Raw genomic sequence first — 227263 nt, forward strand, 5'->3', positions numbered from 1 at the left:
CGTTCAAGCTGAGTACTGCGCTTATGGCTGTCCATAAGGACTGTTACGCACCAATTGGACTAATCCAACAAGGCGGCCCTCGCCGGAGGGAGACGATCCGAGTGTCAAAGCGGCGTAAGCAACCATCGCATTCAGCCATGCTGACGGCAGTCCGACGGTATCCGTTCGCCGCAATCAAAGCGCGCGTATTTCTCGCGAGTCCACGCCTCATGAACGCGCGAGGCCTGGAAATTGGCCTCTGTGCTCTTGGGCAGATATTCGCTCCATGCCACCTCGAACGCCGCGCGGGAGCCGCCTCGAACGACGGCGCCGAGCCTTTGCGGTGCTCGCCGGGCTTCGAGCCGGGATAGAAGCCGCACTGCCATTGCCAAACCTCGGACGAATCTGGGGTTTCCGACGGCTTTTGCTATGCTGCCGACGTGATGTCGTCAAAGTGGATGTGCCAGCAATCGCTGCGGTGCGGATCGCGCCGGCGGGTGAGGACGGGCATAGGCGCATTTGGGCGGGGCCGGCAAGGTGCGGCGACCCGGATTGGCCGCGCCCGCTACTGGTCGAGCGGCCCCTTCCAATCTGTAAAGTCGTATACGGCCCACCATCGATGCAGTGTCTGCCCGCACGCTTTGCAATCGAAGCGCCCGCTTGCCACGACCGGCCGCCTTATTTGGATAGCGCTGTGAAGCGTCCCGCAAAACAAGCAACTAAAAAAGACGCGCATTGGTCATCGATCCCCGGTCGAAGTGCACCCCGTGCGTTGGGCCAACTGGGTCGCCATAGTAAAAAGGGCAGTTTGTATCTTGGCAGTTCAGGCCGAATATTTGTGAGTTCGCGCCAACGAGGGTCCTCGGTCGCGATGCGGCGCGGTGGGCCCAGGGTGCAGTGAGTGCACATAATTCACAAAGGACAAAAGGCCCGGCTGGGCCGGGCCCCATTGCACGCCACTCGCGTCGGTGACTTGTGAGTTCAGAGGCCAAAGGACCAACCGATTGCGAGACGCTGGCTCACTGGCGAATCAGTACCGTAATTTGTCGACACAATTGAGGCCAACGACGGTCGTCCCCGAGCATCTCTCGGCACTATGCGGCAGTCACGGCCATGGCAGCGATCGTCACGGCTTATCCCTTCGGCGGCTGCAATTCCCCAGCAAACCACCTGGCGACCTCGGGCGACGTGATCGGATCGGCTTCCTCGCAATGCAAGCATGTCGGCCGGAGTGGGCCCTTGCCATCCGGTCGCGCTATCAGGACCAGCGGCTACTTGCCGCAACGCGCACAATTTAAGGTTTTGGATATCCCGTCCATCGCCTCATTATGGCGCGTGGAACCGGAGAGTCCAGATATTGATGGCGATCTCCGCGACTGACACGCACACAAATTCGCGAATGCCTCATCAGGCTACCGCATCGTCCAGCCACAGTTCGAGCAGCGCGCGATGTGCGTCGCATCCCCTCGGCCGCCAAGAGCACCTGGGCGCGCGCAGGCGCGGCATGCACCTGCGGCAGGCCGGTGCCGGCGAGCGGCGGCACGGTTTTCGGCAACGAATACTTTCCTGACCTCTCGGCGAGCAGGAAGTCGATCCGTGTCCGAACCGCAAACGAGGAAATTGAACTTTGTCTGATACTACAATTTAGCGAGTTTACCTTTAGCTAGAGTGTACGCGAATGGCGGAGCCTAAGCCGACCTCGCCGAAAGAAAGCCGCCACAAAATGAAGACTGCTTCGGACTCATACTCCTGCAGGAGGTGATTTTGGCAACTACACTTGGGGATGTCCTCTAGAGGTTTTTCTGGGCGGTAGCGCAAGCATGGATGACGCTTATTGCGGCTGGCTTCGCCTGGGATCGAATCAACATCTATCTAGCAATGGTTGGCCTGGGCCTAGCGGCGGCGTCTTGGCTGATCGGGTACGCGCTTCGATACGTTCTCACGGGCGGAGATGATGTCATGTCGAAATTGAAGAGAGACAGTTGAATAAAGCCCACTTCAGTTGGTAGCTTCTGGACGTCGCCTGTTGGCGGCCCTTAGAACGAGCTGACACCGGCCTCAAACGGCGAAGCGACGCGGATCACTCCATCCGGAACAGCCTCGAAGCCGCTTCTGCGCCGAAAAAGGCCAACTTGGAATGATCACATCAGGTTCACGCGCCTGAAGCTTTACTGGGCCATTGCCGAGGTGTTGCTCTTGCGAAGTCTGTCGAGGTCCTCATCAACCGCCAGAGCCATCGGCGTATTCCGCGGCGTCATCCGGTACGTCTGCAAAGAGGGTGCGGCCGCGACCAAAGCGGGCCACGCCGCCTCCGCGTCGGCGGCATGGCCGGTACGAATAAGCGACGATAGCCAGACCGCCTTGCAGACACCTATCGCAGGTGTTCGATCCATACATTCGCGGGCGAAACGCAGCGCATCCTCGTAATCCTGCACGGAATAGCGCAGCCTTGCCCCGTAGAGCGCGTAGTGTGCTGGGCGTACCGGGTTCCAGGAGATCGCCTTCTCGAAGGCTTCAATCGCTGCCTGGGTTCGACCGGCATAGTGCAATGCACCGGCAAGGACGACCCAGTTGTCCGGATCGCCAGGGCCGAGCTCGATCGCCCGCTCGGCCGCGCTCACCGCTGACTCAGGGTCCTGACCTGCGTCGGTTACTAAGGACAGCACTCGCCACGAACTGGCACGCAGCGGGTCCAGCGCAATCGCGCGCCTGACGTCGGCGATCGCCTGCGGCAAGTCCTGACGACTGAGCCCGGGATCGTGATGGCGAAAAATCAGCATCTTCTTCACCAGTCCGAGTCCCGTCCACGCGGGCGCGTAGTTCGGATCAAGGCGGACCGCCAGTTCGAGTTCCTGCCGCGCTTGGCGGAGGCTCTCGGAACTTGGTGCCATGGTCAGCGCAAGCGTGCGCAGCACGCGCGCATGCACATCAAGCGAGGCCGGCGCGCGGCTCCGTAACGCCGCCCGGTCCGACTCGCGCACGGTTGCTCCAAGCGAGGCGCTGATCCGAGAGATCAACGTTTCAGTAACGTCGGGCAGGTCCTGCGCAGTGGGCTCGAACCGGCCGCTCCAGACGATGCGGTTGTTGCCGGAATCGATCAATTGCACGTGGAGCTGCAGCCGGTCGCCGCGTCTCTCTGCGCTGCCATCCACAAGGTAGCGAGCGCGGGTCATCGCGGCGATCTGGGCCGGCGACAGGTTCTTGCCGCTAAGCTCGGCTGTGGCGAGGGTTGAGACGATGTGCAGGTCGGGGTTGCGCGCAAGTTCGGAGGCAATCATGTAGGCTAATCCGTTGCCGTCCGGACTGCCTTCCTGAGAGGTGTTAAGTACGCGCAGGGGTAGAACTGCAACATCGGCCACCATCCTGTTGTGTACCTTGGGGGGCCCGGAGCCGGCGCCGAGCAGTAGAAGTTGCCAGACCGCCACGATCGCGACTGCCACCATCGCAAGGGCGGCGGCCAGGCGATAGAATCTTCGCACATCGCGCGGCGCCGTGTCGGCCGCGTCAACGATCAGAAGGTAACCACGTCGTGGCATCGTTCGCACGACTTGCTGCCGGCTGTCACCGAGCGCGCGCCGGATCTCGACCACGCATTGCACGAGCGAGTCGTCGGTGACCGAAACGCCCGGCCACACTCGCGCACCGAGATCGAGTTTTGTAACCAGCTCTCCGGGACGGCGCCCCAATTCAAGCAACACTGCCAGAGCCTGAGGCCGCAGCTCAACGGCCTGGCCGTGCAGGTCAAATAACTGCGCCTGATCCAAATTGAGCGTGTATCCGTTCAGCCGCAGGCAGGTCATGCGCACACCTCCCGCCATTGATCTTAGCGGACCGGAAAGTGCGTCTCAAGGCAGCGGCAGAGCCCGATTTCGTCCTTTATCGTGCCTTTTCGTACGGTTTTCCCGCAGACCTGCACTACGTTGACAACCGGAGAGCCGCTGCCCTGAGCCCGCGGTAACCGAATAACGCGATACCGAGAAAGCTGCACCGCGCTCACAGGGCGCACAGTGTGTCCAGTGCCAGACGGTGGTCTCTTTCTTCTCGCGAGATTGCAAATGCGGAAGAGATTTTCGATAGCTATCACAGCGGGAAGGGCGCGTTGCGGCGGAGCCGACCGTCATTCGCGCGCGCGCCGGGGCAGCCGTTACTTCATTGTGTCGATACTGTGCGCGGCCTGCATCGTTCAGTTCGCAACCAATCCAGCGCGGGCTCAATGCACGGCTCGCGATGTCTTGCAAAACCAGCTGAAACTCAAGACGCGCCCCGCCGAAGTGTCCCCGCAACTCATTCAGTCCGGCCGCGATGTGGCGACATGGAAGACCATTACCATTGGTACCTTCGCTGATCCGCTTGGACTGCGCAATAAGCTGAACGGCATGGGCTGCGGTATCGGGGGGCAGGCTGCTGAAATACTTGCTCGACCGACATTCATCCTTGGCTCTCGCATGACAGACGTGGAGCTTGTCCTCGTATCGCCAGCCCAGCTTGGATTCACGTCCGATACTGTGACCTTGGCTGATGTTTACGCGCGTGCTCGACAGCTCGGCTTCGAACTCCCGGCAGCCGAAGTCGGCCCGCAATTGCGCATCCAATATCTTGACCAGCCTATCGGTGAATTTTTCATCATCGGAATGGAGCCAATCAAGACGTGGAGTGGCGAGCCGATTGTTCTGAATGTAGCAAATGGCGGCGCCGGATTGATCCTCATCGGCCAGGACGGCAGAGCCGCCTCCGAAGTACATGTGACATCTCGGTTCGTCTTCGCGCGCTCGCATCAATCCGCACCCGGCACTGGACCGATCGATCAGGCAGCGGCGTTTCTGCCACCATGAAGAGGAACCAGCAGCGAGGCCACCATGATTCATCGTGTCTCCATCGCAGCGGCATTGATCGCTGGAGTGATCGCCGGAGGTGAAGTCGCCAACACGGCCGCCCTCAATTCGGGGTACCGAGTGGTTGCCGGCAGCGAGCAGCCATCGGTCGATGTCGAACTCGTTCTTGCTGTTGATGTCTCCTATTCAATGGATCCTGGCGAGCTTTTGCTTCAGCGCGAGGGTTACGCGGAGGCCATCGTTTCCAACGAATTTCTCCAGGCGATCAAGGCCGGGCGGAACCGAAGGTTGGCCCTGGTCTATGTGGAATGGTCTGGACCGAGCGATCAGAAAATCATCGTGCCGTGGAGATTGATCGACAGCCGCGAATCTGCAGCTGCGGTGGCGGCGGAAATCGCGAAAGCGCCGGTTCGCATGGGCTCACGCACCTCGATCTCTGGCGCGATAAATTTCGCATTGCCGCTGTTCGATGCGGATCCGTATCGTGGACTGCGGCGTGTGATCGACGTTTCCGGCGATGGCGTGAACAACGACGGAAGCCCAGTTACCATCGCACGTGATGCGGCGCTGGCAAGGGGCATTACCATCAACGGATTGCCGATCATGCTCGAAGGAAGACTTTCGTCGCAAATGGACATCGACGACCTCGATCTCTATTACGAGGATTGTGTGATTGGCGGGGCCGGCTCATTTATGGTGACGATCAGAAGCCGTGACGGGTTCAAGGAGGCGATCCGAACAAAGCTCGTGCTCGAGGTTGCCGGCGGCGTGCCCCGGGACCGGATCGTTTCGGTGACCGAAAGGGAGCCGCGAATATCCTGCCTCATTGGTGAGGCAATATGGGCGAAACGAAGCCGGTGGTGAGCGCTTCGGTACCTTTTGGAAGGCGCACAGTTCGATCCGCGTTGAACGAGCGTAGTACGTCTGCTCACGGCCCTCAGCCGACATAATTGGCGTTATGGCTGACTTCTGCTTTACCGGAGATGTCCGACTTCATCATCAAATGCGGAAACTGCTTCCGTCGGCCGGAAAGGCAAGGATCGTGGATGCTGTCCCCCCCCACTCATCAGCAGGCGAGCTTGCCTAACACCCTCGCGGGCTGTGCACGAACGAAAAGAGCACGTATCCGGTGTGGTCGTCGCGCTGGGGGTAGCGAAGCTCGCTCCGTGCTGTTGTATTGGCGCGGCAGCTTCGGGCCTGGTGACCCGGAACGGACCTCGTCAAGCGAACGCGGCCGTTGCAGACGATCTGCACAGCGCGTACCGTCGCCGATGCCGATACAAGGAGCCCCAATGACTGATCGAGACAAGATTCTGATTGCCCTTGGCGAAAAGCCTCTGAAGGTTTTCGAAATCATGAAGCGCGTGAACATAAAGCATGAGGACGATTGCCAATCGCTCTTGTTGAAGATGCGTGACGACGGCGCCGTGAAGTTCGATATTCACAAGGGATATTGGCACGCTGTCTGACAATTTTCGATTGATCACCAGCGGCTGGTAGAGTTGCTTGCAAGTTTCCTTAGCGAAGAGAAGACTAGCCGCGTTCAACGACACTCTGAGTCAATGTGGCGCCAGTTTCGACTGAGGCATGGCGCGTGGAACATCACCGACGTCGTCAAGATCGGGCGCCTGGCCGTAGCCCATGCGTTTCATCTGTTCGTGGACCTGTGCCATTTCGGTCTCGCTGAGGCGCGGAGGTTCGCCGATCGCCAGCGCGTGGACATACATCTTCGCCAGGGTCTCCACCTCCACGGCAAGCCAAAGCGCCTTTTCAAATGTCTGCGCCGTTATGATCAAGCCATGATGGCCGAGCAAGCAGGCATTTCGTCCTTCGAGCGCATCGACGGCATAATCCGACAGCGCTTGTGTGCCGAAGCAGGCATAAGGCGAACAACGGATATCGTTGCCACCGGCTACCGCGACCATGTAGTGGAAGCAGGGAATGCCACGCTCGTGCACGGCGAGAATGGTGCTGAAGGTGGAATGCGTATGAAGCACGACGTTTATGTCGGCCCGCGCTCGCAGAATATCGCGATGAAAACGCCATTCTGAAGAAGGGCGATGGTTGCCCTGGTAATTCGCGGCAAAATCCATCGCGACAATGTCTTCTGACCGCATGCGCTCGTAGGGCAAGCTTGTCGGTGTGATTAGCATGCCGTTTGGAATCCGGTGCGAAAGATTGCCGGAAGTCCCTTGGTTGAGACCGTTTCGGTTCATCTCCTTGCAGGTATCGACGATGCCCTGGCGGAGATCGGCATGATTGCGGTCTGTCATGATGGGTGCTCCGAAAAAGAAATCCAGGATTGATAGGCGGCGGAAAGGGTGCGTTTGCACTCATCCTCGCCGAGCGGCGTGACAGCTTCAAGCACCACGCTCGAAACCGGAATCGTACGCGAAAATCTCCGCCACAGCAGCGCCGCGCCGAGCGCCGTTCCATCCCGAGATTGGCTCACGGAGACGCTCTGCGATGGCCGCAACGCGGCCAGAGCGCGCGCGAAGGGCAGGTTGGCGGCGAAGCCACCGTCGATGACGATGTGTTTCGAGCTGCCAAGCGCATCTAGACAGCGGTTTGCGCTGAATGCGGCGTAGAGGACTGCCAACCCCTGCCATTCGGCTGGCGTCTCGGGCCGCGGTCCGATAATGCGTCCGCGGTGAGCTGCACCGGGGAACAGTCCATCATCCCCAACGAAGGAGGGGAGTGCCAGGGTTCCAAGGGCCAGTAGACTCGGCAATGCGGTGAGGACGGCTGCATCAGAAGCGTCGTGGTCTCTGCTGATCAAGTCGTATTCGCGGCCTGTCGCGATCAGCGTGGAGGGTACGTTCTCACCGTCGACATCGATATTGAGCACCATGCCGCGTGTGGCGTCGAGCTTGTCTAGCGCGAGGCCGCGCTGAAAGCCGATCATCCAGGTGCCTGTTGATAGGATCGAGGTATCGGCCATGCCGGCGGCCTTGTAGCGGAACAGGTTGGCGTTGGAATCATGCACGCCGCAGAGGATTTCGGTCGAGCGCGCCAGGCCGGTACGCTTGGCTACGGCCTCCGAAATCCTCCCTAGCACCGCACCGGCGGATGCCCGCTCCGGCAGAAGACGGTCCCAGCCGCGCTTGCGCATCAGGGAGGAAGGCTGATGGTGGAAAAGGTCCCAGATATGGCTCTGAGCCGCGAGCTGTGAAATTTCACTTGCAGCACACCCGCCGAGCCGCAAGGCGAAATACTGCGCAGTCGTAAGATAGGTTTTCGCGCGGGCGAATTCGGTGGGATATGCGCTTTCCTGCCAGAGCAATTGCTTGCCGAGCCGCATCGCGCCGCTGATACCGCAAAACACTTCATCATAGGCAGGCGCAATCCGGGCGTAGGTCTGGTCGATCTCAGGCGGCGAGACCGCATCATAGTCCATCATCGGCAGCACTGGCTCGTCACCTTCGACAAGAACGGCGCCACACCCATGCGCGGTCGCGATCACCGCGCCGATGGTGTGGCGTTGCGTCACCACGGCCAAAGTGTCGAGGAACCACTCTTCCAGCCCGGCAAGATCATAGGCGAGGTATGGTCCTGCCGTGGTCGGCACATTCGGGATCGAAAGTGCTTCGAGCGGCCAGCCGTCCTCACTCGCGACCAGCAGTTTCAGATTCGTCTTGCCAATGTCGAGAACCGCGATCCGGGGAGAGGCTTCCGATCTTGTCATCGTTGTCTACCGGGGCGCTTTGCCGCCCAGATGGGGAACCGCAGCAACGGCAATCAGGATGCCCCCCCAGATCGCCAGAGTGAGGAACTGGCTGAGATTGAGAAGGTTGAACGCCGAGGAGATCACCTGAAGGATTATCAGCGCAAGCAGCAATCCGCCGACCTTGCCAAAGCCGCCAAATGGATCGACGCCACCGAGCACTGCTGCAAGAATGGTGACGAGCAGATAGCTCTCGCCATATGCCGCGTTGGCTGAATTGAAACGTGCCAGCATGACGACCGCTGCGACACCGGCGAGCAGGCTCGAGAGGACATATAGCTTGAGCAGGACGGCGCGGGTATCGACGCCGGAGTAGCGGGTTGCCTTCTCGTTCGAGCCGATCATGTAAACCCTTGCCCCGAAGGGCGTTGCGTTTAGCATGAGCGCGACCGGCAACGCACAGAGCGCCAGCACGATCAGGGCAAAAGGCACCCCGAGAACCGTTCCATTGCCGATGAAAACAATGGGCTCCGGAAATCCGGAGATGACATTGCCGCGCGTCAGGCCGATCGCGAGTCCCTTGCAGAGTGTCATGGTGCCGAGGGTTGCGAGGATCGGCGAAACGCCGAGATAGGCGATGACAAATCCGTTGACAAGGCCGACCAGTGCCGCGACGGCAAACCCTGCCGCAATCGCCAGCACCTGTACGCCGACCCAGGCAATGCCCTGAGTGCCCGGAATGTAGTGCGTCAGCAGGAAGGCAATGGTCAGTCCAGAGAGATTAGCGGTGGCGATGATGGAAAGGTTGAGGCCTCCAGATAACAAGGCCAGCATCATCGCAAGCGAAAGGATGCCGAGCTCCGGCATCTGGAAGGCCATCGATTGCAGCGTGTTGACGGAGAAAAACCGGTCGCCGATGGTAATGGCGAACACCAACCAGAGCGCGACCAACAACAGCATCAGGGTTGCGATCGTCCCGCTGCCGGCAAAACGGATCAGGCGTCCGCGAAGGGCGAGGGTGGACTCATTTCTCATGGCCGCGCGCTCCGGGTCCGCCGTTCTCGCTGCGACCAGGCTGTTGCCGAGACCGAGATCAGAATGACCAACCCGACAAAAAATGGCGACCAGTAGGACGAAACGCCAAGCAAAATGATTCCATTCTGCAGGATGGCGAGCAGTGCCAACCCCAGAAACGTGCCGAGAACGGTGCCGACGCCGCCCATCAGGCTGGCGCCGCCGAGCACGACGGCCGCAACCACATCGAGCTCCTTGCCCACCAGCACCGTCGGAGCGACGGACTGTGCAAGCTGCGCCTGGACCAGTGAGGCGATACCGGCCATGACCCCCATGTAGCAATAGACCAGCATGTTGAGGCCGAAGACATGGAAGCCGAGTCGCTGCGCGGCATCGGTATTGCCCCCCATGGCGTAGATTTGACGACCGATATTGCTACGATTGAGCAGGAGCCAGGTGAAGAGAAATGAGAACCCGAGCGCGAGGATCTGCAGGTTGACGCCGTAGGACGTATCTTTGCCCCAATCGAACTCGAACCAGAATATCCCGGTCGCGAACCAGTCGGGTAACGAATAGATATATTTACCGCCCGTGAAGAAAATCAGCAGCCCATAGAAAATGTTCAACGTTGCGACGGACACGATGATTGATGGTATCCGAAGCTTCTGGATGAAGATCGCGTTGAGGGCGCCGAGCGCACCGCCAATGCCGATCGCGATCGCAAAAACGCAGATCCAGTTCGCGCCGTATGCGTTCGCCACCGTAAGCGTGACATATTGCGCCACCGATGCCGTCGCCGTGAAGGAGATGTCGATTCCGCCGGCGATCAGCACCACGAGCAGCCCGAGGGCGAGGATGCCTACGAATGCGTAGGAGGTCAGCAGGTCGAACAGATTCTGCATGGTCAGGAACTGGCCGTTCGCCGCGCCCAGGCTGACGCAGAGCACGAGGATCACGATCAACAGCCAGAACTCATGGCTGCGCCGAAACCTGCCAAATGAAGCAAACCGCGATTCAGGCATTGACTGCCTGCCGAAGCGCATCTTCGGAGGTGTCTGCGGCCATCACGTCAGTAGTCAAACGCCCTTCGCGCATCACCAGCACGCGATGGCTGTGATAAAGCACCTCGGGGATTTCGTCTGATATCATCAGCACTGCGACGCCCTCGCGGGCCAGCCGCCGGATGATCTCATAAATCCCATCCTTAGCGCGGATGTCGACACCGACCGTTGGGCTATCAAGGATAAGCACTCGTGGGTTGGTCGCCATCCATTTGGCGAGCACGATCCGCTGCTGATTGCCGCCGGAGAGCGTCTTGACCGGGTTGTTGGGATCAGAGACCTTGATTCCGAGTTCGGCGACCCATCGCGCAACATGGCTTTGCCGCGCGCGTGCGCCAATCAGGCCGAACGCGCCGGCGAGACGTTCCAACACAGTCAGCGTGACGTTCGACGTGATCGACTGGTCAAGGATGAGGCCAAGCGTAAGCCTGTCTTCAGATACGTAGGCGATGCCTCGACGGATCGCGTCTGCATTCGTGTTCAGCGCGATGCGGTGGCCGTCAAGCGCCATGGTGCCTCGATCGGGTGGGTTCATGCCGAACAGCGACAGTGCGAGCTCGGTTCGGCCCGATCCAAGCAATCCGGTAAGGCCCACGACTTCTCCGGCGCGTAATTGCAAGCTCACATCGTCGTAGTCACCATCGCGGCCAAGCCCCTGGACCTCGAGAACAACCGCACCCACGGCAAGGTCGGGCACCTGTTTCTGATACTCGAAAGCCTTCCCGGTCATCAGGTGACTGAGTTTGCTGCCGTTGATGGTCGCTGCGGCAAAGGTGCCTACCTTGGCGCCGTCCCGCAACACCGTCACGCGTTCGGCAATCTCAAGCACCTCGTCGAGGCGATGGCTCACGAATACGACGCAGATACCGCTTCTTTTCAGGTCGCTGACGAGCTTGATCAAGGTGTTGACCTCGTGGCGGGTCAGCGACGCCGTCGGCTCATCCATGATGAGAAGTTTGGCATCCGCCGCCAAGGCCCGGCAGATCGCGACCAGCTGGCGTCCGGCAATGCTGAGTTCGGAGACTTTTGTTTCTGGATCGACCTCAACGCCGACCTTCGCCATTGTGGCCATGGCGATGGCCCGCATAGAGGACCAGTTCACCGTGTGGACGCCGCCAAGATGGTGCGCCATGGCGATGTTCTCGACGACGGTGAGGTTGGAGAATAGCGATAGATCCTGATAGATGACCTGAATGCCGCAATGGGTGGAGTAGACCGGGCTTAGTTTTGGGTACTCCTTGCCGGAAATGACGATCCGGCCTCCTGGTTCCGGCGCCTCGACGCCGGAAATGATCTTGATCAGCGTGGACTTGCCGGATCCGTTTTCGCCGACAAGGCAATGCACCTCTCCGACCTCCAGCGTCAGATCGACGTCGCGAAGCGCATGCACGCCGCCGAAACGTTTTGATATGCCGGACATCTTCAGGAAAGTCGTCAAGGCTTCGTCCTGTAATGGGACCGCTCGTCAAGCGATCGCCTCGACGAGGATCGCATTCCCGGTCGGAAAGCAGGGAATGCAGCGCGACGAGGCGGCTGGGACCGGTGTAGTTCTAGAGTCCTCCGGCGATCAGTCCGTCGATGGTTTCTTTGTTGATCCGCATGATCTTGTCGACCTTGATCTGCTTGCCGGCCACATCGACCGCAGCCTTGCCGAGGCCGGGAACATCGACGCCATCCGTGATTGGCTTGCCATCAAGCACGAGCTTGGCAACTGCAACCATGGCGTAACCTGCATCGGTGGGATTCCACAGGAAACCTTCGCGGATGGTATCATCCGCGATGAGCGATTTCGCCTGGCTCGGCAGCACCGTGCCGACCACGGCGATCTTCTTGCCAAGGCGTTGCTGACGCACCGCATTGCCGGCCCCGATCGGCCCATTCGAGCCGAAGCCGAGAATGCCGCGCAGGTTCGGATAGGCCTTGATCACGTCAAGCGTCGTGCGCTGGCTGGTATCGATCTCGTCGGCGCCGGGGAAACGGTCGGCGACGAGCTTCATTTTCGGGAAATTCTTCTGCTGATAGGCAATCGCGGCGTCGGCCCATTTGTTGTGAAGCGGCGTCGTCAACGTCCCGACATAAACCACGTAATCGCCTTCGCCGCCCATGTCCTTGGCGAGACGCTCCATCTGCACTTCACCGAAGCGAACGGAATCGATCAATTCGACATTCCAGTCACGGCCTTCTTGTTCGGGGCCCTCATGGGTGATGACTTTGATGCCGGCCGCCTGGGCGCGCTTGAGCACCGGCTCGCACACTTTGACGTCCAGCGGCACCAAGCCGATCACGTTGACCTTTTTGGCGATCAGGTCATCGAGCAGCTTTACCTGTTGTGCCGGATCGACGTTCGCCGGTCCAACCATGGTGGCATTGATGCTGAAGTCCTTGGCGCCCTTCTGGATTCCCTTTTCAAGAGCGTTGAACCACGGAATGCCGGCGATCTTCACGACCGTGACCATTTCCTTTTGAGCCTGCGCAAAAGCAAACCCCGGAAAACCGGTACCGGCGATCGCCGCCGCACCACCAAGCATTTTGATTGTCTGGCGTCTGTCCATTGTTCCCTCCCAGGAAGCTATTTTTGGCCTCTGCTCCTTTACCCGGCACTCGCCTGGCGGAGCAGTTGGCCTTATTCTTGATTGGCGGCGAAAATTTCGCCTCCAGCCTCAGGACTTGCCTGGGGATTAGAGACCAACGCTACGAGAGGTGTCAAGCAAGCGACGTGTCAGCTAGCCCCGCCTGTGGCGATGTCCGGGCATGGCCGATTTTGTTGCAAAAGTCGGCTGTAACCGACGGATGTCTTTCGGCCATTCGGTAAGGCCGACCGGCTTTGATCCGCCGACCCTAACGCGCGAGGCGCCTCAGATTTTGAGCGATTGCAGCAAGAACAAACTCGTCCTGGGCGCCCGTGGGCCACGAAGCCGAAGCCGACCAAGCCTCAGGATGCGCTTGAAATGCGCAAACCGCATCTCGATCTTCTTGCGCTGACGTCGCGACGTCTCGAATCCCTCGGTGCCAGCGAACGACCGGGCGACGTCCCGGGCGTGCTCATGTATGTTGCGCGGGGATCCTGCGCGATGGTTCTTTTGGACAGCACTGCGGTTTAAGCGGGCATGCGTCGCAGTCGAGCTTGCTCGCACGATACAAAAGCGTTTTGCCCCCGTGCACGGTGCCGCTCGTCCCGAGCCGCTTTCCGGCCGGGGCAGTGGTAGACGTCGCCGGTCGGATCATATCGAAAGTCGCTGCGCGAGAAGGTACCGTCATCTCGCTTCGACTTGTCGAACACGGGGATATGTGGTGCGATGCCCTTCGCCTCGACCAGCCAGTTCAGCATCGGAGCAGCCCCGTAAGCGGTATCCCCGGCAAGCCGCTCCGGCTTGAGACCAAAGCGCTCCTCTGTTCATTCGATCATTGTCCTCGCCGCTCCGACCTCGGCCTGGCGAATTCCCATCCGCCCGGCTCGCCACGAGCCTTTGCGGGCACACTTCAGGAAATCAGGCAGATGGTCTAGTGAACTAATGTCGCTGCGCCGTTTTCGAAATAATTCCGCTTGGCCGACAGCATCTGGCAGGAAGTCTGCGCCTATCGCGCGGACTTAATCGGCATGTCAAAGATCTCGCCGCTCATGAGGAGAGCGATCTCGGCGGCGGGCAGTGGCTTCTGACATTCGGACAACGGATTGAGCCAGAAATTAGAGTCAGGCAACATTTCGAACAGATTGCGCGCAGCGGCGCGAAGGCACACCTCAGGCTGCTTTATATAGTCGTAGATGCGTCTCTTTGAGGTGAAGGTGGGGTGCCATCTCATGTTCTGGAAATCGACCGTTGCAACGTTGATCTCCTCCTGAAATTTGAGCGAGCGACGGCGTCCAGGTTTCATCGGCGCTTCCGGCGTCAGAATGTAGATCTCCGTCTCGAGCAACGCGCGATAGAACGCGGGAACGACGCTGGTGTCTCTTGCGGCAGCCTGCATCAGGGCTTCGAGACTGTTTTCCGGTTCAAACATGGCGACACTCCCAATTGAACCCGACGAGGGGCTGGACTTCAACGCCTCCAGTTACAGCGCAGATCGCGCGGTAGCCGCAGAGCCTTCGCCACGATTGTGCTAATCCTTGTTGCCGCGCAGGGCACGATAGATCGTATTGCGCGACACGCCCAGGCGGCGCGCGGTCTTGCTGATGTTGTTGCCCGTTTCCGCATACGCGGTCAGCACATGCGAGCGCTGAATCTCATGCAGATTGGCCTTGAGCCCACCACCCACCGCCTTGCCGGTCAAGCGCTCGCCGCCTGAATGTGCAAGTACGGACTCGACCGATGTCTCGTCGATCAGATCTCCGGGCTCGGCCAGCGACAATCGGGAAAGCACGTTGCGCAGTTCGCGGATGTTTCCATCCCAATCGAGTTCGGCCAAACGATCGATCGCCCCTGCGGTCAAATCCATCAAGGGATCGATCTTGTGGATCAAATGGCGTGCGATCTCGGCGAAATCGGAACGCTCGCGCAAAGGCGGTAACGTCACCTCCAGCGTGTTGAGACGAAACAGCAAATCGGATCGGAACCGGCCCTTCGCAATCGAGTCGTCGAGATTGGCATTGGTGGCAGACACCAGGAGAACGTCGACCTGACGTTTGGTGCCACCGACCGGCCGGACAGTCCAATCGTCCAGAAAGCGCAGCAGCACGGCCTGCAACGTCACCGGCATGTCGCCGATCTCGTCGAGGAAGAGCGTTCCGCCGTCCGCTTCCTTGAACAGTCCCGCCGCCCCGCCCTTTTTTGCTCCCGTGAAAGCGCCTTCGGCATAGCCGAACAGCTCCGCCTCGATCAGGCTGTCAGGGAGCGCTGCGCAATTTACCGGGACGAAAGCGCCGGCCCGTCCACTGGCAGTATGAGCATGGCGGGCGAGCTGCTCCTTGCCGGTGCCGGTTTCGCCACGGATCAGGATCGGCATCTTGCGGACCGCCGCGACTCCCACCCGTTGGACAACGGAAGCGATCGCCGGATCGGCGGAGACGAACTGGGTGAGGACGTCCTTGGGCGCCGACGGCCGAGGCCGCGAGATGGCTTGCATCATCGAGAACTGGCGCGCGTTCTCGATTGTTGCGACGAACTGGCTACCGACCTCGTCCTCGAGGCGCTGGCGTTCCTTGCGCCGGCCTTCATCGACAAAGGCGTTGAATTTCGTACGAAAGACGTCGGCGAAGCGACGACCCGGTGAGGCTGGCAGACCGTGCAGCAGGACGCTTGCGGCCCTGTTGGCTGCAAGGATCCTGCCCTCGTTGTCGACGGCCAGCAGGCCCGCGCTCAACGTATGCAGATACTCGCCGCGGTTATGGAAAGCGATCAGGATGTTTCCGCGGTGATGTTCACGGAACAGACCATTCTCGATCTGGGTTGCCGCCATCACGACGAGCGCCTGGGTATGCGCCTGCCTCGACATGCAGTCCGATGACGCGTCCAGTATTCCGGCCAGTTCGCCATCGGGCGCGAAGATTGGCGCCGCGATGCAAGTAAGATTGTTGTAGCGCGAGAAAAAGTGCTCGCCCCCGTGAACGACGATAGCCCGCTTGAGATACGCAGCGGTGCCGAGGCCGTTGGTACCGCAAATGGCTTCAGTCCAGATAGTGCCGGGCCGAATGCTCGCTGCGTTCGAGGCATCACTGAAGCTCGAGTCCGAGATGATGTCGAGCAGCAAGCCGTCGGCATTTGCAAAGGCGATCATGAAATTGGAGCCGGCAATCTGCTGATGCAGCGTGTGCATCTCCGCTAGCGCCAAGCCGCGAATCAGTGAACAGCGCTGCTGCTCCTGGCGCAAAACAGCGGCGCTCACTAATTCGGGCGAAGGAGGGCGCAATGTATCGAGACCAAGCGAAATGCAGCGCATCCAGCTGTCGTAGATATCGGCCGATAGAAGCTCTGCCGGCGGCGCGCCGCGCTGATCGAGCGTCATCCAAGCATTGTCCATGCGTCGGCTGGCGGTCAGCATCATAGCTCCTCCGGGAGTCGCGGCTTGGCGATTTCCTCTTGGTCGTAGCCCGGTTCGGGTCGTTCTCGCGCGTGGCGCGGTTCTCACGATCATAGATCAAACAATCAAAAATCCAAATTTCTGCTCACCCGCTGTCGCAGCCGTCGAACTGTTCCGTCTCGGAACAGTCGCTCGCAAAATCTGCTCCGAGGCGGATCGGCGCGAGCACTCCCGAGATCGCAAGAACAATAGAAAGATCAGGCCGTTGTGCGCGTGGCACAGCCCTTGCTCAACTGTTCAGCGGGATGGCGATCGCGTCAGATCGACAGAATAAGAATTTTGCCGGGGAGGCGTTTAATGAAAGCGGCGGTGCTTCATGAGTTCGACGAGAAGCTGACGGCCAAGGAGTTCGTCAAGTTCGATGACGTAACTGACCCGAAGATCTCGCGCCCGATGGACGTGATCGTGCGCATCGGTGGTGCCGGCGTCTGTCGCACCGATCTGCACATCGTTGAGGGCATTTGGCGCAGCAAGGTCGACGTCAAGCTTCCATACATCATGGGCCACGAGAACGCCGGTTGGGTCGAAGCGATCGGCCCGGGTGTCGAAGGGATCAAGGTTGGCGACAGCGTAATTTGTCATCCGCTGGTGACCAGCGGGCATTGTCTCGCGTGCCGGCGCGGCGACGACATGCATGCGCTGGACAGCTCGTTTCCCGGCATCAACGCCAATGGCGGCTATGCGCAGTATCTGCTGACGGGACTGCGCTCCCTGATCAAGCTGCCGAAGTCGCTCGCACCGAAGGATGTTGCTCCCTACACCGATGCCGGGCTGACGGCTTATCGCGCCGCGAAGAAGGCATCCCGTCATCTGTTGCCCGGCGAATATGTCGCGGTGATCGGCGCCGGTGGGCTGGGCCATATCGGCATCCAGGTTCTCGCCGCGCTCTGCGCGGCGGAAATCATCGTCGTCGATCGCGCCGAACAGTCTCTCGAACTCGCCAAGAAGTGCGGTGCACATCATGTCGTGAAGGCAGACGGCAACGAAGTCGAGGCGGTGCTGGCGCTGACCGACGGGCGCGGCGCGGAGGCCGTGATCGATTTTGTTGGCGAGGGTGACGCTATCGCCAAGGGCCTGTCGATGACAGCGAACGCCGGCTACTACTACATCGTCGGGTACGGTGGGAAGATCGATATCCCGACCATCGACATGATCACATCGGAAAAGACCATCGTCGGCAACCTGGTCGGCACATACGCCGAGCTGGTGGAGCTGATGGCGCTCGCGGATCGCGGCCTCGTCGAACTCCACACCAAGGAATACAGGCTGAGCCAGGCCAATGACGCGCTTCATGATCTGCATCATGGACGCATTCATGGCCGTGCGGTCCTGATCCCGTAGGGCATGTGCCGCGACATGCAAAGCCTCGGTCCAGATCATCGAACGAGAGTGGCGCGAGTGACAAAGGACAGCCGATGCCGGCCACCGATCACCGCCGAGGAAGCCGCTGAATTGCAGCGCGCCCGCGATCGGATGATTGCCCGGGACAGGCTGATCGACGAGATGGTCGATAACAACGAGATGCAAGTCAAGAATGAGTACGCGCGCGGCGGAGCCGAAATCGAATTCGCGTGCGCCGTGCGTAGCGCGGCGCGCGCCGACGCCGGAAGCGACGCGCATGCTGAACTGGAGCGAGCGATCGCGCGCCTGGAGATGCTCCGGGAGGAGCATCGACGCCTGGTGGCCGAGCGTGAATGGCTCGACACGTCCCTGCTGGAGATCGACAACGGTCCTTCGTCCGGCGACCACCAACGTTCGGGGCACGCATGATGAGCAGGAACAACGCAACCATGATTGCATCAAAGCAACAGGCACAAATGCCGTCTCCGCAACCGGACATGAGCGAGGAAGCCGGGTCGAAAGACGCCTTCTTCATTCAGCTGGCCGAGATCGCGGAGGCCATGATCGCCGCGCACGGCAGGGATTTCGCTACTGGTGCGTTGGTCCTCTCGGCGAAATTCGTTGCCGAAGGCAAACCTCTCATCAAACGAGCCAACGGAGGTGACGAGACCGTCAGCGCCGAGAAACCGGGCTGACGCGAAACGACGAGTCAGCAGATCAATCAATCCATTTAACGGACTTAAAGTGTGTTTTGCGGCGGAGAATTTCAACAACGCGATCCAGGGGTTTGACCCGGAACCGAAGCGAGAATGCCGAAGATAACGCAACGTTCAAAGGAGCTGGAAATGTCTGCAAGTCTGACACTGAACAAGATCACCGCGCAGAAGGGGATCAGCATCGCTGAAGCGGCCAACCGCGTCGCGGACCTTGGTTGGACGCCAAGCTACGTGCAGGAGGCGATGACGTTCCCGACCGACTACAAGATCTCGAAGACACCGCGCGACCCGATGAAGCAGGTCCTGCGGTCATACTTCCCGATGCAGGAAGAGAAAGACAACCGCGTCTATGGCGCGCTGGATGCGGCGTTGCGCGGCGACATGTTCCGCAATGTCGAGCCGCGATGGGTCGAGTGGATGAAGCTGTTCCTGGCGATCATCCCGTTCCCGGAGATCTCGGCGGCGCGTTCGATGGCGATGGTCGGGCGGTTGGCGCCCGGCGAGGAATTGCGCACCGGATTCACCATGCAGATGGTCGACGAGTTCCGGCACTCGACGATCCAGATGAACCTCAAGAAGTGGTACATGGAGAATTACATCGATCCAGCCGGGTTCGATATCACGGAAGCCGCGTTCGGCAAATGCTATGCGACCACGATCGGCCGCCAGTTCGCCGAGGGCTTCCTGACCGGTGACGCAATCACCGCGGCCAACGTCTATCTGACGGTCGTCGCGGAAACCGCCTTCACCAATACCCTGTTCGTGGCGATGCCGTCGGAAGCGGCGCGCAACGGCGACTATGCATTGCCAACCGTGTTCCTGTCGGTCCAGTCGGACGAATCCCGTCATATCGGCAACGGTCACTCGATGCTGATGGCGATGATCAACGATCCGTCGAACCACCAGCTGCTGGAGCGCGATCTGAAATACGCCTTCTGGCAGAATCACGCGATTGTCGATGCCGCGATCGGGACGTTCATCGAGTACGGCACGACCAACCGCGACAAGAACAAGGAGTCCTACGCCGAGCTCTGGCATCGCTGGATCTACGAAGACTATTACCGGACCTACATGCTGCCGCTCGAGAAGTACGGCATCAAGATCCATCACGATGACGTCGCCGCCGCCTGGGATCGGATCGTCAAGAAGAACTATGTCCACAAGACCGCGCAGTTCTTCACGGTCGGATGGTCGGTGAACTTCTGGCGGATCGAGGCCCAGACCGAGCGTGATTTCGAGTGGTTCGAGCACAAATATCCGGGTTGGTACGCCGAATTCGGCGATTTCTGGAAATGGCACGCCAAGCTCAGCGTGCCCGGCGAGACCAACATCCTCTTCAACAGCGAGGTGGGCTATTCATACCCGCATCGCTGCTGGAGCTGCATGGTCCCTTGCCTGATCCGCGAGGACTTCGTCTGCGACGAGGTCGACGGCAAGATCTACACTTACTGCTCCGAAGGTTGCCGTTGGACCCACAAGGTGGCGTTCGCCGCGGAATACGAGGGCCGCGCGACGCCGGCAATGGGCCGCTTCAGCGGTCGCCGTGAATGGGAGGACTGCTATCACGGCTGGGACGTCGCCGACGCGATCAAGGATCTCGGTTTTGTCCGGCCCGACGGCAAGACCATGATCGCGCAACCCCATCTGCGCTTCGACTCCAAGGACATGTGGACGCTCGATCACGTGCGCGGACACACGCTTGGCAGTCCGTTGCGTGGCTTCAGAGCGCTTTCGCCGATCGAGCGCGAGGTGGCGACGGCCGAATACCGTAAGGGCTTCAAGATCAATCCCTGCCACTAAGCAGATGATGAGGGGGAGGGGCCGCCTTTGGCGGCCCCTCTTGCCGGGACCGGCAACGGTTTGCCGATCGTTCTGTACAACTGCCACGACGACAGGGCCGGGATCATGACGGACGTGCGGGGTCACATGGTTCGTTTCGAACCAGTGGGTATCGAGATGGAAGTGGAAGAGGGCGAGACCGTCCTGGATGCCGCGTTTCGTCAGGGCATCTCGCTGATGCATGGCTGCAAGGAAGGTCAGTGCGGCAGCTGCAAATCAAAGCTGGTCGAGGGGGACATCGAGCTTCTGAAATACTCGACCTTCGCCCTGCCGGACTACGAGAGCGAGACCGGCCACATCCTGCTGTGCCGGACGCATGTCTACAGCGACATCAGTGTTGAATTGCTCAACTATGACGAAGACCTGCTCAGCCGTTCGATCGCGGTGAAGGCATTTTCCGGCCGCGTGGCAGGGATTAGCGCGCTGACGTCAGACATCAGATTGCTGGAGATCGAGATCGAGAGGCCGATGAAGTTCTGGGCCGGCCAGTACGTCGATCTGACGCTTCAGGATGGCACCATCACCCGCGCCTTTTCGATGGCGAACCCGCCCGGAGAAGGCATCAATCTCCGCTTCATCATCAAGAAATATCCGAACGGGGCGTTTTCGTCCCAGCTTGATGGGAAGTTGGCCGTCGGCGACGCCGTGATCGCCAAGGGGCCGTATGGCACCTGCTTCCGGCGCGAAGAACGTCCGGGGCCGATGCTGCTGATCGGCGGCGGCTCGGGCATGTCGCCGTTGTGGTCGATCCTGGCCGATCACATCGGGAGTGGCGAGCAGAGACCGGTCCGGTTTTTCTACGGAGCGCGTACCCGCGCCGACTTGTTCTACCTCGATGAACTCGCGGCCATCGCGGCGCGGCTGAACGATTTCAAATTCGTGCCGGCACTGTCGCATGCGGAGACGGGTGACGGCTGGGACGGCGAGACCGGACTGATCCACAAGGTCGTGCTGCGCCATCTGCGCGAGGAGAAGCTGAGCGGCGCCATCGACGCCTACGCGTGCGGGCCGACGCCGATGATCGACGCCGTATTGCCCGTGCTGCAAATGAACGGCGTCGAGCCGGACCACATCTATTTCGACAAGTTTACGCCGGCGGTGCGATGACGGCGTTCGAGGTTCGTCGCAGAACAGAATGGCAGAAAGGGAGTAAGCAATGAGCGCGCAAACGAGCAGAGCAGCAGCGACCAAGCCTGCGGCAATCGTCAAATCCGGAGCCGCGGGGGCCGCGGTTTTCCCGGGCTCCGACAGCCGCAAATACAACTACTTCGAACCGAAGGGGCGCAAGGCGACCCATTACGAAGACATGACGGTCGATGTTCAACCCGATCCGGAGCGCTATCTGCTGCAGGATTGGATCATCTCATTCCCTGACGGAACGCCGACCTACTCCAAGGACTGGACGGCGGCAAAAAGCTCCAACTGGCACAAATTCCGGGCTGTCGACCAGGAGTGGGAGCGTACCCATTACCAGCGCCAGTCGACGATCTGCGGCATGGTGCAGAACACCATCGAGAATGGCCGGAAATCGGGCGCGCCGACCCGCTTCGATCCCGCCTGGGTGAAGATATTGCAGAACCATCTCGGAGCCTACAAGCATGCCGAGTTCGGTCTCGGCACCTCGACGATGCAGGCGCAGCGTTACGGCTACACGCAGATGGTCAACAATGCGATCTTGACCAACTCGTCCTACAAGCTTCGCTTCGCGCAGGACATCACTCTTTATCTGAGCGAAATCGGCCTCGACCTTCCAGGCTTCGACATTGCCGCCGGCAAGAAGCACTGGCTGGAAGATCCGATCTGGCAAGGCGTGCGCAAGTCGGTTGAATCAGTGATGGGTTCAAACGACTATCTCGAGCAATATTTTGCGACCAATGCGGTGTTCGAGCCGCTGGTCGGCGAACTCTTCCGCTCAGGCTTCCTGATGCAGGCGGCGTCTGCGCAGAACGACTTCATCACTCCGGCTGTCGTCTCCGCTGCGGAAGCCGACTATGAGCGCAATCTCGCCAACACCGTCGAGCTGTTCCACATCCTCGGCACTGATCCGACCTTCGGGGCGCAGAACCTTGCGTTGTTCAACAAATGGTTGGCCAATCATGCCGATCTCGCGCTCGATGCCGCCAATCATTTGCAGCCCATCTGGTCGCAGCCTCGGGTCAAGGTCGCGGCTTTCGCCGATGCCATGGCACACGCGAAGAATCGTATCAGGGGTATCGCCGCCGAGCTTGGCCTGACGGTTCCGGCCGGACTGGCGTCGTAATCGGCATCGCTTCACGCTCTCACACTCAATCCTTCTGGAGACCGACATGCTGCACGAGAATGACAACATCTTCAAATCGATGAAAGACATCACGTTCGAGGACACGGTGTCGCATCAATGCGGAGTGACAATGAACGATAGCGTCGAGGCGCGCGCTATCGCCGAAGTCATGAGCCGTCATGAACACATCAAGGTGACCTACATGCCGGCGATGATCCGTATCGATGGCGACGGCAAGATGGAATTCAAGATGGATGAGATTTCCGAGGAGTTGGGCCGCGTCATGACCCCGCATCTCTTCGAGATTTCAACCTCGACGCATTACGGCCGCATGGTCATGACGGATGACAACACCGTCATGCTGTTCGGCGACATGAACGAGATGATGAAATACATCGTTTAATGATCGCCAGCGAACCAGCCTGGCCGGCACCAGAGCCGGCCGGGCTCATTTCGACGACATCAATCGCGCCTCACAACAATACGCAATATCCAGCGGAGCGGGAGTAACGCCATGTACAGGACGGCCAAGGGTGAAGAGATTTTTGTCATCGATGGGCATACGCATTTCTGGGATGGTAGCCCGGCCAACCAGAAGAACATCCACGGCAAGCAGTTCATCGACTGCTTCTACGCCTATCACTCGAATCTGAGCCCACCGTCGGAGAAATGGGAGAAGGAGAAGTTCGAGAAGTACGACGCCAAGACGATGTTCGACGACCTGTTCGTCACCGGTTACGACGACATGGCGATCCTGCAGCCGACCTATCTCACCGACTTCTACAAGAACGGCTTCAATACCACCGAACGAAACTCGGCGATGAAGAAAAACCATCCGGACCGCTTCATCCTGAACGGCGCCTTTGACCCGCGTGACGGTACCAAGGGAATCGAAGACCTTCATGCGCTCGCCGAGAAGCACAAGCTGAAGGGTGTCAAGCTTTACACCGCCGAATGGCGTGGCGAGTCGAAGGGCTACAAGCTCACCGACAAGGCGTCCTACCAGTATCTCGAGGCGGCGCAGAAGCTCGGGATCAAGAACATCCACGTCCACAAGGGGCCAACGATCATCCCGTTGAACCGGGATGCGTTCGATGTCGCCGATATCGATGACGTCGCCACCTCGTTCCAGGATTTGAACTTCATCGTCGAGCATTGTGGCTTGCCGCGCCTTGACGACTTCTGCTGGATCGCGACCCAGGAAACCAATGTCTATGCCGGCCTCGCGGTGGCGTTGCCCTTCATCCATTCGCGGCCGGGGTACTTCGCCCACGTCATTTCCGAACTGCTATTCTGGGTCGGACCGGACAAGATCCTTTACGGCAGCGATTATGGCATCTGGACGCCGAAATGGCTGATCGACAAGTTCATGGCATTTGAAATTCCGGCCGACGTCACCAAGGAGACCGGTTCGGTGCTGTCGATGGAGACGAAAATCAAGATCCTTGGTCTCAATGCCGCGCGTATCTACGGCATCGATGTCGAAGCGCAGAAGAAGAAGATCCAGGCGGGCGGCGGTTATGCCCACTTGCCCGAAGCTGTTCACGCGCCGAGGTGATGGCCATGAAGCGTGGCGTTGAGGGGAGGGAGCGGCCGAGAAGCCATTCGTCAGATGACAGGCAGGCGCAGATATGGGCCTGCCTGCGAGACGTGATGGACCCGGAACTCGACGAGTCCGTCATCGACCTGAATTTCGTGACCAGGGCCGATGTCGACGCGAAGGATCGGGTCCACATCGAGTTCCGCTTGCCGACCTATTGGTGCGCTGCCAACTTTTCGTTCCTGATGGCGGACGACATGCGCCGGTCCATCAGCGCGTTGGACTGGGTCAAGGGCGTCAGCGTGGTCTTGGGTGAGCACATGTATGCCGACAAGATTAATGCGGGCCTCGCGCAGGGGCGCTCGTTCCAGGAAACGTTCGGCGCCGAGGCCGATGGCAGCCTCGATGATCTGCGTCAGACATTCCTCGTCAAGGCGTTCCAGCGCCGGCAGGTTGCGCTACTCAGTCACCTCGTCGCGCTGGGGCAATCGGCGGCAGAGATCGTGAGCCTGACGTTGACGGAGCTCGGTTGCCTGCCGCTCGACGATGCAGGTGAGACGCTGATTCAGCGCTATCTCGAGCGACGTGCCGTCGTAGGTCCGGCAAGCGGTGGTGAACCCGCCTTTGTCGATGCGAACGGAGCGCGGCTGAAAGCCGACGGCCTTGCCGCATACCTGTCGAATCTACGGCGCGTGGGCATCAATGCTGAATTCAACGGCGCACTGTGCCGCGGCCTGCTTGCCGCGCGGTTCGACCTCGACACACCGTTCGTACCGAAATCGAGGACGATGCCGGCGTCGCCGGGCACGTAACAGGTGCCGTGATGCGGGTGCGCAGCATCGATAACAAGTCCAGACCAGACGACCTCAAGGCAAAGTCGGGGATATAGAATGCCGAAGATCATGTTGCACGATGAAGCTGCGCGGGCCGCGCTGGGCCGGGGCGTCGCCAAGCTCGCCAAGGCGGTACGCGGAACGCTGGGTCCGAGGGGCATGAACGCGATCATGGACCGACCGATCGGCACACCGATCGTGTCGCGCGATGGCGTCAGCATTGCCAGCGAAATCGAACTTGAATGCCCGTTTGAGAATATGGGCGCGCAGGTGTTGCGTGAGGTTTCAGCGCGAACCAATGAGGTAGCCGGGGACGGCACCACCACGGCCACCGTGCTGGCCGATGTTCTTGTGCAGGAAGGCCTGAAATGTTTAGCGGCCGGCGCCAATCCGGTCGAGCTGGTTCAAGGGCTGGAGCTGGCGGTTAGTGAGACCATCACGGCGTTACGACGGTCGGCGAGACCGCTGCAGGGGTCTGCTGGCCTGCGGGCTGTTGCGAGCATTGCCGCCAACGACACAGCGCTTGGCGATATGGTCGGCGAAGCCTTCGAACGTGCCGGCAATCACGGAATCGTCGCGGTGGAATTTGGCAACACGGTCGAGACGACGCTGGAAATCGTTGAAGGCATGGCCTTCGATCGCGGCTATCTTTCACATCATATGGTCACCGATGTCGAGAAAATGCAGGTGGTTCTCGACAGTCCGTTCATCGTCATGACCGATCTCAAGATCCAGACCGGGGAGCAACTGGCTGGTGTGATCTCGCTCATCGAAAAGAGCGGGCGACCTTTGCTGATCATCGCCGAGGAAGTGGCGCCATCTGTCATCATGCAATTGCTGGCGCGTCGGGAGAAATCCAATTTCAAGGTTGCCGCGATTCATCCGCCGGAGTTCGGCCATTGGCGCAAGGCGATGCTCGAGGATATCGCGATCGCGACCGGAGGGCGCGTTATCTCGGCCGATCTCGGCGGGAGGCTCGAGAAGGTGGAGCTGCACGACCTCGGGTCCGCGCGCCAAGTGCGCATTTCCGCCTCGAAGACCCTGATCACGGCGGGAGGTGGCGATCAGAAGGCCATCGCGGCGCGACGCGAGCAGGTGTTGCGCCAATACGATGTCGCTCCCGAAAATATTGAGCGCGACAAGTTCCAGGAGCGCATCGCAAAACTGTCCGGCGGCACAGCGATGATTCTTGCCGGCGGCGCGACGCCGGTCGAGCAAAAACGCCGGACCCAGTTGATCGAGGATGCGATCAACGCGACCCGCGCCGCGATCGAAGAAGGCATTGTGCCGGGCGGCGGAGTGGCTTTGCTCAGGATCGCTGCAAGGCTCGACGAATTGATCAACCGTCTGGACGGAGGCGCCAGGCAGGGCGCCGAGCTGCTGCAGCGCGCGCTCAGTCGGCCTCTTTTCTACATTGCCGCCAATGCCGGTCTGAATGGAGAGGCGGAAGTTGCGAGAATTGCCAAGGCCACGAATGGCTACGGGCTCGACGTGCGCAATGGCTCGGCGGTCGATCTTGTCGAAGCTGGCATCATCGACCCGGTCAAGGTTTGCTACAGCGCGGTTCGCAATGCGGCATCGGTGGCCGGACTGATCCTGACGACTCAGACCTTGATCGCCAAGAAGCCGGATGACTACGATCCGACCGCTGGCCCGGCCCGGGGTGGTGGAGCTGAGCTGCTTTGAGCGGAGCCGATCATCGGTTCGAAGCGACCGCGCTCCGTCCATAGTAGGGCATGCTGCGATACTCGTAGCATCGGCGATTCGAGGCACTATGGCATCACTCGGGCTTCTTCTGCCCCAGTGCGCGATAGATGGTGTTTCTTGAGACGCCGAGGCGTCGCGCGGTTTCGCTGACGTTTCCGGCGGTCTCGGCATACACCACAAGGATTCGCGCGCGGTGGATGTCGTGGAGCGATCCGGACTCCGCTCCGGGGTGTTGAACGATGCTCTCCGCGCTGGCTTCGCTGATAGAGCCGTCCGCAGCGGCAAGGGTGAATCGCGCCAGGACGTTGCGGAGCTCGCGGACGTTGCCAGGCCAGGGACGTGCGGCGAGATGCGCAATGTCCGTCCGCGTGATTTCGCAATTCGGGTCGATCGCATTGAGCAGATGGCGAACGATGGCATCAAAGTCGTTGCGATCCCGGAGCGCTGGCAGGTTGACCTCGAGCGTATTGAGACGATAGAGCAGGTCGGATCGGAACCGGGCTTCGGCGATGGCCTTGTCCAACCTGGCATTGGTGGCGGAGATGAGAAAGACATCGACCTTCGATCTGACGCCGCCGACGGGGCGCACGGTCCAGTCGTCGAGCAGGCGCAGAAGCACCGCCTGCAGCGCGACGGGCATGTCGCCGATCTCGTCAAGGAACAGCGTGCCGCCGTCGGCCTCCTTGACCAGTCCAATCGCGCCGCCGCGCCGCGCCCCGGTGAATGCTCCGGCGGCATAGCCAAACAGCTCGCTCTCGATCAGACTTTCCGGCAGGGCGGCGCAATTCACTGGAACGAACGCGCCGGTCCGCCCACTCGCCATATGGGCGTGGCGGGCAAGCTGTTCCTTGCCGGTTCCGGTCTCGCCTCGGATGAGGATGGGCATCTTGCGTGCTGCCGCGGTCTCGACTTGACGGACGATGGCTCGGACCGCGGGGTCGTCCGCAACGAAGCCGGCGGCCATGCTCTGAAGAGACCGTGGTTCCGGCTTTGAATCCTTTCGGGCAGATGATGAGCTCGCGGTCTCGCGACCGTCAGATTCGGATCTCGATTTATGGACGTCGCGATGCGTGGTCAACTGCCGTCGTCGCGCATGCAGCACCACGATGGCGCCGATGCCGGAGCGTTCGTTCTCGACGAAGTTGAAGCTCGCGTTCGGAAGCAGCTCCTTCAACCTGCTCGGCCACTCATCGAAGGGAACCGTCTTCAAAAAGCGGGTTGGCGCGTCGTTGTAAATGCCGTGGCGATCATGCTGGAGTGCGTTCAGAGCACGCTCGGTGGCGTGGAGGATCGTGCCACGACGATCGAGCACGATGCATTCATCGTTCGCCCATTGCGATCTCCTGCCGAGAAAGCGGCACAGCAACTCCTCGTGTTCCTGTCGGACCGATTGGGCCAGAACGCTTTCCACGTGATGGCCGACCGCGACGGCCAAAGCCAGGCTCTGCGGATTGAAGGTGCTTGCAGGACCCGAGATGTCGACCACGCCAAGCAGTTCGCCATCGGTCGGGTCATGAACCGGGACGGCAGCGCAAGTCCACCGCTGCACCTCCGAGCAGAAATGCTCTGTACCGTGAATTTGGACAGGTTTCGATTCCGCTATCGCGGCGCCAATCGCGTTGGTGCCGATGTCGGCCTCGCTCCAGCGTCCTCCGTGTTCGAGATGGACTGCGCGGCCGGCGTCGATGACCCTGTCGTCGCCCTGCGTATCGATGATCAGCCCACTCGGATCGGTGAGGATCATGATTGAGTTTGCATCGCGCAGAAATGTTTTTGAGTTCTCGAGAGCGCAGCGGGCGGCATGACGGAGCGAGGCGTATTTGGAGCGATGACGAAACAACTCGGCGTCCGCGACCAGCGGCGCTCGCGCACGGTCGACGGTGACGTGATGGTTCCTGGATCGCTGCCACGACGCTGCGACCGATGATCTCAAGTCGGATGACAACGCTCCGCGCTCGACGAACTTCTCCCACGCCGCCAGCACTTCTCGTTGGTCCATCCCGGCTCCTCCGACGTGAAAGGTGCTGGACCCGCTCATGACGGGCCCTGCGATCATTCACCTGAATGCGGGGGAGTGCCTGCCGCAACTGCCGGTTCGCTCACGTAAAGTCCGACGGTAAGACCCTTCCCGGCCGCCGTGACGGCCGTCTGAATCGGATTCCATATCCGTCGCACCCGCCGTGAAGACGACCGCGCCTTCCGATCAAGCAACCCCTTCAGCGTTCCACGTCCCGAACGTCCCAGGCCTTTCTCTCAAGCCCGTTGACCGGATCAGCCTATACATTTTGAATGGTTCTAGCAAAGGTAGCGATCGAAGTTCCGCTGGGCCGCGGCTCGATCTGTTCGAAAGTCCGGGCTAGGCGCGCTGTAGTGCGGCGCAGCATCAGGGAATTGGGCGGCGCGCGCTAGTATCTTCGGTCATCCGCATGGGCCGCAGCTATGGACATCGGGGTGATTCACTTCCTGAAGAACGTGATGATGGCGGGCGGACTGCTCCAGATCGCGGCTTTCGGTGCGGGCGCTCTCAGCATCGACAACCGCGCGAAGAATACGGCGCCCTACACCGAAGCCGCCGTCACCAGCTAGGCTGAATTCGAATTCCGCAAGGCTGTTGAAAAACCCCAGTGGTCCCAATGACTGCTGGGGCTTCATTTTGCAGACGGTCGGAACCGCTTGGTTCCGCGAGCTCAAATCACCGGGGTTTAGGGGCCGATCCAGACGGTCATGCCCGGCTCAAGGCCTGCTAACTCTCCCTTCGGGTCGAGGCGCAGGCGAAGCGTGTTGCGGTCGTGATCGCCGATGACCCGCTCAGCTTGCCAGGTGGCAAACGTTCCGAGCGGCCGCAGCTCGGTGATGACCGCCTTGGTCGCGCCATTAGCGCCGTTCCGCATCACGTTCGCTGTTTCTCCCATCGCGAGACGATCGAGATGATCCTCGCGCACGTTGAACGAGAGCCATTGCCTGCCCGCGGCCTCGACCATCAGGATCGGTTGGCCCGCGCGAACATTTTCGCCGACCTCGGCGGCGATGACGCTGACCACGCCGTCGGCCGGCGCGCGCAACACCATCTTGTCGAGGCGGCGCTCGAGCACGGTGACCGCGGAGGCCGCAGCCTGCACCTGAGCGTCGGCGACCGCGCGCTCTTCCCGGGTCGGTCCCGCCACGGCCGCATCGTAATTGGCCTGGGCCTCCGCCACGCCGGCACGCGCGCTTGCAACGTCATTCTCGGCCTGGTCGAGCGACTGTTGGGATTCGAAGCTCTGGCGCGCCAGCGTGCTGGTCCGTGTGAGCTGAGCCTGCACGTAGTCGAGGCGGGCGCCGGCCTTGGCGATGGCGGCTTTCAGCGAATCGACCTGTTCGCGGCGCACGCCGGCATAGACGTTGTTGCGGCTTGCGACGGCGGACGCGAGCACGGCACGCGCCTGGTCCGCCTGCGCCGTCAACTCCACCGCCGAGAGCCGCGCCACGACGTCGGCGGCCTTCACAGAGGCACCCTTCTCGACCGCAATCGAGACCAGCTGGCCGTTGACCTCCGGCTCGACCCTGATCTCGGTCGCGCGCACGACGCCGACGATGGCGGCGGGCGGTGCCGCGTGGCGCATGACATAGAGCAGCGCGCCCGCCGCGACCAGCGCGAGCGGAATCGCGACGAAGGCGGCAGGTCTAAGGTTGGACATGTCCCTGTCTCCTCCTGACGGCAAATGCCGAGATCACCGCGAGCGCGAAGTAGCCGAGCGCCAGGCACCACAATGCGAGCCAGTCATGCGCAACCTCCCAGATACCGGCGCCGAGCTGGTTGACGCGCACGAGGCCGTCGATCGCGGAGTCGGCCGGGAATAACCGGCCGAACGCAAGGGCCACGTCCGGAATTGCTTCGCGCGGCCACGCGAAGCCGGCCATGAAGAACTGCGGCAGGCTCGTCGCCAGCAGCAGGATGGTTGCGTTCTCCGGCCGCGTGAACCAGGCCCCGACAGCCTGCCCCATGAAGCTCGTTGCCAGCAGAAAGACACTCGCGAGCGCGAGGATCTGCGGAAGATGGCCGAGTGTCGAAAAACCGTAGATCCGCGGCAGCACGATGAGATAGAGCGCGAGCGCAGGAAGGTAGACGGTCAGATGCGCGATGCCGCGGCCGAGCACGCCGGCAAAGGCTGCGCCTCCGCTCGCCAGCGCGGTGCCGGTCAGCATCGCTGCGCCGATCAGCAGGGTCTGCTGCAGGATCAGGATGAACGCCGCCGGAACGACGTAGCTCGCATAGCCGCCCACCGGGTTGAAGATCGGCTGCAGCAACACGTCGGCCGGGCTCGACGTCGCGAGCTTCGCCTTGACGAGGCTGCCATCCGAGCGCGCGCCGCGCGAAACCAGCTCGGACGTCAAGGTTCCGATGGCGGTGGCGACCCCGCTGGCGCTCGATCTGAAGATGAACAGATAGGTTGCGTCCGCATAGACGGGTATGTGGGCGGTGATGCCCTTGAGCACGTCGCGTTCGGTGTCGGGTGGAATCTCGACGGCGGCAAAGGCCTGCCCGCGATCGATCGCGCTGTGCGCCTCGGCGAGCGTTCGGGCGCGAACCGTCACGCTTAATGCGCCGCTCGCGTCCAGCGTCTCGACGATCTGCCGGCTGAGATTGCTGAGATCGTTATCGACGACCGCAATCGGAAGCTTGCGAAGGATCTGGTTCAGATAGGGCTGCGGATAGTAGATGCCGTAGACCAGGGGAGCGAGAAACAGCAGAGCGAAGGCGCCCCGCGTTCCCAGCACGCGCCGCCACTCCGCCACGAAGGCGCCGCCGACGCCGCGCGGTGTGGAGATGACCTCGTGTGGCTCGGCAGGCCGCGCTGTTGCGAACCAGCCCTTGCGGGTGACGTTCGCCATGCGCATCCACGCCAGGCCGGCAAAGACCAGCGCCAGGCCGGCAAGTGCAGCGAAGGGAATAGCGGAATCCGCGACCGGCAATCCCCGCGCGGCTTGTCCCAGCAGGACGGCCATGTACCAGCGAAGCGGCAGGATCGCGCTCCATGTCTGCGCAAAGGCATTCATGCCGATGGTGGGAAAGCCGACGCCGGCATAGCCGAATGCGGGCGAGGCAATGAGGCCCGCAAGCCCGAGTCCGGTGGCGAGATCGCCGACCAGAAGCTGGAGCAGGGCGCCGAGCGACAGATAGGCGATGATCAGCAGCGAGGCCGCAGCGATCATCAACGGCAAGTCGCCCTTGAAGGGAATCTCCAGCACACCCTCCAGGAACAGCGGCTCGGCCAGCATGATCAAAATGAAGATGCAGAACAGCGGCGCGAGCTTGCCGGCCAGCGCGACAAGCGGATCGCCGCCGGCGCTTTCGAGCCACGCCCGCGCGTCGCGGCGGCGGAATTCGGAGCCGACGGAATAGCCGGCGGCAAGGGTCATCACCACATGGATGATGGTCGGCAGCAGCGCGCGCAGCAGGAACTGCGCGTAGTTCTTCTGCGGATTGACGAGCGCCATGGTCTCCGCTTTGAGCGCACCCAGGGACGCTGGCGCAGGTGCCGCGCGACTGGCGGGAGCGGCCACCGCTGCCGCTGCGGAAAGTGAATCGCTCAGACCCGAGGATGCGATCCCGGAGGGAGTCAAAAACTGCTGGTTATAAAACCCGACGATCTGCGGGCGGCGCGCGGCCTTCAGGTCGCGCTCGAAATCCGGCGGAATGTGGACGGCCGAAATCGACTTGCCGGAGCGTATGTCCTGCACGGCCGTGGACAGCGTGCCGGAGCGGTCGACGATCTTCAGGCTTGGCGACGCCGCAATGTATTCCACCAGGGCACGCGACGCGTCCGACTTGTCCTCGTCGACGACAGTCACGCCGAGCCCGCGGATGACTGGATGGCTGAAGACCGTGGTGAGCACCACGAACGCGAACAGCGGCACGCCGAAGATCAGGAGCAGCGCCACGCGGTCATGAAGCAGCCAGCGGCACTCGCGCCGCGCGACCAGCAGAAATCCGGGCTTTGGCGCCGGCCTCATGGCCGCGACCGCCAGTCGAGATAGGCGCTCATTCCCGGTCGCAGCTCGGGCACCGGTTGCACCGGATAGGCACGGATCGAAAACGTCCGCAGGTCGAAATCACCCGAAGCACGCGTGGCCCGCCAGCTTGCATATTCGCCCTTGGTCGCGATGAGCTTGACCTCGACTGTCACCGAGCGGTCGCCGAGGGCGGGAATGCGGACATCGAAGCGATCGCCGACCTTGAGGCCTTTGACGAGATCCTCGCGCAGATCGAAATGCACCCAGAGGTCCGCGAGATTGATCAAGGTGACGAGCGGGACGCCCGGCGAGACGTATTCGCCGGGTTCCACATTACGCTGATAGATCTGCGAGGCTACGGGCGCATAAACCACGAGCTGGTCGATGATCGACTGGACACTTTGGATATCGGCACTGGCCTTTTCGACATTGGTATTGGCAATGGCCCGCTCCTCCTTGGTGTAGCCATTGACCGCCTGGTCATAGGCCGATTTGGCCTGGTCGACGGCGCGCTCGCTTTCGTGCAGCGCATCGGTGGCCTGATCGAGGCGGGCTTGCGGCGCATTGCCTTGCTCGGTCAAGGTGTGTGTGCGGTCAAAGGTCTTTTGCGCCAGCACCAGTGCCGCTTGGGCGCGCTCCATTTCCGCCTTCCGTGCCGCGATCACTTCCACCCGCGTTCCGACGAGTACGTTGGCAAGCTGGGCGTCCGCAACGGCCTTGGCCGCCTTCATCTGGTCGTGTTTGGCCAGCGTTTCCGGATTGTCGATCTGGACCAGCACCGCGCCCGCAGCGACGTTCTGGCCGCGCTCGACGGGAATCTTGCCGACCCGTCCGTCCACGCGCGCCGCGATATCGAGCCGCGTTGCATCGACCTCGCCTTGAACGAGCAATGGTTCGGGTCGTAAGAGATAGAAGGCGGAAAGCGCGACGACGGCAGCCGCAACGACACCGACGATGATGGAAGGAGTACGTGTTGGGTTGCGCGTGGTTTTCGCCTGTTCGTTAGCCGGCTCGTCGGGTGTGTTTTGAATGTCCTTGTCAGAGCTCGGCGCGTCCATGCCTGACTCCCTTTCTCGTGACGGGATGGCCCACTCTATTCGGTTGCCAGGCCCAGTCGCAATCGCGAAGCGGTGCGGTACTTTCAATACTCCGCGACGTGCCGGCGGCCATCTTATTCGGATTGCTCGTCGGGAAAAACACCCGTCACCCCGTCAACCCCTTGTTGCGGCTCAGCGCGGGCCGCTCTGTCCATCGTCCGCATCGCTCTCCGGCTCCCGGATCAGCACCACCGGCTCGTCATAGCCTTTGCGGCTGCTATAAAACACCAGCGCCATCAGGCCGACGCCGACGACCAGCGAGAACACCACGCCGAGCACCAGCGCGACATAGCCGGACGCCGGCACGCTGGTATCCGTGCTGGTCCAGCCGAGATAGCCGAGAACGCTCGCGGCGACGAGCATGGCGCACAACACCGCGATGACCAGCCATCTGGCGAGTTTGCTGTCTTGCGCCTTGGGCGGCGCCGGTTGCCCACCGGTCACGTTCATGAACCTCTCCTCGCGCGGCCGTCGTGCAGCGCTTACGGCGCGGTGGCCTTGGTCGCGATCGCATGCAGTGCGGCGGTCATCGCGCCGATGGCGGTTTTGGCCGGCTCGCCGACGCCGTGACGGCCGGCGAGATAGGCCGGATCGTTGTACGACAGCCAGGTCGCGCCTTGCTCGTCCTGCCAGACCAGCGCCTTCAGCGGCAGGTCGATGCCGGCGGTCTGCGCCTGCTGCATCAACGGCGTGCCGCCCTTGGCGTTGCCGAAGATGAGGAGATCGGTCGGCCGCAGAGTCATGCCGACGGCGGCAGCGCCCGCGGCGTGATCGACATGGGCAAACACGGTGAGGCCCTTGGCCTTCACCTCGGTCTCGAGCCGCGTCATCGTGTCCTGCGGGCCAAAATTGCTCTTGATGGTGATAAGTCCGTCTGTAGCCATTGCCTGCGTCTCCCAGAAACATGTCGCGACCAGTGCGAAGATCCGGACCAGCGTGAAGAGCCTCATGATATCGGGCTCACTTCTTGCGGAATAATCGCGCCGGGTCGAATTCCGGCTCCGGAATGAAGCCGTCGCGATTGGGCATCTTGATTTTCGGTAAGGAGTCCTTGTCGACCTTGCCGTCGGCGGGAACGATGCCGTTGAGGCTCAGGATATAGGCCGTGACGGCATAGGTCTCGTCGGTGCTGAGCGAGCCAGGCGTCGGATATGGCATCGCGCGATGAATGTAGTCGAACAGGGTCGTCGCATAGGGCCAGAAGCTGCCGACGGTCTTGACCGGCATGTTGGAGGCAAGCGTGCCCTGTCCGCCGGCGAGACGATCCTTGATGCCGCCCTGGCCGTTGTCGCCATGACAGGCCGCGCAATTGTCGGCAAAAATCTGCTTGCCCTGTACCGCCGTGCCGCTGCCGTCGGGCAGGCCCTTGCCGTCGGGGCCGACGTCGATGTCCCACAGCTTGATTTCCTGCGGCGTTGCCGGACGGCCGAAATCGAATGCCAGCGCGGGCGCGGCGAGCAGGCCGGCGGCGAGGATGCCGGCGAGAAACAGCTTGTCATGCGAGGACATTGCGGACCCTCCCGGCTTCGTCGATGCTCCAGGTCTGCTGGGCGTTGTAGTGAAACAGCGCGTTGGTCCCCATCGCAGCGATGAAGGACTGCCGGTCCGGCTGAACGTTGCCGTGGTCGTCGGTCGAACGGCTCACGATTTTTGTCGGCTTGCCGTCCCAGACCCAATCCATCTGGAAGCGCACTTGCGCCTTGGACAGCACCGGCTGGCTCAGTTGCGCCTGCTTCCATGTCTTGGCGCCGTCGGTGGAGATCTCGACCTTGGCGATCTTGCCATGGCCGCTCCAGGCAAGACCCGAGATGCGGTTATAGCCCGGCTGGATCTGCATCATGCCCGAGGGTTGGGTGATGACGGAGTTGGTTTCCATCCGCAGCTGGAACTGCCGCGCCTTGCCGTTGGCCAGCAGCTGCGTGTAGCGCGCTGTCTCCCAGCGCGTCATCCAGGGCTCGGTGCCGAACTTGAGGCGGCGCAGCCATTTGATGTTGAGGTTGCCTTCGAAGCCCGGCATCACCAGCCGCATCGGAAAGCCATGCGCGGGCCGCAGCGGTTCGCCGTTCTGGCCGTAGGCGACGAAAGCCTCGTTCACGATCTCGTCGGTGAGGGGAATGCTGCGATCGACGCCCGCGCCGTCGCCGCCCTCCGCCAGCATCCAGTTCGAGCCCTTGTCCTTGGCGACGAGGTCGATCAGGAATTTGAGCGGAACGCCGGTCCATTCGTTGGTGCTGACGAGACCATGCGTGTTCTGCACCGTCACGTCAGGATCGGCCTTTTTCCAGTTCTCCCAGCCGTTGCCGGTGCATTCGATGAACACGACGCGCGTCACCGATGGCATCCGCTTCAGATCCTCGACGCTGAACACCAGCGGCTTCGAGACCATGCCGTGGATCAGCAGCCGGTGCAGCGCGGGATCGATATCGGGCACGCCGGAATGGCTGCGCTCGTAATGCAGATCGGTCGGCGTGATGTTGCCGACGAGCTTCTGGTGCGGCGTCTTGGAATTGATGGCATCGCCGGGATCGACGTTGCGCTTGCCCGGCGTGGCCTCGGGGATGCGATCGAGTTTTGCAAACCGGGAGCGTTCGCTGTGCGCGCTGAGATCGGCGCCCGGCCCGCGATCGGGGACGTCGGCGAGCGTCTCGGCGCCCGCCGCCTCGGACGCCACCGCGCCAAGGATGCCCGCCGACAGGCCTCCCACGAAGCCACGGCGCGACACATTCGCAGGCCGTGGCAACAACTCGATTGGCGTTTTTGACGTCATATGATCTCCCCTTGATGAACCTGTTTTTTGGAAATCCCTGCCGCCTTCATGCCGTGACATTACCGAACACCGTGAGGATTGCTCGTTAGGATGTGTTAAAAGCCATGAGTACTGGTCCACTCATGCGCGGGACGGCCCGCTCGCACGGTAGATGCGCTTGGCTGTTCCATGGAATGGCCGGGCGGCTCGGAGACATGTCCGGGCGGATCAAGGGGAGAGGGATGTCGGAGGCGGACGCGGCGGAATTGTTGAAGGCGATGGTGCCGCTGTTCAGGATCCGTCCAATATTCGAGGATTCCTGCAAATTCGGCGGCAGCTGGGAGTCGCTACACGCGCCGAACGGCAAGGGATGGGCGCAGTTCCACATGGTCACGCGCGGCGCTTGCGTGGTCGAGCGGCCGGGCCTGGGCCCGCAGAGGCTCGAAGCCGGCGACATCCTTCTCCTGCCGCATGGCGACGGTCACGCGGTTCGCAGCCGGACGGGCGGCGCTGTCGGGCGTGTTACGACCGAGGTCCGCAATGGCGTCCGCCAGCGCGCAACGGTCGAGGCCGAGGTCGATACCGAACTGCTGTGCGGCCGTTTCCTGTTCGAGACGTCGGATGAGAATCCGCTGATCGCCGCCCTTCCCGACGAGATCATCCTGCGCACGGCGGAGGAGCCGCTGCTGGAACGGTTTCGGCGCCTGCTGATCGACATTCGCGAAGAGCTCGACGCAGGGCGGGTTGGATCGGAGGTGGTCGCGGCCGACCTCGCGAGAGCGTTGTTCGTGATGATGCTCCGCGATCATCTTTCGGACGATGCCTCCGGGAACGGGACGGTGTCGCTGTTGCGCGACCGCGTGACGGCCCGTGTGGTGTCGGCGATCCTCAACGATCTCGCCCGGGACTGGACGCTCGACGACATGGCGGCGGTGGCGATCGCCTCGCGTGCGACGCTGGTGCGCGCTTTTCAAAAGCGCGCGGGGGTCGCGCCCATGACGTTCCTGTCCGATTTGCGATTGACGGTCGCGCGCAAGCGGCTGGCCGGCACTTCCGATCCGATCGCGAAGATCGCCGGCGAGGTCGGCTATGCGTCCGAGGGCGCGCTGAGCAAAGCCATCATGCGCAGATACGGCATGCGACCCGGCGCCTTGAGGGAGCCGGGTCCTCGCGCGCCGGTCGTCAGACCCGATACCAGCTCCCCAGATTCCAGGTCGTGACGTCCCAGCCCGAGATGTCGGCCATGAGGTTATTGACGCCGGCGCCGACGATGTTGCGGGAGAGCAGCGGCACGAGAATATTGGCTTCGCAGAAGATCTCGTTGACCTTGATCAGGAGCGCGGCGCGCTTGGCCGGATCGAGCTCCTGCTGCGCGGTCTTGTAGGCCTTGTCGGCCTCGGGATCGGACCAGCGCGAGATGTTTCGGCCGAGCCACTTGTTCTCCTTGTTGGCGATCTCCCAGGAGACGCACTGGTTCAAGAACCGCTCCGGATCGGGCTGCGGCTGCGTCGTGTTGTACATCTCCATGTCGCAATAGAGTTTCGAGTAGGTGTCGGGATTGCCGACATCAGACGAGAAGAACACCGATGCGGTGACCGACTTCAGCTCGATGTCGATACCGGCCTTCTGGCAGGCCTGCTTGATGATGGCCTGCGTCTTCTGCCGCGGGGCGTTGATCGAGGTCTGGAAGACGTATTTGAGCTTCTTGCCGTCCTTCTCGCGGATGCCGTCCGCGCCCCGCTTCCAGCCGGCCTCGTCGAGGATTTTGTTCGCCTTGTCGACGTCGAAAGCATAGGTCAGCTTGCCCGACTTGAACTGCTGGGGCTGGTTGACGAAGCTTGCCGTGGCGATGCCGCCGCGGCCATAGATGAATTTCTGGATCGCCTCGCGATCGATCAGGAGGTTGAACGCCTGGCGGACGACCGGATCGGACAGCGTCGGGTGCTTGGTCTTGACGCTGGAGCGCTCGCCGTCGACCTCGGTCCAGGGGTCCGTCGTGTTGAGGATGATGAACTCGACGTTGCCGGACGGCGTGATGTCGACCCTGCCTTTGCCGCTGGCCTCCATCCGCTTGAGGACCTCCTCCTCCACCAGCAGGTTCCAGGCATAGTCGTATTCGCCGGTCTGGAGCACGGTGCGCGCCGCGGAGACCGCGTCGCCGCCGCCCTTGACCTCGAGCGTGTCGAAATGGGGCTGGTTCTTGACGTGATAGTCGGGGTTGCGTTCGGCCCGGATCAGGTCGCCCGGCTTGAACTCGATGAATTTGTACGGGCCGGTGCCGACCGGCTTCAGATTGCCCGGCGCCTCGCGCGACTTCGCGCCGGCATAGTCGCCGAAATGGTGCTTCGGCAGGATCTGGCCGACCGAGCCGACGAAGGGGTCGGCCCAGAACGGGGTCGGGGCCTTGAACAGCACCTTGACGGTGTAGTCGTCGATCTTCTCGACGGTGATGTCCTTGTAGGATCCCGTGCTGTAGGCGGCGGTCGCGAGGTCCGCTGCGTAGGCCCAGGTGAAGACGACGTCGTCGGCGGTGAAGGGCTTGCCGTCATGCCACTTCACGCCCTGCTTCAGCTTCCAGATGACGCTCATGCCGTCGGCCGCGAGGCTGCCGTTCGCCTTGGTCGGAATCTCGGCGGCGAGGCAGGGGATGAGGTTGCCGTCCTTGTCCCAGCCGGCCAGCGGCTCGAAGAAGATGCGCGAGGCGACCTGATCCTTGGTGCCGATCGCGAAATGCGGATTGAGCAGGGTGGGGGCCTGCCACAGCAGGATCTTGAGCGGGCCGCCGCCACCGGCCTTGGTCGGCTTGTATGGCAGCGTGGCGTCCGCCATCGCGACGTCGTTCCAGAGCAGGATCTGGCTCGCGACCGGCGCGGCGATCCCGGCCGCAGCCATGGTCCGGATGAACGAGCGTCGCGACAGCGTGCCTTGCTTCACCTCCGCGATGGACTTGCGAATCTCGTCTTCGTTCATCGAATGATCTCCACCTCGAAGAAAAATCGTCTTCGGCACCCCATCATGTTGCATCATGCACGAGGCGGCAATGCCGGCGAGGCCGCGAGGCCCTGCGACGAAATGGCGAACGTGGAGATGGGCAGCTTCTGCCGGGACATTGTTGCCGGCGTGAAGGCTATGCCGGCCGGATTTCGCGATAAGCCCTTGATGGCAATGAGGCTCTCATCTGGCATGCGCATTGCACGCAAAGCGTGCGTTGGCAATGACAGTGGAGTGCGCGTATGAGCGTCAGCAGCATGAGCAGCATCGGTGGAAGCGCGGCGGGGTCGCCTTCATCCACCAGCCAGTCGAAATCGGCCGGTTCACAAGACGGCGCCTCGATGTTCTCGTCTCTGCTGGAGAGCGGCACGCCCTACGACGAGGTCAAGGTGAGCCTGCCGAACGGCATGTCGATCGGCATCGTCCATTTCGGTGGCGGCGGCTTCGACAGCAGCGCGCTCAAGTCCATCGAGGATTTCGTGCAGAAGCTCGCGAGCCAGCAGATATCAGGTGATCCGGCGTCCGGCGCCGACCAGTCGCAGAACGGTGACACGCCCGACGCCGTCGGGATCGACAAGGTTCATGTCGATCTTCCGAACGGAATCTCGTTCGAGGTGCTGCATTCCTCCGGCGGACATGCCACGGACAGCGACGCCGTCCTGAAGGAGCTCACCGAGGCCGCCGAAGAACTCGCCGAATCGCTGTCGCACTATTCGCCGGCCTCGGCCGCGGCTTCCGCTTATGCCTCGCAAGCAAGTTCGTCCGGCCGCAGCAGGCAGCTCGACGCGAGGAGCTGAGCAACACGCAGGACGCCCCGGGGGCTAAGATGATCCGGTGCGAACGGAGGGGCGAATGCACTAGCGCCCCTTCGCAAGCGCCAGCGCAGCATCCACCGCGTTTTCAAGAATCTCCTCCGACAATTGCCTGTCGCTCACTGCGCGCGACAATTGCAGCGCGCCGACCATGGTGGCGTAGGCCGCGATGGCGCGGCGGCGCCGCTCCGCCGGCGTGCCCTCAGGCATTTGCGCTGCCATCAGCGCGAGGATGTCGGACATCTTGCCGGTGAAGGCCTCGCGCGTCGCCTTCGGATGCCGCGCGATCTCGGAGACGAGGGCCGCGGTCGGGCAACCGGTCGCCGCGCGATCGCGATGCCTGGGCGAGAGATAGTCGCGGATCACGGTCTCGAGCGCGACGCCGTTTTCGAGATTGTCCTTGTGGCGCTGCTCGCGCCGCTCCAGCGCGTCGAGCAGTACCGCGCGCACCAGATCCTCCTTGGAGGCGAAGTGCGTGTAGAAGGCGCCGTTGGTCAGGCCCGCTTCCGCCATGATGCCGGCGAGGCCCACCGCGGCGATGCCGCTCTCGCGGAACTGCGAGGATGCGACATCGAGAATGTGCCGCCGCGTCGTGTCCCTGTGTCCCTTGTCATAGCGCGCCAATTCCGCCTCCTGCGAACCCGCCGCCCCCTATGCCACAAAAACGTGAGGTCTGCTCTATTGCATTACGGTTATAATAATACATTATGATCATAATGCAATGGGCGGCCGACCGGGGGCGGTCCGAGGGAACCACAGGATCGAACCCATGTCCGTCGAAGATGCCGCCGCGCCGGCCTTGTCCGCCGCGCCATTCGTGGCCCACACCGCGGCGGCGCTTCGCCGGGCGGCTACGCCCGCACCAAGCGCGGCTGAGCAAAGACGCGCCGCGCTCCTGACCGCGCCGATCTTGCCGACGCTGCTCAAGCTCGCGCTGCCGACCGTCACCGTCCTGGTGGCACAGACCGCCGTCAATATCGCGGAGGCCTATTACGTCGGCTATCTCGGCACCGATGCGCTCGCCGGCGCCGCGTTGGTGTTCCCGATCTTCATGCTGATGACCATGATGTCGAATGGCGGGTTCGGTTCCGGCGTTGCGTCCTCGGTGGCGCGCGCGGTCGGTGCCGGCCGCCGCGCTGACGCCGAGGCGGCGCTGTTTCATGCCGTGGTGCTCGCCATCATTGCCGGCGGCGTGTTCACGCTCGGCGTCGTCCTCGGTGGTCCGCATCTCTATCGCGCCCTCGGCGGCACCGACGGTGCGCTTAGCGCTGCCACCACCTATTCCAACTATCTGTTCGCCGGCGCCATTCCGGTGTGGATCGTCAACCTCCAGGCTGCCGCACTGCGCGGCGCCGGCAACGTCAAAGTGCCGGCCCTGGTGACGCTGGTCGGCGCCATCGTGACCATTCCGGTCTCGCCGGCGCTGATCTTCGGGTTCGGGCCGATCCCGCGGCTCGGCATCGGCGGCGCCGGCATAGCCTTCGGCCTCTATTATGGCGCGGCGATGCTGTTCCTGCTGCGCTACATGTCAACGGGCGCGACTGGCCTGAAGCTGCACATCGTGCCGTTGCGCGCAAAAATCTTCGGCGACATGCTGAAGGTCGGCGTCCCCACCGCGTTCAACGCGGTGCTGACCAACCTCACCGTCATTCTCGTCACCGGCGCGGTCGGGCTGTTCGGCACCTCCGCGCTCGCCGGCTACGGCATCGCCTCGCGGCTGGACTACATCATGATCCCGCTGCTGTTCGGGATCAGCACGGCGACGCTGACCATGGTCGGCGTCAACATGGGCGCGGGCCAGACCGCGCGGGCACGAAAGATCGGCTGGATCAGCGGCGTGGTCGGCATGATCATGACCGGCACGATCGGCTTGCTGGTTGCGATCTTCCCGACGGCCTGGCTGCACCTCTTCAGCCATGACGCGGACGTCGTCAGCGAGGGCATGACCTATTTGCGCATCGTCGCGCCCGCCTATGCCGCGCTCGGCTTCGGTTTTGTCAGTTCGTTCGCGGTGCAAGGCACCGGCCGCGCCATGGGACCGCTGGCTTCGTCCGTCGCGCGCATCCTGATCGCGGCTGGCGGCGGCTGGATCGCGGTGGCGAGCTTTGGCGCGGGCATGGCGGGTCTCGCCACCATGGTCACGGCCTCGCTCGCCGCCTATGCCGCGATCTGCGTCCTGATCATGCTGTCACCGTGGACGTGGCGCTCCGAGTAAACAGGCATCACTGGATGCCGGCAGCGCCGACAGCAGCAGCAAGTTGCTCAGCAACTTGAGCGACGACGCGCTGATCAGCTTCATCGTCAGGGCGACGCCGGAATTGAACGGAACGCCCTGGAGCAGGGCATAGAGGCTCCTAGGCGCTTCCGGCTGGCGAACTTCGGGGCGGCGAGGGCGGTCATGGCTGAACTCCTTGCTGGCCTTGCCGCCAATCTCGCATCCGGGGTGACACTTTGCCGTGATGCCCATCACGCTTGCGCAACGCGCCCCATGACCTGCGAATTCGTTTCCTATTTTGCGCCAAATGGAGAACGAGAGTCCGTCACCGGTAGTCATTATGGATTTTCATTTCATTGATTTCGCCTCACGGAGAAGCGAATACGGTTCCACTGATTGCCGCCCGCGTGATGGAGACCAAGATGTCGTTTCGCCTCCCCCTGATCCTCGCAACCGCGCTTGCCGCCTGGTCGGCCGCAGCAACCGCCGAGACGATCAAGATCGGTGTGACGCCGGGCCCGCATGCGCAGATCTTCGAGGCGGTGAAGCCGATCGCCGCCAAGCAGGGCCTCGACATCCAGCTGATCGAGTTCTCCGACTACGTGGTGCCGAATGCCGCGCTCGACGCCGGTGAGATCCAGGCCAATTCGTTCCAGAACCAGCCTTATCTCGACAACCAGAAGGCCGACCGCGGCTACAAGATCGAATCCGTCGGGCTGACCGTGAACTTCCCGATCGGCGTCTATTCGAAGAAGCACAAGGCCTTCGCCGATATCCCCGAGGGCGGCAAGGTCTCGATCCCGAACGATCCGACCAACGGCGGCCGCGTGCTGCTGCTGCTGCGCGACAAGGGCGTGATCAAGCTGAAGGACGGCACGGGCTTCAAGCCGACGGTGCTCGACGTCACCGAGAATCCCAAGAAGCTGAAATTCATCGAGGTCGATGCGGCGCAGGCGCCGCGCGCGCTCGACGATGTCGATGCCGCCGCGATCAACACCAATTATGCAACCCAGGCGGGCCTTGATCCCGTCAAGGATCCGATCCTGCGCGAGGACCCGAAAGGACCCTACGTCAACCTGATCGCGGTACGTGCCGCCGACAAGGACAAGCCCTGGGTCAAGATCCTCGTCGACAGCTACCACACGCCCGAGGTGAAGGAGTTCGTCCTGACCAAGTTCAAGGGCGCGGTGCTGCCGAGCTGGTAGGCAATCTGCCTAGCCAAGGTCCAGCGCGGGGGCGATCCGGCGGGCAGCCTTGCGCAATGCCCGCTTGTCTGGAGCTGCGGCAACCGACATCATCGGGGCCCATCCTCGCCCGACAGGGGTCGTATGAAACGCTTTGCAAACCTGAAACGACTGGGGTTCTTCACGCGGCTCCTCGATGAAGCCCCGCCCGCGGAGCGCTACCGCTTCGCCGCCGAGCAGATCGTGCGCGCAGAGAAAGCGGGCCTCGATTCCGCGTGGATCGCGCAGCATCATTTCCACGAGCGCGAGGGCGGCCTGCCGTCGCCCTTCACCTTCCTCGGTTACGTCGCGGCCCAAACCTCGCGCATCCGTCTCGGCACCGGCATCGTCACGCTGCCGCTGGAGAACGCGGTGCGGGTGGCGGAAGATGCCGCCGTGCTCGATCTCCTCTGCAACGGCCGCTTCGAGCTCGGCGTCGGCACCGGCGGGAATCCGTCGGCCTTTGCCGCCTTCGGCCTCGACAGTGCCCAGCGCAACGAGATCTTTGCCCGCAATCTGGACGTGGTCCGCACCGCCTTGGTCGGCAAGCCGCTCACCGGCGGCGATACGCTGTATCCGCAGCGGCCCCAGTTGGACAAGCGGATCTGGCAGGCGACGTTCTCGGTCGCCGGTGGTGCGCGCGCGGGCAAGGCCGGCGATGGCTTGCTGCTGTCGCGCACCCAGCCCCGGACCAAGGAGGCGCCGAGCGCAACGCTGGCGGAGATCCAGAATCCCGTCATCGATGCCTATCTCGAAGCGCTGCCGCCGGGATGCGAGCCCCGGATCATGGCCTCGCGCAGCGTCTTCGTCGCCGACGACCGGACTGAAGCGATGCGCCTTGCCGACATCGGGCTGCGGCGCGCGCTGCCGCAGTTCCTCAAGGGCGGTCACGCCAGGCCGGGCGAGACGCTGGAGGAGATGATCACCGCATTCGACACGCATGTCGGCGCGGCCGACGACGTCATCGCCTCGCTCCGCGCCGACGCCACGCTGGAGCGGGTGACCGACCTCGTCTTCCAGGTGCATTCGGTGGACGCGCCGCATCCTCATATCCTGCGCTCGATCGAGCTTGTCGCCGAGAAAGTCGCGCCGGCACTGGGCTGGGCCCGGACGGCGGCTGACGTGGCTCTGGCGGGCTGATCGGAGCGAACATGATCGCGTTGCACGAGGCTGAATGATGGCTACGAAAGATATCATCGACACGCTTGCCGGGATCGAACCGGGCACGGCTCTGGATGGCATTCGCGGACGCCGCCTGCAGGCGCGCGAGAATGCGCAGAAGAGCTATCTCTCGCTGTTCGAGCCGATCGACGCCGGCGATTTTTCGCTTGTGGAGCGCGCCGCAGTCGCGCTCTTCGTAATCGGCCTTCACCTCGAGCCCACCATGGCCGCCTTCTACCGGGCGAAGCTCGCGGCGACCGCCGATGGTGCGCGCCTGGCCGAGGCGATCGAAGTCGAAATCAAGCGCGGCGAGACGTCAGGCCCGTACGGTGCGTATCCGGCCGGACCGCTGTCAGTCGAAAACACGGCCGGCCTGATCTATCGCGTGAGTGCGGAGGGCAAGTCCGTCCTTGGCGCCAGGCTCGCCGCGGCGCTGGAGCATGCGCATCTGCTGGTGTTCCGCCCGCGCGATGCCGCGTCCGCCGATATGAAGGCGCTGCTGGCCGCCGGCTGGTCCGACACCGGCATCGTCACTTTCTCTCAGCTCGTCGCGTTCCTGTCGTTCCAGGTGCGCGTCGTCACGGGCCTGCGCCTGCTCGGCGCCTCGCTGGGCACCGCAAGCGCTGCGGCCGGCGCGTAAGGAGACTGCATCATGAGCGCTGCAAACAACGTCAATCCGCCCGTCGTCTTCACCCAGGACGAACTCGGCTGGGTGTCGTGGATCGATCCGCTGCCCGAGGCCGAATTGACCGAGCGGCATTTCGCGGGCCTGGTCGATCGCTCCCGTGCCAAGTCCGAATACTTCCGCCTTCTCGTGCGCGATCCCGAGGTGCTCGAAGCCCGCACCAAGACCGACAAGGATATCTTCTACAACGTCGCCGACGGCCTGCCGCGCGCCGAGCGTGAGCTCGCGGCGGCCGCGACGTCGCGCTACAACGGCTGCATCTATTGCGCCTCCGTGCATGCGCGTTTCGCCAGCACCTATTCCAAGCGTCGTGACGACGTGCAGCGGCTGCTCGACGAAGGCGTCAAGGCCGACCTCGGCGAGCGCTGGAATGCGGTGGTCAAGGCCTCGGTCGCGCTGGCCGCGACGCCGATCGCCTTCGGGCCTGAGAATATCGCGGAGCTGCGCCGCGCCGGCCTCGACGATGCCGAGATCGTCGACGTCATCAACGGCGCCTCGTTCTTCAACTGGGCGAACCGGCTGATGCTGTCACTCGGTGAGCCCTCGAAATAGGCAATCTCACCGGCACAAGAATTGCTGTTTGTTTCAACACTATCTGGATGGAGCCGTGCATGAGCAACATCGATCGTCGTACCCTGGTCAAGGGCTCGCTCGCCGCCATGATGGCGGGAGCGGCCGGTTCGCGCGGAGCCTTTGCGCAATCCTCCGAGCCGATCCTGCTCGGCGTCAGCGGCCCCCTGACCGGGCCGAACGCGCAATATGGTACGCAGTGGAAGCAGGGCTTCGATCTCGCGCTCGACGAGATCCAGGCCGCTGGCGGCATCAACGGCCGCAAGCTCACCTACAATTTCGAGGACAGCCAGAGCGATCCGCGCCAATCGGTGGCGATCGCGCAGAAATTCGTCTCCGATCCCCGCATCGTTCTTGAGCTCGGCGACTTCTCCAGCCCGGCCTCGATGGCGGCCTCGCCGATCTATCAGCGCGCGGGCCTTGTGCAGTTCGGCTTCACCAATTCGCACCCTGACTTCACCAAGGGCGGCGACTTCATGTGGAGCACCTCGGTCAGCCAGGCCGACGAGCAGCCGCTGTTGGCGTCCTATGCCGTGAAGCGCCTTGGCCTGAAGAAGCTTGCAGTGCTGCACCTCAACACCGATTGGGGCCGCACCAGCCGCGACTATTTCGTCAATGCTGCAAAGGAATATGGCGCGGAGATCGCGGTCACCGAGGGCTATATTGCCGAGGAGCGCGACTTCCGCTCCACTCTGGTGCGCGTGCGTGATGCCAATCCGGACGGCTTGATCCTGATCTCCTACTATTCCGACGGCGCGCTGATCGCGCGTCAGGCGCGACAGGTCGGGCTCAAGCAGGTGATCTGCGCGGCAAGCTCGGTCTACTCGCCGAAATTCCTGGAGCTGGGCGGCGAGGCCGTCGAAGAGGTCCATGTCGGCACGCGCTACTTCCCGGAAGACCCGCGGCCCGAGGTGCAAAAGTTCATCGCCGGCTTCAAGAAGAAGTACAACGGTCTGGAGCCCGACGCCTTCAACGCCTACGCCTATGATGCGATGAACATGGCGGCTGCCGTGGTGAAGATCGGCGGCACCGACCGCAAGGCGGTCCGTGACGCCTTCACCAAGGTCAAGGACGTGCCGAGCGTCATCTTCGGGGCCGCGACGTTCGACGTCGCGACCCGCCGCGTCAAGGGCGCCATGAACGCCGAGCTCGTCGTGCGCAAGGGCCAGTTCGCGCTCTGGGACGGCAAGCCGACCTGACCTGATGGCCGGAGCCGCCGCTCCGGCCACTTTCCTCTCTACGCGGGGGCAACTGCGTGTCTTCCTGGCTCGACTACACGATCAACGGGCTGATCGTCGGCAATGTCTACGCCCTCGTTGCGGTCGGGCTTGCGCTGATCTTCGGCGTCAGCCGGCTGATCAACTTTGCCCAGGGCTCGATCTATCTCGTCGGCGCCTATATCGGCTGGGTCGCGGTGGTGCAGCTGCATACGCCGCTGCCGCTCACCATTATCGTGGTGGCGGTGGCGGCCGCGATCGTCGGACTGATCATCGAACGGTTCGGCCTGCGTCCGCTTCAGAACTCCGTGCGCATCGCGCCGTTGCTCGCGACCATCGGCATCAGCTTCGTGCTCGATCAGCTGGTGATGCTGACCTTCTCGCCCAATCCGCGCGCGCTGCCGAGCCAGCTGCCTGACGTGCGCTTCCAGGTCGGTGGCGGCACGATCGGACCGCTTGATCTGCTGATCGCCGGCGTCGGCCTCACCAGCGCGCTGCTGCTGTTCGTGTTCCTGCGCTACAGCAAGCTCGGCTGGGCGGTGCGCGCCACCGCGCAGGACCGCGATGCCGCCATGCAGATGGGCGTCGACGTCAACCGCGTCAATCAGGCCGTGTTCGGCATCGCGGCGGCGCTCGGCGGCGTCTCCGGCCTGCTGGTCGGCATGTACTACAACCAGATCGACACCGCGATGAGCCTGCAGGCGACGCTGAAGGGGGTCGTTGCGGAAGTGGTTGGCGGCGCCGGCAACGTGCCGGGCGCCGTGATCGGCAGCTTGTTGCTCGGGCTGGTCGAGAGCTACGGCGTCGCCGTGTTCGGCACCAGCTACCGCAATCTGTTCGCGTTCCTGCTGCTGGTCGTCGTGCTCGTGCTGCGTCCGAACGGCCTGTTCGCCAGCGCGCGGCAGGCGCCACCCGAGCCGCTCACCGGCACCTTCATCGCGCCGAGCCGCCCGGTGCGGATTCCGCGTTGGGCGCTGCTGGTTGCCGCCGGCGTGTTCGCGATCCTGCCGTTCTTCCCGGTGTCCTTCTACGTGCTCCAGACCCTGATCAACGCCTGGCTGCTCGGCATGCTCGCGCTCAGCCTGACGCTGGTTGCGGGCACGGTGGGACAGGTCTCGCTCGGACATGCCGCGCTACTCGCAATCGGCGCCTACACCTCCGCGCTGCTGTCGCTGACCCTCAACGTCCCGGTCGGCCTCGCCATCGTCGGCGGCGGGCTAATGAGCGCCGCGCTCGGCACCGCATTGATCTCGCCGTCGTTCCGTCTGCGCGGGCATTACGTGTCGATCGCGACGCTGGCCATCGGCGAGATCGTGTCGCTGGTGATTCTGAACTGGGAGAGCGTTACGCGTGGTCCGATCGGCATCTCCGGCATTCCGCCGCTGTCGCTGTTTGGCTATGACCTGATTAGCCCGACGTCGATCTACTGGTTCAGCTTCGTCGTGATGGTCGTGCTGGCGCTGCTGCAGGGGCGCCTGCTCGGCTCGCATCTCGGCCGTAGCTTTCGCGCCATCCGCGACGATGACATCGCCGCGCGCGCCTATGGCCTCAGCCTGAACCGCTACAAGTCGCTGGCCTTCATCTTCGGCGGCTTCGCGGCCGGTGTCAGCGGCGGCATCGCCGCCCATCTCTATTCCTACATCAACCACGAGACCTTCAACACGCAGCAATCCATCCTGGCGCTGACCGTCGTCATCCTCGGCGGCCTCGGCAACGTCGTCGGCGCCATCGTCGGAGCGGTCGCGCTGGTCGGCTTGCCGGAGGTGTTCCGGATCGCGGCGGAGTATCGCATCCTGATCTACGGCATCGTGCTGCTGCTGCTCGTGCGGTTCAGGCCGCAGGGCCTGTTGGGGACGATATGATGGCGGAGCAGCACACGCCCATGCTGTCCCTGCGCGGGCTGACGCGTCGCTTTGGCGGCCTGACCGCAGTGGATGCCATCGACCTCGATCTCGCCAGGGGTGAGCTCATCAGCATCATCGGCCCGAACGGTGCCGGCAAGACGACGCTGTTCAACCTCGTGACTGGGCTCGATCGGCCCGATGCCGGCCATGTCCACTTCGAAGGGCAGGACATCACGGGTCTGTCGCCCGAACGGCTCGCGGCCGGAGGCATCGCGCGCACCTTCCAGCTCGGCCGCGTCTTCGGCAATCTCAGCGTCATGGACAACGTCCTGATCGGCGCGCACACGCGGCTGCGCGCGGTGAAGCCCGCGGTGCCAGTGATCGGCCCGCTGCTGGAATTGGGACTGGCGCTGTTGCGTCCGGCCAGCGTCAGGGACGAAGAGGAACGGCTGCGGGAGGAGGTGAAGGCTATTCTCGCTCGCTTCGGCGAACGGCTGCTGCCGCGGATCGACCAGCCGGCCTACAGCCTGTCCTACGCCAACCGCCGCCGCGTCGAGATCGCGCGCGCGCTTGCGCTGAAGCCGCGCCTGTTGCTGCTCGACGAGCCGACCGCCGGCATGAACCCGACCGAAACCACGGAGATGCAGGGCCTCGTCGCCGAGTTGAAAGCCGAGGGGCTGACCATCCTCCTGATCGAGCACAAGCTTGAAATGGTGATGCGCCTCTCCGACCGCGTCATCGTCATGGACGAGGGCAAGAAGATAGCGGAAGGGCCGGGTGAAGTGGTGCGTGGCGATCCCAAGGTGATCGAGGCCTATCTCGGCCACGGCCTGTCGGAGACGCCGGAGCGGGAGAGCGTGGCATGACGACAGGCGCATCCGAACCGCTGCTGGCGCTCTCGAACGTCAACACCTTCTACGGCCAGGCGCAGGTGCATTTCGACCTGTCGATCACGGTCGGCCGCGGCCATATCGTCTGCCTGCTCGGCGGCAATGCCAGCGGCAAGTCGACCACGATGAAGATCATTTTGGGCCTGGTGAAACCGCGCTCGGGTGACGTGACCTTCGACGGCGCCTCGCTGCTCGGGCTCACCACGCCGCAGATCGTCCGCCGTGGTATCGCCTCCGTGCCTGAGGCGCGGCGGTTGTTTGCGGACATGAGCGTGCGCGAAAACATCCTGATGGGTGCCTTCGTGCGCAACGACCGCGAGGCGATCGCGCAGGATCTCGACAAGATGCTGACGCTGTTCCCGAAACTTGGGCAGCGGCTGTCGCAGCGTGCTGGTTCGCTCTCCGGCGGCGAGCAGCAGATGGTCGCAATGGCGCGCGCGCTGATGAGCCGTCCCCGGATGATCGTGATGGACGAGCCGACCATGGGCCTGTCGCCGCTCTATGTCGACCGCGTGCTGGAGTTGATCCGCACCATCAACCAGGAAGGCGTGTCCGTCTTCATGGTCGAACAGAACGCCAGCCTCGCGCTCGAGATCGCGCACGAGGCCTATGTGCTCCAGACCGGCAAGATCGTGCTCTCAGGCCCGGCGCGGGCGCTGAAGGACGACCCCCGCATCCGCGATGCCTATCTTGGTGGCTCCGAGGCCGCGTAGCACCATCTCTGCCTGCATGGTTCGCCCGGCGATGCAGAGCATCGTCCGGACGCCCGCTGCGCGGGCTCCTCACCATGAGGGTCTGCTCGCAACGTGGCCGCGAATCCAGGCCTCATCCTGAGGAGCCCGCGCAGCGGGCGTCTCGAAGGATGGTTACAAGCATTCCTGCAAAGCGGCCCCCTGGAATTGCATTGGTTAGTGTGATCATTCTATGAAAAGATCATACCGTTGCCGCGAAGGGGCGTGCGAACGGAATGATTGTCGTGACGAAATGGTCCCTACGGGCGGTGGAGCCCGCCACCGTGTTGCTGTTCGGCGGGCTCATCGCCGCCAACGTCGCCGCATGGGCCTGGGCCTTCGCGGCGTTCGGTGACCGGCCGACGGTGATGGCGACCGCGCTGCTGGCCTGGGTGTTTGGCCTCCGCCATGCCGTCGACGCCGACCACATCGCCGCCATCGACAATGTCGTGCGCAAGCTGATGCATGCGGGCGGTGCGCCGCGCAGCGTCGGCCTCTATTTCGCCCTCGGCCATTCGACCGTGGTCGTGGTCGCGACCATGCTGCTGGCGCTCGGCGTGGTGAGCCTCGGCGGCGACAGCCTGCTCAGGGATATCGGCGGCCTGATCGGCACGTCGGTGTCGGCGCTGTTCCTGCTCGTGATCGCGGCCATCAATCTCGCAATCTTCGTCGGCCTGTGGCGGACTTTTCGCATCGCGCGCGCGCAGGGCATCCACGACGCCGCGCAGCTCGACGCGCTGCTGGCGAGTCGCGGATTCCTGGCGCGCCTGCTCGGCCCGATGTTCCGCCTGGTGACAAAGCCCTGGCACATGCTCCCGCTCGGGTTCCTGTTCGGGCTCGGCTTCGACACCGCGACCGAGATCGGCCTGCTCAGCATCTCCGCGACCGAAGCCGCGCGCGGTGCTTCACTCGCCGATGTCATGGTCTTTCCCGCGCTGTTCGCGTCGGGCATGGCGCTGGTCGACACCGCCGATTCGGCGCTGATGGTCAGCGCCTATCGCTGGGCCTTCGTCGATCCCCTGCGAAAGCTCTGGTACAACCTCACCATCACCGGCGCCTCCGTCGCGGTGGCGCTGTTGATCGGCGGCATCGAGGCGCTCGGCCTGATCGCCGACCGGCTTTGTCTAACCGGCGGGGTGTGGGCGCTGGTCGACGGCCTCAACGAGTCGCTCGCCAATGTCGGCTTCGCCGTGATCGCGCTGTTTGCGATCGCCTGGCTCGTCTCGGTCGTGCTCTATCGCCGCATGTTTGCGGGCGCCGCGTCCCGCGCGAATGTACTTCGGGGCGCCGATGCGACCGAGGCGGCCTGAGTCTGGCCGTCGTTGCGGAGCGTTGACGGCATTTTCGGCCATCATGCTTCTCGCGGATGACGGCAGCGCCTTCGCGCAGAGCAGTGACGCCTCGCGCGAACTGCCGCCGATCCAGGTCTCCGGCGGCGAGACGAAGCCTCACAAGAGACTGCCCGCATCGCGGCGAGCCAGCAAGCCGGTCCCGGCCAATCGCGGTCACGTGGCTCAGCCGACGCAGGCTCCGGTCTCGGACGCCCGCAGCGTCGCCTCCGGCGCAAAAGGCCCGCCTGGCATGGCGAGCGAGACCACCGTCTCCGGCGATGAGATCAACGCGCGCCCTTTCGCGCGGCCGGGTGAGGCGCTCGAAGTCGTGCCGGGGTTGATCGTGACCCAGCATTCCGGTGAAGGCAAAGCCAACCAGTATTTTCTGCGCGGCTACAATCTCGACCACGGCACCGATCTCGCCATCTATGTCGATGACGTCCCCGTCAACATGCGCACCCACGCGCATGGCCAGGGCTATGCCGATCTCAACTGGCTGATCCCGGAAACCATCAGCGCGATGGATGTGCGCAAGGGGCCGTACTTCGCCGACGAGAGCGATTTCGCCTCTGTCGGCAGCGTGCGCATCGGCCTGATCGACCGTACCGAAAAGGGCCTCGCGCAGGTGACCGCCGGCAGCTTTGGCTATCGTCGTCTTCTCGGCATGGACTCAGCGAAAGTCGGTGACGGTTCGCTGCTCGTCGCCGGCGAGCTCGGCACCTACAATGGCCCCTGGGAAAATCCGGACAACGTGCGCAAGCTGAACGGTCTCGTGCGCTACAGCCGGGGCACCGCGACCGATGGCCTGACCATCACCGGCATGGCCTACGCGAACAAATGGAATTCGACCGACCAGGTGCCGCAGCGTGCGATCGCCGCCGGTTTTATCGACCGCTTCGGCTCGGAAGATCCGAGCGACGGCGGCAACACCAACCGCTTTGCGCTCTCGGGCCGCATCGCGCAGAGCGACGATGTCGGGTCGTGGAAGGCCAACGCTTATGTCGTGAAGAGCCAGCTCGACCTCTTCAACAACTTCACCTATTTCCTCAGCGATCCCGTGCTCGGCGACCAGTTCCACCAGCACGACGACCGCCTGATGGCGGGCGCCAACATCTCGCGCACGCTGAGCGGATCGTTCGCCGGACTGCCGATGCAGACCACGATCGGCCTGCAATCGCGCTATGATTCGATCGATCTGGCGCTGAGCAACACGTTCCAGCGCGGCTTCCTCTCCAGCATTCGCAGCGACAAGGTCGGCGAGGGCAGCGTCGGTGTCTTCGCCGAGAACACCGTGCGCTGGACCGATTGGCTGAGGACCACTGTCGGCCTGCGCGGCGATTACTATGCGGCCGACGTCACCTCGCTGTTCAATGCCAACAATTCCGGCCGCACTGACGCCGCGCTCGGCAGCCCGAAGTTCCGCGTGGCGCTCGGCCCGTTCAACCAGACCGAATTCTTCCTCGGCGCCGGCACCGGCATGCACTCGAACGACGCGCGCGGCGCGACCACGACGGAAGATCCGAGCGATCCCGCCACGCGACTGACGCCGTCGCCGCTGCTGGTGCGTACCAGGGGCGCGGAGGTTGGCGTCCGCAGCAAGATCGTGCCCGGCCTCGACACCTCGTTCAGCCTCTTCATCCTCGATCAGGATTCCGAGATCCTGTTCTCCGGCGATGCCGGCGATACCTCGGCGACCCGCGCCAGCCGCCGCTACGGTTTCGAGTGGACAAATCATTACCGCCCGCGCTCGTGGATCGACATCGATGCCGATCTCGCCATGACGCATGCGCGCTTCCGCGGCACTGACAGCGAGCAGGCGGAGGTCTACGCCTCGCTCGCGGGCTATCCCGAAGCGCAGATCGGCAACGCGCCCGGCAACTACATTCCGAACGCGCCGGCGATGGTGGCATCGGCCGGCATCACGCTCGGCGAGAAGACCGGCTGGTTTGGGGCTTTGCGCTGGCGCTATCTGGCGTCGAGCCCGCTGACGGAAGACAATGCGTTCCGCTCGTCCGCGACCAGCATCTTCAACAGCCGCCTCGGCTATCGCATCGACAACGGCTGGCGCATCCAGCTCGACGTGCTCAATCTCTTCAACACGCAGGCGAACCAGATCACTTATGCCTACGGTTCGCTGCTCAAGACCGACACGCTGTACAATCTCTGCACCGGCGGCGTCGCGCCGACGGCGGTCTGCCAGAACGGCGTGATGGATTACGTGCTGCACCCGGTCGAGCCGCTGAGCTTTCGCCTGACTGTCGCCGGGACGTTCTAGGCGATCTCAAGCCGAGGCCGCGCTCGGAACCGGCTCCGCCGGCAGATCGTCGCCGTTGGGATCGCCCGGCGCGGTGGCCCAGGCCAGCTCCACCAGCGTCACGATCCGGCGGCCGGCGCCGTCGAGCTGGCAGACGATCAGGCCCTGCTCCTCCATGTAGCCGAGAAGGCGCTGGGCGCGGCGCAGCGAATGCGAGCCGTAGGCGCGGGCGATCGCGGCATCGCCGGGGCAGGGCCAGCCTTCCTTCGCCGCGCGTGCGATCATCATGAACACGCCCTGCATGTCGTCGGGCAGGATCGAGGCGCGCAGCGACACGTCCTGCCAGACATCGTCCTCGGCATGCTCGGCGCCGAGCCCGGCGCGCGCGCGTGTCAGCATGCGGCGGAATTCGTTCAGATCAGGCACCGCGGAGCCGAGGCCCTCGATGCGGCAGCGAACCACGAACTCCTGATAGAGCACGCCGACGGCGCGGAAGCCGGCATCGGGCTCGGCGAGCACGGCGCGAAGCGTACGATCGACGCGCTCGCGCCGCTCGGCGAGCTCCTCGGCGCTGATCGGCACCTCGGCCACCTCAGGCCGGATCTCCGGCGCGGCCGCCTTCGCGGCGCGGAGCTGCTCGAGCAGATCGGGCGCGGGCCGGCGCTGCGGGCGGCTGGCATCGGGCGGCGGTGCGGCCAGGATCACGGCGCGCATATCCTCGAGTGCGGCTTCCGGCATCGGCATCAGCCGCGGCGTGGAATTGCGCGCGTGGGTGTCGGTCGGGCCGATATGCAAACGCAGGGGGCGTCGCGACAGCGCCGGGCCGAGCGCCATGAACTGTCCGCGCTCGAGATCGCGAAAGGATTCGGCCTGCCGCCGCTCCATGCCGAGCAGGTCGGCGGCGCGCGCCATGTCGATGTCGAGGAAGGTCCGGCCCATCAGGAAATTGGAGGCTTCCGCCGCGACGTTCTTGGCGAGTTTTGCCAGGCGCTGAGTCGCGATGATGCCGGCGAGGCCACGTTTGCGGCCGCGGCACATCAGATTGGTCATCGCACCGAGAGAGAGCTTGCGCGCCTCGTCCGAGACCTCGCCGGCGACCGCCGGCGCGAACAGCTGCGCTTCGTCGACCACCACCAGCATCGGGTACCAGTGATCGCGGTCGACGTCGAACAGGCCGCCGAGGAACGCCGCGGCACGCCGCATCTGGTTCTCGGCGTCCAGCCCTTCGAGATTGAGCACGGTGGAGACGCGATGCAGCCGCGCCCGCTCGCCGGCGACCTGAAGACCGCGCTCGGTGTGATCCTCGGCCTCGATCACCAGATGGCCGAATTGCTCGGCCAGCGTGACGAAGTCGCCTTCGGGGTCGATGATGGCCTGTTGCACCCAGGGCGCGCTCTGTTCGAGCAGCCGCCGCAACAGATGCGACTTGCCGGAGCCCGAATTGCCCTGCACCAGGAGCCGGGTCGCCAGCAGTTCCTCGAGGTCCATGGCGGCCGCGGCGCCTGCCGTGGTCTGCCCCATCTCGATCGCAACTGTCATGTCCCCGACTCAAGTCCCCATCATTCGCGGAGTGGGGCTTATCAACCCGGCCGGGGCGCGTCGAGCGGCACCGTGCGAATCATGCGGTGTTGCCCACGGCGGAGTTCAGGCGTGATTCGATTGCCGTAAAAGTGCGGGCCGATAGGGCGCCTGCGGATCGTCGTCCTCGTTCTCGGGGATCGCACAGGAGCCGAATTCCTGCCGGATACGCTCGATCTCGGCGATGCGCTCGTGCAGCCGCTGCAGATGCTCGGGCGATGTCGCGCGCCAGAACCGGAAGGTGTCGGTGGTGAGCGGCAGGAACGCCGTTCCGAACAGCGTCGGCTCGGGAACGATGGTGCGTCCGAGCAGCAGGAACCGGTTCTCGCCGGAGACCACGAGGGTCGCGTAGCCGCGGTTACCGATCCGCCTGATCCCGTTCAGCGACCATTCGACGAGCTTGCTGAAATAAGGCTCCTCGCGCCAGCGATCGGGGCAGTGGTCGTCGACCGTCACGTTGACCGCGTCCTGGCTGAAATGCACGATGATGCCGGACGTCGCCGGAAACCACGCATCATCGAGATGACCTTGCAGCCAGGCGCAGACGAACGACCGGCACATCTGCGGGCGGCGGTCGTAGATGGTGCACCCGGTTCCCGTCTGCCAGTGTCTGCACAGCTGGTTCACCGGCTTGTCGACGGCGGCCACTTCAAGGATATCGCAGCAGGCGTTGCACGATCCGCACTGCCGGGTCAGCGGCGCCGTTTTCGGCAGGCCGGTCGCGCGAAAACCCTGGCCGTCGCGGACCAGGAGCTTTTGCTTCTCCAGCGTGCTCAGCGCGCGCTCGACCTTGAGGCGGGACAATCCGGTCGCGTCAACGATCCCCTTCATCGTCGTCGCGCCGGCCTCCACCGCGCGAGCGACCTGCAACGCCGTCTGATCCATCGTCTTCTACTTGTTCTTCAGCCCTTCGATCCGGCCATCGCGCTGCCCCGGAACCTGCGGAAATCGGCGCCCGCGTGACGGCTAGCAGTCGCATGTATGCGGGATTTACGCAAACGGACTGCTGAGCAGGATGGCCCGTATTGGGCCAAATTGTAAGCCCATCTGAGGGGCGATCCGATCTGCATCGACAATTCGATCAGTGCAGGCCGGCGCGACCTATGACGGCAGCGCCGGCACGCTGCTACTGCGCGCCAGATCCGCCCTGCACGATCTTCTCGTTCAGCTTCAGGTCCACGGTCTCGACCGTGCGGTCGATCTCGGCATTGGGGGTGCCGAGCTGATGCGAGATCAGCTTCACCAGCAGGTCGACGCGCTCGATGAAGGGCGCGCCGCTCGCGACCGCGCGCGCGGCCGATGACGGCTTGAGCAGGCTCTCGGCGGCCTTGGCGTATTTCGCGAACGGCACCTGGTCCTGCGGATCGGCGCCGAGACGGCGGGCGATCGCGTCGACATGGTCGTAGATCGTCTGCGAGCGCGCGAGATCGCCGTGCACGGCGTCGCGGATCGACTGCGGCTCGTGCGGCGTGATGCAGCGATAGTTGCCGGTCAGCAGCATCGACCATTTCGCCAGCGGCACGAACAGCGAGTCGAACACTTTCAGCTTCACCGGCACGTCGTGACCGTCGAGCGTCACCGCGTCGATGTCGGCTTCGAGCTCGCGCAGCACCTTGTTGTGCTTCTCGTCGGCGAAGGCCGATGCCTTGAAATTCGTGGGCAGGCCGACATGAAGCACGTTGGCGGCTTCTTCCGGCGGACGGAAGGCCTGCGGGTCGGGCGAGCACAGCGTCACCAGGCCGGGCTCGAAGCGCTCCCACACCTGCGCATTGGTGTAGGCCTCCTCGAGATCCATGTCGGCGAGCGACGGGATCCGCTTCAGGTAGGGCAGCGGCGGCATGTTCATGATCGACAGGCACGGCAGCTTCGCCGCGGCGATCTTGACCATGAGAACGCGGACCGTGTGGTTGGTGTATTGCGGCTCCTGCATCGCCAGGCCGACCATGTCGTAGCGCGAGAGGTCGACATTGCCCGGCGTCACTGCGTCGAGCTTGCCGGGCAGGTCGCGCGAGAAGATCGCCCGGTGCACCGCCTCGTCGCGCAGCTTGATGCGCACCTCGGTACCGTCACGGTTGATCAGCTCAGCGGTCTTGGCGCGGCAGACCAGGGACACGTTATGGCCCGCCATCAGCAGCTTCGTGCCCAGCAGGGAACCGTAGGAAGCCCCGAGAATCAGGATGTTACGCGCCATATTCCGTCCCTTTGAAAATGTGTGTGATTTTTGAGCCCCGGCCGTCATCCGCGGGCGAGTTGCCGGCATGTAAAGCGAAGTCCGCGGGGATGGCAACTGGGATAATGCATACAAGGCGGACGGCGGACTGCCGGGCGGGCGCGGGTGATCGGTCGCCCGGATGGAGCGCAGCCCGATCCGGGACCGCTCGTCCGGCGCCTACGCCTTTCCCGGATTGCGCGGAGCCTGTCATCGGGCGGCGCTTCGCGTCGACCCGTTGGCTCCATCCGGGCGACGGGGCTCTCGTTGCCCGACGGGCAAAACACCCGAGAGGGCGTCAAGCCGCGCGGGCGAAAATATTCCACTTTACCGAAATTCGGAATTGGCGTATGTGCTGCCCATCCCGGCTCACCAAGAGGGGCGATCTTGTGTCGTCACTGTCGCGAGCCGGGTTGCGGTAGACGCGGCAGCGTTGGGCGCGAGAAGTGCGGGTAGGGCGGATTGCTCTCCGTGAGCCCAAGACTTCGTGCCGGATGAGCGGCGCTGTCAGGTTCGTCTCGTCTGTAAGTTTCCGGCTCCGTCGACAGGGCTGGAAAAACTGCGGCGAAATGGCGGGCCGTGCGTACGGCAAAACCGTGTGGTCCTGGCCGTCGTTGCTACGGTCAAGTGCTTTGCGAATGCGGCAGTCGCGTCAACCGGCGCGGTGTCGGTGACTTTCGCAAGCGTGAGGGAGACCAGAAGGAACTCGGCTCCCGGGAGAGCACGGCATAAGCCGTCCAACCACTGCGCAGGGAAGGCCGAGTGATTGGCACCACCTGTATGCTGCTGTGCGGTTTCCTTGCGCTACCTTTCGCGCAGCGGACCGCGGGTGCGAGGTCAGCACCCGGCCTTCCCTGCGCCCTCTTGGCTTCGAGGGTGGAGAGATCAAGCAAAGCTCGGGCGAGATGCGCCGCGAGAAGGCGATGGTGCGTCTGCGACCAGGCACTCGCTGTCGTCGCCCGGCTTGACCGGGCGATCCAGCATTCCAGAGACGGCTGTGATTGAGCCGAGAGGCCGCGGCGTACTGGATTCCCCGCTTGCCGCCTACGCTCAAGCTTCGGCGGCCCTGGACCTCAGCCCCGGCGAAGCCTTGGCGTAGCCGGGTCGCGGGGAATGACAGCGGTACCTGGAGGACGACGGCGATGCCTCCTACTCCGTCATTGCTTTGCTGCGCTCGCAATGACGTTGCGGAGGGAGTGTGCGCCACTATGTTCCCGTGCCTGGTCAGCGCATCCGGGAGACCGGAGGAAACGAGTGTTTCAAAGAACGATACCGCTGAGAAACTTTACGCAAGCGCCGGCGATCGCATCCGCCCGAAACTTGCGCGTTCCATCACGTCGCGAACTCCCGCGTCATCCCTGGCTCGCCATGCGCGCGCGGTCGAGATGCCCCTCGATCTTCGGGCGGTCGCGGGTGCGCTCGAAGCTGGTGCAGAGGAGCTCGGTCTCCTCGAGAGAAACCGGGGCGCGGTACAGCCGGCACATGAATTCGGCGCTCGCGCGTCCCTTGCCCGCGCCGGGACTGCGTTCGGCGAGAAACATGCAGTCGCGGCAGATGCTGGCATCGAGCCGCTGATGGGCCGCGTCGAGATGATTGAGGATCTCGCGCAGCGAGTCGCGCAGCCTGATGCATTCGTCGGTGCCGAGAGACGTGACCGCGTTCACCACGTGATTGATCGGGTCGTGCTGGCTCAGGCATTTCTCGCCTTGCGCGGTGACGTGCAGCACGACGGACCGCTTGTCCTCGTGCGACGGCTTTCGCACCAGGAAGGACTTGGCTTCCAGCGTCTTCACGATCTGCGATGCCGTGGCGCGGGTCGCGCCGATGAAGCCGGCCAGCGCGGACGGTGTGCGCGAGAATCTGTTGGCGCGGTGGAGAAAGCGCAACGCCATCCATTCCCGGTCGCGCAACCCGTGCTGATTGCCTTCGAAATACCAGGCTCTGGCCGCCTGAACCAGCAGCTCGACGGCCTCGCGTGCCAACGGCATAAATTCCTACCTTGCCCCGGATATCACGTCTGCGGCGCCCCGGAGCCGCCTTCCGTCGTTGCGTACCAGTCCTTCGCGAGAAGCCGTACCAACCACAATCGACACATACGCAGGCGCAGGGCCCGCCTCTCGCGCGAAAGCACGGACCGTTCTGCCGCCGATCTCGACAGATGGACCCTGCGAGATACGGCGCGAGAAGCTGTGTCGATGATGGTGTGCCAATCGTGGCGTCGTCGAACGAAAGCCCGAGTTGCCGTCACAGCCGGACGATGGATCGGTATTGTTCAACCGTAGCCCCTGAAGTTCAAGTCACACGCAGACGTTTCTTGTATTCCATCGAAACGATGAATGAGCTTCTCAACAAAATCAAGTAGAGACGCTCCTGAAGACTGGCTGTCGCTCGAAGCGATTGTAACGTTCAAGACAATCTCGTTCGTCAGGACACATCATGGTGATCGCAATACGCAGTGTAACAAGCTACTTGCACGCAAATGTGCGACGGTTTGATTGCACGCCTGCTGCTGTTCGCCGTTGATGCAAATTGATGGAAGCTTGTGCATGACGGTGACGCGCAGCGGCGCGTCATCCACAACTTGTGCGATCCGTCACAGAATCGGCAATGGAACTCGTAGGGATTGCACGCAGTGGTTGTTGTGATAATGACAGCGAGACGGGTTCGCCGGATCGCTTTCGCCTCGGCGGCGCGATCTCCACCGAACGGCCGATGCTAGCGCGCGACGGAAAGCGGCAGTCGGCGACGGGTGCGCATGCGCCGGAGGCGCAGCGGTATGCGTGATCGACTGTCGCGATAATGAGCAGGTCGACGACGACGGGCGCGCCGGCCGCGCCCGGCTAGTCGCCCTTGAGCATGTCTCGCAGCTCGCGGAATGGATCGGCGCTCGGCCCTGCCGAGGCGTCCTGCCGCATGGCGCTGTAGATCTTCGGGACCATGTCGACGGCCTGGTCGAGACCCGAATCACGCCCCGTCTGATATCCGCCCATCAGGCGAAGATCGCGCGTGTCCTCGTATTTGGCGATCATGGTGCGCAGCTTGCTCACCAATTCGCGTTCCTCAGGGTCCCAGACGTTGTGGGCGAGGCGGGAGACCGAGGCCAGAACATCGACGGCGGGATAGCGCGCCTGGTCGGCGATGTGCCTGGAGAGCACGATGTGGCCGTCGAGGGTGCTGCGGATGGTGTCGGCGATCGGCTCGTTGTGATCGTCGCCATCGACCAGCACGGAGAAAATGCCGGTAATCGTCCCGGATCCCTCCTCGCCGGGGCCGGCGCGCTCCAGCAGGCGGGGCAGGTCGGTGAAGACCGTCGGTGCGTAACCGCGTGCGACCGCAGGCTCGCCGGCGGCGAGGGCGACCTCGCGGGCGGCATGGGCAAAACGGGTGATCGAATCGACCACCAGCAGGACCGATTCGCCCCGATCGCGGAAATATTCGGCGACCGCCATGGCGGTCTTCGGCGCCAGCCGCCGCATCATCGGGCTTTCATCACCCGTCGATACGATGGTGATGGCGCGGCTGCGGTTGGCGCCGAGCACGTCCTCGATGAATTCGCGCACCTCGCGGCCGCGTTCGCCGACGAGCGCCAGCACGACGGTGTCAAAGCCCTGGCTGCGGGCCAGCATCGCCAGCAGCGTCGACTTGCCGACGCCGGAGCCGGCAAAGATGCCGACGCGCTGGCCGGCGCAGATCGGCGCGAACAGGTCGATGACGCGCACGCCGGTGTGCAGCGGCTTGTGGACGCGCGCCCGCTTCATGGCCGCCGGCGCCTCGGCTTCCGCCGAGACGGTGCGCGATCCCGGGGTGAGGGGACCTTGTCCGTCGAGCGGCGCGCCGAGCGCGTTGATGACGCGGCCCTTCCAGCTCGGATCGGGCGCGAAGGACAGTGGCGGCATCCGGTAAGCAACCGAGCCGAGGCCGCCGGCGAACTGCCGGTCGAACGGCTTGGCGATGATGCCCTCGCTGTCGATCCGCACCACCTCGCCGATCTGGGGCTTGCCGCCGGAGTTGACGCCGATCAGTTCACCAAGCCTGACGAAGCGCGACAGGCCGGAGACGCGGAAATGCGTCGGAGCGATCTCGGAGATCGCGCCGCTGACGCTGGCCAGGGGAGTGCTCTGCTGGAGCTCCAGCAGCGCCCACTCGAGTTGCCGAAGAGCGTTCAAGGAAACCGTCCACCCTCAATGCGCATGCAGCGCAGTCTATTTGCCCGGCTCGCCCAGCGTCCGGATTGCGTTCTGGAGCGAGCTCTCGGTGCCCTCGATCATCGAATTGGTGCCGTCGAAGGCGCGCGAAGCCGCGATCAGCTTCGTCAATTCCATCATCGGATTGGCGCCGGAGCCCTCGACATAGCCCTGCTTGAAGCCGTCGCGGGAGAAATCGGCGATGGCGGTCGCGGGCCGGTCCGGCGTGACGCCGGAATTGCCGTAGCGCTCGAGATTGGCATCGGGGGGAATGTTGAACAGGCCGATGGAGCCGATCTCGTTGTTGTCCTGGGTGATCGCGCCGCTGCGGGCGATCGCGATCGGTCCGCCGTTCGGGTCGAGCGTGATCTGCGCGCCGCCGGCATCGATCACGGGGAAGCCGGACACGGTCTGAAGATCGCCGTTGGGGGCGATCTGGAGGCGGCCGTCGCGCGTATAGACCGTGCCGTTCGGGCCGGCGAAGGCGATCCAGCCCTGTCCGACCACGGCGACGTCGAGCGGGTTGCCGCTCTCGGTGATGCTGCCAATCTCGCGCGAGATGATGTTGTCGCCGGGCGAGGAGAAGGCGACCGGGTTCGCGCCGGCCTTCGACAGCACGGTCTCGAACTTCACGACGTCGGTGCGGAATGCCGCCGTGTTGACGTTGGCGACGTTGTTGGCGATCGTCTGGAGGCGCTTTTCGAGGGCGACCTGCGCCGACAATCCCACATAGAGGGCCGATTGCATGATTTACTTTCCGAACCGGATGGACTGAAGCTTCGTGAGCATGTCGGTATCCAGGCCGGCCATCGACGACGCGCCGCCGATCAGGACCAGCGCGGAGTTGGTCGAGTTGCCATTGTTGATGTCGTTCTGGGCCTGGGTCGCATCCCACATCGCGGCGAAGCGCTGCACGAACTTGGTGACCTTGGCCGGGTCCTGGAAATCGGTGAGGTCGATCTTGCTCGTGATCAACTTGGCCTGGGCGTCGATGTCTGCCGCGCTGATGGTCGACGGCAGGCCGAGCGCGGTCTGGACCACCTGCGTCATCGCCTTGTCGGCGAGGATCTGGTAGGAGGTGCTGATGGTGGAGGCCTTGCGGGTGAAATAGAGCGCCAGCCGCAGACCCTCGTTCTGGTCGCCGGCCTTCTCCTCCATCGTCTGCGTGACGTATTGGGTCGCCGTACCGGTCGTGGCGGCGGCGGTCTGGGTCGCTTTGTCGCCGAGGGCGGCGAAATTGAAGGCGGCGGCGAACTGCCGGTAGCGGGTGTCGGTCAGCTTGTTGGCGAAGCTCTTGGAGTCGGAGACACCCTCGGTCAGCACCTTGCGCATGAACGCCTTGGCATAGGTCATGTCGCTGAGACCAAAGGCCTTCATCGCGTAGGAGTAGAGGCGATAGTCCTTCAGGAAGTCGTCGATCGTCTTCACATTGCCGATATGGCTGAGAAAATAATCGGTGTCGCGGCTGACGTCCGGCTGGGCCGCGACCTGCGTCAGCGATTTGCCCATGTCCTTGGTCAGTCTGGTGTAGTCCGCGATCGTGGATAGCATGGCACGCGCCCCTCTGGCCGCCGTTGCGACTTCGTCTCAAGCTGCCGCCAATTGCTTGCGCGGGGCTGGCGACCACGAAGCCAGCCTCGCGCAAGCGTCGCCGACTAGATATTCCCGATGGGATCGGCGATGGAGTGGCGCGTTGCTCAGTTTCGTGGGGATTTTCATCACGGTAGCGGCACTGCTCGGCGGATTTGCCGCCATGGGCGGGCATCTGGCCGTGCTCATGCAGCCGTGGGAATTCGTGATCATCCTGGGCACCGCGATCGGCACCTTCATCGTCGCCAATCCGTGGAAAACGGTCGTTGATACCGGCGTGGCCTGCATGCAGGCCATCACCGGCGCGGTGCCGAGTGAGCGCTATTACCTCGATCTGCTCGGAGCGCTCCATGCCCTGATGCGGGAGCTGCGGGGCAAAGGCCGCAACGAGGTCGAGGCGCATATCGACGATCCCGCGTCCTCGGAGATCTTCAAGGCGTTCCCGAGCGTGCTCGGGGACCCGCCGTTGCTGCAGTTCATCTGCGACTATGTCCGCCTCATCATCATGGGCAATGCGCGCACGCACGAGATCGAAGCGCTGATGGACGAAGAGATCCACACCATCGTGAAGGCCAAGCTGGCGCCCTACAATTCGATGGTGGTCGTGTCCGAGGCGCTGCCGGCGCTCGGCATCGTCGCCGCCGTGCTCGGCGTCATCAAGGCCATGGGCGCGCTCGACCAGTCGCCGAAGCTCCTTGGCGGCTTCATCGGCGCGGCGCTCGTCGGCACCTTCGCCGGCATCTTCCTGTCCTACGGCGTCCTCTCGCCCTTCGCGATCAAGATCAAGATGACACGAGAGAAGCGCTGCCGGCCCTACATCATCGTCAAGCAGACGCTGCTGGCGTTCATGAACGGCGCCATGCCGCAGATCGCCGTCGAGCACGGTCGCAAGATGATCGCGAGCGGCGAACGGCCGTCGATCGACGTGGTCGAGAACGAGACGATCGCGGGTCCCAAGGCCGTCGCGACCGAGGCTGAACCGAAGGCTGCCCGCGCATGATGACGGAAGACCTCGACGTCGATCAGCGGAAGCAGCTGCCGAACTACCTGCTGGACGCCGCCGGCATATCGATCGAGCGCATGCCGATGCTCAATGTGATCTTCGATCGCATGGCGGCATCGTGCACCGACAGCCTGCAGCCGATGGCCGGAACGCCGTGCTATTTCTCGGTCAATGGCATCACCAACGACCCGCTCGGCGACATCATCAAGGATTACGAGGGCAACGCGGTTGCCGCCGTGCTCTATGCCGAGCAGTGGGACTCGCGCGTCATCATCATGCTGGATCGCGACTTCGTGTTCACGATGGTCGAGGCGATGTTCGGCTCCGACGGCGCCGAACCGCCGCTCGACGTCGAACGCACCTTCTCGAACATCGAGATCCGGCTGGTCCAGGCCCTGTTTGAGCGGTTCGCCAAGGCGCTGCAGGGCGCCTTCGCCGGCACCTCCAATGTCACCTTCCGTGTCGAGCGAGTCGAGACGGCGATGGCGTCGCTCGCGATTGGGCGCGCCAGCAATATGTCGATCTGCGCGAACATGATGGTGCAGGCGCTCTATCGCGGCGGCCAGATGTTCCTGATCATTCCGCACTCCGCGCTCAATCCGCTCAGGCAGAAGCTCGCCCACGTCGTCGTCAGCGACGGCCGCGCGGCCGATCCGCGCTGGCGCGAGCAGATGGAGAGCGAGGTTCACCGTACCGAAGTGACGCTGAGCGCGGTGCTCGACGAGAAGATGATTTCCCTCGAGGACGTCGTGCAATTCAAGGTGGGGCAGGTTCTGGAGCTCGAAGCCACGCCGCGCACGCTGGCCCGGCTCGAGAGCAACAACCAGGTGCTGTTCTGGTGTCAGATCGGCCAGCTCGATGGCTATTACGCCATGCAGGTGGCCGATCCCGTCGATCAGAAGCGGGAGTTCGTCGATGATATCCTATCTCGTTGATGCCGTGCTGCTGATCGCGCTGGCGTTCACCAGCATGAGGGTGACCCGGATGCACCGCGAACTGGCGCGGCTACGCAGCTACCAGGGCGAGTTCTCGACCATCGTCCACGAGACGGCGGGCGCCTTCGACACCGTTATCACCGCCGCGCATGATTCCACCGCAAATCTCGGCAGGCTCGCCAATGTGCTGAGCACGAAGATAGATCAGGCCCACGAGGCGATCGCGGCGCTCGATGCGCGGAGCGGGCTCCAACCGGCCGCAACGGTGAGCGGCGCCGAAGCGAACAAGCATTGAATTCGGGACTTGCAGGACACGTACGATCGGAACGCCGCGGCGCTCCGGGAGCGGAAATACCAAGAGGCGATACCAAATGGCGCAATCTTTCGACTATGAGTCTGCATCGGCATCGGGAGAGACCGATGCGTCTCCGCTGGAGCGGCTGGCGGAGATCGCCGCGCGCACGGCGGAGGAAACCGGCAAATTCGCCAATGTCGATGCCATCCTGCGCATTCCCGTCACGATGCAGGTGGTGCTGGGATCAGCGACCATTCCGGTCGCGAACCTGATGAAGCTCGGCCGCGGCGCGGTGGTTCCGCTCGATCACCGCGTCGGCGAGCCCGTCGACGTCGTGGTCAATGGCCGCGTCGTTGCCCGCGGCGAAGTGGTTGTCGTCGAAGAGGACAATTCCCGCTTCGGCGTCTCGCTCACTGAGATCGTCGGACCGCTGGGGCAGGGTGATACCTGATCATGGCGGCACAGGTCGGCGTCGCTCCTATCAAGCAGCGAGGCGTTGCCACGCTGGGCGGAACGGAAAAGGTCGCGGCACTCCTGCTGGCCATGGGCCGGCAGGCGGCCGCGAGCGTGCTCTCGCAGTTCGAGCCGCAGGATATCCGCATCGTCACCAAGGCCGCGGCCGAGCTGCGGCCGATCACCGCGCAGGAACTCGAGTCGATCGTCGAGGAGTTCGCCCAGCAATTCTCGATGGGCGCCAACATTCTCGGCACCATCGGCGGTCTTGAAGCCGTGCTCGGCGACGTGCTGCCGGCCGACCAGGTCTCGGCAATCATGTCGGACCTGCTCGGCAATTCGAGCCGGTCGGTGTGGGACCGCGTCTCGTCCGTGTCGGAAAACTCGCTGGCGACTTACCTCTCCAAGGAGCATCCGCAAACCGCGGCGCTGATCCTGTCCAAGGTCAAGCCGTCCTGCGCCGCCAAGGTGATGAGCCAGCTGCCGTCGAGCCTGCGCAACGAGCTGATGCGGCGCGTCCTCAGCCTCAAGCCGATCGTCGACGACGCCATGAAAGTCCTCGAGAAGACCTTGCACGAGGACCTGACGCTCAATTTCGCCCGCAACCTCGGCGCCGACACCTACGCGCGCGTCGCGGACATCATCAACAAGATGGAGCGCGGCCATATAGAGGACATGCTGAAGAGCTTGTCGGAGAAGCGTCCGAAATCGGCCGAAGTTCTGAAGGAACTGCTGTTCACCTTCGACGACGTGGTCAATTTGACCCCGAAGGCGCGCACCATGATCTTCGACCAGGTGCCGACCGATCGCATCGTTATCGCGCTGAAAGGCACGGACAAGCATTTCCGCGAACTTATCCTGTCCTCGGTTGCCTCGCGCGTCCGCCGCGTCGTCGAGCACGAACTCGCCATCGGCGAGCCGTCGAACCAGCGCGACGTGCTGGAGGCGCGCCGCGTCATCACCGACCTTGCACTCGACCTGGCGGAAAAGGGCGAAATCGAGCTCAACCCCGAGCAGGAGGACGAGCTGGTCTTCCGCTGACCGCTGAACGGGCATGGCAGAAACATCCGATCAGGAGAGCAAGACAGAAGAGCCGACCGAGAAGAAAGTCCGCGATTCGCTCGAACAGGGCAAAATCCCGGTCTCTCGGGAGGCTTCTATCTTCGCCTCGATGGCCGCGCTGATGGTGATCCAGGCGTTCCTGATCGGCCAGGGCGTACAGCAATTGACGCCGACGCTGAAGAGCCTGCTCGACGATCCCGAAGGCTTCCCTCTCAGCAACGGCGCGGACGCGCGCAACCTGCTCACGGTGGTGGGCCTCGAGGCGTTGCGGTTCCTGGTGCCGCTGGTCGTCACCCTGGCGGTGTTCGGCCTCGCCGCATCGTTGCTGCAGAATGCACCGCGCCTGGTGCTGGAGCGCATCAAGCCGCAGCTGTCGCGAATCTCCCCGATCAGCGGATGGAGCCGGCTGTTCGGAACGCAGGGCCTCGTCGAATTCGCCAAGTCGCTGTTCAAGCTCGTCTCGGTGACGGTCGTCGTCGTGTTCGTGCTGCGCTCGTCCGAAGCCAGGGCGTTCGAGGCGATGTACACGGATCCGGTCGCGCTGCCGGAGATGATTCTCAACATCGCGATGCGGATCGTCTCGGCGATCTGCATCGCCACCATCGTCCTGGTCGCGATCGATCTCGCCTGGGCGCGCTTCCACTGGCGGCGCGAGCTGCGCATGACCAAGCAGGAGATCAAGGACGAACACAAGCAGGCGGAAGGCGATCCTCTGATCAAGGCGCGCCTGCGCTCGCTGGCGCGCGACCGTTCGCGCCAACGCATGATCGCGTCCGCCTCGCGCGCGACGCTGGTGATCGCGAACCCGACGCACTTCGCGATCGCCCTGCGCTACAAGCGCGAGGAAAATGCAGCGCCCATGGTCGTCGCCAAGGGCATGGACGTGATCGCGCTGAAGATCCGCGAAGTCGCGGAGCAGAACCGGATCCCGGTGATCGAGAACAAGGCGCTGGCGCGCGCGCTCTATGAGGCGGTTCAGGTCGACCAGGTGATTCCGGCGGAATTCTTCCGGCCGGTCGCCGAGATCATCTACTTCCTGCAGTCCAAGCAGGCGCCGCGGACCGAGAAGGTTCAGTAGATTTCCGAGCATAGCGTCGGCTGCATCAGCCTGACGAAAGCTTGCGGCCCTAAACTTAATCTTAAGAAATCAGCATGGGGCCGTCGTGGGACCGCTTTATCTCTTCGAACTCGCATCGTCGCAGGCGCGGTACCTCGAGCTCCGCCAGTCGACCATCGCGACCAACGTCGCCAACGCCAATACGCCGGGCTTCAAGGCGCGCGACGTCGAGCCCTTCAACAAGGTGCTCGACGCCACGCCGGTCAGGCTCGCGACAACGTCGCCCTCGCACATGCAATTGTCCGCGGCCGAGACCGATACGCGGAAGACCGCGAAGAAGGACAGCTGGGAAGTGGTTCACTCCGGCAACTCCGTCAGCCTCGAGCAGGAAATGATCAAGGGCAGCGACGTCAGTCGCGACTACTCGATGAACTCGGCGGTCGTGCGGTCGTTCCACCGCATGCTGCTGTCGAGCGCGAAGAGCTGAGGTGAATTGACATGCTGGACTCACTGCAAGCGTCATTGACAGTCGCGAGCTCCGGGCTCGAGGCGCAGTCGACGCGCATGCGCATCGTTTCGGAAAACCTTGCCAACGCGACCTCGACGGGGCGCACGGCCGGCGCCGATCCGTATCAGCGCAAGACCATCACCTTCGATGCCGCCATGGACCGCGCCTCGGGCGCGCAGCTTGCGAAGGTCAAGGAGATCGGGGTCGACACCACGCCGTACCGCGTGGAGTACGAGCCGGGACATCCCGCCGCCGACAAGGCCGGTTACGTCAAGCTGCCGAACGTCAACATGATGATCGAGATGGCCGACATGCGGGAAGTCAACCGATCCTATGAAGCCAATCTCCAGGTCGTGAAACAGGTGCGGTCGATGCTGGGCATGACCATCGACCTGCTGAGGAGCTGACAATGCTTGAGGCAATTTCATCCACCGCGATTTCCGCCGGGCAAGCGGCGAGCCGCGTGACCGAGACGCAGGCCATCGCGCCGGCGGCACCGACCGCCATTCAGTCCACCGACGATGTCGGATTCGAATCGGTGATGAAGCAGGTGACGACGGACGCGATCGGGACGCTGAAGGCGGGCGAAGCGGCGTCGATCTCGGCGATGCAGGGCAAGGAATCGACCCGGAAGGTCGTGGAGGCGCTGATGTCGGCCGAGCAGGCCTTGCAGACCGCGGTCGCGGTTCGCGACAAGGTCGTGCAGGCCTACCAAGAAGTCGTCCGGATGTCGATTTGATCTGAGGGAATGAAGCTGTGAAATCGCTCGCCATTGCGGCCACGGGCATGAACGCCCAGCAGACCAACATCGAAGTCATCGCGAACAACATCGCCAACATCAATTCGACGTCGTACAAGCGTGCGCGCGCGGAATTCACCGATCTGTTCTACCAGATGGACCGCATGCAGGGCGTCGCGAACGTCAATGGCTCCTCGCCGATCCCGGAAGGCTCCAATCTCGGCCTCGGCGTCAAGTCGACGGCCATCCGCAAGCTGCACATCCAGGGCGCGCTCACGCAGACCGGCAACCCCTACGACCTCGCGATCAACGGCCGCGGCTGGTTTCAGGTGCTCGGCCCGAACAACGAGGTGCAATACACCCGCGCCGGCTCGTTCAGCCCCAACGCCAACGGCCAGCTCGTCACCACCGACGGCTATCTGCTGGATCCCGCAATCACGATACCGCAGGGAACGGTTCAGGTCGTCGTCAACCAGACCGGACAGGTGTTTGCCAAGCTGGATACGGAAGTGAACCCGCGGCAGATCGGCCAGCTCAACCTCGCCAATTTCGCCAACGAAGCGGGCCTCGAGCCGCTCGGCAGCAACCTCTATCGCGAGACCACGGCGTCCGGCACGCCGGTCGTCGGACTGCCGGGCGATTCCGGATACGGCAAGCTCAACCAGCAATATCTCGAAGCCTCGAACGTCGACCCGGTCAAGGAAATCACCGAGTTGATCTCGGCGCAGCGCGCCTACGAAATGAACGCCAAGGTCATCCAGGCCTCGGATGAAATGGCCCAGACGGTCTCGAAGGGCATGCGCTAGTTCCGGTGTTCTCGATGTCGAACAGGGTGGGCTTGATGGTGCGCGGGTTGGCCGCCGTGCTGCTGGTTCTCGTCTCGGCGCGCCTCGCTGCGGCCGAGGAGAAGCGGCTTCCCGTGCCGGCCGTGTCGATCCGCGCCGGCGAGCTGATCCGGGACGACATGATCACGGAACGTGCCTTCGCGCCGAATGTGCTCGGCGTTGCCATGTTCATCGAAGGACGCCAGATCCTGGTCGGACGCATGGCACGGCGCGCGCTGCTGCCGGGCCAGCCGATTCCGACCAATTCGGTGGAGGATCCCTGGACGATTGCCCGCGGCGCCATGGTCAAGGTCGTGGTGGAAGACAGCGGCCTGTCGATCGTCACCTACGGCGCGGCGATGCAGTCGGGCGCGACCGGCGCGCTCATCCCGGTGCGAAACACCGACACCGGCGTGATCATCAGAGGCGTCGTCCAGCCGGACGGCACCGTCAAGGTCGTGGATGGATCATGACCAGATTCCTGCTTGCGCTCATCCTGCTCGTTTCCGCCGCCAGCGCCCAGGCGGCCGTCCGCATCAAGGACATCGCGGACATCAAGGGATTGCGCGAAAACCAGATCGTCGGTTACGGCCTCGTCATCGGCCTGAACGGCACCGGCGACACGCTCCGCAACGCTCCGTTCACGGAGCAGTCCCTGCAATCGATGCTCGAGAACATGGGCATCAACGTCAGGAACGAAACCACGAGCACCAACAATCCCCCGCGTCCGACGACGCTGCGCACACGCAACGTCGCTGCCGTCATGGTGACCGCGGATTTGGCGCCCTCGATCGGGGCGGGCGAGCGCATGGACGTGACCGTATCGTCGCTCGGCGATGCGACCTCGCTGCTCGGCGGCACGCTGGTGATGACGTCGCTGCGGGCGGCGGACGGCGCGGTCTATGCGGTGGCGCAAGGCGCGGTCACGGTCGCCGGTTACAGTGTGGGAGGGCAGGCACAGAACGTCAGCCAGGGCACGCCGACGGCGGGCCGCATCCCGAACGGTGCGCTGGTCGAGCGCGAGGTGCAGGGAAGCCTCCACGAGATGGAGTTCCTGGTGCTGGAGCTCAAGAACCCTGATTTCGTCACCGCGACACGCATTCTCGACGCCATCAACGGTTACGCCGGTGGCCGCTACCGCGCGCAGATCGCCTTCGAGCGCGACTACCGCACCATCGTGCTGTCGAAGCCGCGCCATATCGGCCCCGTCCGCTTCCTCGCCGAAATCGGCGAGTTGACGGTCGAGCCGGACACGCCGGCGCGAGTGGTGATCAACGAGCGGACCGGTACGGTGGTGATCGGGCGCGACGTGCGCATATCGACCGTCGCCGTGACGCATGGCAACCTGACGGTTCGTGTCACCGAGCTTCCCGTGGTGTCGCAGCCGGCGCCGTTCTCGCGAGGGCAGACGGTGGTCGTTCCCCAGACGGTGGTCGAGGCCAACGAGGCCGGATCGCAGGTGGCGATCCTGAGCGGCGTCGACCTCCAGCGCCTGGTGCGCGGGCTGAACCAGATCGGCTTGAAGCCGTCGGGCATCATCGCGATCCTCCAGGCGATCAAAACGGCCGGCGCACTCCAGGCCGACGTGATCGTGCAATGATGCACAAGCGTCGTGCAAGCTTGGTCGCTCAATGCTCAGGTCTCGACCGAGAATCGCACGCGGCCCGATGCTGAAGCTGGATCACAAAGCCAAACTCCTCCTCCTGGTCGCGGCCTGCGCGCTCGGATGCGCTTCGCCCGTTCTGGCGCTGGATGAGGCCAAGCCGTCGAAGCCGCTCAACCTGCTGTCGTTCGCGCGTGCCCGCGCGCCCGGACCGCAGAAGCCGTATCCGGCGGCCTCGTCGATACCGGGCGACAATGCGTCGTTCCGGGCGACGGCGTGGGCCGCCGAAGATTCCGGACCTGCGATCACGGGGGCCGTGCCGGCTCCCGAGAAGCCCGCGCCAGCGCCCGCAGTCGCGCCCGCGCGCCCGGCCAAGCCGGGCAGCGTCACGGCGCCGCCGAAGCCCGCACCGGCACAGGCTGCCGTACCTGCGGACAATGAGGTCGCCCTGTTCTGCAGCAATGTCGCCGACCCCGCCGTCGATGCGCGGCTGGCCTGGCAGCTCAGGGAGCTGGAGAAGGCCGAGACCCAGCTCCGGGAGCGGATCGCCGAGGTCGAGGCCAAGCGCGCCGAATACGAGAAGTGGATGGCGCTGCGTGACGACTTCCTGAAGAAGGCCGAAGCCAGCGTCGTCGAGATCTATTCGCGCATGAAGCCGGATGCCGCGGCGACCCAGATCGCCGGGATGGCGGACGAGACCGCCGCCGCCGTGCTTGCAAAACTCAGTCCGAGGAGCTCGAGCGCGATCTTCAACGAGATGGAGACGGCACGCGCGGCGCACCTTGCCGATCTGCTCGGCGGAATGCGTCGCGTGGATGACGGAAAGACCAAATAGATGAAGAATCTGATCCTCATCCTGCCGCTCCTGATGCTGACCGGGTGCATCGGCGATCCCGCGGAAGTGCTGACCGGTCCGCGACTGTCGCCGGTCGGCACCGGCCTGAGGACACAGGCCGATCCGATTCCGGTGACGCCCCGCATGCGTACGCCCGTCAGCTATCGCTCGACCTGGGACGACGGCACGGATCTCTATCGCGATCCCCGTGCCCGGCGCACCGGCGACGTCGTGACCGTCATCATCTCGATGCAGGACAAGGCCAAGCTCGACAACAAGACCGATCGTTCGCGCGATTCGCAAATCAAGTTCGGGCTGGATTGGCTGATGGACGTCGCCGGATGGCAGGACAAGGGCTCGACCAGCGCCAATCTGAACACCAACACCCAGATCAAGGGGAACGGTCAGATCGATCGTACCGAAGACATCAAGCTGTCGATTGCCGCCATCGTCACCGACGTGTTGCCCAACGGCAATATGATGATCAGCGGCTCGCAGGAGTTCAAGGTCAATACCGAGATGCGCGTGCTCAACGTCGGCGGCATCGTGCGTCCGCGCGATATCTCGCGCACCAACACGATCTCCTACGAGAAGATCGCTGAGGCACGCGTGGCTTATGGCGGTCGCGGAAATCTGTCTGACGTGCAGCAGCCTGGATGGGGACATCGGATCTATGACGCCGTGGCACCATTCTGAGAATCGCGCCGACCGCGCCGCGCCGCGAGGGCAGGGGACGTGATGCGCCTGATTGCGGCCATTGTGGTGCTGACCCTGATCGCGATCGGTGCGGGCGCGGTTGCCGGCCTGCAGCTGTTCGCGGCCGCGGAGCGCGCCGCCGACGCGAAGAAGAGCGCCACGCCGCCGCCCCTTGCCACGAGCTACGCCGGCAGCGCACGGCTGAGAAAGCTGTCCCCGATCGTGACCAATCTCGCCGCGCCGGCCAACAACTGGGCCCGTGTCGAAGCCTCCATGGTGACCGATAGCATGAGCGACGAGGATGCCGGCATCCTGGCCGCCCATATCAGCGAGGACATCGTGACCTATCTGCGGTCGGCATCGGTTGGCCAGTTCGAGGGATCGCGCGGGCTTCAGCATCTCCGCGACGACCTGACGGAGCGGGCCAATATCCGCTCGTCGGGCAAGATCCGCGAATTGATCATTGAGACCTTGGTGATTCAGTGAGAGTGAGAGTCCTGCTGCTCGCGTTGGTTCTGGTCGTGCTGCCCGAGGTGGCGCTGGCCCAGATTCCGGACCTCAACTCGCTGCTGCCGCCGGGCAACGGCTCGACCAGCGGCCGCATCATCCAGCTGATGGCGGTGATCACGGTGATGTCGGTGGCGCCGGGGCTGCTGATCATGGTGACGAGCTTCACGCGATTTGCGGTGGCGCTGTCGTTCCTGCGCTCCGGTCTCGGCCTTCAGACCACGCCGGCCAATCTGGTGCTGATCAGCCTCGCGCTGTTCATGACCTTCTACGTGATGGCGCCGACCTTCGACCGCGCCTGGGAAACCGGCGTCCAGCCGCTGATGAAGAACGAGATCTCGGAGGAAGAGGCCTATCTGAAGATCACCGATCCGTTCCGCGAGTTCATGCTGGCCCATGTCCGCGACAAGGATCTCCAGACCTTCGAGGCACTCGCCGCGGAGAGCTTCCGCAAGAAGTTCGACGACAAGCGCATCGACATGCGCGTCATCATTCCGGCCTTCATGATCTCCGAGCTCAGGCGTTCGTTCGAGATCGGATTCCTCATCATCCTGCCGTTCCTGGTCATCGACATGATCGTGGCGACGCTGACCATGTCGATGGGCATGATGATGATGCCGCCGACGATCATCGCGCTGCCGTTCAAGATGCTGTTCTTCGTGTTGATCGACGGCTGGAACCTGCTGGCCTCCGGACTGGTGCGGTCGTTCTCGTAGCGACCGCGATCGCCGGCCGGTTATGGTTAGCGAAAAGTGCCGGTCTATGGTTAGCAGAGGGTAATGTTAACTATATGATATTACAACGAAATTCAAGCCGATCTTAATCTCGGCGCAAGATTCGACGTGCTAGCAATGCGGCACGGCGGGTTGGACCCCACCCACATCAGTCCAAAGGCATGATGCCGCCCCTCCGTACCGGTGAAAGCCCGGTATGTCCCCTCGTGAAAATGTAACGCGTACATCAAAGGGACATTCGCAATGTCAAGCCTGCTTACGAACTCGACCGCCATGACCGCGCTCCAGACCCTGCGGTCTGTCAGCTCGCAACTCTCCACCACGCAGAACCGGATCTCGACCGGCCAGCGCGTGGCCACCGCTTCCGACAACGCCGCCTACTGGTCGATCGCAACGTCGATGCGCGCCGACAACGCCGCGCTCTCCGCCGTCTCCGACTCGCTCGGTCTGTCGGCTGCGACGGTCGACACCGAATATACCGCTCTGACCACGGTTATCGGCAACAAGGACTCCGGCCTGACCAAGCTGCAGGCGCTGCTGGTCGAAGCCAAGACCGCTGGTATCGACCGCACCAAGATCCAGGCGGACGTCACCCAGATCCAGCAGCAGATGAAGGCGACAGCCAATGCGGCGACCTTCAACGGCGTGAACTGGCTGAGCACGACCGCCACCACCCCGGCGACCGTGAACCTGGTGTCGTCGTTCTCCCGAGTCGGCAGCACGCCGACCACGGGCTCGATCACCCTGACCACCGCCAACTACTCGCTCTACACCGCGACCCAGGGCGGCTTCCTGGACAAGGTGAGCGGCGCGGCGTCGATCGACACGCTCAGCATCTCCGCGCTGACCGACTCCGCGGCTGACCAGACCACGCTCGACGGCTATATCACGCAGGTCACCGCTGCGATCAACTCGGTGGCTTCGGCCGCCGCCGACCTCGGCGCCGTCAAGACCCGTATCTCGACCAACACGGACTTCGTGAAGTCGCTGATGGACTCGGTTGATCGCGGTATCGGCCAGCTCGTCGACGCCGACATGAACCAGGAGTCCACCCGCCTGGCGGCCCTCCAGGTCCAGCAGCAGCTCGGCGTGCAGGCGCTCTCGATCGCCAACAACAGCAGCCAGAGCATCCTGTCGCTGTTCCGCTAAGCCTTAGACCATCTGGGGAGGGCCGCGCTTCTCGCGAAGCGCGGCCCTTTCGTTTGGTGTGTTGCCGCGCGCACGCCGCAAATTCGGCTGCCCTGTTGCAGTCCGGGCACAGAGCCACAAGCCTCGCACAAGCTTCGCGCGCTATCGTCGCCGCTACGACAGGTTGGGCCTGCTTTTTCGCCGCCCAAAGGCATGACGCCGCCCTGTCGTACCGGTGCAAGCCCGGTATGTCCCCAAAAACAGTTCAATCTTCAAAGGGACATCAAAAATGGGTTCAAGTCTGCTCACCAACTCGTCTGCAATGACTGCGCTGCAGACCCTCCGCAATGTCAGCTCGCAGCTCGCGACCACGCAGAACCGGATCTCGACCGGCCAGCGCGTGGCCACTGCTTCCGACAACGCCGCCTACTGGTCGATCGCGACGTCGATGCGCGCCGACAACGCCGCGCTCTCCGCCGTCTCCGACTCGCTCGGTCTGTCGGCTGCGACCGTCGACACCGAATACACCGCTCTGACCGCGGTTGTCGGCGACAAGACCGGCGGCCTGACCAAGCTCCAGGCGCTGCTGGTCGAAGCCAAGACCGCTGGTATCGACCGCACCAAGATCCAGGCCGACATCACCCAGATCCAGCAGCAGATGAAGGGTACCGCCAATGCGGCGACCTTCAACGGCGTGAACTGGCTGAGCACGACCGCGACCACGCCGGCGACCTTCAACCTGGTGTCGTCGTTCTCGCGCGTCGGCGGCACGCCGACGATCGGGTCCATCACCCTGACGATCGCCAACTACTCGCTCTACACCGCGACCCAGGGCGGCATCCTGGACAAGGTGAGCGGCGCTGCATCGATCGACACGATCAGCATCGCGGCGCTGACCGACTCGACGGCTGACATGACCACGCTCGATGGCTACATCGCGCAGGTCACGGCCGGGATCAACTCGGTGGCCTCGGCCGCCGCCGACCTCGGCGCCGTCAAGAACCGCATCTCGACCAACACGGAATTCGTCAAGACCCTGATGGACTCGGTGGACCGCGGTGTTGGTCAGCTCGTCGACGCCGACATGAACGCGGAATCGACCCGCCTTCAGGCCCTGCAGACCCAGCAGCAGCTCGGCGTTCAGGCGCTCTCGATCGCCAACCAGAACAGCCAGAGCATCCTGTCGCTGTTCCGCGGCTAAGCCTCAAAACCATCCGGGAAGGCCGCGCTTCTCGCGAAGCGCGGCCTTTTTATTTGGCGTACGCTCGTCACGCGTCGTGACCTCCTGGCTCACCGTGTTGCGGTCCAGCCACGTCGCCACAAGCCTCGCACAAACTTCGCGCGCTATCGTCGCCGCTACGACAGGTTGGGCCCGCTCTTCGGCCGCCCAAAGGCATGATGCCGCCCCGCCGTACCGGTGCAAGCCCGGTATGTCCCCAAAATCAATTCAATCCGTTTCAAAGGGACGTCAAGAATGGCCTCGAGCCTGCTTACCAACTCCGCTGCAATGACCGCGCTCCAGACACTCCGGAGCGTCAGCTCGCAGCTCGCGACCACGCAGAACCGGATCTCGACCGGCCAGCGCGTGGCCACCGCTTCCGACAACGCCGCCTACTGGTCGATCGCGACGTCGATGCGCGCCGACAACGCCGCGCTCTCCGCCGTCTCCGACTCGCTCGGTCTGTCGGCTGCGACCGTCGACACCGAATACACCGCTCTGACCGCGGTTGTCGGCGACAAGACCGGCGGCCTGACCAAGCTGCAGGCGCTGCTGGTCGAAGCCAAGACCGCTGGTATCGACCGCACCAAGATCCAGGCCGACATCACCCAGATCCAGCAGCAGATGAAGGGTACCGCCGATGCGGCAACCTTCAACGGCGTGAACTGGCTGAGCACGACCGCCGCCACTCCGGCGACCTTCAACCTGGTGTCGTCGTTCTCGCGCGTCGGCGGCACGCCGACGATCGGGTCCATCACCCTGACGATTGCCAACTACTCGCTCTATACCGCGACCCAGACCGGTATCCTGGACAAGGTGAGCGGCCCGGCGTCGGTCAACACGATCAACATCTCCGCGCTGACCGACTCGACGGCTGACCAGACCACGCTCGATGGCTACATCACGCAGCTCACCACTGCGATCAACTCGGTGTCCTCGGCCGCCGCCGACCTCGGCGCCGTCAAGAACCGCATCTCGACCAACACGGAGTTCGTCAAGACCCTGATGGACTCGGTGGATCGCGGTGTCGGTCAGCTCGTCGACGCCGACATGAATGCGGAATCGACCCGCCTCCAGGCCCTTCAGACCCAGCAGCAGCTCGGCGTTCAGGCGCTCTCGATCGCCAACCAGAACAGCCAGAGCATCCTGTCGCTGTTCAAGTAAGCTTCGGCTTTGGAAACAACCGTGCTCCCCCGGGAGCACGGTCCCTGCCATGACCGGCGGGTGTGGCGGCACAAGATGTGCCCGTAATGGAAGTTCTTCCGACGCCAGACGTCATGCAACACGCCGCAGCCGATTGCGCTGCCATGCGCTCGTGCGCCTGCTTGTTGCTGCTGAGTTGATCGCGTCGTCCAGGATTCTTGTAAAATTGCAACGCCTCGCCCGCGAAGCGACACATTCGTCTCCTTGCGCAACCTTCAGACAAGGTTGGCAGCGGAGTGTCCCATACGTTCGCATTGGTACGAGGTCACATGCTGCTCAGTCGTGCGCAGGTACAGCAACTGCTCAACAATCTGCTGGAGCTTGGGCCGCGGCGCCTGATGGCCTTGGGACTGATCGGCTTTGCCGTTCTCGTCACCGTCGTCGGCGGCGCCTATTATCTGAGCCGGCCTGAGTTCGAAACGCTCTATACAGGCCTGAATCGCGAAGACGTGACGCGCATCGGCGCCGCGCTGCGCGAGCAGAATATCACATTCGACGTCAATACGGCCGGCGACGCCATCTCGGTGCGCCCGAGCCAGACCATGCAGGCGCGGATGCTGCTTGCCGAGAAGGGGCTGCCGACCAGCGCCAATTCCGGCTACGAGCTGTTCGACAAGATCGGCTCGCTCGGCCTTACCTCGTTCATGCAGGAGGTCACCAAGCTCCGGGCGCTCGAAGGCGAGATCGCGCGCACCGTGCAGTTGATGAAGGGCGTCAAGGCGGCGCGGGTGCATATCGTGATGCCGGTGCGCGGCTCGTTCCGGGCGACGCAGCAGCCGCCTTCGGCGTCGGTCGTACTGCGCACCGACGGCGCGATCGAGGCGCGCACGGCGCAGTCGATCCGCCACCTCGTCGCGGCGGCCATTCCCGGCATGAGCCGCGACAAGGTGACGGTGCTGGATGCCGATGGTTCGATGCTGCTCGCCGAAGAGGACGAAGCCAGCGCGGCCCCGACCAAGATGGCGAGCCTCCAGAAGACGGTCGGCGGGATGGTGCAGGAGAACATCCGCAAGGCGTTGACGCCATATCTCGGTCTGGACAATTTCGAGGTGAGCGTCGCGCCGCAGCTCTCCACCGACAAGCGGCAGACCAACGAGACGGTCTACGACCCGGAGAGCCGCGCCGAGCGTTCGGTCCGGAACGTGCGCGAGAAGGAATCGTCGCAGAATGCGGACCGTTCGACGCCGACCACGGTGCAGCAGAACCTGCCGGACCAGCAGGTGAATAGCGGCGGCACGAAGAATTCCAGCGAGGACAAGACCCGCCGCGAGGACGTCACCAATTTCGAGGTGTCGTCCAAGACAACGACGACGGTGAGCGACGGCTATTTGGTCAAGAAGCTCTTCATCGCCGTGCTGGTCAACCGCGCGCGGCTTGTCGCCGATCTCGGCGACAAGAGCAATCAGGCGATCGTCGACAGCAAGCTCGCCGAGATCAGCCAGCTCGCGGCGACGGCAGGCGGACTGGACAAGCAGCGCGGCGACCAGATCCAGGTGACGGCCGTCGACTTCATCGAAGGCTCGCGCGAACTGGCGCCGGTGCCGCCGATCAGCTTCGTCGAGATGATCAACAAGCAGCTCGGCAGCGTCATCAACGCGGTCACCATCCTGGCCGTTGCCTCGATGCTGGTCTGGTTCGGCCTTCGCCCCGCGGTCAACGGCATTCTGACGCATCGCGCAGCGCAGGAGCAGACCGAGGCGGCCGAGGCCGCCGAGCTTGAAGCTGCAACAGCCCTTGCACTGGCCGACAGTCAGGACCCCGAGCTCAACCTCGTCGAGGATCTCGAAGGCAAGATGCAGCGGACGCCGCAGAAGCGGCTGGAGCAGATCGTCCGGCTCGATCAGATGCAGGCGGCAGCAATCCTTAAAGACTGGATGCGACGCGAGGAGGCAGCATGAACGCGGCTATCGGAAAACTCCTGACGCAGTTCGACGCGAATGGGCGGGCCAAGTCTCCGCCGCCGCCTCCGCCCCCCAAGATCCAGGATGTGCTGACAAGGCCGATGGAGGTGCGGCGCGAGCCTCAGCCTCAGCCGCCGCGTCAGGTCCAATCGCAGCCGCAGCTTCAATCGCCGCTTCCGGCGCCCGAGGCGGAAGCTCCGTCGGCCAATCTTCTCGAAGATGCCTATCGTCGCGGTCACGCCGCCGGTGTCGCGGAAGGCGATGCTAGGGTCGCCGAGGAGCGCGTTCGCAGCGCGATCCGGCTCGGCGAGGAGCGGGCCAAATGGTCCGACCAGCAGGCGGCCACGATCGTGGGCGGCTTCGAGACGGCCTGCCGCGAGATCGAAACCAACATCGCAAGCTCGGTTGCGCGGATATTGCTGCCTTTCCTCGCCGACGCCGTCCGTGACAAGGCGATCGGATCGCTGGTCGAGCAGATCGCAACGCTGACCGGCAATTCGCCGGTGCCGGTGTTCAAGATCACCGGCCCGGGCGAATTGCTCGATCTGGTGCGCTCGCAGCTCCAGACGGCCCGGCGAACCGGGATTGAATACGAAGCCGCCGAGACTTTCGAGGTCCGCGTCGTCGCAGACCAGACCGTGATCGAGACGCAGATTGCGGCGTGGAGCGAACGTCTGAACGAGGCGCGCCGGTAGTCCGCCATGGAAGAAGTCAAGCACGAGCTGGTGATCATCCGCAGGCGCAGCGCCTTCGCCGAGGAGGCGCATCACGGTGGCGTCTGGAAGATCGCGTATGCGGACTTCATGACCGCGATGATGGCGTTCTTTCTGGTCATGTGGCTGCTCAATGCGCTCAACCAGGACCAGAAGCAGGTGGTCGCGAGCTATTTCAACCCGATCAAGCTCGCGGAGAACGCACCCGCTCCGAAGGGCCTCAAGGATCTCAGCAAGAAGGAGCCGACGCAGTTCGAAGGCCAGGACGGCAAGCGTCAGCCGGCCGGGCCGAACGAAGAACGTCGCGGAGACTCGCCGACGGCGGAGAAGCCTGCCTCCTTCGAAGAGAAGGTTCTGTTTCGCGATCCCTACGCGACGCTTGCCGAGATCGCCAACAGCGCGAACCAGTCCTCGGGCCAGCGCCGCGCCGGCGCGCTGACCTCCGCCGAAGAGGACGGCCTCAAGGGCGGCGATGCCTACCGCGATCCCTTCGATCCCGGCTATTGGAAGTTGGCGCCGCAGACGTCCAAGGATGCGGATCACTTCGTCGACAGCGAGCCAAAGCCGAACGCGTCCGCGCGCGACAATGCGTCCGGGACAGGTCAGGGCGAGCCGCAGGCGCAACGTGCCAAGCAGGACGATGCCGGCGGTAGCGTGGCTCCAAACGCGGACGCGTCGTCTGCAAGCCTGTCGCCGCTGCTGCCGCCCGGGCCTGCGCTTTCGCAGGCTCAACGCGATGGCAGTGCTCAGGCGAATGCGCCGCAACCGGGCGCCCAGGCTGGCGCTCAAGCCAATGCCGCCGCGCAGCCACGCCCCGGCGATCAAGCAAAGAATTCCGAATCGCGCGATGCGGCACAGACCCAGCAGCCGACCGTCAAGCAGCTACAGTCCGCGATCGTGGATGCGCTGTCGGACATCAAGGCCGGTGCGGGCCCGGTGGCCGAGGTGCGCCAGGTCGAGGAAGGCCTTCTGATCAGCCTGACCGACGATGCGAGCTTCGGAATGTTCGCGGTCGGCTCGGCCGAGCCGCGGCCTGAGCTGATCCGCGTGATCGACAAGATCGGGCCGCTACTGACGAAGCGCCAGGGCATGATCATCGTCCGCGGCCACACCGACAATCGGCCTTACAAGTCCGAGAATTACGACAATTGGCGGCTGTCGACCGCGCGCGCGCAGATGGCTTACTACATGCTGGTTCGCTCCGGCGTCGATGCGCAGCGGATCGAGCATGTCGAAGGCTACGCCGATCGGCGGCCGAAACTGACGAACGATCCAGCTGCCGCCCAGAACCGCCGGATCGAGATCCTGGTCCGGGAGAAGCGCCCTTGATCAGGCCGCTCCTGCGCGCCGCGCTGCTGCTGCTGCCGTTCACGACGGTATGCGCGCTTGCCGATCCGGCACCGTCCCCGGCATCGACCTCGGGCGAGCCCTATGAGCTCGTGCGCACATTGCAGGCGGTGCAGGATGGCATTGCCCGTGGCGACACCGCGGCGCATGGCAGCCACATCGCGCTGACCCGGCAGGTCGGTGAAAAGTTCCTCGCCGCCGATCCCGGCGTGTGGAGCAACGCGCAGAACGGCCAGGCCGTCATCATCTATTTGCTTAGCGGCGGCGGGCCGCAGGTCGTCCGAAAGCTGCCGCGCGACAAGCTGAACGTCGACGAGCGGCTGTTCAACGGTGCGCTGGCCTATGTCGAAGGCCGCCAGGACGAAGCGCGCGAACTGCTCAAGGACGTCAAGCCGCGCACGTTGCCAACGGGCCTGGGCGGACAGGTCGCGCTGGTCCAGGGCGCGCTGTTCGCGCGCGCCGAGGCATCGCTCGCGATCGAGCGCCTGGATGACGCGCGGCTGCTGTTGCCGGGCACGCTGGTGGAGGAGGCGGCGCTGCGGCGCGAGATCCTGCTGGTCGGGCAGGCCGAGGATTTCGACAAGTTCGAGTTCCTGACGCTCGCCTATATCCGCCACTACCGCAACTCGGTCTATGCCGGGGACTTCTGGCAGCGCTTCGCCTCCGGCCTGACGCAATCGAGCATTGCTCTCGACGAGCGCCGCTTTGCGCGGATCGTCACTCTGCTGGAGCAGATCGACCGCGCGAGCCGCCTCAAGCTTTATCTCGTGATCGCGCGCACCGCGATGGTGCATGGACGGCTGGCGGTGACCCGGCTTGCAGGCGAGCGTGCGCTGACGCTCAGCGCCGATGCGTCGGAGGATCGCGAGCGCGCGCATTTCTTCCGCGGCGTCTCGCGGGCGCTCACTGATGAGTATGACGGCGGTGTCGCCGAGTTGAAGGCCCTCGACCGCTCGAAGTTGCCCGAGCGCGACGTTCCGTTTCTGAATGCGACGTTGCAGCTCGCACTCGATGTCCGCAAGCCGTTCGCGGGCGGATCCACCGCCGCCGCCGACAAGCCTCCGGTCACGCCGGCGCGTCTCGATCTCGCCGCGTCGACCGAGACGCTTGCGCGCGCGCGGAAGCAGCTCGGCGAACTCGAACGCCTTACCAGGGATCGCCCATGACGAAGCTCAGTGGAACCTCCGGACAGGTCTTTTCGGGTCTCGCCGAAAGCCTCAACGTGCGCGGCGCATCGCGCTCGGGAAAATCCGCCGGAACGAAATCGCCGGCAGATTCGTCGTTCAACGATCTGCTGCACACAGTCTCGAATCTCGCGAAGCGGGCGCTCAACGACGAGGGCGGCAACACGAGCGCGAAGGCCGGATCGCTGCGCACGCACCTCGCGCGCCCGGCCGACAAGGACAAGACGGTGCGGGAACGCACCGAGGCGGATGACGAGCCCGAATCCATTCGCAAATCGTCCGACGAGAAAACTGAAAAATCGCCGGAGACGCAAACTCCGGTCGACCACAGCGCGAAGACCGATGTTTCGGCCCGATCGAGCATTCCGGCGGTCGTCGAACAGCAGTTCGCCGCCGTGCCGGCCGTGAAGCCGCAGCTGCAATCGCCGGCGGGCGACAAGAAGGACGCGCCTGCGCGCGACGAGCGCTCTGCCACGACGAAGCGTGAGGTCCAGGGCACCGCGAAGGTCACGTCTGCCGAGCCCGCGCCGCCCGCTGCCGCTTCAACGGGCACGCGCTCGCAGGCCGCGCCTTCGCAGGCGGCGGCAGCCGCGCAGCAAGGCAGCGATGCGTCCTCGAAGCCAATGCCCGCGACGCAAGGCTTCGAGGCCGTCACGGCCAATGTCGAACGCGCCGTCAAAGCCTCGGCGCGGGACGCATTGCCCGAAGCGACCAAGGTCACCGTGGTCCAGCAGGAGACCCATCTGCCGCCGGCGCAGTTCGGCGCTCCGCAGCAGGTCGCCAACGCAGTCGTCGCCGAGCTGAAGGAGTCGCCGGCTCCGACGGCGTCCACCGCCCCCGATCTCGCGACGTCGCAGACCAATGCACCTGAGCCGCTCAAGATCCTGACGATCAATCTCGAACCGCCGGCGCTCGGCAACGTCACGGTACGCCTTCGCCTCGTCGGCTCGGAGGTTTCAGTTCACCTCGCGGCCGCGCGCAAGGACACCAGCCTGATGCTGGATCAGCAGCGCGACTCGATCCGCGATCTCATGCAGTCGGCGGGCTATGTCGCCGACGTCGCGCCCGTGCAGCACGGCTCGCTGGACGGATTCCAGAGCGGCTCCGGCCAGCCGCAGCCGCAGCTCTCCGGCCAGCAACAGCCATCGTCGCAGTCGCAAGGCACGTTCGGCGGCGCTGGCACGTCGTCCGGGCAATCCGACGGCGGTGCAAAGCAGGCCCGGCAGGAGCGCCAGTCCAACCAGGAGACGCGTCATGACCAGGACGTGGGCCCGCAGATTCGTCGCGGTCCTGTTTATCTGTAACGCGGGCGCCGCGGCAGCGGCGACCGACAACGCGCGCCCGTGCGAGCGCGAGATGGCGCGTGCGTCCCAGCAGCACGGCATTCCGCTCGGCATTCTCTATGCGGTCGGTCTCACCGAGACCGGGCGGCGCGGTGCGCTCTATCCTTACGCGCTCGGCGCCGACGGCCAGACCGTGTTCGCCAAGGACATGAACGACGCGATCGCGAATTTCGAGACGATGCGCAGCAAGGGCATCAAGCTGATCGACCTCGGCTGCATGCAGATCAACCATTATTATCACGGCGACAAGTTCACGTCGGTGCGCGCGATGTTCGATCCCGCGAAGAACGTCGAATACGCCGCTCGCTTCCTGAAAGAGCTGAAGCAGCGCGAGGGCAGCTGGACCATGGCGGTCGCGCGCTACAACGCAGGCCCCAACAATCAGCCCGCGCAGAAGCGCTACGTCTGTCACATCGTCGCGCATCTCGTCTCCAGCGGCTTCGGCGCGTGGACCGACAAGGCGCGCTCGTTCTGTCAGCCGAAGACGACATGACCGCTACCACCTGAAAGTTGTGCACGGATCCCAATCATCAGCTCCGCGCAAGCAAGAACCCGCATTGTAGATACAACCTGACAAAGGAGCCTACTTCATGAGCCTGTATGGTGTTATGCGCACCGGCGTTTCCGGAATGAGCGCGCAGTCCAACAAGCTGTCGACGGTTTCGGACAACATCGCGAACGTCAACACGACCGGTTACAAGCGGGCTTCGACGGAATTCTCGTCACTGATCCTGAAGAGCGGCTCCGGCAATTACGACTCCGGCGCCGTCGAGACGACGGTTCGCTACGCCATCAGCGACGCGGGACACACGCAGTTCACCACGTCGACCACGGACCTCGCCGTGCAGGGCAACGGCTTCTTCGTGGTGTCGAACGCCGCCAACACGCAGCAATATCTGACGCGCGCCGGCTCGTTCGTGCCGGACGCCCAGGGCAATCTGGTCAACGCGGCCGGCTACTACCTCCTGGGCCAGCCCGGTAAGGTGACCAATTTCTCGCAGAACAGTCTGTCCGGCATGCAGATCGTCAACATTGCCCAGGTTTCGCAAGTGCCTGTGCCGTCGACGGCGGGAACGCTCACGACCGGCAATCTGGATCCGAAAGCGGCTGTGATCGCCGGTCCGCCCGGGCCGGCGTCATATTCGTCGAAGAGTTCGATCGTGGCCTACAACAATATCGGCCAGGCCGTTACGCTCGACGTCTACATGTCCCACACGGCGACGGCCGCCGGCTCTGACACCTGGCAGCTTCAGGCTTACAACTCCGCGACAGGTGCGTCGGTTGGTGCCGCCACCACTTTCACCTTCGATACGACCGCAGCCGGCAAAGGCACGCTGGCCGCGGCGAGCCCGACGACTCTCGCCCTCACCGTTCCTGGCGGTGCGGCGATGAGCCTGGACCTGTCGAACATGACGCAGGTCGGAACCGACTTCAGCTTCAAGGCGACTGTCAATGGCAGCGTTCCATCGGCCATCGACAAAGTCGATGTCGACGATTCGGGCTTCGTGACGGCGATCCTCAAGAACGGTCAGCAGCTGACGCTCTACACCATCATGCTCGCCGACGTCGCGAGCCCCGACAACCTGACGCCGGAGCCCGGCAACGTCTATTCGACCAACATGAATTCCGGCAACGCGCAGGCCGGGAATGCCGGTACCGGCGGTCTCGGCACTGTCCAGTCGGGCGCGCTGGAAGACTCCAACGTCGACCTCGCGGACGAACTCACCGGGATGATCGAGGCGCAGCGCGGCTTCACCGCGAATTCGAAATCGTTCCAGACCGGCGCCGATCTTCTCGACGTCGTCGTCAACCTGAAGCGCTGAATCCTCAAGCGCTCATTCCGGGCAAGAGCAAATCATGTCCCTTACCGCCGCTCTCGACTCCGCTCGTGCGTCGCTCATGGCGTCGGGTATCCAGTCGTCGACGATCTCGCGCAACATAGCCGGTGCCAGCGCCGCCGGCTATTCGCGCAAGATCGCCGTGCTGGACAATCTCCCCGGGGCCGGCGTCTACGTGGCGGCGATCCAGCGCGCCGCCAGCTCGGGTCTCTATAATAACGTCCTGATCGCGACGTCTGGGTCCGCCAAGCAGAATGCGATCCTGGACGGTCTTCAGAAGATATCGGCCTCGACTGTGGACGATCCCGAACTTGGGCAGTCGCCGGCCGCCCAGCTCAACAAGCTGAAGCAAGCGCTCCAGCAATATGCCAACGCTCCGGACAACACCACGCTGGCGCAGGCGGCGGTCACGTCCGCCAAGGACATGGCGACCGCGCTCAACCAGGCCACCAAGACCGTGCAGACGGTGCGCCAGGGAGCGGACGCCGACATGGCGACTTCGGTCGGGAATATCAATCAGCTCCTGACCCAGTTCGATAAGGTCAACACCGCGATCGTGAAGGGGACGATCGCCGGCGACGACGTCACCGATTATCTCGACCAGCGCGACAACATCGTCTCGAAGATGTCGCAGGAGGTCGGCGTCTCGATGACGCTGCGCGCCAACGGCGACGCGGCGCTCTACACCGACAGCGGTGTCGTGCTGTTCGACAAGACGGCGCGCTCGGTCAGCTTCGCGGCGACCAACATCTATACGCCCGGGACCACCGGAAATGCTGTCTATATCGACGGTGTCCCGGTTACCGGCGCCAATTCCGTGATGCCGATCAAGACCGGCAAGCTCGCTGGCCTCGCCCAATTGCGCGACAACGCCACGGTCACGTATCAGAGCCAGCTCGACGAGGTCGCACGCGGCCTTGTCGAGTCCTTCAAGGAGGTCGACCAGTCCGGCGCCGCGCTGCCCGACCGGCCCGGCCTCTTCACCTATCCCGGCTCACCCGCGATGCCCGCAAGCGCGACCGTCTCGGTCGGCCTGGCCGGCTCGATCAGCGTTGCCGCGTCGGTCGACCCGGCCCAGGGCGGCAATCCCAACCTGCTGCGTGATGGCGCGATCAGCGGCAACGTCGCCTACAGATACAACACCACCGGCAATGCCGGCTACTCGACCAGGCTGCAGCAGCTGATCGGCAACATGGATGCGTCGCAGCCGTTCGATGCAACCACGCAAGGCAAGCCGAGCGGCAGCTTGATCGACTTCGCTGCGTCGTCGACGAGCTGGATCGAAAACCAGCGCAAGGCCGCGGACGACAACGCCACCTACCAGAACACGCTGCTCGACCGCAGCTCCGCGGCGCTGTCGAACGTCAGCGGCGTCAACATGGACGACGAGATGTCCTTGATGCTTCAGGTCGAACGTACCTATTCGGCGTCGTCGAAGATCATCTCGACCGTCGACCAAATGTTGCAGAGCCTGCTGGCCGCCGTGGGGAATTAAGTCATGATGAGCGCCAACTACATCTCGACCCTGATGCTGTCTTCGTCGTTGAGGTCCTCGATCACGAACAATCAGGCCGCGCTGACCAAGGCCTCGAAGGAAGCCACCACCGGCCGCTTCGCCGATGTCGGCCTCGAGCTTGGTGCCACGACGGGAAGCGACGTCACGCTGCGGGCGGACCTGAGCTTCGCCGATCAGCTCGTCGATACCAACGGGCTCGTCTCGGGGCGCCTGGACACGACGCAGAACCGGATCACCCAGCTGGGCGCAACCGCAACCTCTTTCCTCAAGGACCTGATCGCGGCCCGCAGCACCGACGGCGGCGGGCGGATCATCCTGCCGCCTGCGTCCGCCAACCTCCAGGATCTGATCGGCGCGCTGAACGTCTCCTATAATGGCTCGTATCTCTTCTCGGGGGTCAACACGCAGAACACGCCGATCACGGCTTACACCGCGGGTTCGGCCAGCAAGAACCAGGTCGATGCCGATTTCCTTGCGACCTTCGGCTTCTCGCAATCCTCGGCCAGCGTGAGCACCATTACCCCGGCCCAAATGCAGACCTTCCTCAACACCACCTTCGATGCCGAGTTCGCGAGCCCGGCCTGGAACACCAATTGGTCAACGGCCACCGACCAGACCATGCAAAGCCGTATCTCCACGACCGAGATCGCCGATACGTCCGTTAGCGCCAACCAGATCGGCTTCCGTAGGCTCGCCGAGGCCTACACCATGATGGCGGATCTTGGGAACGCGAACCTGAGCCAGGACACGTTCCAGGTCGTCGTGGACAAGGCCATCGGCCTCGTCGGTAACGCCATCACTGACCTCGCTACGCTCGGCGGCGGCGTCGGCACGGTCCAGCAGCGGGTCACCGGCGCCACCGAAAAGCTCAAGACGCAGCAGGACATTCTGAACAATCAGATCGTCAAGATGGAGGCCGTCGACCCGACGGAGGCCTCGGTCCGGGTCAACACCCTGCAGACCCAGATCAAGACGGCGCTGTCGCTGACGTCGCAGCTCCAGCAGATCAGCCTGATCAACTATCTCTGAGCCGGGGTCTGTAACTTTGTCTTGTTGTTCGGTCTCCTGCGCAGAGTGGTTCTGATGACGTTTGAAGCCTATGAAGCGGTCGTCGATGATAGCGCCTCTGAGGCGCGGGGCCGCGAGCGGCAGGCGCTCAGCCTCGGCATCGACCGGCTCGAGCGGGTCCAGGGCGGGCGCTTCAGCTTCGAAGATCTGGTCGAGAGCCTGCTCTACGTGCGGCGGCTGTGGACGATCTTCATCGAGGATCTCGCCCATCCGGAAAACGCACTCCCGGAAAAGCTGCGCGCCGACATCATCTCGATCGGCCTGTGGGTCGTCAAGGAAGCCGATCGGCTTCGCGAGGAGAAGTCGAACGACGTGATGCAGCTCATCGAAATCAACCGCCTGATCCGAGACGCGCTCTGATGAAAATATCCTTGCGGGCGGGTGAGCGGATCTACGTCAACGGCGCAGTGCTGCGCGTGGACCGCAAGGTCTCCGTCGAGCTCGTCAACGACGTGATGTTCCTGCTCGAAGGGCAGGTCATGCAGGCTTCCGACGCCACAACGGCGATGCGGCAGCTCTATTTCATCGTCCAGCTCATGCTGATGAACCCGACGGATATCGGCGCCGCAGTCGCGCTCTACGGGGAGCATCATGCGGCCCTGCTCGCGGTTTGCGAGAGCCGCGAGATGCTCGACGGGCTCGCCGCGATCCACGAGCTGGTCCGCACGACCCGCTATTTCGAGGCGCTCAAGCGGATCCGGGCGCTGTTCCCGGTGGAGGACGCAATCCTGGCCGGCCTGGCCGGCGCCGCCACCGAGATCCCATTCCAGGCTGCCTGACAGCGGAGAGGCTACATGAACGTCACCAGCGCGACCGACAGCACCAGCAAGTCCAATGCGACCGATTCCACGAAGAACACGGCGAGCAACACCGTCGACTACAATACCTTTCTTCAGCTCCTCGTCGCCGAGATGAAGAACCAGGATCCCACCAATCCGATGGATACCTCGCAGTACATGAGCCAGTTCGCCCAGCTCTCGACGGTCGAGCAGGCCATGCAGACCAATTCGAAGCTGGATGCGCTGCTGTCGTCGCAGTCGCTGTCGCAGGCCAACGGGCTGATCGGAAAGACCGTCAGCTTCACCGACGCGACCGGCGCGACCTTCAGCGGCAAGGTCGTTTCGATCTCCATCAACAACGACGGCTCCATCGCAACCCTCGAGAACGGCACGAAGGTCGCGGTCGGGCCCGGCCTTACGATCAGCCAGTCATGAACGAGCGGGACGCCCTCGACATCGTCCAGGCGGCGATCTGGACCATCATCGTCGCCTCCGGCCCCGCCGTCGGCGCCGCGATGCTCGTCGGCACCGCCATTGCGCTGATCCAGGCGCTGACCCAGGTCCAGGAGGTGACGCTGACCTTCGTGCCGAAGATCATCGTCATCCTCCTGGTCGTTGCCGTCTCCGGCTCCTTCATCGGCGCCCATCTCTCCACCTTCACCGAGATGGTCTATTCGCGGATCGAGCACGGCTTCTGATCCGCGAGAGCCCGGCCACCACCCTCGCGTAAGCTTTGCACGGCAGATTGCGGGGCGGACCCTCTGCCGGTGACCCATGGCCGATACATTAGCTGCTAGCCTGCCGACCCCGCGACGATTGGGGGCCGACGCCTTTTTTGCGGGCGGTATCGTGGCCATGCTCACGATCCTGTTCCTGCCAATACCGCCGATCCTGATCGACCTCGGCCTCGCCTTCTCGATCGCGCTGTCCGCGCTGATCTTGATGGTCGCGCTGTGGATCCAGCGGCCGCTCGATTTCTCCGCCTTCCCGACCGTGCTGCTGATCGCGACGATCCTGCGGCTGGCGCTCAACGTTGCGACCACCCGTCTGATCCTGTCGCGGGGCGGGGAGGGCGAACAAGCCGCGGGTCACGTCGTTGCCGGCTTCTCGAAGTTCGTCATGGGCGGCGACTTCGTCATCGGTCTGATCATCTTCGCGATCTTGGTGACGGTGAATTTCGTCGTGATCACCAAGGGCGCAACGCGTATCGCCGAAGTCGGTGCCCGCTTCACCCTGGACGCCATCCCGGGCAAGCAGATGGCCATCGACGCCGACCTCTCCGCGGGCCTCATCGACGACAAGGAGGCCCAGCGCCGGCGCCGCGAGCTCGAAGAGGAGAGCGCGTTCTTCGGCGCAATGGACGGTGCTTCGAAATTCGTCCGCGGCGACGCAATCGCCGGCCTGATCATCACGGCGATCAACATCTTCGGCGGCATCATCATCGGCGTGACGCATCACGGGCTGACGCTGTCGCGCGCCGCCGACGTCTACACCAAACTCTCCGTCGGCGACGGTCTGGTAACGCAGATGCCGGCACTGATCGTGTCGCTTTCGGCGGGCCTCCTGGTCTCCAAGGGCGGCACCAGGGGGTCGGCGGAGCAGGCCGTGCTGAGGCAGCTCGGTGGCTACCCGCGCGCGGTGTCGGCGGCGTCGTTGATGATGTTCGTGCTCGCCTTGATGCCTGGGCTGCCGATGGCACCCTTCGTGCTGCTCGGCGGTGCCATGGCCTTTGTCGGCTACTCGCTGCCGCGGCGGCAGGCGGCGCGGGAGAAGAAAGAGCATGCGCGCAAGGCCGACGAGCGCGCCCAGGCCGATGCCAAGGAATCCGTCAAGGAATCGCTCAAGACCGCAGAGATCGAGGTGTCGCTCGGCGGCCATCTGTCGGTCCATTTGCTGGGCGCGCGTACCGAGCTTGGGCACCGGGTCAGCAAGCTCCGCAAGAAGTTTGCCAAGCAATACGGCTTCGTCATTCCGGAGATCAAGCTCAGCGACAATCTATCGATCGATCCCAAGGGATACCAGATCCGGATCCACGACACGCGTATCGCCCATGGCGAGCTGCGGCTCGGCGAGGTGCTGGTGCTCGTCGACAAGGACGGTAAGCCCGACGTGCCCGGCGAAGAGGTGATCGAACCCGCTTTCGGCATGAAGGCGCTGTGGGTGACGGAGGCGTTCACCGACGAGGTCAAGCGTCAGGGCTGCAAGCCGGTCGACAACCTGTCGGTGCTGCTCACGCACTTGAGCGAAGTGCTCAGGGCAAATCTCGCACAGCTGCTGTCGTACAAGGACATGCGCGGCCTACTCGACCGTCTCGATCCCGAATACAAGCGCCTGGTCGAGGATCTCTGCCCGTCGCAGATCTCCTATTCGGGCCTGCTGGCGATCCTGAAGATCCTGCTGGCCGAGCGCGTGTCAATCCGCAATCTCCATTTGATCCTGGAGGCCATTGCCGAGATCGCCCCCCATGTGCGGCGGTCCGAACAGGTCGCGGAGCATGTGCGGACGCGACTTGCCCAGCAGATCTGCGGCGACCTTTCCGACAACGGTGTGCTGAACGTCGTCCGCCTCGGCAACCGCTGGGACCTGGCGTTCCACCAGAGCCTGAAGCGCGACGCCAAGGGCGAAGTCTTCGAATTCGACGCCGATCCTCGCCTGATCGAGCAGTTCGCAACCGAAGCCAGCGCCGCGATCCGAAAATTCACCGAGAACGGCACCAGCGTGGTTCTGGCGGTCACCCCGGAAGCCCGCCCCTATGTCCGGATGATCCTGGAGCGGGTGTTCCCGACCTTGCCGGTCCTGTCGCATGTCGAGGTCGCGCGCAGTGCCGAGATCAGGGCGCTGGGGGCCATATCGTGATCAGCGGCCTCGCCGACAGCGTGCTGGTCACGTTCATCGTGTTCTGCCGCATCGGCGCCTGCCTGATGCTCGTGCCCGGCTATTCCAGCGTCAACGTTCCGGCCCAGGTTCGCCTGTTCGTCGCGCTCGTCACGACGTTTGCGCTGACGCCGATCCTGATCTCGGTCCTGAAACCTCTCACCGACAACGCCGCGCCGCTGACGCTTGCGCTCCTGATCTGCTCGGAGCTTGTGGTCGGCAGCGTCATCGGGCTCGGCGGGCGCGTGTTCTTCCTCGCGCTGCAGACCATGGCGACCGTGATGGCGGGCGCGATCGGGCTGAGCAACATCCCGGGAACGCCGGTCGGCGACACCGACCCGGCGCCGGCCCTGGTCCCGCTGATCATGGCAGCCGTCACCACATTGTTCTTCATGACCGACCAGCACTGGCAGGTCCTGCGCGGGCTGATGAACTCCTACGACGTCTGGCAGCCCGGCAACAGGATCGGCGGCAGCATGGCGCTCGACCAGCTGGTCAGCCGCCTGTCCGAGGCGTTCGTGCTGACGCTGCGGATCACGAGCCCCTTCATCGTCTATTCGGTCATCGTCAACCTCGCGGTCGGCCTGATCAACAAGCTGACGCCGGCGATTCCGGTCTATTTCATCTCGGTGCCCTTCGTGCTGTTCGGCGGCTTCCTGCTGCTCTACCTCACCAGCGACGAGCTCTTGACGCAATTCATGCTCGGCGTCTCGTCGTGGCTGGCGGAGTGATGGTCATGACGTCGCGCGCGGACAAGCTCGGCCGGATGGTCTCGCTCGTGAAGCTTCAGCTCCGGCTGTCCGAATGGCAGCTCGCGCATCTGCGGCAGCAGGAGCGCAGCTTGCAGGACGAGCAGGAATGGCTGGTAGGAACCCTCAACGAGGGCAAGCCGCCGGCGGGCTCGTCGAGCGACTCAATCGCGCGGCGCCTGAACAGGACGAGCGCCGGTGCGCGCGCGGTCCAGGCGCAGGCGTCGCAGCAGCTCGACCAGGTCCGCGCGGACACTCGCCGTGTGAAACAGCTCGAGCAGGTCGCGAAGGCCGCGCTCGCAGACAAGCTTCGCGACGCGGAGGCGCGCTCGCTCGAAGAGATGACGGGAATAAGCCCCGCCGTGCGCGACTGGACGCCACGGCCACCCAGCCGGAACAAGACATGATCGTGACAGCGACGCCCGACCTCGTTCTCGATGTCCTCGATGCCGCCGACCCCGTGACGCAGCGGGCGGCGACCGCGAAGCTCGATGCACTGAAATCGTCGGACGCCGATTTCGCCGCCACCATGGACGCGGAGGTCGGCAAGGCCAAGGCGGCGAATGCCGATCAATCCGCGGCGCAGGCTGCCGAAGCGCAGCAGCCGGGTGCGGTGAACGGGCCGCCGGTGCGGGTGATCAAGGCGCCCGCATCCGGCGAGGTGTACCGGAAGTTCGAGGCGTTCATTCTCCAGACCTTCGTCGAGACGATGCTGCCGAAGGAGTCGGAGGAAGTCTTCGGCAAGGGCACGGCCGGCGGCGTCTGGAAGTCGATGCTGGCGGAGCAGCTTGGTGCTCAGCTGGCAAAGGGCAAGGGCATTGGCATTGCCAAGCAACTCGCCGCTGCGCAGCCGGCGGGGCCCGGCGTTACGGAAAAGACCGGATCATGATCCGGGAATGGGTGACAGAAGTTGAGGGGTGAATTTCCTATGCAAGCACAAGAAGGTGCGGCGGTCCTGGTGGTGGAGCAGTCGGTCGTGGACGCCGAGGCGATGACGCTGGAAGCGGCAGAAGGCGATGCGTTCTTGCCTGCGCTGCTGCCGAATCTCGGCGGTGACGTGGTGAACGACGGCACCGACGCGGCGAGATCGGACGAGGTGCGTGGCCTGCTGTCTGCGATCCGCCGGCTCGAGAACATCGTCGAAGAGGAGACGGTCGCGCTCTCGACGGGCAAGAAGATCGATTTCGACGACTTCAGTGCCCGGAAGAGCCGGAGCATGCTCGAATTCGTCCGCTTGATGCGGGCACGGATGCATCTCGGCAACGAGCTCGAGATCACCGAGGAGATCCAGCGGTTGCGCGAGAAGCTCGAGCGAAACCGTTCCATCCTCGAAATGCATTACGATGCGGTGCGTGAGGTCGCGGCCATCATCGTCAAAGCGATCAAGGAAGCCGAGTCGGATGGCACCTATACCGGCCGCACAGCACAGGACGGAAAATGATCAGACTCGTGCTGGCCGGGCTCTGGGTTTGCATCCTCACCGCGGGCACGAGCTATGCCGTGGCCTATTGGAAGGAAAACGGCAGCCTGTTGCCGGCGAAGGACGAATATCTCGACGGCCTTCAATACCAGAAGACGCGGGCGCTAAGCGTGCCAATGGTCGAGGGCGGCAGCGTGCAGGGCTACATCGTGGCGCGCTTCGTCTACACCGTTGAGGCGCGGATCATGCACCAGCTCAACGTCCCGCCGGAGCCGTTCGTCGTCGACGAGGCCTTCCGCAGGATCTATGCCGACGACCGCCTCGATTTCAGGAAGCTCGCCCGTTACGACCTTTCCATCCTCACGACGGCCATCAAGCAGCGCGTCAACGAGCGGATGCAGGCCGACGTCGTCCAGGACGTCCTGGTCGAGGACTTCAACTATGTTTCGAAGGAAGAATTCCAGCAGAAGCCGTAGCTGTCGCGGCGCCGGCATCGCGAGGCCGCTGTTCCGCCATCCCTGCCGCTGAAAGTGCAACGGCCTCTGCGAAGGGTACTCCGCAGAGGCCGTTGTCGTTTTCGTGGCGGTGCCCTGCCGCGTTAGTTTCCGGCCGGGTACGCCGCCGGGGCGGAATGTGCCCTGTTCAGGAGGATCCCGACCTCGTCGAGTTCCTGCATCGGCACGTCGATGGTCTCGCCGGCAGGGATGTTGAGGCGGTATCCGACGTAGCGCCGGGCCACGATCGCGTCGAAGCCGAGGCGGTCGCGGAGTTTCTTGCGCAGCTTGCTGACGTGGCTCTCGATCACGCTCTCGTCGAAGGTCGACTCGAAGATGCCGTAGACCGCGTTGAAGATCTGCGTCTTGGTGATCCACTTGCCGTGGTTGCTGACCATATACTCGAGAATGCGCAGCTCGCGGCGGGGCAGGGTGAGAGCGTGGCCCGCGATCTCGGGGTCACGTCCGTTGAAGAAGACCTGGATCCTGGTCTCGCAGGGCCTCGGCAGCTCGCCCACCCGGCGGCGCGCGATTGCGGCCGTTCGGGCGAGGATCTCGCGCAGGTGAATCGGTACATGGACGACGTCGTCGACACCCGATTCGAACAGCTCAAGCGTGTTCTTGAGCATCTTCTGGCCGCTCATGGCGATGATGGGCGCCGAGGAGCGCTTGCGCATCGCCCGAGGCAGGCTTCCGCGGGCATCGCAATCCCCGAGGAGAAAGGCGTCGACCGCCGCCAGATCCGGTTCGCTCGCAGATTGCAGCCAGTCCCAGAATTCTCCGGAGGAGAAGCCGATCGACGATACACCTTCGCGAACGAGCCCTCCAACGTAGCTGTTCGTGACGCTCTCGCGATCATCAACGATAATATACATTAGTCTTTCGCCCCTGTTTCGCACTTGTTGCGGCCGGATGGTTGTTGTGATGCCCGGCTCGGCAACCATGCTGTTTGACGATATTTCCATCCCGCGAACCGTTATTATGGTTTCGATATTCGCGGGCAGCCCTACGCATTCAGTGCCTGCGTGTGCAGGCCTGCTACTTCGACTCGATACTGAACGCTTACTGCGTGAGGCTCGGCGGGTGTCTTACGGATCACCTCGCGGAGCGGATTGAGACAGACCTAGAACAGTTGCGCCAACTTGCCGATTGCGTCCGAACGCACCTGAACTGTGTCGATCTCCTCGCCAACTGGCGAGAATCACTTGAGTAGGACCGTAACAATTGCCGATTTCCGATCAAGCGCGCGCAGCAAAGCGGTTGCTATGCGTGTTTGATGCTGTTGATTCGTTTCTGGTTGTTTCTTTGTATGTTCGATCGCATCAGTTGATTTGGTAATCGAACTAGTTTTGCACCGTAGCGTTTCTAAAGTTCCGCATCCCCGCGTAATCACAGCTATTTTGCGCGGTGCTGCAGGTCATGCGCACAATGGGGTTTTCAACCCGGGATTGACTCTCCTGCTGGTGTTTCCCCATGCGACAATTCGACTCATGTATGGCGCGGCGACTCCAGCTTGGCGAAATCTTGGCGAGTGTGTGTCTTTCGAGTCGCACTCTCGCCACGTCCATGACGCTTTTGACTCATGCGACGTCGCATCGGGCGCGATGAAAAGTTTTCGCTGCGCACGTTTCAGGCAAGCTTCGGCAATTAACTTCACCGTTCGATAGATCGAACCGAACGGAGCATTTTCACATGTTGTCCGATGGACAAGCTCGTCCCAACGCGACCGCTGATGTTTCCGCGGCGGCGAAGCCGGCTCCGGATGCGCGCGATACAAACACGGCACAGACGGCCAAGCCCGCTGCAAGCGCGAAGCGTGTGTCGGCTGCGGCGAACGACGAGACCCTGGCGAAAGAGGCGCTCGAGGGCCTGAAGCGTATTCGCGCCAAGGCGCGCCTCGACAAGATGGCGATACCGAAGCCTGCGCCGACCGTGATGAAGCCGGCCGTGATCGTGGCCAAGCCGCCGCCGCCGCGTCCGACATGGGTCGCGCCGCTCGCAACATTGGCGGTCGCTGCGATCCTGGTGGTCTGCGCCTGCACCGGCGTGATCGCCTATCTCACCACGCAGCCGGCCCAAAGCAACGTGGCCGCCAATACGGAGATCAGGAATCTGCGCGAGACTGTCGCGCTGCTGCGCAAGCAGGTGTCGGGCGTGTCCGAAAATCTCGACGGCCTGCGCACCGCGGTCGATCAGTCGAGCAAGGCGACCAACGATCGCTTCGGCAGGTTCGCCGAGAATCTGGACCGTATCGAGCGGGTGAGTTCGTCCTCGACGGTGAAGCTGGACAAGCTCGCCCAGGCGCAAGCGCCGGCGCCGGCGGCCGTCGCCTCGCAGCCGCCCTCGCAGACGATGCCGATGATGGCCTCGGTTGCCGCGCCCGAGATCACGGGTTCGGTTCCTCCGTCGGCGCCGCGCAAGGTGGTCAAGGGCTGGTCGGTCCGCCAGGCCTATGAGGGAATTGCGATCCTGCAAGGTCCGAACGGCGTCATCGAGGCCGTGCTTGGACAGCAGGTACCCGGGCTTGGCCGCATCGAAGAGATCAAGAACGAGAACGGCCGTCTGGTCGTGGAGTCCAGCGGCGGCGTCATCTACTCGTCACGCAAGGCGACGCCGTGATCGAGGGCCGCCTCCTATTGGCGATGATGCTCGAAGCTGGTGCATAGCAGATCGATCTCCGCCTCGGCGATCGGCGCGCGAAACAGGCGGCAGCTGAACTCGGCGGCGCCGGGCTTGCCGTCCGTGGCGGTGCGATCTTCGCGCAGGAAGATGCATCGCTTGCAGACGTCGGTATGGTGCCGCTGCTCGGCCGCGTCCGCCTGATCGAGCACGTGCCGGAGCGTGTCGCGAAAGCGGATCTTGGCCTCGTCGTCGAGGACGGCGATCGGCTCGAGGAGAACGCTGATGGGGTCGCGCACCAGGAACTTCTTGCCCTGCTGCGTCACGCTCAGCGTCACCGATCGCTTGTCCGTCGCGGAGCGCTTTCGCTCCAGATATCCGAGCCGCTCGAGTTCGCCGATGATGAAAGAGGCGGTGCCGCGCGTGGTGCCGACGTAGCTCGCGAGCGCCGAGGGCGTCCGCGAGAAACGGTTGGCGCGGGAGAGAAAGCGCAGGGCCATCCATTCGCGGTCGCGCAAGCCATGCTTGGTGCCTTCGAACCACAGGATGCGGGCCATCTGTCCCAACAATTCAATCGCTTCGCGAGCTAAAATCATTTCAGTTCCAGGTCGGACAAGCTTTATTCAATTGAGCCTTTGGTAGCGCAATCTGGGTGGACGAGAATGAAAGTTCTCGGGCGATTCTTCGTCCGTTGCCGGATGGAGGGACCGCGCTCGGGAAGTTGCATCCGTTGTGCAGATGGAACTTCCGGCCGTGGAACTAGAGCGTCACACAGAAAGTTCGAGTAAATCGCACGGCTCAACTCTTCTGAAAATTTCAATCAAATCACGAGAGCTTGCACGTGAATTGACGGTGATGTGCGACGCCTGAGCAACATGATGTGTCATTGTCGCCACTGCGAGGCCCATTTGTTGCGGCCTGGAGTTTCGAATACGCAAAAGGGCGCATCACCGGCAACGCCTGGCGATGTGGCTGGCCGGGAGAGAACCCTCTCTTTCGGTTAATGGATGTTGCGACGCAATGCAGCCGGACGGTTAAGTCTGGCAAACGAGCGAATCCAGGGAAGTCAAAGTGTCGTTGGGAATTGAGCAAGCGGTGCCGTTCAACGTCAAACGAGCAGCATTCGCAGCCACCATCGGCAACATGCTCGAATTCTACGACTTCATTACCTACAGCTTCTTCGCCATCCAGATCGGCCATACCTTCTTCCCGACCGGAAGCGAGTACGGCAGCCTGATGCTGTCGCTGGCGACGTTCGGGGCCGGCTTCGTGACGCGGCCGATCGGCGGGATCGTGCTCGGCATCTATTCCGACCGGATCGGCCGGCGGCCCGCCATGCTGCTGAGCTTTGCGTTGATGGGAGCTGCTATCCTGACCATCGCGCTCACGCCGTCCTATCGCATGATCGGCGTCGCCGCGCCCATCATCGTGATTGCGGCGCGCATGGTGCAGGGCTTCGCCCTCGGCGGCGAGGTCGGACCGACCACCGCCTATCTTCTCGAGATTGCCCCGCTCGAGCATCGGGCGCTGGTCGTGGCATGGCAGCCGGCGAGCCAGGAGATCGCGGCGACCGCCGGCGCGCTGGTCGGCGTCATCCTGAGCACGACCATGGCGCCGGAGATGCTGGACTCCTACGGCTGGCGGGTGGCGTTCCTGATCGGGGCCGTCTGCCTGCCGTTCGGGCTCTGGATGCGGCGGACACTGCCCGAGACGATTCCGCATGCCGATGCCGGTGTCGCAGCGAAAGAGCGCACAGGTCACCTCTCGCAGGCCCGGCGTCACCTCGGCATCATCGCGCTGGCGTTGATGATCCTGGCCAGCGGAACGATCTCGACCTATGTCACGCAATACATGACGACTTATGCGCAGAATACCCTGCACGTGTCGTCGACGCTGGCTTTCGCCGTGTCGCTCGTCAGCAACGGCATTCAGTTCGTCGGCGCACTGGTCGGCGGATGGCTCGCCGATCGTCTCGGCCGTAAGCCGATCATGATCTGGCCGCAGCTCGCAACCCTCCTGCTCACCTATCCGACCTTCCTGTGGATCGTCCATGCACCGGGCGCGCTGTCGCTCCTGATCGGCTTCGGTGTGCTATCGATCATCGGCTCGCTGCCGTTCACCGCGTTCTATGCGACCTTCACCGAAGCGCTGCCCCAGAACATCCGCGGAGGCGTGTTCGCGACCGTCTACGCGGTGGCGATCGCGAGCTTCGGAGGTACGGCGCAGCTCGTGGTCACCTGGCTCCTCCACGTCACCGGCAATCCGCTGGCACCGGCCTGGTACCTCCTGCTTGCGGCGATCGTCGGACTTGTCGCAATGAGCCTGATGCCCGAAACGGCGCCGGTGAAAAGACGTCAGGGCTTGGCCTGAACGCGAACATGCTCGCAGGCTGGTGATTTGCGTTTCGCCGGCAATTATCGGCGAATGCGCCGCCTGAGGAATCAGGGCCCAGCATCAGGAAGGATCGACCGATGAGCTTCGAAACCACCATGACATCCGACGTCGTCGGGCTGACGAAAGTCGCGCCGGTCTCGCGCCGCGGATTCATGAGCGCCACCGCGGCCGTCGCTGCCGGCTACACGCTTGCGGCCGGTCCGGTCCGTGCCGAAATCATCACGACAGATACCGGCGGCCTCCAGGCTGGCGACACCAGGATCAAGGTCGGCTCCGAAGAGATGCCTGCCTATTTCGCGCGCCCGGCCGGCAACACCAAGGCGCCGGTGATCATCGTGGCGATGGAGATTTTCGGCCTGCACGAATACATCAAGGATGTGACACGGCGCCTCGCCAAGCTCGGCGCCTTCGCGGTCGCGCCCGACTATTATTTCCGCAAGGGTGTCGATCTCACCAAGGTCACCGACATCAAGGATCTGCTGCCGGTCGTCAATGCCAAGCCGGACGCCGAGCTGCTGTCCGATCTCGATGCGACGGTGGCGTGGGCGGGATCGCAAGGCGGCGACACCACGAAGCTAGGCATCATCGGCTTCTGCCGGGGTGGCCGCAATGTCTGGGAATACGCTGCCCACAGTGGCACCCTCAAGGCCGGTGTCGCGTTCTACGGTGCGCCGGTCGATCCCGCCAATCCGGTGTGGCCGAAGAGTCCGATTCAGCTCGCCCCCGAGATGAAGGCGCCGGTGCTCGGCCTCTATGGCGGCGCCGATACCGGCATTCCCGTGGCCCAGGTCGAGCAGTTCAAGGCGACGCTTGAGCAGGACAAGAAGATCGCCGAATTCAAGATCTATCCGCAGGCGCCGCACGGCTTCCATGCCGACTATCGCGGCAGCTATCGCAAGGATGCGGCGGAAGACGCCTGGAAGCAGGCCCAGGCCTGGTTCAAGAGGTACGGCGTGTTGAGCTGACGCCAGATTCGCAAAGGGCGGCCTGAGCGGCCGCCCTTTCTATTCCAGCGCGCCGGTCTTACTTCACCATCGCGCCATAGACGATGTCCTGCACCTGCTCGCGATAGTATTTCCTGAGCTCGCCCGGCGCCGCCGTTCCCACCACCACGACGAGACGCTCCTTGGGATCGCAGAAGAACTGCGTCCCGTAGGCGCCGTTCCAGGTGAACTCGCCGGGATTGCCGGGAACCGACGACAGCCCTTCGCTGGTCCGGACCGCGACCGCGAGACCAAAGCCGAAGCCGGCGCGATGCGGCTCGATGTTCGCCACATTGTTCTTGATCTCGGGACCGAGGTGGTTGTTCGTCATGTGATGCACGGTCTTCGGGGAAAGAATGCGCTGGCCGTCGAGCTCGCCGCCGTTCAGGAGCATCTGGCCGAAGCGGATGTAATCGCCCATCGTCGCGAACGAGCAGGCGCCGCCGCAGTCGAACTTGGTCGGAGTGTCCAGCAGCTTGATGGCCTGCGGCTTGCCGGTCAGCGGATCATTGGCAAACGGGCGGGCGAGGCGAGGGCGCTGTGCGTCGGTCGGGTGGAAGGTCGCGTCCTTCATGCCGAGCGGCTGCCACACATTGGCGGCGAGATAGTCGCCGAGCCTCTGCTCGCTGACCTTCTCGACGACGGCGCCGAGCACGTCGATCGAAAAACCGTATTCGAACTCGGTCGAGGGCTGATGCGCCAGCGGCAGTTTTGTGATGCGGTCGATGAAGGCCTCAGTGTCGCCTTCCACCGCCGGGGCGACGCCATCGGGGTATTGCCGCGCCACCGGGCTTGATGAGTCGGGGCGGCCGCCATACATCAATCCGGACGTATGCCGGTAGAGATCGTGGATGAAGATCGGGGAGGCCTGCGGTTCGAGCTTGAGCGAGCCATTGGCCTCGGTCGCGCCGACCTTCATGTCGGCAAAGCCTGGATAGTAGTCGGACAGCTTCGCCTGGAGCGGCAACTGGCCTTTCTCCATCAGCGTCAGGCCGGCGACCGCCGCCATCGGCTTGGTCATCGAGGCCAGCGCGAAGATCGCGTCGACCGGCATCGGCGTGCCCTTGTCCGGATCGAGCATGCCGTAAGCCTTGTAGTGCACGAGCTTGCCGTCCCGCGCCACCGCGACGACGGCGCCGGGGACGCGCTTGGCGGCGATCTCGCGCGCGAAAAAGCTGTCGAGCCGCGCGAGACCCTGCTTCGAGAAACCGGCGTCATCAGGGCTGGCTTCGGGCAGTGGTGCGGCGCGCGCCGCACCGAACGTGATGACGGCAGCCGCCGTCGCGATCATGGCGATCGTCTTGTTCATTGCATCCTCCCAAGGCGAGCTCGTTCTGTGGTGGCTCGCCGAGCGGCTAGATCACGGCTGCGCCTGAGCGAAGTCAAGCGCGGGCGGGGCATGTCTGGGACGCGTCGGAGATAACCGGAACCTATCGCCCTTGCCCGGTGCGCCACAATGCATCCAGGCCATGCCGATAGGTCGGATGAGCAAGCGTGACACCGAGCTCGTGCTTCAGTTTCGCGTTGGAGACCCGGGCACTGCTGGCATAGAAGCTGCGGGCCATCGCCGACATCTCGGCGGTTTCAAACGGCTCTTCGGGCGGCGGCGCAAGGCCCATCAGCTTCGCCGCATAAGCGATCACCTCCTGCGGCGGCGCCGGCTCGTCGTCGCAGACGTTCCATGTGCCGCCGTCACTGTGCTTCACCGCGGCCATGATCGCGGTCGCGATGTCGTCGGCGTGGATGCGGTTGAAGACCTGTCCCGGCTTGATGATGCGCCGGGCCGTCCCCGCCCGCAGCGTCACCAGCGCGTTGCGGCCGGGACCGTAGATGCCCGCAAGCCGCAGGATCGCGACGTCGCCGCGCGCCGTGGCGGTCCAGGCTTGCTCCGCCGCAACGCGCGTGCGCGTGCGGTCGAGGGTGGCCTGCGGCGGCGTGCTCTCGTCAACCCAGCGGCCTGCGTGATCGCCATAGACGCCGATGGTGGAGAGATAGACGATCTTCCGCCGCCGGCTCGCGAGCGCGTCGCCAAGGGCCGTAACTGCGGGGTCGCCCGCGCTGCCGGGCGGGATCGATATGAGAAGGACATCGGCGTCGCGGACTCGCTCGACCACCTCGCGGGCCGGACTGCTGCCGGAAAAGGCGTGCACCTCGATGCCGGCAAGGTCGTTTCGCTTGCCGGGATCGCGCATGGTGCCGGCGATATGCGAGAAGGCGCCGCCGAATTGGCTGACGAAATGCCGGGCACTGTAGCCGAGGCCGAGGATGAAGAGCCGCATGCGCCTGCCGTGCTGGAGTTCCCGCTCGCGCGAGCTGCGCGCCGTTCGCTCATAAGGGATTTTTGGGTCCGGCAAAAGATATTGCAATTTTACTCGGCCGCCAGGGCAGGCGATGCTCGCGTGTCAGGAGGGAGGCGTCGGTCATGCAGGCAGAAGCGCCGGCCGCAGTGCCATGCGGTGCCGCGGAGTTGATCGGGCGCGCCGCCGCGCTGATCTTCGATGTCGACGGCACGCTGGCCGAAACCGAGGAGCTGCATCGCCAGGCCTTCAACCACGCCTTCATTCGCCACGGTCTCGACTGGCAGTGGGACCGGGCCGTCTACAAGGAGCTGCTGCGTGTCACCGGCGGCAAGGAGCGCATGCGCGCCTTTCACGCGAGGCTGCAGGTCGCGCCGCCATTGCCGGATGCGGACATCGCAGCCCTTCACCGCATCAAGACCGCGCATTACGCCGAGCTGATCGAAACCGGCTGCTGCCCCTTGAGGCCCGGCGTGGCGGACCTGCTCACCGCCGCGAGGGCCCGCGGCCAACGGCTTGCGATCGCGACCACCACCTCGCACGGCAATATCGATGCGCTGCTGTCGCAAGCGCTGGGAACGCGCTGGGCGGCGGATTTTGATGCGGTCGTCGCCGGCGACGATGTCCGCCACAAGAAGCCGGCCCCCGATGTCTATCTGGAAACCCTGGCGCGGCTGAAGCTGGGCGCAGCCGACTGCGTCGCGATCGAGGATTCCCGCAACGGTCTGATCGCGGCCTCGCGGGCAAACATTCCGGTGCTCATCACCAGAAGCATGTTCTTTCGGGACGATGATTTCAGTGCGGCGCAGGTCGTGCTGGACGATTTGTCGGAACTCGGGGGCTCAAAACAAAAAACTGAAAAACAACCCCATGCACAGTAGAAAGCGCCGGCCGGCCCGCCGCGGTCAGTGGACGCGGTGGCTCGCCCTATCGTCTTCAGCCTGCTCGACAATCTGCGCGATCGGGCTCGACTGGTGGTGCACCAGCCGCCAGCCGTCGCCGACACGCCGAAAATGGTTGGCAGCGGCCAAAGCGGTGCCGTCGACGATCTCGATGCAGAGCACGCGCGCGCTGTCGCCGTCGACGATCGCCTGCGGTTCGGCGCAGACGATCTGCGGCCGCTCCGGATTTTGCAGGATGTCGCGCCAGCTGCCGATCACCGTGGCCCGGCCGATGATGGCCGGCCAGCCGGGATGGATGCAGGAAATGGCGTCGTCATCCGCCCACATCCGCTCCATTTCGTCGAAGTCGCCCGTTGAAAAGGCGGCGTAGAAGGCCGCGTTCGCGGCGATGACCTTGGTGTCCTTTGCCATGCCTCTCGGGTGGGGCAATGGCAGGCAAAAATCAAGCGCGACTTCCGTCCGACTTTGCGTTCGATTTGGACCGCAGTGCAGCATTGCCTGCTTTGTGGTCACGCCGAGACAAGTGTCTCCACCGCCCGCCGCGCACCATCCTTATAAAGACGGCCGAGCGCCGTGGTCACGGCCTCGCGCAGGCGCGGCTCAGTGCCCAGCGGTCCGAACACTTTCTCGACCCCGAGCAATGCGGGCGCGAGCCGTTCGGCGACGGGACCCGCCTCGCGCGCCAGCGCGGCGAACTCGGCGGCGAGCGGATCGCGAACGTCGATGGCGCGGCCCTGCTCGTCGCGTGCGGTGACGTAACGCATCCAGCCGGCCACCGCGAGCGCATGCGTCGCGATCGGCAGGTCTTTGCGCAGGCGATCCTGCATCGCGCCGAGCAGGCGCTGCGGAAGCTTTTGCGAGCCGTCCATCGCGATCTGCCAGGTACGGTGATGCAGCGCCGGGTTGGCGAAGCGCTTGAGCAGAGAGGCGCAATAGGCGGCGAGATCGGTGCCAACAGGCATCGTCAGCGTCACCGCAGCCTCTTCCATCACCTGTGCGGCGAGACGGGCGAAATGCGGATCCAGCATGGTGTCGGCGATGGTCTCGTAGCTCGCGAGATAGCCGAGATAGGCCAGCGCCGAATGGCTGGCGTTGAGCAGCCGCAGCTTCATCAGCTCGAACGGCTTGACGTCGGTGACGAGCTCGACACCGGCGGCGGCGAAATCGGGCCGCCCCGCCGTGAAGCGGTCCTCGACCACCCATTGCGTGAACGGCTCGGTCATCACAGGCCAGTCGTCGCGCATGCCGAGCGCGTTCGAGACCGCATCCCGGTCGGCGTCCGTCGTCTCCGGCACGATGCGGTCGACCATCGTCGACGGGAAGGCGGTACTATCGAGGATCCATTTGCCGAGGTCCTTCGACCGGAGCGCGGCGAACTGCGTCACGATCCGCTGCACGGTGTGGCCGTTGGCGGCGAGGTTGTCGCAGCACAGTACGGTGAAGGGCGCCAGCCCCTGTGCGCGCCGGCGCGCCAGTGCGGCGACGATGAAGCCGGGCGCCGAGCGCGGCGCGTCAAAATTGTTGAGATCGTGCACGACATCCGGATGCCGCTCGTCGAGATCGCCGGTCTGCGGCGTGTGGCAATAGCCTTTTTCGGTAACCGTCAGCGAGACGATGCGAATGGCGGGATCGGCCATCCGCTCGACCAGTGCTGCCGGCTTCTCGCGCGCGACGACGCTGTCGAGCAGCGCGCCGATGACGCGGTGCTCGGTGCCTTCGGCGGCACGTACGGCGACAGTGTAGAGATGATCCTGCGGGGCGAGGGCGTCGCGCGTATCCGGGCTGCGCAGGCTCGCGCCGACGATGCCCCAGGACGAGCTGCCTGCGGCAAGGCAGTCGTCGATGACGACGGCTTGGTGCGCGCGATGAAAGGCGCCCAGGCCCAGATGCACGATGCCGGGCGTAACGCGCGAACGGTCATAGGCCGGGCGGCGGATGGCGGACGGCAGCCGGTCGAGATTGGCGCGGCCAAGACGCGTTGAATTATGGCGCATGGTCGTCTCTCCCTGTGTTTGGCCGCTGCTTGACATGGCGCCTGTCCTCGGTCAATGCTTCGGTCAATTGGTAAGACCAATTATCCAAAATTGGCGGGCCGCCGGGACGCGATGCTTCCCAGCGAGACCCTTTCGGGGAGGCCAGCGTGCCGCTGGAAGCTGTGGAGGCGAGACGGCTTTACCGCCAGGTCGCCGATCAATTGCGAAGCCTGATCGACAGCGGCGAGTACGCGGTCGGCAGCCGCTTGCCGACCGAACGGGAACTCGCCGAGCAGCTCAAGATCTCGCGGCCGACGGTGCGCGAAGCCCTGATCGCGCTCGAGGTCGAGGGCCGTGTCCGCATTCGCGTCGGCTCCGGCATCTATGTGACCGAGCCAGCGGACGCCGCGCCTGCGCTTCCGGCCGCCGGCATCGAAGGCCCGTTCGAGCTCTTGCGCGCCCGCGAATTCCTCGAAAGCGCGATCGCCGAGCAGGCCGCGCGCGTGGCGACCAAGGACGATATCGCCCGTATCAATGCGTCGCTTGTCGCCATGGAGAATGTCGAGCATCCCGGCGAGGCCTCGATGGTGCACGACCGTGCCTTCCACGTCGCGATCGCCGGCAGTCTCGGCAATGCCGTGCTGGTGCGCGTGGTCGGCGAGCTGTTCGACCAGCGCCTCAATCCCTATTTCGCGCAGCTTGCGCATTACTTCGAAAGCCCGGGCACCTGGCGCACCGCGCTCGACGAGCATTGCGCCGTGCGTGACGCGATTGCGGCGCATGATCCGGACGCCGCGCGCAAGGCCATGCGCAAGCATCTAGCGCGCTCGCAGGAGCGCTTTGCGCAGAACTTTGGTGCCGAGACCGCCGCGGGATCGCCCGCGGAGCGAGGCCGGGTCGCGCGCACGCCGGCGAAACCGGCAAAACCAAAACGCGCGAAGACGCAGGCCAAAAGCGGCAGCGTGCGGCGACGATGAGATTGGGCGGCTCGTCCCGGGTTTGGGGCGGGCAAACAAGAAGCAGACTTTAGTCAGTGGAGGATAAGTCAGTGTTGAAGAAGATGACGATGGTGCTGGCGACTTCGGTCGCGGCAATGTTCGCGGCGACCAATCCCGGCATGGCGCAGACCAAGCTCAAATGGGCCCATGTCTACGAGACCTCGGAGCCGTTCCACACCGCTTCGGTCTGGGCCGCGCAGGAGATCGGCAAGCGCACCAACGGGCGCTATACCGTCGACGTCTATCCGGCCTCGCAGCTCGGCAAGGAAGCCGACATCAACCAGGGCCTCTCGCTCGGCTCGGTCGACATCATCATCTCCGGCTCGAGCTTCGCGGCCAAGAGTTTTCCCCCGATCGGCGTGACCTACTATCCCTACACTTTCCGCGACGCCGACCATCTCCTTGCCTATACCAAGAGCGATATCTTCAAGGAGCTCGCCAAAGGCTATGAGGACAAGAGCGGCCACCACATCGTCGCGGTCACCTATTACGGCGTGCGCCAGACCTCGTCGAACAAGCCGATCAAGACCTGCGCGGACCTCAAGGGTCTCAAGATGCGCGTGCCCGACGTTCCGGCCTATCTGGCGATGCCGCGCGCCTGCGGCGCCAACACCGCGCCGATCGCGTTCGCCGAAGTCTATCTCGCGCTCCAGAACGGCACCGTCGAGGCGCAGGAGAACCCGCTGACCACGATCGAGGCCAAGAAGTTCTACGAAGTGCAGAAGCACATCGTGCTGACCGGCCACATCGTCGACCACCTCAACACGGTTGTTGCGGGCGCGCTCTGGAAGAAGCTGAGCGACGAGGACAAGAAGATCTTCACCGACGTCGCGCAGGAGGCCGCTGCGAAAGCGACCGCGGAGATCAAGCAGAACGAGGCCAAGCTGGTTTCCTTCTTCAAGGAGAAGGGACTGACCGTGACCGAGGTCGACAAGAACGAGTTCCGCGACATCGTGCTGAAGAACGTTGCGTTCGAGACCTTCGGTTATCGCAAGGCCGACTGGGAACGCATTCAGGCGGTGAAATAACTGAGACCCTCATGGTGAGGAGCGCGAAGCGCGCTCCGGACGATGCTTCGCATCGCCGGGCGAACCATGAAGGCCCGGATGTCGCTCAGGCGTCGCCCGAGGCCATCCTTCGAGACGCTTGCTTCGCAAGCTCCTCAGGATGAGGAGCGGAGTTCGTAGAACTAAGTCGTCGTTCCGGGTTCGGCTCTTCGAGTCACCCCGGAATGACGATTAAGAGGTTGAGGAGTAACCCCATGTCCACCGTCGAAGTGCACCGGCAGATCACCGGGGACGAGATCGCCCACACCTTCGAGGAAGAGGCGGTGCCGAAGGTCGATCTCGGCGTCTACGCTTTCGAGGACTGGGTGGCGCTGGTGATCTTCTGGGTGATGGCGCTTGCCGTCTTCCTCCAGTTCTTCACCCGCTACGTCCTCAACGACAGCTATGCATGGACCGAGGAGATCGCGACCTACTGCCTGATCGGCGTGGTCTTCATCGGCTCCTCGATGTGCGTACGGCTTTCACGACACATCCAGGTCGATCTGATCTACCGCTATCTGCCGCATGTCGTGGCGCGCGCGCTGTCGACCGCGATCGACCTGATCCGGATCGCCTTCTTCGGCTACGCCATCAAGCTGGTCTGGGTCTACATCCAGATCATCGGCGACGAGTCGATGACCACGATCAATCTGCCCAAGGACTACGTCTATTACGCCGTGCTGGCGGGCTTCGTGCTGATGTTCGTGCGCTCGGTGCAGGTGGCCATCCAACATCTGCGACAGGGCTATTCGATCCTCGAACGTCCCGGCGCCTACGACGGTTTTGAGGGGTAAAGTTATGTTGCTGTTGCTTGGAGGCTTCCTCGTCCTGATGCTGCTCGGCGTTCCCGTGGCGATCGCCATGGCCGCGTCGTCGCTGCTCTACATCCTGGTCAGCGGCGTGACGCCTGACGTCACGCTGGCACAGCGCATGATCGCCGGCGTCGAGAGCTTTCCGCTGCTCGCGGTGCCGTTCTTCATCCTGGCCGGCAATCTCATGAACATCGCCGGCGTGACCGGCCGCATCTACAAATTCGCGGTCGCGCTGGTCGGCTGGATGCGCGGCGGCCTCGGCCACGTCAACATCATCGGCTCGGTGATCTTCTCCGGCATGTCCGGCACGGCGATCGCGGACGCCGCCGGTCTCGGCACCATCGAGATCAAGGCGATGAAGGACCACGGCTATTCCACCGAGTTCTCGGTCGGCGTCACCGCGGCCTCAGCCACGCTCGGGCCGATCATCCCGCCGTCGCTGCCCTTCGTGATCTACGGCATGATGGCGAACGTCTCGATCGGTGCGCTGTTCCTGGGCGGCGTCATTCCCGGCATCGTCATGACGCTGCTGATGATGGCCACCGTCACCTACTTCGCGCACAAGAACAAATGGGGCAGCGATACGCCGTTCTCCTGGCCGCAACTCGGCTCGGCCGGCATCGAGATCGCCATCGTGCTGGCTTTCCCGCTCGCGATCTGGCTGATGGTGCTGGCCGGCATGTCGACCAACATGGCCGTTGTCATCGGCCTCGGCACGCTGCTCGCGATCGACTGGTACTTCGACTTCTCGGCGGTAATGGCGCTGATGGCGCCGGTCATCCTGATCGGCGGCATGACGCTCGGCTGGTTCACGCCGACGGAGGCCGCGGTCGCCGCCGTGATCTGGTCGCTGTTCCTCGGTCTCGTCCGCTACCGTACCATGACCTTGAAGACGGTGGCGAAGGCGACCTTCGACACCATCGAGACCACGGCCTCGGTGCTGTTCATCGTCACGGCCGCCTCGATCTTCGCCTGGCTGCTGACGGTGTCGCAGGCAGCCCAAATGCTCTCGGACTGGATGCTCAGCATCACCCACAACAAATGGGTGTTCCTGGCGCTCGCCAACGTCCTGATCCTGTTCGTCGGCTGCTTCATCGACACCACGGCGGCGATCACCATCCTGGTGCCGATCCTGCTGCCGATCGTGCTCAAGCTCGGCATCGATCCGATCCATTTCGGCCTGATCATGACGCTGAACCTGATGATCGGCCTGTTGCATCCGCCGCTCGGCATGGTGCTGTTCGTGCTCGCCCGCGTGGCAAAGCTCTCGGTCGAGCGCACGACGGTCGCGATCCTGCCCTGGCTGGTGCCGCTGATGGTCGCGCTGATCGCGATCACCTACATTCCCGAACTGACCCTCTGGCTGCCTAAATACATGGGACTCTCCAAATGACCTCCACCGCTCTCGCCGCAACCCTGTTCGGCCCCGAAGATCTGCGCATGATCGAGCATCCGCTCGACAAGCTCGCTGACGGCATGGTGCGCATTCGCTTCGGCGCCGGCGGCATCTGCGGCTCCGACATGCACTATTTCCGTCATGCCCGGACCGGCGATTTCGTCGTGAAGTCGCCACTCGTGCTCGGCCACGAGATCTCCGGCGAGGTCGTGGAGATCGCAGGCTCCGCAGCGAACCTGAAGCTCGGCGACCGTGTCGCCGTCAATCCGTCGCGCTGGTGCGGCCATTGCGTCGCCTGCCGCGAAGGTCGGCCGAACCTCTGCGAGAACATCTACTTCATGGGCTCGGCCTCGAAGACGCCGCACATGCAGGGCGGTTTCGCTAACTATTTCGACGCGATCCCCGCGCAATGCGTGAAGATCCCCGACCATGTGTCCTATCAGGCCGCAGCGCTGGCCGAGCCGCTCGCGGTCTGCCTGCATGCGGTGGCGCGCGCCGGCAACATCGAGGGCAAGCGCGGCATCATCTTCGGTGCCGGCCCGATCGGGCTTTTGACCATGCTCGCCGCACACCGCGCCGGCATGGCCGACATCACGGTGGCGGACATCGCGCCGGCGCCGCTCGCCTTCGCGACCCGGCTCGGCGCCTCTCACGTCGAGAACGTCTCGAGCGGCGAGGAAGGACTGAAGGCACAGGCCGCATCGCGTCCCTATGACGTCGCGTTCGAGGTTTCGGGCACCGCCGCAGGCCTTGCCAGCGCGATCGGCATTGTCAGGCGCGGCGGCATTGTGGTGCAGATCGGCAATCTGCCGGGCGGCCAGATTCCGACGCCGTCGAATGCGGTGATGGCCAAGGAGATCGACCTGCGCGGCTCGTTCCGCTTCGGCTTCGAGTTCATGACCGCGGTGGAACTGATCGGCGCCGGCAGCGTCGACGTGCTGTCGCTGGTCACCGCCGAGCGGCCGCTGTCGACCGCGCCGGACGCGCTGCGGCTGGCACTGGACCGCTCGCAAAGCGTCAAGGTCGTGCTGACCGCGAACTGATTCTTTGTTTTGACGCGTTTTCTTCACGCGAACCGGTATCCACTTCGCTCGAAAACGCTTTAGGAGAATTTCGATGATGCTCGAAGGCTGGCGCTGGTACGGTCCGGATGATCCGGTGTCTTTGGACGATGTCAGGCAGGCCGGGGCAACGGATATCGTCTCGGCGCTGCATCAGGTGCCGATCGGCGAAGCCTGGACACGCAAGGCGGTCGAGGAGCGCAAGAACTTCATCGAGCGCGGCCAGCCCGGCCGCTCGCAACTGACCTGGTCGGTGGTGGAGTCGATTCCGATCCCCGACGACGTCAAGCGGCTCGGGGCTAAGGCGACGGCCTCGATCGACGCGTGGATCGCGAGTCTCGAAGCGGTGGCCGCGGCCGGCATCAAGATCATCGGCTACAATTTCATGCCGGTGGTGGACTGGTGCCGCACCGATCTGGAGTGGGAGCTGCCGAACGGCGCCCGCGCCATGCGCTTCGACCAGGACCGCTTTGCCGCGTTCGAGCTGCATATCCTGAAGCGCCCCGCCGCCGTTCAGGAGTATTCGCCCGAGCAGCAGGCGCGCGCCAAAAAGCTGTTCGAGAAGATGAGCCAGGCCGATATCGACTACCTCGTCATGGTCATCGCCAGTGCGCTGCCGGGCTCGACCACCGAGCCGATGACGATCCCGCAATTCCGCGACCGGCTGGAGACCTACCGCGACATCACGCCAAAGATCCTGCGGCAGCATCTCGCCGAGTTCCTGGGCCGCGTCACGCCGGTCGCCGAGCAACTCGGGGTGTCCCTGACGCTGCATCCCGACGATCCGCCGCGTCCGCTGTTCGGCCTGCCGCGCATTGCCTCGACCGCCGACGACTATCAGGCGCTGTTCGATGCCGTGCCGTCCAAGGCCAACGGCATCTGCCTGTGCACCGGCTCGCTCGGCGTGCGCGCCGGGAACGATCTGCCCGCGATGGCCGAGCGCTTCGGCCCGCGCATTGCGTTTGCGCATCTGCGCGCGACCAAGCGCGAGGCCGATGGCCTGTCCTTCTACGAGTCCGATCATCTCGACGGTGACGTCGACATGGTCGCGGTGCTGAAGGCGCTGTTGAAGGAGAACGCGCGGCGTTCGCCCGACAAGAGAATCGTGTTCCGTCCCGACCACGGCCATCGTATGCTCGATGATCTCGCCGCCACCAAGCGCACCAATCCCGGCTACACCGCGATCGGCCGCCTGCGCGGCCTTGCCGAGCTCCGCGGTGCGATCAGGGCGATCGAGCATCGATAGGAGACCGGCGGCCCCATCAGGCGAGAGATCGTCGCGACGGCGGCCGCTAGCAGCATCGGCGGCGCGATGGCAGGATGATCGACGCGCAGAGCATGCCGCGAGCGGAGTTGAGAAATGCGCCTGACACAGTGTCATAACTTCCACGATTTCCGGCGGCTGGCGCGCCGCCGACTGCCCGGTCCGATCTTCGACTACATCGATGGCGCGGCCGACGATGAGACGACCCATCGCCGCAACAGCGCGAGCTTCGAGCATTGCGACCTTCTGCCCAACGTGCTGCGCGGCGTGCAGGACGTCGATCTCTCGGTCACCATCATGGGCCAGAAGCTCGCGCTGCCATTCTACTGCTCGCCGACCGCCTTGCAGCGCCTGTTCCATCATGAAGGCGAGCGTGCCGTCGCCGCTGCCGCGGCGAGCTACGGCACCATGTTCGGCGTCTCGTCGCTGGGCACGGTGTCGCTCGAGGAATTGCGCAAGGCCCACGACACACCGCAGGTCTATCAATTCTATTTCCACAGGGATCGCGGTCTCAACCGCGCCATGATGCAGCGCGCCAGGGACGCGGGCGTCGAGGTGATGATGCTGACGGTCGACAGCATCACCGGGGGAAATCGCGAGCGCGATCTGCGCACCGGCTTCAGCATTCCCTTCCGCCTGACGCCTGCGGGGATGCTGCAGTTCGCGATCAAGCCGATGTGGGGTATCCAGTATGTCAGCCACGAGAAATTCAGGCTCCCGCAGCTGGAGGAGCATGTCGACATGAGCGGCGGCGCCATGTCGATCGGCCGCTACTTCACGGAAATGCTGGATCCCGCGATGAATTGGGACGATGTCGCGGAGATGGTGCGGACCTGGAACGGCCCGTTCTGCCTGAAGGGGATCATGTCGGTGGAAGACGCGCGCCGCGCGGTCGATATCGGCTGTGCCGGCATCGTCCTTTCCAATCATGGCGGCCGCCAGCTCGACGGCTCCCGCTCGGCTTTCGATCAGCTCGCCGAAATCGTCGATGCCGTAGGCGACCGCATCGACGTCATGATGGACGGCGGCATCCAGCGCGGAACCCATATCCTGAAAGCGCTGTCGCTCGGGGCCAAGGCGGTCGGGCTTGGACGATACTATCTCTATCCGCTCGCCGCCGCCGGCCGGCCCGGCGTCGAACGGGCCCTCGGCCTGCTGCGGGCCGAACTCGTGCGCGATATGAAGCTGATGGGATGCACGTCGATCAGCCAGCTATCGCGCGCCAATCTGCGCTTTCGGCCGGGGTAGCGCGCCGTGATCGTTCGGCATCAATAGCAGGCGGCCATCGCGCCGAGCTTCGGATAGAGCCGGTCGATCGCGGCGATCTCGCTTTTCATCTGCGCGATGATCCAGTCGCGGATCTCGGCGGCGATGGGGCGCATCGGCCGGTTGCGCGGCGGCAGGAATTCGCAGATGCGCCGCGTGGTGGTGAGCGTCTCGGAGGCCGGCACCAGCGCGCCGGTCAGGAGCCAGTGCGAGGCCACCGTCAGCCAGCCGAGCGCGATGCCCTGGCCGAGCAGGGCAGCCTGCATCACGACGGCATAGTCGGTGAAGCTCAGCGCCTTGGCCGCGCCGCGGCGGCCGGTGAGAAGCGAGGCGTAATCCGCCGCCCAGTCGCCCGGCGTCTCGGCGAGGCGAATGATGGTGTTGCCTTCAGCGGGATCGGTCTCGCCGAGATAACCGGGGCTGCACATCGGCAGCATGACTTCCTTCATCACCAGCGTGCCGCCGGATGACGGCTCGTCGCGGTCACGGAAGCGCATACCGAGGTCGACATTCTCCACTGGTCCGCGCAGCGCGCCGGAGATCAGCTGGAAGCGCAGATCCACCTCGGGAAACTGCTTCTGCAGCTTGTCGATGCGCGGCATCAGCCAATGCGTGGTGAAGGCGGAGGAGACCGACAGCGTTACCGTCTCGGTGCCCTTGCGGCGCCGCTCGATCTCGACGAGCCCGGTCTCGATGCTGCGAAAGCCTTCGAGCACGCGGCGATAAAGCAGCTCGCCTTCCTCGGTGAGCACCGCGCGTCCCGCAGTGCGGTCGAACAGGCGGACGCCGAGATGCTCCTCGAACTGTCCGAGCATGCGGCTTACCGCCGGCTGCGTGACGTTGAGCTCGGCTGCTGCCGCCGTGAAACTGCCATTGCGCGCCGCTGCGTCGAAGACGAACAGGGCGTTACTGGAGGGCAGCATCCGGCGCAGCTCGGGCATAACGCCATGTTATGGACGCGGTGAGAATTTGGCAATTGCCGAGTTTTGCCAAGTCTGGTGTCATTGGCATCACAGCCTAAAGACAGGGCTTGCGAGCGAAGAATTGGTGCGGTGCACGCTTCGGCCGCGAGTGCTCAAAATTCCTGTCTATAAAGCAGGCTTATGGCGCGCAGTGAGGCACGCCATTGCAGGGAACGAGGCGAGGTCGATCGTTGGACAAACGAGCGGAAAGCGTCGAGATCAGGTCCGCGAGCAAGGCGTATGGCGCCGTTCGCGCTCTCGACGACGTCTCGCTCAATGTCGGCGCCGGCGAGTTCGTCTCGCTGCTCGGCCCCTCCGGCTCCGGCAAGACCACGCTGCTTGGAATTCTCGGCGGCTTCATCCTGCCATCGAGCGGAACCATCCTGTTCGGCGGTCGTGACGTCACCTGGATGCCGCCGCACAAGCGCGACATCGGCGTGGTGTTCCAGAACTACGCACTGTTCCCGCATATGAGCGTCGGCGAGAACGTCGCCTTTCCCCTGCGCGCACGGCGCCTGCCGAAAGCGAGCTGGCCCGACAAGGTGCGCGCAGCGCTCGCGATGGTCGGTCTCGCCGGCTATGAAGAGCGCGGCATCGCGCAGCTCTCCGGCGGCCAGCGCCAGCGCGTGGCGCTGGCGCGTGCGATGATCTTCGAGCCGCGCCTGATCCTGATGGACGAGCCGCTCTCCGCGCTCGACAAGCAGCTCCGCGAATCCATGCAGATCGAACTGCGCGCGCTGCACCGGCGCATCGGCGCCACCATCATCTACGTCACCCACGACCAGCGCGAGGCGCTGACCATGAGCGACCGCGTCGCCGTGATGAAGGACGGCCGGCTGATCCAGATCGACGCGCCCGAGCGGCTGCACGATCATCCCGCGGATTCCTTCGTCGCGAGCTTCATCGGGGAAGCGACGATGCTGCCGGTTCGCCGCGTCGATGCCTCCAGCGTCGCGCTCGGCAATGCGCTCTTGCGCAGCGCCCGCGCCATTCCCTCAGGCGACGCCCTGATGCTCGCCGTGCACAGCGAAAAGCTCTTGATCGACGACGGCGCGCAGGATGCCGCCTGCAACCGGCTGACCGGGACGGTCACCGACATCGTCTACCAGGGCGAGAGTCTCCGCATCTTCCTGGCGCTCGCCGATGGCATCGCGCTCAGCCTGCGCCAGCCGAGCTATCACCAGGCCTACAGCCGCATCCCGCCGCTCGGCGGCAGCCTCACCGTGACCCTTCACCCCGAGGACACCATCGTTGTCCCCAGGGCGGGGGACTGAACTCAAGCCTTGTTCAACCGAGAGAAGAAACCAAAGATGTCGTCAGCAGCCTCGTTCAGCAATTTCAAGGTTCTCACCTTCGACGTCGTCGGCACCTTGATCGATTTCGAGACCGGCGTGCTCTCCGCGGTGCGCAAGATCTCCGGCAAGTCGCCGGCCGAGCTCAGCGATGAGCAGATCTTCGAGCCCTACAAGCGCGGCCGCGACAAGCATTATGAGCGCTCGAGCGAGGCGATGTTCCACGTCTATCGCCATCTCGCCAAGGAGCTCGGGCTTCCCTCCGACGATGCGTCCTGCGATGTGTTCCAGCTTTCGGTGCTGCGCTGGGGGCCGTTCGCGGATTCGGTCGAGGCGCTGAAGCGCCTGCGCACGAAGTTCCGGCTGGTGGCGATGACCAATGCGGATCGCGTCGCGCTCTCCTGCTACGCGCACGCGCTCGGCAATCCCTTCGACGACACCGTCTGCGCCGACGATACCGGCGTTGCCAAGCCGAACCCGGAATTCTTCGCCTACAACAAGGGGCGCCAGTCCGCTTTCGGCTACAAGCAGTCCGACATCCTGCACGTCGCGCAGAGCCAGTACCACGACATCGGGATCGCGCGAAAGCTCGGCTACAAGGTGTGCTGGATCGAGCGCCGCCAGGGCATCGCCGGGTTTGGCGGAACGCCGGCGGTGGAGACGCTGACCAAGCCGGACTTCCACTTCCCGACGCTGAAGGCGCTGGCCGACGCGGCGATCGGACCGGCGGCGTAAGGCATGAGCGGCGGCATGACACGGGACTGGAGCGCATTGCCATCGGCCAACTCGCTGTGGGAAGCCACGGCGGAGCCGGCGCGCGCGTTTCCCGTGCTGTCGGGCGAGCGACAGGCGGATGTGGTGATCATCGGTGCAGGCTACACGGGCCTGTCCGCCGCGCACCACATCGCCAAGAGCGGTTTGTCGCCGGTCGTGCTGGAGGCGAACCGTCCCGGCTGGGGCGCAAGCGGTCGCAATGGCGGGGTGATCACCGCGAAATTCCGCCTGTCGTTCCGCGAGATCGACGCGGCGCATGGCCGCGCCATGGCGCAGCGCATGTACGAGATCGCGCATGAATCGACTGACATGGTCGAGGAGCTGGTGTCCGAATTCGGCATCGCCAGCGCGGCGCTGACACGCACGGGCCAGGTCAAGGCTGCGCATAACGAGACGACGCTGAAGGCCGCGATCGACGAAGCCAACTGGATGACGCGCGAGATGGGCTCCGCTGAAGTCCGCATCCTCGACAAGCGCGGGGTGCGTGACGAAACCGGCTCCGACATCTTTGTCGGCGGCGTGCTCAATCCCGGCTCCGGCGGCATCCACCCGCTGAACTATCTGCGCGGGCTCGCAAATGGTGTGGCGAGCCGCGGCGTTCCCATCTTCCAGGAGTCGCCGGTGGTCAAACTCCGGCGCGAGAACGGCGGCATCGTCGCCGAGACGCCGCAAGGCGCGGTGCGCGCAAAACAGGCGATCATCGCCACCAACAGCTACTCCGATCTCACCAGCGCGACCGCGCACGTGCAGCGCACGCTGATCCCTTTCCGCAGCGCCATGGTCGCGACCGAGCAGCTGCCGCGCAATCTCGCGGGAAAGCTGATGCCGACGGGGCGCACCTACACCGAGACCAAGCGCATGATGCGCTGGTTCCGCATGGTCGACAACCGCGTCATCTTCGGCGGCCGCGGCGCCTTCGGCAAGCAGGACTCGCAAGCTGCCTTCGACGCCTTGCGCAAGGCGATGGTCGGCATCTTCCCGGATCTCGCCGATGTGCCGCTCGCGTACAAATGGTCGGGCCTCGTCGGCATGACCCTGGACTCGGTGCCGCATATCGGCCGGCTCGACGACCGCACGCTGGTCTCGATGGGCTACAACGGCGCGGGTGTTGCGATGTCGAGCCTGATGGGCCGCTATCTCGCCGCCTTCGTGCGCGGCGAGACGCCCGAGGTAGGGCTGCTCGATATCAGGCGCATGAAGGCGATCCCGTTCTATCCGCTGCGCGAGCCCGCCGTGCGCATGGTCGCCGGCTGGTACCAGTTTCTCGATGCGATCGGTCAGTGAGATTATTTGGTGATGGAGGAGGCGAGGATGATGACGAAACGGCATTCTGGATTTGGCTACGCCCTGTTGGGCGCCATCGCGTTTAGCGGCACCGCGGCGAGCGCCGCCGAGCAGATCACCTTCGTCTCGCAGGGCGGCGCCTATCAGGCGGCGCAGACGGTGGCGATCCTCGATCCCTCCGCCAAGAAGCTTGGCATCACCATCAACCAGGACTCCATTCCCGACGCCTGGCCCGCGATCAAGACGCAGGTCGGCAGCGGCAAGCCGATCTGGGACGTCGTCGATACCCCCACCGGAAACTGCCTGCGCGGCGGCGAGCAGGGGCTGATCGAGAAGCTCGACTTCTCGAAGATTCCAAACGGCGCGGCGATGCCGGAGGCCTATCGCAGTCCCTATTCGGTGTCATACGAGTTCTATTCCAGCGTGCTGTCCTACAGCCAGAAGACGTTTCCGAAGGACGCGCCGAACAGCTGGGTGGATTTCTGGGACGTCAAGAAATTCCCCGGCCGCCGCGCGCTACGCAATCACCCGATCGCCACGCTCGAGGCCGCGCTGATGGCCGACGGCGTCGCGCCCGACAAGCTCTACCCGCTCGACGTCGACCGCGCCTTCAAGAAGCTGGAGGAGATCAAGCCGCACATCACGGTGTGGTGGACCTCAGGCGCGCAATCGGCGCAGCTGCTCAACGACGGCGAGGTCGACATGGAGATGGCGTGGAACGGCCGCGTCAGCGCCGTGGCCAAGGAGGGTGCAAAGGTCTCCTTCACCTACAACCAGGGCGTCCTTCAGAGCACCTCGCTCTGCATCCTCAAGGGCGCGCCGAATCTGGAGACGGCAGTCAAATTCGTCAACGAGGCCGTCGATCCCGTGCACCAGGCCAATCTGCCGCTCAACATCGACTACGGCCCGGGCAATCCGAAGGCGTTCGAGACCGGCGTGATCAAGCCCGAGCGTGCCGCGCAGCTGCCGAGCGAGCCGGCGAACGCGGCTAAGCAGGCGCTGATGTCCTACGCCTGGTGGTCCTCGCCCGCGGGCGAGGCCGCCGAGAAGCGCTGGGCGTCGTTCATGCAGAAGTAAGCGAGGTCAGCCTTGGCGACATCCATGCCAGATTCCTCCCAAAAGCATCAGCGCCGCGAGCATGCGCTGATGCTGGCATTGGTGTCGCCGGCGCTGCTCGTGATTCTTCTCCTGATCGTGCTGCCGGTCGGGTGGCTCGCCTGGCAGTCGATCTACCATGACGGTTTCACGCTGGAGAACTATCGCCGGGTCTTCACGGAAGACATCTACTGGCGCAGCTTTGCGCTGACCTTCGAGATCAGCCTCGCGGTGACAGTCATCGCGCTGCTGCTCGGCTATCCCGTCGCCTATCTCGCCAACGCCGTGCCGAAGGGCTGGAGCATCCTCATCCTGTCGCTGGTGGTGCTGCCGTTCTGGACGTCCGTGCTGGTCCGCGCCTATGCTTGGCTGGCGCTGCTCCAGCGCACCGGCGTGATCAACCAGTTCCTGCGCTATCTCGATGTCATCTCCGAGCCGCTCGCGCTCGTGCACAACACGTTCGGCACGGTGGTTGCGACCGTGCACATCCTGCTGCCGTTCATGGTGCTGCCGCTCTATGCCACCATGCAGAAGATCCCCGGTGATTTGATGCAGGCCGGCGCGAGCCTGGGGGCGAGCCCGTCGCTTACCTTCTTCCGCGTGTTCCTGCCGCTGTCGTTGCCGGGCGTGCTCGCCGGCTGCACCATGGTGTTCGTGCTCTGCCTCGGCTTCTACATCACGCCGGAATTGCTCGGCGGCGGCCGCACCGTGATGGTGTCGATGCTGGTGAGCCGCAATGTCGAACTCTACAACCAGTTCGGCGCCGCGAGCGCGGTCGCCGTGGTGCTGCTCCTGAGCGTGCTCCTGATCTTCTTCGCCGTCAGCCGCTTCATCTCGCTCGATCGCGTGTTGGGGCAAAAATGACGCGCACTTCGCCCGCACGGATTGTCCTCTACGTGATCAGCGCGCTGGTGCTGGTCTATCTGATCCTGCCCGTCCTGATCATCGCGCCGATCTCGTTTTCCAGTGCGCGCTTCCTGACGTTCCCGCCGCCGTCGTTCTCGCTGCGCTGGTACCAGCAATATTTCGCCAATCCCGCCTGGATGCAGGCGACGCGGGTAACGCTGACGGTCGCCTTCTTCACGGTCCTGATCGCAACGCCGTGCGGGGTTGCTGCGGCCTACGCGATCAGCCAGTCGAAGCTGCGCATCATGCGCATCATCCACATGGCACTGCTGCTGCCGCTGGTGGTGCCGATCATCATCACGGCGGTCGGCATTTTCTTCGTCTATGCAAAGGTCGGCCTGGTCGCGACCATGCCCGGCCTCGTGCTGGCGAATGTGATGCTGGGCCTGCCCTACGTCGTCATCTCGGTGCTCGCGGGCTTGCAGAGCTTCGATCCGGCGCAGGAGATGGTGGCGCGCAGCCTCGGCATGAACCGCCTGCGCAGCTTCTTCGCGGTGACGCTGCCGCAGATCAAGTCCAGCGTGGTCGCGGGCGGCATCTTCGCCTTCATCTCGGCGATGGACGAGACCATCGTCGCGCTGTTCATCTCCGGCGGCCAGTATCAGCCTCTGACCAAGCGCATGTTCACCGCGCTGCGTGACGAGATCGACCCGACCATCGCCGCGATCTCGACGCTGATGACGGTGGCGTCGTTCATGCTGGTGCTGCTGGCGAGCACGCGGGGGAAGAGGGGCGGGTGAGGGGGGCTCCGGTCTCCGCCGTCATCACCCGCGAAAGCGGGTGATCCAGTATTCCAGAGCCGGTAGTGGTTCCTCGATAGGCCGCGGCGTACTGGATTCCCCGCCTGCCGCCTACGCTAAAGCTTCGGCGCCCCTGGACCGCAGCCCCGGCGAAGCCTTGGCGTAGCCGGGTCGCGGGGAATGACAGCGAGTGTGCTGTTAAGCCTTCGCCCCAAGCCACGCCAGGATCATCTCCACGATCTGCGTCCGGCTCGTCGCCAGCACCCTGGGCTCGCTGAGGTCGCGGTCGAACAGGGCGCCGAAGGTGTGGCGGTTGGCGACGCGAAAGAAGCAGTAGGAAGAGATGGCGAGGTGCAGGTCGATGGCGTCGACGTCGTCGCGGAAGACGCCTTCGCCGCGGCCGCGCTCGAGGATGCCGTCGAGTGTCGCGATCACGCTGGCGTTGAGCTGGCGCAGTTGCAGATTCTGCTTCAGGTGCTTGCCGTGGTGGATGTTCTCGATGCTGACGAGGCGGATGAAGTTCGGATTGCGCTCGTCATGGTCGAAGGTGGCCTCGATCAGCCGGCGCAATCCCTCGCGGGCGTCGCAGCTTTCGATGTCGAGCTGGTCCTCCAGCGCGCGGATGCTGCGATAGGCCTCCTCCAACACCGCGAGATAGAGCTGCTCCTTGCCGCCGAAGTAGTAATAGATCATCCGCTTGGATGTGCGCGTGCGCGCCGCGATCGCATCGACGCGGGCGCCGGAATAGCCCTCCGAGGCGAATTCGGCCATCGCCACTTCGAGGATGTCGCGCTTGGTGCGCTCGGGGTCGTTGGTGCGCTTCGATGGGGGCGGCATACGCTCGAGCATCACTGTTTCTCCCGCCAGTTTCCACGGATCACCTTGAAGGTGAAGGCAAATTTCACCCGTCGGGGCACTGATCCAATGCGTATTGCATAAACGTACTAGTTCGTACATTATCGCTCCAAACCAAAGTTGCGGCAACCAGAACCAGAAAACGCGCGCGAGGCGATCTGCCTGACGCGAACCGCACCGGCCACATGGGGAGGAGCTTTCAATGACGTTGACGTCAACCGCACCGCTGCGCGCATCATCCAGCGCGGAAGCCACGCCGAACAGGCTGCCGAAGCGCGCCGCGCTGGTCAGCTTCGTCGGCAGCATGCTCGAATACTACGACTTCTTCATCTACGGCACCGCGGCGGCGCTGATCTTTCCAAAAGTGTTCTTCGCCAATGTCGATCCCTCGACCGCGTCGCTGCTCGCGTTGCTCTCCTTCGGCATCGGCTATATCGCCCGGCCCGTGGGCGCCGTCATCCTCGGCCATTTCGGCGACCGTATCGGCCGCAAGACGGTGCTCTTGTTCACGCTGGTGCTGATGGGCGGCTCGACGCTGGCGATCGGCCTGCTGCCGGATGCCAAGACGATCGGCAACGCCGCGCCTGTCATCCTGACGCTGCTCCGCCTGTTGCAGGGCCTGTCGGCCGCCGGCGAGCAGAGCGGAGCCAACTCCCTGACGCTGGAGCATTCCGCCAATTCCAACCGCGCCTTCTTCACGAGCTGGACCCTGAGCGGCACCCAGGCTGGCGCCATCCTTGCAACACTGGTGTTCATCCCGGTGTCGAGCCTGCCGGAAGACCAGCTGTTGAGCTGGGGCTGGCGCATTCCGTTCCTGCTCTCCGCGCTCGTGCTGCTGGTCGCCTATCTGGTGCGGAGGACCATGCCGGAAACGCCCGTCTTCGAAGACATCAAGGACAAGGCGCAGGTGGCGCGCTTTCCCGTCGTTAGGCTCTTGCGCGACTACTGGCCGGACGTGCTGCGCGTGATCGTCTGTGCGCTGATCGCCACCGTGAGCACGATGACCGCGGTGTTCGCGCTCGGCTATGCCACCAGCAAGTTCGGCGTCGCGCGCCCGACCATGCTGTGGGCCGGCGTGCTCGGCAATGTCACCGCGCTGATCACCCAGCCGCTGTGGGCGCTGCTGGCCGACAGGATCGGCCGCAAGCCGGTGTTCATCGGTGGCGTGCTCGGCTGTGCGGTGCTGGTGTTCCCGTACTTCATGCTGGTGACATCAGGGAATACGCTGGCGATCTTCGCCGCGGCGATGATCCTCTCGGGTGTCATCTACGCCGCGCCGAACGCGATCTGGCCGTCGTTCTATGCGGAGATGTTCGACGCGCGCGTGCGTTACTCCGGCACGGCGATCGGCACGCAGCTCGGCTTCCTCGCCGCCGGCTTCACGCCGCTGGTGAGTGCGAGCCTGGTCGGCGAAGGGCCGAACGGCTGGATTCCCGTGGCAATCTTCGTTGCCTGCTGCTGCGTGATCTCGGCGGCATCAGCGGCCACCGCGCGCGAAACCCACAATGTCGACATCGCCGATCTCGGCAAGCAGCGCGCTTGAGTCGGGATGAGTGAAAGTCGCATGTTGACCAACGCAGTTTCGACCGCCAGCGGGCCGATCATCGGCGCCGAGCAGAACGGCATACGCGCCTTCAAGGGCGTGCCGTTCGCGACCGCGCGGCGCTTTGCCAGGGCGACACCGCCGCTCGCGTGGACGGAGCCGCGCCAATGCACGGACTACGGCGCTTACGCGCCGCAGCCCGGCCATCTCGATCATGCTGACGAGGAATCCTGTCTCAGCCTGAACATCTGGGCGCCGGCGGCGGATCACCCGCTGCCGGTCAAGTTCTTCATCCATGGCGGCGCCTTCGTCACCGGCGGCGGCGCCGACTATCACGGCTCCTTCCTCGCCGCCCACGGCCCGGCCGTCATCGTCACCATCAACTACCGGCTCGGGCCGCTCGGCTTCCTGCAACTGCATCGTCACGGCCTCACCGAAGCCAACAACCTCGCGCTCCAGGATACGCTCGCAGCGCTCGATTGGGTCCGGGCCAACATTGCGAATTTCGGCGGCGATCCGGATGCGATTACGCTGTCGGGACAATCCGCCGGCGCCTCCATGGTGATCGCGCTCGCAACCCTGCCGCAGACAAGAGGCAAGTTTATCCGTGCGCTCGCGCTGAGCGCGCCCGGCCGAAACATCGTGAGCGCCGATCATGCCGACGATGTCGCGCGCCACGTGCTCGAGGAGCTCGAGCTTGCGCGCGATCCCAGCGCGATTGCGTCCGTGCCGCTGCCAAAGCTGTTTGCGGCGGTAAAGCGCGTCGGACGCAGGCTCGCGGACGAGACCGACGCAGGCACCGTGTTCGGTCCGGTGCTCGACGGCACCGTCATCGCGCGCGAGCCGCGCGACGTCTTCGCCGACGGAACTTTGCGTGACATTCCGCTCTGGCTCGGCTCCTGCCGCGACGAGATGGTGATGTTCCTGAAGAGCGTGCCGCCGGCCGCGATGATCCGCACCACCGAGCGACAAGTGCGCGCGGCGTTCGGCGATGCCGGCTGGTGCCGGCTGCTATCCTATTATCGCGCCAACGCGCGCCTCGACGAGGATCCGTACGAGGCGCTGTTGTCGGATGCGTTCTGGCATCGCCCCATGGCCGATCTCGCGCGGCGTCATGCTGCGGCAGGCGGCGCGGTGTGGTTGAGCCGGTTCGATCATCGCCCAGCGCTGGAGCCGTTCCTGTCGCAGGGGCCGACACACGGTGCGGACAACGCCTGCCTGTGGGCGCATCTGCCTGATTTCATCGATCGGCCGATCCTCAAGCGCAAGGGCGGGCCGATGACGCCGGCCGACATTGATGTCGCCGCGCGGTTTCAGGTGAGCGTCTTGCGCTTCGTCACGACCGGCAGGCCGGATATCGCTCAAGCCTGGCCGCGGTTCGAGCCGGGCCATGAGCCGCTCGCGATCTTCGGCCAGCCGTTTCACATCGTGCCGCTCAACGACGGCGCACGCTTCCGCGTGTGGGCGGAGCTATTGGCGCAATCCGGAGCAGCGCAAGCTGTGACTGCGATGTAGCAAGGCAGCACCATGAGATTAGACTCCATGATGCGTCGCCTGAAACACCGAGATGTTGTCGCTTAGCCAATCGGTTACCGGGCGCGGAGCGTGGCCAGTCAACTCGCGAACAGTTGACGTGGTTTCTGCGAGGACCGATTCGTAGAAAAGGCGATCCAGACCGAGCAGCAGGTCGGCGACAAATTCGTTGAGTCCAGACGCCATCAGCTTCTCACGCTGCTCCGCAGGGCTTCGGTGCTGATATGTGACGACACGTCCAAGCAGTCTGGACATTTCATTTGCTATCTCAGGCATGCTGACCGCGGTTGGCCCGGTCAGATGATAGGCGCGCTGGGACGTTAAGTGCGCGTCGTCGAGAAGCACAGCGAAAGCCGAGTCCGCCACATCGCGCGTGTCGATCAAGTTGACCAATCCATCGCCGGCTGCCCCGCCCCATGCGTCATTGGCGACTGGAGCGCCAGCCCGTGCCAGGATATCGACGAAACTCGATGGCCGCAAAACCGTGAAGCCTACGTCGCAGGCCGCAAGATGCGCCTCAATTTGCGCATGCCAGTCGAACGGATGTAGCCGAGACGGTGGTCCCAACACGGACAATTTGACGATGTGGCCTACGCCGGCGGCCACGGCTGCGTCGATCAGCGCAATTTCATTGGCGACTTGCCGGGGGGACGTGCCGTGGGCGAGGAACAGACGGTCAACTCCGCGCAGCGCGTTGTCCAAAGTCGATCGCGCATCGAAGTCCACGGTCGCAAGCGAAACTCCGGACGGCAGACGTCCAGCATCCGACGTGCGGGTCAATGCCACAATCTCAACCGGTTCCGTGAACAGTTTCGAAATCAAGGCGGAGCCCACGCGACCTGTGGCTCCAGCAACGGCAATGCGCGTGCGGCCGGCGCCACGCTGGGAGGGGTTGAACATCCGGATAACCTTCCGTATCTTGGAACGATCAGTTCAAGATACGTGGAACGATCGTTCCATGATGTCAAGTGGGAATGGCATGAGTGGAAAACCCCAATTCGATGACGATGCCGTGATCAATTCCGCGATGGATGTGTTCTGGCGTCACGGCTATTCGGCTTCGTCGATCGATCAACTGACGACAGCGATGGGCTTGTCGCGGTCGAGTATGTACAAGCGATTTCAAGACAAGGACGGGCTATTCGAAGAGGTCCTTTCGGCTTACATCGAGCGCGTCGAGCGGCGCATGAGCGCCGTTCGAGGCGAGACGAAGCGCCAACAGCTTGAAGCGCTGTTGCACGAATTCTTGCCCAGAGCGGGCAAGACGGCGCGGCCCGCTGGATGCATGCTGGCCCGATCGTGCGCTGAGATGGTGGACCTGCCTCCGGCAGGCCAGTCGGTCGCGCGGCAGGGACTTACGCGGCAGCGCGCGATCCTCGGCGGCATTTTACGCGAGGCGGTCGCAAGTGGAGAATTGGCGGTGACAGCTGACATCGACGGATTGGCGTGGCACTACCTCGGTGTGTTGCAGGCGATAATGAATTTGCCGCAAGCCGGCGCGACTGTTGGCGAGCTTCGCCGTGTCGTAGAACTTGCAATGTTGGCATGGCCGTTCCTCCCGCCTGCGAGCCAATCCAGGCCTACATAGGGGCATCGAGCGATCGCTCCATGATGATCGTGCGCTCATCGCCAAAGTAGCTGTCGCGCACGGCCTTGAACCCGAGCCGCGCGTAGAACGATTCCGCGGTGACCGAAGACGGGACGGTCAACAAAGCGATCTCTCGCTCGCGCGCGATGCGCTCGATCTCGGCCATCAGGAACTTGCCGATCCCCTGCGCCTGAACGTCGGGAGCCACGAAGACCGTGCGGACGACGCTTCCGTCAAGGCTCGCCGTTCCAACGACGCGGCCGCCAAGGGCGGCAACAAGGACCGTGCGTTTGCGGATCAGCTCCAGAACGGCGGTCGGGCTGAAGCTATGCTCGACCCGTTCGATGATCTCGTCTGTGTAATCCCTCGCATTTGTCTCGCGCAGTGCGCGCAGAATGACGGCGCTGATTTCGCCGCTATCCTCTTCGCGCGCCGGGCGGATGCTGCAATCCATGAATCCCTCCACCTGCCCGGCAGTCGCTAGCGTTCACTGCACCATCGCCGCAGCGATCTTCTCCGCCGACATCAGCACCGGGAAATTGGTATTGGCGCATGGCACCACGGGGAAGATCGAGGCGTCGACGACGCGCAGGCCCTGAACGCCTTTGACGCGGCCTTGATTATCGACCACCGCCATCGGATCGTCGGCCCGGCCCATGCGGCATGAGCACGAGGCGTGCCACACCCCGATGGTCGCCTTGCGGACGAAGGCTTCCAGCGCATCGTCGTCGTTCATCACCTGGTCGAAGGTGAAACCTTCGACGACGAAATTGTCGATCAGGTAGTGGCGCAGCGCCGCCGGCCCGTCCATCAAGGTCGCGGCGATCTTGGTCAGGATCCTGTTCTTGGTATTGACCACGCCGATCTTGCGCACCTTGTCCGTATAGGCGGCCGGAAACGGCTTGTCCGTCACCGCTTTCACCACGTCGCTCATCTGCACGGCCGCCATCTTGCGGAAGCCGCTCATCAGGCGATCGAGGTCGCGGCGGTCGGACAGCAGATTGAACTCGACGATCGGCTCGGCGGCGGGATCGCGCGAGGCGAGCTTGACCTGTCCGGTCTCGGAATAGGTCTTGTTGACGAAGGTCAGCAGCGAGCCGATCTGCTCGCCGACCGCGTGCCAGGCCGATTTGCTGAGCAGGACGACGAACATGTCGCCCTTCGGTACGCCCGACAGCCCGGATGAATAACGCAGGCCAAGCTGCATGTGGCGCCTGGTGTGCTCGTTCATGCGCGCGCCGCGGCGGACAAAGGACGACAGCGAAATCGAGGGATGATCCATCAGGCGCTGACCGACGCCTGTCAGCCCCATCAGGACCGGAATGCCCATATCCTTGAGGTGACCGACCGGGCCGATGCCGGCGCGCAGGAGATGCGCCGGCGAATGGATGGCGCCGCTGGACAGGATGATCTCGCGGCCTCGGAATTCCTGTTCCCGTCCGTCGACCATCGCCTTCACGCCGACGCATTGCGTGCCTTCGAACAGCAGCTCCCTGACCTGCGTGTTGGTGGAGATGGTGAGATTGGCGCGCTTGCGCGTGTCACGATCGAGATAACCCATCGCGGCCGAGACGCGTTGCTCGGCCTGATTGGAATGCGTCACCGGAAAATAGCCGTCGACGAACTCGCCGTTCTGGTCCGGCACGAACTGATGGCCGGCCTGCTGGAAGGCGTCGGCGAACGCCTGCGAATGCCGCGTCCAGTGCTCACGCGGAATTCTGCGTACCGGAATTCGGCCGTTCTTGCCGTGGTACGGGCCGTCGAAATCGAGGTCGCGCTCGACCTTCTTGAAGAAGGGCAGCACGTCGTTCCAGCTCCAGCCGTCGGCGCCCCGCGCGTCCCATTCATCGTAGTCGGTCGGTGCGCCGCGGTTGGCCATCTGGCCGTTGATCGACGAGCCGCCGCCGAGCACGCGCGCCTGCTCGTATTTGCGTAAAGGAGGACGCGCTTCGTTCGGATTGTTGTGGCTGACGATCTGGGTCGTGACCTTGAGTTCGGTCCAGTGGAAGCGGGGATCGAAATAGGCCGTGCCCGGATAGCTGTCCCTGATCTCGGCGGGCTCGTTGCCGGGCGGTGTGTCCTGTCCGGCCTCGCACAGCAGGACCTTGTTCGCGCTCTTTGCGGAGAGCCGGTGGGCCAGCACGGACCCCGCCGAGCCGCCGCCGACGATAATGAAGTCGTACACGATTGGCGTTTCCTCTTGGTCTTGTCCGGGAAACGTAGCGTGTTATTTTCCCGAGGTCACGTCGGCATTGCCGCGACAGTTCGTAACTCGCATTGCTTGCCTGGCAACCACGATCGTGTAATTCTTCTGGCAGCGCCGATTTGATCCTCAGCTTGCGGGCGCTTCTACAAATGCAGCTAAAGAGACGTAGCTAAATTGACTAGCCAGTCCTGCATCCCCCGCATAGCGAGAACGATCGGCCATTCCGAATGGGAGGGGCCAAATGAGATTTGCTGCCATCGCGGATGTGCATGGGAATCGTCCGGCACTTGAAGCCGTCCTTGCGGACATTGCCATGCTCGGCATCGCTGAGGTCGTGAACCTCGGCGACCACGTCAGTGGCCCGCTCGAGGCAGCCAGGACCGCGGACCTGTTGATGGCGAGGGGCTTTCCGTCGATACGGGGCGACCAAGATCGAATCCTCGTCGAGCTCTGGCAGGCCGGCGGCTCCGCTCGCAGCGATTTCCGTCAGCTCGCGCGCAAGCACTTCGACTGGATGGCAAGCATGCCGTCCACGCTCATGTACAAGGGACGGGTGTTCCTGTGCCATGGATCGCCAAGGGATGACGCAGCTTTCTGGCTCGACCACATCGCCGACGACGGCTGCCCGCGTCCGAGCGGCATCGACGCGATCGAGGCTGAAGCTGAGGGGATCGACGCCGAGATCATCCTGTGCGCCCACACCCACATTCCGCGCGTGGTGCGTTTGAGGGATGGACGTCTGGTCGTGAATCCCGGCAGCGTCGGCTTGCCCGGTTATGACGGGAAGGCGCCCGTTCCTTACGTGGTCGAGGTCGGTACGCCGCATGCGTGCTACGCGATTCTGGAGCATGCCGGCGCAGACTGGTCCGCGACGATCCGCTACGTGCCCTACGACACCTCGGCTATGGCCGCACTGGCGCGCAGCAAAGGCATGCTCAGCTGGGCAAGCGCGATTGCGACGGGTTGGGTTCAGCGCGAGCAGGCCTGCCGCTAGGCAACAGCAAGACCGTCAGTTCGGACACGGTTGTCCCGCAGCGCCCCACAGGGCCATGTCCTTGACGTGGTCCTCGAAGGTGCCCGGTGGGGTCGTGCGGCCAGCTCCGGGCGCCCATCCGCGCGGGATGAAGCCGTTCAGCGATGCGTCGTGCCGTAGATGCGCCAGCAGGCCCACAGCGTCGCGGCCGCCATTGCGCTTGGGGTCCTTCAGCTGCGTACAGATCTCGGCGCCGCTCTTGCCGAACCAGATGAACTCGACTGGCGCCAGCTGCCAGTCGATACCGGCACGCGGCGGTGACGGCGCCGGGTCGTTCGCCTGGGTAGAGGTCATGTGACAGGTCGAGCAGGCAACCTTCTCGGCCCCGATGCGGCTGTCGCCGCCGTGGATGTTCATGCCGTGGACGCGCGGCCTGGTTTCGCCTGCCGGCGTCCAGATCGGTATGGCCTTGGCGTCGACGTGGCAGTTGGCACAGCGCGGATGGGTCACCACGGCTTCAATCCGCTTCCAGGCCTCCAGACCTTCGGCGCGGCTGACGCTGCCCGGCGGCAAAGCGTCCTTGTTCGCTTCGTCCTTGGCCGCGACAATCCCGGTGAGAGCCGCAATTGTCGAAGCGGCGAAAGCGAGCACAATGAGAGAACTCTTCATGGCTCGCCTCACACGAAATCGATGAACTTGTTGAAAGGCATTTCGCGGATGCGCTGCCCGGTCGCGGCGAAGATCGCGTTGGCGAGTGCGGGGGCGGCTGGCGGAACAGGCGGCTCTCCGACGCCTCTCACCTTGGGATCGTTCTCGAGCCCGCGAACTTCGATGACGGGGCATTGGTAGATCCGCATCGCTTCGTGGTGATTGTAGTTGGTCTGCTGCACCGCGCCCTTGGCGTAGGTGAGCTCGCAATTGATGGCGTGGCCGAGGCCCCAAATGACGCCGCCCTGCACCTGGTTCTCGAAGTTGACGGGATCGACCACCTTGCCGACGTCGACAGCGACCCAGACCTTGTCGATCCTTATGCCTCGCTCCGTCTTCGTGACTTCGACGACTTCGGCTGTCGGCGTGCCGAAGGATTCAACGAACGCGACGCCGCGGCCCCTACCGTTTCCGAGTGGTCCCTTCCAGTCCGACATTTCCGCGACCGTTTCCAGCACCTTGCGATAATGCGGCACGGTGCACATCGCGATGCGCGCCTTCATGGGATCGAGACCCGCCGCGTGGATCAGCTCGTCGATGAAGCTCTCGGTAAAGAAGCCCGATGTCGAGGCGCCGACCGACCGCCACGTGGTGCTCGGCGAAAGCCCCTGCGCCTCGTAGCTTGTGGCCCGGAAATTGGGGATGTCGTAATAGACATTCCACAGGCCGGCAGCCAATTGCCCGTCGGGATCCTTCGAGGGTGTGCCCGAACGCTCGAGCAGCCCCTTGAGCGGAGCAGTCGAGGCCAGTTGCAGATCGGCTGCGACGATCTTGCTCTTGTCGATGCTGCCTCGGTGCCGGGCGATCGCGATCTGCCGCGGAATGTCCTGGAGGAAATCCTCCTCGCGCGAGAACACCAGCTTGATCGGCGTTCCCTTCATCTGATTGGCGATCTCGGCGACAACGCGGACGTTCTCGTATTCGAGACGGTGGCCGAAGCTTCCACCCGTCCACTGATTGTGGAAGGTGACCTGTTCCGGCTTGAGGCCGATCGCCGTCGCCGCGACATATTGCACGAAACGGGGGCTCTGATGGCCGACCCAGATCTCCATCCCCTTGTCGGTGACGAGGCCGATCCCGTTCAACGGCTCGAGCGGCTGATGCCCCACATAGGGCGCGCGATATTCGGCCTCGACAAGCTTGCCCGTCTTCAGCCCGGCTTCGATATCGCCGGTCTTCCGCCACTCCTTGCCCAGGAATTCAGGCTTGAACGAGGATTCAAGAACCTTCCAATGATCCGCCTGCTCGGCGGGATAGGCCGAGGGCGCCCACTCGCAAGTGACGGCGTCAACCGCCTTCATCGCGTACCAGCTGTTCGTGGCGATCACCGCGACGCCATTCTTGATTTCCAGGATCTTCTTGACCCCCGGCATCGATCGCGCCTTGCTGGCGTCGTATGACTTCAGGGGTTGGCCCTTGCCAGGGTTCAGCTTGACGGCGGCATAGAGCATGCCGTCCATCTTCTGGTCGATGCCGAACTTCAGCTCGCCCATGACCTTCGCGCGAACGTCGAGGCGCATCATCGGCTTGCCCAGCATGCGCCATTTCGACGGATCGCGCGGCTTGGCATCGAGCACCGGCGGAATCTTTGCGGCGTCCACGGAGAGACCGACGTAGGCGATCTTGGTGCCGTTGGGCAGGATCACATGGCCTGATTGGGTGCGCAGGTCGGCCACGGCGACACCCGAACGCTTGGCAGCGGCGGCCTTCAGCGTCTCGCGCGCGACCGCGCCGGCAACGCGCAGCTTTTCATAGGTGTCCGGCAGCGTGCTCGACCCGCCGGTCATCTGCAGGCCGGACTCTCTCAGCCATTCGAGCGTCTTGGCGCGCGCTTCCTCGGCGGCGGGACTTTGGTCCGCAGCCACGAACGGTGCGAACTCGTCGGCAAAACCGGTGTTGAAATAGGCGGGGCTGGGGCCGGCGAAGCGAACTTCGAACTGGCCGGGATCGAGGTCCATCTCTTCGGCGATCATGATCGGCTGCACCGAGCCGACGCCCTGGCCGATATCGGCGTGCTGGGCGATCAGCGTGATTTTTTCGGGGCTGATCTCGACCCAGGGATTGAAGGTCACGGAGTTCGGCCCGAGACTGGTGCTCAGGGGATTGTCACTGGCAGTCGCGGCTTGTGCTGCGTCGCTATAGGAACCGAACGCGATGCCGCCAGCCACGGCGGCGGAACCGAAAACGAAAGTGCGGCGGGAAAGCGTCTGAAGTCCCATTTCACTTCCCCACCATCTTTGCGGCAGCCGCGTGGATCGCGGTGCGAATGCGCGGGTAGGTGCCGCAACGGCAGAGGTTGCCGGACATCACTTCGTTGATGTCCTCGTCCGTCGGCTTGTCGATCAATCCAAGCAGCGAGATGGCCTGCATGATCTGGCCGGTCTGGCAGTAGCTACACTGCGGAACCTGATGTTCGATCCAGGCCTGCAGAACGGGATGCTGCTCCCTGTTGTCCAATCCTTCGAGCGTGACGACCGACTTGCCGGCGAGATCGCCAATGCGGGCCTGGCAGGATCGCACGGCGGCTCCGTCGATCTGGACGGTGCAGGCACCGCATTGCGCGACGCCGCAGCCATATTTCGGACTGGTGATGCCGAGCTCGTCGCGGAGCACCCAGAGCAGGGGCATCTCGGGAACGACGTCGACCTGGCGCTTGGTCCCGTTGACCGTGAGCTCGATCATGTCGATGTTCCTTTCGCGCGTCCTCGCGGGACGTGAGGTCGAACAGGCACGCTCCAGCGAGCGTCGTCGAAGGTTGGACCGGCGTGGTCAGCGTGCCGCGCAAGCGCCGATGCTGTCAAACGACGACCCCGCAGCATTTGCGAATTCGCACGAAGAGTATGGTGTGAATTTTTGCCGCGCCTTTGGCGCGATTGACAATCGATTCAATTGCCGCTGATCGTCTGGAAGGGCGATCAGGGCAGGAACGGCACCGGATTGGCCGCGCGGTAGACCAGATTGATCAACGTGTTGATGTCGAACACCGGAAGGCCCGAGACTTCGGCAACGTCCTTCGAGAACGGGCACATGTTGGTGCATTCGAACAGGATCGCACCCGGGTTTTTGCAGGACGCCATGAAGGCTTCCGTCATCTCGATCATCTCGGCACGGAGCACGTCGGTGTCCAGCTCCTCGCGGCCGAGAATGTAAGTCGCGGGGAATTGCGCATCGGGCTTCATGCCCTGGATCTGGACGGCGATCTCGTCCGGCGACCAGCCAACGCCGCGGAAATGCGCCTCGTTCATGTGGTGGCCGCGTTCGGTGAAGATGCCGATGACCTTGCCCGGCGGCAGCATGGCATGAATCAACGGCGCCTGGATCAGGCTCGAGGTGAAGACCGGGATGTTCACGGCGGCCGCGAGCTGCTTCTGGAATGGCGCGAGGAAGCCGCAGCTCGTCGTGATCGCCTTGACGCCGTCGGCTTCCAGCTCTCGGGCGGCCGTGATGAACGGCTCAAGCAGGGCGGGATCGGGATGGTCGCCCATGATCCTGGTGGCGTGAGCGCCGCGCACGATCTTGTAGCGCACCGGGAAGTCATAGGAGAGCGCATTGCCGATGTCACCGCGCGGGCGCGGGAAGCGGGTGTCGAGCATCAGGATGCCGATCGTCTCGCCGTAATTCGTGAAGCCGCCGCGGAGTTTCATAGGTTTCCCCACCGATTCGGGATGGTTGCGACCGCAGTCTAGTGCGTCTCGTGAAACCGGCTCAAGAACGCCTTCAGCCGTTCGCTGCGGGGCTGGCGGATGGTCTCTTCGGGCGTGCCGATCTCGGCCATGATGCCGTCGTTCATGAAGCCGACGCGGGTGGAGACGTCGGCGGCGAAGGCCATCTCATGCGTCACCAGCACCATGGTCATGCCTTCGCTCGCGAGGCTGCGGATGACGGAGAGGACTTCGCCGACAAGCTCGGGATCGAGCGCCGAGGTCGGCTCGTCGAACAGCATCACGTCTGGCTTCATCGCGAGCGCACGCGCGATCGCGACGCGCTGCTTCTGGCCGCCGGAGAGGCGGCTCGGAAAGGCGTCGGCCTTGTCGGCGAGGCCGACCTTGGCGAGCAAATCGCGGCCAAGCGCATCGGCTTCGTTTCGCGCCATGCCCTTCACCTGCACCGGCCCTTCGGTGACATTGGCGAGCACCGACATGTGCGGGAACAGGTTGAAATGCTGGAACACCATGCCGACGCTGCGGCGAAGCAGCGCAAGCTGCGCATCGCCGGCGGCGCGCATGCCCTTGCCGAAGGCGAATTTGTGCGTGCCGATGGCAAGCTCGCCCTGCTGCGGCATTTCCAGGAGATTCAGGCAGCGCAGGAAGGTGGATTTGCCGGAGCCGGAGGCGCCGATCAAGGTGACGACCTCGCCGCGTGCGACCGAAAGCGAGACGCCCTTGAGCACCTCATGGTCGCCGAACGCCTTGTGGATGTTGTCAGCGATCAGAGCACTCATCGATGCGCTCCCATTTTCAGCTCGACCCGGTCGGCGACCAGCGTCAGCGGGAATAGCACGACGAAATAGAGCACGGCGATCGTGGTGTAGACCTCGAGCGGCTTGTAGCTCGACGCCGTGATGACAGTGCCCTGGTAAAGCAGGTCGCCGACCGCGACCACCGACACCAGCGAGGTGTTCTTGAGCTGCATGATGGTCTGGTTGATGAAGGAGGGGATCATCACCTGCGTCGCCTGCGGCAGCACGATGCGGCGAAAGATCTTGCCGCGGCGCATGCCGATCGCGCGGCCGGCCTCCCACTGGCCGGTGTCGACGGCCTCGATGCCGCCGCGGAAGATTTCCGCATAGAACGAGCCGGCATAGAGCGACAGCGCGATGAAGCAGGCCATCGCCGGCGACATGTCGACGCCGATCAGCACGGGCAGGGCGTAGTAGACCCAGATCAGCTGCACCAGCAGCGGCGTGCAGCGGAACACCTCGATATAGAGACGCAACGGCACCGTGACCCAGCGCGGTGCCGTCGTGCGCAGGATGCCGACGAACAGTCCGATGGCGAGACCCGCGACCACCGTGGTCACCGTGTAATACACGGTGACCAGGAGCCCTTGGCAGATCAGGCCCCAATACGGCTTGAGCGCCGCGAAGTCCCAGACATACATGGCCGATCAGAACTGCACTTCGGCCGGAAGATCGTCGGCGGTGAGGCCGACGGCCTCGAAGCCTTTCAGCATCCAGTCGCGGGTCTGGCCCATCGAACGGTTGTAGTCGGCCCAGGCGCTGAGGAAGTCCTTGTAGCGGCGGTCGCTCTCGGCGCGGATACCCATGTTGGTCGGCAGCGTCAGCAGCGGCCGCGGAATGGCGAGATCGCCGAGGTTCGGATTCTTCTTCAGGGTCGAGACCGAGAGCACGGCCAGCGAGACGTTGCAGTCGGCGCGGCCGGTCGCAACCGCCAGGATCGCCTCGTCGCGGTTCTTGAAGCCGAGGATGGTCGCCTTCGGACAGTAGCGGCGCGCGATCGTCTCATGGGTCGAGCCGATGTCGACGGCGATCTTGACCTCGGGCTTGTTGAGCTCGGCCCAGGTCTGCGGCTTGGCAAAGCCCTTCTTGGTGATGACGGTGAAGGAGTGCACCAGGATCGGCGTCGAGAAGTCGATGACGAGCGCGCGCTCCGGCGTCGGGTTCACGGCGAAGGCGAGGTCGACCTTGTCGGCCTGGAGATCGAGGATCTGGTTGCCCCAGGTCGATTCCAGCGTCTCGACCTTGGCGCCCAGCTTGCCGGCGATGTCCTTGGCCATGTCGATGCAGGCGCCCGACCATTCGTTGGTGGCGAGGTCCTTATGGAAATAGGGCTCCTGGCCGACGATGACAGCGACGCGCAGCACGCCATTCTTCTTGATGCGGTCGAGCGTGGAGGCCGGCGCATCGGCCTTGGCGGAGCCGCTCGCGGCGGCGATCGCCGCGCCTGCCAGCGCGACGGTGGTGAGAGCATCCCTGCGATTCATGGTCTCTGTCTCCCTGGAATCTGGGTCGGATCGTGTCCGGCCTCTGGACTATTTCTGTATTCAGGATAAAATGCAATACGGTATTTCGAGTTGCTGACCATTTGGGCGGCAAGGCAGAAATGAGCCCAATATCTTGGCAGGATTGCGCAAAATTCCTGATAGGGAGGGGTTGTAAATTGCATTTAAGTCTGAATACAAGACTGAACGCAATATGGAAGTGAGCTGAAGGAGAGGCCTGTGCGCGCCCTATTCGTCGATGCGAACGAGACCCTGGCTGCGGTGACCGACAAGCTGCTGCGCTCTGCGAGCCTGCCGGTCGGCATCAACCGCAATCCCTCGATCAAGCCCGACGATCTGCCCGGCCTGCTCGGCGATGCCGAGATCATGATCGTCGACCACACGGCGGTGCCATCAGCGATTGCCGAGAAGTGCACGAAGCTCAAGCACGTCGTCTTCCTCGGCACCGGCGCGCGCAGCTACATGAATCCGGAAGAGCTCGCCGAGCGCGGCATCTCCGTCCACACCATCAAGGGTTATGGCGATACGGCCGTTGCCGAATGCGCGATCGCGCTGATGTGGGCGTCTGCGCGAAATTTTGGCGAGATGGATCGCGGCATGCGCGAGGGCAACTGGCTGCGCCGTGATGCGGTTCAGCTCACCGGCAAGACGCTCGGGCTGATCGGTTTCGGCGGCATCGCCGCGGAAGCCGCGCGCATGGCGGCGGGCTGCGGCATGAAGGTGATCGCCTGGAACAGGACGCCGAAGACGCATCCGGGCGTCGAGTTCGTTTCGCTGGAGAAGCTGCTCGCCGAGAGCCACGTCGTCTCGCTGCATCTCTTGCTCAACGACGAGACCAAGGGTTTCTTGTCGCGCGAGCGCATCGCGCAGATGCGCCCCGGCAGCATTCTGATCAACACGGCGCGCGGCGCTGTGGTCGATGAAGACGCAATGCTGGATGCGCTGCGCTCCGGCCACATCGCCCATGCCGGCCTCGACGTCTTCACCGTCGAGCCGCTGCCGGCGGGGCATCCCGTAACCAAGCTGCCGAACGTGACGCTGTCGGCGCATTCGGCGTTCCGCACGCCCGAGGCGAGCGACAACCTCATCGGCGCAGCGCTCGATCACTGCCGCCGCATCATCGCCACCGGCAAGTAAAGTTAAGGACATCCCATGTCGGATATCACCCGCATCGACCAGAACGCCCGCCGCAGCCGCGCTTCCGTGTTCGGCGATCTCGTTTTCCTCGCAGGTCAGGTGGCGGACACCAAGACCGCCGATATCACCCAGCAAACGAAAGAGGCGCTGGCGAAGGTCGACGACATGCTGGCGCGCGCCGGCACCGACAAATCGCGCCTGCTCAGCGTGCAGGTCTGGCTCAGGAACATGGACGATTTCGACGCCATGAACGCGGTCTATGATGCGTGGGTCGTGCCGGGCAACACGCCGACCCGCGCCTGCGGCAAGGTCGAGCTCGCCGATCCCGCCTTTCGTATCGAGGTGATCGCAATCGCCGCACGTAGTTGAGGCTCGGCCGTGACTGTCCAGGCGCCCGCATCGACCTTCCGTCCCGCCCAGCGCATCAGCGGGATCGGTGTCTCCGAGATCTTGAAGATCGGCGCAGTCGCACAGCGGCTGAAGCGCGAGGGGCGACCGGTGATCGTGCTGGGCGCCGGCGAGCCTGATTTTGATACGCCTGATCATGCCAAGGACGCGGCGATGCGCGCCATCCGCGCCGGCCAGACCAAATATACGATCCTCGACGGCACCGTGGAATTGAAGGCGGCCATCGCCGAAAAATTCCGCCGTGAGAACGATCTCGTCTATGCCGCCGACGAGATCACCACAGGCGCCGGCGCCAAGCAGGTAATCCACAACGCCTTCATGGCGACGCTCAGTCCCGGCGACGAGGTGATTCTCGCCGCGCCGTACTGGACCAGCTATGCCGACATGGTGCGGATCGCCGACGGCACGCCGGTCGACGTGCCCTGCCGCGAGGAGAACGGCTTTCGGCTCGATGCCGCCGATCTCGAACGCGCGATCAGGCCGAAGACGCGCTGGCTGCTGCTGAACTCGCCGTCCAATCCGACCGGAGCCGCCTATTCGGCCGCGCAGCTTCGCCCGATCCTGGATGTGCTCAAGCGCCATCCGCATGTCTGGTTGATGGCGGACGATATCTACGAGCACCTGATCTATGACGGCATGTCGTTCGTGACCGCAGCGGCGCTCGAGCCGAGCCTGAAATCACGCACGCTGACCGTGAATGGTGTTTCCAAGGCCTACGCCATGACCGGCTGGCGCGTTGGCTATGGCGGCGGCCCGCGCGAATTGATCGCGGCGATGGCGGTGGTGCAGAGCCAGAGCACGACCAATCCCTCCTCGGTGAGCCAAGCCGCTGCGATCGCCGCGCTGACGGGGCCGCAAGGCATCCTGATCGAGCGCCGTGCCGCGTTCGAGCGCCGCCGCGACATCGTGGTCGATGCGCTCAACGCCATCGACGGCGTCACCTGCCGCCGGCCGGAAGGTGCGTTCTACACCTATGCCAGCTGTGCCGGCCTGATCGGCCGCCGTACGCCTGATGGTGCCACCATCGACAGCGATGCCGCGTTCTGCCGCTTCCTGCTGGAGAGGCATGACGTGGCCGTGGTGCCGGGCAGCTGTTTCGGCCTTGCACCTTATTTCCGCCTGTCCTACGCCACCTCGGAACAAAACTTGCGCGAGGCCGTGATGCGCATCGCCAAAGCCTGCAGGGAGCTGTCATGACCATTCGCAACACCCGCACCGGGGGCCAGATCCTGATCGATCAGCTCGTCGCCCAAGGCGTCGAGCGCGTCACCTGCGTGCCGGGCGAGAGCTACCTCGCGGCACTCGACGCGCTGCATGACAGCCCGATCGACGTCGTGATCTGCCGCGCCGAGGGTGGTGCTGCGATGATGGCGGAAGCCTATGGCAAGCTCACCGGCCGTCCCGGAATCTGCTTCGTCACCCGCGGCCCCGGCGCCACCAATGCCAGCCACGGCGTCCACATCGCGATGCAGGATTCGACGCCGATGATCCTGTTCGTCGGACAGGTCGACACCGGCATGCGCGAGCGCGAGGCGTTCCAGGAACTCGACTACAAGGCGGTGTTCGGCACCATGGCGAAATGGGCGGTCGAGATCGATCGCCCCGATCGCATTCCGGAGCTGGTCGCGCGTGCCTTCCGCGTCGCCATGCAGGGCCGTCCGGGTCCCGTGGTGATCGCGCTGCCGGAGAACATGCTGACCGAAACGGCGGCCGTTGCCGACGCCATGCGCATCGAGCCGGCCGTGAGCTGGCCGGCACCATCAGATCTCGAGCGCGTCGGCGCCATGCTCGCGAGCGCCAAGGCGCCGCTCGTCATCCTCGGCGGCTCGCGCTGGACGGATGAGGCGACCAAGAGCATCGCGCGCTTCGCCGAGCGGTTCGACCTGCCGGTCGCGACCTCGTTCCGCCGGGCCTCGCTGATCGACGCCGATCATTCGCATTATGCCGGCGATCTCGGCATCGGGCCGAGCCCGGGCCTGAAGGCGCGTATCGATGGCGCCGACGTCATTCTCCTGATCGGCGGCCGCATGTCGGAGATGCCGTCCTCGTCCTACACGCTGCTCGACATTCCGACCCCGCAGCAGAAGCTGATCCACGTGCACCCGGGCTCCGAAGAGCTCGGCCGCATCTATCAGCCGGCGCTCGCGATCCAGGCGACGCCCGCCGCGTTCGCCGCCGCCGTCGAGGCGCTGAAGCCCGCTGGCGCCGTTGCCTGGAAGGGCGAGGCCGCCAAGGCGCACGCCGATTACCTCGCCTGGACCGACAAGGCGCGTGAGCTGCCGGGCACATTCCAGTACGGCCAGGTCATGACCTGGCTGCGCGACCGCCTGCCGAAGGACGCGATCGTCTGCAACGGTGCCGGCAATTATGCCGGCTGGATCCATCGCCATCACCGTTTCCACAGCTTTGCCGCCCAGCTCGCGCCGACTTCGGGCTCGATGGGATATGGCGTGCCGGCCGCGGTGCTTGCAAAGCGGCAATATCCGGATCGCGTCGTCGTCGCCTTTGCCGGTGATGGCTGCTTCCTGATGAATGGCCAGGAATTCGCGACCGCCGTGCAGTACGACGCGCCGCTGGTGGTCATCGTCGTCGACAATTCGCAATACGGCACCATCCGTATGCACCAGGAGCGTGATTATCCCGGTCGCGTGGTCGGAACTCAGCTCAAGAACCCTGACTTTGCGATGTATGCGAAGGCATTCGGTGGCCATGGCGAGCGCGTCGAGCGCACCGAAGAGTTTGCGCCGGCGTTCGAGCGCGCGCTCGCTTCGGGCAAGCCGTCGATCCTCCACTGCATCATCGATCCGCGCGCGATCTCGGTCGGCAAGGATTTCGCGCCGGCGGTGAAGGCGTAGCCGATGTCGGAAGGCCGCCACGTCGCTATCATCGGAGCCGGCGCGGTCGGCGTGATCAGCGCCATCGAGGCGCTGCGCGAGGGGCATCGCGTCACGCTGATCGACGCAGGCGAGCCCGGTGGCGAACAGGCGGCGAGCTACGGCAATGCCGGCTGGCTCTCCTCCCATTCGGTGATTCCGCCGGCCGAGCCGGGCCTCTGGAAGAAGGTGCCGGGTTATCTGATGGACCCGCTCGGCCCGCTCGCGATCCGCTGGTCTTACTTGCCGAAGGCGCTGCCCTGGCTGGTCAAGTATTTGCTCTCGGGCTGGACCGAGGCACGGGTCGAGAAGACGGCGTTTGCGCTGCGCGATCTGCTGAAGGACGCGCCGCTGCTGCACAAGAAGCTCGCGGAAGAAGCGGGCGTGCCCGAGTTGGTCGAGCGCAACGGCGTGATGCACGTATTCCCGTCGCGCGGCAATTTCGACAGCAATCTCGGCTGGCGCCTGCGCAAGAAGGTCGGCGTCGAATGGATGGAGCTGAACGCCGACGAGATGCGTCAGCGCGAGCCGGATCTGCATCCGCGCTACACCTTTGGCGTGGTGGTGGAGGAAGCCGGCCGCTGCCGCGATCCCGGCGCTTACGTTGCGGCGCTGGCCCAGCATGCGCTCGCGAGCGGTGCCAAGCTCGTTCATGCCAGGGCGACCGGTCTGAAGCTTTCAGGCAACAAGCTCGTTGCCGTTCTCACCGAGACCGGTGAGATTGCTTGCGATGCCGCGGTGGTCGCCGCCGGCGCGCGGTCAAAACAGCTCACCGCATCCGTCGGCGATCCCTTGCCGCTCGAAACCGAGCGCGGCTATCACGTCATGATCGAGAACCCGGAATCGGGTCCGCGCAGCTCGATGATGGCGTCCGACGTCAGCATGGTGGTGAACTGGACCGACAAGGGCCTGCGCGCCGCCGGCACGGTCGAGATCGCCGGCCTCGAGGCCGCGCCGAACTGGAAGCGCGCCGAAATCCTGCGCAACAACCTCTTCAGCATGTTCCCGAAACTGCCGAAGGATATTCCAGATTCGCGCATCAAAACCTGGTTCGGCCATCGGCCGAGCATGCCGGATGGGCTGCCCTGCATCGGCCATGCGCGCGCCTCGCGCGATATCGTCTACGCCTTCGGCCATGGCCATGTCGGCCTGGTCGGATCGGCCCGCACCGGCCGTCTCGTCGCCCAGCTCCTGAGCGGCAAGCAGCCGGAGATCCCGCTTGCGCCGTTCGCGCCCACTCGCTTCCTCTGAGAACGCAACATGACCTATCCAGCCAACTCGTCCTCTCGCATCGCCCGCGGCGGCAAGGCCATCTATGGCGCGCCGCTCGGCATTTTGATGCTGGAGGCACGCTTTCCCCGCATTCCCGGCGATATGGGCAACGGCACGACCTGGCCTTTCCCCGTGCTCTATCGGGTGGTGAGCGGCGCGTCGCCGGAGAAGGTGGTGCTGAAGGGCGCCGCCGGCCTGCTGCCTGACTTCATCGATGCGGCGAAGGACCTGGTCCGGCTGGGCGCGGAAGCCATCACCACCAATTGCGGCTTTCTCTCGCTGTTTCAGAAGGAGATCGCGGCCGCCGTCGGCGTTCCCGTTGCGACCTCGTCGCTGATGCAGGTGCCGTGGGTGCAGGCGACCTTGCCGCCGGGCAAGCGCGTCGGCCTCGTCACGGTATCAGGTTCGACCTTGACGCCGGCCCATCTCGAAGGCGCCGGCGTGCCGCTCGATACGCCGCTGGTCGGCACCGAGCACGGCAAGGAGTTTTTCCGCGTCCTGATCAAGGCCGAGAAGGACGACATGGATGTGGCCCAGGCCGAGCGTGACGTGGTCGAGGCGGGCAAGGAGCTGGTCGCGAAAAATCCGGATGTCGGCGCCATCGTGCTCGAATGCACCAACATGCCGCCTTATGCGGCAGCTCTGCAGGCCGAAGTTGGACTGCCGGTCTACGACATCTATTCCATGATCACCTGGTTTCATGCTGGACTGCGCCCGCGCGCGTTTGCCTGAGTCCGGCTGTCGCAAAGCTCTGCACAAGATGTGCTAGGCAGCTGTTTGGATTGCAATCGTCCACGCAGCCCCGGTATATTGGGCTGTGTTCGGGCATGAATGCAGCTTATGAAGAGCAACGTGGAACTGGCTTCCGATAGTATCGTCGATCGCGTCTATGAACAGCTCAAGGCGATGGCCGTGAGCTATGAGTTCAAGCCGGGCGAACGGCTCAACGAGGGCGAGCTGGCAAAGCGCCTCGGCGTTAGCCGCACGCCGCTGCGCGAAGCGCTCAACCGTCTCAACACCGAAGGCTTCCTGCGCTTCACGCCGGGCAAGGGCTTCTTCTGCCGCGAGCTCGACGCGCACGAGATCTTCGATCTCTACGAGCTGCGCAAGTCGATCGAGGTCGCCTCGATCCGCCTCGCCATCAAGCGCGCTGGGGATGAGGACATCGACGCGCTCCTGAAATTCCTCGAAGCCACCGGTCCCGATCCCGGCGAGCGTTCGTCGGTGGAGCTGGTCGAACTCGACGAGACCTTTCACGAGCGGCTGATGGCAATGTCGAACAACGCCGAGATGCTGCGCGTGCTGCGCAACGTCAACGCCCGCATTCGCTTCGTGCGCTGGATCGACATGGACCGCATCAATCGCTCCAACACCCAGGCCGAACACCGCGCAGTCGTCGAAGGATTGAAGGCGCGCGACGAAGAGGCGTGCGTCTCGGTGCTGGAGAAGCACATCGACCGCCGCCTCGATCGCATTACGTCTGCGATCAAGGAAGGCTACGCGCAGATCTACATGCCGGCCGGGGCGAGGTCTGCGGCGAATTGAGGTTCTCTTTTGCCTTCTCCCTTGTGGGAGGCCGCTCAGCGGAAAAACGCTGATACTATCGGCGACTAACCGCACTAGTCTCCAGCCTGTGTAAACAACAGAAACTTTGTCGGCGCGGGGCTGGTTTGGCACCGGTTCAGCGACAGCCTGTCATACGGGTGCAGTTCTTGTCGATGCCAGTTTAGGTCGAGGGTCGAAGCCGATCACTCACCGAAACGCCGAGCACCGTCGCTTCGTAGAACGCTCGTGCTGCAACTCGGTTGAAGGGACTTGCCAGCGCCTCCTGTGCAGCGCTAGCAATCTTAAGAATCCCGTCTACCTGCATCTCGGCGAACTCATCTTCGACGGCGGTGATCATGTCGTCGTCCTGATACAACGCATTCTGTTTCCTGCGGTCGAGATGACCGTTGCGGATCACCACAAGTAAATGACCTTCGTCGCTGTCGTTGAACGCACCGGTCAACGAGTCGGTGTCGAGCGTCCTCCAATCAGCTCCGTCGGGAAACGTCCGCGCTAGAAGTGCGCCAACGAGCAAGTTCGCCACAGCCGCTTGCTTCTGGATATGTTGCGACAGCCATTCCTTGGGTTTGGCGAGCGGCCGCTCCGCCTCCCAGCTGTTCAGCAGCACCTTGCCGATCTCTTCGACGCCGAGCAGAGCCAACGCGAACGCGCTAGCGTAGCGCCGACGATCAACCAGCAGCCGTGCGTCATCGTGCAGGCGCGTCGCGTTGCCGAGGATCAGGCTGAGCTGTTTCTTGTGTGACATCGGCTACAGATTAGCCGATTCGCGCGAAGGGTCGGGGTATTGGAAACCGGGATCCCTGCGGCGCGTGGCAGCCAGCTCTTCGCGTCTCGTCGGGATGGACAACAATCCGAGTAGTTTTCCGGGCATAGAGGAGTATCTCTGGTTGTTTGGATTGCAAATTACCAGCATCCTTATCCTTGGGATTCGTTGGTTGGATTTTGGAATGAGCGAAGAATTCGAATACGATATTGCTCTCAGCTTTTGCGCTATCGACGAAGGCGTAGCTACGCAATTAAACGACCTACTGGCCCCACGCTTAAAGACGTTCATATACAGTGAGCGGCAACGAGAGATCGCGGGCACGGATGGGCAAGAGAGCTTCAGCGAGGTCTACGGGAAAACTGCCCGATTGGTCGTGGTGTTGTATCGTCCAGAGTGGGGGGAGACGCCTTGGACTCGCATTGAGCGTGACGCGATCAAAAATAGATCGTTAGATGAGGGATGGGACTTCACGACCTTTGTACCGACGGTTGACCGCCCAAAAATGCCACCGTGGCTGCCAAAGACACGGCTTTATGTTGGCCTTGAGCGTTGGGGAATTGAGGCCGCGGCAGCAGTTGTGGAATCACGCGCGACGGAGCGCGGCAGCAACCCGCACGAAGAAAGCGTCGCAGAGCGTGCTGACCGTCTTCGCAGATCGCGGGATCTCAAGGAGAAGCAAGAGCGATTTCAATCGACCGATACCGGCGTTCAGAGTGCAGTTCAGGCCTACGAAGATTTCTCACTAGCAATAGAGCAGCATGCTGACCAGATCTCAAAATCAGGCATCAAAATAGGCGCAAAGCGGTCGCAGGAATTCCGGATTCTTAGCGGGCTTTCTCCGTGCAACACCATATGCAGCTTCCGTCCGTGCTACTCGAACTCCCTCCAAGATGCTTATCTGCTTGTCGAAGTATTCAAGGGATTCCCGCGGTTGCCCGGATTTTTTGGATCAGTTAATGAGCCGAGAAAGCTGAAATCGTCGCGCTTCGCGTATCAGCTCGTACGGCCCGACTACCATGCATGGGTCAGCACAGACGAGAATCGGCGCGAGTTCTCGCCGCAGCAACTCGCAGACCACGTCCTCCGGACCTACATGGATATAGCTGAGAAGACTAGTCCTACTGGCTCGGCTTGATTCCGAGAGCTCGCCGAAGACGTCGCGCAAGGACTGGTCGCGATTGGCGCGGCTGTAGGCGCTGGACTGGCTCGCGCGCTCTGCTTCGAACTCCTCACCCTAGTGAGTTCGTGTCGACCTGCGGTGATGCCCTCTCCGGCAAGGGGAGAGGGCGCAGCAATGCGCATTGCGCTTCTGCTCCCACAAGGGGAGAGGGACAGCAGCAGCTATAAAATCCCTCGATATCTGATCGCGCCAGACGGTCAGAGCCTTCGCGCGGAATAATCGCTAGTGTGCCGCCCGAAATCACGGAGACAAGCGGTGCACAGCTTTCAACCGAATCCCGACACGCGCGCCAGCGACGACTGGCCGTCTGAGCTCTATCGCGTCCTGAAAGCCGCCGACGTCAGGCAGATGTCCTACGTGCCGGATGCGGGCCATAGCCAGCTCATCCGCATGTTCTCGGCCGACCGCGACGTCACCACCAACGTGCTGACCACGGAAGAGGAGGGCATCGCCATCGCCGCGGGCGCCTGGCTTGGTGGCCAGCGCAGCGTGCTGCTGATGCAGTCGAGCGGCGTCGGCAATTGCATCAACATGCTGTCGCTGTCGGCGATCGGGCGCTTTCCGCTGCTGATGCTGGTGACGATGCGCGGTGAATGGGCCGAGTTCAATCCCTGGCAGGTGCCGATGAGCCGGGCGACGCAGCCGTCGCTGGAAGCGATCGGCCTGAAGGTGATGCGCGCGGAGACGGCGGAGGATCTGGTCGAGACCGTGGAATCGGCGGCATCGCTTGCCTACGAGTCCGACCAGCAGATCGCGGTTCTGATCGGGCAACGCCTGATCGGCAAGAAGAAGTGGTGATGTCGATGCAAGCTCAACTCGATCGTCGCGCCGCCGTCGCCGCGCTCCTGAAGGACCGCAAGGACACGCTGGTCGTCTCCGGTCTCGGCTCGCCCACCTACGACCTGCATTCCGTGGGGGATCACGACGGAAACTTTTATCTCTGGGGCGCGATGGGTGGCGCCGCGCTGATCGCGCTTGGGCTCGCGCAAGCCCAGCCAGGCAAGCGCGTCCTTGCCCTGACCGGCGACGGCGAGCAGTTGATGGGTCTCGGCGGCATCGCCACCATCGGCGTCGCGCGTCCGCGCAATCTCGACATCGTCGTGATCGACAATCAGCATTTTGGCGAGACCGGGATGCAGGCGAGCCACACCGGCCGCGGCGTCGATCTCACGGCAATTGCGGTGGCCTGCGGCTTTGCCGCGACCGGAACCGTGCGGACGCTCGAGGAGGTGCAACGCCTCGCCGCGCAGATCGCCGGGCCGGCCGATGGCCCGCGGCTTTTTGTCATCAAGGTTTTGGCCGAAAATCCGCCGCGCTCGCTGCCCTCACGCGATGCCGTCTTTATCAAGAACCGGTTCCGTGCTCATCTCGGCTTCGCGGCGGCTTGAACCGGGGTCCTCTCCGGGATAGCTCGCTGCCCAAGCAGCTATCCTGGAGTGAGACCCATGAAACTATCCGGCAAGGTCGCCGTCATCACCGGCGCGGCGCGCGGCATTGGCAAGGCGTGCGCAAAGCGATTCCTCGACGACGGCGTCAAGGTCGTCATCTCGGACGTCGATACGGATGAGCTCGAGAAGACGGTCAACGAGCTGGGCAAGCCCAAGGAATTGTATGCCGTGCCATGTCACGTCGCACGGCGTGCGGACGTTGATCGCGCGGTGGCGACCGCAGTCAGGGAATTCGGCCGGCTCGACATCATGGTCAACAATGCCGGCGTCGCCCGCAACCGCGACATCCTGGAGATTTCCGAAGAGGAATTCGACGAAATCATCGGCATCAATCTGAAGGGCGCGTTCTTCGGCGTGCAGGCCGCAGCGAAGCAGATGATCGCGCAGGGCGGCGGCGGGGTCATCATCAACATGTCCTCGGTGAACGCGCTGCTGGCGATCCCGACGCTTGCGACCTACGCCATCTCCAAGGGCGGCATGAAGCAGCTCACCTCGGTCGCCGCGGTCGCGCTCGCCCCGCACAACATCCGCGTCGTGGCGGTCGGGCCGGGCACGATTTTGACCGACATGGTGGCGTCGTCCATCTACACCTCGGAGGATGCCCGCAAGACCGTGATGTCGCGCACGCCGGCCGGCCGCGGCGGCGAGCCGAGCGAGGTGGCTTCCGTCGTGGCGTTCCTTGCGAGTGATGACGCGTCTTACATCACCGGGCAGACGATCTATCCCGATGGCGGGCGGTTGATCCTGAACTACACGGTGCCGGTGAAGGAGAAGTAGGGCTTCAAGACTTCACCGCGCCCGACGTCATGCCGTCGATGAACTGACGCTGCAGCAGCACGAAGATCGCAACGATCGGCAGCACGATGGTGACGGCTGCGGCCAGCATCTCGCCCCAGTCGGTCGAATACTGGCCGGTCAGATTGTAGAAGCGCACGATCGCGGTGACGTTGCTGTCGTTCTGCAGGAACGTCACGGCGATGACGAACTCGTTCCAGGCGTTCAGCCCGACGATGATGGCGACCGTGAGCAGCCCGGGCCGCATCATCGGCAGGATCACGTACCGGAAGGTCTGCCACGGCTTTGCGCCGTCAACTTGGGCTGCTTCCTCGAGCGCGACGGGAATCGCGAGCGCGTAGGTGCGCAAGAGGAAAATCGAAAACGGCGAGAACATCGCCGTGTAGATCAGCGCCACCGCGGGGATCGAATTGACCAGCCCGAGCTTCGCGAAGATGAAGTAGAGCGGGTAGAGATAGAGCTGCACGGGCACGGTGATCGTGGCCATGAAGTAGAAGGTGATGAAGCGCCAGAATTTTCCCTTCTGCCGCGCCAGCACATAGGCGCAGGGCGTCGCGGTGACGCACACCATCAGAATGGTCAGGATCGCGACTTCGGCACTGTGCAGCAGGCTCGGGCCGAGTTGGGCGTTGCGCCAGGCGGAGGAAAAATTCTCCCAGTGCAACTGGGTCGGCAGCGCGAGCGGATTGCTGCCGATCTCGACCGTCGTCTTCAGTGCGTTCATCACGGCGAGCACGATCGGCAGCAGCGAGCTGAACGATGCGATACCGATCAGCCCGAGGCTGAATGTCCTGCTCCAGCGATCCCCGATCATGTCGATTGCGCGTCGTCGGTGATCTGGAGCCAGAGATAGACGGCGGTGGCACACAGGCCGAACAGGCTCATGACGCAGGCGGCGGCTGCAGCCTGGCCGACGTCGCCTTCGAAGAAGGCGTGGCGGTAGGCAAATGTCGCCAGCACCTCGCTGCCATAGGCGGGGCCGCCGCGGGTGACGATGAAGATGAATTCGAAGACCTGGAACGACCAGATCACGGTCAGGATCAGCATCAAGGTCAGCGTCGGGCGGATGCCCGGGATCAGAACGTAGCGGAACAAAGCAAAGAAGCCGGCTCCGTCGAGCCGCGCGGCTTCGATCTGGTCGATGCTGATCTGCCGCATCGCCGACAGGAACACGACCGCGAGAAAGCCCCACCAGTGCCAGATGTCGACCGCGGCGACAGCATAGAGCGAGCGGTCGGGATCGGCGAGGGGATCGGAGATCGAAAAGCCGTGCTCGTTCAACCAGGCGACGACGCCGGTCGCGGGGCTGAAGATCATGCCCTGAAAGATGCGGCCCGTGACTGCGACAGCGATGATGCGCGGCAGGAAGATGATGGACTGGACCACGATGCGCGCCTTCGGCGCCATCAGCAGCGCCGCTGCCATCACGAGCGCGAGGCAGACCGGCACGGTGAGGAAGATCGCCGTCCAGATGAAGTTATTTGTCAGCGCCGACCAGAACACGGGATCGGCGAACATGTTCTGGAAGTTGGCCAGTCCCGCCCACGCCGGCTTTCCGACACCGTCCCACATGAAGAACGCCGCCGTGAATGTCAGCACGGCGGGAACCAGGATGATGCAGACGTTAATCAGGAGCGCTGGAAGCGCGAAGAGCCACATCGTGCGTCAGGCCGTCCGCGGCGGCAGCGGCGGCACCTTGCCTTCCTTTGCTTCCTGGCTGAAGAGCGTCTGCATCCGCGTGAGGTAAGCGTCCGGCGTAATCTTGTTGAGCCAGACCTGCTCGATGCCTTCGATCAGATAGGAGTTGGTGGCGCCGGGCCAGAACGTCCAGGTGGTGAAGCCGTACTGCCCCTTGCTGAACGCTTCGTGCAGATTTGCGATCGTCTTCTCGAACAAGGGGTAGCCGATGCCCTGGAGCATGTCCGGCGGCAGGTCCTTGACCGGGAGTGCCCATTTGCCGGGCCAGTCGCGGTTCATGGTCTCGTAGAACTTGCGCGTCAGCATGAACTCGAACACGGCGGCTGCGCCTTCCGCATTCTGCGAGTTCTTGGCGATCGACAGCGTCGCGCCGCAGGCGAGATGTACCAGTGATCCCGTGAAGGCCGAGCCGAGGGTCGGCGTCGGCATGACGTCCATCACGGTATCGGGCTTCGACATGCCGTAGGATTTGGTGCCGAACGACCAGGTGCCGCTGAACGCCATCGCCGCCTTGGCGTTGACGACCTGGAGGAAGCTCTGCTCGATGGTCAGCGAGAAATAGTTCTTGCCGAAATAGCCCTTGTTGTACCACGCCTTTGACAGTTCGACCGCCTCGACGAACGGCGGCGCGGTCCAGGGCAGTTCGCCGGCAAGTGCCTTGCGCACGTTGTCGGGGCCAGCGACGTTGTTGAAGAACACCGTCATCAGCCACTCGTTCACACCCTTCCAGTCGGCATTGCCGGCGCCGAAGGGAATGATGCCCTTGGCGAGCGCTGCGTCTGCGATCGCCTCCATCTCCTGCCGGTTGGTCGGCTGCTTCCAGCCGTTCTGCTTGAACAGCTCTTTGTTATAGAACAGGTGCATCGACTCGTAGTCGCGCGGCAGCGCGTAGAGCTTGCCGCCGTAGACGCTGGTGTTGAGCAGCGGCGCCAGGAAGCGATCCTTCCACTTGTACTTCTCGGCGAAATCGTCGAGCGGCAGCACCTGGCCGGCATTCGCGATCGCGGTGAGATAGGCGGGACCCGCTGTCTGCACGATGTCCGGGCCGTTACCGGCGACGAGTGCGACCTTCAGGAGGTTGTTGACGGCGGCGCCCTTCACCTCGAGCTGGAGCAGATATTTGTCCTGCGAGGCGTTGAACGCCTCGACCAGATCGTTGCGCAGCGCGGCCTGGCCGTCCGAATTCGCCTGGCCGAACCAGAACGTCACGACCTTGCGCCCGTCCTCGGCGCGAACGTCGCACGGCAAGCTAACGGCAAGCGCGGCAGCGGGGATGGCGGCAACAAGCTGGCGTCGGGTCATCGTCATGGCGATGAACCTCGGTTTCCTCAGGTCATTGGCGGTGATTGTTGATTTTCCTTTAGTAATACGTATAACTAAGCCAAATGGCGACGTCAACAACGAGGACGAAGCGGGGGAAGGGGCGCGACAAGCAGGCGCCAGCCCGCCCCACGCAGAAGGATATCGCGCTCGCGGCCGGTGTTTCGCAGGCCGCGGTGTCGCTTGTCCTGAACAAGACGGAGACGCCGTCCGTTCCGCCTGCGACGCGCACGCGCATTCTTCAGGTCGCACAGGAGCTGGGTTACCAGCCGAACCATCCGGCGCGGATGCTGCGCAGCGCGCGGACCATGACGTTTGCCTGTGTCATTCCAGATATCACCAATCCGTTCTATCCAGGCCTCGTCCGGGGATTGCAGACGGTCGCGGCGCCGGCTGGCTATGACGTCCTGATCTTCGACACCGACGGGCGGCCGGAAGGCGAGGCCCGCGCCATCGACTGGCTCCTCCAGGGACGGGCCGATGGCGTCGTCGCAACGTTCTTTCATCTGCGGGCGCCCCAGCTCGCCGTGCTCGCGCGTAAGGGCATCCCGCTGGTGCGGCTGGAGAGCCAGCACAAGCCGGACGGACCGCTCGCGATCGACAGCGTCTATATCGACAATGCCGAAGCGGCCGCGGAAATGACGCGGCTTCTGATTGCGCGCGGGCACCGGCGTATCGCCATGATCCAGGCCGAGTTCGGCCCGAGCCAGCGGCGCGCGCAGGGTTACGGCGCGGTGATGCGGGAAGCGGGACTTGCGCCTGATTTCATTACCGACAGCGCCTATTCCGAGGAATCCGGCGCGCGTGCGATGAAGCGGCTGCTCGAAAGAAAGGGCGATCGCCCGACCGCCGTGTTCGGCGCGAGCGACGTGCTGGCGCTCGGTGCGATGGAGGCGGCGCGTGCTTCCGGGCTCTCGATCCCCAGCGACATTGCAATCGCTGGCTTCGACGATATCCCGGTCGCAAAGCTGCTCGGGCTCACCACGGTGCGGCAACCGGAGTTCGATCTCGGCGCGCTTGCGGCGGAGACGCTGGTCAAGCGGTTGCAACCGGGCGGGCTCGCGGCGCCGGGCCGGAGCCATGAATTGAAATTCGAGATCATGAAGCGCTCGTCGGTCTGACCCGCGAGCCAAGAAATTGGATATGGGAGTGAACTCGTGACAGCTATTCCTCATGACTACGTGGAGCGGGTCTATGCCGGCGTGCTTGGCAAGCTCATCGGTGTCTACCTCGGCCGGCCCTTCGAGGGCTGGACCTATGAGCGCATCATGAAGGAGCTCGGGCCGATCAACTACTATGTCAACGAGCGTCGTGACGTCGCGTTGCGATCCCATCATCTCGTCGTTACCGACGACGACGTCTCCGGCACTTTTGCGTTTCCCCGCGCGCTTGCCGACAATGGCTATCCGAAGCGTCTCACCTCGAAGCAGATCGGGCAAGCCTGGCTGAACTACATCGTCGAGGAGCGCGCCATCCTGTGGTGGGGTGGCATCGGCAATTCCACCGAGCACACCGCCTATCTGCGGCTGAAGTCCGGTATCCCGGCGCCGCAGAGCGGCTCGATCGCGCTGAACGGCACGACCGTAGCCGAGCAGATCGGTGCGCAAATCTTCATCGACGGCTGGGCGATGGTGAGCCCGGGTAATCCGGAGCAGGCCGCTTATCTGGCCGAGCAGGCCGGGCGCGTGAGCCATGATGGTGAATCCGTGCATGCCGCAAAACTGCTCGCGGCGATGGAGGCGCTGGCCTTCGTCGAGCACGACGTGCAGAAGCTGATCGATGTCGGGCTCGGCTTCGTGCCGAAGGACGCGCTGATCCGGCGCGTCGTCAACGACGTCCGGGAATGGCACGCCGGCGACAACGGCAACGACTGGGAACGGACCCGTGCGCTGATCGCCGAACGTTACGGCTACGACAAATTCCTCGGCAATTGCCATGTCGTGCCCAACCACGCGCTGATCATCCTGGCGACGCTCTACGGCGGGAACAGCTTTCAGGAGGCGATGCGCATCGCCAACACGGCCGGCTGGGATACCGACTGCAATGCCGGCAATGTCGGCTGCCTGTTCGGCATCCGCACCGGACTTGCCGGCCTCGACGCCGGGCCGGACTTCCGCACCCCCATCGCCGACCGCATGTACATCTCGACGGCCGATGGTGGCGCTGCGATCTCCGACGCCGTGATCGAGACGCAGTCGCTGGTCGCTGCCGGGCTTGCGCTCGCCGGTGCGCCGGCGCTGGCGGTCGCCAAGGACGGCGCGCGCTTCAACTTCAACTTTCCGGGCAGCCTGCAGGGCTTCCACGTGAAGGGCGGCTCGCCCGCACGGCTCCATGAGGTAGAGCTCAGCAATGTCGCCGGCCACAGCCGCACTGGGGAGCGGAGTCTGGCGATCGACTTCCGCCGTCTGGCGCCTGGACGCGTGGCACGCGTTGCGAGCCCCACCTTCTTCGACAAGGAGGTGTTTACGATGCCGACCTACCAGCTTGTGGCCTGTCCGACGCTGTATTCGGGGCAACGGGTGGAGTGCCGGATTGAATCGGAAGCGGATAGCGGCACCGTGGCGGTGCGACTGTTTTCCAGCGTCTATGACGAGCACGACGAGCTGATCCAGACCTACGGCGATGCGCAGGAACTGACCGGCGGCTGTCACGCCGTGCTGAGCTGGGAGGTGCCGGAGACCCATGCCTATCCGATCTTCGAGATCGGGGTGGAGATCGAAACGCGCGATCCGCTCGGCGTCGATGGCACGCTCTATCTCGACTATCTGACCTGGGGTGGCGCGCCTGACACCGTGCTGAAGCGGCCGGACAACAATCTGAGCACGATGTGGAAGCACGCCTGGGTCAACAATGTCAGCCAGTTCCAGACCCGCTGGGAGGGCCTGCGCGTTACCAATGGCGACGGGCTCGGCTTCATCGCGCAAGGTACGCGCGACTGGAAGGATTATCGCGTAACGTCCGAGATCATGCCGCTGCTGGCGAACGCCTGGGGCCTCGCGGCGCGGGTGCAGGGACGCGAGCGCTATTACGCGCTGATGTTTGACCGTGCCGAGGGCGGCCGCGTCCGTTTGGTCAAGCGCGTGCATGACGAACTCGTGCTCGCCAGCGAACGCTTCGACTGGCAGCTCGACCGGAGATATCGGATTGAGCTGCGCGTGGCCGGAAGCGACATCGAAGCCCATGTCGATGGTAAAAAACTCTTCAGCGTTCAGGACACGGGCGATCTCCCATTGACCAGCGGCGCCGTCGCGCTCGTGGTCGACAGCGGATCGATCTCCGCGGAAGAGGTGCGGGTGTCGCCGGCCTAACAGGCCTCACTCCGCCGCGATCGTCATCCCGTAGCCGAGCCGCTTCGAAATGCCGCCGGCGCAGTCGCGCAGGGCATGGGCGATGGGGCTGTCCCATCGTGCATCAAAAGTGCCTTCCGGCCCCATCGCGGTGATCACCAGCGCGACATGGCCGGAATGATCGAACACCGGCGCCGAGAACGCATTGACGCCGGGCAGGGGATCGCCGAGCGCGCGGGCGAGGCCGTGCTTGCGGACCTCGGTGAGCATCTCGGCGACCTTCGCGCCTTTCACCGCCCGCTTCGGATTGTAGCCGACGCCATGACGGTCGAGGCCGCTTTCGAGCGCGGCGTTGATCGTCTTCTCCGGCAGGAACGCTGCAAAGGCGCGGCCGGTTGCAGTCTCCAGCAACGCCATGACCGAACCGGCGCGCATCACGATGTGCACGGGCTGGCCCGGCTCTTCGAGCTGCACCACGGTCGGGCCGTGGGTGCCCCAGACCGCGAGCGAGACGGCATGGCCGATTTGGCTCGCGAGGCCTGCGATCTTCGGACGCGCGATGCGCACGCCGGAGAGACGGCGCAGGCTGATCAGGCCGAGCTCCAGCGCCAGCGCGCCGATCTCGTAGCGGCCGGTGGTCTCGTCCTGCTCGATCAGTCCGATACGGGAGAAGCTGGCGAGATAGGGATGCGCCTTGGCCGGCGTCATGCCGGCCTCGCGCGCGAGATCGCGCAGCATCATCGGTTCGCCGCATCTCGCGAGGGCGCGAAGCAATTCTCCGCCGACCTCGATGGACTGGATGCCGCGGCTTTCTCTCTTCATGCGTCTCCTGGCGCGTGGCTTACGCCGCGTTGCGCTTGGCGGCGCTGTCGGCGAGATGACGGCCGGCAATGTAGCCGAAGGTCAGCGCCGGCCCAAGCGTGATGCCGGCACCGGGATAATTGCCGCCCATGATGCTCGCCATGTCGTTGCCGGCGGCATAGAGGCCAGGGATGACCCGTCCCTCCGCATCGAGCGCTCGCGCATTCTCGTCGGTGACGATGCCGGCATAGGTGCCGAGATCGCCGACCACCATCTTGATGGCGTAGAACGGGCCGTTCTTGATCGGCGCGATGCAGGGGTTCGGGCCGTGCATGGCGTCGCCCTGGTAGCGGTTATAGGCTTTTGAACCTTTGCCGAAGGCGGCGTCGTGCCCTTGCGGCGCAGTCGCATTGAACTGCCTGACCGTCTCGGTGAACGCCGTCGCATCGATGCCGGCCTTCGCCGCCAGCGCCTCCAGCGTGTCGCCGCGCATGAGATAGCCGGTATCGAGGTGATGGCCGAGCGGCATCGGGAACGGCGGCACGCAGCCGAGGCCGTATTTCCGCAGCGTCGGGTGATCGCAGACGAGATACGCGGCGATCTCCTCGCCGGGCTTTGCCGCCTTGATCATCGCCTGGACGAAGTCGTGATAGGAATTGCCCTCATTGGCAAAGCGCCTGCCGTCGCGCATCACCGCGATCACGCCGGGTTTGGCGCGGTCGATGAAATGCGGCATCACGCCGCTCGAACCATCCTTGCGTTTGGTCACCGACACCGGCACCCAGGCCGCCGCGTTCGGCAGGCGATCTTCGACATGCCCGCCGGCGCTTTCTGCAAGGCGCAGGCCGTCGCCGGTGTTGCCGGCCGGTCCCGGCGAATAATGCTCATGGCCGGTCGGTGCGTGTGGAAACATCTTCTTGCGGCGTTCGACGTCATGCGGGAAGCCGCCGCAGGCGAGCACGACGCCCTGCCGCGCGCGGACGCGCACCTCGCGTCCTTCGCGGGTGACGATGGCGCCGGTCACCGCGCCGTTCTCGACCGTCAGTTCGCGCACCGGCGAGGATAGCCACATCGGAATCTTCAGGTCCTGCGCGGATTTGGCGAGGCGCCCGGCGAGCGCGTTGCCGTTGGTCAAGGTCATGCCGCGGCCATAGCGCAGCACGTCCATCAAATGGCGCGACAGTCGCTTTGCGACATAGGCCGCCGAGGTCAGCGACTTCGTCACGCGCATGAAATGGATGATCTCCTTGCCGGAGCCGAGCATCATGCCGAACACGGTCAGCTCGGGCAGCGGCATACCCAGCGTCTTGATCTGGTCACCGAGCTCGCGGCCGTCGAACGGGCGCGTCACCATGGAGCGGCCGCCCTGCGCGCCGCCCGGCGCTTCGGCGTGATAGTCGGGAAACACCAGCGGCATATCAAAGCGTAGCGCGGTCCTGGTGGTGAAGAAATCGACCGCCTCCGGACCCGCACTCAGGAATGCATCGACCCGTGCGGCATCAAAATTGTTGCCGGCTTCGTGCCGCAAGTAGGTACGGGCCTGCTCCGGCGCCTCCTCGATGCCGTAGGCCTTCGCCAGCGAGGTGCCGGGGATCCAGAGCCAGCCGCCGGAGCGGGCAGTGGTGCCGCCGAAGCGCGGCTCCTTCTCGACGATCAGCACGTCGAGGCCGCGATAACCCGCGGTGATCGCGGCCGACATGCCGGAGGCCCCCGATCCGGCCACGAGCACATCGCACTCGTAAGTCTCAATTGCGTTGCGCTCGTTGCCGGTCATGCGGGCCTCATTTCTTCAGGAGCGGACATTTGGATTCGGAGACCGGGCGGAAGGCGTCCTCGCCCTTCACGGTCTTGACGATCTCCAGATAGTCCCAGGGTTCCTTGGACTGCTCGGGCGATTTCACCTTGGCGAGATACATGTCGCGGATGACGCGGCCGTCCTCGCGCAATTTGCCGCCGTGCACGAAGGTATCCTCGATCGGCAGCTCGCGCATCTTGGCCATCACCTTGGCGGGGTCGTCGGTGCCGGCGGCCTTGATGCCTTTCAGATAATGCAGCACCGAACCGTAGACGCCGGTCTGGATCATGGTCGGCATCACCTTGGTGCGCTCGTAGAATTTCTTCGACCAGGCGCGGGTCGCCTCGTCCATGTTCCAGTAGGACGCCGTTGTCATGTAGGTGCCCTGCGCGGCCTTCAGGCCGACCGCATGCACGTCGGTGTCGAACATCAGGAGACCGACCAGCTTCTGGCCGCCCTGCACTAGGCCGAACTCGCCGGACTGCTTGATGGCGTTGTCGGTGTCCTGGCCGGCATTGGCGAACGCCACCACGTCGGCCTTCGAACTCTGCGCCTGGAGCGCAAAGGAGGAGAAGTCGGCTGTGTTGGTCGGATGCTTCACGCCGCCCAGCACCTTGCCGCCCATCTCGTTGATGAACCGCGTGGCGTCCTTTTCGAGCTGCTGGCCGAAGGCATAGTCCGCGGTGATGAAGTACCAGGACTTGCCGCCTTCCTTGATCACGGCGGAGGCCGTCACCTTGGACAGCGCGTAGGTATCGTAGGTGAAGTGCACGGTGTTCGGGCTGCACAGCTCGTCGGTGAGCGAGCTCGCGCCGGGGCCGGAGAGCAGCGCGATCTTGTTGCGTTCGCGCACCATGTTGTGCACGGCGATCGCGATGCCGGAGTTGGGGATGTCGACGACGGCGTCGACCTTGCCGTTGTCGAACCAGCCGCGCACGATCTGCACGCCGACATCGGTCTTCATCTGGTGGTCGGCGCTGATGATCTCGATCGGCTTGCCGAGCACGGTCGGCCCGAACTCCTCCACCGCCATCTTGGCCGCCTCGACCGACCCCGGCCCGCTGTTGTCACGGCCCCAGCTCGACAGATCCGTCAGCACGCCGATCCGCACCGCGTCATCGGAGACTTGCGCGTGCGCCGCCGTGGTCATGGCAGCCGAAGTCATGGCCGCGAGCAAGGTGCAGGCCAAAAGCCCTCTCATCGTCGATCCCTCTCTTATTGGCCGCTTGGCGCGGCTGGTTATTCTGGGGGATAAATTAGATATTGGCGAATGAGTTTGTCAATGGCGAATAAGAGGGGTCAATGAGTTCCATGGTCGCCCGGGAGACATTGCCGGAGGCGTGCGCGCAACTGCCGCCACACCCGTCATTGCGAGCGCAGCGAAGCAATCCAGACTTTCTCCGCGGAGGCAGCCTGGATTGCTTCGTCGCAAGAGCTCCTCGCAATGACGGAGTGCGGGAGCAGCGACGCGCAAAATCTCGCTTTGTAATCCCGCACAGAGATCACACCTCCGCAGGTTGCAACCGTCCACACGATTAGCCATGATGCCGCCAGGAATCTTTGGGGCAGGGCATGACGGCAGCAACGGGGGTCTCCGCGGCCGCGGAGAAATCGACGACGGCGCATGTGGTGTGGGCAAGCGCGCTCGGCACCGCGATCGAGTGGTACGATTTCCTGATCTACGGCACGGCAGCTGCGCTGGTCTTCAACAAGCTGTTCTTTCCGAGCTTCGATCCCTTCGTCGGAACGCTGGTGGCGTTCTCGACCTATGCGGTCGGCTTCGTGGCGCGTCCGATCGGCGGCGCGATCATCGGGCATTACGGCGACCGGCTCGGCCGCAAGACCATGCTGGTCGCGACCATGATCGCGATGGGGCTCGGCACCTTCCTGATCGGCTGCCTGCCGACTTACAGCCAGATCGGCGTCTGGGCGCCGATCCTGCTCATCATCCTGCGCTTCGTCCAGGGCATTGGGCTCGGGGGCGAATGGAGCGGCGCGGTCGTGATGGTGATCGAGCACGCCGGTGATCGGCGCGGCTTCTACGGCAGTCTGGTGCAGATCGGCTTTCCGGTCGGCGTCGCTGCTTCGACCGGTATCTTCGCCCTGATGACGCAACTGCCCGAGGCCGACTTTTTGAGTTGGGGCTGGCGCGTGCCGTTCCTGATCAGCATCCTGCTCGTCGGCGTCGGCTTCATCGTGCGGCTCAAGCTCGCGGAAACGCCGCATTTCAAGGAAGTCGTCGAGCGCAAGGAAGTGCTGGCGCAGCCGGTGCTGGAGGTGCTGCGCCGCGACTGGCGCAGTTTTCTGCTCGCGATCGGCATCACGGTGTCGGAGGTCGGGCTCGCCTATCTCCTCACCGTCTTCACCGTGGTCTACGCGACGACGAAACTCGGCCTGCCTCGCCAGGTGATCCTGAACGCGGTGGTCTATGCCGCGCTCGTCGAGTTCGCGACGCTGCCGCTCGCCGGCTGGCTCTCCGATATCTTCGGCCGCAGGGCGCTGTATCTCGCCGGCGGGGTGTTCTCGGTGGCGCTGGCGTTTCCGCTGTTCTGGTTCCTCGACACCAGGGAGCCGGCGCTGATCACGTTCGCGCTCGTCGTCACGATGACGCTGACGCACGCGCTGCTGTTCGGGCCGAAGGCGGCGTTCATGCCGGAACTGTTCCGCACCCAGGTGCGCTACAGCGGCGCATCGCTCGGCGCCAACGTCGCGGCCGCGCTCAGCGGCGGCTTCTCGCCGCTGATTGCGACCGCGCTCCTCGCATGGGCCGGCGCCTACTGGCCGGTGTCGGTCTACATCATCGCGCTGTCGGTCATCACGATCATCGCGACGCTGATGGCGCCGGAGACGGCGCGCGACGCGCTGAAGTCGTAAGCGCGGTCACCGGCAGGCGGGGTTTGCTGCGTCCGGAAACGCCAGGAAGGTGACGGTCGCCGGCACCAGCCGGATCGCTCCCGCAGGTGTTGCGCGCGGCTCAAGTCGGGGCAGTTCGTCGTCGGCACTCAGCGCGAGCGTCTTGCCGTTCAGCTGAACTGTCGCGTCTTGCAGCCGCCTCGCATGTATCGTGTAACGCTCGGCGGGGTGTGACAGCGTCAGGGTCGATGATGCATGCCGCGATGCGTTGATTGCGAGCACGGACACGGCGCCCCGCATGCCCGGATGGCAATGCGCGTAGAGATGGAGATCTGGCGCGGCGACCGGGTTCGCGTCGAGCACAGTCGTTCCCATCAGCCGATGCCAGAGCAGCGCAGCCCAGTAGTTCGGCCGCGGACGAAACGTTCCCTCGTCGAGCAGGCCGTAGTCGCTGGCAGCCAGCGTGTTGTGCATCACCACCTGGACGCCGGCCCTTGCGAGGCGTCCGTGCTGGTCGAGATAGCGAAAGGTGTCGAGAAACGTCTTGTCCGATGGATTGCCGCCGCAGGCGGCGTTTGCCGTCTCCGTTAGCCAGATCGGCTTGCCCGGCTCGAATGCGTCGCGCAGGGCGCGGTAGGTCGCGAACGTCGCGTCGGTGCGTGCCAGCCAGTCCGAGGAGAGCGTCTGCGCCGGATCGTCGCGGCCGCCGCAGCGCGGCGAGAGCGTGTTGTAGTGATGATAGGAGAAGCGATCGATGCCGGGGGCGGATGCGGCGAGCAGATCGTGCGTGGTGATGCCCGACCCGGATGGCGACGGCGCGTCGCGGGTTGAACCCGGACCGACGATCAGCGTCTCGGGCGCCGCGCGTTGCATCCATTCGCGAAAGATCCTGAAGTCCCGGCCATAAGCGGCCGCATCATATCCCGGCGGCGCGCCGTTCGTCGCCGCAAGCGTCGGCTCGTTCATGAATTCCACCGCCGCGATGTGGCCACCCAGCGAACGCGTCGTGTCGATCAGGCGCTGCGCCTGATTGGTCTTCCACACGCCATCCGCATCGCGGCTGCCCGGACTGATCGCGAAGGACGTGACGATCTCCGCGTCGACTGCGCGGGCAAAGTCGATGACGTCGCGCCATCGGTTACGGCTGAGAACGTCATTGAATCCCGGCGGGGGCTTGGCCGGCGCATGGTTCGTGTCGGCAAAGAACGTCGCATTGGCCCAGGTTCCGCTCACGCGCAGATAGGCCGGCGCCAAAGCGGCGGCGAGCTTGCGCAACCGCGCATTGGCAAGATCGATCGGCGGCCTCTCGCCGTAACGATCCTGCTCATCGAGCGCGCGCATTGTTCGCGGATAAGGCTTCCAGAACCGGCCGCCGGTCACCTCCACCATCTCGATATTGTAGGATTGAAAGCGCGCATCGATCGTCCCGATCGCCTTCAGCTCGGCGGGTGCGATGGAGGCGCCGCCGGCGTGCGCCACGTCTAACGTTGTGGCAGCGAGCAGGCTCATCAGCAGCATCGGCGGCCGAAGCAGCCCGAAGGCCGACTTGATCCGCGACACGGTCATCTGGTCCGCGGCGCAGCGGCTATGGTTTTCCCTCCCGGCCGGCCCTTGCGCACCGAATTCCAGAAAGTCTCGGCCGCCCGGGTCATGCGGGCCCGCGTGCGAAACAGCGAGACGCTGATCGGAATGTCCCAATCCGCGCCGCCGGCGCGCAACAGGCGGCCGCTGTCGAGATCGGCGCGGACGAGGCTCATCGGAGCCCACGTCACGCCGCGCCCTTCGCGCGCCATGTCGACCAGCAGCATGACCGGCGCGGCGAAGCCTGGCGCCAGCCACGCCGTCGAATCCTTCGCGGCCAGGAACGAGGTGACGAGCCGCCCCACGCCCGAGCCGGGGTGATAGGCGAGATAGGGCAGCGGCGCGCCCGATGCGCCGGGCAGGGCGTAACGAGGCTGTGCCTTTTTGCTGCTGCGTCCACCGCGACCCGGTTTTGCGGCCGGCGCGCTGATCGGGATCAGCACGTCGGTCGCGAGATCGACGCGCTGGAAGCGGTCCATGTCGAGCCGGCTTATCAGCGTCGGATGGTAGTGCGCCAGCATGAAATGCGCCTGCGCATCCACAAGTAGCTTCTCGCAGCCGGCGAAATTCGAAGCGACGAGCTGCACGGCGGAGTCGGCCCGCGCGCTGTCGGAGTTGCGAATCCATTCCGGAAAGAAGGTCTGCGACAGTGAATGCGTGGCGGCAAAGGTGATGGTCTCGGCCTTCAGCCGTGCGACCTCGAGCGCTTCCTCGCGCCCGACCAGGACCCTGCGCAGCACGTCCTCCGCGACGGGGCGGAAACTCTCGCCGGCCGGCGTCAGCGTGATCGTATGGGTCGAGCGTTCGAACAGCGGCGTGCCCAGCCACTCCTCGAGCGACCTGATGCGGCGGCTCAGCGCCGGCTGGGTCACATGCCGTCGCTGGGCGGCGCGCGAGAACCCGCCTTCCTCGGCGATGGCAAGGAAATCCTCCAGCCAGACCAGGTCCATGATGCGGTTTTGTCCTCAAATCATACCGATACGGCATTAGCGCCTGACACGCCGCTGGTCCAATGTAAACGGCATCGCAAGACAAGAACAAAGCGCCACCTTCGCATGGCGCGACGATGCCGTTGGAGGAAGCAAATTGCAGATCGCCGCAACGCCGCTGTCTGAGCCCATATCGACTGAGCCGATGTCGCGCCCGGTTTCCGAACGCCGCCGCAAGCCGCTCTGGCGCGAGCAATATGTCCTGGTCGTCGCCGGCGCCGCGCTCGGCGCACTGTTCGGCTTCCTGCTTCCGACCGTCGCCGTCGACTTCAAGCCGCTCGGCGATGCCTTCATCTCGCTGATCAAGATGACGATCGCGCCGCTGATCTTCCTGGTGGTGGTCACCGGCATCGCGCAGGTCGGCGACATGAAGGCGGTCGGCCGCATCGGGCTCAAGGCCTTCGCCTATTTCGAGGCGGTGACGACCGTTTGTCTGTTGATCAGTTTTGTGGTGGTGCGCTGGGTGCAGCCCGGCGCCGGCGTGGCGCATGCCACGGCGCAGCAGGCGGAGACCGTCGCGCGCTATTCGCAGGCCCATGTCGGGTCGCTGTCAGCTTACATCCAGCACATGATCCCGGAGAGTTTTGTCGGCGCGTTCGCGGCCGGCGACGTGCTCCAGGTGCTCGTGCTCGCGCTTCTGTGCGGCATCGGCTCGCTGCTGCTCGGCGAAAAGGCAGCGCCGCTGCGGACGGGCCTTGAGCGGATCACCGAACTCGTCTTCAGCGTCGTGCATGTCGTGGTGGCCTTGGCGCCGATCGGCGCCTTTGGTGCCATGGCTTTCACCGTGGCGAAGTTCGGCGCCGCCACGCTCTATGCGCTGGCGCTGCTGGTCGGCACCGCCTGGGCGATGATGGCGTTCTTCATCTTCGTCATTCTCAACACGATCTGCCGTTTCGCCGGCATCCGCCTGATGGACCTGTTACGCCTGCTGCGCAACGAGCTGCTGGTCGTGCTCGGCACCTCGTCGTCGGAAACCGCCATTCCCGGCATGATGGAGAAGCTGCCGAAGGCGGGTGTGGGGCGGGCAGTAGCTGGCCTCGTCATTCCCTCCGGCTATTCCTTCAATCTCGATGGCGTCGCGCTGACGCTGCCGCTCTCCACGATGTTCGTCGCCCAGGTCTACGGCATCGAACTCTCGGCCGGCCAGCAATTGAGCCTGTTCGCGGTGATGCTGTTCACCAGCAAGGGCGCCGCGGGCGTCACCGGTGGCGCTTTCGCCGCGCTCGCCGCGACGGTGATCGCCGCGGGGTTGCCGGCGGAGGGACTGGCGCTGCTGCTCGGCATCGACCGCTTCATGTCGCTGGCGCGCGCCATCACCAACACCATCGGCAACGCGGTCGCCGCCATCGTGGTCGCGAAGTGGGATGGAGAATTCAACCGCGAGGACTGGGCCCAGTCCGCCGCTCAAATCCAAGCAGTGAAGTAAGGATCCAAGGCTTTCAATATGGCTACCAACACCAACGAACTGCCCGTCATTGCGCTGACCCCTGGCGACTGTACCGGCATTGGCCCCGAACAGATCGCGCGTATCCTCTCCGACGACCGGCTTGCTGACGCAGCCCGCCTCGTCGTGGTCGGCGATGCCCGCGTGCTCGAGGTGGGCATCGCGCATGCCGGAGTGAAGTTGAAGGTCGAGCGGATTGCCTCGCCCAAGGCGGCCAACTGGGGCCGCGGCGCTGTGCAGCTCGTCGACCTCGGCAACACCGATCCCGCCAGATTCCCGATCGGCAAAGCCAGCGCGGAATCGGGCCGGCTGACCGGCGAGACGCTGTCGCGTGCGATCGATTTCGCCAAGGCGGGCGAGGTCGACGCGATCACGTTTGCGCCGCTGAACAAGCGCGCGATGTTCGACGGCGGCTGGAAGTTCCCCGACGAGCACAAGATGTTCGCGAGCCTGCTCGGGCATAAGACTTACTTCTCCGAGATGAACGTGCTCGACGGCCAGTGGATGTCGCGCGTCACCGGGCATCAATCGCTGCGCGAGGCGCTCGACGGCATCAATCCGGAGAGCATCACCGACTCGATCGAGCTGGTCGACCGCATGATGCGGAGGGCTGGTGTCGCCAGGCCGCGCATCGCGGTCGCCGCGCTCAATCCGCATGCCGGCGAGAACGGCCTGTTCGGCCGCGACGAGATCGAGATGATCCGGCCGACGGTCGAAGCCGCCGCGAAGACGGGGATTGCCTGCACGGGACCTTATCCCGCCGATACCGTCTATGTCCGGGCCTTCGCCGGTGAGTTCGACAGCGTGGTCGCGATGTATCACGACCAGGGCCAGATCGCGACCAAGCTGCGCGGCTTCAACCGCGGCGTCACCGTCACCGCGGGCCTTGAGACCGTCTTCACCACGCCGTCGCACGGCACCGCGTTCGACATCGTCGGCACGGGCGTCGCCAAGACCGGCGCGCTCGAAAGCGCGGTCCGCCTTGCAGCGCAACTGGTATCGATCAAGGTCAAGGAGGCTGCCCATGCACACTGATCGCAGGACCCTGCTCCAGGCGGCGGCCGCGCTGCCGCTAGCAACCGTCGGCGCGAACGCCGCCTTCGCGCAGACGCCGGCCGCAACGCCCGCCGCCGCGCCGCCCAAGGAGGTGACGCGTGCGCTGGCACATTATCTCGTGACCGCGAGTTATGACGACCTGCCGGCCAATGTGCGCAAGGAAGGCGTGCGCACGCTGCTGAACTGGGTCGGCGTCGCCATCGGCGGCTCGCATCACGAGACGGTCGATATCGCGGTCTCCGCGCTCGGTCCGTTCTCCGGGCCGCAGCAGGCCTCGCTGTTCGGGCGGCGCGAGCGGTTCGACATCATGAACGCGGCCTTCATCAACGGTGTGTCGAGCCATATCTTCGACTATGACGACACCCACCTGAAGACGATCATCCATCCTGCCGGTCCAGTGGCCTCGGCCATTCTCGCGCTGTCGGAAATGCAGCCGGTATCGGGCAAGGATTTCCTGAACGCGCTGGTGCTCGGCGTCGAGACCGAGTGCCGGATCGGCAACTCGGTCTATCCGAACCATTACGATGTCGGCTGGCACATCACCGGCACCGCCGGTGTGTTCGGCTCGGCCGCGGCCGTCGGCAAGCTGTTGAAGCTGAACGAGCAGCAGATGACATGGGCGCTCGGCCTTGCCGCCTCGCAGCCGGTGGGCCTGCGCGAATCCTTCGGCTCGATGAACAAGAGCTTCAATCCAGGCCGTGCCGCATCAAGCGGCATTTTCGCGGCGATCCTGGCCTCGAAGAATTTCACCTCGTCCGACGCCATGATCGAGGCCAAGCGCGGCTGGGCCAACACGATCAGCACCAAGCAGGACTACAACGAGATCCTGGGCGACCTCGGCAAACGCTATGAGGCCGCGCTCAATACCTACAAGCCATTCGCCTGCGGCATCGTCATGCACCCGGCGATCGACGCTGCGATCCAGCTCCGTAACGAGAGCAAGGTGACTGCGGACCAGATCGAGCGCGTCGACCTCAAGGTCCATCCGCTGGTGCTGGAACTCACCGGCAAGAAGACGCCGAAGGCGGGCCTCGAAGGCAAGTTCAGCATCTATCACGCGGTCGCGGTCGCCATCGTCGAGGGCGCCGGCGGCGAGAAGCAGTTCAGCGATCGCGCCGTGACCGATTCGACCGTCGTCGCGCTGCGCGGCAAGGTGAATCCGGTGATCACACCCGGCATCAAGCCGGAGCAGGTCGATCTCACCATCGTGCTCAAGGACGGCCGCAAGCTCAACCGCTACATCGAGCATGCGATCGGCAGCGTGGAGGTTCCGATGACGGACAAGCAGCTCGAAACCAAATTCTCGGACCTTGCCGAGGGTATCATCCCTGCTGCGACGATCCGGCGCGTGATGGACGCCTGCTGGAATGTCGAGAACCTGCCGAACGCGGCGGAGATCGCAAGGATGTCGGTCGCGTCCTGACCGCGGGGGAGAGAAGCATGCTGTCACGCCGCCGTTTCCTGCAGTCCGCCGGCTCGGTTGCCGCCTTGGCCGCGACCGGCGGCCGTGCGGCTCTCGCCGAAGGTCCGGGGGTGACGGAGCGCCTTGCCCGCTACATGGTCGTCGCGCGCGACCAGGAGCTGCCGGAGCAGGTGCTACGTGAATGCAAGCACCGCATTCTCGATACGCTCGGCGCGATGGTTTCGGGCTCGCGAATGAAGCCGGGCGAAATGGCGCTGAAGTATGTGCGCACCCTCGGCGGCGATGCCCAGGCGTCCGTCGTCGGCTCCGATTTCCGGACCACGGCTGTCAACGCGGCGTTGGCGAACGCGATGTGTGCGCATGCCGACGAGACCGACGATTTCGAGCCCGTCACCAAGGCGCATCCGGGATGCTCGGTCGTGCCCGCCGCCCTCGCGATTGGTGAGCGCGAGCATCGCAGTGGGCAGGATTTCATTCGCGCCGTTACGCTCGGCTACGACCTGACCTGCCGCCTGCTGATGGCGCTGGGTCCGGATCTCGTCCGCGGTACGCACCGGAGCGCAGAGGGGACGTCATCGACCTTCGGCGCGCTTGGTGCCGCCGCCTCGCTGGCGCTGTTAGATGAGAAGGGAATGCGTTACGCGATCTCCTATTCGTCGCAGCAGGTCTCCGGCCTCTGGAGCTGGGTGAAGGACCACGACCACATCGAGAAAGCGTTCGACTTCGCCGGCATGGGGGCCCGCAACGGAGTGATGGCCGTCGACATGGTGAAGAATGGCTTAACAGGCGTCGACGACGTGCTCGACGGCACGCATAATCTCTTCATTGCACTGTCGAGCGATCCGAAGCCGGAAGAGATGGTGAAAGAGCTTGGCAGTCGCTTCTACGTCACGGAGACCGCAATCAAGACCTTCTCGGTCGGCTATCCCATCCAGTCGCCGCTGGATGCGATGCTGACGCTGCGCAAGCGGTACAGCCTCGCGCCAGATAACGTGCGTAGCATCCTGGTCAAGCTGCCGACCGATGCGATGGGAATTGTGGGCGAGAGCGCGATGCCAGACGTCAACTGCCAGCATCTCGTGGCTGTCGCGCTGGTCAAGGGCGCCGTGTCGTTCAACGACAGTCACGACGTCGCGTTGATGCATGATCCACAAATCCTGGAGCAACGCGCCAAGGTGACGCTGGCCGGCGACAAGGCACTGATGGACCCGGCAGCGCCGCGTGGTGCTGTCGTCGAGGTGACATTGACCGATGGCAAGAAGGTCGAGCACTTCACGAAATATCCGCCGGGCACCAAGGAGAATCCGCTGAGTACGGAGGCAGTGGCGGCCAAGACACGGGATCTGATTGCACCCGTATTGGGCAGCGACAGGGCCGAGAAGCTGATCGACCAGATCGGCAATCTCGAACGGCTTGACGACGTCGGCAAGTTGAGGCCATTGCTGACGGCGTGATGAATCAATCAACAACAAGACAAACATCAAGGAAGTGCCCATGCGCGGGGTTATGCGACGCACCTTTCTGGCCGGCTGTGCGGCCGTTCTGTTCTCCGGCGCGGCTCTAGCGCAGGATTATCCCTCCCGCCCCGTCAAGATCATCGTGCCGTTCCCGGCCGGCGGGTCCAACGACATCATCGCCCGCATCGTCGCGCAGAAGCTGACTGAGCGGAACGGCCAGACCTTCCTTGTTGAGAACCGCGGCGGCGCCGGCGGCAATATCGGGGCTGAGACGGTGGCGAGCGCTGAGCCCGATGGCTACACCCTGCTGCTGACCGCGCCGCCTCCGCTGACGATCAACGGTTCGCTCTACAAGAAGCTGCCGTTCGATCCCGCCAAGGCCTTTGCGCCGGTGGCGCTGATCGCCTCGGTGCCGATTGTGCTGGTCGTCAACCCGTCGGTGCAGGCGAAGAATGTCGGCGAGCTGATCGCGCTGGCCAAGGCCAAGCCCGGCTCGCTCAATTTCGGCTCGTCCGGCATCGGCTCGACCAACCACCTCGCCGGCGAGCTGCTCAAGAGTATGGCCGGTGTGGACATCGTCCATGTGCCCTATCGCGGCGCCGCGCCGGCGATGAACGATCTGCTCGCGGGCCAGATCCCCTTCATGTTCGACAACATGCCGGCGGTGCTGCCGCAGGTGCAGGGCAAGGCCATCAATGCGATCGCGGTAGCCGGCACCAAGCGCGCGGAAGCACTGCCCGACGTGCCGACGGTGGCTGACACCATTCCCGGCTTCGAGGCTTCGTCCTGGTTCGGATTGGTGGCGCCGGCCAAGACGCCTGCGCCCGCGCTCGCCAAGCTGAGCGGCGAGCTCGAGACCATTCTGAAGATGCCGGATGTCAAGAAGCGGCTTGCCGAGCTTGGCGCCGAGCCCGGCACGGTGTTTGGTTCGGCGTTCGGGCAGTTCATGGCGGACGAAACCACGAAGTGGGGCAAGCTCGTCAAGGCGTCCGGCGCCACAGTGGATTAGGGTAGCGTCATGGATCTCAATCTGGGCGGCAAGGTTGCCGTCGTCACCGGCGGCAGCATCGGCATCGGCCGTGCCATTGCCGCCGAACTCGCGCGCGAGCAGGCGCATGTCGTCATCGTCGCGCGCGACGCGGAGCGCCTTGCCGCGTCCGCGCAGGAGATGTCGCGGGATACGGGCCGGCGCGTGATCGCCTGTGCCGGCGACATGACCAAGCCCGACGACATCGCCCGCGCGATGGCCACCGCGCGCGAGGCCTTTGGCCGCATCGATATCCTCGTCAACAACGCCGGCGCGTCGCCGATGGGCCGGATCGCGGAGACACCTGATGCGACCTGGGCCAAGTCGATCGAGCTGAAGCTGCTCGGCTACATGCGCTGCGCGCGCAATGTCCTGCCTGAAATGCGCGACCGCCGCTGGGGCCGCGTCATCAACATCATCGGCCGCAGCGGGCATCAGCCGCGCGCGGCCTATATGGCGGGCGGCGCGGTCAACGCGGCGCTGCTCAACTTCACGCTGGCGCTCGCCGAGGAATGCGCGCCCGACAATGTGCTGGTGACCGGCGTCAATCCCGGACCGGTGCAGACCGACCGCTGGGACAGCCTCATCTCGCAAGGAGCCGCCATCTCGGGCCAGGATCAGGGCGCGACCAATGCTGCGGCGATCGCCTCGGTTCCGCTCGGCCGCGTCGGGCAGCCGCACGAAGTGTCCGGCCTCGTCGCGTTCCTCTGTTCAGACCGCGCGTCCTTCATTACTGGTACCTGCATCAATGTCGATGGCGGTGGAACGAGGTGTATCTGATGGGTAGCGAACTGCGGAAAATCGGCGTCAGCGAGGATTGCGAGCTTGCGGTTCGCATCGACGATTATCTGCTGCCGTGGGACACCAAGCCGCCGGTCGTAATGCTGCACGGGCTCGCCGAAAGCGGCGAGGCGTTCCGGCGCTGGGTGCCCTATTTCGCCACGCATCACCTCGTGGTGCGCCCGGACCTGCGCGGCTACGGCGATTCGACGCCGATGCAGGGCGATTATGTCTATCGCTTCGCCGGCCTTGGCGACGACATCATCCGGATGCTGGACGTGCTGAAGCTCGATCGCGTGTTCCTGGTCGGCGGCAAGATCGGCGGCACCCTGGCGATGCATCTCACGGCAAAACACCCGGATCGCGTGATCGCCGTCGCCGCGGTCGGTGCGCCGGCCTCGCTTACTTCATTCAACGAGCGGGCGCCGACCTGGCGCAAGCAGATCCGCGAGCAGGGCGTCGAGCCCTGGGTGCGCGAGACCACGGCCGGCCGGCTCGGCTCGTCGCTGCCGCCGGCGGCGCTGGACTGGTGGATCAAGCTGATGACGAAGACCAAGGCCTCGACGTTGGAAGCGTTCCTTCAGATGGTGCCGACCGTCGACGTCACCGGCGAGCTTCCGTCTATCAAGCGTCCGACGCTGGTGATCACCACGACCGGCTCCGGTCTCGGCGACGTCGCCTCCGTGAAGGCATGGCAGGAAACGATTCCGGGCTCGAAGCTGGAAGTGCTGCCGGGCGATTCCTATCACGTAGCCGCGACTGACCCGGACGCATGCGCGCAAAAAGTTCGCGCGTTCTTCGATCGCGTCGCGACTTAAGACGTACAGGGCGGGCCATTGGCCCGCCCTGCATTTGGCTCTAAGACTACCGTTCGACAAGAAACGGCAAATATCAGGGGGTGAAGCCATGACAAAAACCACGCGACGCAGCGTGCTCACGGCCGCAGCCGCGATGACGGCGGCGGGCCTCACTGAGGTGGCGCCGGCTGCGGCGCAGGCCGCACCCAAGCCGATCTTCCCGGTGCCGATGGTTTCGATCCCGATCGTCGGCGAAACGAGTGTGTTCCAGGTTCGCCGCATCTACTGCATCGGACGCAATTATGCCGCGCACGCCATCGAGCGCGGCTCGGATCCGAACCGCGAGCCGCCGTTCTTCTTCCAGAAGCCGACCGACGCGATCCAGAACGTCGCGGTCGGCGAGGTTGCCGACCATCCCTATCCGTCGCTGACCAAGAACTATCACCACGAGGTCGAGCTGGTTGCCGCGCTGAAGTCCGGTGGCACCAACATCCCGGCCGAGAAGGCGCTCGACCATGTCTATGGTTACGCGCTCGGCCTCGACATGACCCGGCGCGATCTCCAGAACGGCATGGCCGCGGAGAAGAAGCCCTGGGAGATCGGCAAGAGCTTTGACCATGCCGCGGTGATCGGCCCTATCCACCCCGTGAGCAAAACCGGCCATTTCGAGAAGGGCGCGATTTCGCTCGCGATCAACGGCACGGTGAAACAGAACTCGGATCTCAGCAAGATGATCTGGAGCGTTGCCGAGCAGATAGCAAAGCTCTCCGAAGCGTTCGAGCTGAAAGCCGGCGACATCATCTATTCCGGCACGCCGGAGAATGTCGGCCCGGTGGTGAAGGGCGACGTGCTCTTGTGCAAGCTCGAGGGCTTGCCGGATATGTCGATCAAGATCGTGTAGTTCTTTACCTCTCCCCGCTTGCGGGGAGAGGTCGGATCGCTCTTGCGATCCGGGTGAGGGGGGACAGGTCTTTCGACGATCTCGCGTGCGGAGGCAGCCCCTCACCCCAACCCTCTCCCCGTAAGAACGGGGCGAGGGAGCGCACCGCGTGGCCGTGGCCGTCGGCCCGGCCGCGTCGGCGTTCTGGACGACGCGCGATCCATCGACCGGAAAACCGCGCGGCGTTACGGTCGAACTCGCCAAGGCTGCCGCTGACAAGCTGCACGTTCCGCTTCAGCTCGTCGAATACCAGAGCTCCGACGAGATCGCCGCGGCCAGCAGCAAGGACCTCTGGGATCTCTCCTTCATGCCGGCGGACGTCAAGCGCGAGGCGTTCGTGGACCAGGGCCCCGCTTACGTCGCCTATATGAGCGGCTATCTCGTGCGCGCCGGTTCGGACATCCGGATCGTTGCGGATGTCGATCGCGCCGGCACGCGGGTTGGTTGCATCGAAGGGACATCGACGTCACGCACGGTCGAGAAATCCTTGAAGCAGGCGAAGCTGACAAAGTTCGTGAAGCCCGAAGAGGCGGCCGAATTGATCGGCAGAGGCGAACTCGATGCTCTCGCCATGGGAATGGGAGCCCTGGAAGATCTTTCGCGCAAACTGCCCGGAACCAAGGTGCTGGATGAGGTGATCCAGTCGACCGGCGTGGTCGTGGTTGTCCCCAAGGGCAAGGCCGTGGCGAAGGTCTGGGCGGCGCGCTTCCTGGATGAAGCCAAGGTGGACGGCACCGTGCGTCGTGCGCTCGATGGTAACGGATTTACCAGCGACAAGATCGCGCCGTGATCTGGCCCCGCTGGAACCACGAGTGGCGGCGGAGGTCTTTGAATTGCCGGAGTTCCATCGGTCATTGCCCCGTGTTGGGCAACGAACAAACCTCGTGCGGCCATATTTGAGTAAGAGTGATCTCCCGAGAGGGAGGCGCTCCGATGAAGAAAGTTTTGATCATTGCGGTCGTGCTGCTGGCTGGCGTGCCTGCGAGCGCCGTTGCGCAGGAGCGCGCTGGTGCTGCGGCGATAGGCGCCGTGTCCGGGGCCGTCGTGCTCGGTCCGGTCGGTGCGGTCGCGGGTGCAGTGATTGGCTATACCGCCGGTCCTTCAATCGCGAGGTCATGGGGCGTGAGAGGTTCGCGGTCGGCAAGACACCAGCAGCCGCCACGCCGCGAGGCGTACCGCGCAGCCGCGACCGGCGCTCCGCCGCGCGCGCGTGAGGCGATGAATGCTAACGGCCAGATCAGAGCTGCCAGCAATCCGCCGGCTCAAGCCACGCCCCCGGTGCAGCCAGTTCAAGCTGCCCCGGCTCCGCCGGCGGAGACTTCGACCCCGCCCGTTCAGGGACTCGAATGAGGCTCCGGCTTTAGGCCGCGGTCGTCTTCGGCCGCAGCCGGTCGACGGTCCGTGCGATCAGCGCGGCCACCTCCGGCACTTTTGGACCAATGCGAAATTCCGGCCCTGCAACGACCACCGAGAGCCTGCGATCGCCGATCGGTAGCGGGATTGCAGCTCCGGCGAGATCGCGGCTGTAATCGGCGAAGCTCTGGCAATAGCCGCGCGCGATCGAATTGCGCAGCTCGAGCTCGACGGCCTCAATGCTGATCGGCGTCGACGGGCCGTATTGCTTGAACTCGATCTTGCGATAGACGGAGTCGCGCTCTTCCTGCGAATATTGCAGCAGCAGCGCGCGGCCGCTGGCGGTGGCGTGGATCGGCACGCGGTGGCCGATGGTCGCGAAATAGCGGATCGCGGCCTGGGATTCGACGACGTCGATGAACACCGCCATCACGCCGGCCGGCGCCACGATGGATGCGGTCTCGCCGGTCTCGGCGGAGAGATCGGTGATTAGCTGATGCGTCCACGGCGGCAGCGGCTCGACCTCGGAGATCATCCGCGCCATCGCCAGCCAGCGCGGCGTCGGATAGAAGCCGGCGCGCGGCCGCGGTTCATAGAGGTAGCCCTTCTCGGACAGCGTCGCGAGCAGGTTGAAGGTCGACGAGCGCGGCCAGCCGAAATGATCGGCGATCTCGGCAAGCGTCGCCGGCTTCCTCGTTTGCGCGAAGAATTCCATGATCTCCAGGACGTTTGCGGCTTGGCGAACGATCATGGTGGCGGCGTTCCGATCTAGGTCTGGCCGAGGATTTTCTTCGCGGCGCGAAGATGCGGCTTGTCGATCATCTGGCCGTCGAGACGCAGCGTGCCGGAGTTCGGATTGCTCGCGAATGCGGCGATCACCTTTTCCGCCCAGGTGCGCTCAGCCTCGGTCGGCTCGAATGCCGCGTTGACGACGTCGACATGTTTGGGGTGGATCAGCGCCTTCGCCGAAAAGCCGTCGCGCCGCGCCGCACGCGTTTCCTGCTCGAGGCCGGCGAGGTTGTCGATGTCGGTATAGACGGTGTCGATCGGCGCGACCTCGGCTGCGGCCGCCGCCATCAGGCAGAGATCGCGCGCGAGGCGGTAGGGGCTGTGGAACACGCCGCCCGCGGCTATTTCCGTGGCGCCGAGCGAGGCCGAGAGATCTTCCGCACCCCACATCAATCCGGCGAGGCGAGGGGAGCAGCCCTTGTAGCTGCCAAGCCCGAAGATCGAGCTGGCCGTCTCCGTCGCGACACAGACGATGCGGGTCGCGCCGACCGTGATGCCGGCCGCGGCTTCCAAGGCTTCGAGCCAGGTTGCAACCTGGCGCACGTCGTCGCCGCCTTGCGATTTCGGCAGCACGATGCCGTCGGGCTTGCCGGGCATGACCGCGGCGAGATCGGCGAGCGTCATGCCGGTGTCGAGCGCGTTGACGCGGACATAGAGCTGATGCGGGCCGGGGCGGCCCTTCAGCATCGCAAGCGTCAGCCCGCGCGCTTCCGGCTTCTTCTCCGTGACGACGGAATCTTCGAGATCGATGATCAGCGCGTCGGCCTTGCCTTCGCTCGCCTTCTCGAATTTGCGCGGGGAATCCCCCGGCACGAACAGCATCGAACGCATCAGACCGGCCTCTTGTGCATCATCGCCATGCGGCGGCATTTGCCGACGATCTCGTCGTTCTGGTTCAAGGCGTGGTGCTCGAACTCGACGATACCCGCTCTCGGGCGCGATTTGGATTCCCTCAACGAAAGCACCTTCGTCGTCGCCCGCAAGGTGTCGCCATGGAAGACCGGTTTTGGGAACGTGACGTCGGTCATGCCGAGATTGGCAACGGTGGTCCCCATGGTCGTATCATAGACCGTCATGCCGATCATGATGCCGAGGGTGTAAAGGCTGTTGAAAATGCGCTGGCCGAACTCGGTCTTTTCAGCGAAATGCGCGTCGATATGCAGCGGCTGCGGGTTGAGCGTCAGCAGGCTGAACATGGTGTTGTCCATCTCCGTGACGGTCCGGGTCAGCGGATGCCTGAACTCCTGGCCCACGGAAAAGTCCTCGAAATAAAGTCCGGCCATCGCGGTTTCCTCCCTGTATCGCTGCGATTCTGGCCAGCGCTGCCGTTAGGGCGGCGCGGCCAGGTGAACTGCTTTTTGCTCTGCGAGCTGCTCGATCTCCTCGGTCGAGAAGCCGGCCTCGCGCAAAATGTCGCGGCCATGCTGGCCGAGCGTCGGTGCGGGGCCGGCGGCTTCCGGCTGGGTCACGCTCCAGGTGGAGGGCACGCGCATCTGGCGAATCCGGCCTTCGACGGGATGATCGACGGTCCTGAAGAAGTCGACGGCTTGGAGATGCGGATCGTCGAGGATCGTTTCCAGGGTGTGCATCGGCATCACCGGAATGTCGGCGCGCTCGAGCAGATCGCGCCATTCTGCGGTGGTGCGTGTGAGGAAGATGTGGCCGATCTCCTCGTAGATCTCGTCGATGTGCTTCGTCCGCGACGCATGGTTGGCGAAGCGCGGCTGATCGAGGAAATGCGGCTGTCCGATCGCCTCGAAGAAGCTGCGCCAGTGCTTGTCGTTGTAGATGAGGACACAGAGATAACCGTCGCTGGTCTTGTAGGGGCGGCGATAGCGCGACAGCAGGCGGGCATAGCCGCCATGATCGAGCGGCGGATCGTAGGTGAGGCCGCCCAGATGATCGACCAGCACGAACTCCGTCATCGATTCGAACATCGGAACGTCGATGCGCTGGCCTTCGCCGGTGCGGCTCTGATGCATCAGCCCGCCCATGATCGCATTGACCAGCATCAGGCCGACGATGCGGTCGGCGATGGTGACGGGAACGTAGCGCGGCGTGCCGTCGCCGGCCGCCGCAAGCAGCGTCGGAATCGTGGCGGCGCCCTGGATGAGATCGTCATAGGCGGGCTTTGCGGCATAGGGGCCGGACTGGCCGTAGCCGAACGCGCCGACATAGACGAGAGCGGGATTGATCGCGGCTAGCGTCTCGTAGTCGAGGCCGAGCCGGGCCATCGCCTGCGGGCGCACATTGTAGACGAGCCCGTTGGCCTGCTTCGCCAGCCGCAGCAAGGTGTCGCGGCCTTCCGTCTTCTTCAGGTCGAGCACGATGCTGCGCTTGCCGCGATTGGCATTGAGGAACATCCCGCCCATGCCGGGCGTGCGGCCGGGACCGATCTGGCGAACGATGTCGCCCTCGGGGCTTTCGACCTTGATCACGTCGGCGCCCATGTCCGCCAGCACCTGGGTGCCGTAGGGGCCCATCAGCACCGAGGTCAGGTCGAGAATGGTGAAGCCGGCGAGCGGTCCCATGAGGCCTCGTTGGATAAATTCATATAGGTGGAGTTAAAGTTCATAAAGTAGCCGTGTCAATTCGACGGCTCCGGTCTACGACGCATAGCTCCATGCATAGTTCATATACTTGACAGATAAATTCACCTATATGTACATTTTCAAGCAAGAAATAGAGCGAGGGCCGGACGGCGCCGCAGCAATTCGCTGCCGCGTTCGGCGTGGGGACGCGTCAAGGAGAACGACATGAAGAAGAATCTGGTCAGGGCCGCAGCAGTGCTCGCTCTCTCGCTGCCGGTCTCGACGCTGCAGGCGCAGGCCCTGGAGCTGAAGGTCGCCGATAGCTTCCCCGCCGGTCACTATCTCGTCCGCCTGATGCTGAAGCCCTGGATGGACGACGTCACCAGGCGCACCAATGGCACGGTGACCTTCACCTATTATCCGAACCAGCAGATCGGCAAAGCCGCCGACATGTTGCGTCTGACGCAGTCCGGCGTGGTCGACATCGGCTACATCGGACCGTCCTATGTCTCCGACAAGATGCCGCTCTCGGAAGTCGCGCAATTGCCGGGTGCGTTCGCAACCAGCTGCCAGGGCACACTCGCCTATTGGAAGATCGCGCGTGAAGGCATTCTCGCCAAGCAGGAATACGCGCCGAACAAGATCAAGCTGCTGCTCGCCGTAGTGCTGCCGCCCTACCAGGTGTGGACCGTCAAGTCGAAGGTGGAAACCACCAAGGACATGCAGGGCCTGAAGTTGCGCACCACGGGCGGCGCGCAGGACCTGACGCTGCGTGCGCTCAGCGCCGTGCCGGTGCGCATGGCTGCGCCCGATGCCTATGAGTCGCTGTCGCGCGGCACCATGGACGGCCTGCTGTTCCCGCTCGACAGCGTCGTCTCCTACGGCCTCGACAAGCTGGTCAAGCACGCCACCGAAGGCGTCAGCTTCGGCAGCTTCATCGTCGCCTATTCCATCAACCAGTCGGTCTGGGACAAGCTGCCCGACGACGTGAAGAAGGCGATGAACGAGGCTTCGGAGGCGATTACGCCGCAAGCCTGCGCCGGCGTCGAAAAGGAAGGCGAAGTCACCAAGAAGCAAATGCAGGACGAAGGCATCAGCTTCGATCCGCTGCCAGAGGCGACGCGCACCGAGATCAAGGACAAGCTCAAGGGCGTCGGCAAGGAGTGGGCGAGCGGGCTCGACAGCCGCGGCAAGCAGGCGTCTGCCGCGCTGAAGGAGTTCGACGATCTGCTCACCGCGGGCGGCGCCAAGTAAAGCGCCAGGTAGTCCGATATCCAACAGGGAGACGCTAGAGGTGATCAAACGGGCAGGAGATGTGCTCGGCGCGCTGGAACGCGCGCTGACGGTGATCGCGGTGGTGTTCATGTTCGTGATCATGCTGCTGGTGGTGACCGACGTGTTCATGCGTTACGCGCTGAACAGTCCGTTCTCCTTCACCTATGATCTGATCGGACTCTACCTCCTCGCCGGTGTGTTCTTCTTCACGCTGTCGGACGCCTTGCGTGAGCATGTCCATGTCGGCGTGGACATCCTCTTGTCGCGCTTCTCGCTGACGGGGCGGCGGTTGTCCGAGATCGTCACCGCGCTCGCCGGCTTGTTCGTGTTCATCCTAATCTGCAAGGTCGGCTTCGAGCGCGCGCTGGAGAATTACGAGCAGCACGACGTGCTCTCCGGCGCGATCCCCTGGCCGACCTGGATTTCGGCGGCGCTGGTGCCGTTCGGCTGCGGCGTGCTGGTGCTGCGGCTCGCGCTGCAGCTCGTCGGCAACGTGCTGAGCCTCGTCAGCGGCCGCGATCTGTATCCGCTGCCGCCGGTGACCGGCGTCGGCGAAGCACGCAGCTTCGAGTAACGGCAGGCCTTCATGACCCCTTTCATCGTTCTCGCCCTGCTATTCGGCCTGCTCGCGCTCGGCACGCCCGTCGGTTTCGCCATGGCCTTTTCCGGCTCGGTCGGCCTCGTCATGGTCGGCGGATGGCCCACGCTGCTCGGCATCCTGCAGACCGCGCCGCTCTCGACCGTCTCGGCCTACGAGCTGATCACCATTCCGATGTTTCTCTTGATGGCAGACCTCGTGCTGCTGTCGGGCGTCGCGGACGATCTGTTCAAGACGGCATCGGCCTGGGTCGGCCGCATTCCCGGTGGCCTCGGCATGGCAACTGCGCTCGCAGGCGCCGGCTTCGGTGCGATCTGCGGCACCTCGACGGCATCGGCCGCGACGCTGTCCTCGACCAGCCTGCCGGCGATGATCCGCCAGGGCTACGAGCCGAAGATGGCGGCCGGCGTCGTTGCGATCTCAGGCACGTTGTCGATGCTGCTGCCGACCAGCGTTGCGCTCGTCATCTTCGGCCTGCTGGCGGAGGTGAACATCGGCAAGCTCCTGATCAGCGGCATCATCCCGGCGATCCTGGTGACGTTCACCATCATGGCCACGATCTATTTCCTGGTCTGGCAGGACCCTTCGCGCGCACCGGCCGCGAAGTCTGTACCGTGGCGCGAGAAATTCGCGCTGTTGTGGCAGGTCTCGCCGATGGTGGTGCTGTTCTCGATCGTGACAGGCACGATCTATCTCGGCGTCGCGACGCCGACGGAAGCCTCCGCCTTCGGTGCGTTCGGCGCCTTCCTGCTCGCCATCGTCAAGGGCAAGATCACGCCGTCATCGCTCTATGCGACGCTGCTGCGCGCCTGCCACGGCACCTGCATGATCATCATGATCCTGGTCGGTGCCTCGATCTTCGGCTATTTCTTCACGCTCACCCATGTCACGCAGGACCTCGTCGCCTGGATCGGCAGCCTGCCCGCTTCGCGCTGGGTGATCATCACGCTGATCCTGTGCGGCTACATCGTGCTCGGCTCGTTCATGGACCAGATCGCAATCCTGGTGCTGACCGTGCCGATCGTGCTGCCGCTGATCAAGACGCTCGGCTTCGATCCGATCTGGTTCGGCGTCATCAAGATCGTCACCGCCGAGGTCGGCATGATCACGCCGCCGGTCGGGCTGAACTGTTTTATCGTCGCCCGCTATGCCAAGCGACCGGTGGCGGAAGTCTTCCACGGTACCTTCCCGCATTTCATCGCGCACCTGATCGCAATCGCGATCCTGGTGGCGTTTCCCTCGATCATTCTCTGGCTGCCCTCGCAGATGGGGCGCTAGGATCGGAGCTCGGCTCCCAATAAGGAGATCAAGAACATGGATTTCGCGCTCACCGATCAGCAGGAAGCCATTCGTGCCGCCGTTGCAAAAGTTTGCGAGGACTTTCCCGACGCCTATTGGCTGAAGAAGGACCACGACGGCGGCTTCCCGCATGACTTTCACAAGGCAATGGCCGATGCCGGCTGGCTCGGCATCTGCGTGCCGGAGGAATATGGCGGCTCCGGGCTCGGCATCACCGAAGCCGCGATCATGATGCGCGCCATCGCGGAATCCGGCGCCGGCATGTCCGGCGCCTCCGCGGTGCACATCAACGTCTTCGGGCTCAACCCCGTCGTGGTGTTCGGCACCGAAGAGCAGCGCAAGCGCATGCTGCCGCCGATGGTCGAGGGCCGCGAGAAGGCGTGCTTCGCCGTCACCGAGCCCAACACAGGCCTCAACACCACGCAGCTCAAGACGCGTGCTGTGGCCAAGAACGACCGCTACATCGTCAACGGCCAGAAAGTGTGGATCTCCACCGCGCAGGTCGCGCACAAGATCTTGCTGCTGGCGCGCACCACGCCGCTGGAGGACGTGCGCTCGCCAACCCATGGGCTGAGCCTGTTCTACACCGATTTCGATCGCAAGAAGATCAAGGTCCACGAGATCGAGAAGATGGGTCGCAAGATCGTCGATTCCAACGAGCTGTTCTTCGAGGATTTCGAGATCCCGATGGAGGACCGCATCGGCGAAGAGGGCAAGGGCTTTCAGTATATCCTCGAAGGCATGAACCCCGAGCGTATCCTGATCGCCGCCGAAGCCGTCGGCCTCGGCAAGCTCGCGCTGTCGCGCGCGACCGAATACGCCAAGACGCGCGTGGTGTTCAATCGGCCGATCGGCAAGAACCAGGGCATCCAGCATCCGCTCGCGGTGAACTGGGTCGAGCTCGAGGCGGCCTGGCTGATGGTGATGCAGGCAGCCTGGCAGTACGACAAGGGCTTGCCCAGCGGCGCTGGTGCGAACGCCGCGAAATATTTCGCAGGCGAAGCCGGATACCATGCCTGCGAGCAGGCCGTGATGACCCATGGCGGCTTCGGCTATGCCAAGGAATTCCACGTCGAGCGCTATTTGCGTGAAGTCCTGATCCCGCGCATCGCACCGGTCAGCCCGCAGCTCGCGCTCAGCTTCATTGCGGAAAAGGTGCTCGGTCTGGCGAAGTCTTACTAGTCTTCGCGCGGATCGCTTAGCGGGGACGCCAATGGAAGTCGACTTCTCCGGCCTGATCCGGGAGGGCGACCGTGTCGTGTGCGGGCAGGCAACGGCTGAGCCGGTCACCCTGACCGAAGCGCTGGTCGCGCAAGCCGGGCATCTGCCGGCGTTCCGCATGATGGTCGGTCCAATATTCTCCGACACCTTTTCCGCGGCGTGCGCGCCCAACATCTCGTTCCAGAGCTATGGTGTGATCGGGAATGCGCGGCGGCTCGCGAAAGCGGGACGGCTCGACGTGATCCCGAGCAACTACAGCGCCTTCTGCGCCGATTTCGCCTCACGGCGCCACCGTGCGGATGTGGTGCTGGTGCAACTCGCCGAGTCCGGCGATGGTCGATTGAGCGCAAGCCTCTCCAACGATTATGTCATCGATGCCGCACGGGGCGCGCGCATCGTCATCGCCGAGATCAATCCGGATGCGCCCTGGACGTTTGGCGCGGAATGGCCTGCGGACGCGCCGATCCATCTGCGGGTCGCCGCTCGCCGTCCGCCCGTCGAACTGCCGCCGGCGCCACTTGATGACGTCTCACGGAAAATCGCGTCACATGCGGCGAGCCTGATCGCCGACGGCAGCACGCTTCAGTTCGGCGTCGGCCGGATTCCGGATGCGATCCTGTCTTCGCTGTCGCATGCGCGCAATCTCGGCATCCATTCCGGCCTGATCAACGACGCCGTCGTCGACCTGATCGAGCGCGGCGCGGTGACGAATGCGGAGAAGGGAATCGATGCCGGGATCACGGTGACGAACCAGGTGATCGGCACGAAGCGGCTCTATCGCTTCGTGCACGAGAACAAGGCTGTTTCGGTGCGACCGACGTTGTACACGCACGGCCAGAACGTGCTGGCGCGGATCAGCCGGCTGGTCGCGATCAACTCGGCGCTCCAGGTCGGGCTCGACGGCAGCGTCAATTCCGAGACGCTGAACGGCGTCGCGATCGGCGCCATCGGCGGGCAGCTCGATTTCGTGCGCGGTGCCAATGCATCGCCCGGGGGCAGGGCGATCATCGCGCTGCCGGCGACGGCGTCCGACGGGACCAGCCGCATTGTCGTCAATGTGGAGACCGTGACGACGCCGCGCGCCGACGTCGATGCCATCGTGACCGAATGGGGCGTTGCGGAGCTGCGCGGTTGCGGACTTGCCGAGCGCGCGCGCCGCATGATCGCGATCGCGGCGCCCGGGCACCGCGATGCGCTGTCGGCACAACTTCGCGCCGCGCACTAGCGAGCTATCTGAAACAGGCCGGCCTATTCGGCGGCGATCCGTTCCATTGCCATGGCGCGAAGCCGGGCGCGCTGGATTTTCACACCGTTGGCGCTGTCGGTGACGGGGAAAGCGTCGACGATATAGATTCGGGCCGGCACCTTGTAGCCGGCGAGCCGCTCGCGCAGGCGCGCCACCAGCATCTCCTGCTGCGGCGGCTCCTTGGCCGGGATCACAAAGGCGACGCAGCGCGCCTGACCCCTAAGATCGATCGCGACAGCCTGGGCGTCGGCAACCCCCGTGCAGGCTTTGAGCTCGTCCTCGATCTCGCCCGGCGCAACCAGGAAGCCGCCGAGCCGCATCGCATCGCCCGCGCGGGTCTCGTAGACGAAGGCGCCGTCGCCGCGCAGGCGGCCGATATCGCCGGTGCGGAAGAAGCCGTCGGCAGTGATCGCATCGCGCGTCGCATCCGGGTTGTTGAAATAGCCGAGGAAGCACGAGGGCGCGCTGATCTCGATCTCGCCGGAGATGCCTTGCGCCGCCAGCTCCCCGGTCTCGGTATCGCGCACGCGCACCTTCGCGCCGGGAGACATCGGCCAGCCGCCGCCTTCGATGCGATCGGCGAAGGCATCACCGGGGCGGGCGATCGAGAACAGCGCCTGCACCTCGCTCGAGCCGTAGAGGCCGAACAGCGGCATGCCGCGCGCCTCGGCCTCCGCGGCGAGCTCACGCCAGCCGGGCTGGAACGCGGCGAAGCCGCAGACTTCGAGATGCGGGAATGGCCGTGGCGCATCGGCGAGCGCGAGGATGCGGCGGAACATCTCGTCGGAGCCGAAGGCGTGCGTGATCTTGTGTTCGCCAAGGACCTTCGACGCTGATGCCGCCTCGAAAGCATCGAGCACATGGATGGTCGCGCCGGCTGCGATGAAGCCGAGCAGGCTGGTCATGCCGAAGGTGCCGCAGAACGGCAGCATGGCCAGCAGCGAATGGCGCTGTGGCGCGAGTTTTAGCGCCTTGGCGACGGAGGCGGCGTGCGTGGCGAGCGTCCGCTGCGAATGCGCGACGAGCTTCGGCCCCTTGGTCGTGCCCGATGTCGTGTAGAGCAGCACCGGCAGATCGACATCGTCCTGCGCCGGCGGCGCTGGCGGATAGGACTTCTCGAACGCATCGAAGTGCGCACAGGGCCAGTGTGCGGGGATCGCATCCCCGCCGACCACCACGAGCCTTTGCAGCGCAGGCACTTCGTCCCTGCTGACCTCGGCGAGGATGGCGGAAAAATCGATCGAGCGGAAGGCGGCCTCGACCACCATCAGCCTGGCGCCGGACACCTTGAGCAGATGGCCGACTTCCGCGCTGCGGTAGCGGGTATTGACCGCGGCCACGATCGCACCGCAGCGGGCGGCGGCGAACAGCAGTGCGATCCATTCGACCCGGTTGACCAGCCAGACCGCGACCACGTCGCCCTGGCCGATGCCTTGCGCGGCAAGCCATGCGGCGGTCTGCTCGACCTTCCCGGAGAATTCCGCGCGCGAGACCGGCCTGCGGTCAAACACGAAGGCGGGCTCGGCGCCTTCGGTGCCGATCAGCGATTGAAGCGAGAATTGGTTGACGCTCATGGCAACCGGACTAACCCGATCGCGCAGACCTGTCTACTTGGTGCCGAACATCCGGTCGCCGGCATCGCCCAGGCCCGGCACGATGTAGCCGTGGTCGTTGAGCCGCTCGTCGATCGCGGCGGTCCAGATCGGCACGTCGGGATGCTCGCTCTGGAACTGCGCGATGCCTTCGGGCGCGGCCAGAAGGCAGACGAAGCGGATGTCGCGGGCGCCGCGCGCCTTGAGCAGGGAGGCGCCGGCGCAGGCCGAGTTGCCGGTCGCCAGCATCGGGTCCATCAGGATCACGGTGCGGTCGGACAGGTCCTGCGGCGCCTTGAAGTAATATTCCACGGCCTGCAATGTCTCGGGGTCGCGGTAGAGCCCGATATGGGCGATGCGCGCCGACGGCATCAGCGCCAGCATGCCGTCGAGGAAGCCGACGCCGGCGCGCAGGATCGGCGCCAGCGTGAGCTTCTTGCCGGCGATCTTCGGTGCCCGCATCGGGGAGATCGGCGTCTCGATCTCGACGAGCTCCAGTGGCAGATCGCGCGTCACCTCGTAGCCGAGCAGCATCCCGATCTCGTTCAGGATCTCGCGAAAACTCTTGGTCGAGCGGTCCTTCTCCCGCATGAGGGAGAGCTTGTGCTGGACCAGGGGGTGGGCGACGACATTGACGCTGCTTGTGCTCATGAAACCGATCTACACGGTTCCGTGAAATTGCGCCAGATCGGCCAGATCTTTTCGCGGGGATACGCGGCCTCAGGCGGGCATCGCGACGGCGCTGCGCACCCGGCTGCTGGCCTCGTAGGCAGCCATGGTCAATTCACGGTCCATCGATGTGCCGGATTCTAAACTCCCAGCCCGCGTGCCACGAGCGTGATCACGATTGTCAGGATCGCGCCCCAGATCAGGCTCAGCGTCATGGTCAGGATCGTCGTCGTGACCGCCTGCTCCAGATTTCCCTTGAGGAGCTGCATGCTACTTGTCCGTGGCAGGCGCGGCGCCGATGCGCATGCCGAGCAGCAATGCCCCCATCACCGCAACCAGGATGGCGATCTTGAGCTCAATCATGTCCGCAGCCTTGCCGCCGCGCGGGCCAGGAGCCGCCTCGCGCCCTCCGCCAGCGCAATCAGCGGATTGCCGCGGTTCTCGATATCGAGCTCGAAGGTCTCGGCGGGAAACACCAGCGCGCATCTTGCGAGGCCACTCTGCCGGTTGGCGAAATCGACCGCTGAGCTCTTGAACAGGAAGAGACCGCCGATGCGTCCATGCGCCTCCCGCGCGACCCAGAGGCCGGCGCTGTTGCGCCCGATGAAGAAGGCGGGGATGGCGGTGCTTATGACATCCGGGTCGATCGGTCCAAGGCACGCCGCGGACGCGGCCATTGTCGGTCGCTCGGGCTGGCGGCGCGTGGCTTGAAGGGCGATCGCGGTCATCGCGGCTTCCTCACACATCTGCAAGGTCATGATGGTCTCCCATGCCGTCAGGCGTGGAGGTGCCAGACATAGATCGCGGTCTTCAGCGCGATCAGCGCTGCGAGCACGCTGCCCATCGAGAGCAGGGTCAGCGCGCTGAGCGCGATGCGCTTGAGCTGCGCCTTGCGCTCCGGCGAGATCCGTGCGGGGCGTTCGGCCCAGCCAAGGGAGCGCTCAACGCCATGTGTCAGCATCGACATGTCTGCATTCCTTCGTCAGCATGGCGGCGGCCGAGGCCGCCGCAATCTGCCTCCTATGATGTCCATCGTTGCGTAGGATTGCGAGATGAGCGCCGAGGCACCAGTATAGGAATGCTATAAGGATGCCGACCGTCGCGCCGGCAGCCCTCTGAAGAGACCGGGGTTCCGCTTCGGCCGGGCCTGAGACGGCGCAGGATCCGAATGCGTCATCCCGATCGCTGCGGCAAAGGCGTTCCGCAGCCGCGGTTCCTCGATCTGCTTGCAGAAGCATTCCAGCGTCGCTTCCACACTCTGCCGCTGCCCGCTGATGGCCGCACAGAGTTGCGAGCTGGTCCGCCGAAAGAAGTGGAGGGAGTCCGTGGCGCCGCCGCCCAGATGATCGAGCTCCGCCGCGAGCGCGGCGACATTAAGCCTGTCGGACTCATCGAGCGTCACGGCAAATCGCAGCAGCGTGAGCTGCCAGGCGCGGAGCAGCCTGTGAGGCCCTTCGATTGATTGCCGCATGGGGATACCCGGATGCCGTGCGACGCCTCAGGCGCCGACGCGGTCGATCAGCTCCTCGTCGGCGATCGCGGCGAATGCGCGTACCACTTCCCTCTGCGCGGCTGCGTCCAGCGGAACGATCGGAAGCCTTGTGGCGGGCGACATCAGGCCAAGCACGCCGAGTGCACATTTAAGTGCGGCCGGGCTCTCCTTCCCGAGGCAGGCGATCAAGGGGATCAGGCGCCTGTGCAGGTACCGGGCGGATTGCAGCCGGCCCTGCCTGACATGTGAAAAAATCGTGCGGCAGAGATCCGGCGCGACGTTGGCAATCTCCGAGATCGCGCCATCGCCGCCGTCCGCGATGAAGCCGAGGGCGGTGGTGTCGTCGCCGGATAGACAGCGAAAGCCGGCGGGCAGGCGGTGGGACAGGCGCATCGGACGGGTAATGTCGCCACTCGCATCGCGCAAGCCCACGAACTGGCGCGATTCGACGAGACGCAGAAGCGTCTCGTCGGCGAGCGGCCGCAGCGTGCGGGAGGGTGCGTCGTGCAGGATCACGGGCAGGCCGATCGAGCCGGCAATGGCGCGGAAGTGCGCGAGCATTCCTTCCTGCATCGGCTTGTTGTAGGCGGGCACCACCGACATCACGGCATCGGCGCCGGCCGCCTCCGCGCGCCGCGCGAGTTCGATGGCGTGGCTCGTTGAATTCGACACGGCGCCGGCAATGATCCGCACGCGGCCACGCGCGACATCGACCGCGGTGCGAATGATCAGCGCCTGCTCGGCCGGCGAGAGCGTCGGTGCCTCGCCGGCGGTCTCACACACCACCAGTGCGGGTACGCCGGCCGCGATCTGACGCTCGCAGAGCGCGACGAACGCCTTCAGGTCGTTCGCGTCGGCCGAATCGAACGGCGTCGGCAGGTCCGGTATGAACCCGGTGAACCAGGCGGAGGGTGGGATGAACATGGTTTTTTGCCGAGAAGCTCAGGCGGCGCGCTTGGGAGCGGCGGCATCGGGCCTGCTGCCCATGTCGAGCTCGATCTCGCGTGGCAGCTCGATGATGGTCTCGGGGTGCTGTCCGTTTTCGAACAGCGCATATTTGATGGCCTGGGCGCGGTTGACGAACAGGCCACCGTAGAGGCCGTTCTGCTGCTGGGCGACCCACTGTCCCCTGTGGTTGCGGCCGATGAAGACGATGGTCGAGGGAGAGCTGCACGAGGGAGGTTCGACGAGTTTCACTTTCGTATTCCTTCCGATTGACGCGGGCGGCGGGTGCGTGTCCCGCGACCACCCGATCAATATCTTTTCAAGCGAATATGATTTCGAGTGAGGCTGCGCGACGATCTCATAGGAAGGTCATAAAGCCCGATGTTCAGGCCAGCTCGTTGACGACCTGAACCAGCGCGAACAGGGCGCCGAAGGCAACGCCCTCGTCCCAATGATTGAGGACGGCACCGAACAGCGGCTCGCGCCTGACGAGGCCGGCGAGGGCGCACAGGATGATCGACATCCAGAGCAGGGCGGAGAGGCTGCGTGCAAAGCCGACGCTGCCGAAGGCTGCAAAGGCGACGAGCAGTGCGATGCGGACGGCAAAGCGCGCGATCAACCGCGTCGGGCTGAGGCCCCGCGACATGTCTGAAGATTGCGGCAAGGCGCGAACCTCCGCTTGGCCTAGCTGAAATTCTCGCAAGCGACCGGCTGATAGAGCGGGTCCGGGGCGGCGCGCACGGTGGGAACGCTCGGCCGCGATACCTCCACGGCCAATGCCTGTACCTCGATGAAGGCCGACAGCAACGCCAGCGCGAGATCGGCATGCCGGGCTTCGACAGCGGCGTCGAGCCAGTCCGGCAATTCGCGCTCGCGCGACAGCGCGCAATGCCACTCGCCCTCGTCATAGGCGATGCGGCGGACCTGCCACATCGGCAGCTCGAGCTCGATCAGCGCCAGCGCGGCGTCGGTCCAGGCCTCGGCGTCGACCAGGCGCGTGATATGCGCGCTGCGCTCGCTCCGCCCGCGCGACGGGAAGCGCCGGCAGGCCTGATCGATGATGTCGAGCATCAGCGGACGCGTCATTGCCGGTGCCGCGCGAAGCTGCTGGTTGAGGGAAGGTGGGGCAAGGCGTCGGAGAACGGCGGTCATGTCAGGCCTCCTGGAATTGGCGTCGGTCAGTCGGCCGGCCTCTCCAAGATGGCTGGAAGCGCATTTGAAAACGAGATGGGGGCGGGACGGGCGATATAAGGATTTCATAAGTGCACGGAATCTTCCGGATAAGAGCGACAGATCCCCGGCCGCCGTCGCCGCCGAAGGTCGAGGCTTATAGAAGCAGGGCTTTTTGAAAAGACCCTGGCCATGGCCTGCCTTAACAACGGTAGTGAAAGCAACGGTGGCTTGTGTCGCTGCGCTGCCTGCTCGGAACGACCGTCCGGAATACAGTGTCGGTGCCACATGGCGAACAGCCACGACGCGTCGGCACTTATAGAATTCATATAACTTCGCCATAGGCCTCATCTCGAAAACCTATGCCGGTGGTGGCACTTCAACACGGTCAAAAGTCCCGGCTGGTGCCGTGGAAATGCTTTGCATTTCCTTCGTTCCACGCGCTCGCCGGACGCCTGAGAAACGGTTGCGTCCGACATAAAGCCGCAACGAGGAGCATTCCCATGATGGACATTCTGACGCTGGCGCTGGGCTTTGGCTTCTTCGCGCTTGCGATCGGCTACACCTACGCCTGCGAACGGCTGTGAGGGAGCGGACCATGACCTTCGATTATTCGCTCGCCGCCGTCGTCTCGCTCGGTCTCCTGTTCTACCTCACTTACGCACTGCTGCGGCCCGAGCGGTTCTGACCCGTGCTGCTGCTTCTCGAATTGCTGCTCGCGGACGCCGCGCTCGTCGCGTGCCTGCTTGCCCTGATCCTGCCGCTCCTGCGCAGGACAAACGTCCTAAAGGGTTGATGCCATGACTATGATCGGTTGGCTCCAGATCATTCTCTTTTGCGCGATTATCGTCGCGCTGACAAAACCGCTCGGCGGGTACATGACGGCTGTGTTCAACGGCGAGCGGACGTTCCTGTCGCCGGTGCTGCGGCCGATCGAGGCCGGCATCTACTGGTTTTCCGGCGTCGAAGAGAGGCGCGAGCAGCATTGGCTGACCTACACGGTCTCGATGCTGCTGTTCCATGTCGGCGGCTTCCTCATCATCTACGGCGTGATGCGGCTTCAGGCGGTGTTGCCCTTCAACCCGGCCGGGCAGGGCGCGGTCGCCCAGGATCTCTCCTTCAACACCGCGATTTCCTTCATCACCAACACCAACTGGCAGAATTACGGCGGCGAGAGCACGGTATCCTATCTCGTGCAGATGCTCGGCCTGACGCACCAGAATTTCCTGTCGGCGGCGACCGGCATCGCGCTCGCGGTGGCTATGATCCGCGGATTCTCGCGCGCCTCGATGCGCACGGTCGGTAATTTCTGGGTCGACGTCACCCGCACGACGCTTTACGTGCTGCTGCCGATCTGCGTCGTCTACACGCTGTTCCTGGTCTGGCAGGGCATCCCGCAGACGCTCGGCGATTACGTCGAGGCCACGACGCTCGAAGGCGCCAAGCAGACCATCGCGGTCGGCCCGGTCGCCTCACAGGTCGCGATCAAGATGCTGGGCACCAATGGCGGCGGCTTCTTCAATGCCAACGCCGCCCATCCCTTCGAGAACCCGACGGCGCTGTCGAACTTCGTTCAGATGCTCTCGATCTTCCTGATCGGCGCGGCCATGACCAATGTGTTCGGCCGCATGGTCGGCAACCAGCGCCAGGGCTGGGCGATCTTCGCGGTGATGGGCGTGCTGTTCATCGCCGGTGTCTCCATCACCTATTGGGCGGAAGCCAACGGCACCTCGATGATGCATGCGCTCGGCCTCACCGGCGGCAACATGGAGGGCAAGGAAGTCCGCTTCGGCATCGTCGCATCCTCGTTGTTCGCCGTGGTGACCACGGCCGCCTCCTGCGGCGCGGTCAACGCCATGCATGACAGCTTCACCGCGCTCGGCGGCATGATCCCGCTGATCAACATGCAACTCGGCGAAGTCATCATCGGCGGCGTCGGCGCCGGCCTCTATGGCATGCTGCTGTTCGTCGTGCTCGCGATCTTCGTCGCCGGCCTGATGGTCGGCCGCACACCGGAATATGTCGGCAAGAAGATCGAGGCGCGCGAAGTCAAGATGGCGATGCTCGCGATCCTGGTGCTGCCGCTGATGTATCTCGGCTGGACCGCGGTCGGCGTGGTCTATCCGGCGGCGGTCGCCTCCATGGCGAATGCCGGCCCGCATGGCTTCACCGAGGTGCTCTACGCCTTCACCTCGGCGACCGGCAACAACGGCTCGGCCTTCGCGGGCCTCACCGGCAACACGCTCTTCTACAACCTCACGCTCGCATCCGCGATGTTCGTCGGCCGGTTCTTCATGATCGTTCCGGCGATGGCGATTGCGGGCTCGCTGGCCGCCAAGAAGTCGATCCCGCCGTCGGCGGGCACGTTCCCGACCACGGGCGGGCTGTTCGTCGGCCTCGTCGTGGGCGTGATCCTGATCATCGGCGGCCTGACCTTCTTCCCGGCACTCGCGCTCGGCCCGATCGTCGAGCAACTCGCGATGAACGCCGGCAACGTCTTCTGATTGTTTGGAGTGACCTCCATGGATACGATGAAACTGCAAAAACGTGCCCCGATGTCGGCAATGCTCGATCCCAAGATCGTTCTGCCCGCGATCAGCGCGTCCTTCACCAAGCTCGACCCGCGGCTGATGATCAAGAACCCCGTGATGTTCGTGGTCGAGATCGTGGCCGCGCTCACCACGGTGATCTTCCTGCGCGACCTCGTCGCCGGCGGCGAGAATCTCGGCTTCACCTTCCAGATCATCCTCTGGCTCTGGTTCACGGTGCTGTTCGCCAATTTCGCCGAAGCGGTGGCCGAAGGCCGCGGCAAGGCACAGGCCGAATCGTTGCGCAAGACCCGCACCGAGAGCCAGGCCAAGCTGCTGAGCGGCGCGGGCCAGGCCTTCACGCTGGTGCCGGGCACCAGCCTGAAGGTCGGCGATATCGTGCTGGTCGAGGCCGGTGACGTCATCCCCTCCGACGGCGAGGTGATCGAAGGCGTCGCTTCCGTCAACGAAGCCGCCATCACTGGCGAGTCCGCGCCCGTGATCCGCGAGTCCGGCGGTGACCGGTCGGCGGTGACCGGCGGCACGCAGGTGCAGTCCGACTGGATCCGCGTCCGCATTACGGCCGCGCAAGGCTCGACCTTCATCGACCGCATGATCAAGCTGGTCGAGGGCGCCGAGCGGCAGAAGACGCCGAACGAGATCGCGCTCAACATCCTGCTCGCCGGCCTCACCATCATCTTCGTGTTCGCCACCGTCACCATTCCGAGCTATGCGGCTTATGCCGGCGGCTCGATCTCGGTGGTCGTGCTGGTCGCACTGTTCGTGACGCTGATCCCGACCACGATCGGCGCGCTGCTGTCGGCGATCGGTATCGCCGGCATGGACCGCCTGGTCCGCTTCAACGTGCTGGCGATGTCCGGCCGCGCGGTCGAGGCTGCCGGTGACGTCGACACGCTGCTGCTCGACAAGACCGGTACGATCACGCTCGGCAACCGCCAGGCGACCGCCTTCCGCCCGGTTCGCGGCGTCACCGAGCAGGAGCTCGCCGATGCGGCGCAGCTCGCCTCGCTCGCCGACGAGACGCCGGAAGGCCGCTCCATCGTCGTGCTGGCGAAGGAGAAGTATTCCATTCGCAGCCGGGACATGGCCGAGCTTGGCGCCACCTTCATTCCGTTCACGGCACAGACCCGCATGAGCGGTGTCGATGCCGGCGGCTCGTCGGTGCGCAAGGGCGCGGTCGATGCCATGCTCAACTATGTCGGCGGCGGTGCGCCGCTGGCCGTTGCCTCCGGCAACACCGCGCGCGCCATCCAGCCTGCGGTCCTTTCCGACGTCGGCCGTGAAGTCCAGACCATTGCCGACGAGATCTCGAAAGCAGGCGGAACGCCGCTTGCGGTCGCCAAGGACGGCAAGCTGCTCGGCGTCATCCAGCTCAAGGACATCGTCAAGGGCGGCATCCGCGAGCGCTTCGCAGAACTGCGCCGCATGGGCATCCGCACCATCATGATCACGGGCGACAACCCGATGACGGCCGCTGCGATCGCGGCGGAGGCGGGCGTCGATGATTTCCTCGCGCAGGCAACGCCCGAGGACAAGCTCAAGCTGATCCGCGACGAGCAGGCCAAGGGCAAGCTGGTCGCCATGTGCGGCGACGGCACCAACGACGCGCCGGCGCTTGCCCAGGCCGACGTCGGCGTCGCCATGAACACCGGCACCCAGGCCGCCCGCGAGGCCGGCAACATGGTCGACCTCGATTCCAACCCGACCAAGCTGATCGAGGTGGTCGAGATCGGCAAGCAGCTGCTGATGACACGCGGTGCGCTGACGACGTTCTCGATCGCCAACGACGTCGCAAAGTATTTTGCGATCATCCCGGCGATGTTCCTGGCGTTCTACCCGCAGCTCAACGTGCTCAACGTCATGAACCTGTCGAGCCCGCAGAGCGCCATCCTGTCGGCGATCATCTTCAACGCGCTGGTCATCATCGCGCTGATCCCGCTGGCGCTGAAGGGCGTGGCCTATCGCGCGGTCGGTGCCGGCGCATTGCTGAGGCGCAACCTCCTGATCTACGGCCTCGGCGGCATCGTGATTCCCTTCATCGGCATCAAGGCGATCGACCTCGTCGTCACCGCCTTGCATCTGGCTTGATCGTCGTCGCGGGGCGCACCGCGCCCCGCGCAATGACGAAAGATTTGGAGACCTAACATGCTCAGAGAAATTCGCCCCGCCATCGTCCTGCTGCTGGTGCTCACCGCCATCACCGGCCTGGCCTATCCGCTCGCAATGACCGCTATTGCCGGTGCGATCTTCCCCTCACAGGCGCAGGGCAGCCTGATCGAGCGGGACGGCAAGGTGATCGGCTCCGCCCTGATCGGGCAGGAGTTCAAGGAGGACAAATATTTCCACGGCCGCCTCTCGGCGACTTTGGCGCCGGACCCGAATGATTCGACCAAGACGGTGTCGGCGCCCTACAACGCGGCCAACTCGGGCGGCTCCAACCTTGGCCCGACCAGCAAGGCGCTGGCCGACCGGCTCAAGGAGGATGTGGACAAGTTGAAGGCTGAAAATCCGAACGCCGCCGTGCCGGTCGACCTAGTCACCACCTCGGCCAGCGGCCTCGACCCGGACATCTCGCCGGAAGCGGCTGAATTTCAGGTGCCGCGGGTGGCGAAGGCGCGGAATCTGCCGGACGCTCAGGTCAAGCAGCTCGTGGCCTCCAACACCCAGGGCCGTTTGCTCGGCCTGATTGGCGAACCGCGGGTTAACGTTCTGGCACTGAACCTCGCGCTCGATCGCGCCACCGCGAAGTAGCGGTCTAGGCTGGGGGCGGGCGGATGATTATATTGGCCTGATGGTCCGAGAGCGCCGCGATCCCGAACAACGTCCGTCCCCTGAGGCGCTGCTTGAGGCCGCGCGCCGGGAGGAGAGCGCGAGCGGAAAGCTGAAGATCTTCGTCGGCGCCGCCCCCGGCGTCGGCAAGACCTACGAGATGCTGCAAAGCGCCCATGCCAGGCGCAAGGCGGGCATCGACGTGGTGGTCGGCTTTGTCGAGACCCATGGCCGCGCCGAGACCGAGGCGCTGGTGCGCGGGCTCGAGGTGGTGCCGCGCAAGAGGTTCGATTACCGCGGCCAGAGCGTCGAGGAGATGGACCTCGATGCCGTGATCGAGCGCCGCCCTCGAATCGCGCTGGTTGACGAGCTCGCTCATACCAATGCCGCCGGCAGCCGCCATCCCAAGCGCTATCTCGACGTCGAGGAGCTGCTGTCCCACGGCATCGACGTCTACACCGCCGTCAACATCCAGCATATCGAGAGCCTGAACGACGTCGTCGCCCAGATCACCCATGTGCGGGTGCGCGAGACCGTGCCGGACTCGGTATTCGACCGCGCCGATGCGATCGAGCTGATCGACCTCACGCCCGACGATTTGATCCAGCGGCTTCGGGAGGGCAAGGTCTATGTGCCCAAGCAGGCCGAGCGGGCGCTGGAGCACTATTTCTCGCCCGGCAATCTGACCGCGCTGCGCGAGCTGGCGCTGCGGCGTACGGCCGAGCGGGTCGACGAGCAGCTTCTCAATCACATGCAGGCGAATGCCATCGCCGGCCCCTGGGCCGCGGGCGAGCGCATCCTCGTCTGCATCAGCGAGGATCCGCGCGCGGCCGGGCTCGTGCGCTACACCAAGCGGCTGGCCGACCGGCTGCATGCGCAATTCACCGCGATCTCGATCGAGACCCGGCGGTCGCTCCAGCTTTCGGACGAGGAGCGCGACCGTCTCGCCGATACGCTGCGGCTTGCCGAATCGCTCGGCGGTGAAGCACTGACCATTCCCGCTGTCGGCCGCCGCATCGCCGACGACGTCATCAACTTCGCGCAAGGCAACAACGTCACCCAGATCGTGATCGGGAAATCGACGCGCTCGCGGTGGTTCGAACTGACGCGCGGCTCCGTCGTGCATGATCTCGTGCGCAGTTCCGGCAATATCAGCGTTCACGTCATTCCCGGCGATGAGCTCGCGGACGAGCCGGCGCCGAAGACGGCGGTCCAGACGGCAGCACGGGCAGAGGCGTTTGATGCACGTCCCTATTTGAAGGCGCTCGGGATCACTGCGCTCGGCCTTGCCGCAGCGGTGGCGATCAAGCCGTATTTCGGCATCGAAAACGTCGACCTGATGTTCCTGACCGCGGTTGTCGCCGTGGCCGTTCGCTACGGGTTGTGGCCGTCGCTTCTTGCCAGCGTCGCGGCGTCGCTGGCGTACAACTTCTTCTTCCTGCCGCCGGTCTACACTTTCACGATTACCGACCCGACCAATGTCGCAGCGTTCTTCTTTTTCATGTTGATCGCGTTCGTGGTGTCGAACGTTGCCGGGCGGGTGCGCACGCAGGCGGACACCGCGCTCGGCCGCATCCGCACGACCGAGCAGCTCTATGCGTTCAGCCGCAAGCTCACGGGCACCGGCACGCTCGACGATGTGCTCTGGGCAACGGCCTATCAAACTGCGCTGATGCTGAAGGTTCGCGTGGTCCTGCTGCTGCCGGAGGAAGGGCTGCTCACGGTGAAGTCCGGCTATCCGCCCGAGGACCAGATCGACCAGGCCGATCTCGCCGCCGCCAATTGGGCCTGGAGCAACGATCGTCCCGCCGGCCGCGGCTCGGACACGCTTCCCGGCGCCAAGCGGCTGTTCCTGCCGATGCGCACCGGGCGTGGTCCGATCGGCGTCATCGGCATCGACAATGATCGGACCGGTCCGCTGCTGACCCCGGACCAGCGCCGGCTGTTCGATGCGCTCGTCGACCAGGGCGCACTGGCAATCGAGCGCGTGCTGCTGGTCGAGGACGTGGATCGCGTCAAGCGCACCGTCGAATCCGAGCGGTTGCGCTCTGCGCTGCTGACCTCGATCTCGCACGATCTCAAGACGCCGCTCGCCTCCGTGCTCGGTGCGGCCTCGACCATGCGCGATCTCGCCGGTGCCTTGTCCGACACCGAGAAGCGCGACCTGCTCGCGACCGTGATCGACGAGTCAGAGCGCCTTAACCGCTTCATTGCCAATCTGCTCGACATGACAAAGCTCGAATCCGGCGCCATTGTGCCCAACGCGGCACTGCACGATCTCGGCGAGATCGTCGGCAGCGCGCTGCGGCGTGCGAGCAAGATATTGACGGCGCACAGGGTGGAACTGGTGCTGGCTGCCGATCTGCCGATGCTTCAGCTCGATGCCGTGCTGTTCGAGCAAGTGCTGTTCAATCTGCTCGACAATGCCGCAAAATATTCGCTGCCCGATACAGCCATCTCGATCCGCAGCCGGCGCGAAGGGAATCAAGTTGTGTTAGAGATCGCCGACCAGGGTGGCGGCATTCCGCCTGACGAGCTCGAGAGCGTGTTCGACAAATTCTATCGGGTGCAGAAGGGCGACCATGTCCGTCCCGGCACCGGGCTGGGGCTCGCCATCTCCCGCGGCTTCGTCGAGGCGATGCAGGGCACGATTTCGGCCGCCAACCGCGGCGACCGCAGCGGCGCGATCCTCACCATCCGTCTGCCCGTTCCGGCAGGGACCCACGCATTGGATACCGCAGCATGAGCGCCGCCCCGATCAAGGTTCTGGTCATCGACGACGAGCCGCCGATCCGAAAATTGCTACGGATGGGGCTGACGACGCAGGGCTACGAGATCCTGGAGGCGCCGAACGGCAAGACCGCGCTGGAAAAGCTCACCGAGGAGCCGGCGCTGATCATCCTCGATCTCGGCCTGCCCGACATCCAGGGCCACGAGCTGTTGCGCACCATCCGCGCCCGCAATGAAGCCGTGCCGATCGTGGTGCTGTCGAGCCGGGGCGACGAGGCCGGCAAGGTGCAGGCGCTCGATCTCGGTGCCGACGATTACCTGACAAAGCCGTTCGGCATGGACGAGCTGTTGGCGCGCCTGCGCGCCGCGCTGCGGCATCAGCTCCAGGTTCAGGGCGAGCGTCCGGTGTTCCGCACCGGCGATCTCTCCGTCGATCTGGTGCGCCGCATCGTCAAGCTCGGCGAGCGCGACGTAAAACTGTCGCCGAAGGAATACGATCTTTTGCGCGTGCTGGTTCAGCACGCCGGCAAGGTGCTGACCCATCGTTTCCTGCTCAAGGAGCTCTGGGATGAGCTCACCGACGCACAATATCTGCGCGTCTATGTCCGCCAGCTCCGCCAGAAGATCGAAGCCGACCCCGAACGCCCGCAATATGTGCTGACGGAGACGGGGATCGGGTACCGGCTGAAGGCGGGGGATTAGCTTTCGATCCTCATCCTGAGGAGCGCGGAACGCGCGTCTCGAAGGATGAAGGCCCGGCTGCAGCAGCGAGGCCTGCATGGTTCGAGACGGCGCTTCGTGCCTCCTCACCATGAGGGCAGAGAGTGGGTCGCGCGGCGAAATCACCCCGCCTTCCTCTGCCGCGCCGTCGAGCGCTGCGTCTTCTTCGCGGCTCGCGGGCGCCCGGCGGCACAACGCGCATGGGACTTCGCCGCCGTCTTCTTCCCGCCGCGTCCCTTCAGGCTCTGCTTCAGCGCGTCCATCAGGCTGACGACGTTGCTCGGCCGCTCCTCGCGTTCCGGCAGCTCGATTGTCTTGCCGCTGGCCTTGCGCTTCACCAGCGCCTTCAGCGCGGTCTCGTAGTCGTCCCTAAACTTGCTCGGGTCGAAATGTGCGGCCTTGGTCTGCAGGATGTGGCCGGCGAGCTCGACCATGTCCTTGGTGATCTTGGGGCTCTTGATGTCGTCGAAGAACTGGTCCTCGTCGCGCAGCTCGTAGGGGAAGCGCAACGTGGTGCCGAGCAGGCCCTTGCCGAGCGGTTCGATCGCGATGATGTGCTCGCGGTTGGTGAGCACGATCTTGGCGAGCGCCACACGGTCCTGGTCCTTCATGGCGTCGCGGATCACGGCGAAGGCATCGACCGCAGCCTTGCCGTCGGGCGCGATATAATAGGGATGATTGAGATAGCGCTGGTCGATCTCGTCGCTCGGCACGAAACTCTCGATGTCGATGGTATGGTTGCTTTCGATCTGGACCGCCTCGAGCTCCTCCGGCTCGATCTCGACATATTTGCCCTTGCGCAGCTCGTAGCCGCGTCCCTTCTGGCCGCTCTCGACCACGTCACCGGTCCCGGAGTCCACCATCTGCTGCTTGAGCCGGTTTCCGGTCTCGCGGTTGATCATGTGAAACCGCGTCTTCTCGGCCGCGGTGGTCGCCGGATAAAGCGCGACCGGGCAACTGACCAGCGAGAGCTTTAACGTTCCCTTCCAATAGGCGCGCGGGGCCATTCCGTTCTCCAGCGTTTCAAGGCATTTTGGAACCCCAACAGCCCCATCGGGTTTTGGTTCCGGGTGGGACTTCCGCCGTGATAGGCTTCAACGCCGAAAGAGAATGCGGGACCGGTCGTGCTGCGAAAACTCTCCACCTACCGACAGAAACGCGATTTCGAGAAGACACCGGAGCCGTCGGGCAAGACCGCGGTGGCGCCATCGGCGCAGCGGCGCTTCGTGATCCAGAAGCACGATGCGACGCGGCTGCACTATGATCTGCGGCTCGAGTTCGACGGCGTGTTCAAGTCGTGGGCGGTCACCAAGGGACCCTCGCTCGATCCGCATGACAAGCGGCTGGCGGTCGAGGTCGAGGACCATCCGCTCGACTATGGCGATTTCGAAGGCACGATTCCGGAAGGGCAGTATGGCGGCGGCACGGTCATGCTCTGGGACCGCGGCACCTGGGAGTCCGAGGATCCCGAGCGCGGCTTCCAGAAGGGCGACCTCAAGTTCACGCTCCACGGCGACAAGTTGCATGGAAGCTGGGTGCTGGTGCGGATGAGGCATGACCGCACCGGCGGCAAGCGCACCAACTGGCTCCTGATCAAGCATCGCGACGAATATGCCAGCGAGAGCGACGACATTCTCAGCGAGGACAAGTCGGTGGCCTCCGGCCGCGCGATGGCAGAGATCGCCGATGGCAAGGGTCGCGCGCCAAAACCGTTCATGCTGGCGAAGGGTGCCAAGGTCAAGGCCGATGCGGTCTGGCAGTCCAATCGTGTCGAGGAGCCGAAAGGGCGCACCGTCAGGCCGGCGCCCGGTGCGGCGTTGAAGCGCGGGACGGGCGCAAAGACGAAAGCGACGACCGCGACAAACGCGAAAAAAGTCTCGGAGATGCCGGACTTCGTCGCGCCGCAGCTCTGCACCCCCGTCGAGCGGCCGCCGGCGGCCGACGGCTGGTGCCACGAGATCAAGTTCGACGGCTATCGCGTCCAGCTCCGCGTCGAGGACGGCGAGGCGACGCTGAAGACGCGCAAGGGCCTCGACTGGACCGACAAGTTCGCAGCCATCGCGAAGGAGGCGGGCGAGCTTCCCGACGTCATGATTGACGGCGAGATCGTCGCCCTCGATCACAACGGCGCGCCGAATTTCTCCTCGCTCCAGGCGGCGTTGTCGGACGGCAAGACCGAGGACCTGATCTTCTTTGCCTTCGACCTCCTGTTCGCCGAGGGGCTCGATTGCCGGCGCCTGCCGCTCGGCGAGCGCAAGGACCGCCTCAGGCAAGTCCTGGACGCAGACAAGAAGAAATCGAGCCAGATCCGCTATGTCGAGCATTTCGAGAGCAGCGGCGATGCCGTGCTGCAATCGGCCTGCAAGCTCGAGCTCGAAGGTGTGGTGTCGAAGAAGCTCGATGCGCCTTACCGGTCGGGGCGAACGGAAAGCTGGACCAAGGCGAAATGCCGCGCCGGCCATGAGGTCGTGATCGGCGGCTGGAAGACCACCAACGGCAAATTCCGCTCGCTGATGGCCGGCGTGCACCGCGGCGATCATCTTGCCTTCGTCGGCATGGTCGGCACCGGCTTCGGCGCGGACACGGTCAAGCGCATCATGCCGTCCTTGAAAGCCATGGAGGCCAAGCAGAGCCCCTTCGGCGGCAAGAACGCACCGAAAAAGACGCGCGACGTACACTGGCTGAAGCCGGAGCTCGTCGCCGAGATCGAGTTCGCCGGGTTCACCGCCGACGGCAATATCCGCCAGGCCGCCTTCAAGGGCCTGCGGCAGGATAAGCCGGCTGAGGAGATCGAGGCGGAAACACCCGCCGATACCGAACTCGCAAGGCCCTCGGCCAGGAAGCGTGCCGTGCCGAAGGCAGGCAAGCGGAAGGATGCCGGTACGGCCGAGGTGATGGGTGTCGTCATCTCAAAGCCGGACAAGGAGCTGTGGCCGGATGGCGGCGACGGCGAGGGCGTCACAAAACTCGATCTCGCGCTCTATTTCGAGGCCGTCGGCGCCTGGATGATCGAGCACATCAAGGGCCGGCCCTGTTCGATCCTGCGCGCGCCTGACGGTATCGGCGGCGAAAAGTTCTTCCAGCGCCATGCCATGCAGGGCACCTCGAACCTGCTGGAGCTCGCGAAAGTCTCGGGCGATCGCAAGCCGTACCTGCAGATCGATCGCGTCGAGGGGCTCGCCGCGGTCGCGCAAATCGGCGGCGTCGAGCTGCATCCCTGGAATTGTGCCCCGGACGCCTACGATACGCCGGGCCGGCTGGTGTTCGATCTCGATCCCGCGCCGGACGTCAAATTCGCCGATGTCGTGGACGCCGCCAAGGAGATGCGGCAGCGCCTCACCGACGTCGGCATGGAGAGCTTTTGCAAGACCACCGGCGGCAAGGGCCTGCACGTGGTGGTGCCGCTGCTCCACGGTGCGCGCGACAAGGTGAGCTGGAAGGAGGCCAAGGCGTTCGCGCAAGGCGTTTGCCAGTGGATGGCCGACGACGATCCCGAGCGCTATCTGCTCAACATGTCGAAGAAGCTGCGCAACGGAAAGATCTTCCTGGATTATTTGCGCAACGATCGCCTGTCGACGGCGGTAGCTCCGCTGTCACCCCGTGCGCGCGATGGCGCGACCGTGTCGATGCCTGTGACGTGGGCGCAGGTGAAGGGTGATCTCGATCCGAAGCGGTACACGGTGCGGACGGTGCCGGGTCTGCTGGCGCGCTCGAAGGCCTGGGATGGCTATGACGACGCGGCCACATCGATCAAGGCGGCGGCGAAGAAGCTCGCGGGGAAAAAGAAGTAGAAGTAGGGTGGGGAAAGCGGCTTGTCCGCCGTAGCTCGAAGAGCGAAGGCGGAAGCGTGCCCACCAGCTTTCTTATTGCGGCGAAGAGGTGGGCACGGCGCGTTGCGCCTTTGCCCACCCTACGAGGCCGCTACAGCTCCTTGCGCTAGATCCGTCCGAGCAACAGCAGAATCAGCAGGATGACGATGACGAGCCCGAGGCCGCCGCCGCCGTAATAGCCGGTGCCGTAGAACGGGCCGCCGCCGATGCCGCTGAAGCCACCGAGCAGCGCGATGACCAAAATGATCAGAATGATCGTACCGATAGACATGCTAGTCTCCTCCAGCCCTTTGTTGAAAGGGTCGTTTGCACCTGTCCCGTGGTGCGAGGGCAACTTGCCGCAGGTTCTATAGTTCCGACGATGAAACACGGCGAACGGGGCGAACTTGCATGGAACCTTTGCCAATCCAGGCGGCATGACTATGTGAGGATCAGTCACCACAGGGCAGCGCCATGTCAGCACCGCTTGTCGTCTCCATTCCGCATCGTCTCGGCCGCGAGGAAGCCGTGCGCCGGCTCAAGACCGGGCTCGGCCGCGCCGCCGCCAGCATTCCCGTGATGCAGGTCGAGGAGGAGCGCTGGAACGGCGACAGCATGAATTTTCGCATCCGCGCGCTCGGGCAGATCGCGAGCGGTCAGGTCGATGTCGCCGACGACCACGTCAAGGTGGAGGTGGTGTTGCCGTGGCTGTTGCAGCGCTTCGCCGAGATGGCGCAGGCGACCATCCGCAAGCGCGGGCAGCTGCTGCTGACCAAGGACGGGGGCAAGTAGCCGTCAGCTACGAGCGCGCTGTTGCCTGGGTCTCGCCGTGCTGGCGGCGCGTGCTTCGATGACCGCAGCGGGAATATCCCGGAAGGCTTGCGCGAGCGGCAATTCAATGCCGGCAAGGCCTGGCCCGGTGTAGCCGGTGATGTCGATCGTCGCGTCAACGCCCTCGAACGCGGGCCATTGTCGGCCCTCTTGCGTGAACGGCGCAAACTGGCGCCCGACCACGACGATCGCAGCCGTGCGGCCGTGTCGGCGGACAAAGGCAATGACGTGGTCTGCGTGCGCGCCGTGGACCTGCAGCGGCTGATACTCGCCCTGCGCGAACACATCGGCGAGCTCGTTGCGCAGTTTGAGCAGGTGCCGCGTCCAGGCCAGCTTGAGCTGGCCATTCGGCCAGGTCTTGATCAGCCCGCGCCAGTCTGGCGCATTCAGTGACGTCAGCGCCGTCTGCCGCGCGGCAAAGTCCACCGGGCGGCGGTTGTCGGGATCGACCAGCGACAGGTCCCAGTATTCGGTGCCCTGGTAGAAGTCCGGCACGCCGGGCAGCATCGCCTTGAGCGTGATCTGGCTCAGCGAATCCAAGGCGCCGAGCAGCGCGACACGGCGTGCCAGGGTTTGCAGCGCCTCCAGGAACTCGCTGGACTGCGCTGGATCGAGGATCTTCCCGATGAAGCTCGCGACGCCGTTCTCATAGGCCTCGTGCGGGTTGAGCCAGCTGGTCTCCTCCTTGCCCTCGCGCGCGGCCTTGAGTGCATAGGCCTGGATGCGCTCGACGAAGCCGGCATCGGCCGTCTCCCCAAGCGGCCAGGCGCCGAGCAGGGTCTGGTAGAGCATGTATTCGAACGTCGCCGACGGGGCGCGCAGATTGCCGTCGAGCGCGAGGTGCGGCGCGTTCAGCACCTTCCAGCGTGCCACCGCGCTGGTCCATTCGCCGGGAATCTCGCTGAGCGCCGCGATGCGCGCGCGGGCATCCTCGCCGCGCTTGGTGTCGTGGGTCGCGGTCGCCGTCATCCCTTGCGGCCATTCGTTGGCACGCGCGCGCATGGCTTCGTGGAAGGCAGGTACCGTGAGGCCGTTGCTCGCGGGATCGCCGCCGACCTCGTTCAGGGCGAGCAGCCGGTGGAATTGATAGAACGCGGTGTCCTCCAGCGACTTGGCCATCATCGGTCCCGTGAACTGCTGCACCTTCAGCGCGAAGCGGCGCACCCGCGGGGCGCTGTGCGGGGGACGGCCGGGCTTGAGCAGGTCCATGGTCAGCGCGTCGCGCAGGAAGTCGAAGATGCCTTCATCCGCAGCGAACCATTCCGCGCGGGCCCGTTCGATGGTGTCGTCGATCAGCTTGCGGTCGAGCGCGGTCGGGCCGCTATGCGTCAAATAGGTGCGATAGACCGGGAAGTGCAGCACGTACAATTCGAGCGCCTGCCGCAGGCTGTCGGCGGAGAAGTCGCGGGTCGAGTAATGTCCGTTGGCGATCCGCGCGAGCAGGCGGGTCAGCACGGTGAATTCGCTGGTCAGCAGCGTCTCCAGCACGCGCCGCTTGGCGTCCTTGACGTAAGGCGCCAGCTGTGGCGCGCGGTTGCTGATCTGCCGCCAGGTCTCGTTCAGCGCCTCCAGCCCTTTCGCGTCGACCAGAACCTGAGTGATGACATTCATCCACTCATAGCCCGTGGTGCCCTGAACGCCGGCAAAACGCGGCAGGCGCTCGTGCTCGCACAGGATCTTTTCGATCACGGTATAGAACGGCTTGGTGTTGCCTTGCGCGTCGCGCACCAGCCGGCGCAGCCGCTGGCAATATTGTGCGGGATCGCGCAGGCCGTCGATGTGATCGAGGCGGATGCCTTGCAGCTTGCCGTCGGCAATGAGCTGCTTCACCAGCCGGTGCGTGGCGGCGAACGTGCTCGCGTCCTCGACCCGCAGGCCCGCGAGCCCGTTGACGTCGAAGAAGCGGCGATAGTTGATGTCGCTGGAGGCGAGCCGCCAGTGCCCGAGCTTGTAGTGCTGGCGCTCCAGAAGATGATGCAGCGCCAGCGTCTGCGCCGGACGATCCTTGGCGGAACGATAGGTGGCGAGACCGCGTTCGATGATGTCGACGCTGCCTGCGATCTCCTTGAGCTCCGCCTTGAAGCCGGGCGCCTCCCTGCGGTTGGGGCGACGCAGCCCCGTGTAGCGGGCCGCGAGCGCGAGCAGGCGCTTGCCGCCCTCGGTCTCGGCGGCGTCGGCTTCCTTCACGATCACGCGCAGCATTTCGCCATAGCGTTCCGGCGCGATCGGCAGGCGATGCTCGAAATACCAGGCGGAAAAACTGCCTTCATCGGCATCGTAGCGCAGCTCGATGTCGCCGCGCTCCAGCGCCTCGCCATAGGGCGCGCCGAGGATCGGCAGCAGCACGCCGCCGCGGGCGCGATAGGCCAGTTGATCCCAGTCGATGTCGAAGGAAACCGCATGCGGCGAGGCCTGGCCCCATTCCAGCACGTCGAGCCACCAGGGATTGTCGGCAAAGTGCACGCCGACATGGTTCGGCACGAAGTCGATGATGAGGCCGAGGTCGTGCTGCGTGAGGGCATCGCTCAATCGAGCAAAGCCGGCCTCGCCGCCGAGCTCGGGATTGAACTGGCTGTGATCGACGGTGTCGTAGCCGTGGGTCGAGCCCTTGCGCGCTTTCATCACCGGCGAGGCGTAGAGATGCGTGATCCCGAGTGCCTTGAGGTAAGGCACGACCGCGGCGGCCTTGTCGAAGTCGAAATCCGCGGTGAGCTGAAGCCGATAGGTCGCCAGAGGAATGGCAGGAGGCATGCTAACCTCCGAGATGCCAGATCACCGACCAGGGTGGGAGCCGATCGCCGCTGACAGGGCCCCAGATCGGCGTGCCCGTAGCGTCGCTGGGACGTGCGATGTCCTTGTCCGAGAGATTGGCGATCAGGCGCAGCCTCGCGCCGTCGCCCATGCGCCAATGCGCGGTGAGCAGGCCGCTATCGGCCGTCTCGGCATCGCCGAACCTTGCACCCTTCAGCCGCGGTGCGATCTCCTTGTGACGGAGCGCGAGCAGCTCCCGCACCAGCGCCAGCCGCGCATCCTGCTCCGGCGTGTGGCCGGTCCAATCCAACGCGGCCGATTGCAGCGTCTTGGGATCGAGCGGATCGGGGACCTCGTCGCCGTATTTCTCGTAGGCCCAGGCATATTCCTGCTTGCGACCCTTGCGCACGGCATCGGCAAGGCCACCCTGGAAATCGCAGAAGAACGGGAAGGGCACCGTGGAGCCCCATTCCTCGCCCTGAAACAGCATCGGCACCATCGGTGCGAGCAGGGTGACCGCGAGCGCGGCTTCGATCTGCCGCGGTGATGCCAGGCTCTCGAGCCGGTCACCCAATGGGCGATTGCCGATCTGGTCGTGGTTTTGCAGGAAGTTGACGAAGGTCGCCGGCGGCAGCTCGCCGCTCGCCTCGCCGCGCGGCTTCTTGCCCCAGAACTCCGAGATCTCGCCCTGGTAGACGAAGCCCGAGGCGAGCGCGCGCGCGAGATCCATGCGCGGCGTCTGGTAGTCGGCGTAATAGCCCGCGAGCTCGCCGGTCAGCATCACGTGCCAGAGGTGGTGATAGTCGTCGTTCCACTGCCCGCGATATTTGCCGTTGGGCGGATCCTGCGCGGCATCGAGCAGGCTCGCGCGGTTGTCGCCGTTCTCCAGCACGAGATGGATGTGCCGCCCGGTGGCCCTGGCAAGCTCGCCGGCGGCGACGCTGAGGTCCTGCAACATCGACTGCTCGCCCGGGATCGCCATGATGTGGTTGGCGGCATCCAGTCTCAGGCCGTCGAAGCGGTAGTCGGTGAGCCAGGACAGCGCGTTCTCGACTGCGAAGGCCCGGACCTGCGGCACGCGATAATCGATCGCGCTGCCCCATGGCGTATGCGCATCGGTGAAGAAGGCCGGCGCATAGCGGCCGAGATAGTTCCCCTCGGGGCCGAAATGATTGTAGACGACGTCGAGGAACACCGTCAGCCCGCGCAGATGCGCCTCGTCGATCAGTGTCTTCAGGTCGTCGGGCCGGCCATAGGCGCTGTCGGGCGCGTACCAGAGCACACCGTCATAGCCCCAGCCGCGGCTGCCGGCGAAATCGGCCAGCGGCATCAATTCCAGCGCAGTGATCCCGGTCGCAACGAGATGATCGAGCTTGTCGATCATGGCGCGGTAGGTGCCCTCAGGCGTGAAGGTGCCGACATGGGTCTCGATCAGCACCGTCTCTTCCCAGGGACGTCCGCGCCAATCGCGCGCGCGCCACGCAAAGGCATCATGATCTACGACTTCGCTCGGGCCAAAAACGTCGTCCGGCTGGAAGGCGGATGCGGGATCGGGCACGTCGATCTCGTCGTCGATCCTGAACTGGTAGGGACTGCCGACGGGCAGGCCGGCAATCTCGGCGACATACCAGCCATCCTGCCGGCGCTGCATCGCGTGCCTTCTGTCGAGCAGGAGATCGACTCGGCGAGCACCGGGCGCCCACAGCCGGAACGACACGCCGTCCTTGGTCGGCCTCGCCCCGAAGGATGGTCTCATAGCGCCCCCGCGAAGGCGAGCACGGAGCGCGGCGGCGCCTTGCTGTCGCTTCCGGGCTGCAGATCAACGCTGTTCGGCCTGGCATCAGTGGTGTTCAGGATCTGCTGCCAGCTTTTGTACTCGGCCATTTTGGGCAATTTGAATGCGATCTCTTCGGGGGCGGCGTTCAGTACGATAAAGATCGCGGCGCTCCCCGGTTCCATCGGCCCCATCACATAGGAGAGGAACCGCCCTTCCGGGAATTTCCAGTCGTTCTCCGTCATCTCGTCGCCGGCGGGCGTCAACCACAGTGCGCCGTAGGAGACGCCGTCCTTGGGCCGGCCGTCGAGCCAGCGATGGCTGCGAAGCTGCGCGAACCGGCGGCGGATCTCCGCGAGCCCGGCGACGAAATCGACCATGTCGTCGCCGTCCTTGCCCAGGTTGTCCCAGCCGACCCAGCCGACCTCGTTGTCCTGGCAATAGGCGTTGTTGTTGCCGGACTGCGAATTGCCGACCTCGTCTCCGGCCAGGATCAGCGGAACGCCCTGCGCCAGCATCAGGCAGGCCAGCACGTTCTTGCGAAGCTGCCGCCGCAGCCCGAGAATCCCGGGATCGTCGGTCGGACCCTCGACACCGCAATTGTTGCTGTGGTTGTCGCTGGAGCCGTCGCGATTGTCCTCGCCATTGGCCTCGTTGTGCTTCTCGTTGTAGCTGAAGAGGTCGGCGAGCGTGAAGCCGTCATGCACCGTGATGTGGTTGATGCTGGCGCGCGGCCGCCGTCCGTCATGGTTGAACAGGTCGGATGAGGCCGTCATGCGGCTCGAGATGTCGCCGATCAGGCTGCCTTCGCCGCTCCAGTAGCGGCGCATGGCGCTGCGATACCGATCGTTCCACTCCGACCATTGGGAAGGGAATGCGCCGACCTGGTAGCCGCCGAGCCCGAGATCCCAGGGTTCGGCGACGAGCTTCACCGCCGCCAGCACCGGGTCCTGCCGGATCGCCGTCAGGAACGAGCTGCCGCGATCATAGCCGTTCGGTCCGCGCGCGAGCGTGGTGGCGAGGTCGAAGCGGAAGCCGTCGACATGGCAGACCTCGACCCAGTAGCGCAGCGAATCCATCACCATCTGGAGCACGCGCGGATGGGTGAGGTTCACCGACGAGCCGCAGCCGGTGAAGTCGTCGTAATAGCGCGGGTTCTCGCGGTTCAGCCAGTAATAGGAGGCATTGTCGATGCCGCGGTAGCACAGGGTCGGACCGAGGTGATTGCCTTCGGCCGTGTGGTTGTAGACGACGTCGAGCATCACCTCGATGCCGGCATCGTGCAGGCGCGCGACCGTGGTGCGGAAGGAATCGAGCGCATTGTCCTGGGCGTAGCGCGGTTCGGGCGCAAAGAAGGACAGCGTGTTGTAGCCCCAGTAGTTGACGAGCTTCTTCTCGACCAGAATGCGGTCGTCGATGAAGCCGTGGATCGGAAGCAGCTCGACGGTGGTGACGCCGAGCGTTTTCAAATGCTCGATCATCGCCGGCGACGACAGGCCGCCATAGGTGCCGCGCAAATTCGGCGGCACGTCGTCGCGCTTCTGCGTCAGGCCCTTGACGTGGGCCTCGTAGATGATGGTGTCTTCCCAGGGGATGTTCGGCCGGATCTCGCGACGGCCCCAGTTGAAGGTCTCGTCGACGACGACCGCCTTGGGCATGCCGCGCGCGTTGTCGCGCCGGTCGAAGGAGAGGTCCTCGCGCGGCGAACCGGTGCGATAGGCGAAATGGGCATCGCTCCAGACCAGCCGCCCGGCGAGCCGTTTGGCGTAGGGGTCGAGCAGCAGCTTGTTGGCGTTGAAGCGGTGGCCGTGCTCGGGCTCGTAGGGGCCGTGCACGCGATAGCCGTAGAGCTGGCCCGGCGAGATGTCGTTGAGATAGCCGTGCCAGACGTCCTCGGTCCGCTCGGGCAGCTCGACACGCTCGAGCTCGCGCCTTCCTTGCGTGTCGAACAGGCACAGCTCGACTTTCTGCGCATTGGCGGAGAACAGCGCGAAATTGGTGCCGCGTCCGTCCCAGCTTGCGCCGAGGCGTGCGGGCGATCCGGCAGTCAGGCGCATCGGTCAGCTTTCCGGAACGAGGAAGATCGCGGCGAGCGGCGGAACGGTGAGGCGGAGCTCGGGCGCCTTGCCGCCAGCGGCATGAACCTCGCCGATGTTTCCGACATCGGTGCCGCCGTAATGGGCGGAGTCCGAATTGAACACCTCTTTCCACTTGCCGGCGAAGGGCACGGGGACGCGGTAGTTGCGATAGACGTTCGGGGAGAAGTTGACGACCACGAGACACCGCGCGTGCTCGTCGAATCCCTTGCGCAGCCAGGCGAATACGTTGCGGTTGGCATCATTCGTGATCAGCCATTCGAAGCCGGCCTGATCGCAATCCATCTGGTGCAGCGCCGGCACCGCGCGATAGAGCCGGTTGAGGTCGCGGATCAGCGCCTGGATGCCGGAATGGTACTTGTATTCGAGCAGGTGCCAGTCGAGCGACTGGTCGTGATTCCATTCGCGGCTTTGCGCGATCTCCGCGCCCATGAACAGCAGCTTCTTGCCGGGATGGCCGAACATGAAGCTGTAATAGGCGCGCAAATTCGCAAAGCGCTGCCATTCGTCGCCGGGCATGCGGCCGAGGATCGAGCGTTTGCCGTGCACGACCTCGTCATGCGACAGCGGCAGGATGAAGTTCTCCGAGAAAGCGTAGTGCAGGCCGAACAGGATATCGCCGTGATGATGCTTGCGGTGGATCGGATCCTTGCTGATGTAGTTCAGCGTGTCGTGCATCCAGCCCATGTTCCACTTGTAGCCGAAGCCGAGCCCGCCGAATTCGACCGGGCGCGAGACCTGCGGCCACGCGGTGGATTCCTCGGCCGCCGTGGTCGCCTGCGGGAAGCGCGCGAACAATTCGGTGTTGAAGCGGCGCAGGAACGCGATCGCCTCGATGTTCTCGCGGCCGCCATACTGGTTCGGAATCCAGGCGCCCGGCGGGCGGCTGTAGTCGAGATAGAGCATGGAGGCGACCGCATCGACGCGCAGGCCGTCGATCGCGTAACGCTCGAGCCAGAACAGCGCGTTCGACACCAGGAAGTTCGTCACTTCGGTGCGGCCGTAATTGTAGATCAGCGTGCCCCAGTCGAGGTGGCGGCCCTGGAGCGGATTGGCATGCTCGTAGAGCGAGGTGCCGTCAAAGCTGCCGAGGCCGTGCGGATCGTCGGGGAAATGGCCGGGCACCCAGTCGAGCAGCACGCCGACGCCCTCGCGATGGCAGGCATCGACCAGCGCGGCAAAATCTTCAGGCCCGCCGAAGCGGCTGGTTGGCGCATAAAGGCCGGTCGGCTGATAGCCCCAGGAGCCGTCGAACGGATGCTCGCTGACGGGCAGGAATTCGAGATGGGTAAAGCCCATGTCGCGGGCATAGGCCGGCAGCTGCTCGGCCAGTTCGCGATAGGTGAGCCATTCGTCGCCGTTCTTGCGGCGCCAGGAGCCGAGATGGACCTCGTAGATCGACATCGGCGCCGAGAGCGCGTTGATGCCATCCGGCGCCGGGCGCGGGCGTGCGAGATGCGCCTCGTCGAACACGATGGAAGCCGTCTTCGGCCGCACCTCGCTCGCAAAGGCCATGGGATCGGACTTCAGCGGCAACTGATGGCCGTGCGGCCCGATGATATCGAACTTGTAGTGGTCGCCGCCCTTGGCGTGCGGGATGAACAGCTCCCAATAACCGGCACCGCGCACTCGCATCGGATGGCGCCGCGCGTCCCAGAAATTGAAATCGCCGACCACGGACACGCGCCGCGCGTTCGGCGCCAGCACGACGAAGCCGATGCCGTCGATGCCTTCGAGCCGCATCGGATGCGCGCCGAGCTTGTCGTAGAGGCGCTGATGGGTGCCTTCGCCGAGCAGATAGAGATCGAAGTCGGTCAGGATCGGCGGGAAGCGATAGGCGTCCTCGAACTCGACGATGTTGTCGCCGAACCTGGCGCGGAGCTGATAGCGCTTCGAGCCGTTCGGCAGGGCGCCGATGAACAGGCCCGAAGCGTGGACGCGATCGAGCTTCGCCACCTCGCCATGTTCGCCCACCGCCTCGACATTGGTGGCCTCGGGGAGGAACGCGCGCACCACGCTCTTGCCGCCCTCGGGATGCAACCCGAGATAATGGAAGGGGTCGGAGTGGCGGCCCTCGATGATCGCGTAGGCCTCGGCTGGCAGTTTAGGCATGGGCTTCGCTCTCATTGGACAGAATGCGAAGCAGTCCGGTCAGCGGCGCGCGGAGCCCCTCAGGCCGGTGGGACAGCTCGTACTCTACTTCGTCGAAGGCTTGATCAAGCAGGAAAAACCTTAACAGGCCTTCCGCGGATTGCCGATCTTCCGGCCACAGCCGGCGATCGGTCATGGCTTCGCGGTAAGCGTTAAGGAATGTCGCGGCGGCGCGTTCGCGCCATTCGCCGAGTGCGGTCGCGAGCCGGTCCTGCTCGTCGGATGCGCCCGTCAGCGCGCGGCTGAGTGCTGTGTTAACCGAAAGCTCGATCGAGCGGATCAGGCCGGCGACGTCGCGTGCGGCCGGTGCCTTGCGCCGCTTGTCGGCCAGCGCGAGATGCGGATTGCCGTCGAAGTCGATGATGAAGATATCGTCCTTCACGATCAGAATTTGCCCGAGGCGGAAGTCGCCATGATGACGGATGTTCAACCCGCCGATGTCGGATGGCAAGAGCGCATTGAGGTGGTCGGGCAGGGTCGCGCGCACCGCGACGAGCTGGTCGATCAGAGGCCGGTCGGCCTCGCGCAGGCCGTCGCGGCTGTCGGCCAGCCGTTCGAAGATCCGCTCGGCCCGTGCCTTGAGCTCGGATGCCCAGCGCTCGACCTGTGCGGGGCCGATCGGCTCCGGCGCGAGATCATCGGGCCTTGCGGCGGCGAGAGCCACATGCAGCTCGGCGAGCCGCCGGCCGATCTGCGCCATGAAGTGCAGGTAAGGCGCCTGCTCCTGGGTCTCTCGAGGCGCTTCGCTCATCGGCGCCAACCGCTGCTCGTCGATATAGCGGTCGAGATAACCCGTGGTGACGGCCCAGCCGTCGCCCTGGTTTTCGACATAGGCGTGCAGCACGCCGACCGCGCTGCTTCGATCGCCTTCGACCAGCTCGACGCTGCCGAGCAGCGCCGGCGTATTGGCAAAGTGCGCGACGTCGGTGAGGTAGGAGCCAATCTCGATCTCGGGATTGATGCCGCCTTCGAGCTGGCGATAGATCTTGGCGACGTACTGGTTGTCGACCAGCGCCGTGCTGTTCGACTGCTCGATGGCGCGGATGCGTTCGGGCTCCTTGATGATGTAATCGGCGAACCGGCTGGTCGCCTTGAACTCCAGACGCAGATTGTTCTCTTCCACCACCAGGTTCTGCGACAGATTGCGCAGGAACAGGCCGATGAAGATCTGCTCGGTCGCAACGTCGAGCAAGGTACCTTCGCGCGCGCCCTGACGCACGGCGGCGAGCGCCTTCGGGTTGAAGCGTTCGCGGTCGAAGCGCACCCATTCGATCTGCATCGCCAGCACGTAGCGCGCCGTGGCATCCTGTTGCGGGGTTTCGAAGATCGCGATCCAGGGCCTGTTGTCGCCGATGTCGCAGAACGGAACCGCCGAGGTCAGCGTCGGCTTGATCTGCTTGGGATCTTGCTCGGGATACCAGCGCGTGCGCGACAGGAAGCCTGGCAGCACCTCATGCTCGAACACGCCGCGCTCGCGCGCCAGCGACACCCAGGTCGAATTGACCGGCACCACCAGCGTCTCGAACTCAGGCACCGCGCGCGGCGTCACCGGCTCGGACTTGTTGCGCTCGGTGAGCTGGAACCAGTAGAAGCCGTAAGGCCCCAGCGTGATCATGTAGGGCACCTCGCCGATCGGCGGAAAACGCGTGCGTCCGAGCATCTCCTGCGGAATGCGGTCCTTCCACGGCGACAGATCGAGCTCGGTCGCCTGGGCTGCGCGCGAGAGGTTGGCGACGCACAGGATCACCTCGTCGTTGTACTGCCGGACATAGGCCAGCACGGCGCGGTTGGCCGGGCGGATGAAGGTCATGGTGCCGCGGCCGAAGGCGAGGGTCGATTTGCGTACCGAGATCAGGCGCTTGGTGGCGCTGAGCAGCGAGGACAGGCTGCGCGACTGCGCCTCCACGTTCACCGACTCGTAGCCGTAGACGGGGTCCATGATCAGCGGCGCGTAGAGACGGGCGGGATCGCAGCGGGAAAAGCCGCCATTGCGGTCCGGGCTCCACTGCATCGGCGTGCGCACGCCGTTGCGGTCGCCGAGATAGATGTTGTCGCCCATGCCGATCTCGTCGCCGTAATAGATGATCGGCGTGCCGGGAAAGGACAGCAGCAGCGAGTTCATGAGCTCGATCTTGCGGCGGTCATTGTCCATCAGCGGCGCCAGCCGCCGGCGGATGCCGACATTGATGCGGGCGCGGGGATCGTTGGCGTAGGTGGTCCAGAGATAGTCGCGCTCGACGTCGGTGACCATCTCCAGCGTCAGCTCGTCATGGTTGCGCAGGAACAGCGCCCATTGGCAGCTTGCGGGAATGTCCGGCGTCTGGCGCAAGATGTCGGTGATCGGAAAGCGGTCTTCCTGCGCGATCGCCATGTAGATGCGCGGCATCAGCGGGAAGTGGTAGGCCATGTGGCACTCGTCGCCGCGGCCGAAATATTCCTGCACGTCCTCCGGCCATTGATTGGCCTCGGCCAGCAGCAGCTTGCCCTTGGAGTAGGAGTCCAGTTCCTGGCGCAGGCGCTTGATGATCGCATGCGTCTCGGGGAGGTTCTCGTTGTTGGTGCCGTCGCGTTCGCAGAGATAGGGGATGGCGTCGAGGCGGAATCCGTCGACGCCGGCATCCAGCCAGCGCTTCATCACCTGGATCAGGGCGCTGACCACGCGCGGATTGTCGAAATTGAGGTCCGGCTGGTGCGAGAAGAAGCGGTGCCAGTAGAACGCCCCGGCTTCGTGGTCCCAGGTCCAGTTCGACTTCTCGGTGTCGGTGAAGATGATCCGCGTGCCCTGGTATTTCTGGTCGGTGTCGCTCCAGACATACCAGTTGCGGGCGCTCGAGCCCGGATGGCTGCGGCGCGCGCGCTTGAACCATTTGTGCTGGTCGGAGGTGTGATTGACGACGAGCTCGGTGATGACGCGCAGGCCGCGCTTCTGCGCTTCCTGGATGAAGCGCTTGAAGTCCTTCATCGTCCCGAAATCAGGATTGACCGAGCCGTAGTCGGCGATGTCGTAGCCGTCGTCGCGTCCTGGCGATGGATAGAACGGCAGCAGCCACAGCGCGGTGACGCCGAGCTCCTGGAGATAGGGCAGCTTCTCGGTCAGTCCGGCGAAATCGCCGATGCCGTCATGGTTGCTGTCGGCAAACGCCTTGACGTGGAGCTGGTAGATGATGGCGTCCTTGTACCAGAGTTCATCCACGATCTCGGCTGCCTCGGCTTTTTGGGTGTCGACGGAAGACAAAACATTCATGGCGTGATCCTTACGCCAGGCAGCGGAACAGCAGCGCCGGGTCGCGGTCGGGATCGATATATAATCTGATCCCGCCCCATTCGATGCGGGACAGTTCGCCTGTGATGAGATTTTCGAGTGCGGTGACGTGGCGGCGTGCGCCGCCGGCGTCGATGGTGAGGTCGCCGAGCGGCAACCAGACTTCGCGGACATGGCGCGAGAGGGCGATGACCGCGACGACAGTGTTGGCTGGATCGGCCGCCTCCTTGGCAAAGGCGATCGTCTCGCCGTCCTCGACGCCGAGGAAGCGCAAATTCTCCATTTGTTGAAGTGCGGCGTTATCGTTGCGGATGCGATTGAGCGCGGCGATGTAGGGCTTGATGTTGCCGGGCCGGTTCCAGTCGCGCTGCTTGATCTGGTATTTCTCGGAATCGAGATATTCTTCGCGGCCGGGAATCGCGTCATGCTCCAGCAGCTCGAACCCGCTGTAGATGCCGTAACTGCCGGACAGCGTCGCGGCCAGCGCGGCTCGCGACTTGAACGCCCAGGGCTCGCCACCCTGGAGATGATAGGGCAGCAGGTCGGGCGTGCTCACGAACAGGTTCGCCCGGTAGAAATCCCGCTCGGGATAGCGGGTCAGCTCGCCCAGATATTGCTCCAGCTCCCATTTCGCGGTGCGCCAGGGGAAATAGCTGAAGGACTGTGCAAAGCCGAGCTTGGCGAGGCCCTGCATCAGCTTCGGCCGTGCAAAGGTCTTGGAGAACAGGATCACCTCGGGATGGCGGCGGCGGATGTCGCTGATCAGCCACTCCCAGAACGGAAGCGGCGCGGTGTCGTGATTGTCGATGGCGAAGATGGTGACGCCGTGGTCGATCCAGAACAGCATGGCATCGCGAAACGCGTTCCACAGCCCGGCCCTGTCGACGGAGGCGAAATCGGGGATGACGATGTCCGAATAGGGATCATCCGCCGTCCGCACCGAGCGGTCCGGCCGCCATTTGAACCATTCCGGATGCTGCCTCAGCCAGGGATGGTCCGGCGAGCATTGCACGGCGAAGTCGAGCGCGAGCTCGAGGCCGTATTCGAGACAGGTCGCGACCAGCGCGCGGAAATCCTCGATCGTGCCGAGCTCAGGATGCAGTGCATCGTGCCCGCCCTCGGTCGTGCCGATCGCATAGGGCGAGCCGGGATCGCCTTCGGTCGCCACCGGCGCATTGTTGCGGCCCTTGCGGCGGGTGCGGCCAATGGGGTGGATGGGCGTGAAGTAGAGCACGTCAAATCCCATCGCGGCGATGTCGGGCACGCGCGCGATGCAGTCACGGAGCGTGCCATGCTGGCCGGGGCTCTGGCCCTGGCTGCGCGGCATCATCTGATACCAGCCGCCGAAGCGCGCTCTGTCGCGGTCGACGATCAGCGGGAAGTTCTGCGAGCGGGTCAGGTCGGGCCGCGACTGGCTCTCAGCCATGGCCGCGCCGAGATCGGCTGCCAGCAGCGAGCCGACGTCGCCGGTCTGAAGATAATCCTCGCATTGCTTCACGATGACCGCCGCGGCGTCCTGCCGGGCGCCATGTGCCTTGGTCAGGAGGCCGGCGCCCTCGATCGCGTCGAGGCTGACGTCCGCACCGGCGCGCCGCTTGCGCTCAACCCCGTGCGACCAGGTGGCGAACTCGTCGGTCCACGCTTCGATCGCATAGACATATTGGCCGGGCTCGCCGGGGGTGAAGGCGCCGGACCAGCGGTCATTGCCGTGATGGATCATCGGCTCGCTCCGCCATTCCCGGTCCTGTTCTCCTCGCCAGATCAGCGCGGCACCGATCACCGCGTGGCCGCCGCGATAAATGTCCGCCCAGACGTCGACCCGTTCGCCCGCAATCCGCTTCACCGCGAAACGGCCGCTGTCGATCGAGGGATAGATATCTTCGATGAGGAAAGCGCTGCCGGCTGCGGCACTCTCGACAGTTTGAATTGTCTTGTTCACGGTGATGCCATTGACAAGAAAGCAGGAGCCCGTTTCCCTTGTCGGGAACCTACGCTTGATACCAATATAGAAAGCCGCTTGTGTGTCATTGGTTCCCTTGGGAACGGCAGGCACGGTCTGCGAGTTAGCCCTGACTAACCTCTTCCACGACCTCGTTAAATTCCCTGCCCCCGGCCGGATGACGGCCTGCAAGCTGCGTGCCGAATGGATCTTTTAGCTCAAGCCCGGATCAAGGGCGTTCAGTCCGAATTCGTCGATGCCCTCGGAAAGCTGCGGGTCACCGATCCCGTGGCCCTCAAATCCATCCTCGAGGCCCTGCCGGAGAAGCGGGTTTACCGCTTCGTCGGCGGGCCCGTGGTGGTGCGCGCCCTGGGACATCCGCGCACCGAATTGACGACAATCGGCGCGCCGCCGCTGCAATGGACATTGCGCGCAAACGGCAATGTGATCGCGCAAGGCGAGACCCACGAGCCCGTGATCGCCTGGCCCGCCGGCCTGCCGCTCGGTTATCACCGGTTGACGCTGACCGATGCCGGGGGTGTCGCGGAAGAGGTGCCGATGATCGTGGCGCCCGAACGCGCCTTCGGCGGCGATTTCGCCCGTGGCTGGCTGCTTGCCGTGCAGCTCTACAGCGTCCGCTCGGACCGCAATTGGGGCATCGGCGATTTCACCGACCTCGCCGATCTCGTTCGGCTCGCCAGGCAGCTCGGCGCCGATGGCGTCGGGCTCAATCCGCTGCATGTTCTGTTCGACAACCACCCCGCCGATTGCAGCCCCTATTCGCCGAACAGCCGGCTGTTTCTCAACCCGCTCTATATCGACGTCGAGGCCATCCCGGAGTTTGCCGCCGACCTCGTCCCCGACGCGGCGGCGACCGCCGCGCGGCTGCGCGAAGGCGACCGTGTGCCCTATGCGGACATGGCGGCGCTGAAATGGCTCGGCCTGCGCGCCGTCTACAACAGTTTCGTGACGAGCGCGAGCGAGGCGCGCCGCAAGGAATTCGACGCCTTCCGCGCGGACCGCGCGCCGCTGTTGTCCCGCTTTGCCTGCTTCGAGGTGCTGCGGCATCGCTGCTCCGGGCCTTGGTGGGAGTGGCCGCAAGAGTGGCAGCAGCCGAATGAAGCCAAATGCGCCGAGCTCCGCAACGGCCCCGACAAGCGCGAGGTCGAGTTCGTCGAATTCGTGCAATGGACGGCCGATAGCCAATTGCATGCCGCCAAGGAATTGGCCGGCCAGCTCGGCATGCGCGTCGGGCTCTATCTCGACGTCGCCGTCGGCGTGCAGTCCAACGGCTTCGACGCCTGGAACGAGCAGATGGCGATTTCGCGCCATCTCGCCGTCGGCGCGCCGCCCGACGTGCTCAACACCGTCGGGCAGGATTGGGGCCTTGCCGGCTTCAACGCTGGTGGTCTGGAGGCGCAATCCTTCGTGCCGTTCGCCGACATGCTGGCCGCCTCGATGCGCCATGCCGGCGCGATTCGGCTCGATCACGTGCTGGGGTTGAAGCGGCTGTATCTGGTGCCGCGCGGCTTCAAGCCGGACAACGGCGCCTATGTGCAGATGCCGTTCGAGGCGCTGCTCGGCGCCGTGGTGCGCGAGAGCGCGGCGCACAAATGCATCGTGATCGGCGAGGACCTCGGCACCGTCCCGGAAGGTTTCCGCGAGACGATGCAGGATTTCGGCATCTGGTCCTACCTCGTCATGATGTTCGAGCGCGACGATGCCGGCCGCTTCCGCAATGCCGACCATTACCGGCCCAATGCGCTGGTCACGCTGAACACGCATGATCTGTGCACCTATGCCGGCTGGCGCTCCTTCGGCGATCTCAAGATGAAGCGCTCGCTCGGGCTCGACCCCGGCGAGAACGACCAGGCGCGCTGGGATGCGCTCGGCAGGCTCGACGAGATCCTGCGCCAGAACGGCATCAACGCCAACGATCTCTATTCGGTGCTCGCCTTCCTGTCGCGGACGCCGTCGCGTCTGCTGGCGGTGTCGCTGGAGGATCTGCTCGGCGTGATTGACCAGCCCAACATTCCCGGTACGATCGACGAGCATCCGAACTGGCGCCAGCGCCTGCCGGTGGCGCTCGACAAGATCGCCGCCAAGGTCGATGTTACGGCCTTGAAGGCGGCGACGCGGGAACGCTCGTTGACCGGCGGGAGTTGAAACGGCGGATTTTCCGGGGCTCGTGACACATTGGCTCAGAGGATCGAGGACTATGCGCTGATCGGCGATTGCGAGACCGCAGCGCTGGTCGGGCGCGACGGCTCGATCGACTGGCTGTGCTGGCCGGCCTTCGATTCCGATGCCTGCTTTGCCGCGATCCTCGGCACGCACAAGAACGGCCGCTGGCTGATCGCGCCGGGCGAAGACACGACCTCCATCTCGCGCCGCTATCTCGGCAGCACCCTCATCCTCGAAACGCGCTTCGAGACCAGGAGCGGCGCCGTTGCGCTGATCGACTTCATGCCGCCGCGCGGCAAGGCCTCCGACATCGTGCGGCTGGTCCGCGGCCTCACGGGCACGGTGAAGATGCGGATGGAGCTCGTCATCCGCTTCGGCTTCGGCGTCGACATTCCCTGGGTGCGACGCATCGACCATTCGCTGCTGGCGATCGCCGGCCAGGACATGACGGTGCTTCGCACCCCGGTGGAGACCCGCGGCGAGGATCTGACCACGGTCTCCGACTTCGACGTGAAGGCCGGTGAGACGGTGCCGTTCGTGCTGACCTACGGCCCCTCGCATCTCGATCCGCCCGCGCCGATCGATCCGGAGATCGCCTTCCAGGAGACAGAGAAATTCTGGAACGAATGGTGCAGCCGCTGCACCCGCGACGGCGAATATCACGATCTGATCGTACGCTCGCTGATCACGCTGAAGGCGCTGACCTTCGCCCCCACCGGCGGCATCGTCGCGGCGCCCACCACCTCGTTGCCGGAAAAGCTCGGCGGCGCCAGGAATTGGGATTACCGCTTCTGCTGGTTGCGCGATGCGACCTTCACGCTGCTGGCGCTGATGAACTCGGGTTACACCGAGGAAGCGTTGGCCTGGCACAATTGGCTGCTGCGCGCGGCGGCAGGCTCGCCGGCGGACATGCAGATCATGTACGGCATCTGGGGCCAGCGGCGTCTGCTGGAATGGGAAGCGGGCTGGCTCGACGGTTATGAGGGCGCCCAACCGGTGCGCGTCGGCAACGCCGCGCATGCGCAGCTCCAGCTCGACGTCTACGGCGAACTGATCGACGCCTTCCACCAGTCGCGCATGGCGAAGCTGAAGCTCGACGACGAGACGACCTGGGCGCTGGAATGCGTCGTGCTCAACCATCTCGCCGAGGTCTGGGACCATCCCGACAACGGCATCTGGGAGCTGCGTGGACAGCCGAAGCACTACGTGTTCTCCAAGGTCATGACCTGGGTCGCCTTCGACCGCGGCATCAAGAGCGCCGAGACCTTTGGCTTCAAGGCGCCGCTCCTGCATTGGCGTGCCCTGCGCGAAGCCATTCATCGCGATGTCTGCAACAAGGGATTTGACGCGGAGGAGAATGCCTTCGTCGACTTCTATGGTTCAAAGCTGCTCGATGCCAGCGTGCTGCTGCTGCCGGCCGTCGGCTTCCTGCCGCCATCGGACCCGCGCATTCGGGGCACCATCGCCGCCGTCGAGAAACACATGATGCGCGACGGTTTTGTGCTGCGCCACGATCCCCGCGAAGTGTCCGAGGAGACGCAGCCGATCGAGGGCGCGTTCCTGGCGTGCAGCCTGTGGCTGGCCGATGCGCATGTGCTGGCGGGTGATCTCGACAAGGCGCAAGCCTTGCTCGATCGCGTGGTCGGCATCGCGAACGATGTCGGCCTCCTGGCCGAAGAGTATGATTCAGGCGCCCGGCGCCAGACCGGTAATTTCCCGCAGGCCTTGACCCACATCGCGCTGATCAACACCGCGCACAATCTCTCGGCCGCGAGGCAGGAGAGCGAGAAGCCGGCGGTTCAGCGGTCGAAGTAGTGACTCAGCCCACCCCGTTCCGCTTCAAGATCACCTCCATCGCCTCTGCAAAGCCGTCCTGCTCATTGGTTGCGGTGACGTGGGTGGCCTGGTCCTTGACGCTGTCGGTGGCATTGCCCATGGCGATCGAGGTGCCACTGACGCGGAACATCGCAAGGTCGTTCTGCATGTCGCCGATGGTGGCGACCGCGTCGGTGGAAATCCCAAGGTGCTTGGCCATGGCCTGCACGAAGGTGCCCTTGTCGAAGCCGGGCGGGGTGATGTCGAGATAATAGGTCTGCGAGCGCACCGCGGTGGCCGCGCTGCCGAGCGCCTCCTGCATCGCCTTCTCGCAACGCTCCAGGCCGGCGGCATCGGCGCTGGCGCCGACGATCTTGCAGGCGTTCGCAAGGTACGGCGAGAAATCCGTCACGATGGTGGGGGCGGAGCGGATCGTGTGCTGCTCGTGCGCGACGTATTTACCATCAGGGTTGTCGATCAGCCATTTGTCGGTGGTGAAGAGCCAGATGTCGGCGCCGAACTCCCGGAGGATCTGCAAGGACCGTTCGGCGGCGCTCGCCGGGATCAGGTGCTGCTCGACCGGATGCATCTCGGGATCGACGATCGAGGAGCCGTTGAACGGGCCGATCGGCAGCCAGAGCGCCAGCGGCTCGATCAGGAACCGCATGCCGATCGCGGGGCGGCTGGAGGTGATGGTGAAGCCGATGCCGGCCTTGTGCAGCCGCTGCACCGCGGACCGCGCGCGCTCCGTCAGCGTCTTGTCCTTGGTCAGCAGCGTGCCGTCGACGTCGGAGACGACCAGTGAGATTTTCGTCATGGCAGGACCTCAGGGTTTGTCGGCCTCAGCGTTTCGCCCCGCTCAGCTTCAATTGCCGTACCACGCCGTCCACGATCGCCTCGACGGATTCGTCGATCGAGACGGTGACGACGTGCTCGCCGGCCTCGGGCGGCTCCAGCGTCGTGAATTGGCTCGTCAGCAGTCCGGGCGGCATGAAATGGCCCTTGCGTTGCGCGAGGCGGGCGGCGATCAGCTCCTTGGTGCCCCTCAGGAAGACGAAGCGGACGTCGTCGCGTCCGCGCAGCAGCACGTCGCGATAGGTGTGCTTCAGCGCCGAGCAGGCGATGATCACGTGCTCGCCCTTGTCGCAAACCCGCGCGATCTCGTCGGCGATGGCGTTGAGCCAGGGCCAGCGGTCCTCGTCGGTGAGGGGATGGCCGGCCCGCATCTTCTCGACATTGCTGGCGGGGTGAAAGCTGTCGCCGTCCTCGAAACGCCAGCCGAGCCGCTGCCCGAGCGCCTCCGCAACCGTACTCTTGCCTGAACCCGACACGCCCATCACGATCAACGCACAAGGTGCTTCAACGCCCGCCACGAATTCCCTCCGGAAGCGCGGCCTGGTCGACCAGCCAGACGGTCTCACCATTCGAGCGCGCGCGTACAGCCGGCAGAGTCTCGCCATTGAGCAGGCGCGTCAAGATCGGCTGCTTGTCGTGCCCGGCAATCTCGAACAGCATTTCGCGGCAGGAGGCCAAGGCGGGCAGGGTCAGCGACACCCGCGGCACGAACGGCGCGACATTGGCCTTGGGGACGCCGACCACCCAGCGCGTGGTCTCCTCGATCGCGGGGTAGCCGGGGAAGAGCGAGGCGGTGTGGCCGTCTGGGCCCGCGCCCATCAGGACCATGTCGAACAGCGGCCGTGCCGGATCGAGGTTTTCGGCGCCGTAGAAGGACTGAAGCTCGCGCGCATAGGCCTCGGCACCCGCTTCGGGGCTTTCTGCCGTGGTCGGGATCGGGTGAATATGCCCGGACGGCGCATTGCGGTCGAGAAAGGTCGCGCGCGCGACTGCCATGTTGTTGAGGGGATCGCTCGAAGGCACGAAACGCTCGTCACCGATGAACCAGTGCACGCGGTCCCACGGGATCTTGCCGCGATACGCCTCGCTGCCGAGCAATTGATAGAGCTTCTTCGGGCTGGAGCCGCCGGTGAGGCAGATCGCAATCCGCCCGGGATTGGCTGATATCCGCGCCATCACCCGTTCGGCTGCGGCCTGCGCCAGCGCCTCGGCATCGGCCTCGACGATCAGCTTCGGCTGGTCGGCCGCTGCCATCACGTAAACTTCCGCCAGCTTCGCCCGTCGCGCCGGAGCAGCTCATCGGCGCAGGCGGGGCCGTCGCTGCCGGCGGGATAGGTCTCGATGCCGTTGGTGCCTTCACTTTTCCAGGCGTCCAGGAACGGCTGCACCGCCTGCCATCCGGCCTCGATGCCGTCTGCGCGCTGGAACAGGATGTTGTCGCCGATCATGCAGTCGTAGATCAGAGTCTCGTAGCCGGTCGAGGGATCGGCGCGGAAATAGTCGCCGTACTTGAACTTCATCTCGACGCCGTCGATGGTGATGCTCGGCCCCGGGATCTTGGCGTTGAACTGCAGCTCGATGGTTTCGGTCGGCGCGATGCCGATGGTGAGGAAGTTCTGCGACAGGCGGTCGACATCCGTGCCTGAGAACATCGACAGCGGCGCCTGCTTGAACTTGATCGCCACTTCCGTGCGTTTGTGGCCGAGCGCCTTGCCGGTGCGCAGATAGAACGGCACGCCGGCCCAGCGCCAATTGTCGATCATCAGCTTCAGCGCGACGAAGGTCTCGGTGGTGCTGCCGGGCTTGACGTCCTCGGTCTTGCGATAGTCCGTGATCTCGTCGTCGCCGATGCGGCCGGCGAGATATTGCGCGCGCACCGAATTCTTCAGCGCCTCTTCCCGGGTCGGCTCCTGGATCGACGTCAGCACGTCGGCCTTTTCGGAGCGCACGGAATGCGCATCGAACCGCGCCGGCGGCTCCATCGCGACCAGCGACATCAGCTGGAACAGATGGTTCGGCACCATGTCGCGCAGTGCGCCGGTGGCATCGTAGAAGCCGCCGCGATGGCCGACGCCGAGCTTCTCCTCCACGGTGATCTGGATGTGATCGATATGGTTGCGATTCCAGATCGGCTCGAACATGCCGTTGGCAAAGCGCAGCACCAGGATGTTCTGCACCGTCTCCTTGCCGAGATAATGATCGATCCGGTAGATCTGGTGCTCGTCCATGATCTTCAAGAGCTCGGCATTCAGCGCCTTGGCTGACGCGAGATCGGTGCCGAACGGCTTTTCGATTACGAGCCGACGCCAGGCGCCGTTCTCCTTCATCATGCCGGTGCGGCCGAGCTCCCGCGCGGTCGGTGCGAACGCGGCGGGCGGGGTCGCGAGATAGAACAGTCGGTTGCCGCCGGTGTCCTGCGCGCATTCCAGCGAATCCAGATGCGCGCGCAAGCGGTCGAAGGAGGGGGGATCCTTCGGATCGGCCTCGACGAAGGTCACGCATTCCAGCAGCTTCCGGGCGATGTCGTCGTCCACGGGACGGGTCGCGAATTGGCGCAGACCCTTCAGCAGGCTGTCGCGCAGCTCGTCATCCGACTGGCGGTTGCGGGCCACGCCGACGACGCAGAACTTCTCTGGCAACAGGTGCTCGGCGGCCAGATTGTAGAGCGACGGCATCACCAGCCGATGGGTAAGGTCACCGGTCGCGCCAAAGATGACGAAGGCGCAATTTTCGGGCTTGCGCTTGGCCTGCGGGTCTTTTGTCACGAATGATCGGCCTTCGCTCTGTTACTTGTTACTTCGGCTCTTATTTGGGTTTCGAAGCGCCCGGCTGCTTCGGCTCCTTGTGACCGCCGAAGCCCGCGCGCATTGCGGAGAGAATTTTTTCGGCGAAGGTGTGTTCCTTGCGGGAACGGAAACGTGTGTAGAGGGCCGCGGTCAAAACTTCGGCCGGCACGGCCTCGTCGATTGCCGCATTCACGGTCCAGCGGCCTTCGCCGGAATCCTCGACGAAGCCGGAATATTCCGCCAATGCAGGGCTGTCGGCGAGCGCCGTCGAGGTGAGGTCGAGCAGCCAGGACGGGATCACGCTGCCGCGCCGCCACACCTCGGCGATGTCGGCGAGGTCGAAATCGTAGCGATGATCAGCCGGCAAGGCCTCGATGTTGGCATTCTTGAGGATGTCGAAACCTTCGGCATAGGCCTGCATCAGGCCGTATTCGATGCCGTTGTGGATCATCTTGACAAAATGGCCGGCGCCCACGGGACCTGCATGGATGTAGCCCTGCACGATGCGGGCATCGCGCCCCTCACGTCCCTCCGTGCGCGGAATGTCGCCGGCGCCGGGCGCGAGCGCGGCGAAGATCGGATCGAGCCGGTCGACCACCTGCTTCTCGCCGCCGATCATCATGCAATAGCCGCGGTCGAGCCCCCAGACTCCGCCGGAGGTGCCGACGTCGACATAATGGATGCCGCGCTCCTTCAGCGCCTTGCCGCGGCGGACGTCGTCCTGCCAGAACGTGTTGCCGCCGTCGATGATGACGTCGCCTTCCTGCATCACGCCCGCGATGGTGTCGATCGTCGTCTCGGTGATGTGGCCGGCCGGCAGCATCACCCAGGCTGTGCGCGGCCGCTCCAGTTTGGCGACGAACTCTTCCAGCGTCGCCGAGCCCTGCGCGCCGTCTGCGGCGAGACCCGCGACGGCCTTGGCGTCCTTGTCGTAGACCACGGTCGTATGACCATGGCGCATCAGGCGGCGAACGATGTTGCCGCCCATCCGGCCGAGGCCGATCATGCCGAGTTGCATCGAGATATTCCTTAATTCAGCGCATCGTTAAGCGCGGCGTTGAGCGCCGCGAGGCCTTTCTTGAGCCCGCCCTTGAGGTGGACCCTGAGCGCGCGCCGGCCGCGCTCGGTGAGCACGTCGAAGTCGCCGCGCGCCTGCGCGGCCTTGATCACGCCGAAGCTCGCCTTCTGGCCCGGCACCGACAAGTCCTTGGCATCGTCGGCCGTGATCTGGAGAAACACGCCGCTGTCGGGCCCGCCCTTGTAGGCCTGCCCGGTCGAATGCAGGAAGCGCGGCCCGAACTCGGCGCAGGTCGCGACGTGACGCTTCTCGCGCACTTCGAGACGCATCGTCTGGAGTGCGTCGATCGTCGCCTTGTCGCGCGCGATGTAGCCGAGCAGGGCGACATAGTCGCCACGGCCCGAGCGGGAGAGATGCGCTTTCAGCCACGAGGTGAGGTCGCCGTTGGCGCCGGCGGCGCGCAGCGCCGTGGCGTTGGCCTCGTCGGTGTAGAGATCGGCCTCGTCGGTGCTGACCACCGGCTGTTCGGCCGGCAATGCGCCGGTCCTCTCGAACGACGCGGTGAGCTCGCGGGTCTTGATCTTGGCCGCTTCCACGTCCGGCTGGTCGAACGGGTTGATGCCGAGGATGCTGCCGGCGACCGCCGTCGCCATCTCGAAGCGGAAGAACTCCTGACCGAGATGGTCGATCGATTTCATCACGATGCGCACGACGGGATGGCCGGCGGCTTCGACCGCGGCAAGCTTGGAGTCATGCGCTGGGTCCGCTTCGCCTTCGGTGCGAATGTCGATGAAGAAGCGGTCGTTGCCGTAGAGCGCGGGCTCGCCGAGCGGTTCGCCGGCGATCGGGATCAGGCCCTTGCCTTCCTTGCCGGTCGATTCCGCGATCAGCTGTTCGGCCCAGGCGCCGAAATCGGCGATCTTCTTCGACGACAGGATCGTCACCTTGTCGCGCCCTTCGAGGCCAGCGAGGCCCATGGCAAGGCCGAGCTGGACGCCCGGGTTCTCACCTGGCGGCACGTCGGGTCCGCAGGAGCGGGCCATGGAGAGCGCGTGCTTGATCAGCGTCTTGACGTCGATGCCCGCGGTCGCCGCCGGCACCAGGCCGAACGGCGAGAGCACCGAATAGCGGCCGCCGATCGAGGGTTCGCCATGGAAGATGCGGGCGTAGTTGAGGCTCTTCGCCGCCTTCTCCAGCGACGAGCCGGGATCGGTCACCGCGATGAAGCGATGGCCGGTCTTCACTTTCGGCCCGACCGCCTGTGCGACGCGTTCGTGGAAATAATCCTTCATCGCGTTCGGCTCGGTGGTCCCGCCGGACTTGCTGGACACGATGAACACGGTGTTGGCGATGTCGATCCTGGCCTCCATTGCCCGGACCTGTGCCGGATCGGTGGAATCCAGCACGTGCAATTTCGGGAAGCCGGACTTCCGCGCAAACGTCTCGGCCAGCACCTCGGGGCCAAGGCTCGATCCGCCCATGCCGAGCACGACGGCATCGGAGAACTTTTGGCCCTTCACGCGGCTCGCATAGTCCTCGTAGTCGGCGACGTCGGCCTTCGCCGCGCTGTCGAGCCAGCCGAGCCATTTGTCCTCGTCGGTGCCGGTCCAGACCGATTTGTCGCGCTGCCACAGCCTGCGGATCTTTGCCGAGGCGCGCCATTCCTCGGTGCTCTTGGCCACCGCCTTGCCGAGGCCGTCGCCGAGCGAGAGAAGCTGGTGGTCGATCGCAGGCCCGAGCACGGTCGCCCGCTTGTGGGCGACGGCGCCATAGAGCTTGTCGGCGGCATCGGCGAACTGCTTGACGCCGTCCTTGACGAGCTCCTCGGTGATCGCCTCGAGCGAAACGCCGGAGCGCTCCAGTTCTTCCAGCACGCGGCGGGCGTCGTCGACGTTCTCTTCCAGGCTGTCGCGCGGCTTGCCGTGGTCGCGGAACGCGTCGAGCGTCGCCGGCGGCACGGTATTGATGGTGTCGGGACCGATCAGCTCCTCGACATAGAGCACGTCGCTGTAGTCCTTGTTCTTGGTGCCGGTAGAGGCCCACAGCATCCGCTGCGGCTTGGCGCCCTTGGCAGCGAGCTTGTCCCAGCGCGAGCCGGAAAACAGGCGCTTGTAATCCTGGTAGGCGACCTTGGCGTTGGCGATCGCGACCTTGCCCTTCAGCGCGGCGAGCCGCTCCTTCTCGGATGGATCGTTGGCGCGGGCGATCTTCTCGTCGAGCTGCTTGTCGACGACCGAGTCGATGCGGCTGACGAAGAAGCTCGCGACGCTCGCCACGTGCGACGGGTCGCCGCCGCCGGCGACGTATTTTTCCAGACCGGCGAGATAGGCCTCGGCGACCTGGAGGTAGACGTCCCTGGCGAACAACAGCGTGATGTTGATGCTGATGCCGTCGCCGATCAGCGTCTCGATCGCCGGCAGGCCCTCCGGCGTCGCCGGCACCTTCACCATCAGGTTCTTGCGGTCGACATCCTTCCAGAGCCGCCGCGCCTCGGCGACCGTGCCGGCGGTGTCCATCGCCAGATAGGGCGAAACTTCCAGGCTGACATAGCCGTCGCCGGCCCTCAGGCGGTCATAGACCGGGCGGAGCACGTCCGCGGCGTTCTGGATGTCCTCGATCGCGACGGCCTCGAACAGGTCGGCCACGGTCCGGTCGCCGCGCTTCAGCGCCTTGCCGATCGGGGCGTCATACTCGTCCGAACTGCCAATCGCCTTCTCGAAGATCGACGGGTTAGAGGTGACGCCCTTGACGCCGTCGGTGTCGATCAGCC

At 64.2% G+C, this 227263-nt stretch carries 209 protein-coding genes and 2 pseudogenes (1 of these 211 cut by a window edge); 128 read left to right on the forward strand and 83 right to left on the reverse strand.

The genetic code is table 11. The features are described 5' to 3' along the window. Positions 1 to 1092 precede the first annotated feature (1092 nt). Positions 1093 to 1359: a hypothetical protein gene (locus ABIB99_RS13820; RefSeq protein WP_354176212.1), complete on the forward strand. Its 267-nt coding sequence runs from the start codon at positions 1093 to 1095 to the stop codon at positions 1357 to 1359. A gap of 788 nt (positions 1360 to 2147) precedes the next feature. Here ABIB99_RS13820 and ABIB99_RS13825 read toward each other — a convergent pair. Continuing rightward, entirely contained in the window at positions 2148 to 3779 is a 1632-nt protein-coding gene (locus tag ABIB99_RS13825) for a winged helix-turn-helix domain-containing tetratricopeptide repeat protein (protein WP_354176213.1), read from the reverse strand. Positions 3780 to 3824: 45 nt separating this feature from the next. Next, entirely contained in the window at positions 3825 to 4721 is an 897-nt protein-coding gene (locus tag ABIB99_RS13830) for a hypothetical protein (protein ID WP_354176215.1), read from the reverse strand. Positions 4722 to 4835: 114 nt separating this feature from the next. Here ABIB99_RS13830 and ABIB99_RS13835 point away from each other — a divergent pair, with 114 nt between their 5' ends. Both ABIB99_RS13835 and ABIB99_RS13840 read left to right on the forward strand, forming a co-directional pair. After that, positions 4836 to 5675, forward strand: coding sequence for a DUF1194 domain-containing protein (locus ABIB99_RS13835; RefSeq protein WP_354176217.1), 840 nt, complete (start codon positions 4836 to 4838; stop codon positions 5673 to 5675). A gap of 428 nt (positions 5676 to 6103) precedes the next feature. Next, complete coding sequence (locus tag ABIB99_RS13840) at positions 6104 to 6280, forward strand: hypothetical protein (protein WP_167768162.1); 177 nt, start codon at positions 6104 to 6106, stop codon at positions 6278 to 6280. A 90-nt stretch (positions 6281 to 6370) separates the two neighbouring features. Here ABIB99_RS13840 and ABIB99_RS13845 read toward each other — a convergent pair whose 3' ends face one another. From ABIB99_RS13845 to ABIB99_RS13885, 9 genes and pseudogenes are all read right to left on the reverse strand, one after another. Next, positions 6371 to 7084 (reverse strand): class II aldolase/adducin family protein, encoded by a 714-nt coding sequence (locus ABIB99_RS13845; protein ID WP_063981226.1) that lies wholly within the window; start codon positions 7082 to 7084, stop codon positions 6371 to 6373. Then, positions 7081 to 8496: an acetate and sugar kinases/Hsc70/actin family protein gene (locus ABIB99_RS13850; protein ID WP_283017539.1), complete on the reverse strand. Its 1416-nt coding sequence runs from the start codon at positions 8494 to 8496 to the stop codon at positions 7081 to 7083. The genes ABIB99_RS13845 and ABIB99_RS13850 overlap by 4 nt, the downstream gene beginning before the upstream one ends. 6 nt (positions 8497 to 8502) lie before the next feature. After that, the gene (locus ABIB99_RS13855; protein ID WP_063981228.1) at positions 8503 to 9510 is read right to left on the reverse strand and encodes an ABC transporter permease; all 1008 of its coding nucleotides are present in this window, start codon (positions 9508 to 9510) and stop codon (positions 8503 to 8505) included. After that, complete coding sequence (locus ABIB99_RS13860) at positions 9507 to 10511, reverse strand: ABC transporter permease (RefSeq protein ID WP_063986103.1); 1005 nt, start codon at positions 10509 to 10511, stop codon at positions 9507 to 9509. The genes ABIB99_RS13855 and ABIB99_RS13860 overlap by 4 nt, the downstream gene beginning before the upstream one ends. Further along, complete coding sequence (locus ABIB99_RS13865) at positions 10504 to 11988, reverse strand: sugar ABC transporter ATP-binding protein (protein WP_063981229.1); 1485 nt, start codon at positions 11986 to 11988, stop codon at positions 10504 to 10506. Before ABIB99_RS13865 ends, ABIB99_RS13860 begins: the two co-directional genes overlap by 8 nt. A 112-nt stretch (positions 11989 to 12100) precedes the next feature. Continuing rightward, a complete protein-coding gene (locus ABIB99_RS13870) occupies positions 12101 to 13102 on the reverse strand; it encodes an autoinducer 2 ABC transporter substrate-binding protein (protein ID WP_028150067.1) in 1002 nt (333 codons plus the stop codon). A 286-nt stretch (positions 13103 to 13388) separates the two neighbouring features. Further along, positions 13389 to 13989: pseudogene (locus ABIB99_RS13875) on the reverse strand (transposase); the annotation flags it as partial. 137 nt (positions 13990 to 14126) lie between these two features. After that, a complete protein-coding gene (locus ABIB99_RS13880; RefSeq protein WP_354176219.1) occupies positions 14127 to 14549 on the reverse strand; it encodes an SseB family protein in 423 nt (140 codons plus the stop codon). Positions 14550 to 14648: 99 nt separating this feature from the next. Continuing rightward, a complete protein-coding gene (locus ABIB99_RS13885) occupies positions 14649 to 16526 on the reverse strand; it encodes a sigma-54-dependent Fis family transcriptional regulator (protein ID WP_063986104.1) in 1878 nt (625 codons plus the stop codon). A 336-nt stretch (positions 16527 to 16862) separates the two neighbouring features. Here ABIB99_RS13885 and ABIB99_RS13890 point away from each other — a divergent pair, with 336 nt between their 5' ends. The 10 genes from ABIB99_RS13890 (at position 16863) to ABIB99_RS13935 (ending at position 26780) form a co-directional block, all read left to right on the forward strand. Next, entirely contained in the window at positions 16863 to 17906 is a 1044-nt protein-coding gene (locus tag ABIB99_RS13890; RefSeq protein WP_063981231.1) for an NAD(P)-dependent alcohol dehydrogenase, read from the forward strand. A 57-nt stretch (positions 17907 to 17963) separates the two neighbouring features. Continuing rightward, the gene (locus ABIB99_RS13895; RefSeq protein ID WP_187387930.1) at positions 17964 to 18335 is read left to right on the forward strand and encodes a hypothetical protein; all 372 of its coding nucleotides are present in this window, start codon (positions 17964 to 17966) and stop codon (positions 18333 to 18335) included. Between the two features lie 20 nt (positions 18336 to 18355). Further along, complete coding sequence (locus tag ABIB99_RS13900) at positions 18356 to 18601, forward strand: hypothetical protein (RefSeq protein WP_063629851.1); 246 nt, start codon at positions 18356 to 18358, stop codon at positions 18599 to 18601. Between the two features lie 150 nt (positions 18602 to 18751). Next, positions 18752 to 20422: an aromatic/alkene/methane monooxygenase hydroxylase/oxygenase subunit alpha gene (locus ABIB99_RS13905; protein WP_028156528.1), complete on the forward strand. Its 1671-nt coding sequence runs from the start codon at positions 18752 to 18754 to the stop codon at positions 20420 to 20422. 105 nt (positions 20423 to 20527) lie between these two features. Further along, positions 20528 to 21568, forward strand: coding sequence for a 2Fe-2S iron-sulfur cluster-binding protein (locus tag ABIB99_RS13910; protein ID WP_354176220.1), 1041 nt, complete (start codon positions 20528 to 20530; stop codon positions 21566 to 21568). A gap of 49 nt (positions 21569 to 21617) precedes the next feature. Continuing rightward, positions 21618 to 22721, forward strand: coding sequence for an aromatic/alkene monooxygenase hydroxylase subunit beta (locus ABIB99_RS13915; RefSeq protein WP_063981232.1), 1104 nt, complete (start codon positions 21618 to 21620; stop codon positions 22719 to 22721). A gap of 46 nt (positions 22722 to 22767) precedes the next feature. After that, entirely contained in the window at positions 22768 to 23124 is a 357-nt protein-coding gene (locus ABIB99_RS13920) for an MmoB/DmpM family protein (RefSeq protein WP_028150059.1), read from the forward strand. 111 nt (positions 23125 to 23235) lie between these two features. Further along, positions 23236 to 24279 carry an amidohydrolase family protein gene (locus ABIB99_RS13925; RefSeq protein WP_283017537.1) on the forward strand — a complete coding sequence of 348 codons (1044 nt, stop codon included), beginning with the start codon at positions 23236 to 23238 and terminating at the stop codon, positions 24277 to 24279. A 5-nt stretch (positions 24280 to 24284) separates the two neighbouring features. Beyond that, entirely contained in the window at positions 24285 to 25073 is a 789-nt protein-coding gene (locus ABIB99_RS13930) for a metal-sulfur cluster assembly factor (protein WP_256376462.1), read from the forward strand. A gap of 78 nt (positions 25074 to 25151) precedes the next feature. Continuing rightward, a complete protein-coding gene (locus ABIB99_RS13935; RefSeq protein ID WP_063981235.1) occupies positions 25152 to 26780 on the forward strand; it encodes a molecular chaperone GroEL in 1629 nt (542 codons plus the stop codon). 94 nt (positions 26781 to 26874) lie between these two features. On the opposite strand, the gene ABIB99_RS13940 is transcribed toward ABIB99_RS13935, so the two are convergent. Further along, positions 26875 to 28800, reverse strand: a complete 1926-nt coding sequence (locus tag ABIB99_RS13940) for a sigma-54-dependent Fis family transcriptional regulator (RefSeq protein ID WP_502917500.1) — start codon at positions 28798 to 28800, stop codon at positions 26875 to 26877. 440 nt (positions 28801 to 29240) lie between these two features. On the opposite strand from ABIB99_RS13940, the gene ABIB99_RS13945 reads away from it, so the two are divergent. Continuing rightward, positions 29241 to 29387 carry a hypothetical protein gene (locus ABIB99_RS13945; protein ID WP_187388109.1) on the forward strand — a complete coding sequence of 49 codons (147 nt, stop codon included), beginning with the start codon at positions 29241 to 29243 and terminating at the stop codon, positions 29385 to 29387. Between the two features lie 116 nt (positions 29388 to 29503). On the opposite strand, the gene ABIB99_RS13950 is transcribed toward ABIB99_RS13945, so the two are convergent. From ABIB99_RS13950 to soxC, 7 genes are all read right to left on the reverse strand, one after another. Beyond that, positions 29504 to 30478 carry an HlyD family secretion protein gene (locus ABIB99_RS13950; protein WP_063981237.1) on the reverse strand — a complete coding sequence of 325 codons (975 nt, stop codon included), beginning with the start codon at positions 30476 to 30478 and terminating at the stop codon, positions 29504 to 29506. Next, on the reverse strand, positions 30465 to 32795 hold the full coding sequence (locus ABIB99_RS13955) for an ABC transporter permease (RefSeq protein ID WP_354176223.1): 2331 nt from the start codon (positions 32793 to 32795) through the stop codon (positions 30465 to 30467). The genes ABIB99_RS13950 and ABIB99_RS13955 overlap by 14 nt, the downstream gene beginning before the upstream one ends. After that, positions 32792 to 33853, reverse strand: a complete 1062-nt coding sequence (locus tag ABIB99_RS13960; RefSeq protein WP_354176225.1) for an HlyD family secretion protein — start codon at positions 33851 to 33853, stop codon at positions 32792 to 32794. Before ABIB99_RS13960 ends, ABIB99_RS13955 begins: the two co-directional genes overlap by 4 nt. 171 nt (positions 33854 to 34024) lie before the next feature. Next, positions 34025 to 34342 (reverse strand): hypothetical protein, encoded by a 318-nt coding sequence (locus tag ABIB99_RS13965; RefSeq protein WP_354176226.1) that lies wholly within the window; start codon positions 34340 to 34342, stop codon positions 34025 to 34027. A gap of 32 nt (positions 34343 to 34374) precedes the next feature. Next, positions 34375 to 34842, reverse strand: a complete 468-nt coding sequence (locus ABIB99_RS13970) for a DUF302 domain-containing protein (protein WP_085399585.1) — start codon at positions 34840 to 34842, stop codon at positions 34375 to 34377. 10 nt (positions 34843 to 34852) lie between these two features. Continuing rightward, a complete protein-coding gene (locus ABIB99_RS13975; protein WP_354176227.1) occupies positions 34853 to 35401 on the reverse strand; it encodes a c-type cytochrome in 549 nt (182 codons plus the stop codon). Beyond that, entirely contained in the window at positions 35388 to 36659 is a 1272-nt protein-coding gene (soxC, locus tag ABIB99_RS13980; RefSeq protein WP_354176228.1) for a sulfite dehydrogenase, read from the reverse strand. The genes ABIB99_RS13975 and soxC overlap by 14 nt, the downstream gene beginning before the upstream one ends. A 221-nt stretch (positions 36660 to 36880) precedes the next feature. On the opposite strand from soxC, the gene ABIB99_RS13985 reads away from it, so the two are divergent. Beyond that, positions 36881 to 37858: an AraC family transcriptional regulator gene (locus ABIB99_RS13985; protein WP_354176230.1), complete on the forward strand. Its 978-nt coding sequence runs from the start codon at positions 36881 to 36883 to the stop codon at positions 37856 to 37858. Here ABIB99_RS13985 and ABIB99_RS13990 read toward each other — a convergent pair. Next, the gene (locus ABIB99_RS13990; RefSeq protein WP_354176231.1) at positions 37821 to 39608 is read right to left on the reverse strand and encodes a peptide ABC transporter substrate-binding protein; all 1788 of its coding nucleotides are present in this window, start codon (positions 39606 to 39608) and stop codon (positions 37821 to 37823) included. The genes ABIB99_RS13985 and ABIB99_RS13990 overlap by 38 nt on opposite strands. A 263-nt stretch (positions 39609 to 39871) precedes the next feature. Here ABIB99_RS13990 and ABIB99_RS13995 point away from each other — a divergent pair, with 263 nt between their 5' ends. Further along, a complete protein-coding gene (locus ABIB99_RS13995) occupies positions 39872 to 40426 on the forward strand; it encodes a hypothetical protein (RefSeq protein ID WP_354176233.1) in 555 nt (184 codons plus the stop codon). A 60-nt stretch (positions 40427 to 40486) separates the two neighbouring features. Here ABIB99_RS13995 and ABIB99_RS14000 read toward each other — a convergent pair whose 3' ends face one another. Next, positions 40487 to 41065, reverse strand: a complete 579-nt coding sequence (locus ABIB99_RS14000) for a TetR family transcriptional regulator (protein ID WP_063981247.1) — start codon at positions 41063 to 41065, stop codon at positions 40487 to 40489. A 145-nt stretch (positions 41066 to 41210) separates the two neighbouring features. Between ABIB99_RS14000 and ABIB99_RS14005 the strand changes: the two genes are divergently transcribed. Continuing rightward, positions 41211 to 42656 carry an MATE family efflux transporter gene (locus ABIB99_RS14005; protein WP_354176235.1) on the forward strand — a complete coding sequence of 482 codons (1446 nt, stop codon included), beginning with the start codon at positions 41211 to 41213 and terminating at the stop codon, positions 42654 to 42656. Here the strand turns inward: ABIB99_RS14005 and ABIB99_RS14010 are convergent. Then, the gene (locus tag ABIB99_RS14010; RefSeq protein ID WP_231143371.1) at positions 42630 to 42995 is read right to left on the reverse strand and encodes a hypothetical protein; all 366 of its coding nucleotides are present in this window, start codon (positions 42993 to 42995) and stop codon (positions 42630 to 42632) included. The genes ABIB99_RS14005 and ABIB99_RS14010 overlap by 27 nt on opposite strands. Before the next feature lie 71 nt (positions 42996 to 43066). Here ABIB99_RS14010 and ABIB99_RS14015 point away from each other — a divergent pair, with 71 nt between their 5' ends. The 10 genes from ABIB99_RS14015 to ABIB99_RS14060 all read left to right on the forward strand — a co-directional run bounded on the left by ABIB99_RS14015 (position 43067) and on the right by ABIB99_RS14060 (position 54583). Then, positions 43067 to 43861 (forward strand): MetQ/NlpA family ABC transporter substrate-binding protein, encoded by a 795-nt coding sequence (locus tag ABIB99_RS14015; RefSeq protein WP_028153283.1) that lies wholly within the window; start codon positions 43067 to 43069, stop codon positions 43859 to 43861. 123 nt (positions 43862 to 43984) lie between these two features. Further along, positions 43985 to 45019, forward strand: a complete 1035-nt coding sequence (locus tag ABIB99_RS14020; RefSeq protein WP_354176236.1) for a putative FMN-dependent luciferase-like monooxygenase — start codon at positions 43985 to 43987, stop codon at positions 45017 to 45019. 37 nt (positions 45020 to 45056) lie between these two features. Continuing rightward, positions 45057 to 45680 (forward strand): CMD domain protein, encoded by a 624-nt coding sequence (locus ABIB99_RS14025; RefSeq protein ID WP_354176237.1) that lies wholly within the window; start codon positions 45057 to 45059, stop codon positions 45678 to 45680. A 12-nt stretch (positions 45681 to 45692) separates the two neighbouring features. Continuing rightward, positions 45693 to 46277, forward strand: a complete 585-nt coding sequence (locus ABIB99_RS14030) for an alkylhydroperoxidase domain protein (protein WP_014492615.1) — start codon at positions 45693 to 45695, stop codon at positions 46275 to 46277. Positions 46278 to 46336: 59 nt separating this feature from the next. After that, a complete protein-coding gene (locus ABIB99_RS14035) occupies positions 46337 to 47494 on the forward strand; it encodes an ABC transporter substrate-binding protein (protein WP_063981251.1) in 1158 nt (385 codons plus the stop codon). Between the two features lie 56 nt (positions 47495 to 47550). Beyond that, positions 47551 to 49374: an ABC transporter permease gene (locus tag ABIB99_RS14040; protein WP_354176238.1), complete on the forward strand. Its 1824-nt coding sequence runs from the start codon at positions 47551 to 47553 to the stop codon at positions 49372 to 49374. Further along, positions 49374 to 50222, forward strand: a complete 849-nt coding sequence (locus ABIB99_RS14045) for an ABC transporter ATP-binding protein (protein WP_354176239.1) — start codon at positions 49374 to 49376, stop codon at positions 50220 to 50222. The genes ABIB99_RS14040 and ABIB99_RS14045 overlap by 1 nt, the downstream gene beginning before the upstream one ends. Next, positions 50219 to 50959: an ABC transporter ATP-binding protein gene (locus ABIB99_RS14050; RefSeq protein ID WP_166344171.1), complete on the forward strand. Its 741-nt coding sequence runs from the start codon at positions 50219 to 50221 to the stop codon at positions 50957 to 50959. Before ABIB99_RS14045 ends, ABIB99_RS14050 begins: the two co-directional genes overlap by 4 nt. A gap of 254 nt (positions 50960 to 51213) precedes the next feature. Next, positions 51214 to 52287, forward strand: coding sequence for a HoxN/HupN/NixA family nickel/cobalt transporter (locus tag ABIB99_RS14055; protein ID WP_354176240.1), 1074 nt, complete (start codon positions 51214 to 51216; stop codon positions 52285 to 52287). Further along, positions 52268 to 54583, forward strand: coding sequence for a TonB-dependent receptor (locus ABIB99_RS14060; RefSeq protein WP_354176242.1), 2316 nt, complete (start codon positions 52268 to 52270; stop codon positions 54581 to 54583). The genes ABIB99_RS14055 and ABIB99_RS14060 overlap by 20 nt, the downstream gene beginning before the upstream one ends. Positions 54584 to 54589: 6 nt before the next feature. Here the strand turns inward: ABIB99_RS14060 and ABIB99_RS14065 are convergent, their stop codons facing one another. From ABIB99_RS14065 to ABIB99_RS14095, 7 genes are all read right to left on the reverse strand, one after another. Further along, complete coding sequence (locus tag ABIB99_RS14065; protein ID WP_028154285.1) at positions 54590 to 56101, reverse strand: helicase HerA domain-containing protein; 1512 nt, start codon at positions 56099 to 56101, stop codon at positions 54590 to 54592. Positions 56102 to 56206: 105 nt separating this feature from the next. Continuing rightward, positions 56207 to 57025, reverse strand: coding sequence for a YkgJ family cysteine cluster protein (locus ABIB99_RS14070; RefSeq protein WP_063981257.1), 819 nt, complete (start codon positions 57023 to 57025; stop codon positions 56207 to 56209). Positions 57026 to 57266: 241 nt separating this feature from the next. Next, entirely contained in the window at positions 57267 to 58331 is a 1065-nt protein-coding gene (locus ABIB99_RS14075; RefSeq protein WP_028154283.1) for a ketopantoate reductase family protein, read from the reverse strand. A 1370-nt stretch (positions 58332 to 59701) separates the two neighbouring features. Beyond that, positions 59702 to 60337 carry a MarR family winged helix-turn-helix transcriptional regulator gene (locus ABIB99_RS14080; protein ID WP_354176243.1) on the reverse strand — a complete coding sequence of 212 codons (636 nt, stop codon included), beginning with the start codon at positions 60335 to 60337 and terminating at the stop codon, positions 59702 to 59704. A gap of 852 nt (positions 60338 to 61189) precedes the next feature. Next, the gene (gene fliI, locus ABIB99_RS14085; protein ID WP_063981292.1) at positions 61190 to 62515 is read right to left on the reverse strand and encodes a flagellar protein export ATPase FliI; all 1326 of its coding nucleotides are present in this window, start codon (positions 62513 to 62515) and stop codon (positions 61190 to 61192) included. Between the two features lie 36 nt (positions 62516 to 62551). After that, complete coding sequence (flgF, locus tag ABIB99_RS14090; RefSeq protein ID WP_354176245.1) at positions 62552 to 63280, reverse strand: flagellar basal-body rod protein FlgF; 729 nt, start codon at positions 63278 to 63280, stop codon at positions 62552 to 62554. A gap of 3 nt (positions 63281 to 63283) precedes the next feature. Continuing rightward, the gene (locus ABIB99_RS14095; RefSeq protein ID WP_071909951.1) at positions 63284 to 64084 is read right to left on the reverse strand and encodes a DUF1217 domain-containing protein; all 801 of its coding nucleotides are present in this window, start codon (positions 64082 to 64084) and stop codon (positions 63284 to 63286) included. Positions 64085 to 64226: 142 nt separating this feature from the next. On the opposite strand from ABIB99_RS14095, the gene motA reads away from it, so the two are divergent. The 38 genes from motA to ABIB99_RS14285 all read left to right on the forward strand — a co-directional run bounded on the left by motA (position 64227) and on the right by ABIB99_RS14285 (position 96132). Then, positions 64227 to 65123 (forward strand): flagellar motor stator protein MotA, encoded by an 897-nt coding sequence (gene motA, locus ABIB99_RS14100; RefSeq protein WP_063981295.1) that lies wholly within the window; start codon positions 64227 to 64229, stop codon positions 65121 to 65123. Next, a complete protein-coding gene (locus ABIB99_RS14105; RefSeq protein WP_028153460.1) occupies positions 65120 to 66061 on the forward strand; it encodes a flagellar motor switch protein FliM in 942 nt (313 codons plus the stop codon). Before motA ends, ABIB99_RS14105 begins: the two co-directional genes overlap by 4 nt. Continuing rightward, the gene (locus ABIB99_RS14110; RefSeq protein ID WP_028160773.1) at positions 66042 to 66356 is read left to right on the forward strand and encodes a hypothetical protein; all 315 of its coding nucleotides are present in this window, start codon (positions 66042 to 66044) and stop codon (positions 66354 to 66356) included. Before ABIB99_RS14105 ends, ABIB99_RS14110 begins: the two co-directional genes overlap by 20 nt. 76 nt (positions 66357 to 66432) lie before the next feature. Then, the gene (gene fliN / locus ABIB99_RS14115) at positions 66433 to 66807 is read left to right on the forward strand and encodes a flagellar motor switch protein FliN (RefSeq protein WP_063981297.1); all 375 of its coding nucleotides are present in this window, start codon (positions 66433 to 66435) and stop codon (positions 66805 to 66807) included. A gap of 2 nt (positions 66808 to 66809) precedes the next feature. Next, the gene (locus ABIB99_RS14120) at positions 66810 to 67850 is read left to right on the forward strand and encodes a flagellar motor switch protein FliG (protein WP_014492656.1); all 1041 of its coding nucleotides are present in this window, start codon (positions 66810 to 66812) and stop codon (positions 67848 to 67850) included. 13 nt (positions 67851 to 67863) lie between these two features. Continuing rightward, the gene (gene flhB / locus ABIB99_RS14125) at positions 67864 to 68949 is read left to right on the forward strand and encodes a flagellar biosynthesis protein FlhB (protein WP_039153365.1); all 1086 of its coding nucleotides are present in this window, start codon (positions 67864 to 67866) and stop codon (positions 68947 to 68949) included. A gap of 85 nt (positions 68950 to 69034) precedes the next feature. Then, positions 69035 to 69415, forward strand: coding sequence for a flagellar basal body rod protein FlgB (gene flgB / locus ABIB99_RS14130; protein WP_014492658.1), 381 nt, complete (start codon positions 69035 to 69037; stop codon positions 69413 to 69415). A gap of 11 nt (positions 69416 to 69426) precedes the next feature. After that, complete coding sequence (flgC, locus tag ABIB99_RS14135; protein ID WP_014492659.1) at positions 69427 to 69843, forward strand: flagellar basal body rod protein FlgC; 417 nt, start codon at positions 69427 to 69429, stop codon at positions 69841 to 69843. Between the two features lie 2 nt (positions 69844 to 69845). Next, a complete protein-coding gene (fliE, locus tag ABIB99_RS14140) occupies positions 69846 to 70175 on the forward strand; it encodes a flagellar hook-basal body complex protein FliE (RefSeq protein ID WP_354176248.1) in 330 nt (109 codons plus the stop codon). Between the two features lie 17 nt (positions 70176 to 70192). Then, positions 70193 to 70981 (forward strand): flagellar basal-body rod protein FlgG, encoded by a 789-nt coding sequence (gene flgG / locus ABIB99_RS14145; RefSeq protein WP_085405310.1) that lies wholly within the window; start codon positions 70193 to 70195, stop codon positions 70979 to 70981. 35 nt (positions 70982 to 71016) lie between these two features. Then, positions 71017 to 71472 (forward strand): flagellar basal body P-ring formation chaperone FlgA, encoded by a 456-nt coding sequence (gene flgA / locus ABIB99_RS14150; protein ID WP_063986113.1) that lies wholly within the window; start codon positions 71017 to 71019, stop codon positions 71470 to 71472. Next, on the forward strand, positions 71469 to 72599 hold the full coding sequence (gene flgI, locus ABIB99_RS14155; RefSeq protein WP_063981299.1) for a flagellar basal body P-ring protein FlgI: 1131 nt from the start codon (positions 71469 to 71471) through the stop codon (positions 72597 to 72599). The genes flgA and flgI overlap by 4 nt, the downstream gene beginning before the upstream one ends. Positions 72600 to 72666: 67 nt before the next feature. Further along, positions 72667 to 73437 carry a MotE family protein gene (locus ABIB99_RS14160; protein ID WP_063981300.1) on the forward strand — a complete coding sequence of 257 codons (771 nt, stop codon included), beginning with the start codon at positions 72667 to 72669 and terminating at the stop codon, positions 73435 to 73437. Continuing rightward, positions 73438 to 74133 carry a flagellar basal body L-ring protein FlgH gene (gene flgH, locus ABIB99_RS14165; protein ID WP_028153467.1) on the forward strand — a complete coding sequence of 232 codons (696 nt, stop codon included), beginning with the start codon at positions 73438 to 73440 and terminating at the stop codon, positions 74131 to 74133. A 42-nt stretch (positions 74134 to 74175) separates the two neighbouring features. Continuing rightward, entirely contained in the window at positions 74176 to 74619 is a 444-nt protein-coding gene (locus ABIB99_RS14170; RefSeq protein ID WP_063986114.1) for a flagellar basal body-associated FliL family protein, read from the forward strand. Beyond that, positions 74616 to 75356 carry a flagellar type III secretion system pore protein FliP gene (gene fliP / locus ABIB99_RS14175; protein ID WP_071909955.1) on the forward strand — a complete coding sequence of 247 codons (741 nt, stop codon included), beginning with the start codon at positions 74616 to 74618 and terminating at the stop codon, positions 75354 to 75356. Before ABIB99_RS14170 ends, fliP begins: the two co-directional genes overlap by 4 nt. Positions 75357 to 75617: 261 nt before the next feature. Beyond that, entirely contained in the window at positions 75618 to 76523 is a 906-nt protein-coding gene (locus ABIB99_RS14180) for a flagellin N-terminal helical domain-containing protein (RefSeq protein WP_135216098.1), read from the forward strand. A gap of 268 nt (positions 76524 to 76791) precedes the next feature. Beyond that, complete coding sequence (locus ABIB99_RS14185) at positions 76792 to 77703, forward strand: flagellin N-terminal helical domain-containing protein (protein ID WP_063981303.1); 912 nt, start codon at positions 76792 to 76794, stop codon at positions 77701 to 77703. A gap of 273 nt (positions 77704 to 77976) precedes the next feature. Next, positions 77977 to 78885, forward strand: coding sequence for a flagellin N-terminal helical domain-containing protein (locus tag ABIB99_RS14190; protein ID WP_063981304.1), 909 nt, complete (start codon positions 77977 to 77979; stop codon positions 78883 to 78885). A 308-nt stretch (positions 78886 to 79193) separates the two neighbouring features. Next, a complete protein-coding gene (fliF, locus tag ABIB99_RS14195; RefSeq protein ID WP_063981305.1) occupies positions 79194 to 80822 on the forward strand; it encodes a flagellar basal-body MS-ring/collar protein FliF in 1629 nt (542 codons plus the stop codon). Further along, complete coding sequence (locus ABIB99_RS14200; RefSeq protein WP_063981306.1) at positions 80819 to 81520, forward strand: hypothetical protein; 702 nt, start codon at positions 80819 to 80821, stop codon at positions 81518 to 81520. Before fliF ends, ABIB99_RS14200 begins: the two co-directional genes overlap by 4 nt. 6 nt (positions 81521 to 81526) lie before the next feature. After that, a complete protein-coding gene (locus ABIB99_RS14205) occupies positions 81527 to 82867 on the forward strand; it encodes a MotB family protein (RefSeq protein WP_063981307.1) in 1341 nt (446 codons plus the stop codon). After that, entirely contained in the window at positions 82864 to 84051 is a 1188-nt protein-coding gene (locus ABIB99_RS14210) for a chemotaxis protein (RefSeq protein WP_354119342.1), read from the forward strand. Before ABIB99_RS14205 ends, ABIB99_RS14210 begins: the two co-directional genes overlap by 4 nt. Then, complete coding sequence (gene fliK, locus ABIB99_RS14215) at positions 84048 to 85373, forward strand: flagellar hook-length control protein FliK (RefSeq protein ID WP_354119343.1); 1326 nt, start codon at positions 84048 to 84050, stop codon at positions 85371 to 85373. Before ABIB99_RS14210 ends, fliK begins: the two co-directional genes overlap by 4 nt. Further along, positions 85324 to 85905 (forward strand): transglycosylase SLT domain-containing protein, encoded by a 582-nt coding sequence (locus ABIB99_RS14220; RefSeq protein WP_135216103.1) that lies wholly within the window; start codon positions 85324 to 85326, stop codon positions 85903 to 85905. Before fliK ends, ABIB99_RS14220 begins: the two co-directional genes overlap by 50 nt. A 97-nt stretch (positions 85906 to 86002) precedes the next feature. Next, entirely contained in the window at positions 86003 to 87235 is a 1233-nt protein-coding gene (locus ABIB99_RS14225; RefSeq protein ID WP_063981311.1) for a flagellar hook protein FlgE, read from the forward strand. Between the two features lie 34 nt (positions 87236 to 87269). Then, the gene (flgK, locus tag ABIB99_RS14230) at positions 87270 to 88745 is read left to right on the forward strand and encodes a flagellar hook-associated protein FlgK (protein WP_071909975.1); all 1476 of its coding nucleotides are present in this window, start codon (positions 87270 to 87272) and stop codon (positions 88743 to 88745) included. 3 nt (positions 88746 to 88748) lie between these two features. Beyond that, positions 88749 to 89795, forward strand: a complete 1047-nt coding sequence (locus tag ABIB99_RS14235) for a flagellar hook-associated family protein (RefSeq protein WP_231143350.1) — start codon at positions 88749 to 88751, stop codon at positions 89793 to 89795. A gap of 54 nt (positions 89796 to 89849) precedes the next feature. Beyond that, positions 89850 to 90194, forward strand: coding sequence for a flagellar biosynthesis regulator FlaF (flaF, locus tag ABIB99_RS14240; protein WP_208069782.1), 345 nt, complete (start codon positions 89850 to 89852; stop codon positions 90192 to 90194). After that, complete coding sequence (gene flbT / locus ABIB99_RS14245) at positions 90194 to 90613, forward strand: flagellar biosynthesis repressor FlbT (protein WP_166344145.1); 420 nt, start codon at positions 90194 to 90196, stop codon at positions 90611 to 90613. Before flaF ends, flbT begins: the two co-directional genes overlap by 1 nt. 15 nt (positions 90614 to 90628) lie before the next feature. Then, complete coding sequence (gene flgD, locus ABIB99_RS14250) at positions 90629 to 91048, forward strand: flagellar hook assembly protein FlgD (RefSeq protein ID WP_166344144.1); 420 nt, start codon at positions 90629 to 90631, stop codon at positions 91046 to 91048. After that, positions 91045 to 91311 carry a flagellar biosynthesis protein FliQ gene (gene fliQ, locus ABIB99_RS14255; protein WP_014492683.1) on the forward strand — a complete coding sequence of 89 codons (267 nt, stop codon included), beginning with the start codon at positions 91045 to 91047 and terminating at the stop codon, positions 91309 to 91311. Before flgD ends, fliQ begins: the two co-directional genes overlap by 4 nt. A 76-nt stretch (positions 91312 to 91387) precedes the next feature. Beyond that, entirely contained in the window at positions 91388 to 93469 is a 2082-nt protein-coding gene (gene flhA / locus ABIB99_RS14260) for a flagellar biosynthesis protein FlhA (RefSeq protein ID WP_071909981.1), read from the forward strand. Next, positions 93466 to 94218, forward strand: a complete 753-nt coding sequence (gene fliR, locus ABIB99_RS14265; protein WP_354176253.1) for a flagellar biosynthesis protein FliR — start codon at positions 93466 to 93468, stop codon at positions 94216 to 94218. The genes flhA and fliR overlap by 4 nt, the downstream gene beginning before the upstream one ends. Before the next feature lie 5 nt (positions 94219 to 94223). Continuing rightward, positions 94224 to 94643 carry a hypothetical protein gene (locus ABIB99_RS14270; protein WP_354176254.1) on the forward strand — a complete coding sequence of 140 codons (420 nt, stop codon included), beginning with the start codon at positions 94224 to 94226 and terminating at the stop codon, positions 94641 to 94643. Further along, positions 94640 to 95125 carry a rod-binding protein gene (locus ABIB99_RS14275; protein ID WP_063981319.1) on the forward strand — a complete coding sequence of 162 codons (486 nt, stop codon included), beginning with the start codon at positions 94640 to 94642 and terminating at the stop codon, positions 95123 to 95125. The genes ABIB99_RS14270 and ABIB99_RS14275 overlap by 4 nt, the downstream gene beginning before the upstream one ends. Before the next feature lie 39 nt (positions 95126 to 95164). After that, the gene (locus ABIB99_RS14280) at positions 95165 to 95677 is read left to right on the forward strand and encodes a flagellar biosynthesis protein FlgN (RefSeq protein WP_354176256.1); all 513 of its coding nucleotides are present in this window, start codon (positions 95165 to 95167) and stop codon (positions 95675 to 95677) included. Then, positions 95674 to 96132 (forward strand): hypothetical protein, encoded by a 459-nt coding sequence (locus ABIB99_RS14285; RefSeq protein ID WP_014492689.1) that lies wholly within the window; start codon positions 95674 to 95676, stop codon positions 96130 to 96132. Before ABIB99_RS14280 ends, ABIB99_RS14285 begins: the two co-directional genes overlap by 4 nt. Positions 96133 to 96254: 122 nt before the next feature. On the opposite strand, the gene ABIB99_RS14290 is transcribed toward ABIB99_RS14285, so the two are convergent. Further along, the gene (locus tag ABIB99_RS14290; protein ID WP_231145403.1) at positions 96255 to 97025 is read right to left on the reverse strand and encodes a response regulator transcription factor; all 771 of its coding nucleotides are present in this window, start codon (positions 97023 to 97025) and stop codon (positions 96255 to 96257) included. Between the two features lie 817 nt (positions 97026 to 97842). Here ABIB99_RS14290 and ABIB99_RS14295 point away from each other — a divergent pair. Continuing rightward, positions 97843 to 98769 carry a hypothetical protein gene (locus ABIB99_RS14295; protein WP_354176258.1) on the forward strand — a complete coding sequence of 309 codons (927 nt, stop codon included), beginning with the start codon at positions 97843 to 97845 and terminating at the stop codon, positions 98767 to 98769. A gap of 14 nt (positions 98770 to 98783) precedes the next feature. On the opposite strand, the gene ABIB99_RS14300 is transcribed toward ABIB99_RS14295, so the two are convergent. Beyond that, the gene (locus ABIB99_RS14300) at positions 98784 to 99365 is read right to left on the reverse strand and encodes a MarR family winged helix-turn-helix transcriptional regulator (RefSeq protein WP_028147146.1); all 582 of its coding nucleotides are present in this window, start codon (positions 99363 to 99365) and stop codon (positions 98784 to 98786) included. Between the two features lie 547 nt (positions 99366 to 99912). Here ABIB99_RS14300 and ABIB99_RS14305 point away from each other — a divergent pair. Then, positions 99913 to 101139: an MFS transporter gene (locus ABIB99_RS14305; protein WP_245328637.1), complete on the forward strand. Its 1227-nt coding sequence runs from the start codon at positions 99913 to 99915 to the stop codon at positions 101137 to 101139. A 101-nt stretch (positions 101140 to 101240) separates the two neighbouring features. Then, complete coding sequence (locus ABIB99_RS14310) at positions 101241 to 102128, forward strand: dienelactone hydrolase family protein (protein WP_063981323.1); 888 nt, start codon at positions 101241 to 101243, stop codon at positions 102126 to 102128. A 58-nt stretch (positions 102129 to 102186) separates the two neighbouring features. Here ABIB99_RS14310 and ABIB99_RS14315 read toward each other — a convergent pair whose 3' ends face one another. Further along, positions 102187 to 103455 carry a serine hydrolase domain-containing protein gene (locus ABIB99_RS14315; RefSeq protein WP_354131764.1) on the reverse strand — a complete coding sequence of 423 codons (1269 nt, stop codon included), beginning with the start codon at positions 103453 to 103455 and terminating at the stop codon, positions 102187 to 102189. 121 nt (positions 103456 to 103576) lie between these two features. Beyond that, a complete protein-coding gene (locus ABIB99_RS14320; protein WP_071909998.1) occupies positions 103577 to 104425 on the reverse strand; it encodes an SDR family oxidoreductase in 849 nt (282 codons plus the stop codon). A 143-nt stretch (positions 104426 to 104568) separates the two neighbouring features. On the opposite strand from ABIB99_RS14320, the gene ABIB99_RS14325 reads away from it, so the two are divergent. Next, entirely contained in the window at positions 104569 to 105324 is a 756-nt protein-coding gene (locus ABIB99_RS14325) for an HAD family hydrolase (protein WP_071909999.1), read from the forward strand. Positions 105325 to 105348: 24 nt separating this feature from the next. Here the strand turns inward: ABIB99_RS14325 and ABIB99_RS14330 are convergent, their stop codons facing one another. Together ABIB99_RS14330 and ABIB99_RS14335 are read right to left on the reverse strand one after the other, a co-directional pair. After that, the gene (locus ABIB99_RS14330) at positions 105349 to 105756 is read right to left on the reverse strand and encodes a nuclear transport factor 2 family protein (protein ID WP_071910002.1); all 408 of its coding nucleotides are present in this window, start codon (positions 105754 to 105756) and stop codon (positions 105349 to 105351) included. 98 nt (positions 105757 to 105854) lie between these two features. Then, the gene (locus ABIB99_RS14335) at positions 105855 to 107339 is read right to left on the reverse strand and encodes a mannitol dehydrogenase family protein (RefSeq protein ID WP_354176259.1); all 1485 of its coding nucleotides are present in this window, start codon (positions 107337 to 107339) and stop codon (positions 105855 to 105857) included. A 146-nt stretch (positions 107340 to 107485) separates the two neighbouring features. On the opposite strand from ABIB99_RS14335, the gene ABIB99_RS14340 reads away from it, so the two are divergent. From ABIB99_RS14340 to ABIB99_RS14370, 7 genes are all read left to right on the forward strand, one after another. After that, on the forward strand, positions 107486 to 108295 hold the full coding sequence (locus ABIB99_RS14340) for a FadR/GntR family transcriptional regulator (protein WP_354176261.1): 810 nt from the start codon (positions 107486 to 107488) through the stop codon (positions 108293 to 108295). 89 nt (positions 108296 to 108384) lie between these two features. Beyond that, on the forward strand, positions 108385 to 109344 hold the full coding sequence (locus ABIB99_RS14345) for a sialic acid TRAP transporter substrate-binding protein SiaP (RefSeq protein ID WP_071917185.1): 960 nt from the start codon (positions 108385 to 108387) through the stop codon (positions 109342 to 109344). Positions 109345 to 109577: 233 nt separating this feature from the next. Continuing rightward, entirely contained in the window at positions 109578 to 110156 is a 579-nt protein-coding gene (locus ABIB99_RS14350) for a TRAP transporter small permease (protein WP_028147138.1), read from the forward strand. 4 nt (positions 110157 to 110160) lie between these two features. Next, entirely contained in the window at positions 110161 to 111567 is a 1407-nt protein-coding gene (locus ABIB99_RS14355; protein ID WP_354176262.1) for a TRAP transporter large permease, read from the forward strand. Beyond that, positions 111564 to 112613 (forward strand): L-idonate 5-dehydrogenase, encoded by a 1050-nt coding sequence (locus ABIB99_RS14360; RefSeq protein WP_208088479.1) that lies wholly within the window; start codon positions 111564 to 111566, stop codon positions 112611 to 112613. Before ABIB99_RS14355 ends, ABIB99_RS14360 begins: the two co-directional genes overlap by 4 nt. Before the next feature lie 73 nt (positions 112614 to 112686). Continuing rightward, entirely contained in the window at positions 112687 to 113877 is a 1191-nt protein-coding gene (gene uxuA / locus ABIB99_RS14365; protein ID WP_354176264.1) for a mannonate dehydratase, read from the forward strand. Positions 113878 to 113991: 114 nt separating this feature from the next. Further along, positions 113992 to 115143 (forward strand): alpha-hydroxy acid oxidase, encoded by a 1152-nt coding sequence (locus ABIB99_RS14370; protein WP_063981332.1) that lies wholly within the window; start codon positions 113992 to 113994, stop codon positions 115141 to 115143. A 20-nt stretch (positions 115144 to 115163) separates the two neighbouring features. Here ABIB99_RS14370 and ABIB99_RS14375 read toward each other — a convergent pair whose 3' ends face one another. Continuing rightward, complete coding sequence (locus ABIB99_RS14375) at positions 115164 to 116102, reverse strand: LysR family transcriptional regulator (RefSeq protein ID WP_028147133.1); 939 nt, start codon at positions 116100 to 116102, stop codon at positions 115164 to 115166. Between the two features lie 212 nt (positions 116103 to 116314). Between ABIB99_RS14375 and ABIB99_RS14380 the strand changes: the two genes are divergently transcribed. Genes ABIB99_RS14380 through ABIB99_RS14405 form a run of 6 tightly spaced genes read left to right on the forward strand, consistent with a single transcriptional unit; the run spans position 116315 to position 122214 of the window. Then, entirely contained in the window at positions 116315 to 117397 is a 1083-nt protein-coding gene (locus ABIB99_RS14380) for an ABC transporter ATP-binding protein (protein ID WP_354176266.1), read from the forward strand. Positions 117398 to 117433: 36 nt separating this feature from the next. Then, on the forward strand, positions 117434 to 118150 hold the full coding sequence (locus ABIB99_RS14385; RefSeq protein WP_014492710.1) for an HAD family hydrolase: 717 nt from the start codon (positions 117434 to 117436) through the stop codon (positions 118148 to 118150). A gap of 15 nt (positions 118151 to 118165) precedes the next feature. Further along, a complete protein-coding gene (locus ABIB99_RS14390) occupies positions 118166 to 119473 on the forward strand; it encodes an NAD(P)/FAD-dependent oxidoreductase (RefSeq protein ID WP_354176268.1) in 1308 nt (435 codons plus the stop codon). Between the two features lie 27 nt (positions 119474 to 119500). Then, a complete protein-coding gene (locus tag ABIB99_RS14395; RefSeq protein WP_063986119.1) occupies positions 119501 to 120550 on the forward strand; it encodes an ABC transporter substrate-binding protein in 1050 nt (349 codons plus the stop codon). A 24-nt stretch (positions 120551 to 120574) separates the two neighbouring features. Beyond that, positions 120575 to 121432, forward strand: a complete 858-nt coding sequence (locus ABIB99_RS14400; protein WP_245328551.1) for an ABC transporter permease — start codon at positions 120575 to 120577, stop codon at positions 121430 to 121432. After that, the gene (locus ABIB99_RS14405) at positions 121429 to 122214 is read left to right on the forward strand and encodes an ABC transporter permease (RefSeq protein WP_063981335.1); all 786 of its coding nucleotides are present in this window, start codon (positions 121429 to 121431) and stop codon (positions 122212 to 122214) included. Before ABIB99_RS14400 ends, ABIB99_RS14405 begins: the two co-directional genes overlap by 4 nt. Before the next feature lie 198 nt (positions 122215 to 122412). Here ABIB99_RS14405 and ABIB99_RS14410 read toward each other — a convergent pair whose 3' ends face one another. After that, entirely contained in the window at positions 122413 to 123063 is a 651-nt protein-coding gene (locus ABIB99_RS14410; RefSeq protein ID WP_063981336.1) for a TetR/AcrR family transcriptional regulator, read from the reverse strand. 208 nt (positions 123064 to 123271) lie between these two features. On the opposite strand from ABIB99_RS14410, the gene ABIB99_RS14415 reads away from it, so the two are divergent. Together ABIB99_RS14415 and ABIB99_RS14420 are read left to right on the forward strand one after the other, a co-directional pair. Then, entirely contained in the window at positions 123272 to 124612 is a 1341-nt protein-coding gene (locus ABIB99_RS14415; protein WP_084794985.1) for an MFS transporter, read from the forward strand. Positions 124613 to 124633: 21 nt separating this feature from the next. After that, positions 124634 to 126127 (forward strand): carboxylesterase family protein, encoded by a 1494-nt coding sequence (locus ABIB99_RS14420; protein ID WP_354176270.1) that lies wholly within the window; start codon positions 124634 to 124636, stop codon positions 126125 to 126127. Between the two features lie 18 nt (positions 126128 to 126145). Here the strand turns inward: ABIB99_RS14420 and ABIB99_RS14425 are convergent, their stop codons facing one another. Next, complete coding sequence (locus tag ABIB99_RS14425) at positions 126146 to 127045, reverse strand: NmrA family NAD(P)-binding protein (protein WP_354176272.1); 900 nt, start codon at positions 127043 to 127045, stop codon at positions 126146 to 126148. Between the two features lie 79 nt (positions 127046 to 127124). Between ABIB99_RS14425 and ABIB99_RS14430 the strand changes: the two genes are divergently transcribed. Beyond that, on the forward strand, positions 127125 to 127733 hold the full coding sequence (locus ABIB99_RS14430; RefSeq protein ID WP_063981338.1) for a TetR/AcrR family transcriptional regulator: 609 nt from the start codon (positions 127125 to 127127) through the stop codon (positions 127731 to 127733). Here the strand turns inward: ABIB99_RS14430 and ABIB99_RS14435 are convergent. Together ABIB99_RS14435 and ABIB99_RS14440 are read right to left on the reverse strand one after the other, a co-directional pair. Continuing rightward, positions 127726 to 128187: a GNAT family N-acetyltransferase gene (locus ABIB99_RS14435; protein ID WP_354095459.1), complete on the reverse strand. Its 462-nt coding sequence runs from the start codon at positions 128185 to 128187 to the stop codon at positions 127726 to 127728. The two genes, ABIB99_RS14430 and ABIB99_RS14435, sit on opposite strands and share 8 nt — an antisense overlap. Before the next feature lie 33 nt (positions 128188 to 128220). Continuing rightward, on the reverse strand, positions 128221 to 129918 hold the full coding sequence (locus ABIB99_RS14440) for a GMC family oxidoreductase (protein ID WP_063981339.1): 1698 nt from the start codon (positions 129916 to 129918) through the stop codon (positions 128221 to 128223). Between the two features lie 262 nt (positions 129919 to 130180). Here ABIB99_RS14440 and ABIB99_RS14445 point away from each other — a divergent pair, with 262 nt between their 5' ends. Next, the gene (locus ABIB99_RS14445; RefSeq protein ID WP_063981340.1) at positions 130181 to 130933 is read left to right on the forward strand and encodes a metallophosphoesterase family protein; all 753 of its coding nucleotides are present in this window, start codon (positions 130181 to 130183) and stop codon (positions 130931 to 130933) included. A 15-nt stretch (positions 130934 to 130948) separates the two neighbouring features. On the opposite strand, the gene ABIB99_RS14450 is transcribed toward ABIB99_RS14445, so the two are convergent. Genes ABIB99_RS14450 through ABIB99_RS14460 form a run of 3 tightly spaced genes read right to left on the reverse strand, consistent with a single transcriptional unit; the run spans position 130949 to position 134302 of the window. After that, on the reverse strand, positions 130949 to 131581 hold the full coding sequence (locus ABIB99_RS14450; protein WP_063981341.1) for a hypothetical protein: 633 nt from the start codon (positions 131579 to 131581) through the stop codon (positions 130949 to 130951). A gap of 8 nt (positions 131582 to 131589) precedes the next feature. Further along, a complete protein-coding gene (locus ABIB99_RS14455) occupies positions 131590 to 133839 on the reverse strand; it encodes a xanthine dehydrogenase family protein molybdopterin-binding subunit (RefSeq protein WP_354176275.1) in 2250 nt (749 codons plus the stop codon). A gap of 1 nt (position 133840) precedes the next feature. Next, positions 133841 to 134302, reverse strand: coding sequence for a (2Fe-2S)-binding protein (locus ABIB99_RS14460; RefSeq protein ID WP_354176276.1), 462 nt, complete (start codon positions 134300 to 134302; stop codon positions 133841 to 133843). On the opposite strand from ABIB99_RS14460, the gene ABIB99_RS14465 reads away from it, so the two are divergent. After that, on the forward strand, positions 134301 to 134519 hold the full coding sequence (locus tag ABIB99_RS14465) for a hypothetical protein (protein ID WP_135216107.1): 219 nt from the start codon (positions 134301 to 134303) through the stop codon (positions 134517 to 134519). The two genes, ABIB99_RS14460 and ABIB99_RS14465, sit on opposite strands and share 2 nt — an antisense overlap. Positions 134520 to 134535: 16 nt before the next feature. On the opposite strand, the gene ABIB99_RS14470 is transcribed toward ABIB99_RS14465, so the two are convergent. The 4 genes from ABIB99_RS14470 to ABIB99_RS14485 are packed head-to-tail and all read right to left on the reverse strand — an operon-like array spanning position 134536 to position 137563. Next, positions 134536 to 135264 carry an aspartate/glutamate racemase family protein gene (locus ABIB99_RS14470; RefSeq protein ID WP_354176278.1) on the reverse strand — a complete coding sequence of 243 codons (729 nt, stop codon included), beginning with the start codon at positions 135262 to 135264 and terminating at the stop codon, positions 134536 to 134538. A gap of 38 nt (positions 135265 to 135302) precedes the next feature. Next, entirely contained in the window at positions 135303 to 136061 is a 759-nt protein-coding gene (locus ABIB99_RS14475) for an amino acid ABC transporter ATP-binding protein (RefSeq protein ID WP_028147118.1), read from the reverse strand. Beyond that, positions 136058 to 136720, reverse strand: a complete 663-nt coding sequence (locus tag ABIB99_RS14480) for an amino acid ABC transporter permease (RefSeq protein WP_166102640.1) — start codon at positions 136718 to 136720, stop codon at positions 136058 to 136060. The genes ABIB99_RS14475 and ABIB99_RS14480 overlap by 4 nt, the downstream gene beginning before the upstream one ends. Before the next feature lie 6 nt (positions 136721 to 136726). Beyond that, positions 136727 to 137563, reverse strand: a complete 837-nt coding sequence (locus ABIB99_RS14485) for a transporter substrate-binding domain-containing protein (RefSeq protein ID WP_354176279.1) — start codon at positions 137561 to 137563, stop codon at positions 136727 to 136729. 237 nt (positions 137564 to 137800) lie between these two features. Between ABIB99_RS14485 and ABIB99_RS14490 the strand changes: the two genes are divergently transcribed. From ABIB99_RS14490 to ABIB99_RS14520, 7 genes are all read left to right on the forward strand, one after another. Continuing rightward, positions 137801 to 138718, forward strand: a complete 918-nt coding sequence (locus ABIB99_RS14490; RefSeq protein ID WP_354176280.1) for an NAD(P)-dependent oxidoreductase — start codon at positions 137801 to 137803, stop codon at positions 138716 to 138718. A gap of 15 nt (positions 138719 to 138733) precedes the next feature. Beyond that, positions 138734 to 139087 (forward strand): RidA family protein, encoded by a 354-nt coding sequence (locus ABIB99_RS14495; protein WP_063981348.1) that lies wholly within the window; start codon positions 138734 to 138736, stop codon positions 139085 to 139087. 9 nt (positions 139088 to 139096) lie between these two features. Then, entirely contained in the window at positions 139097 to 140323 is a 1227-nt protein-coding gene (locus tag ABIB99_RS14500) for a pyridoxal phosphate-dependent aminotransferase (RefSeq protein ID WP_354176281.1), read from the forward strand. Continuing rightward, on the forward strand, positions 140320 to 141981 hold the full coding sequence (locus ABIB99_RS14505) for a thiamine pyrophosphate-binding protein (RefSeq protein WP_354176283.1): 1662 nt from the start codon (positions 140320 to 140322) through the stop codon (positions 141979 to 141981). The genes ABIB99_RS14500 and ABIB99_RS14505 overlap by 4 nt, the downstream gene beginning before the upstream one ends. 3 nt (positions 141982 to 141984) lie before the next feature. Then, on the forward strand, positions 141985 to 143250 hold the full coding sequence (locus ABIB99_RS14510) for an NAD(P)/FAD-dependent oxidoreductase (RefSeq protein WP_231143319.1): 1266 nt from the start codon (positions 141985 to 141987) through the stop codon (positions 143248 to 143250). 9 nt (positions 143251 to 143259) lie between these two features. Then, positions 143260 to 144003 carry an aspartate/glutamate racemase family protein gene (locus ABIB99_RS14515; RefSeq protein ID WP_014492734.1) on the forward strand — a complete coding sequence of 248 codons (744 nt, stop codon included), beginning with the start codon at positions 143260 to 143262 and terminating at the stop codon, positions 144001 to 144003. Between the two features lie 120 nt (positions 144004 to 144123). Further along, on the forward strand, positions 144124 to 144816 hold the full coding sequence (locus tag ABIB99_RS14520) for a GntR family transcriptional regulator (RefSeq protein WP_354176285.1): 693 nt from the start codon (positions 144124 to 144126) through the stop codon (positions 144814 to 144816). A 181-nt stretch (positions 144817 to 144997) separates the two neighbouring features. Here the strand turns inward: ABIB99_RS14520 and ABIB99_RS14525 are convergent, their stop codons facing one another. Further along, positions 144998 to 145582, reverse strand: a complete 585-nt coding sequence (locus ABIB99_RS14525; RefSeq protein WP_354176286.1) for an AbiV family abortive infection protein — start codon at positions 145580 to 145582, stop codon at positions 144998 to 145000. A 202-nt stretch (positions 145583 to 145784) separates the two neighbouring features. Here ABIB99_RS14525 and ABIB99_RS14530 point away from each other — a divergent pair, with 202 nt between their 5' ends. The 4 genes from ABIB99_RS14530 to ABIB99_RS14545 all read left to right on the forward strand — a co-directional run bounded on the left by ABIB99_RS14530 (position 145785) and on the right by ABIB99_RS14545 (position 149008). Next, positions 145785 to 146738 carry a hypothetical protein gene (locus ABIB99_RS14530; RefSeq protein ID WP_354176287.1) on the forward strand — a complete coding sequence of 318 codons (954 nt, stop codon included), beginning with the start codon at positions 145785 to 145787 and terminating at the stop codon, positions 146736 to 146738. Between the two features lie 300 nt (positions 146739 to 147038). Beyond that, on the forward strand, positions 147039 to 147581 hold the full coding sequence (locus ABIB99_RS14535) for a thiamine pyrophosphate-binding protein (RefSeq protein ID WP_354176288.1): 543 nt from the start codon (positions 147039 to 147041) through the stop codon (positions 147579 to 147581). Beyond that, positions 147581 to 148171 carry a thiamine pyrophosphate-dependent enzyme gene (locus ABIB99_RS14540; protein WP_354176290.1) on the forward strand — a complete coding sequence of 197 codons (591 nt, stop codon included), beginning with the start codon at positions 147581 to 147583 and terminating at the stop codon, positions 148169 to 148171. The genes ABIB99_RS14535 and ABIB99_RS14540 overlap by 1 nt, the downstream gene beginning before the upstream one ends. A gap of 57 nt (positions 148172 to 148228) precedes the next feature. Further along, positions 148229 to 149008: an SDR family NAD(P)-dependent oxidoreductase gene (locus tag ABIB99_RS14545; RefSeq protein WP_038934859.1), complete on the forward strand. Its 780-nt coding sequence runs from the start codon at positions 148229 to 148231 to the stop codon at positions 149006 to 149008. A gap of 4 nt (positions 149009 to 149012) precedes the next feature. Here the strand turns inward: ABIB99_RS14545 and ABIB99_RS14550 are convergent, their stop codons facing one another. Genes ABIB99_RS14550 through ABIB99_RS14560 form a run of 3 tightly spaced genes read right to left on the reverse strand, consistent with a single transcriptional unit; the run spans position 149013 to position 152032 of the window. Continuing rightward, positions 149013 to 149840, reverse strand: a complete 828-nt coding sequence (locus tag ABIB99_RS14550; protein WP_354176291.1) for a carbohydrate ABC transporter permease — start codon at positions 149838 to 149840, stop codon at positions 149013 to 149015. Further along, positions 149837 to 150685, reverse strand: a complete 849-nt coding sequence (locus ABIB99_RS14555) for a carbohydrate ABC transporter permease (protein WP_085405270.1) — start codon at positions 150683 to 150685, stop codon at positions 149837 to 149839. Before ABIB99_RS14555 ends, ABIB99_RS14550 begins: the two co-directional genes overlap by 4 nt. A 6-nt stretch (positions 150686 to 150691) precedes the next feature. Beyond that, positions 150692 to 152032, reverse strand: coding sequence for an ABC transporter substrate-binding protein (locus tag ABIB99_RS14560; protein ID WP_354176293.1), 1341 nt, complete (start codon positions 152030 to 152032; stop codon positions 150692 to 150694). A 77-nt stretch (positions 152033 to 152109) separates the two neighbouring features. Between ABIB99_RS14560 and ABIB99_RS14565 the strand changes: the two genes are divergently transcribed. Together ABIB99_RS14565 and ABIB99_RS14570 are read left to right on the forward strand one after the other, a co-directional pair. Next, the gene (locus ABIB99_RS14565; protein WP_063981358.1) at positions 152110 to 153165 is read left to right on the forward strand and encodes a LacI family DNA-binding transcriptional regulator; all 1056 of its coding nucleotides are present in this window, start codon (positions 152110 to 152112) and stop codon (positions 153163 to 153165) included. A gap of 36 nt (positions 153166 to 153201) precedes the next feature. Then, on the forward strand, positions 153202 to 155352 hold the full coding sequence (locus ABIB99_RS14570) for an ADP-ribosylglycohydrolase family protein (protein WP_354176295.1): 2151 nt from the start codon (positions 153202 to 153204) through the stop codon (positions 155350 to 155352). Between the two features lie 6 nt (positions 155353 to 155358). On the opposite strand, the gene ABIB99_RS14575 is transcribed toward ABIB99_RS14570, so the two are convergent. The 3 genes from ABIB99_RS14575 to ABIB99_RS14585 are packed head-to-tail and all read right to left on the reverse strand — an operon-like array spanning position 155359 to position 159128. Beyond that, complete coding sequence (locus ABIB99_RS14575; protein WP_085405267.1) at positions 155359 to 156153, reverse strand: IclR family transcriptional regulator; 795 nt, start codon at positions 156151 to 156153, stop codon at positions 155359 to 155361. Between the two features lie 19 nt (positions 156154 to 156172). Beyond that, entirely contained in the window at positions 156173 to 157906 is a 1734-nt protein-coding gene (locus ABIB99_RS14580) for an FAD-dependent oxidoreductase (protein WP_354176297.1), read from the reverse strand. A gap of 7 nt (positions 157907 to 157913) precedes the next feature. After that, positions 157914 to 159128 (reverse strand): ABC transporter substrate-binding protein, encoded by a 1215-nt coding sequence (locus ABIB99_RS14585; RefSeq protein ID WP_354176299.1) that lies wholly within the window; start codon positions 159126 to 159128, stop codon positions 157914 to 157916. Between the two features lie 371 nt (positions 159129 to 159499). On the opposite strand from ABIB99_RS14585, the gene ABIB99_RS14590 reads away from it, so the two are divergent. Next, positions 159500 to 160801 (forward strand): MFS transporter, encoded by a 1302-nt coding sequence (locus ABIB99_RS14590; RefSeq protein ID WP_354176301.1) that lies wholly within the window; start codon positions 159500 to 159502, stop codon positions 160799 to 160801. A 6-nt stretch (positions 160802 to 160807) separates the two neighbouring features. Here ABIB99_RS14590 and ABIB99_RS14595 read toward each other — a convergent pair whose 3' ends face one another. Together ABIB99_RS14595 and ABIB99_RS14600 are read right to left on the reverse strand one after the other, a co-directional pair. After that, positions 160808 to 162346: a glycosyl hydrolase family 79 N-terminal domain-containing protein gene (locus ABIB99_RS14595; protein ID WP_354176302.1), complete on the reverse strand. Its 1539-nt coding sequence runs from the start codon at positions 162344 to 162346 to the stop codon at positions 160808 to 160810. Continuing rightward, positions 162343 to 163311 (reverse strand): LysR family transcriptional regulator, encoded by a 969-nt coding sequence (locus ABIB99_RS14600; RefSeq protein WP_354176303.1) that lies wholly within the window; start codon positions 163309 to 163311, stop codon positions 162343 to 162345. The genes ABIB99_RS14595 and ABIB99_RS14600 overlap by 4 nt, the downstream gene beginning before the upstream one ends. A gap of 136 nt (positions 163312 to 163447) precedes the next feature. Between ABIB99_RS14600 and ABIB99_RS14605 the strand changes: the two genes are divergently transcribed. From ABIB99_RS14605 to ABIB99_RS14650, 10 genes are all read left to right on the forward strand, one after another. Next, on the forward strand, positions 163448 to 164776 hold the full coding sequence (locus tag ABIB99_RS14605) for a cation:dicarboxylate symporter family transporter (RefSeq protein ID WP_354176304.1): 1329 nt from the start codon (positions 163448 to 163450) through the stop codon (positions 164774 to 164776). A gap of 18 nt (positions 164777 to 164794) precedes the next feature. Then, positions 164795 to 165829, forward strand: coding sequence for a PdxA family dehydrogenase (locus ABIB99_RS14610; protein ID WP_354176306.1), 1035 nt, complete (start codon positions 164795 to 164797; stop codon positions 165827 to 165829). Beyond that, positions 165819 to 167273 (forward strand): MmgE/PrpD family protein, encoded by a 1455-nt coding sequence (locus ABIB99_RS14615; RefSeq protein WP_354176307.1) that lies wholly within the window; start codon positions 165819 to 165821, stop codon positions 167271 to 167273. The genes ABIB99_RS14610 and ABIB99_RS14615 overlap by 11 nt, the downstream gene beginning before the upstream one ends. 17 nt (positions 167274 to 167290) lie before the next feature. After that, positions 167291 to 168727, forward strand: coding sequence for an MmgE/PrpD family protein (locus ABIB99_RS14620; RefSeq protein WP_354176308.1), 1437 nt, complete (start codon positions 167291 to 167293; stop codon positions 168725 to 168727). 40 nt (positions 168728 to 168767) lie between these two features. After that, on the forward strand, positions 168768 to 169739 hold the full coding sequence (locus ABIB99_RS14625; protein WP_354176309.1) for a Bug family tripartite tricarboxylate transporter substrate binding protein: 972 nt from the start codon (positions 168768 to 168770) through the stop codon (positions 169737 to 169739). A gap of 9 nt (positions 169740 to 169748) precedes the next feature. Beyond that, positions 169749 to 170537 carry an SDR family NAD(P)-dependent oxidoreductase gene (locus ABIB99_RS14630; RefSeq protein ID WP_354176311.1) on the forward strand — a complete coding sequence of 263 codons (789 nt, stop codon included), beginning with the start codon at positions 169749 to 169751 and terminating at the stop codon, positions 170535 to 170537. Next, entirely contained in the window at positions 170537 to 171355 is an 819-nt protein-coding gene (locus ABIB99_RS14635) for an alpha/beta fold hydrolase (RefSeq protein ID WP_354176312.1), read from the forward strand. Before ABIB99_RS14630 ends, ABIB99_RS14635 begins: the two co-directional genes overlap by 1 nt. Before the next feature lie 88 nt (positions 171356 to 171443). Continuing rightward, positions 171444 to 172235, forward strand: a complete 792-nt coding sequence (locus tag ABIB99_RS14640) for a fumarylacetoacetate hydrolase family protein (RefSeq protein WP_354176313.1) — start codon at positions 171444 to 171446, stop codon at positions 172233 to 172235. 148 nt (positions 172236 to 172383) lie between these two features. Continuing rightward, complete coding sequence (locus ABIB99_RS14645; protein WP_354176315.1) at positions 172384 to 173064, forward strand: transporter substrate-binding domain-containing protein; 681 nt, start codon at positions 172384 to 172386, stop codon at positions 173062 to 173064. Between the two features lie 143 nt (positions 173065 to 173207). Beyond that, complete coding sequence (locus ABIB99_RS14650) at positions 173208 to 173624, forward strand: hypothetical protein (protein ID WP_354176316.1); 417 nt, start codon at positions 173208 to 173210, stop codon at positions 173622 to 173624. 10 nt (positions 173625 to 173634) lie between these two features. On the opposite strand, the gene ABIB99_RS14655 is transcribed toward ABIB99_RS14650, so the two are convergent. The 4 genes and pseudogenes from ABIB99_RS14655 to ABIB99_RS14670 all read right to left on the reverse strand — a co-directional run bounded on the left by ABIB99_RS14655 (position 173635) and on the right by ABIB99_RS14670 (position 176947). Next, complete coding sequence (locus ABIB99_RS14655; RefSeq protein ID WP_028160691.1) at positions 173635 to 174378, reverse strand: IclR family transcriptional regulator; 744 nt, start codon at positions 174376 to 174378, stop codon at positions 173635 to 173637. 17 nt (positions 174379 to 174395) lie between these two features. After that, entirely contained in the window at positions 174396 to 175247 is an 852-nt protein-coding gene (locus tag ABIB99_RS14660; protein ID WP_354176318.1) for an HpcH/HpaI aldolase/citrate lyase family protein, read from the reverse strand. Further along, positions 175247 to 175714: pseudogene (locus tag ABIB99_RS14665) on the reverse strand (MaoC family dehydratase); the annotation flags it as partial. The gene ABIB99_RS14660 and the pseudogene ABIB99_RS14665, both read right to left, overlap by 1 nt. 30 nt (positions 175715 to 175744) lie before the next feature. Continuing rightward, on the reverse strand, positions 175745 to 176947 hold the full coding sequence (locus ABIB99_RS14670) for a CaiB/BaiF CoA transferase family protein (RefSeq protein ID WP_354176320.1): 1203 nt from the start codon (positions 176945 to 176947) through the stop codon (positions 175745 to 175747). Positions 176948 to 177172: 225 nt separating this feature from the next. Here ABIB99_RS14670 and ABIB99_RS14675 point away from each other — a divergent pair, with 225 nt between their 5' ends. Genes ABIB99_RS14675 through ABIB99_RS14695 form a run of 5 tightly spaced genes read left to right on the forward strand, consistent with a single transcriptional unit; the run spans position 177173 to position 182565 of the window. Continuing rightward, positions 177173 to 178201, forward strand: a complete 1029-nt coding sequence (locus tag ABIB99_RS14675) for a TRAP transporter substrate-binding protein (protein WP_283017524.1) — start codon at positions 177173 to 177175, stop codon at positions 178199 to 178201. Between the two features lie 40 nt (positions 178202 to 178241). Continuing rightward, positions 178242 to 178796, forward strand: coding sequence for a TRAP transporter small permease (locus tag ABIB99_RS14680; RefSeq protein ID WP_187387944.1), 555 nt, complete (start codon positions 178242 to 178244; stop codon positions 178794 to 178796). A gap of 12 nt (positions 178797 to 178808) precedes the next feature. Next, on the forward strand, positions 178809 to 180098 hold the full coding sequence (locus tag ABIB99_RS14685; RefSeq protein ID WP_063981378.1) for a TRAP transporter large permease: 1290 nt from the start codon (positions 178809 to 178811) through the stop codon (positions 180096 to 180098). A gap of 36 nt (positions 180099 to 180134) precedes the next feature. Beyond that, on the forward strand, positions 180135 to 181301 hold the full coding sequence (locus ABIB99_RS14690) for an acyl-CoA dehydrogenase family protein (protein ID WP_063981379.1): 1167 nt from the start codon (positions 180135 to 180137) through the stop codon (positions 181299 to 181301). A 31-nt stretch (positions 181302 to 181332) separates the two neighbouring features. After that, positions 181333 to 182565: an acetyl-CoA hydrolase/transferase family protein gene (locus ABIB99_RS14695; RefSeq protein ID WP_063981380.1), complete on the forward strand. Its 1233-nt coding sequence runs from the start codon at positions 181333 to 181335 to the stop codon at positions 182563 to 182565. 23 nt (positions 182566 to 182588) lie between these two features. Here the strand turns inward: ABIB99_RS14695 and ABIB99_RS14700 are convergent, their stop codons facing one another. The 5 genes from ABIB99_RS14700 to ABIB99_RS14720 all read right to left on the reverse strand — a co-directional run bounded on the left by ABIB99_RS14700 (position 182589) and on the right by ABIB99_RS14720 (position 185814). Further along, positions 182589 to 184160 carry an AMP-binding protein gene (locus tag ABIB99_RS14700; RefSeq protein WP_063981381.1) on the reverse strand — a complete coding sequence of 524 codons (1572 nt, stop codon included), beginning with the start codon at positions 184158 to 184160 and terminating at the stop codon, positions 182589 to 182591. A 33-nt stretch (positions 184161 to 184193) separates the two neighbouring features. After that, positions 184194 to 184829 carry a uracil phosphoribosyltransferase gene (upp, locus tag ABIB99_RS14705; RefSeq protein ID WP_085405247.1) on the reverse strand — a complete coding sequence of 212 codons (636 nt, stop codon included), beginning with the start codon at positions 184827 to 184829 and terminating at the stop codon, positions 184194 to 184196. A gap of 158 nt (positions 184830 to 184987) precedes the next feature. Next, a complete protein-coding gene (locus tag ABIB99_RS14710) occupies positions 184988 to 185116 on the reverse strand; it encodes a hypothetical protein (RefSeq protein ID WP_256376468.1) in 129 nt (42 codons plus the stop codon). A 90-nt stretch (positions 185117 to 185206) separates the two neighbouring features. Further along, entirely contained in the window at positions 185207 to 185605 is a 399-nt protein-coding gene (locus tag ABIB99_RS14715; protein WP_063981383.1) for a hypothetical protein, read from the reverse strand. A gap of 17 nt (positions 185606 to 185622) precedes the next feature. Next, on the reverse strand, positions 185623 to 185814 hold the full coding sequence (locus ABIB99_RS14720) for a hypothetical protein (protein WP_063981384.1): 192 nt from the start codon (positions 185812 to 185814) through the stop codon (positions 185623 to 185625). 201 nt (positions 185815 to 186015) lie between these two features. Between ABIB99_RS14720 and ABIB99_RS14725 the strand changes: the two genes are divergently transcribed. After that, a complete protein-coding gene (locus ABIB99_RS14725; protein ID WP_187387945.1) occupies positions 186016 to 186309 on the forward strand; it encodes a hypothetical protein in 294 nt (97 codons plus the stop codon). Between the two features lie 36 nt (positions 186310 to 186345). Here ABIB99_RS14725 and dapA read toward each other — a convergent pair whose 3' ends face one another. The 4 genes from dapA to ABIB99_RS14745 form a co-directional block, all read right to left on the reverse strand. Further along, positions 186346 to 187263 (reverse strand): 4-hydroxy-tetrahydrodipicolinate synthase, encoded by a 918-nt coding sequence (dapA, locus tag ABIB99_RS14730; RefSeq protein WP_354176324.1) that lies wholly within the window; start codon positions 187261 to 187263, stop codon positions 186346 to 186348. Positions 187264 to 187281: 18 nt separating this feature from the next. Next, positions 187282 to 187536, reverse strand: coding sequence for a hypothetical protein (locus tag ABIB99_RS14735; RefSeq protein ID WP_063981387.1), 255 nt, complete (start codon positions 187534 to 187536; stop codon positions 187282 to 187284). A 133-nt stretch (positions 187537 to 187669) separates the two neighbouring features. Beyond that, on the reverse strand, positions 187670 to 187948 hold the full coding sequence (locus ABIB99_RS14740; protein ID WP_081369150.1) for a hypothetical protein: 279 nt from the start codon (positions 187946 to 187948) through the stop codon (positions 187670 to 187672). Positions 187949 to 187968: 20 nt separating this feature from the next. Then, complete coding sequence (locus ABIB99_RS14745) at positions 187969 to 188436, reverse strand: hypothetical protein (protein ID WP_063981389.1); 468 nt, start codon at positions 188434 to 188436, stop codon at positions 187969 to 187971. A gap of 380 nt (positions 188437 to 188816) precedes the next feature. Here ABIB99_RS14745 and ABIB99_RS14750 point away from each other — a divergent pair, with 380 nt between their 5' ends. The 7 genes from ABIB99_RS14750 (at position 188817) to ABIB99_RS14780 (ending at position 197204) form a co-directional block, all read left to right on the forward strand. Next, a complete protein-coding gene (locus tag ABIB99_RS14750) occupies positions 188817 to 189041 on the forward strand; it encodes a hypothetical protein (protein WP_354176325.1) in 225 nt (74 codons plus the stop codon). An 11-nt stretch (positions 189042 to 189052) separates the two neighbouring features. Beyond that, entirely contained in the window at positions 189053 to 189142 is a 90-nt protein-coding gene (locus ABIB99_RS14755) for a K(+)-transporting ATPase subunit F (protein WP_041953522.1), read from the forward strand. 112 nt (positions 189143 to 189254) lie between these two features. Beyond that, positions 189255 to 190958 (forward strand): potassium-transporting ATPase subunit KdpA, encoded by a 1704-nt coding sequence (kdpA, locus tag ABIB99_RS14760; protein WP_354176327.1) that lies wholly within the window; start codon positions 189255 to 189257, stop codon positions 190956 to 190958. A gap of 18 nt (positions 190959 to 190976) precedes the next feature. Beyond that, complete coding sequence (gene kdpB, locus ABIB99_RS14765; protein WP_354176328.1) at positions 190977 to 193091, forward strand: potassium-transporting ATPase subunit KdpB; 2115 nt, start codon at positions 190977 to 190979, stop codon at positions 193089 to 193091. 57 nt (positions 193092 to 193148) lie between these two features. Further along, positions 193149 to 193754, forward strand: coding sequence for a K(+)-transporting ATPase subunit C (locus ABIB99_RS14770; protein ID WP_085405239.1), 606 nt, complete (start codon positions 193149 to 193151; stop codon positions 193752 to 193754). A 40-nt stretch (positions 193755 to 193794) separates the two neighbouring features. After that, positions 193795 to 196518 (forward strand): DUF4118 domain-containing protein, encoded by a 2724-nt coding sequence (locus tag ABIB99_RS14775; protein WP_354176329.1) that lies wholly within the window; start codon positions 193795 to 193797, stop codon positions 196516 to 196518. After that, entirely contained in the window at positions 196515 to 197204 is a 690-nt protein-coding gene (locus tag ABIB99_RS14780; RefSeq protein WP_354176330.1) for a response regulator, read from the forward strand. Before ABIB99_RS14775 ends, ABIB99_RS14780 begins: the two co-directional genes overlap by 4 nt. Positions 197205 to 197344: 140 nt before the next feature. Here the strand turns inward: ABIB99_RS14780 and ku are convergent, their stop codons facing one another. Continuing rightward, entirely contained in the window at positions 197345 to 198229 is an 885-nt protein-coding gene (ku, locus tag ABIB99_RS14785; protein ID WP_354176331.1) for a non-homologous end joining protein Ku, read from the reverse strand. A gap of 117 nt (positions 198230 to 198346) precedes the next feature. Here ku and ligD point away from each other — a divergent pair, with 117 nt between their 5' ends. After that, positions 198347 to 201013, forward strand: coding sequence for a DNA ligase D (gene ligD, locus ABIB99_RS14790; protein WP_354176332.1), 2667 nt, complete (start codon positions 198347 to 198349; stop codon positions 201011 to 201013). 145 nt (positions 201014 to 201158) lie between these two features. Here ligD and ABIB99_RS14795 read toward each other — a convergent pair whose 3' ends face one another. Beyond that, entirely contained in the window at positions 201159 to 201323 is a 165-nt protein-coding gene (locus ABIB99_RS14795) for a DUF3309 family protein (protein WP_007595743.1), read from the reverse strand. 182 nt (positions 201324 to 201505) lie between these two features. On the opposite strand from ABIB99_RS14795, the gene ABIB99_RS14800 reads away from it, so the two are divergent. After that, the gene (locus ABIB99_RS14800) at positions 201506 to 201823 is read left to right on the forward strand and encodes a polyhydroxyalkanoic acid system family protein (RefSeq protein WP_085405235.1); all 318 of its coding nucleotides are present in this window, start codon (positions 201506 to 201508) and stop codon (positions 201821 to 201823) included. 3 nt (positions 201824 to 201826) lie between these two features. Here the strand turns inward: ABIB99_RS14800 and treY are convergent, their stop codons facing one another. Genes treY through ABIB99_RS14830 form a run of 6 tightly spaced genes read right to left on the reverse strand, consistent with a single transcriptional unit; the run spans position 201827 to position 215835 of the window. Beyond that, positions 201827 to 204613 carry a malto-oligosyltrehalose synthase gene (gene treY / locus ABIB99_RS14805; RefSeq protein WP_354176333.1) on the reverse strand — a complete coding sequence of 929 codons (2787 nt, stop codon included), beginning with the start codon at positions 204611 to 204613 and terminating at the stop codon, positions 201827 to 201829. A 1-nt stretch (position 204614) separates the two neighbouring features. Further along, positions 204615 to 206369 (reverse strand): malto-oligosyltrehalose trehalohydrolase, encoded by a 1755-nt coding sequence (gene treZ, locus ABIB99_RS14810; RefSeq protein ID WP_354176335.1) that lies wholly within the window; start codon positions 206367 to 206369, stop codon positions 204615 to 204617. Further along, entirely contained in the window at positions 206366 to 208444 is a 2079-nt protein-coding gene (gene glgX, locus ABIB99_RS14815; protein WP_354176336.1) for a glycogen debranching protein GlgX, read from the reverse strand. The genes treZ and glgX overlap by 4 nt, the downstream gene beginning before the upstream one ends. 3 nt (positions 208445 to 208447) lie before the next feature. Further along, positions 208448 to 210595: a 1,4-alpha-glucan branching protein GlgB gene (glgB, locus tag ABIB99_RS14820; protein WP_354176338.1), complete on the reverse strand. Its 2148-nt coding sequence runs from the start codon at positions 210593 to 210595 to the stop codon at positions 208448 to 208450. Further along, entirely contained in the window at positions 210588 to 213878 is a 3291-nt protein-coding gene (gene treS / locus ABIB99_RS14825; RefSeq protein WP_354176340.1) for a maltose alpha-D-glucosyltransferase, read from the reverse strand. Before treS ends, glgB begins: the two co-directional genes overlap by 8 nt. A gap of 10 nt (positions 213879 to 213888) precedes the next feature. Next, positions 213889 to 215835, reverse strand: a complete 1947-nt coding sequence (locus ABIB99_RS14830; RefSeq protein WP_354176342.1) for a maltotransferase domain-containing protein — start codon at positions 215833 to 215835, stop codon at positions 213889 to 213891. A gap of 204 nt (positions 215836 to 216039) precedes the next feature. On the opposite strand from ABIB99_RS14830, the gene malQ reads away from it, so the two are divergent. Next, positions 216040 to 218001, forward strand: a complete 1962-nt coding sequence (gene malQ / locus ABIB99_RS14835) for a 4-alpha-glucanotransferase (RefSeq protein WP_354176343.1) — start codon at positions 216040 to 216042, stop codon at positions 217999 to 218001. A 30-nt stretch (positions 218002 to 218031) separates the two neighbouring features. Beyond that, complete coding sequence (locus ABIB99_RS14840; RefSeq protein ID WP_354176344.1) at positions 218032 to 219834, forward strand: glycoside hydrolase family 15 protein; 1803 nt, start codon at positions 218032 to 218034, stop codon at positions 219832 to 219834. Between the two features lie 4 nt (positions 219835 to 219838). Here the strand turns inward: ABIB99_RS14840 and ABIB99_RS14845 are convergent, their stop codons facing one another. The 6 genes in view from ABIB99_RS14845 to ABIB99_RS14870 are tightly spaced (at most 40 nt apart) and all read right to left on the reverse strand, a layout consistent with a single transcriptional unit that may run on beyond the window. Further along, the gene (locus ABIB99_RS14845; RefSeq protein WP_354176345.1) at positions 219839 to 220651 is read right to left on the reverse strand and encodes an HAD family hydrolase; all 813 of its coding nucleotides are present in this window, start codon (positions 220649 to 220651) and stop codon (positions 219839 to 219841) included. Between the two features lie 25 nt (positions 220652 to 220676). Beyond that, positions 220677 to 221207: a gluconokinase gene (locus ABIB99_RS14850; RefSeq protein WP_071910141.1), complete on the reverse strand. Its 531-nt coding sequence runs from the start codon at positions 221205 to 221207 to the stop codon at positions 220677 to 220679. Next, on the reverse strand, positions 221194 to 221943 hold the full coding sequence (gene pgl, locus ABIB99_RS14855; RefSeq protein ID WP_063981407.1) for a 6-phosphogluconolactonase: 750 nt from the start codon (positions 221941 to 221943) through the stop codon (positions 221194 to 221196). Before pgl ends, ABIB99_RS14850 begins: the two co-directional genes overlap by 14 nt. Continuing rightward, positions 221943 to 223454, reverse strand: coding sequence for a glucose-6-phosphate dehydrogenase (zwf, locus tag ABIB99_RS14860; RefSeq protein WP_354176347.1), 1512 nt, complete (start codon positions 223452 to 223454; stop codon positions 221943 to 221945). Before zwf ends, pgl begins: the two co-directional genes overlap by 1 nt. 40 nt (positions 223455 to 223494) lie before the next feature. Then, complete coding sequence (gene gnd, locus ABIB99_RS14865) at positions 223495 to 224493, reverse strand: phosphogluconate dehydrogenase (NAD(+)-dependent, decarboxylating) (protein ID WP_354176349.1); 999 nt, start codon at positions 224491 to 224493, stop codon at positions 223495 to 223497. Positions 224494 to 224504: 11 nt separating this feature from the next. Continuing rightward, positions 224505 to 227263, reverse strand: partial view of a bifunctional transaldolase/phosoglucose isomerase gene (locus tag ABIB99_RS14870; protein ID WP_354176351.1) — the 3' portion only. Its footprint extends 91 nt past the window's final position; only the last 2759 of its 2850 coding nucleotides appear in the window; its start codon lies off the right edge, out of view — the gene reads right to left on this strand; its stop codon occupies positions 224505 to 224507.

This window comes from Bradyrhizobium sp. LA6.1 (assembly GCF_040547805.1).
GTDB classification, from domain to species: domain Bacteria; phylum Pseudomonadota; class Alphaproteobacteria; order Rhizobiales; family Xanthobacteraceae; genus Bradyrhizobium; species Bradyrhizobium barranii.

What these genes read in the sequence shown, in the direction of transcription:
- ABIB99_RS14080 (WP_354176243.1), bottom strand. Translation starts at nt 60,337, where the DNA reads ATGCCGTTGGCACGCGAGGCCGTCGAGCTGCTGGTTCAGGCGGCCAGA.
- ABIB99_RS14670 (WP_354176320.1), bottom strand. Translation starts at nt 176,947, where the DNA reads ATGGGACCGCTCGCCGGCTTCACCATTCTCGACCTGACCTCGGTGCTG.
- ABIB99_RS14270 (WP_354176254.1), top strand. Translation starts at nt 94,224, where the DNA reads ATGACGTCGCGCGCGGACAAGCTCGGCCGGATGGTCTCGCTCGTGAAG.
- fliF (WP_063981305.1), top strand. Translation starts at nt 79,194, where the DNA reads ATGCTGCTCAGTCGTGCGCAGGTACAGCAACTGCTCAACAATCTGCTG.
- ABIB99_RS14320 (WP_071909998.1), bottom strand. Translation starts at nt 104,425, where the DNA reads ATGCGGCTCTTCATCCTCGGCCTCGGCTACAGTGCCCGGCATTTCGTC.
- malQ (WP_354176343.1), top strand. Translation starts at nt 216,040, where the DNA reads ATGGATCTTTTAGCTCAAGCCCGGATCAAGGGCGTTCAGTCCGAATTC.
- ABIB99_RS13860 (WP_063986103.1), bottom strand. Translation starts at nt 10,511, where the DNA reads ATGCCTGAATCGCGGTTTGCTTCATTTGGCAGGTTTCGGCGCAGCCAT.
- ABIB99_RS13845 (WP_063981226.1), bottom strand. Translation starts at nt 7,084, where the DNA reads ATGACAGACCGCAATCATGCCGATCTCCGCCAGGGCATCGTCGATACC.
- flgI (WP_063981299.1), top strand. Translation starts at nt 71,469, where the DNA reads ATGACCAGATTCCTGCTTGCGCTCATCCTGCTCGTTTCCGCCGCCAGC.
- ABIB99_RS14675 (WP_283017524.1), top strand. Translation starts at nt 177,173, where the DNA reads ATGAAGAAGAATCTGGTCAGGGCCGCAGCAGTGCTCGCTCTCTCGCTG.
- ABIB99_RS14640 (WP_354176313.1), top strand. Translation starts at nt 171,444, where the DNA reads ATGACAAAAACCACGCGACGCAGCGTGCTCACGGCCGCAGCCGCGATG.
- ABIB99_RS14710 (WP_256376468.1), bottom strand. Translation starts at nt 185,116, where the DNA reads ATGCAGCTCCTCAAGGGAAATCTGGAGCAGGCGGTCACGACGACGATC.
- ABIB99_RS14105 (WP_028153460.1), top strand. Translation starts at nt 65,120, where the DNA reads ATGATGACGGAAGACCTCGACGTCGATCAGCGGAAGCAGCTGCCGAAC.
- ABIB99_RS14745 (WP_063981389.1), bottom strand. Translation starts at nt 188,436, where the DNA reads ATGACCGCCGTTCTCCGACGCCTTGCCCCACCTTCCCTCAACCAGCAG.
- pgl (WP_063981407.1), bottom strand. Translation starts at nt 221,943, where the DNA reads ATGGCAGCGGCCGACCAGCCGAAGCTGATCGTCGAGGCCGATGCCGAG.
- uxuA (WP_354176264.1), top strand. Translation starts at nt 112,687, where the DNA reads ATGATGCTCGAAGGCTGGCGCTGGTACGGTCCGGATGATCCGGTGTCT.
- ABIB99_RS13940 (WP_502917500.1), bottom strand. Translation starts at nt 28,800, where the DNA reads ATGGACCAACGAGAAGTGCTGGCGGCGTGGGAGAAGTTCGTCGAGCGC.
- ABIB99_RS14160 (WP_063981300.1), top strand. Translation starts at nt 72,667, where the DNA reads ATGCTGAAGCTGGATCACAAAGCCAAACTCCTCCTCCTGGTCGCGGCC.
- ABIB99_RS14545 (WP_038934859.1), top strand. Translation starts at nt 148,229, where the DNA reads ATGAAACTATCCGGCAAGGTCGCCGTCATCACCGGCGCGGCGCGCGGC.
- flgC (WP_014492659.1), top strand. Translation starts at nt 69,427, where the DNA reads ATGCTGGACTCACTGCAAGCGTCATTGACAGTCGCGAGCTCCGGGCTC.
- ABIB99_RS14185 (WP_063981303.1), top strand. Translation starts at nt 76,792, where the DNA reads ATGGGTTCAAGTCTGCTCACCAACTCGTCTGCAATGACTGCGCTGCAG.
- ABIB99_RS14770 (WP_085405239.1), top strand. Translation starts at nt 193,149, where the DNA reads ATGCTCAGAGAAATTCGCCCCGCCATCGTCCTGCTGCTGGTGCTCACC.
- treS (WP_354176340.1), bottom strand. Translation starts at nt 213,878, where the DNA reads ATGAATGTTTTGTCTTCCGTCGACACCCAAAAAGCCGAGGCAGCCGAG.
- ABIB99_RS14465 (WP_135216107.1), top strand. Translation starts at nt 134,301, where the DNA reads ATGTCGATGTTCCTTTCGCGCGTCCTCGCGGGACGTGAGGTCGAACAG.
- ABIB99_RS14655 (WP_028160691.1), bottom strand. Translation starts at nt 174,378, where the DNA reads ATGATCGTTCGCCAAGCCGCAAACGTCCTGGAGATCATGGAATTCTTC.
- ABIB99_RS13850 (WP_283017539.1), bottom strand. Translation starts at nt 8,496, where the DNA reads ATGACAAGATCGGAAGCCTCTCCCCGGATCGCGGTTCTCGACATTGGC.
- ABIB99_RS14620 (WP_354176308.1), top strand. Translation starts at nt 167,291, where the DNA reads ATGCTGTCACGCCGCCGTTTCCTGCAGTCCGCCGGCTCGGTTGCCGCC.
- ABIB99_RS13820 (WP_354176212.1), top strand. Translation starts at nt 1,093, where the DNA reads ATGGCAGCGATCGTCACGGCTTATCCCTTCGGCGGCTGCAATTCCCCA.
- ABIB99_RS14800 (WP_085405235.1), top strand. Translation starts at nt 201,506, where the DNA reads ATGTCAGCACCGCTTGTCGTCTCCATTCCGCATCGTCTCGGCCGCGAG.
- ABIB99_RS14315 (WP_354131764.1), bottom strand. Translation starts at nt 103,455, where the DNA reads ATGAACAAGACGATCGCCATGATCGCGACGGCGGCTGCCGTCATCACG.
- ABIB99_RS14715 (WP_063981383.1), bottom strand. Translation starts at nt 185,605, where the DNA reads ATGACCTTGCAGATGTGTGAGGAAGCCGCGATGACCGCGATCGCCCTT.
- ABIB99_RS14200 (WP_063981306.1), top strand. Translation starts at nt 80,819, where the DNA reads ATGAACGCGGCTATCGGAAAACTCCTGACGCAGTTCGACGCGAATGGG.
- ABIB99_RS14350 (WP_028147138.1), top strand. Translation starts at nt 109,578, where the DNA reads ATGTCCACCGTCGAAGTGCACCGGCAGATCACCGGGGACGAGATCGCC.
- ABIB99_RS14600 (WP_354176303.1), bottom strand. Translation starts at nt 163,311, where the DNA reads ATGGACCTGGTCTGGCTGGAGGATTTCCTTGCCATCGCCGAGGAAGGC.
- ABIB99_RS13920 (WP_028150059.1), top strand. Translation starts at nt 22,768, where the DNA reads ATGCTGCACGAGAATGACAACATCTTCAAATCGATGAAAGACATCACG.
- ABIB99_RS14310 (WP_063981323.1), top strand. Translation starts at nt 101,241, where the DNA reads ATGAGCTTCGAAACCACCATGACATCCGACGTCGTCGGGCTGACGAAA.
- ABIB99_RS14690 (WP_063981379.1), top strand. Translation starts at nt 180,135, where the DNA reads ATGGATTTCGCGCTCACCGATCAGCAGGAAGCCATTCGTGCCGCCGTT.
- ABIB99_RS14585 (WP_354176299.1), bottom strand. Translation starts at nt 159,128, where the DNA reads ATGAGAGGGCTTTTGGCCTGCACCTTGCTCGCGGCCATGACTTCGGCT.
- ABIB99_RS14430 (WP_063981338.1), top strand. Translation starts at nt 127,125, where the DNA reads ATGAGTGGAAAACCCCAATTCGATGACGATGCCGTGATCAATTCCGCG.
- ABIB99_RS14410 (WP_063981336.1), bottom strand. Translation starts at nt 123,063, where the DNA reads ATGCTCGAGCGTATGCCGCCCCCATCGAAGCGCACCAACGACCCCGAG.
- ABIB99_RS13990 (WP_354176231.1), bottom strand. Translation starts at nt 39,608, where the DNA reads ATGAACGAAGACGAGATTCGCAAGTCCATCGCGGAGGTGAAGCAAGGC.
- kdpA (WP_354176327.1), top strand. Translation starts at nt 189,255, where the DNA reads ATGACTATGATCGGTTGGCTCCAGATCATTCTCTTTTGCGCGATTATC.
- fliQ (WP_014492683.1), top strand. Translation starts at nt 91,045, where the DNA reads ATGAACGAGCGGGACGCCCTCGACATCGTCCAGGCGGCGATCTGGACC.
- ABIB99_RS14795 (WP_007595743.1), bottom strand. Translation starts at nt 201,323, where the DNA reads ATGTCTATCGGTACGATCATTCTGATCATTTTGGTCATCGCGCTGCTC.
- upp (WP_085405247.1), bottom strand. Translation starts at nt 184,829, where the DNA reads ATGAGCACAAGCAGCGTCAATGTCGTCGCCCACCCCCTGGTCCAGCAC.
- ABIB99_RS13960 (WP_354176225.1), bottom strand. Translation starts at nt 33,853, where the DNA reads ATGGACGCGCCGAGCTCTGACAAGGACATTCAAAACACACCCGACGAG.
- ABIB99_RS14285 (WP_014492689.1), top strand. Translation starts at nt 95,674, where the DNA reads ATGATCAGACTCGTGCTGGCCGGGCTCTGGGTTTGCATCCTCACCGCG.
- flgH (WP_028153467.1), top strand. Translation starts at nt 73,438, where the DNA reads ATGAAGAATCTGATCCTCATCCTGCCGCTCCTGATGCTGACCGGGTGC.
- gnd (WP_354176349.1), bottom strand. Translation starts at nt 224,493, where the DNA reads ATGCAACTCGGCATGATCGGCCTCGGCCGGATGGGCGGCAACATCGTT.
- ABIB99_RS14515 (WP_014492734.1), top strand. Translation starts at nt 143,260, where the DNA reads ATGACCTATCCAGCCAACTCGTCCTCTCGCATCGCCCGCGGCGGCAAG.
- ABIB99_RS13840 (WP_167768162.1), top strand. Translation starts at nt 6,104, where the DNA reads ATGACTGATCGAGACAAGATTCTGATTGCCCTTGGCGAAAAGCCTCTG.
- ABIB99_RS14435 (WP_354095459.1), bottom strand. Translation starts at nt 128,187, where the DNA reads ATGGATTGCAGCATCCGCCCGGCGCGCGAAGAGGATAGCGGCGAAATC.
- flaF (WP_208069782.1), top strand. Translation starts at nt 89,850, where the DNA reads ATGACGTTTGAAGCCTATGAAGCGGTCGTCGATGATAGCGCCTCTGAG.
- ABIB99_RS14725 (WP_187387945.1), top strand. Translation starts at nt 186,016, where the DNA reads ATGCGTCATCCCGATCGCTGCGGCAAAGGCGTTCCGCAGCCGCGGTTC.
- ABIB99_RS14015 (WP_028153283.1), top strand. Translation starts at nt 43,067, where the DNA reads ATGGAGACCAAGATGTCGTTTCGCCTCCCCCTGATCCTCGCAACCGCG.
- glgB (WP_354176338.1), bottom strand. Translation starts at nt 210,595, where the DNA reads ATGCCTAAACTGCCAGCCGAGGCCTACGCGATCATCGAGGGCCGCCAC.
- glgX (WP_354176336.1), bottom strand. Translation starts at nt 208,444, where the DNA reads ATGCGCCTGACTGCCGGATCGCCCGCACGCCTCGGCGCAAGCTGGGAC.
- ABIB99_RS13825 (WP_354176213.1), bottom strand. Translation starts at nt 3,779, where the DNA reads ATGACCTGCCTGCGGCTGAACGGATACACGCTCAATTTGGATCAGGCG.
- ABIB99_RS14275 (WP_063981319.1), top strand. Translation starts at nt 94,640, where the DNA reads ATGATCGTGACAGCGACGCCCGACCTCGTTCTCGATGTCCTCGATGCC.
- ABIB99_RS14460 (WP_354176276.1), bottom strand. Translation starts at nt 134,302, where the DNA reads ATGATCGAGCTCACGGTCAACGGGACCAAGCGCCAGGTCGACGTCGTT.
- ABIB99_RS14510 (WP_231143319.1), top strand. Translation starts at nt 141,985, where the DNA reads ATGTCGGAAGGCCGCCACGTCGCTATCATCGGAGCCGGCGCGGTCGGC.
- ABIB99_RS14530 (WP_354176287.1), top strand. Translation starts at nt 145,785, where the DNA reads ATGAGCGAAGAATTCGAATACGATATTGCTCTCAGCTTTTGCGCTATC.
- ABIB99_RS14540 (WP_354176290.1), top strand. Translation starts at nt 147,581, where the DNA reads ATGTCGATGCAAGCTCAACTCGATCGTCGCGCCGCCGTCGCCGCGCTC.
- ABIB99_RS14495 (WP_063981348.1), top strand. Translation starts at nt 138,734, where the DNA reads ATGTCGGATATCACCCGCATCGACCAGAACGCCCGCCGCAGCCGCGCT.
- ABIB99_RS13975 (WP_354176227.1), bottom strand. Translation starts at nt 35,401, where the DNA reads ATGTCCTCGCATGACAAGCTGTTTCTCGCCGGCATCCTCGCCGCCGGC.
- ABIB99_RS13925 (WP_283017537.1), top strand. Translation starts at nt 23,236, where the DNA reads ATGTACAGGACGGCCAAGGGTGAAGAGATTTTTGTCATCGATGGGCAT.
- ABIB99_RS14700 (WP_063981381.1), bottom strand. Translation starts at nt 184,160, where the DNA reads ATGAGCGTCAACCAATTCTCGCTTCAATCGCTGATCGGCACCGAAGGC.
- ABIB99_RS14335 (WP_354176259.1), bottom strand. Translation starts at nt 107,339, where the DNA reads ATGCGCCATAATTCAACGCGTCTTGGCCGCGCCAATCTCGACCGGCTG.
- ABIB99_RS14020 (WP_354176236.1), top strand. Translation starts at nt 43,985, where the DNA reads ATGAAACGCTTTGCAAACCTGAAACGACTGGGGTTCTTCACGCGGCTC.
- ABIB99_RS14300 (WP_028147146.1), bottom strand. Translation starts at nt 99,365, where the DNA reads ATGATTTTAGCTCGCGAAGCGATTGAATTGTTGGGACAGATGGCCCGC.
- ABIB99_RS14845 (WP_354176345.1), bottom strand. Translation starts at nt 220,651, where the DNA reads ATGACGAAAATCTCACTGGTCGTCTCCGACGTCGACGGCACGCTGCTG.
- ABIB99_RS13835 (WP_354176217.1), top strand. Translation starts at nt 4,836, where the DNA reads ATGATTCATCGTGTCTCCATCGCAGCGGCATTGATCGCTGGAGTGATC.
- ABIB99_RS14325 (WP_071909999.1), top strand. Translation starts at nt 104,569, where the DNA reads ATGCAGGCAGAAGCGCCGGCCGCAGTGCCATGCGGTGCCGCGGAGTTG.
- flgA (WP_063986113.1), top strand. Translation starts at nt 71,017, where the DNA reads ATGGTGCGCGGGTTGGCCGCCGTGCTGCTGGTTCTCGTCTCGGCGCGC.
- ABIB99_RS14755 (WP_041953522.1), top strand. Translation starts at nt 189,053, where the DNA reads ATGACCTTCGATTATTCGCTCGCCGCCGTCGTCTCGCTCGGTCTCCTG.
- ABIB99_RS14555 (WP_085405270.1), bottom strand. Translation starts at nt 150,685, where the DNA reads ATGTGGCTCTTCGCGCTTCCAGCGCTCCTGATTAACGTCTGCATCATC.
- ABIB99_RS14035 (WP_063981251.1), top strand. Translation starts at nt 46,337, where the DNA reads ATGAGCAACATCGATCGTCGTACCCTGGTCAAGGGCTCGCTCGCCGCC.
- fliK (WP_354119343.1), top strand. Translation starts at nt 84,048, where the DNA reads ATGACGAAGCTCAGTGGAACCTCCGGACAGGTCTTTTCGGGTCTCGCC.
- ABIB99_RS14010 (WP_231143371.1), bottom strand. Translation starts at nt 42,995, where the DNA reads ATGACTACCGGTGACGGACTCTCGTTCTCCATTTGGCGCAAAATAGGA.
- ABIB99_RS14045 (WP_354176239.1), top strand. Translation starts at nt 49,374, where the DNA reads ATGGCGGAGCAGCACACGCCCATGCTGTCCCTGCGCGGGCTGACGCGT.
- ABIB99_RS13870 (WP_028150067.1), bottom strand. Translation starts at nt 13,102, where the DNA reads ATGGACAGACGCCAGACAATCAAAATGCTTGGTGGTGCGGCGGCGATC.
- ABIB99_RS14345 (WP_071917185.1), top strand. Translation starts at nt 108,385, where the DNA reads ATGGTGCTGGCGACTTCGGTCGCGGCAATGTTCGCGGCGACCAATCCC.
- ABIB99_RS14445 (WP_063981340.1), top strand. Translation starts at nt 130,181, where the DNA reads ATGAGATTTGCTGCCATCGCGGATGTGCATGGGAATCGTCCGGCACTT.
- ABIB99_RS14720 (WP_063981384.1), bottom strand. Translation starts at nt 185,814, where the DNA reads ATGTCGATGCTGACACATGGCGTTGAGCGCTCCCTTGGCTGGGCCGAA.
- ABIB99_RS14070 (WP_063981257.1), bottom strand. Translation starts at nt 57,025, where the DNA reads ATGGATCAGACGGCGTTGCAGGTCGCTCGCGCGGTGGAGGCCGGCGCG.
- kdpB (WP_354176328.1), top strand. Translation starts at nt 190,977, where the DNA reads ATGGATACGATGAAACTGCAAAAACGTGCCCCGATGTCGGCAATGCTC.
- ABIB99_RS14780 (WP_354176330.1), top strand. Translation starts at nt 196,515, where the DNA reads ATGAGCGCCGCCCCGATCAAGGTTCTGGTCATCGACGACGAGCCGCCG.
- ABIB99_RS14220 (WP_135216103.1), top strand. Translation starts at nt 85,324, where the DNA reads ATGACCAGGACGTGGGCCCGCAGATTCGTCGCGGTCCTGTTTATCTGT.
- ABIB99_RS14395 (WP_063986119.1), top strand. Translation starts at nt 119,501, where the DNA reads ATGATGACGAAACGGCATTCTGGATTTGGCTACGCCCTGTTGGGCGCC.
- fliN (WP_063981297.1), top strand. Translation starts at nt 66,433, where the DNA reads ATGGCGCAATCTTTCGACTATGAGTCTGCATCGGCATCGGGAGAGACC.
- ABIB99_RS14095 (WP_071909951.1), bottom strand. Translation starts at nt 64,084, where the DNA reads ATGCTATCCACGATCGCGGACTACACCAGACTGACCAAGGACATGGGC.
- flhA (WP_071909981.1), top strand. Translation starts at nt 91,388, where the DNA reads ATGGCCGATACATTAGCTGCTAGCCTGCCGACCCCGCGACGATTGGGG.
- ABIB99_RS14110 (WP_028160773.1), top strand. Translation starts at nt 66,042, where the DNA reads ATGATATCCTATCTCGTTGATGCCGTGCTGCTGATCGCGCTGGCGTTC.
- flgD (WP_166344144.1), top strand. Translation starts at nt 90,629, where the DNA reads ATGAACGTCACCAGCGCGACCGACAGCACCAGCAAGTCCAATGCGACC.
- ABIB99_RS13935 (WP_063981235.1), top strand. Translation starts at nt 25,152, where the DNA reads ATGCCGAAGATCATGTTGCACGATGAAGCTGCGCGGGCCGCGCTGGGC.
- ABIB99_RS14550 (WP_354176291.1), bottom strand. Translation starts at nt 149,840, where the DNA reads ATGATCGGGGATCGCTGGAGCAGGACATTCAGCCTCGGGCTGATCGGT.
- ABIB99_RS14225 (WP_063981311.1), top strand. Translation starts at nt 86,003, where the DNA reads ATGAGCCTGTATGGTGTTATGCGCACCGGCGTTTCCGGAATGAGCGCG.
- ABIB99_RS13900 (WP_063629851.1), top strand. Translation starts at nt 18,356, where the DNA reads ATGATTGCATCAAAGCAACAGGCACAAATGCCGTCTCCGCAACCGGAC.
- ABIB99_RS14480 (WP_166102640.1), bottom strand. Translation starts at nt 136,720, where the DNA reads ATGTATGTCTGGGACTTCGCGGCGCTCAAGCCGTATTGGGGCCTGATC.
- ABIB99_RS14420 (WP_354176270.1), top strand. Translation starts at nt 124,634, where the DNA reads ATGTTGACCAACGCAGTTTCGACCGCCAGCGGGCCGATCATCGGCGCC.
- flgF (WP_354176245.1), bottom strand. Translation starts at nt 63,280, where the DNA reads ATGCAATCGGCCCTCTATGTGGGATTGTCGGCGCAGGTCGCCCTCGAA.
- ABIB99_RS14390 (WP_354176268.1), top strand. Translation starts at nt 118,166, where the DNA reads ATGACACGGGACTGGAGCGCATTGCCATCGGCCAACTCGCTGTGGGAA.
- ABIB99_RS13930 (WP_256376462.1), top strand. Translation starts at nt 24,285, where the DNA reads ATGAAGCGTGGCGTTGAGGGGAGGGAGCGGCCGAGAAGCCATTCGTCA.
- ABIB99_RS14590 (WP_354176301.1), top strand. Translation starts at nt 159,500, where the DNA reads ATGACGGCAGCAACGGGGGTCTCCGCGGCCGCGGAGAAATCGACGACG.
- ABIB99_RS14750 (WP_354176325.1), top strand. Translation starts at nt 188,817, where the DNA reads ATGCCGGTGGTGGCACTTCAACACGGTCAAAAGTCCCGGCTGGTGCCG.
- ABIB99_RS14355 (WP_354176262.1), top strand. Translation starts at nt 110,161, where the DNA reads ATGTTGCTGTTGCTTGGAGGCTTCCTCGTCCTGATGCTGCTCGGCGTT.
- ABIB99_RS14635 (WP_354176312.1), top strand. Translation starts at nt 170,537, where the DNA reads ATGGGTAGCGAACTGCGGAAAATCGGCGTCAGCGAGGATTGCGAGCTT.
- ABIB99_RS13985 (WP_354176230.1), top strand. Translation starts at nt 36,881, where the DNA reads ATGTCGGAGGCGGACGCGGCGGAATTGTTGAAGGCGATGGTGCCGCTG.
- ABIB99_RS14565 (WP_063981358.1), top strand. Translation starts at nt 152,110, where the DNA reads ATGGCGACGTCAACAACGAGGACGAAGCGGGGGAAGGGGCGCGACAAG.
- ABIB99_RS13855 (WP_063981228.1), bottom strand. Translation starts at nt 9,510, where the DNA reads ATGAGAAATGAGTCCACCCTCGCCCTTCGCGGACGCCTGATCCGTTTT.
- ABIB99_RS14030 (WP_014492615.1), top strand. Translation starts at nt 45,693, where the DNA reads ATGAGCGCTGCAAACAACGTCAATCCGCCCGTCGTCTTCACCCAGGAC.
- ABIB99_RS14025 (WP_354176237.1), top strand. Translation starts at nt 45,057, where the DNA reads ATGGCTACGAAAGATATCATCGACACGCTTGCCGGGATCGAACCGGGC.
- flbT (WP_166344145.1), top strand. Translation starts at nt 90,194, where the DNA reads ATGAAAATATCCTTGCGGGCGGGTGAGCGGATCTACGTCAACGGCGCA.
- ABIB99_RS13910 (WP_354176220.1), top strand. Translation starts at nt 20,528, where the DNA reads ATGACGGACGTGCGGGGTCACATGGTTCGTTTCGAACCAGTGGGTATC.
- ABIB99_RS13905 (WP_028156528.1), top strand. Translation starts at nt 18,752, where the DNA reads ATGTCTGCAAGTCTGACACTGAACAAGATCACCGCGCAGAAGGGGATC.
- ABIB99_RS14180 (WP_135216098.1), top strand. Translation starts at nt 75,618, where the DNA reads ATGTCAAGCCTGCTTACGAACTCGACCGCCATGACCGCGCTCCAGACC.
- ABIB99_RS14560 (WP_354176293.1), bottom strand. Translation starts at nt 152,032, where the DNA reads ATGACGATGACCCGACGCCAGCTTGTTGCCGCCATCCCCGCTGCCGCG.
- ABIB99_RS14775 (WP_354176329.1), top strand. Translation starts at nt 193,795, where the DNA reads ATGGTCCGAGAGCGCCGCGATCCCGAACAACGTCCGTCCCCTGAGGCG.
- ABIB99_RS14485 (WP_354176279.1), bottom strand. Translation starts at nt 137,563, where the DNA reads ATGAATCGCAGGGATGCTCTCACCACCGTCGCGCTGGCAGGCGCGGCG.
- ABIB99_RS14305 (WP_245328637.1), top strand. Translation starts at nt 99,913, where the DNA reads ATGCTCGAATTCTACGACTTCATTACCTACAGCTTCTTCGCCATCCAG.
- ABIB99_RS14050 (WP_166344171.1), top strand. Translation starts at nt 50,219, where the DNA reads ATGACGACAGGCGCATCCGAACCGCTGCTGGCGCTCTCGAACGTCAAC.
- ABIB99_RS14005 (WP_354176235.1), top strand. Translation starts at nt 41,211, where the DNA reads ATGTCCGTCGAAGATGCCGCCGCGCCGGCCTTGTCCGCCGCGCCATTC.
- ABIB99_RS13950 (WP_063981237.1), bottom strand. Translation starts at nt 30,478, where the DNA reads ATGTCCAACCTTAGACCTGCCGCCTTCGTCGCGATTCCGCTCGCGCTG.
- ABIB99_RS14525 (WP_354176286.1), bottom strand. Translation starts at nt 145,582, where the DNA reads ATGTCACACAAGAAACAGCTCAGCCTGATCCTCGGCAACGCGACGCGC.
- ABIB99_RS14370 (WP_063981332.1), top strand. Translation starts at nt 113,992, where the DNA reads ATGCGCCTGACACAGTGTCATAACTTCCACGATTTCCGGCGGCTGGCG.
- ABIB99_RS14400 (WP_245328551.1), top strand. Translation starts at nt 120,575, where the DNA reads ATGCCAGATTCCTCCCAAAAGCATCAGCGCCGCGAGCATGCGCTGATG.
- ABIB99_RS14055 (WP_354176240.1), top strand. Translation starts at nt 51,214, where the DNA reads ATGATTGTCGTGACGAAATGGTCCCTACGGGCGGTGGAGCCCGCCACC.
- ABIB99_RS14375 (WP_028147133.1), bottom strand. Translation starts at nt 116,102, where the DNA reads ATGCCCGAGCTGCGCCGGATGCTGCCCTCCAGTAACGCCCTGTTCGTC.
- ABIB99_RS14065 (WP_028154285.1), bottom strand. Translation starts at nt 56,101, where the DNA reads ATGACAGTTGCGATCGAGATGGGGCAGACCACGGCAGGCGCCGCGGCC.
- ABIB99_RS14615 (WP_354176307.1), top strand. Translation starts at nt 165,819, where the DNA reads ATGCACACTGATCGCAGGACCCTGCTCCAGGCGGCGGCCGCGCTGCCG.
- ABIB99_RS14290 (WP_231145403.1), bottom strand. Translation starts at nt 97,025, where the DNA reads ATGTATATTATCGTTGATGATCGCGAGAGCGTCACGAACAGCTACGTT.
- ABIB99_RS14425 (WP_354176272.1), bottom strand. Translation starts at nt 127,045, where the DNA reads ATGTTCAACCCCTCCCAGCGTGGCGCCGGCCGCACGCGCATTGCCGTT.
- ABIB99_RS14385 (WP_014492710.1), top strand. Translation starts at nt 117,434, where the DNA reads ATGTCGTCAGCAGCCTCGTTCAGCAATTTCAAGGTTCTCACCTTCGAC.
- ABIB99_RS13830 (WP_354176215.1), bottom strand. Translation starts at nt 4,721, where the DNA reads ATGTACTTCGGAGGCGGCTCTGCCGTCCTGGCCGATGAGGATCAATCC.
- ABIB99_RS14455 (WP_354176275.1), bottom strand. Translation starts at nt 133,839, where the DNA reads ATGGGACTTCAGACGCTTTCCCGCCGCACTTTCGTTTTCGGTTCCGCC.
- ABIB99_RS14475 (WP_028147118.1), bottom strand. Translation starts at nt 136,061, where the DNA reads ATGAGTGCTCTGATCGCTGACAACATCCACAAGGCGTTCGGCGACCAT.
- treY (WP_354176333.1), bottom strand. Translation starts at nt 204,613, where the DNA reads ATGCCTCCTGCCATTCCTCTGGCGACCTATCGGCTTCAGCTCACCGCG.
- ABIB99_RS13890 (WP_063981231.1), top strand. Translation starts at nt 16,863, where the DNA reads ATGAAAGCGGCGGTGCTTCATGAGTTCGACGAGAAGCTGACGGCCAAG.
- ABIB99_RS14505 (WP_354176283.1), top strand. Translation starts at nt 140,320, where the DNA reads ATGACCATTCGCAACACCCGCACCGGGGGCCAGATCCTGATCGATCAG.
- ABIB99_RS13885 (WP_063986104.1), bottom strand. Translation starts at nt 16,526, where the DNA reads ATGCTGACCGCCAGCCGACGCATGGACAATGCTTGGATGACGCTCGAT.
- flhB (WP_039153365.1), top strand. Translation starts at nt 67,864, where the DNA reads ATGGCAGAAACATCCGATCAGGAGAGCAAGACAGAAGAGCCGACCGAG.
- flgK (WP_071909975.1), top strand. Translation starts at nt 87,270, where the DNA reads ATGTCCCTTACCGCCGCTCTCGACTCCGCTCGTGCGTCGCTCATGGCG.
- ABIB99_RS14415 (WP_084794985.1), top strand. Translation starts at nt 123,272, where the DNA reads ATGACGTTGACGTCAACCGCACCGCTGCGCGCATCATCCAGCGCGGAA.
- ABIB99_RS14660 (WP_354176318.1), bottom strand. Translation starts at nt 175,247, where the DNA reads ATGCGTTCGATGCTGTTCGTGCCGGGGGATTCCCCGCGCAAATTCGAG.
- ABIB99_RS14610 (WP_354176306.1), top strand. Translation starts at nt 164,795, where the DNA reads ATGGCTACCAACACCAACGAACTGCCCGTCATTGCGCTGACCCCTGGC.
- soxC (WP_354176228.1), bottom strand. Translation starts at nt 36,659, where the DNA reads ATGACGTCAAAAACGCCAATCGAGTTGTTGCCACGGCCTGCGAATGTG.
- ABIB99_RS14295 (WP_354176258.1), top strand. Translation starts at nt 97,843, where the DNA reads ATGTTGTCCGATGGACAAGCTCGTCCCAACGCGACCGCTGATGTTTCC.
- ABIB99_RS14190 (WP_063981304.1), top strand. Translation starts at nt 77,977, where the DNA reads ATGGCCTCGAGCCTGCTTACCAACTCCGCTGCAATGACCGCGCTCCAG.
- ABIB99_RS13955 (WP_354176223.1), bottom strand. Translation starts at nt 32,795, where the DNA reads ATGAGGCCGGCGCCAAAGCCCGGATTTCTGCTGGTCGCGCGGCGCGAG.
- ABIB99_RS14360 (WP_208088479.1), top strand. Translation starts at nt 111,564, where the DNA reads ATGACCTCCACCGCTCTCGCCGCAACCCTGTTCGGCCCCGAAGATCTG.
- ABIB99_RS14120 (WP_014492656.1), top strand. Translation starts at nt 66,810, where the DNA reads ATGGCGGCACAGGTCGGCGTCGCTCCTATCAAGCAGCGAGGCGTTGCC.
- ABIB99_RS14695 (WP_063981380.1), top strand. Translation starts at nt 181,333, where the DNA reads ATGGAAGTCGACTTCTCCGGCCTGATCCGGGAGGGCGACCGTGTCGTG.
- ABIB99_RS14580 (WP_354176297.1), bottom strand. Translation starts at nt 157,906, where the DNA reads ATGACCGGCAACGAGCGCAACGCAATTGAGACTTACGAGTGCGATGTG.
- ABIB99_RS14685 (WP_063981378.1), top strand. Translation starts at nt 178,809, where the DNA reads ATGACCCCTTTCATCGTTCTCGCCCTGCTATTCGGCCTGCTCGCGCTC.
- ABIB99_RS14470 (WP_354176278.1), bottom strand. Translation starts at nt 135,264, where the DNA reads ATGAAACTCCGCGGCGGCTTCACGAATTACGGCGAGACGATCGGCATC.
- ABIB99_RS13880 (WP_354176219.1), bottom strand. Translation starts at nt 14,549, where the DNA reads ATGTTTGAACCGGAAAACAGTCTCGAAGCCCTGATGCAGGCTGCCGCA.
- fliE (WP_354176248.1), top strand. Translation starts at nt 69,846, where the DNA reads ATGCTTGAGGCAATTTCATCCACCGCGATTTCCGCCGGGCAAGCGGCG.
- ABIB99_RS14330 (WP_071910002.1), bottom strand. Translation starts at nt 105,756, where the DNA reads ATGGCAAAGGACACCAAGGTCATCGCCGCGAACGCGGCCTTCTACGCC.
- ABIB99_RS14205 (WP_063981307.1), top strand. Translation starts at nt 81,527, where the DNA reads ATGGAAGAAGTCAAGCACGAGCTGGTGATCATCCGCAGGCGCAGCGCC.
- treZ (WP_354176335.1), bottom strand. Translation starts at nt 206,369, where the DNA reads ATGAGACCATCCTTCGGGGCGAGGCCGACCAAGGACGGCGTGTCGTTC.
- ABIB99_RS14630 (WP_354176311.1), top strand. Translation starts at nt 169,749, where the DNA reads ATGGATCTCAATCTGGGCGGCAAGGTTGCCGTCGTCACCGGCGGCAGC.
- ABIB99_RS14575 (WP_085405267.1), bottom strand. Translation starts at nt 156,153, where the DNA reads ATGAAGAGAGAAAGCCGCGGCATCCAGTCCATCGAGGTCGGCGGAGAA.
- ABIB99_RS14405 (WP_063981335.1), top strand. Translation starts at nt 121,429, where the DNA reads ATGACGCGCACTTCGCCCGCACGGATTGTCCTCTACGTGATCAGCGCG.
- ABIB99_RS13945 (WP_187388109.1), top strand. Translation starts at nt 29,241, where the DNA reads ATGGACATCGGGGTGATTCACTTCCTGAAGAACGTGATGATGGCGGGC.
- ABIB99_RS14280 (WP_354176256.1), top strand. Translation starts at nt 95,165, where the DNA reads ATGCAAGCACAAGAAGGTGCGGCGGTCCTGGTGGTGGAGCAGTCGGTC.
- ABIB99_RS14450 (WP_063981341.1), bottom strand. Translation starts at nt 131,581, where the DNA reads ATGAAGAGTTCTCTCATTGTGCTCGCTTTCGCCGCTTCGACAATTGCG.
- ABIB99_RS14060 (WP_354176242.1), top strand. Translation starts at nt 52,268, where the DNA reads ATGCGACCGAGGCGGCCTGAGTCTGGCCGTCGTTGCGGAGCGTTGACG.
- ABIB99_RS13995 (WP_354176233.1), top strand. Translation starts at nt 39,872, where the DNA reads ATGAGCGTCAGCAGCATGAGCAGCATCGGTGGAAGCGCGGCGGGGTCG.
- ABIB99_RS13970 (WP_085399585.1), bottom strand. Translation starts at nt 34,842, where the DNA reads ATGAGGCTCTTCACGCTGGTCCGGATCTTCGCACTGGTCGCGACATGT.
- ku (WP_354176331.1), bottom strand. Translation starts at nt 198,229, where the DNA reads ATGGCCCCGCGCGCCTATTGGAAGGGAACGTTAAAGCTCTCGCTGGTC.
- ABIB99_RS14650 (WP_354176316.1), top strand. Translation starts at nt 173,208, where the DNA reads ATGAAGAAAGTTTTGATCATTGCGGTCGTGCTGCTGGCTGGCGTGCCT.
- ABIB99_RS14075 (WP_028154283.1), bottom strand. Translation starts at nt 58,331, where the DNA reads ATGGCGCGTAACATCCTGATTCTCGGGGCTTCCTACGGTTCCCTGCTG.
- ABIB99_RS14625 (WP_354176309.1), top strand. Translation starts at nt 168,768, where the DNA reads ATGCGCGGGGTTATGCGACGCACCTTTCTGGCCGGCTGTGCGGCCGTT.
- ABIB99_RS14170 (WP_063986114.1), top strand. Translation starts at nt 74,176, where the DNA reads ATGCGCCTGATTGCGGCCATTGTGGTGCTGACCCTGATCGCGATCGGT.
- ABIB99_RS14235 (WP_231143350.1), top strand. Translation starts at nt 88,749, where the DNA reads ATGATGAGCGCCAACTACATCTCGACCCTGATGCTGTCTTCGTCGTTG.
- dapA (WP_354176324.1), bottom strand. Translation starts at nt 187,263, where the DNA reads ATGTTCATCCCACCCTCCGCCTGGTTCACCGGGTTCATACCGGACCTG.
- ABIB99_RS13965 (WP_354176226.1), bottom strand. Translation starts at nt 34,342, where the DNA reads ATGAACGTGACCGGTGGGCAACCGGCGCCGCCCAAGGCGCAAGACAGC.
- ABIB99_RS14595 (WP_354176302.1), bottom strand. Translation starts at nt 162,346, where the DNA reads ATGACCGTGTCGCGGATCAAGTCGGCCTTCGGGCTGCTTCGGCCGCCG.
- ABIB99_RS13915 (WP_063981232.1), top strand. Translation starts at nt 21,618, where the DNA reads ATGAGCGCGCAAACGAGCAGAGCAGCAGCGACCAAGCCTGCGGCAATC.